Source organism: Mesorhizobium sp. f-mel, assembly GCF_053850215.1.
Window position 1 is genome coordinate 1 of record NZ_JBSPTO010000003.1, and the last position, 230,686, is coordinate 230,686.

Here is a 230,686-nt window from a genome sequence, read left to right on the forward strand (position 1 = left end):
GTAGTGACCAACACTACAGAATCACCAATCAGATTCTGTGCAAAGGCCTCCTTGTGGGAGAAGGTGGATTGGCGCGTAGCGCCGAGCCGGATGAGGGGTGTTGGACGGAGTGCTGTCGGTGCCTAGCTGGAGCACCCCTCATCCGTCGCCTTTGGCGACACCTTCTCCCACAAGGGAAGACGGGGGAGCCAACCTGCCAACGCCTCAATCTGTCTATGATCTGTTGCTGTGAGTGCACGTGACCTCGCTTGGCGCGACCGTCACCCGCGAAGGCATTCGCTTTGCCGCATGGTCGTCTGCGGCCAGCCGGCTCTGGGTCTCGATCTTCGACGAGCAGGGGGAGAGGGAGATCGACCGGCTCGAACTCCAGCCGGAAGGCGAGGGCGTTCACGCGCTTTTCGTTGCCGGCCTCGCTGCCGGCACCCGATACGGGTTTCGCGCCGATGGCGACTATGCGCCCGAGAAAGGGCTCTGGTTCGATCCCGACAAGCTGCTGGTCGACCCATATGCCGTCGAGATCGACAGGCCTTATGTCTATGACATCAGGCTCGCCGCACGACGGGGCGAGGGCACCGATACTGCGCCGCTGCTGCCGAAAGCGATTGCCGCCACCCTGCCGCAACCGGTGCCTGCCTTGCCGCCGCTATTCCAGCCCGGTGGCCTGATCTACGAAGTGCCGGTGCGCGCCTTCACAATGCTGCATCCGGACATCCCGAAGCCCCAGCGCGGAACGATTGCAGCTCTTGCCCATCCGGCCATCGTCGAGCACCTGAAAAAACTCGGGGTCGGGGCGGTCGAACTGATGCCGGTGACGGCATCGATCGATGAGCGGCATCTGCCGCCGCTCGGGCTGCGTAATGCCTGGGGCTACAACCCCGTGACCTTCATGGCGCTCGATCCGCGCCTGGCGCCCGGCGGTCTCGCGGAATTGCGGCAGACCGTCGCCACGCTGCGTGAGGCGGGCATCGGCGTCATCCTCGACCTCGTCTTCAACCACACCGGCGAAAGCGACAGGCTTGGGCCGACGCTGTCGCTGCGCGGCCTCGACAGCCGCGCCTACTTCCGACATTGGCCGGACGGCAGCTTGGCTAACGACACCGGCACCGGCAACACGGTCGCCTGTGATCATCCGATCGTCCGGGAAATGATCCTCGACACGCTTCGTCACTTTGTCCGCCATGCTGGCGTCGACGGTTTTCGCTTCGATCTGGCGCCCATTTTGGGTCGGGTCGATGGCGTATTCGACGCGGCGGCACCGTTGCTTATGGGTATTCGGAACAACCCGGTCCTTAGTGACAGGGTGCTGATCGCCGAGCCTTGGGATATCGGCCCGGACGGCTATCAGCTTGGCAATTTTCCGCCGCCCTTCCTCGAATGGAACGACAAATATCGCGACGACATCCGCCGGTTCTGGCGCGGCGATAGCGGCATGGTCGGCGCGCTGGCGACCCGGCTTGCCGGCTCGTCCGACGTGTTTGCCAAGCCAGGCCACCAGACAAGCCGCAGCGTCAATTTCATCGCCGCGCATGACGGCATGACGCTGGCCGACATTGTTGCCTACGAGCACAAGCACAATGAGGCCAATGGCGAGCAAAATCGCGATGGCCACGACGACAACTTGTCTTGGAACAATGGCGCCGAGGGTGAGACCGGCGACCGGGGGATCGTTACGGCCCGTTTCGATGACCAGTGTGCGCTGCTCGCGACACTGTTTGCCTCGCGCGGCACGGTCATGCTGACCGCCGGCGACGAATTCGGCCGCACCCAGAAGGGCAACAACAATGCCTATGCGCAGGACAACGAGATCACCTGGCTCGACTGGACCCGGCGTAACCAGGCGTTGGAACAATGCGCCGTTTTGCTCGCCGCGATGCGTCGTTCCGTGCCGGCGCTTTCCGACACGCGCTTGCTGACCGGAGAGCCGCGGCCCGGGTCAGAAATACCGGACGTCGTCTGGCTGACTGAAACCGGCATGCCGCTCGATGAGGCAGGCTGGCACGATTTCGGGCGGTACCGCCTGATCATGATGCTCGGCGGCGATGATTGCCGCCTTGCCGTGGTCATCAATGGCGACCGCCGGGCGTGTATGTTCACGCTGCCGGAGCGCGACGGATTTCGCTGGGAGCCAGCCATCGAAATACCGGACGGCGCAGCCGGAATTTCACGGCCGGTGCCGGGGCGAACGGTGATTTTCATGATCGAACACAAAGCCGCGCAGGCTCAGATAAAGGAGAACGGCGGTGGCAAGTGACAACGCCGAGTGGTGGCGCGGCTGCGTCATCTACCAGATCTACCCGCGCTCCTTCCAGGACACGACAGGGGACGGCAGTGGCGATCTGCGCGGCATTGTCTCAAGGCTGGCTCATGTCGCATCGCTTGGCGTCGACGCCGTCTGGCTGTCGCCCTTCTTCAAGTCACCGATGGCTGATATGGGCTACGACGTATCCGACTATACAGCCGTCGACCCGATGTTCGGCATATCAGAGGATTTCGAGGCGGTGGTCGCCGAGGCGCACCGTCTCGGCCTGAAAGTCATTATCGACCAGGTCCTGTCGCATTCGTCCGACCGGCACGAATGGTTCGTCGAAAGCCGCGCGAGCCGCGATAACCCTAGGGCGGACTGGTATATCTGGGCCAATCCGAGGCCTGACGGCACCGCGCCCAATAACTGGCTGTCGGTCTTTGGCGGCCCCGCCTGGGAGTGGGACGCGACCCGCAGACAATACTACATGCATAATTTCCTCGCCTCCCAGCCGGACCTCAATTTCCACAATCCGGAGGTTCAGGACGCCTTGCTGGAAACGGTGCGGTTTTGGCTGGAGCGCGGCGTCCACGGCTTTCGGCTCGATACGGTCAACTACTATGTCCATGACCGCTGGCTGCGCAGCAACCCGCCCTTGGCGTCGAGCGTCGCCGGCACGAACACCGAAACCAATCCCTACCTCTATCAGGAGCATCTGTTTGACAAAACCCAGCCCGAAAACCTCGCTTTCCTCAAGCGTTTTCGGGCGCTGCTCGACGAATATGAGGGCCGCGCCGCTGTCGGTGAGGTCGGCGACGAAACCCGTTCGTTGCAGACGCTCGCCGCCTACACCGGCGGCGGCGACAAGCTCGACATGTGCTACACGTTCGACCTGCTCGGTCCGCAATTCTCGGCAACACATGTACGCGGATGTGTCGAGGCTTTCGAGAGTACGGTCTTGGACGGTTGGGTCTGCTGGGCATTTTCCAACCACGATGTCGTTCGCCATGTGACACGCTGGACGAGGCCCGGCGGCGATCTGGAAAGGACGGCGAAGTTCTCGATCGCGCTGCTGTCATGCCTGCGTGGATCGATCTGCCTCTATCAGGGCGAGGAGCTCGGGCTGGAGGAGGCGGAATTGGCGTTCGAGGATCTGCGCGATCCTTACGGCATCCGCTTCTGGCCGGGATTCAAGGGCAGGGATGGATGCCGCACGCCGATGGTCTGGGAGAAAGGCGCCGACAATGCCGGGTTTTCAACAGGCGAGCCGTGGCTCCCGATCCCGGAAAGCCATTGCGCCCGCGCGGTCGATGTCCAGAACGCCGAGGAAAAGTCGGTTCTAGCCAGCTACCGGGCGATGCTGGCGTTGCGCAAGCAGCATGCCGCATTGGTACAGGGTTCGATCCGCTTTCTCGATGCCGAGGGCGATGTGCTTGCCTTCATTCGCGAAGGCGGCGGCGAGAAGCTGCTTTGCGTTTTCAATTTCGCCGAGGAGCCGGCCAGCTGGCCGTTGCCGCAGGATATCGATGTCGCAGAGACGATCGATCTTGGCGCTGGTGCCGCCTTGCAGGAAAAAACTCTGTCGCTGCCGCCGCTAGCCTGCTTCCTAGGACGAGCCGGCTGATCTCTCTATCGGCAGTTTATTGAACGAGCACGGAGCGCCCGCAAGTCGCGCCCATGACACGGACATCGGCCTCGCCAACACGCACGCCCAGTGCCGCAAGCACGTTGTAAACCAAGCTGTCGACAGGCGCCGTCACACCGTTCAGAAGCGCTTTTACTGCTGGCCTCACCGTGCCAAGCAGGGCGGTCACGTCCAGCCCGAGGCCCAGCGCGCCGACTGAGAGCGACAATTTGTTGACCAGTGACGTGGTGAGGGATTGCGTCGGGGTTTGCGTGTATGCGGTCTTTATCGTCTTGTTGGCGATCTCGGTGCTGTTGAAGGTCAATGTCGTCGGATCGTCGTTGGTGATCTCAGGCGCCGCGGAACCATTCACTGAGAGCAGTGGAATGAGCAGAAGCTTCACTGCCGCGATCTGCGCATCGTAGAACGATTGTGGATTGCTGAAATCGGCGAAGGCGGTGGGGTTGTTGTCTGTGTCGCTGGCGGCAAGGCGCAGCGAAGCTATCCCCGGACGTGCGGCAATGGAAACCTTCAAACTGTCGGGGCGCCCGGTCGGGCAGCTGATGTCAGTCAGCTTGGCTTCGGCGTAGGCTACTTCGACATGCAGCGGCAGTTTGACGGCCAGCAGGCTGATGCCGCCACCGAGATTGGGACTGCCGATGCCGACGGACGCCACCAGCTTGATCCGCGTCTGCGCCGTGCGCACGACGGCGCCTTTTTCGCCGATCGCCAGCCATGGCGAGAACTGTGCCGGTTCGCCGATGGCAACGGCAAGCGTGGTGGAGGTAAGCCCCGGAATGGTGGCTCCGAGATTGAGCTCGACCTGCTTGGAGCCGTTCGCCAGTGCGGCGGCGGTGGTCAGCATGCCCATGGCGCTTGCATCGACGGAAAAACCGGCCGGCTTTTGTCCGAGGCCCAACTGGCCAATTGATCCAAGGTCGACAAGATGATTGAGCGGGATTTTGACAGTGCTGGTGGTTCTGGACGCGATTGTCTGCAGAACGAGCTTGCTGCTGCTGCCAACCGTTGAAACGTTAGCCAGGGCCGTGGCTACCTGGCCCACGGTCGCTTTTGATGCCAGCACGTCTGAATAGCTGACGCCTGTCAGTTGCAACTGGACGGCAAGAGCGTCGACGAACGAAAGCACATTCACATCGGCCGAGATCAGGGCGTTATAGTCCATGACGCTGAGCGAGATGTTAGTGCCCAGGAGGCCGCTGAGAAGCGCGTTCAGGATGCCGCCATTGACGCTGAGAAGCCTGGACCCGACCGAGAACATCGCCTGCGGCGTGACGCTGGCAAGGGCTTCGGTGCCGATGACCGGCGTAGGAATAAGCGAACTCGCGAAATAGCGGGCAGGAATCTTTTTCAGCGCGACATGGACGGCATTGTACGGCGTCTTGCCGGCCTCGAAGCGCTTGTCGACGCCGAGCGACGACTCTGGTGAGTATCGGCCGGCGGTGACCGACACGACGGTTTTTCCGAGGGCGGGGGCGATCGTCTGTCCTGCCTTCTGAACCACGATACCCGGCATTCCGTTGTCGCCGAGCGTGGTCACCACCGCGGCCTCAATGTTCGTGATGTTGGAGGCGGCGGTGATTGCCGCCAGATCGGTCATTGCCTGGGCTTCCCGGCGCTCCACATAGATCGAGCCTTCGTCGATGGCGAAGGCGGCCAGCGCCAGCGCGAACGGTGCACACAGCGCCGTCATGACGGTGAAGTTCGCCTTCAGGTCGCCAAGCATTGAGCGGGCGACCCGGCCGATCCTCTCCAGCAAGGGTTCCGACATTCAGATGCCTCCAACCCGGATTGTCGACTGGCGTGAGATCGTGGTTCCAGGCATGGGCAGTGCCGGGAACAGGTTCCAGACCGGCAGGTTACGGGCATCATATTGGACGGACACGACGAACTGGTTTCCGTCGGCTGTGCTGTCCTTGGCCTGATAGGTCAGCTTGTCGGATTTGACGAAGGGATATCCGCCGGCATTGTTGTTGACGAAACTGGTCACCAGCGCCTGGCGCTCGCCTTCGTTTAGCCCGGCAATCGCCGTGCGGGCGGCGTCCGCCGCGATTTGCTGTACGGAGTTGCTTGCACCGAAATAGATACCATATGCAACCATTCCGAGCAAAAGGAAGATAAAAATCGGCGAAAGCAGCGCGAACTCAATGGCGGAAGTTCCGGACCGCTCTCTAAACTGGCGTAATTTGAGTCTTACACGGCGCGATTTATGACGCTCTATAGAGATTGTCTTACTTTCTTCGCGGTTCATGTCCTTCGCCCATCGAGACATACCGAAGCTCACGAAAAATATAACCCATCGTTGTTTAAAGACGCATTAAGACATTTCGGCAAAGTGGAATCGACGACAAGTTTCTGGCCGGAAACGAAGGCTTGAAATGGGAAACGAGGCAAGCCGCTGTTCTGCCGGTCGCGAAGTGGCCTGTCGCTGCGCCTTACTTAGGGTGACCTAACGAGTCTGTTGAAATAAAAAATCGCCACGTTACTGTTTGGCCACCAGCTGCCGGAAAGGGAACCGGCGGCGCGCTCAAAGGGGCCATCTAATCGGTTTCGGGGCGTCAACACTCAAGAGGCGCAGCTGAACGGCCGCCTCGACAGGGAGAACTCCATGCTGAAAAATATGCTGAAGGCGACGGTGTTCGCCACAACCATGGCCTTGGCCGCCGGCACGTTCTACACGCCGGCCTTCGCCGAGGTCGTCTATAACCGCGGCACCGCCGCCGAATCGGAGTCGCTCGACCCGCACAAGACCTCGACAATCTACGAAGCAAATATTTTGCGTGACCTGTTCCAGGGGCTGACCATGCAGGACGCAAAGGCGAACCTCATCCCGGGCGCCGCCGAAAGCTGGACAGTATCGGACGACGGCACCGTATACACCTTCAAGCTGCGCAAGGGCGCCGTCTGGTCGGATGGTGCTCCGGTCACGGCAGATGACTTCGTCTACGCTTTCCAACGGCTGGAAGACCCGGCCACCGGCGCCGAATACGCTTCGATGCTCTATCCCGTGAAGAATGCCGAGGAGGTGAACACCAAGAAGGCCAAGCCCGAGGAGATGGGCGTCAAGGCAATCGACGCAAATACACTGGAAGTGACGCTGAAGGCGCCCACGCCCTATTTCCTCGAAATGCTGACCCACCAGGCGGCCTATCCGGTCAACAAGGCCTCAATGGAAAAGCTCGGCGCCGATTGGATCAAGCCGGGCAATCTGGTCTCCAACGGCGCCTATACGCTGGCGGAGTGGGTTCCCAACGACCACATCAAACTGGTCAAGAATCCGAAATTCTGGGACGCTGCAACCGTCAAGCTCGACGTCGTCAACTACATCCCGACCGAAGATCGTTCGTCGGCGATGAAGCGCTTTGAGGCCGGCGAACTCGACAGCTACGACGACCTCCCGACCGAGCAGCTCGCCGACCTCAAGGCCAAGTTTGGCGATCAGATTCGCGTCGGGCCTTACCTCGGCACCTACTATTTTGCGATCAAGACCGACAAGGCCCCGTGGGACAACGTCGAACTGCGCAACGCCATCTCCATGGCAGTCGACCGCGATTTCCTTGCCGAAAAGGTCTGGCAGAACTCCATGCTGCCCGGCTATTCGATGGTGCCTCCAGGCATTGAGGGCTATACGCCGGCAATGGCCAAATACGCGGATATGTCGCAGATCGACCGCGAGGATGAGGCCAAGAAGGTACTCGAGAAGCTTGGCTATACCCCCGAGAAACCGCTGAAGATGGAAATCCGCTACAACACGTCGGAAAACCACAAGAACACTGCGGTCGCCATCCAGGAGCAGTTGAAGCCGCTCGGCGTCGAAGTCACGCTGCTCAACACCGACACCAAGACCCACTACTCCTTCCTTGAGCAGAAGGGCGACTACGACGTGGCGCGTGCTGGCTGGATTGCCGATTACAAGGATCCGGAAACCTTCCTCGGCATCTCCCGCAAGGCAAGCGGCAACAACTATTCGGGCTACAACAGCCCGGAATTCGAGAAGGCCATGGACGAGGCGGCTGCCGCTGGCGGCAAGCCCGAACAGCGCATGAAAGAACTCGCCGAGGCCGAGCGCATCCTTGTCGACGAGGTCGGCAACATCCCGCTTCTCTACTATAGCTACAAGGATATCGTTTCTCCGAAGCTTCATGGCTTCGAGGATAACGTTATGGACGTGCATCCGTCCCGCTTCATCTCCAAGGACTGATCTCCTTGGCCGGACTGCCGCTCCTTTACAGCGCCGCGCGTCCTTCGGGACGTGCAAAGGGCGCTGTAACGCCTTGATTTTGCGCGTGATCCTTTCCGAACCTTCGGTTCGGGTCATGCGTTTGGGGGCGGCAGCTCCGGTTTGCTAGCAAAGCGGGGAACCGATGCTACGATACGTATTCCGGCGGCTCCTGACCGCCATCCCGACGCTGTTCGTCATCGTGACCATGGCGTTCTTCCTGATACGTGTCGCGCCTGGCGGCCCGTTCAATCAGGAGCGGGGCCTCAGCCCCGAGATCAAGGCCAATCTTGAAGCGCAGTTCGGCCTCAACGACCCGCTCTGGCTGCAATATGTCCACTATCTCGGCAATCTGCTGCGCGGCAATTTCGGTCCGAGCTACAACATGCCGGATTTCACCGTCACCGAATTGTTTGCCAGGGGCCTGCCCGTTTCAATCCAGATCGGCGCCTCGGCCCTGATCCTGGCACTGCTGCTCGGCGGCCTCCTCGGCACTGTTGCCGCGCTCAACCAGAACAAGCTTGCCGACTACTCGGTGATCGCGCTGGCCGCCGCCGGCAGCACCATCCCGACCTTCGTCATCGCCCCGGTGATCCAGCTTGTGTTCGGCCTGACCTGGAAACTGCTGCCGATCGGCGGCTGGGGCGATGGCGCCTTGCTCAACAAGGTCGGGCCGGTGCTGACGCTCGCCCTGCCGCAGATCGCCATCGTCGCTCGCCTGATGCGCGGCTCGATGATCGAATCGTTGCGCTCTCACCACATCCGCACCGCACGCGCGCTCGGCCTGTCGGACTGGTCGGTCATCGTCAAGCATGCGCTGCGCGGCGCCATACTGCCGATTGTCTCCTTTACCGGCCCAGCGGCGGCGGCGCTCCTCACCGGTTCGATCATCGTCGAGACGATCTTTTCTATTCCCGGCATCGGCCGCTATTTCGTCGATGCCGCGCTCAACCGCGACTACACGCTGGTCATGGGCACCGTGGTGGTGATCGCGCTGTTCACCATCGTCTTCAACCTGATCGTCGACGTCATGTATGCCTTCGTCGACCCGAGGGTGCGCTATGACTGACATCGCAGCCACCGCTCCGGCCATCGTCGGCCGCTCCCTATGGGGCGATGCCTGGGCACGGCTCAAGGCCAATCGCGCCGCCATGTTCAGCCTGTATTATCTTGCCTTTATCGCCGTAATCAGCGTGTTCGGGCCGTCTTTGCTGCCGCATCGATACACCACCATCTACGCCGACCATGTGCGCACGCCGCCGAGCTTCTCGGCCTATCCGAAGGCCGACATGATAGAAACCGCGCTCAATGAGGCGATCAAGCGCATGCGTGTCGACATCAAGGAGTGGCGGCAGGAAGGCAACCGCATCTTCGTCACCGTCACATCGCCCAAGCCGATCGACGACCGCAATGTCCGCTACCTCGACCGTTCGGATGCCTTCGATGATACAAAGATCGAGGGTAAATCGCCTGACGGCCTCGAAGCGGTGATGAGCGCTTCGATCAGGCAGCAATATTTCCTGTTCGGCACGGACAATACCGGCCGCGATCTGCTGTCGCGAACGCTGATGGCGGGGCGCATCTCGCTGGCCATCGGCCTGCTCGCCGGGGTTGTCGCGGGCGTCATCGGCGTGCTCTACGGTGCTACGGCCGGCCTTGCCGGCGGCAAGGTCGACGAGGTGATGATGCGCATTGTCGATGTGCTTTACTCGCTGCCGTTCATCTTCTTCGTCATCATGCTGGTGGTGTTCTTCGGCCGGAACTTCGTGCTGATGTTCCTGGCGGTCGGCGCCGTGCTGTGGCTCGACATGGCGCGCATCGTGCGCGGCCAAGCGCTGTCGATCCGGCGGCAGGAATACGTCCAGGCGGCGGAGGCGATGGGCGTCGGGCAACGCGGCATCCTGATCCGCCACGTCATTCCCAACCTGCTTGGCCCGGTGGTCATCTACATGACGCTGCTGGTGCCGCATGTCATCATCCTGGAGAGTTTCCTGTCCTTCCTCGGGCTCGGCGTGCAGGAACCGATGACCAGTTGGGGCGTGCTGATTTCGACCGGCGCCAAGAACATCGGCACCGCCAATTGGCTGCTTTTGTTCCCCGCCTTCTTCCTCGTCTCGACGCTGTTCGCGCTGAATTTCGTCGGCGACGGCCTGCGCGATGCTCTCGACCCCAGGGATCGTTGAGATGGACACTTGCGAAACGATTCTCAGCGTCAAGGACCTTCGGGTCCGCTTTCGCACGCTCGATGGCGCGGTCGAAGCCGTCAAAGGCATCAACATCCATGTCAATGCAGGCGAAACCGTTGCCGTGGTCGGCGAATCCGGTTCCGGCAAGAGCCAGACGATGATGGCGGCGATGAGCCTGCTGGCCTCGAACGGCGAGGCGACAGGCGTCGTCGACTATCGCGGCCGCAACCTTTTGACCCTAAGCAAGTCCGAGCTCAATCAGATCCGCGGCCGCAAGATCAGCATGATCTTCCAGGAGCCGATGACCTCGCTCGATCCGCTCTATTCGATCGGCAATCAGTTGATCGAACCGATCCGCCGGCATCGCGGACTTGGCGCGGCGCAAGCACGCGAAGAGGCGCTCAAGCTCTTGCGGCTGGTTCATATTCCCGATCCCGAGCGGCGGATGAAATCCTATCCGCACGAATTGTCGGGTGGCCAGCGCCAGCGGGTCATGATCGCCATGGCGCTGGCCAACGATCCCGACATACTGATAGCAGACGAACCGACGACGGCGCTCGACGTGACGATCCAGGCGCAGATCCTCATGCTGCTCGCCGAACTGCAGCGCAAGCTCGGCATGGCGATCGTCTTCATCACCCACGACCTCGGTATTGTCCGGCGCTTTGCCGACCGCGTCTATGTCATGCGCTACGGCGAAGTCGTCGAGGAGGGCGAGGCGGAAGCGATCTTCGTCAATCCGCAGCATGCCTATACCAAGATGCTGCTGGCCGCCGAGCCGACCGGAACCAAGGCGCCGCCACCGCCAAATGCGCCGGTCCTGCTCGAAGGCAGGAATGTCGAAGTGACCTTCAAGATCGGCGGCGGGTTTCTTGCTGGAGAGCCGCTGATCCTGCGCGCAGTCGATCACATTTCGATCCGGCTGAAACGAAATCAGACCATCGGCATCGTCGGCGAATCCGGTTCGGGAAAATCGACGCTCGGCCGAGCCTTGCTGCGGCTCCTGCCAAGTGATGGCCTCATCCGCTTTGGCGATCGCGATATTTCCGCCGCCGACCGCCGGGCCATGCGGCCGCTGCGGCGTGAGTTGCAGCTGGTCTTCCAGGACCCGTTCGGTTCGTTGTCGCCGCGCATGACCGTTGGCCAAGTCGTCACCGAAGGACTTCTGGTGCATGAGCCGACCCTGTCGGGCAGGCAACGCGATCTGCGCGCAGTCGAGGCCTTGCGCGAGGTCGGGCTTGATCCGAATGCGCGCAATCGCTACCCGCACGAATTCTCCGGCGGCCAGCGCCAACGCATCGCCATCGCGCGGGCGATGATTCTCAAGCCCAAGGTGGTTGTCCTCGACGAGCCGACCTCGGCACTCGACCGCTCCGTCCAGAAGCAGATCGTCGAACTGCTGCGCGAGCTGCAGGCCGACCATGAACTGTCGTATCTGTTCATAAGCCACGACCTCGCTGTCGTGCGCGCCATGGCCGACTACATCATCGTCATGAAGCAGGGTAAGATCGTTGAGGAAGGGCCGACCGAGGCGATCTTCAGCAATCCGCAAGCTACCTACACGCAGACGTTGATGGCCGCGGCCATCGACGTCACGCGGTTTCGCTTGAGCGCGTAGCGCAGCCGCTGAGGGCCGCGGTGGTTGAAAGGCATGTCCCTCCTACGTCAAGAAACGCACGAGGCAGCGCTGAAGTGCGAGGTCGAAGCGGAAGCTCAGGCTATTCGCGTTAACGTTTAGGGCAATTCCAGGAAAAGTGTTAAACGGTTTCCCGTCCGGAATTGCGCAAAAACAAAGAGATAGAGCGGTTCGGCGTTTCCGTGAAACGATGAACCGCTCTAAGATGATAAGTTGGACCTTGAGGGCAAGGCGACGCTTGGCCCGAGTGTTACCGAGCCTGGACGCGGCGCAAGCGGTCGGCACAGGGGATGGCGGGCGAGGCATGTCAGCTGTTCAAGATGGCGAGGGCGACATGACCTCACATCAGGTCTTCAGCAACCCGGTCAAATTTCTTCAGGCCTATGCTTGGAGGCTTTCGCTTAAGAAGCCCCTGTTCAGTTGCGGCCGTCTGGAAGGCAGCGATCGCAGCGTGTTGGCTGCAGTGTCCGGCCAGGCATTCGTCAACCATTCGGATTGCTTCAAGTCGGGATGGCTTGCCCATGACTGGCCACGGTTGCTGAAGCGCTGTCTTAGCGTCGGCTATCGACGCGACCACCACCGGCTTGTGATTCAGGTAAATTGTAATCGGAATAAACGCCGTCATTTCTATCGCTCGCCAGGATTGAAGGTGGCTAAACGCGAAGGCATGGCGGTGGTTGCATGAACGCGCATCATCGTGCATTCAGATTGCCGCTGCCCGATGCCGTCGAGGCTGAACTGAGCATCTCCAACCGCAAAGTCCGTCTGCCGCGCCTGCTTCGCGAATGTGCGCTGTGCGCATAGACTGGCGCCATGGTTAGCGCAGCAGCGCCGGAAAACCGCTCACCCGGACCTGCAGACTAGACGGATGGCGAACGTCCTCGCCCGAGTGACGGCGGCCCTTCCGAGGCTAGTAGCCGCGGCCGGTACAACCCCGGCCGGTATATCATTGTTAAATGACGGCTACGGCGTAGGGTGCGATACAACGTAGTCAGCAGCCACCCCTGAGCTTCTGAATGAGGGCGTTGGCTCTCCGAGGAATACCGCATGCCTATGCGTCACCCAGCAGACATCGCCATTTACCCTAATGACCTCGAAATGCTGCAACGGGTATTTATCCGGCATTGCACAGCCAACCAGTGCAGCATGGCATCGACCATGGCCCATGGCGCAGCATCTGAGCTAATATCATTGTTCCAGGCCGGCATCGAGGACGAAGCCGAACTCGATCTCATCCTTTCTCGCCGCTCTCAGCCGTTTCGGAAGGCGGGCTAGGCTTATCGGCTTCGGTCGGCGAAGACGCCTTGGCCATGCCGCGGGTGAGATGCCGCCTAATCTGGTCAGCGGGAATGGAGAAGGTTGGAAGCCAGCTCCGTTCCCTCAGCCAGAATTTCACCATCGCAGTCTTGAATGCTGCGCATCCTGTCTCCACGCGGCAATCCCTCGTCCTGAGCCGATTCTATTCTGCAAGTTTCGCAGCACTGCGGGTGGCTATATCGCCTAATACAGCGTGAAGAAGCGCTCCAACTTCCTGTTTGGCCAGCCCCGGTGCAATTCCTGATTCGGACAGTTGAATGAGAATTGTCTTGGCGGTACTGCGCCAGAAGGCATTCGCGTCCTCCCCGTTCTTCGATTCCAGGACCCGGGCGATACCTTGAACCAATTTTCGCCGCCGATGCAGCGGAAACACGGTTATGTTTGAATCACACATGATCACCTCACCCTTCAGTCTCGCGAATAAGCATCGGCGGGTTAAAAAATTTGGTTAACAGGCTTTTTTGACAGTGGTCGGCAATGGAATAGGGCGTCCGCCAGGCTCTGCGGACGGTGCCGCGATCGCCCCACTGGACGCGGCGGCATGGGCGAGTGCGAGTTCCTGCCAAGAAACATTGATGATGATGAGCGACGGGGGATCGCGCCGGATAACGCCCAGAAGCTGCCCTTCGCTGCAGTCGGCTCGTGAGGTTTCCGCGCGCATTCCCTGCCGTTTTGCGGTAGGCTGAAGAACCTGGCGATCCGAAACGACGAAGCCGGGGGAGCCCATGGACATCAGCGCATGGCTGCGTGATCTCGGCCTGGGACAGTACGAACAAGCGTTCCGCGAGAACGACATCGATGCTGAGGTCGTCGCCGACCTCACAGCCGACGATCTGAGCGGGCTCGGCATCACCTCAATCGGTCACCGCCGTAAGCTGCTCGCCGCCATCGCGGCCCTGCGTGCTGGCTTAGTTCCGGCGCCCAGCCCTCCCGTGGCACCCACGGCCGACTCCGGGACCGCCCTGCCGTTTCTCGAGGCTGAGCGGCGGCAGCTCACTGTGATGTTCGTCGACCTCGTCGGCTCGACGGCGCTCGCCAGCCGCCTCGACCCAGAGGACATGCGTGAGGTCATCGGGAGCTACCACCGCTGCGTGGCGGAGGCTGTTGGCCGCCTGGGCGGCTTCGTCGCGAAGTACATGGGTGACGGGGTACTGGTCTATTTCGGCTGGCCACATGGTGACGAGACTGATGCCGAGCGTGCCGTGCGTGCCGCCTTGGCTGCGCTACAGGCGGTCGGCCAGGCCGCGCCAGCCGGTGAACGGTTGGCCGCGCGCATCGGCATAGCCACCGGCCTCGCCGTAGTGGGCGACTTGCTGGGCGCCGGCGCTGCACAAGAGCAGACGGTGATAGGTGAAACTCCAAACATCGCCGCGCGACTACAATCGCGCGCTACTCCCGGCTGTGCCGTGATTGACGCAGAAACACGGCGGCGCATCGGCGGATTGTTCGAGTGCCGCGAACTTGGCGCGCTCAATCTAAAGGGCCTGTCTGGCCGCGTGGGCGCCTGGCAAGTGCTGGGCGAGGCTGCGGTTCAGAGCCGCTTCGAGGCAATGCACACCGCCTCCCTCGCGCCGCTGGTCGGGCGCGATGACGAACTCGACCTGCTGCTGCGCCGCTGGCGGCACGCAAAGGACGGCGAAGGGCAGGTGGTGCTCATCTCCGGCGAGCCCGGCATCGGCAAGTCCCGCCTGATCGCTGCGCTTGAGGAGCGCGTGGCCGGGGAGGCGCATCTAAAACTTAAGTACTTCTGCTCGCCGCACCACCACGACAGCGCACTGCAGCCTATCATCGCACGGTGGAGGAATGAGGCAGGCTTTGTGCGCGGCGAGCCGGCGGACGTACGGCTCGACAAGCTGGAAGCCCTGCTACTCCCCCTCGGCGCCACCGCCGAAGAGCTGACGCTCATTGCCGAGATGCTCGGCGTGCCAGGTGGAGAGCGGTATCCACCACTAGCGCTCAGCCCGGAGCGCAAGAAGGAACAGACGTTCAGAGCCTTGCAGCAGATTCTCGACGAAAGGGCCCGCCGGTCCCCCCTGCTGATGCTGTTCGAGGACGCCGATTGGGCCGACCCAAGCTCGCTTGAGTTGTTTGACAGGTTGATCATGCGCTTAGCCTCGCTGCCGGCGCTGGTGGTAATCTCTTTCCGGCCAGAGTTTCAAGCGCCTTGGGTCGGCCAATCCGGCGTGATCTTGATTGCGCTGAGCCGTCTCAGCGATCGCCAGGCAGCGATGCTCGCAAGCCAGGTGGTTGTCGGCCAGACGCTGCCGATCGGGTTGCTGGAGCGCATTGTGGCGGAGACCGACGGTGTGCCTCTTTTCATCGAAGAATTGACCAAGGCCGTGCTCGAGGGGGCCAACCAGCCCGGTGTCCTTGACTCTGCGCTTCCAGTGCCCAGCACCTTACAGGGCTCCCTTATGGCGCGGCTGGATCGGCTGCCAGTCGCAAAACAGGTTGCGCAGACCGGTGCGGTAATCGGCCGAGAGTTCGGCCATGAGCTGCTGGCCGCGGTGGCGGGACTTCCCGACGTGGCATTGGCGCAAGGATTGGACGAACTCTTAAGTTGCGGTCTCGCGTTCCGCCGCGGCACGCCGCCCGAAGCCACTTACTCGTTCAAGCATGCGCTCGTTCAAGACGCCGCCTACGCGAGCCTCTTGCGTAGCACACAACGGAAGCTGCATGCCCGCATTGCTACAGTGCTGGAAGAGCGGTGGTCGGAGGCGGTCGAGACCCAACCCGAACTGCTCGCCCATCACTTCACCCAAGCGGGTTTGGCAGGGCGTGCCGCGGAATATTGGCAGCTGGCAGGCGAGCACGCGTTCCGGCGCTCGGCCGCTGCGGAGGCCATAGGCCATCTCACCAAGAGCATCGACCTCGTGCGAAGCTTGCCCGAAAGCGGCGCTCAAGCAGAGCGCGAGCTGCATCTCCGGACGATGCTCGGCCAGGCATGCATCGCCCGCTACGGCTACGCTGCGCCGGAGACCGCCGCGGCTTTCGCCCGTGCCCGGGACTTGGTTGAGGCCGTTGGCGACATCCAACAACAATTTCCCGTGCTGTATGGGTACTGGGCTGTCCAATACGTCCGGATGGCTTTACGCGAGCAAAACGCGCTGGCCGAACAGACTCTAGCATTAGCCGAGCAGCACCGCGATCCCGAGCGATTGTGCGTCGCGCACCGGGTTTGCGGTGCAACCAACGAGATGATGGGCGAATTGCTTGTCGCCCGCGAGCACCTCGAGCAAGCCGTTGAGCTTTACGATCGAGAGCGGCACGGCTCGACTGCTTTTACTTTCGGCCAGGATCTCGGAGTTGCAGCGCTATCGCACCTCAATTGGGTGCTATGGCTACTTGGCTATCCCGATCAGGCAGCTGGCCGGCAAGCCGACGCACTGAGCTTGGCGCACCGTGTTGGCCACAAGAACACGCTGGGATTTGCGCTGATGTACAGCGCGATGGCGAGTGCTTATGGCCGCACCGCGGGATCAGCCGCCGAACACTCGGAAGCATTACTGGAGTTGGCCCGGGAGCAGAAATTTGATCTGTGGACCGCAGGTGCGACGGTGGTCAAAGGCTGGGCCATTGCCCGCCAAGGCCAGGCAGCAGCCGGCGTTGCAGCGATCCAGAGTGGGCTCGCGCAGTGGACGAGCAGTGGCGCGGAGTGGATGCGCCCCTTCTTTCTAGGCCTGCTTGGCGAGGCTTGCGCACTCTCCGGGGACGTGCGACGGGGGCTCGGCGCATTGGACGAGGCTCTGGCGGCGGACGAACGGACGGGGCAGTGTTGGCCGGACGCTGAACTGCATCGATTGCGAGGCCAGCTTGTCGCAGTTCTTCCCGACGGCGGCAGGCCAGACGAGGCGATCGCAGCGTTCCAGCGCGCGATCCAAATCGCCCGGCGTCAATCCGCGAAGTCCTGGGAATTACGTGCTGCCACCGATCTTGCTCGCCTCTGGCGCCATCAGGGCAAGCACGCCGAGGCCAGCGATCTGCTCGCACCCGTGCATGCCTGGTTCACCGAGGGCTTTGAGACACCAGACGTCCAAGAGGCCAAGGCGCTTCTCGACGTCCTGAGGTGACTGGAGCCTCGGCTATTCTCAGCCGCGCCCGAACCTCAATGCGTTATCTTGACTCTTCTCTGCCCTGCCTTTGCAGCGGCAAGGCTCTGCCCAAAACGGTCGATCAAGTCTACTGATTTCTTACCCAACGCGCCCATTGGATGGATTACGGATTAGCCCGGAACACCGAGCTATGATCTTTCCACCCGGTGTGTAGGCACTCTCTGGGGCATGCGGCTGCGCGAGGTTTCCGCGCCATGCAGTTCAACTGCGTGGTCAGCACGAACGAACGCGCGGTCAAGCTTTGGCGGCTCTCACCGTGATTCATTGGCTTCGAAGGGTGCAGTGTGCTCACAACGGTCAAAAAGCCAAGTCCGCCAAGGAACAAAAAGAGATCAAAGGCATTTCCTCCTGCTACGATAGGAGATTGCCATGGAAGACCCGCGCGCCAAAACTGATGCCTCGGCCAATGTCGACAAAGATCCCGATGAATGGGTGAGCGGCGAGGATCCGATGACCCCGTCGCAAGCATCGTACCTGAAAACCCTATGTGAGCAGGCGGAGGATGAGGAAAGCTTTGAAGAGAACCTCAGCAAGGCAGAGGCTTCCAAGCGCATCGACGCATTAAGGGCAAAGCTGAAGCTCTAGCCCACCGGCACGAGCGCTTCGTCTATGCCTCACAAAACCCAGCGCAGATCTGGCGTCACGTACACTGGCTGCTTTCTCGGCTCCTCATAAGCCACGCAGATCAGGCCGAATGCGTCGGCGCCGTGGCTCGACTAGTCATGCTCCGGTCCGAGACCAATGTTGCGCGCCTCGTCGTACTTCTCGTTATACCATCCCAAGGCGTCCAAACCCGGCGAACACGTCGCTTCGTTGAACCACAAGGGCGGGAACAGCCGGCGGCCTGCCTCGACACGCTTCAGGGCCGGGCCTTTTGCCCTGGTTTGGCACCGTCGTGACGTCAAAGCCGGCGGAGCGGATGTGGTCCTCGAATCGGATCGCGGTGACGGCGTCTTCATGGGAAGCATCATGCGGCAGGAAACATTCGGCGCCGCCGTAAACCTTGGTGCGAAGCCACTCCAAATGCGCTGCCAGCGGCTGACGTACCGCCTCGTAATAGTCGAGCGCTTGGATCTCGCGACCGACATACTGGACGATCCAGATTGCCGTCGCGTCTCGCACTCCGATGTCCCAAAAAGCTTTGACCGAAAGCAGGGGATCGCGGGCAACCTTGCCGATCCGGTCTTCATGGCGAGCGGTCCCTGTGCAATGAGGCTTATGGAAAGGTCCTGGCCGACGCGCCTGCATCTCCGGTGTCCCGTCTCCCATTCAGCCACCGTCTTCAAGGAGGGTAGGGGCCTTTCGACCCTGAGTGATCGAACGACAGGAATGAGCCCAGAAGCGGGCGCGGCCACGCCGTCGTCACGACGCGAACGGGTGTGGCCCGAGGGCGCGCACGAGCAGTAACATTCAGCGCGCTGATGACGTCACAAGACGGACGGCAAGCTCAACGGCTTCAGCATCGGACAGGCCTTGTCCCTCGGCGAACGACAACCAGGTCGAGAACTCGAGGGTGTGTGCGAGCGTTGCGCTGAAGAATCGAAGCCGGGCTGGACTTACCTTCCAGCCCGCACGCAGTATCTCCGCTGCTCGCTGGAGCATCGTACGCCTCCGCTCCAGCGCAGCAGCCACCACTGGCATCTCGGCGTCGCGGTAAAGGTTGGCGAGGAGTTGACGCTTGCGGCGGTAGTAGCCGTAGAGCTGCTTGAGTGCAGTTCGATGACGCTCCTGCGGGTTCTCAATGCCGATCCATGTATCTGGCCTCGGCGGGGGGTCGAGCTCGAACGAATAGGCGGTGCAGGCGGTGAAGATCGCCTCCTCGTCGGGAAAGTGGCGATACACCGTGAGGCGCTGCACCCCGGCCTTTTCGGCTATCGCGCTGATCGTGGTTCGCGAAGGCCCCACGGTATGGTGCAACTCGGATGCCGCGCGCGCGAGTGCCCGATGCGTTTCAGCCTGTTTGTCGGCCCGGGCCTTGAGGTTGTAGCGCCGAGGTGGCACTTTCGGTGAACGCACGTGATTACCCATCTTGACGAGAGCCGAATCCGAGTTTATCGATGAGTGAACATAAACGTTCACCGATCATCAGCCAAGGAGGGAACCATGGCCGCCCCCATCACTATCCCGCATAGTGCCGGCGACTCCTTCGCAATTGGCGGTTTCGGAATCCAGTGGAAGATTGAGGGCGTAGCGAGCGACAAGCGCTTCTCAGTGGTTCACCACCCTCTTGCCCCTCATGCGCTGGCGGCGCCGCTTCATCGGCATCATCGGGAAGACGAGTATTCTTATGTTCTCACCGGCCGGCTCGGCGCTTTACTTGGCGATGATGTCGTCACCGCTGAACCAGGTACCTGGGTGATCAAGCCGCGCAACCAGTGGCACACCTTCTGGAACGCTGGTGACGAGCCGTGCGAGATCATCGAGCTGATCTCTCCTGCGGGATTCGAGAACTACTTCCGAGAGCTCGCGGCGCTGTGGCCCGATCAAGAAAAGATGCCCGGGCTGCTCCGGAAGTACGAGCTCGACATGGATCCCGGAAGTGTGGCCGAGCTCTGTGCCCGGTATGGGCTGGTTTCGGCCCGCCCTGAAGCTGCCACCTAACAATCTGTCACTGCTATGAGGCGTCGGTTCGTCCGAGATGCCGGCGATCCGCGAGGGCCGGGGACCCCGCAGAGCGGCTCGTGCAGGGCGTGCGGGACTTGAACAGCACGGCCAGGATCGCGTGACCATCAGCGTCGGGGCAATAACGGTGAACAACGAGAACGAGACTCCAGCGATTTTGTCAATGCCGCCGATCTGGCACTCTTCCGAGCTAAGTCGGAAGGACGCCGTGTGCCTCGTCTGGCCTGCCGCCGTCGGGAAGAACTGCGACAAGCTGGCCCCGAGCTATGATATCTTTCCACCCGGTGTCATTCGCATAAAGGACAGACGCTCCGCGGGTCCTCGCCATGCAACGCAAGCTTGCGCCCTATCCGTTCCGCTCAATGAGAATTCGTCGGCTTGATCCGTGCGCCTGTTGGTCTCGTGCATCCTCGGAGGCAGATGTTCACCAGGCAGATGCGCTGGCCGAGACAGCAGGTCCGCTCTAAGGAGCAGACGCTCCCGCCCTGCAACCCGTTGCCTGTCTCCCGCGACGACGGCCCAAGCGTCCTCGCTCCGGCTATGGTAGGTGATAACACGTCACCGCCGCGGCGTCCGATGCTGAGTGCGGTGTTGCGCCCGAGCCGATGCAGGCGCCAGTAACGAGGATGATCTTGGTCCGATAAGGGGTCGTAGAACGAACCCCAAGCGGCCAAATAGCAGATGCAATATTCGACCATGTGCGGGGGGCAGTGCTAAAAGATGACGAGCGGGTTTGTGGGCGACCTGTCGTCCTGTGTATTCGCCATGCCGCAATTGTAACGAAAAACTCCCAGCGCTGGCATTGCGCTTTATGGAAGACATATGCCTGCTGCTATCCGCCGGTTTTCTATGCTTGATGGGGTAGGAAAGCAAAATGAGCGATGTGGATGAACACCTCGATCTGACGGAGATCAACGCCGTCCGCAGCTTGTTGACGTCAAAGCCACGACCGGTAGGCTGGGACGAACGCCGGGCACGGCTCGATGAGGTTGGTTCGGTGTGGCCGATTGCGAACGACATCCTATGCGAGGATGTGGTTTTCGATGGCCTTGAGGGCGAGTGGTCCCTAGCGCCTGAGAGTGACAGGGATAAGGTTCTGCTCTTTTTCCACGGTGGTGGCTACTGCTCCGGCTCTCTCAAAAGTCATCGTCGAATGGTGACTGAGGCAGGTCGAGCAATGGGAATGCGCACCCTCGCGATCGACTATCGACGCGCGCCGGAACATCCTTTTCCTGCGCAACATGAAGACGCACTCACCGCATGGCGCTTTCTGAGCCGGCAAGGGATCGCGCCGGATCGCATCGTGGTTGGCGGAGACAGTGCGGGCGGCAACCTCACCCTGTGCTTGGTCAGTATATTATGCGCGGCAGGGGAGCGGTTGCCGCGATGTCTTTGGCTGGTTTCCCCCTGGACGGACCTTTCGATGTCCGGCGCGACACTATCAACTAAGGACGCGATCGACCCTATCATCCACCGGGCATATTTGGAGGAACTGGCGACCGCCTATGCCTCCCATGTCGTTGGCCGGCGCGATCCCCGGATCTCGCCGTTGTTTGCCGATCTGACCGGATTTCCCCCAATGCTGATACAAGTCGGTTCGGCCGAGACGCTGTTGTCGGACGCAACTCGGCTCGCGGCAGCCGCTGGCGCGGCTGACGTCAAGGTACGTCTCGAAATTTGGCCGCATATGATTCACGCCTGGCCGGTTTGGAATGCAGGATTGAGTGCCGGTTGGCGCGCTCTTCACAGCGCGGGCACGTTTGTCGGCGACTATTTATAGCTCTCGGGTGAGGCAGCTGCTGGCGCAATGTTCCCCGTTCAGGAACTGACGGCGTGATTGCTGGCGCAGGAAAACAAAGCCGGCGCCACCTTCGCGCTGGTTGGCGCGCTGTCTCTCATCATCGGTGCGTTCATCGCCAGAGCAGCGGCAGCGTTAGGCGGCAAGAAGCGCGACGACGAAAAAGACGCGCTCTATCTCACAGCTAGTCGAGGCTGAAGACGTCTACTCCCGGCCGGCTCAGAGGTCGGCAGGGCTCCATCTCCCCCAGCTCTCTTGTTATTGTGCGGTGCAGCAACGATATTTGCTGCATTGCGTTAATCAGATTGCCGTCCATTCCAGGCGTCAGAACAGGGACGGCTCCATTGCGGAAAATCTCCGATACCATTGCCCGCCTCGCCGCGCTGCGGGCGCGACATGCGAACCAATTGTCGGGAATATTCCAGCCACTCGAGGCATGAACAACCAGACCGCGCGCGCCCTGCGCTGCGGCGTAGACGCTCGGCTGGGGCACCGGCGACTAAGGATGCCCGATCTGAGATCACGCCGGCCTCTGCGTTGGTGCACCATTTCACCACTTCGTCCGCGGCGATTTGGTGGGCGTTAAGCGGCTTGCGGTGTCGTGATTCATCCACCTTTTGATTCTGGAGGAATGGACGATGATGGGATCGCAGATGGCACCGGCGCAGTTGTTCTACGATTTCTGTCTCGACGATAATGTTCCCAATGACCACCTCCTTCGAAGGATCGACCGGTTCTATCCGAGCGTCTAAAGGTCGCCATTTCCGTCCTGCGCGCGCAAGTTGCGACAGCATCGCAAACCGTTTTTCGCTGGGTTTGGAAGAAGGGATACTCCCGCGAACCAAATGGTCCCCTGTTGCAAAAGCGAGTAAGCGGAGAAAGAAGTATCCGCCTGAGACTGGAAGGAAAGCTGCTCCGGCGAGAGACATGGCTTGCGGTTGGCGTACGGGACGGCCGAGCGCACCAACATCAAGGTTTGGAGAAGGCCAACTGTCGGTCTAGCTTTGCAGACCGGGCCGGATGCTGTTTCCTCGAGGATTGCGATGATCGTTCATTTAGTAGACGGCACATACGAACTGTTTCGCCACTTCTATGGCCAACGCCGGTTCAACAACGGCCAAGACAAGCCGTTTGGCGCCGTTGTCGGCGTCCTGAACACAGTGTTGGAGATGATCGAGAATGGTGCCACACACATTGGGGTGGCTACCGATCATGTAGTCGAATCGTTCAGAAATCAGCTCTGGCCCGCCTACAAGACCGGGGATGGCATCGAGCCGACATTGTTCGCGCAGTTTCACCCCCTCGAGAGAGCCCTGGCGGCGATGGGAGTGGCGGTCTGGCCGATGATCGAGCTGGAAGCCGACGACGCGCTGGCATCCGCGGCACACAGCGCGGCTGCCGATGATCGCGTGCAGAAGGTGTGCATCTGGACGCCGGACAAGGATATCGCGCAGTGTGTGCGCGGTGACCATGTGGTCCAGGTAGACCGCAGGACTCAGAAAATTCGCGATGCCGCCGGCGTGCGCGAGAAGTTCGGAGTTGAACCGGCCCTGATTCCAGATTTCCTCGCGCTCGTGGGTGATGCCGCCGATGGCTATCCCGGTCTCGAAGGCATCGGCCTGGTGTCAGCCGCCCGGCTGCTTGGCCGATACGGCCCTCTTGAAAGCTTTCCGCCTGAAGCCCTCGGCAAGCGTAGAGAGCTCGCGCTTTTGTTCAAAAATCTGGCGACGCTGCGCACGGACGCTCAGCTGTTCGATAACGTCGAAGAGCTGCGCTGGCACGGCCCGACCAAAGAGTTCGAGACGTGCGTGATCCAGCTAAATGACACCCGGCTCCTCGCACGTGCGCTCAAGGCTCTCCGTAACTGACCTCGGAGGCGATGTCTGGAAGCGGCCTTTGGAAGGCCGAGCGCCGATTCCCCAATCGCACAGGCTGTGCAGGCCATGCGTCGTTGTGCGCTCAGAAACGGATCCTCGCGATCCAGAATCGGCCCGGGTTGACCGGCAACCGCGCCGAGCCGCAGACGCAAGCCAATTTTCCGGCTTCCGCGCTCCACGCTATTGCAAGACGTTCAAATTTGAGCTTCCGCATTCATGCTCTGTCGAGCGTATCTCTTAGAGTCGCTTAAACCTTATGCGCCGTAAGTTTTTGCCGTGCTGAAACGCCGTCAGCGACGATGACGACGAAATAGGAGAACGCAAATGCCTCGCAATCACGTTGAACGTCTTGAAGAGTTCAGGGAAATCCTGGTCGCGACTCGACGCGAAGGAGTCCGTAACGTGCACCACACTCGGGACGCTATGCGGGCAAGTGGCTTTCAGATCGGGGACAGCGACGGCTCCAGCTACGGAGCCGAGCTGAAGGTGCTCCAAGAAGAAATCGAGGCAGTCGATCGTGCCATCGAAGACGAGAAGCGGTTGGCCATGGCCCTCGAGAGAGCGGCTCAATCCCGCCGACCGATTAAGCCGAGGATCGTGAAGGGAACATAGTGTCAGATACGGCCGCCAGTCGCGTCGATTGCCTTCAACTTCCGGCGCAATGCGGTCGCACTACGCTGGATGAAAAGGACGGCTTTCTAGCCCAATCATCCCGAAAGCCGACGTTCCGCTTTCCGGCCCCGAAACGGTCATTCCGCATGCCAATTTGCGTGACGCGGTCCGCGTGGTGCAGGGTGGAGCAAGAAGGATGGTTCAGTCAAAGAAGCCCGCATCGTCTTCCCTGAGATACCTCCTGGCTGCTTCTGCGTCGATATCGAGGCCCAGCCCCGGCGCTTCCAGCAGGTCCACCATGCTGTCCTTCACGATCTGCGACGGCAGGCCGATCACAAGGTCCTCCCACCAGGGATCGGAGGCGCTCGGGTATTCGAAGGCGATGTAGTTGGCGGGTAAGGTGGCGCAGACATTGATCAACGCGCCGAGACCGAGCAGGCCGTTCGCCGTGCCGTGCGGCGCCATCAGGATCGAGTGCATATGGGCGTGCTCGGCTACCCATTTCAGCTCGGCGATGCCACCGATATCGGCCGGGTCCGGACCGATGATACGGACCGCCTGCGTTTCGATCAGCTCCTTGAAATTATGGCGCAGGTAGATCTGCTCGCCGGTATGGATTGGCGTCGAGGTGGAGGTGGTCAGCTCCCGATAGGCCTGCGGATTGACCCACGGCACATAGTCGCCAGTCAGCATATCCTCGAGCCACATCAAATTGTACTTCTCGACCGCGCGAGCAAACTTAATTGCATCGGGCAGCATCCAGCCGGGGCCGCAGTCGAGCGCCAGGCTAACCTTGTCGCCCAGCACTTCCTTCATCGCGATCACGCAGTCGAGCATGTGATTGAAACCGCGCTCGCTGATCACGCCTTGATCCATGGCACCGTGATAGCCGGCCTTCTTCTGCGTCACGCCGTAATGGAAGCCCTCAATGGTGTCCTTCATGTTTGAGTGGAACGAGATTCCTTGCTTGATCATGAAGAAGTTCTGCGGCTGCTCCATCATCCATTTGACGTCAGCGGCGTAATCCTCCGGCCGGTCGCCCGTGCGTTTCTGGCGGATCGAGCCGTTGTAGACGCGCACCTTGTCGCGCACCTTGCCGCCGAGCAGTTTGTAGGCCGGCACGCCTGCGGCCTTGCCGGCAATGTCCCACAGCGCATGCTCGATAGCGCTTACCGCCGCGCCATATGGCTTGAAAGAGCCGCGTTGGCGGATCTTCAGCATCACGCGCTCGACGTCGGTCGGGTCCTCGCCGATCAGCGCCTCGCGAAAATGCAGGACCCAGGGCTTGAGGTAGGGCTTGGTGTACTCGACCTCGCCCAGGCCATAGAGGCCCTCGTCGGTGACGACGCGAACGATGGGATGTTTACCGATGACGGCACAGCGGAGATCGGTGATCTTCATCTTCGGATTTTTTCGCCTCAGCTCCAGGTGCGATCCCAGGAATACTCGTCGTCCCAGGGATCCGTGGCCTGCCAGATGCCGCTGACACCCGGCTGCAGATGCTGCGAAATCACCTCGTCGACGACGTCGTCAATCCCCAGGCCCGGCTTGTCGGGAACAGTGATAAAGCCGTCTTTCACGAGCGGCTTGGCAATCCCGGTGACGATATCGTCCCACCAGTCGACATCGGCAGAGTGGTATTCGAGCGCCATGAAGTTTTCGGTCGCGGTCGCGACATGTGCCGCGGCCATTGCGGCGATTGGACTTTCTGCCATATGGATCGCCATAGCGACGCCGTGGTCCTGCGCCATGTCGCCGATCTTCTTGGTCTCGAGAATGCCCCCGCTGGTGAGCAGGTCTGGGTGGATAACGGATAGGCCGCCGCTCTTGAGCAAAGGTTCGAAGCCCTCCTTGAGGTAGATGTCCTCGCCGGTGCAGATCGGCACCGTGGTGGCGTCCTGCAGTTGTCGGTACTGCTCGGTGTACTGCCATGGGATCACATCCTCGAGCCAGGCTGGCACGTATTTTTCAATCCGCCTGGCGAGGCGAATACCGCTCTGCAGCGAGATGTGGCCGACGTGGTCGATGGCGAGCGGAATATCCATGCCGATAACGTCGCGAACCTCGGCAATGTACTGCTCAAGCAGGTCGAGGCCCTTGTCGGAAAAATGGAGGCCGGTAAACGGGTGGGGGACGTTGTGCAAATCGTAGGCAGCGTTGCGGGCGCGCCGCTCTTCAAGAGTCTTGACCGGGCCGCGGCCGGGCTGGACGCGGTACCCTTCAAGTGAGCCGGCAGGAGACACGACCGCACCGGGTACATCCGCGATCTGCATCAGGCCCAGATCCATCTTGAGGAACGTGAAGCCGAGCGCCATGCGCTGCTTGAGGCGCTTGCCGGTCTCGGTGCCGCTCGGCACGGTAGCGTCGGTATCGCAATAGAGGCGCACCTTGTCCCGAAACCTGCCGCCGAGCATCTGGTAGATGGGGACGCCATAGGCCTTGCCGGCGAGATCCCACAACGCGATTTCGATCGCCGAGACGCCGCCGCCTTGCCGGCCGTGTCCGCCGAACTGTTTGATCCGGCGGAACAGGCGGTCGATGTTGCAGGGGTTCTCGCCAAGCAGCCGGCTCTTCAGCATCAGCGCGTAGGTGGCGCTGGCGCCGTCGCGCACCTCGCCAAGTCCGACGATGCCCTGGTTGGTGTAAATCTTGAGCAGGGTTGAGGTGAACGGCGCGCCGATGATTTCGGCTACCCGCATGTCGGTGATGCGAAGCTGGGATGGCTTAGAGTTCGCGTTCACCCGATTGAGCGCCTCGTCGGCGCCACCCGTCTTTGCCATGACTTATCCTCGTTCTGGTGGATGGGGCTTGTCGCCCGCACGCCGGGCCGGCATAGGGCGTTGCTAGCCCAGCTCAATCTCGTGGGCCTGCAGGTAGTCACGGTCCATCTCAATACCGAGACCAGGCCTCGACGTCAGCTTGAGGCTGCCGTTCGAATTGTCGAGTGGTCTGTCGATGAGGTGATCGTATTTGCCCAGGTTCCACTCCGACGTTTCGAGCTTGTAGAAGTTAGGAACGGTCATCATCACCTGCGCTCCCGCAACCACGTTGATCGGTCCCGCGGCGTCATGTGGCGAGACCGGGACGTAGTAGGCTTCGCATAGGGCAGAAATCTTCTTGAGTTCGGTAATGCCGCCGGTCCAGGTGACGTCCGGCATGATGTAGTCAGCGAGCCTGTTCTCGAGTACCGGCACGAAATCCCACTTCGTGTGCCCGCGCTCGCCCCACGATATGGCGGCACTGACCTTCTCTCGCACCTGCTTGAGGGCGTTGAGGCTCTCGGGCGGGCAGGGCTCCTCAAACCAATCGATCTGGCCGGCTTCCTCGAGGCTCCGACAGAGGCGAATGGCGGTGGGAACGTCGAAGCGGCCATGCGCATCGATGAGAATGTCTACATCGGGCCCCGCCGTTTCGCGGATCAGAGCCGTGAGTTCGGCGGCTTCGCGCTCGTCCTTGCGAGTCATACTGCCATCGAGGTAGCCGTCCCGCTGTTCGCGGGGCAGGCCATCGGCGCTGCGGCCCTGGTGGGGGTACGGATCGAACTTGAGCGCGGTGTGTCCGGACTCGACGATGTCTAGAATTTCGCGGACGACAGCCTCCTTGCTGGTGAATTTGGCCTGGTTGGGATGGGTGTAGAGCGCGATTTCATCGCGTACTGGTCCGCCCAGCAGCTCGTAAATCGGCTTACCGAGGACTTTGCCCCGGATATCCCAGAGGGCTATATCGATGGCGCTCACGCATTCGACGGCGGCGCCGCGGCTGCCCATGTAGGTGAAGCTGCGAAAAATCTTGTGCCAGAGGTGCTCGATACGCGCTGGATCCTCGCCTGTCACGGCGACACCGATCTGCCGCAGGATCGTGCAGAGAGCGCGGTTGGCGAGCTTTGTAGTGGTGGTGATCTCTCCCCAGCCACTCACCCCCTCGTTGGTCGTCACTTCGACGAACAGGAACTCTCCCCAATAAGAAGCATCGGACTTGATCAGCCACGGCCGAATGCTCGTGATTTTCATCTCAATTCCTTTATCTGAAATAGCCAGGCTAACGATGTTCGAGACTGGACCTTCGTTCCTATCCGGCCCGAGCGGCGTTGCGCGCACGCATCTGTTCGAGAATATGCCGGCCGGAACCCTCGACATGGCGGGAAACGAGTTCGGCCGCCTTGTCGGCTTCTCCCGCTTTTACGTGCGCGATGAGTTCGCGGTGCTCGCGAATGATCGCGGCACGCCGCGCGAGCGTGAAATTGAAACGTCGGCTGACGGCTCGCAGCACTTCGCGATGCTTCCACCAAAGTTCGGCGGCATGGCGGTTATAGTGCCGCTGGTACATCACGGTGTGGAAAGCGGTATCAAGCTCACTGTGCCTGAAGGTGTCGGCGAAGTTGTTCTCTTCAATCAGGCCCTGGAGACGTTCGAGTTCGGCGATGTCCTCGCCGGTGGCCATATTCACAAACCATCGCGTCAGGGCCGGCTCAATCAAAACACCGATTTCATAGATATCCCGGACAAAATCCTGATCTATGGGTCGGACGCGCGCCCCGCGGTTGGGAAGAAAGATGACAAAACCCTCCCCGCGCAAGAGCTGCAGGGCCTCGCGCACGGGGTTGGTCGAGGTGCCGTGACGCCGGGCGAGATCGGTAACCACAAGCCGTTCATTGGCGGCGAGCCGTCCCTCAATGATGTCTTCCCTGATGAGTTCATAAAGCGAGGCGCCCTCGCTGGATGCCCCGATTGGATCAGTGCCCACAGGTGGTATCGCTTTGAAATCGCTCATTTCGGCCAAGGCCGGCTCCCTAATCAATACATACCCTGCCCGATATCACACACGGTTTCCGCAAACAATGTACGATTCAACGCGTTGACAGGCAATCCACGATCTGAAAACGTACAAAATGATCGAAGGGATACATAGAACAGAAAGGCGTCCCGCGGTCGAACGAGCTAGACCGCTTTGCCTCGGCGCAGGGCGGCATGCAGAACAGGGAGGATACCTATGACGAGGATTACGCTCGGCAGTGCGGTCCTGCGCGGCACTGTCGCCACTGCTTTGATGGCATCGCTGATGTCCACTTCGGCGCTGGGAGCGCCGCCGGTCGACCTCAGCAAGTGGTCGCCGGAATATGTACGCTCCATTGCGGGCACACAGGATTTTGACACGGCGGCCGATTGCGCCAAGGTCACCCCCCTCGACTACAAGGGGCGACTGACGTTCTGGTATCAGGGCGTGTTCGAGGGCGACCCCGACCTTTTGCGCCAGTACTATAAGGATTTCTTCGAGACCTTCCGCAAGACCTATCCGAACATCCAGCTCGAGGAACAGGCCCTCACCTATAACGACCTTCTTGACAAGTTCCGCACGGCGCTCCTGGGCAATGCCGCGCCGATGGCGGTCCGCCTGCAAATCCTGGGTGGTACCGAGTTCGCCTCAAAAGGCTATCTGGAGCCGCTCAAACCCGAGGATGTGGGGTATTCCACCGAGGACTTCTGGCCCGGCGCCATGAAGGCCGTGACCTGGGAAGGGGTGACCTACGGCATTCCAACCAACAACGAGACGATGGCGTTCATCTGGAACGCCGACATCTTCAAGCGTGCGGGCCTCGATCCGGACAAGGCTCCGGCAACCTGGGACGACGTCGTCAAGTATTCCAAGCAGATCCACGACAAGCTCGGCATTGCCGGTTACGGCCTCGTGGCTCGCAAGAATGCCGGCAATACGCCGTACCGCTTCATGCCGCAGCTGTGGGCCTATGGCGGCGGCGTCTTCGACGAAGCCACCGCGAACCCGACCTATGAGCAGGTCAAGCTCGATAGCCCGCAGAGCAAGGCCGCGCTGCAAGCCTCGTACGACATGTATGTTCGCGACAAGTCGGTTCCGGTTTCGGCACTCACCAACCAGCAGGCCGATAACCAGCCCCTGTTCCTCGCCGGCCAGCTCGGCATGATGATCTCGCATCCGTCCGACTACGACGTCATGCTCGACCTGCAGAAGAAGGCGACGGGCGCCGACAAGGATAAGGCGCAGACCGTCATCGACAACATGCGCTATGGCCTGATTCCCACTGGCCCCGACGGCAAGCGCGCAGTCGTGTTCGGCGGCTCGAACATTCACATTCTGAAGCCTGAATATGTCGAGGGCGGCAAGGTCGACGAGCCAGCTGCAAAGGCTATCATCTGCATGTGGACAAGCCCTGAATGGTCGCTGAAGATGGCCTACGCCGGCTCGAACCCGGGCAACCTTAACGGCTTCAAGACCAAATGGATGAAGGAACGCCTAGACAACATCAAGTTCCTCGATGTGACGACCTCGATGCTACCATATGGCATCCCGTTCCCAGCGCTGCCGCAGGCCCCCGAGATCATGAACATCATCGTCCCGGACATGCTGCAGAATGCCCTGACCGGTGCGATGACCGTCGACCAGGCAGCGGACGACGCGGCCAAGAAGGTAAGAGACCTGATGGGCGGACTCTAGTCCAAGCCTGACCGGCTGCACCGATAGTGCAGCCGGTTCGTTCAGAAGAAATAAGGGCGCGCCACAGTGACGATCGTGACCGGCAAGGCCGAGGCTCGCCGAAGATTGCAATCCGGTAGGTCCGGCGTGCTACGGAAAATATGGGATCATCGCGCTGACTACGCTTACGTGCTCCCTGCGATCGCCGTGATGCTCATCGTCATCGCCTATCCGATCTACTACACGATCGAGCTGTCGTTCTTTAAGACGCCGCCTGGCCTACAACTTCGCGACAAGACCTTCATAGGTTTCGACAACTACATGGCCATCCTCACCAGTGAGGTGTTTTGGAAAGTCACCTGGAACACTCTGATCTGGACACTGGGATCCACTTTGATCTCCTTTGTCCTGGGGTTTGCCACCGCGCTGGCACTCCACCGCGCCTTTATCGGCCGCGGTGTCCTGCGCGCAATCCTGATCATTCCCTGGGTCATCAGCGCGGTCGCCGCCTCCTATATTTGGAAGTGGATCTATCATTCGGACTTCGGGATCATCGGTGCGGTGCTGGTCGGCCTCGGATTGGCCGACCGACCGCCGAATTTTATCGACAGCGTCAGCACGGTGCTGCCTTCCCTGATCGTCGTCAATATCTGGCGCGAGTTTCCGTTTGCCATGATCATGATGATGGCCGGCCTGCAGACGGTGCCCGAGCAGTTGCTGCGCGCCGCGCAGGTCGATGGCGCCAGCGCCTGGCAGCGCTTCTGGCACGTCACCTTCCCGCACTTGCGCAACGTCTCGACGGTGACGATCCTGCTGCTCGCGGTGGCCAACTTCAACTCCTTCATCATCCCCTGGATCATGACCGGCGGCGGGCCCTCCAACGCATCGCATATCTGGATCACCCACATTTATGAGCTTGCCTTCGGACGACAGCGCTGGGGCGTGGCATCTGCCTATTCGGTGCTCCTGTTCCTCATCCTGATGACGCTCGGCTACTTCTACGTCCGTGCGCTAAGCGGCAACGAGCGGAAAGAGGGGAGCGCATGAGCACGACTGCCAAGACAGCCCCTCGAGGCCTGAGCCGTCGCCGCATGCGCGTCGACGGATGGCGGTGGGCCGGGCGCATCTTCCTAGTGTTCATGCTGCTTTACACCGCGGTGCCGATGATCTGGATGCTGATCACCTCGATCAAGTCCGGGTTCGCGGCGATGCAATTCCCGCCGCAATGGTGGCCGGACGAACCTACCCTCGCCAGCTACGAGAAGCTGCTCGATCCCCAGAACAGCGTCGGCCAGGACTTCCTCCGCTTCTTCTGGAACAGCCTTTTCGTGTCGACCGTCACGACAATCCTCTCGGTGATCGTCGCCGTCCCTGCGGCCTACGCGTTTTCGCGCTTCAGTTTCCCCGGCCGGAACTTCCTGTTCTTCGCCGTGCTGCTGCGCAACATGTTCCCGGCTGTGATCTTTCTCGTGCCGCTGTTCATCCTGATGCGCCTGCTCGGGTTGATGAACACGCATGGCTCGCTGATTCTCACCTATCTCACCTTCGGCCTGCCGCTGGCGATCTGGTTGCTCAAGGGCTTTTACGACAACATTCCGGTGCAGCTCGAGCAGGCGGCGCGCATCGATGGGGCAACGCGGTTCCAGGCCTTCATCTTGATTGTGATGCCGCTCTCGACGCCGGGGATCATCGCCACCGCGATCTATTCATTCATCGGCGCGTGGAACGAGTACATCTACGCCTACACCTTCCTCACCAAGAACGACCAGTTGACACTGCCGGTCGGCATCCAGCGCTTCTTCTCAGAGAATACGACGGACTTTCCGGGCCTGATGGCGGCCAGCTTTATGATGAGCGTGCCCGTCGTGGTGCTGTTCCTCGTCCTGCAACGATACTTCGTACGCGCCCTTACAGAAGGCGCGGTCAAGCACTAGGGAATTGCCGATGGCCCACGTGGTCCTCAAAGATCTCGTCAAGACCTATGGCAGCTTCAAAGCTGTCAACGACGTCTCGCTGACGGTCAATGACGGCGAGTTCGTTGCGCTCGTCGGCCCTTCAGGCTGCGGCAAGACAACCACGCTCAATCTCGTCGCGGGGCTGATCCCGATCACATCGGGCGACATCGTCATCGGGGACCGGGTGGTCAATGATCTCGACCCCAAGGACCGGGACATCGCAATGGTGTTCCAGAACTACGCGCTCTATCCGCAGAAATCGGTTTACAAGAACCTGGCGTTCCCGCTGCAGATGCGCAAACTGCCCAGGGACGAGATCGACAAGAAGGTCAAGGAAGCGGCGCGAGTGCTCGACATGACGCACCTGCTCGAGCGCAAGCCACGCGAACTTTCGGGCGGGCAGCAGCAGCGGGTGGCCCTGGGCCGTGCGCTTGTCCGCGACCCCGCCGTGTTCCTCATGGACGAGCCGCTCTCTAACCTCGACGCCAAACTGCGCGTGCAGATGCGGTCGGAGATCAAGCGCTTCCACCAAGACCTCAAGGCGACGATCATCTATGTGACGCACGACCAGCTCGAAGCCGTAACCATGGCCGACAAGATGGCGGTGATGAACGGCGGCTACCTGCAGCAATACGATTCACCGGCGCGGGTCTTTGCCCATCCCGTCAACATGTTCGTCGCCAGCTTCATCGGCAGCCCGGCGATGAGCCTTATTCCACTGGAGGCATCGACGGCAAACGGCAACTCTGTGTTGACCGGCGCGGAGGGCTGGAGCTTTGAGCTCTCGCCGCGCAACGCCCAGAAGGTCGCAAGGGCAACGACCAAGAAAGTCGTGCTCGGCGCGCGTCACTCGACGATCAAGCTGCGCAAGAGCGCGGTCCCCGGTGCGATTCCGGCCAAGGCCTACACGGTGGAGCCGACCGGAGACGTCACCTTCGTGCAGGCGTTCCTGTCCGGCGCCGTCGTCAACGTCAGCGTGCCGCCGAACATTGCCGTCGCGCCCGATGAACAGATCTGGCTCGAGTTCGACCAGGAGCGGATGCATCTGTTTGACGGCCAAACCGAAATGGCCCTCAAGGCCAACTGAGGCAGGGCGGATGCGTTTGGAACGTGGCGTGGATGACTACGAAGCTTAAGATCACCGCGATCAAGCCCTATCCAGTGTGGGTAGGAACGCGCAACCAGATGCTCGTCAAGGTCGAGACCGACCAAGGCATCTTCGGCTGGGGTGAGAGCGGCTTGAGTGGTCGCGAGAAAGCGGTGGCCGGCGCGGTCGAGCACTATCGCGAGTTTCTCATCGGCCGCGACCCGATGCAGATGGGCCGGATCTGGCAGGAGGTTTATCGCAGCCAGTACTTCGAAGGCGGACGAGTTCTGCAGGCGGCGATTTCCGCCATCGACATCGCCCTTCACGACATCAAGGGCAAGGCGCTGGGAGTGCCGGTCTACGAGCTGCTAGGCGGCAAGCAGCGCGACCGCATCCCCACCTTCGCCTCGACCGGAGACGAGGCCGAAGGCGACGTTGCCATCGAACGAGCCCGCGAGCTACGCGCCCAGGGCTGGCAGGCGATCCGCTTCTTCCCCGCCGGGCAAAACAGCAGGGAGATCTTCGAGCCGCGCGAGTCGATCGGCGCTACCTCGAGTATGCTTAACAAGGCGCGCGAGGCGCTGGGCGACGACGTCGTCCTCGGCATCGATTATCATCATCGGCTGTCGGTGGCCGAGGCGGCGAGCTTCTGCAACAAGCTCGGCCGCGGCGTGCTTGATTTCGTCGAAGAGCCGATACGAGACGAGGCACCGGAGGCCTATGAATCCCTGCGTACGATGACCGACATCCCCTTTGCCATCGGCGAGGAATTTGCCAGCAAGTGGCAGTTCCTGCCCTACATCGAGCGTGGCATCCACCAGTTCAACCGGCTCGATGTTTGCAATGTCGGCGGGCTTACCGAGGCGATGAAAGTCGCTGGCTGGAGCGAAGCGCACTATGTGGATCTGATGCCGCACAATCCCCTTGGTCCGGTGTGCACGGCCGCGACCGTGCATCTCGCCGCCGCGGTACCCAACTTCGCCTGGCTCGAGACCAGGGAACCCGAAACAAAGCTGGGCTTCGACAATTCCGACTTCTTCCCCGTGCAACCACGGCTCGACGGGACCAACTATCCGGTCGGCGATCTGCCGGGGCTCGGCGTCGAGGTCAACGAGGAGGCGATCCAGGCGGCGAGCTTTCGTTTTTGGGAAGCACCTCACCTTAAGCGCCGCGACGGTTCTGTTACGAACTGGTAGTTCTCTTTCAACCGGAGTCCACGATGACACATGCTCCCGACATCACGCGGCCGCCAAAACACCTGATCGACGCGCTAAGGGAGATCGGCGCCGCGACGGTTGCCGGCACGCTTGGCCACATGGGTTTTCGCAATCCGCACATGGTCGGACCGGTGGCGCAGAACCACGGGAAGTCGATCGTCGGGCCGGCGCTGACGCTGCAGTTCATGCCACAGCGGCCGGACCTATTCACCGAGGGAGAATACGCCGATCCAGAGACGCAGCTGCATCGGCACGTACTTTATCACGCGCAGGAGGGCGATGTAGTCGTGGTCGACGCGCGCGGCGACATGAGCTCGGGCGTCTTCGGCGATATGATGTCGACGTATTTCAAAGGCAGGGGCGGCGCGGGCATCGTCATCGATGGATGCATGCGCGACCGGCCCAATGTTGAAAAGCTCGATCTGCCCCTATGGCTGCGCGGCTGGACGCCAAATTATCATGTGCAGACCAGCATCTATCCCAATGCCGTCAACGTTCCGATTGCCTGCGGCGGTGTCACGGTGATCCCCGGCGACATCATCGTCGCCGACGACGACGGGGTGGTGGTGCTCCCTGTCGCAATGGCCCCGACGGTAATCGAAGAATCACAGAAGCATCACGATTGGGAGGAGTTCTCGCGAGTGAAGCTCTTGGAGGGCGGGCCGTTGCAACGCTACTATCCGCTGCATGACGACGCCCGTGGGGAGTACGAGGAGTGGCGCAAAACAAACCGCTTGGAGGACCCGAGTTAGCGCATGGATTACCCTGCGGCAGGCGGCAGACCTTCTGGCGGTAACGCCGGCGTCTACGCAAAAGGCTTCAACAAATGCCGCGAATATCTCTACAGGCTGCCCGTCAATCCGGAGCCCGGTCAGAAGCTTTCCCGGGCGCAGTATCTCGACTACGCGGAGCGCGTCGAGAAAAGCTCGGTCGTGAAGGTCAGCCGCGGACCATGGTGTCCATCGCTGCTTGAGGGCGGAGTCGATGCCCTCTTGGTGTGGCGCCGATCCGCACCGGTTCAATCGGGGGCCCAGAAACGGTTTTGAACAACCGGATACTGTTCGTGCAATTTCGCGCGGGCGCAGGGGTGCAGGTTGCCCCGCTGCTTCGGTGCAACCTAGGTTTTGTCCGCGCAGATGTCAGCTTGCCCGCTTTTCGTGGCTATATTCCAGAGCGCGGGCTGACTGCTTTCGGCCCGAGGCTGCCAGGCAGCAATGCGCCGATGTGTGCTGTTTGCGCTGATAGGGGTGGCGTACCATCGTGTGATGCCAAGCCGGTGTGTGAGCAGATGCGGGCATCACTAGCAAGTGGAACAATCCGACAGCCGGCGAGTTTCCAAGAGGAAGGGCGATCTGTTTCGGAGGAAGACTAGGATGAAACGCGTCCTTGCCCAAAACGCTGTACGGCTGATGCTGGGCGGCGTAACCGCCTGCCTGCTCACGGTCGTCGAGATTCCCAACCCGGTTGCGCCATTGTCGCTTGTGTCCGAGGCGAGGGCGGCCACCGACGTTTCCATTTCGATCAGCACATTCTACGATGACCTGTCTTCCCATGGTGATTGGGTTTCCTATCACGGAGCGACCGTTTTCGTCCCGGTCGATGTACCTGACGATTGGCGTCCGTATACCCTTGGACACTGGGTCTATACCGAGCAGTATGGCTGGCTCTGGGTGTCCGACGAGCCGTTCGGCTGGGCGACCTACCATTACGGCCGGTGGGGCTATGCCGACGACATCGGCTGGTACTGGGTTCCCGGCACTCGCTGGGCGCCAGCATGGGTGAGCTGGCGGCGTGACAGGGAGCACATGATCTGGGCTCCGCTGCCGCCGCGCCGCGATCCCGATTTGATTTCAATCGAGGTGACGTTCGACACCACGCCGGATTTTTACTGGGTCGTGGTCCCCACCCGCGAATTCCTTGCTGAGGACATTTCTGTCGTCGTTATCCGTGATGAGCCGGAGTTTGTGCGCATTGTAGAGGCGGCCGAGCCGGCCGGCGACGTGACGATCCAGAACAACGTGGTGATCAACAAAGTCATTGATGTTGATGTGATCGAGAAGGAGACGAACCAGCAGGTGACTGTCGTCGAGGTCAGCGAGACCGAGACGCCCGAGCAGGCCGGCAAATTGGAAAAGAATACGGTCACGGTCTTTGAAGGTGAAGTCAAGGCTGATCCCGACGCCAAACCAGCTGAGCTCAAAGACATCGAGGAGGTGAAGCAGGTTCAGGCTGGCCGGAAATCAAAGCCGACCGAAGGCGCAGCCACGACCGAACAGGCGCCAGCGACCGGCGAACAGGTTGAGCCGGAAGAGACCGCCAAGCCTGAGAAGCCGACGACCGAGGAGCAACCGGCCGCCGAGCAGCAGCAGGCTGAGCCGGAACAGGCGGCCAAGCCTGAGAAGCCGAAGGCCAAGGAGCAGCCCGCCGCCGAGCAGCAGCAGGCCGAGCCCGAGCAGGCGGCCAAACCTGAGAAGCCGAAGGCCAAGGAGCAGCCCGCCGCCGAGCAGCAGGCCGAGCCCGAGCAGGCGGCCAAACCTGAGAAGCCGAAGGCCAAGGAGCAGCCCGCCGCCGAGCAGCAGGCCGAGCCCGAGCAGGCGGCCAAGCCTGAGAAGCGGAAGGCCAAGGAGCAGCCCGCCGCCGAGCAGCAGCAGGCCGAACCGGAACAGGCGGCCAAGCCTGAGAAGCGGAAGGCCAAGGAGCAGCCCGCCGCCGAGCAGCAGGCCGAGCCCGAACAGGCGGCCAAGCCCAAGACACAGAAGCAAGAAAAGGCGTGCGATCCGCAGACAGGGGCGAACTGCTAGGTGTTGTGCGGGTACAGACTACGGCACCGCGATCGTTCCACCGCGGTGCCCGTTGAACGGCAACGCGCCAAAGCTGCGAGCCCTTGCCGACATCGACGATCGTTCGTCCCATCGTGCATAGCCATTTGCTGTGTTCGAAATCGGACAGGCAGAAGACGGCCCAAAATAGGAGTCCATTGCCTCGGCGCTGAGCGTCGGCAGTTCCGGACGTGCGTCGGTTTGTGCAAGCGCTAATTTGTACAGCAATGACGGAAATCCTGCACCTTGCAGCAACTCATAGAAACATTCGGCGTCTGTTTTGGAATCCTCTAATTCAGCGCCGCAGTTTCGAGGACCTGTGCCTTGCCTCGCTTGACAGAGGACTTGTCGCGACCGCAAGGTCTCATGATGCAGACGATTAGTTGGAATAGAATTGCGCGTGGTGCGGCCGTTGGAGCAATCGTGCTGATGACTGGCACAAATGTGCCTGTGTCGGCGCGTGCCGACGGCTCGCTCCTTCTTACAAGCCCGTCCCAGCCAGCCAATGTCGGCGACGCGATGCTGGCGGCCGCCAATTATCATGATTCCGGCGACTATGATCGCGACCTTGCCGCAGTGGCGAAGCAGGCAGGCGATTGGGTCGTCAAGCGCGCAACGGAGGTGCCTCGCCCCGCACTGGTGCTCGATATCGACGAGACGGCTTTGGCCAACTGGGAAGTGATCACACGTGATAATTTCGGCCGCCCGATCGGCGGCGCCTGCGACATCGCAATCGACGGTCCCTGTGGCTGGGCCGCCTGGGACCAGCTCGCGAAGGATCCGGCCATCGACCCTGTGCTGGAGGTCTTCCGGCAGGCGCGAACGGCGAAAGTCGCAGTATTCTTCATCACCGGACGTCCGGAGGACCAGCGTCGGGCGACCGAACAGAACCTGCAAGCGGCGGGCTATGCCGGCTATGAGCAACTTTACATGGTCCAGCCTGGAGCCAAATATGGTTCCGCCGCAGATTTCAAGGCACCCATAAGAGCCGAAATCGAAAAGGCCGGCTACACGATCATTGCCAATGTCGGTGACCAGCCATCGGACCTGTTCGGGGGGCATGCCGAGAAGCTGTTCCTGCTGCCGAATCCGTTCTACAGGGTTCGCTGACGGCGTGTACGGCGAAAACCCGAACGCTAGGGCCCTTGCCGCCCAACGGCAGGCCGTGACCCGTTGTTTAGCTTGAGCAGCAGCGAACGAACGACGGCTGTCGGGCGGGCAGACATGCCGATCATATTCATCTCCGGGTACGGCATCGTACCGATGTCAGCCCAGGCGATCGAAGATTTGACAGCCGCATATCGGCCCAAGAGGGCCCCCTCGTCGGGCCTGACCACAGACGATCGATTACGGCTAATGTCATGGCTACTCTAACATTAGGCGGCAGATAACTGGCGATTGGACCGGTGTCCCCGTGCTGCCATCTGACGCGAGAGCCAGCGTGGCTGATCGCGGACGCCGGTTTCACCAATCAGCCCCAGGAAAGAAGGCGGTTTCCCGCGACTCTGGCAGCTCGGAAATCGCACCGCGCGGGAAGCGCTGAAACAAACGAAACACTTCGCGTTCGGCGCGGAAAAACGCCTGAAACAGGGATGGTTTAAATGCAATGGCAACGCTGCATCCCGCGGCGCTAATCATGGAGTGTTGCAATGTCGATAATGCGAGCAGCTTACCGCTCTTTCCGGGACTACCGGGTTCACCGTATGGCGGAACGGACCCTTGCGGCAATGGACGATGCCTTCCTGAGGGACATCGGGATTAGCCGGTCAGAGATTGGTTTGGTGGTCCGCGGCTTGAAGCGCGGCCAAGAAGACAAGGCGGGCTGAAACCATGAAGCTTTCATTTAGGCTCCCGCTACTGGCCTGTGCGAGCCTGGCCGCCCTTCTGGCGCCGGCCGCCAATGCCCATGACTCGGGCCTTCCGCACCGCCAGGCCAAGGCGGCGGCGGTTGGAGAGGATTCGACAAGCGTCCCGCTGTTCGAAAACCTCGGCAGCCATTCCTACCCTGTCACCACCGCCAACCCGCTGGCGCAGGCCTATTTCGACCAGGGCCTGCGCTGGGCGTGGGCGTTCAACCACGCCGAGGCGCAGCGCGCTTTCAGGGCCGCCCAGAAGCTGGACCCGGCCTGCGCCATGTGTTTCTGGGGCGAGGCTTACGTGCTCGGCCCCAACATCAATGCCGGCATGGGCCGGGAGGCAGCCGCGAACGCCGCCGAAGCTGTCGCGCAGGCGCGCAAGGTAGCGCACCTTGCCACCAACCGGGAAAAGGACCTCATCGCCGCGCTCTCCAAGCGCTACAGCGCCGATACTTCGGCCGACCAGGGCGTCCTGAACCAGGCCTATGCCGCGGCGATGGCGGAACTGGCAGACCGCCATTCGCAGGACGACGAAATCGCCACGCTCTACGCTGACGCGCTTATGAACCTGATGCCCTGGGACTACTGGCTTGATGGCGGAGCAACGCCAAAGCCGGACACGGTCAAGCTTGTGGCCTCACTGGAGCGGGTGCTGGCGCGCAATCCGGACCACGCCGGCGCGATCCATCTCTATATCCATGCCGTCGAAGCGTCCACGACGCCGGAAAGGGCCGAAGCCCATGCCGACCGGCTTGCCGCCCTCATGCCCGGCGCCGGACACATCGTGCACATGCCAGCGCACATCTATCATCAGGTCGGCCGGTGGATCGACAGTCTGGAGATCAACCGCGAGGCAGTGGCAGCGGACGAGGCCTATTTCGAGCGCGTCGGCATAGCGCCGGAGAGCACGCCCGGCGTCTACACTGACGGCTATTATCCGCACAACCTGCATTTCCTGATGACCTCCGCACAGATGGCGGGCGACGTCGAGGCAATCGCCGAGGCGGCCAAAAAGCTCGAATCGCTGGTCTCCGACACCATGGCCAGAAAGGTGGCCGGGCTGCAGCCGATCAAGGCGGCTCCCTATTTCGCGCACGCCCAGTACAGCGATCCCGAGGCCATACTCGCGCTGCCGCTGCCGGCAAACGCCCTGCCTTATGTCGAGGCAACCTGGCGATATGCACGGGGCGTCGCCTTCGCTGCAAAGGGTGCGAGCGAGGCGGCGCGCGCCGAGACCGCCGCAATCCGCAAGCTCGCTGCCGAGGCCGACTTTTCCACGGAGACGGCGGGAGGACTTCCGGCGCCGAATTTGCTGGAATTGAGCGCGCTGATCGTGGGGGCCCGCATTGCCCAGCACCAAGGCAACCTGCGGGAAGCGCGCAATAAGCTTGAGGCGGCCGTCGCGATCGAGGACGGCCTTGCCTATATGGAACCGGCGTACTGGTATTATCCGGTCCGACAAACCCTCGGCGCGGTCTACATCGCCATGGGCGAGCACGAGGCGGCCGCGGCGGCCTTCGAGCACGTCCTGGAGCAGACGCCGAACAACGCCTGGGCGCTGTGGGGCCTGCGCGAGGTGTTCCGCAGGACCGGCAGGACAGCGGACGCCGACGCGATGGATGCGCACTTCAAGGACGCGTGGGTGGGAGCGCCGGACTTTCTCGGCATCGAACGGCTCTGACCCGCGCTCAGGTGCCGGCGTCGTGTCGGCACAGGAAACGTGTCGCAGCCTCGCAAACCGGCGGCTGCGGCACACAATCCAGGTGTCGAGAAGGCCGGCTTGGCCTGCACGCCTCTCAGCGCCCTCACGTGATAGTGGAAGCCCAGGGCAACGCAGCTGGTTTCCGGAAACTCAGTAGTTCGAGCGGGGCCCTCCGCCTGGGACCACAAAGTCGCAATACCTCAACCGCAAGGGATGAGGCGCTAGTCCAGCGTGCGGCGCGCTCAGGAGTAGAGGTAACCCATGCCGCGGATCGTCCTGATCACCTCCGGCTTGGAGGGATCGACCTCGATTTTCTTCCGCAGGCGCGAAACGCGAATGTCGATACTACGATCGAAGGGATCCCATCCGCGGTCATGGGCGAGTTCGAGCAGTTGATCGCGGTTGAGCACTCGTCCGCGATGTTCGCTGAATACTTTCAGAAGCCGGAATTCCATCGCGGTGATCGCTATTTCGACCCCCTCGGCGTTGTATAATTTGTGTTCGTCCGGGTCGAAGCGGCACTTGCCGAACTGGACCTGGTGAGAGACCGGAGTACTCGCTTTCTCCGCAGCTCGTTCGCTCGCCGACGTCCTGCGCAGCACGGCCTTCACCCGTGCCAGCAGCTCCCGCAGGTCCACGGGCTTCGCGACATAGTCGTCGGCGCCAATCTCCAATCCGACAACGCGGTCGACGATTTCCGCCGATCCGGTCAGCATGATAATGGCAACGCCTGAGTGCTCTCGTAGATATCGCGCCAGGGAGAGGCCGTCCTCGCCTGGCATTCGGATATCCAATATGACCACATCGACGTGCTGGCTATTAATAAGTTCGCGCAGGGCAGGCCCCGCGTTGGCCGTTGTCACGGCATAGCCATGATGCTCCAGATATTCCGCCACCGTGTCGCGGATATCCGGTTCGTCATCGCAGACCACTACGTGTGCGTGCGTCGTCAAAATCGACCACCGAGCAACTAGCCTATTGGATAAGCTGCCCCTGAAGTGACGTGCAAATCCACTGATCTGTCAAGTATTGTTGTTGACCAGATTCGAGACAAACGAACGGAGCTCGTTAGGTTTGATCGGTTTCTCAAGATAGGGCCGTTTCGCGGCGCGCAGGAACATCTGCGCGTCCGGGCTGATCGTGTCCCCCGTCAGGAAGGCTAACCTGTCGAGCTCGGCCGGATGAAGCTTGGCAATCTGGTTGAACAATCCCCGTCCATCCATGTTCGGCATTTTCAGATCGCTGAGGATCAGCGCGAAAGTGCGGTTCTGGAGGTGCAGCAGCGCTTCTTCGCCGGATCTGGCAATGGTGACCTTGAAACCATCTCGCCTGAGCACCTCAGCAACCAGCTCACCCACTTCCTCTTCGTCGTCCACCACCAGACAAGCAATACCAGTTGAATTCGGGAGCTCATCTTCGGCCGTTTCGGCTCGTTCCTCGATACGGTCCGAAGCAGGCAGCGAAAGTATGAAGGTCGAGCCACCCCCCTCTGAAGATTCGACCTCGATGGTTCCTCCATGGGATTGAACGATCCGATGACAGAAGGACAGCCCGATCCCAGTCCCTGCCCCAATCTCTTTGGTCGTGAAGAACGGCTCGAAAATGCGGGGAAGTATCTCTTTGGGAATTCCCGGACCCGTGTCGGCAACGCTGACGACTATGTTGCCGGTCTTGGAATGAAGCTGCGTTGAAACCGTGATTGTCCGTTGCCCTTCCCAGCCGTGCAGCGCCTGTTCTGCATTGACAAGCAAATTGATCAGCACCTGGCCAAGCTGATCGGGATCCGCCCAGATCGGGGGAAGACCAGGTTCAAGATGAACTGAAAGCCCGATGTCCGACGATCGAATCGAATAGCTCGCCACTTCCACCGCTTCGGAAATAATGTCATCGATCGCAACATTTGAGGTCCGCGTCGGCTGCTGTCTGGCCATAGCCAGGAAAGTCTTGACGATCCTGGCGCAACGTTCGGCTGCCTTACTCATCTTGTCGGCGCGTTCCACGACCTTGGCGTCGGTTGCGGTCTCCTTCAACAGCGATGACAGGCCAAGCACCACCGAGAGCGGATTATTGAGCTCATGCGCCACCCCCGCCAGCAATCCGCCGAGCGCCGACATTTTTTCGTTCTGGTGCAGCGTCTCGCGCTGGCGCTCCAATTCCTGCTGCATTTCGATACGGTCGGTGAGATCGTAGGCGTGGGAAACGATCACCTTCTCACCGTGATAATCGATCAGTCGAGACGAAATCGAGCACCAGCAGATCCTACCGTCCTTGCGTTTGAGCTGGGTTTCGAAATCGTCGACCAACCCCGTCGCGAGCAGCCGCTCAACGTATCGCACCCGCTCTGAAGGATCGACATAGTAGTCGATGGCGCTGGTCACATTGCCGAGCAGCTCAACGGTGGCGGGACTGCGGTAGAGCAGCTTCCCGTCATGCGCGCGGGTCATCTGGATGTTGACGGGGCAGGCTTCGAGGACTTTACGGACCATTTCATCCGCTTCCTTAGCGGCCTCCTCGGCCCGCTTGCGCTCTGTAATGTCGACACGGGTGACCACGAACCCGCCTTCGCGGGTTGGACAGTTCGAGACGAAAAACCAACCGCCGTCCGTATGACGGAATTCCTGTTGCCGGAACTCGCGGCGGTCCCTTGCCCTCTCGGCAAGCCAGTCGTCGATCTTGTCCCGTGGAACTGGAAACTGGTTGCGCTCTGCGGTCACGCGGAGGAACTCGAACCAGTTCACCCCGGGAACGAGCACATCGGCGCTTATCGCATGCATCTGGCGGTACCTGCTGTTGGCCAGCACCAGGCAATCGTTTTTGTCGTAGAGGGCAAACCCTTCGGCGAGAGATTCGATCGCGTCGATCAGCCGCTCGTTTGCCTTGCGCGTTTCTTGCTGGGCGGCGATCATGTCGGTGATATTCGTCGTGTTCGACACGATCACCTGCCTTCCCTGGAAATCGATCAGGCGAGCGGAAACGGAAGCCCAGAAGGGCTTGTTCTCCGTGTCGTACTGCTGGACCCGAAAATCATCGATCCTGCCCTTTTCGATCAGGGTGCGCTCCAACATTGCGCTATAGTCTGGATCGACATAGTGGTCGGTTATTCGAGGGCGATCGGCGTAGAGATCTCTGGTAGCAGGATTGCGGTAGAGCGTTTCTCCCTCGAACGTGGTCATGTGTATCGGCGAAGGGCAGGCATCGAGCACCTTTTGCAGCAGAGCCGTCGCGTCGCGCTCGGCAGCCTCGGCCTTTTTGCGCCCGCTGATGTCGGCGCGCGTTACGACGAAGCCGCCAAGATCGGTGGGATGTATCGAAACCGAGTGCCATTTGCCGTCGGAGAGGGGGACCTCGAAATGGGAGTGGAACTCGATCCGGGCTTGAATCCGCTCGTCGAGCCACTCGTCCTCGCGCCCAACCGCGTTGCGGTACACGCCGCGCTTGGCGGATTCGCGAAGGAGCTCGTTCCATTCCACGCCCGGTTCAACGAGATCCCGCACCGGGTGGTTCAGCTCGCGGTAAAGGCTGTTGCACATGACCAGGCGGTGATCTTCGTCGTACAGTGCGAATCCCTCGGAGAGTGATTCAACGGCGTCAGCGAGCATCTCCCGCGCCGCAGCGACTTCGCCATCACGCTTCTTCTGCTTGGTCACATCGGCGATGCCGGCGAGAACCACTCGCCGGCCTTGGAACTCGACGATCCTGAGATTGCCCGTGGCCCAGAACTCTTGGCCGTCGGGTCGTTTAAGAAGCACCTCGCAATTTTCGACGACGCCCTTTTGCATGAGCTCCCGATTGATTTCCCGGTGTTTCTCGGGGTCGACAAAGTAGTCGCCGAGCCGCACCGTCTCGCGTTGCGCCTTCTTGCTCCATCCAAGCAGCCGTTCGGCAGCATTGCTCTGGTAAATGAGTTCCCCCGAACTTGCGTCGGTCATCCACACCGGCAACGGATGATGTTTGATCAGGAAACCGAACAGATCCTCGCGCTGCTTACGTTCCGTGATGTCCAATACGCCGATGATGAGCGAGGGGCGCCCGTCATAAACGCCGCGACGGCAGTTGGTCGAGCACCAGACGGTCGATCCGCTTGTGTTTCTAAGCTGGATTTCGTGATCCCGCACGATCTCGCTGTTGCTGGCGAGAGAACTGATTTCATCGAATTCGCCAGTATTCACGAAATGATCCGTCAGGAATTGCGGCTCGTTCGGGGTCCATTTTCGGCCAAGCAGGTTCGACGCATCGAGGCTTTCGTAGACGATTTTCCCGCTTCCCGCGTCCACCACCCAAACGGGCAGCGGGTGACTGTCCGTGATGCAGCGGAATATCTCCGCGTTTTCCCGGTGCGCGATCTGCGCTCGCTTCATGTCGGTAATGTCGACGCTTACCAGGGCCATGCCACCATTCGGCCGAGGATGTGCGGTGAGCAACTTCCACCGGCCATCCAATGTCTCAGCTTCAACTGGAGGGTTGTCGATTTGCGTCCATCGCGCAGCGGCGCTTTCGGCGAACGCGTTGCCCGGCTCGATGGGGCGGCCGTCGAAACTCTTTAGATGTGAGAGGGCTTCGGCGACTGCGGCAATGGCATCCATCGGCTGCATCTCGCCGCGATCGAGCTGCTGGCTTCCAAATATCTGCGGATTGCTACCAACGAGGACATTGTTGGCGTCAAAAAGGGCATAGCCTGTGTGTGTGGATGGCGCCGGATTATCAGGCCGCATGATCGTTCCCTTTATTCGCGTGATCTCCGAGGCGGATACTAGACCCTCTTTGTTTCAGCACACATTCAGACGATGCGTGATTTGTATCAACTGTTTCGGCGCGTGGGAATCTTCGCCAGCGCTGACATGAAAACGAACCTCAATCCGTTGGTCCAGAAAAACGGCCGAAACACGAATGGCCTGGATTGCACGGCCGATACCACGGCTCGAGCTAACGACTCGGACCATAACCAGCCACAAAATGCCGCCTGTCATCCCCGTGGGCGCGCTGAAACAAAAGAAACACTCCAACCGCGCCACAGAAAAACGTCTGAAACGAAGGCGGTGTATGACAAGAAGAGCCGCAGAGCGGCAGATTCAACCGGCGAAGCGCAAATGTCCGGCGCCCAGGAGGAACAATCTAGTCTTGGCGAGTGTCGATGCGTCTTGCTCTGAAACCTGAGGGTTCAATATGGATAAGCCTGTTACTTCGTACGATTTCCCCGACCGGCTCCTCGCGAGCCTTATTGACCAAAACCATCCGGCCTATGAAGAGGCTCGCGGGCTCTACAACGCTATGATCGACAAGCGGCCGCGCTGGATCGTCCCCTGCGCCGAAGTCGCCGACGTCGTCGCGGCAGTCAATCATGCCCGAGAGAAGCATTTGGTTCTTGCCATTCGCGGCGGCGGCCACAACGGTCCAGGCTTCGGCAGTTGCGACGGCGGAATGGTCATCGACATGTCGCCGATGAAACGGGTCGATATCGATCCCAGGACTCGCACGGTCCGCGTCGAGGCCGGCTGCACCCAAGGCGATGTCGACCGCGCCACCCGCGCTCATGGGCTGGCGGTGCCGGCGGGCCTCGTCTCGACCACAGGCATTGCCGGACTGACGCTGGGCGGCGGCACCGGCCATCTAACGCGCAAACACGGCCTCACCATCGACAATCTGCTTGCGGCCGAGGTCGTGCTGGCCGACGGCAGCGTCGTGACGGCAAGTGAGGACGAACACCCGGAGCTGTTCTGGGCGCTGCGCGGCGGCGGCGGCAACTTCGGCGTCGTGACGCGCTTCACATTTCAGGCGCATCCGGCGAAGGATGTCTATGCCGGGCCGATCTTCTTCGACATCGCACATGCCGTAGAGATCATGCGTTGGTACCGGGACTTCCTGCCCGGAGCGCCACGAGAGCTCGGGATGTTCTTCGGCATCAAGACGGTGCCCTCCTGCGACCCTTTCCCGCGCGAGATCTGGGGAAGGCGCATCTGCGCGCTAATCAGTTGCTACAACGGCGCGGAGGAGGACGGCATCCGAGCGATGCAGCCCGTGCGCGACGCGCTTCCCAAGCCTCTAATGGACGGTATGATGCAGATGCCCTTCGTCGATCTGCAGGCGCTGTTTGATCCGCTGCTGCCGAAGGGCTTGCAGTGGTACTGGAAGGGCGATTATGTCGACGAGCTGTCCGATGCGGCCATCGCTGCCCATGCCGAGCACGGCTCCAAAACCCCGAGCGAGCTGTCGCTGATGCATCTCTACCCGATCGACGGAGCGGTCCAGGAAGTGGCTCCGGACGCCACCGCCTGGGGAGCGCGGCGAGCGCGTTGGTCCATGGTTATCGCCGGCATCGACCCCGACCCGACGAAGGCGCCGGAGCTGAGGCGCTGGGCAAGCGAGTATTGGGCCGCGGTGCACAAGCACAACCCGCATGGTGGCGCCTATATCAACTTCATGATGGATGATGAAGGCGAAGCGCGCGTACGCGCCGCCTACGGCGCCAACTATGAGCGGCTCGTCGCGGTCAAGCGCAAATACGATCCGGCGAACCTCTTCCGCGTCAACCACAACATCCGGCCGTAAGCCGAGGCTGAGCCTGTCCGTCCTTGGGTCGCGCCGAGGCGGACAGGCCTGTGGCATGCGGAAGCCGGTGTCGCGCCCATCGAGGAAGACTCTCGTCGAATCTCCGACGAGATCGATATGCGACGGCTGAAGGTCGGCTCCCGGAAAGCCGTTATTCAGCATGTGTTCTGGATAGCCGGGATATTGACCTACCCAGACCTTCCTTTTCCCAGGAGAAGGTCGTGAAAGGACGCAGGCAAGACCTACGCAGGCCGTGTTGGCCTCGCAGGAGCAGTTTTGGCGTTAGTAAAAAAATCACCGCCATCAGTGCTCGTCAGCTCGCGCTCGCCTCCAGCAGCCGGACGAGTTCGGCCTGCCTGCGCACGCCGGCCTTCTCGAAGACATCCCTTAGATGCGCTCTGACCGTGTGGCCGCGATGCCGAGCCGGGCAGCGGCGTCGCGCCCGTTGCCATTGAGATTTTCCAGGACGACGTCAGCCTCCGCCGGATTCAGTCTGAACCTACGATCCAGGTCCTGCCTTCGCTCGTGCTGTTCTCGATCAGGATTGGTGACCATATGGATCACCACTGGCCGCGCAGCGCCGAGCCAGGACGTGTCGATCGGACGGCGCGGAAAGGACACTCCGCGAGATTGCGGGCGGCATTCCATTCCTTCCGGGCCGCTCGGCTACGCGCTAGAGTGTTCGCAACCCTTGTCGACTTGATCCTTTCTGGATCCGGAGCAAACGACTCGGACCACAACCATCCACAAAATGCGGCCCGCCACGTCGCGCGCCCCTGAAACAAACGAAACACTCCTACCGCATTACAGAAAAACGCCTGAAACGAAAGCGATGTATGACAATAAGAACCGCAGATGCGGCAGATTCGACGGGCAAGACACAAATATCCAGCGCCCTGGACGAACATCTAGTCTTGTCGAGGTGTCGACGCGTCTTGCTCCGAAACCTGAGGTTCAAAATGCATAAGCCAGTTACTTCGTACGATTTCCCCGACCGGCTCCGCGCGAGCCTTATTGACCAAAACCATCCGGCCCATGAAGGGGCTCGCCGGCTCTTACAACGCCATGATCGACAAGAGGCAGGCGTCAACCCCACCACGCGACGGCTGATCGGGAACAGCCGCCATTCATACAGGCCGCGTTGACGCCGCCGAATGGTGATGATCTCGGCTGCTATCAAGCAGCCCTCCGAACAGCGCACGAACGTAACAAGACAAACCGTGCGCTGAACAACCTGCTGCCGCAAATCCAGAAGGATAGCGGTTGGTCGGTTTGCCCAAAGGGCATGAAAGACGGCTCATCGATGCGGTGCGGGGCACGGCGCGTTGAGGCCAAATGCTAACCCTCAAAGATGGAGAATTGAAATGCTTAAGATCGTTCTTGCCACTGCCACCTTCCTGATTGCCTCCGGCATGGCCTTTGCCGGCAGCGACCACTATGGCTCCGATTACAGCCACGGCTCCGGTTATCCGAACAGCGGTCACCATTCGATGGTGTCCGACAACGGCTACGCGGTCGACCTGAGCGGCACAGCGAGTGTCAACACGGCCGACAGTGCACCGACCTCGGGAGGAAATTCGATCTTCGATATTCCCGGGCCCGGTTATGGCCAGGGGATCTGGGGCCGCTGATACCAGCGTTCGGCCGGCACGGTCGAGATTAGACCTCCAAGCGGCGGGCGCGCCCGCCGCTTGGAAAGCGATGGCGGCGGCTTCGACCGGAGCACCCGATCGGGCATCAGCTGGTTGGCGTTGCGCAGCCGATCGGGTGCGTTTCAGTAGAACTCCCCTCGGCTTCAGCTTTGAGATCTGCGTCGTCAGTCCGGAGCCGCGCCCCAGTCCTGAGTAAGCACGCCAAGCTGTGCTGAGTTTCAAAGGTTTTGATGGCGCCGCGCGTGAAGGGCCAGCCTTGCTGCGGCCGCGGCTAAAACTAAACTACTGTCATGTTATCCTAGTCAGACGCGCGGATCAACTTCCGAAGGCGGTAATCTGGGCAATGCCACCGCGACTCATCTGGACAGTTCGATCTCGGCCGCGATTGCCCTTTCAGCCGAAACGATTAGCGCGGAAGGTTGCAAGCATGGGGTGCGGATTGCCGGAGGCGATTTCTTTGGCTAGCAATTCGCCGACGATCAGTCCAAGCGTGGCGCCGCTGTGGCTAAAGGCGACGTGAAGATCGGCGACGGTCTCGACGGAGCCAAGCACCGGCTCGCCATCGCCGGGGATAGGCTTCGGGCCAACGGCGTAGGTTGCGAGTTGGAGCCGCGGATTGCCGTCGAGCACGGCGGTAGCTTCGTCGAGCAGTCCTTTGACCGTCTTGCCGTGCACCGTGTAGGTGTCGTCCGAGTTGACCACGACTTCTTCCTCCGACCATGCCGAGTCCAAAACAAGCGCGCCATCCGGCGTCGGGCGCACCGCCACGCGCGGCGTGTTCAGCACGGCACGGAGGTCGGTCTTGATCGGCTTGGTCTTCAAGAGAAGTGAAATCGGCGTGGCGTCGGGGACATGGACTCCGATCTCCGCAAGCATGGAAGGCGTCGCTGACCCAACGGCAAGGACCACTGCATCCGCCTCGACCGCCGCACCGCCAGCAGTGACGACGCCACGTGCGCGACCACCTGTGGCAACTATCCGCACGCGTCCAGCGTCCTGAACAAGCTTGCCGCCGCGCGAGCGGAATTCATTGAGCAGCAGATCGATCAAAGAGGGCAGGTCAACCCATCCTTCGCCAGGATTGAAGATGGCGCCCTGCGGGGTGACTGCACTGGCATTGACCCCGGGCGTCACTGCGCCAACTTCGGCAGGGGCGAGCAGAAGCGCGTCATAACCAATATCCTGCTCCAGCTGCCAGATGGACGCGATCTGGTTCGCCCCATCATCCGAATCCCAGGTGAGGCCGCCGTCAAAGCGAAGCCAGGACGCGGTTTCCGGCCTGGTGGCGGCCAGGGTCCGATAACGGTCGACGCCTGCAAGCCTCAAGCGGTGATAGGCAGTGTCCGCGCGTCGCGCTGAGTTCAGCCAGGAAAGTGAACGGCCGGATGCACCGTTGGACGGCGCGCCGTCGTTGACGATGGTCACATCAAAGCCGAGGCGGGCGAGGTGCAGCGCAGTTGAGGTGCCAAAGATGCCTGCGCCGACAACGACGACATGGCGCGGCTTTCGGGATGCAGTCATAGAGAAGTCCTTCTACGCAGAAGATGGGCTGGGAGTGTGAGATCGCTACAAAGCGCGGCGGAACTAATAGTCCGACAGCTTCTTCATGTAGCGCCGGCCCTCGAGCATCGGCCGATCGCGCAGACCGGCCAGCTTGTAGGCAAAACGCCAGAGAGTGTCGAAGAAGACCAAAGGCACGAGATAGGGTTTGATGTGTTCGGACATACCGCTGAGGTCGAGTTCGGCTCCATCGAGCACCAGGATGTTTTCCCGGCTGCCGTACTTGAAAAGGAAATCGCGGGCGCGTTGGGAAAGGCTCCGCGTTTCGTCCAAACCCAGCAAGACAATGAAGCAAGCATCCCTATCCACCACTTCGAATGGGCCATGAAAGAACTCGTTCGCGTGTATTGCCTGCGAGTCGTACCACTGCATTTCCATGAGCACGCAGATGGCGTAGGAATAGGCCGCACCGTAGCTGGCACCGCTGGCCAGTGTGTAGATTGCCTCTCGATGTGCGAAGCGAGGGGCGAAGGTCTCGAACCGGTCAGCGTAGGTCCGGTGCGCGCGCTCGATGGCCGGTTGAAGATGGCTCAGGGAGATCAGCAGGTCGTCGGTTAGCCCGCCGTCCTCCCGAGCATCGATCAGACCGGCGAGCAACATGTAGAGCACGCCGTAATTGCTGTAGGCAGCATCGGTTGCCTTGCCCGTCGTGTACGAGGCCTGGTAGGCAATCGGGTGGTCAACCGCCCGCGCGAGGGGCGATGTATGGTCGAGCGTCATGCCGATTGTCGTTGCGCCTCGGTCTTTTGCGTGATTGGCCGCCCGCACGGTCTCCTTGGTGGTTCCTGTCTGCGAGCAAAGAACAACGAGCGTGTCAGGTCCCAACCGCTTCGGATCTCGGCAGACGAACTCATCCGCGTTGTAGATGTCGCAGGCGAATGTGCCATTGTGGCGGTCCAGGAAGTATTTGCCTGCCATCATGATCGAGAGCGAGCCGCCGCACGCCACGAGAAAGAGGTGTGAAAACTGCCTGCCCGCCGCAGCGTTCAGAGCGCGTTCTACGTCGGCGGGCAGGGCGGAAATCATGAGCTTCCTTGTGGTTGACAGAGCTTGGGCCGGCGCACAATTGACAGATAACCGCCATTATGTGAACGTTATCACATCCTTTTAAGCTGAAAGTCCTGTAATGGTCAAGATTGCCGCGATGGGCGATAACGTGGTCGATTGCTATCTTGCTCGCGGCGAGATGTATCCTGGCGGAAACTGCCTCAATGTCTCGGTCTATGTGAGCCGCTTCGGCGGGCAGTCGGCCTATGTGGGAGCGATCGGCAAAGACCGGGCCGGGGACTTGATCCACACAGCACTGGCGTCGGAGCGTGTAGACCTCACCCGATTGCGGCGCCTCGAAGGGTCGACCGCTTACTGCCTCATAGGTCACCGAAACGCCGATCGGATTTTCCTGGATTTCGATCTCGGCGTCTCAACGTTCACGCCGACGCAAGAAGATCTGGATTTTCTCTCAGGCTTTCAGGCCGTCCACATCGGCCAATCCAGCGGGTTAGACCCGTGGATTGCCGCAGTTTCGAGTAAGTCACTGTTGTCTTACGATTTTTCCACGCGGCGGGAGCCGGAACACCGGCGCGAGGTTGGACCCTATTGCTATCTGGCTTCCGTCTCAGCGGATGGTCTCGATGACAAGGAATTGGCCGTAATCGCATCCGAACTGCTTGCATGTGGTTCAAAGTGGGTTTTGGTGACTCGCGGTCGAGCCGGCGCGGTGCTTCACGCAGACTCAGTCTCCTACCACACCCCGGCGCGGCTGGTCGAACCCGTCGACACCCTGGGCGCGGGCGACACCTTCATCGCCAGAACGCTATTCGGCCTGCTTAACGAAGAGGCGCCTCAGGACATTCTCCGCCATGCCGCTGAGGCGGCGGCCGCTACCTGCCAGTACTACGGGGCGATCGGCCATGCGTTAGCAATAGATATAGGGAAGATGACGCCGGAGATCCTCCGCGGAGCGGGTCACGTTCAAGACGGGAAAACCGTCTAGCTGCGAAATTCTCCGGAACAATTGACGCGAGAAACGGACAATGCTAGATGAAGTGATAACGTTCTCATTCCTCTAACTGAACGCCACCAAAGAGCGTTTTGATGGATGAGACGTCGAGTGGGATCGCAAGGGCCGGGTTCGGCCAATCGTAAGAGGAGAAGACATGCAAACGAGTTCAAGCAGGCGCCAACTGGCGAAATGCGGTCTGGCGCTGACTATCGCGTTGGTGACAGGATTTAGCACATTGGCCTCGTCAACGCAGGCAAAAGCGGCCGACAACCCCTACAACCTCATCGACCCGACGGTGATCAGCGTCGGAACCATGGGCGATGCGAAACCCTACGTCTTCACCGACGCCAACGGTAACTTCACGGGCTTCGACGCTGAACTCTTCCGCGACGTGGCGGGCCGGCTCGGGTTCAAGGAGGAGCAGGTCGTCTTCACCGGCCAGGAATTCTCGGCGCTGCTGCCATCCGTTGCCAACGGCCGCTTCGACGTCGCTGTCGCCGCCATTGGCACGACCGCGGAGCGCAAAAAGACCGTGGATTTTGGCGACGGCTATCTCGCGGGCTACCTTTCGATCATTTCGGCTGATCCAGCTCTGACGAGCAATGAGAGCACCGCCGGAAAGCGCATCGGCGTGATCCAGGGAACGCTGCAGGAAATCTATGCCGAGAAGAATCTGAAGGGCGACATCGTCAAGTTCCCCGACAACAACACCGCGGTGGCGGCGCTGAACAACGGGACGATCGATGGCCATTTTACCGACTATGAGTCGGCCAAGCAGTATGTAGAACGCTATAAGAACCTGAAGATAACAATGAACGTGCCGTCCTTCGATGCGCCAGCCGGGTTCGTTGTCAAGAAAGGCAACGATGCCTTCCGCGAGGCACTGAACAAGGCACTGCGCGAGGCCATGGACGATGGCACTTGGAAACGGCTGCACGAAAAATGGTTCGCGGGCACCCCAATGCCAGATCAATATCTGCCCAAGAAGTGAATTCGAGCGACTTCGCTGTGTTTTCCGGCCGGGCCCGTGAGCAGCGGTGCCCGGCCGAGTTACAGATGGACTTGATATGAGCTGGTTCGATACCTTCGCCCGCAGCTTCCTTGATTTCCAGGCGATGGCAGAAGTTCTGCCAAACATGGTGATGGTCGGCCTCAAGAACACCCTCATCCTGGCCGTCGCCTCGACGTTTTTCGGGACGCTGATCGGTATCGTTCTCGCCGTGATGGGGATTTCCGAGAACCGGCCGCTGAAACTCCTCGCGCGGGTCTACACCGATATCTTCCGTGGGCTTCCCGCCATTGTCACTATTCTGATCATTGGCCAAGGCTTCGCGCGGTTGGGCCGGGACCTGTTCGGTCCATCGCCTTATCCGCTGGGCATTCTGGCACTCAGCCTTATTGCCGGCGCCTACATCGGAGAAATTTTCCGCGCCGGCATTCAGAGCGTCGAGCGTGGTCAGATCGACGCCACCCGCACTCTCGGAATGACGTATGGCCAGGGCATGCGCCTGGTGGTGATCCCGCAAGGCATCCGCCGCGTCCTGCCGGCACTGGTCAACCAGTTCATCGGCAACGTCAAGGACTCCAGCCTGGTCTATTTCCTTGGCCTGCTCGCCTCCGAACGCGAACTGTTCCGCGTCGGCCAAGATCAGGCCGTGCTGACCGGCAACCTGTCACCGCTCTTGCTGGCCGGCGTGTTCTACCTCGTGATCACGGTGCCGCTAACCCACCTCGTCAACTACATCGACGCGCGCATGCGCGTCGGCAAGCGTATCACCGGCGTGCAGAGCGGCCTCAAGGAAGTCGCCGAGCTTGCGGAAGCCGGCGTGCCAGGCGCAGGGAAGTCGCCCGCAGCCGCGCCCACACGCTTCAAGGGCGGCAGCATTGAGGTCAAGAATATCGACATGGCCTACGGTGCCGTCCAGGTGCTCCATGACGTCAGTCTGAAAGTGGAGCCCGGGACGGTCACCTGCCTGATCGGGCCATCCGGCTCGGGCAAGTCGACCTTGCTGCGTTGCCTCAACCGCCTCGTCGAGTGTCGAGCCGGAGACATCCTGCTCGATGGTGAAAGCATCTACAAGCAGACCCCTGACCAACTCCGGCGGCGTGTCGGCATGGTTTTCCAGCAATTCAACTTGTTCCCCGACCGCAGTGCGCTCGCCAACATCACCCTGGCGCTGCGCAAGGTAAAAGGCATGTCACGCCAGGATGCTGAGCGCGCGGCCTTAGCGAGGCTGCATGAAGTCGGGCTCCTGGAGCGCAAAGACCATCGGCCGGCAAATCTTTCGGGCGGCCAACAGCAGCGGGTGGCCATCGCGCGCGCCCTGGCCCTTGAACCCGAGATTATGCTGTTCGACGAAGTCACCAGTGCCCTCGATCCGGAATTGGTGAAGGGTGTCCTGAACTTGATGGCCGACCTCGGACGGGGCGGGATGACGATGGTGGTCGTTACGCACGAGATGAACTTCGCTCGCAAGGTTGCAAACCAGGTCGTATTCATGGACGAGGGGCGGATTGTCGAGGCAGGGCGACCAGAGGACCTTTTCGACAATCCACAAAGCCCACGTCTTCGGCGCTTTCTGTCTGAGGTGCTGTGATTGCAATGGTGTGTGCAACGGCGAGTGCTGCGGTGTTCGGGCTTGCGGGATGGGCCTAACTGCCACTAGCTCGTCTTTACGACGCACGAATGGGCGGCGGGGTTTGCTGAGTGATTCAAAGATCGTCGAAAAACGCAACCATCATAGAGGTCGCTCGCCGGGCCGGGGTCAGCTCCGCCACGGCGGGGCGTGTGCTTGGTGACTACGGCTACAGCAGCCCCGAGGTTCAGGAGAAGGTGCGCGCCGCCGCAGCTGCGCTGGGCTATCGCCCCAATCGCCTGGCAAAAGGTCTGATCACCGGAAAGACGCAGACTATCGGAGTTGTAGTCGGCGATATCGAAAGCCCATTCTACGCGAGCGTGCTGCGCGGTGTAGGGGATGTCGCGCGCCGTGGCGGCTTCGGGGTTATCGTTACGAATAGTGACGAAAATGCCGAACTCGAGCGAGAGGCGGTGCAACTGCTGCTGGAAAAGCAGGTCGACGGATTGATCGTCTCGTCGACCTTCGTGGATGAGCCGGATCATCTTCGTGAGGCAGTCGCGGCCCGCTGTCCCGTGGTGCAGTTCGACCGCGTCGTCGCGGGCCTGGAAACCGATTCTGTGGTGGTCGACAACGTGTCTGTGACGCGCAGCAGCATCGCTGCGATGATCGAGGCCGGACACAGCCGCATCGGCATACTGGCCGAACTAGGTCCGGGCCAGCGCGATGATGTCGGCTCGTTTGTGGCGAACGTTGATCTCTCCAGCGCCGACGTTCGCTACCACCATCCAAGCTGGCAACGGCTGTTGGGTTATCTGGAAGCTCATCGTGCCGCAGGTATCGAGCCGGATCTGCAATTGATCCGCCGCGTGGCGGTCTATTCTAGCGAAGCAGCCCGCAAGGAGGCGCTCGATCTGCTGACGATGCGCAATGCGCCGTCCGCTCTATTTACCGCCGACGGTGTGATGTCGACAGGCGTTCTGGAGGCGACTTCCGCACTGAAGCTTGCGATTCCAGGAGACGTTTCGCTGCTTTGCTTCGACGATCTCGACTGGATGCAGTTCGTGGCCCAAGGTATCACAGCCATCGCGCAGCCAGCGCATTTGATTGGAGCGGCGGCAGCGGAGCTTCTCTTGAAGAGGCTGGTGGAGGCCACCTTACCTTTCGACCACCGTGTCCTGGCGGCCCAGATCGTGGAGCGCAATTCCATTGCCGTGCATGTCTAACTGCGGGCTGGATGATCTGCGGTCTCTGAGGTGAAGCAGGTGCGTCCCTGATATTTTAGCCGTGGCTGCGTTGACCTAAAACGGTCGTACGTCATTCTGGAAAACATCGGCAGATCATTTTGAAGCCGCTGAACTGGAGCTTGCCCGGTTCGTTCGTTCACCAACACTGGCGGCCCCATCGGTGCTGGGTGTGAAATATATTTCTGTACGTGAATTTTATTGACAGGCGAGCCAACTCCTGCGAATGATCGACTGCTGGGCCTCGGGAGGAGGTTCGGTCTCATCAACCACAAGCGGCGGCACGTAGTGTCAGGCCGCCCAACTGACCAGGCTTCGGCCGAGGGAGGACTCTTGCGCAAATTTTTGAGCATGCTCGCCATTTCGGCAGCAGCCACCACAGTATTGGGGGCAGGCCACGCCGCGGCTCAGGCCGCTAACCCGTTCAAGTGCGATCCGGGTGAAAAATACGTCATGAACGTCATGGTTTCCGGCGTCGAATATTGGTTCCCGGTCTACGAGATGTTCAAGCAGGCTGGACAGCAGTTCGGTTGCGAGACCGAATACACCGGAACGCCCGAATACGATGTGAACAAGCAGATAGCGACATTCGACCAGGCGCTGGCTCAGAAGCCGGCTGGCATCCTGGTGCATCCGATGAACTCCGATCCGTTCATCGAGCCAATCAACCGGGCCATAGACCAAGGAACGGCAGTGGTCACATTCGCCGCAGATTCGCCCAACTCCAAACGAGTATCCTACATCACCTCCGACAACGTCGCCGAAGGCACTTATGCCGCCGATGCAGTCGCCAAGGCGATGGACGGCAAGGGCGAATACGCGGTCCTCGAAAACCCTGGACAGGACAATCACGACAAGCGCATCGCCGCCTTCATCGCCCGCATGGAAGCCAAATGGCCGGATATGAAGCTTGTCGGCCGCGCGGCGTCGAACCAGGATGCGACGAAGGCCTATCAGGCCGTGCTCAGCCTCGCGCAGGCGCATCCCGAACTGGGCGCGGTGTTCATGCCGGAAGCTAACTCGGCAATCGGCGCCGCTCAGGCCGCGAAGGAAGGCGGCGGCAAGATCCGAGTTATGCTGGCCGACGTCAACGCCAAGATCCTCGATATGATCAAGGCCGGCGAAATTTTTGGCTCAGTCAACCCGAACCAGGGCATGCAGGGCTATATGGGGTTCATGCTGCTGTGGCTGGCCAAGCATCCTGAGCTGATCGATCCGATGAACGACGCCCGGCGGTCGGGATTCAATGGCATGAGCGTGCCTTTCGTCGACAATGGCTTTTCCATCGTCACTGCGGAAAATGCCGACGATTTCTATTGGGGTGCCTACCTCAAGCGGCGCGGCACCAAGGGCATCGAGGAATAAGGGCTCACCGTTATCTCTTCGGGGCTCTTCGAAGATGCTCGATCCGGGACGGGGCGCGCTCGCGCCCCGTCGACCCAACCGTCAACTTCAACGCTGCAGGGGGACGGAGTGACTGCCGCCGCCATTCTTGAAATCCGCGACATATCGAAATCTTTCGGCGCCATCAAAGCGCTGACCGGGGTCGATTTCACGCTGCAGCGGGGCGAAATTCACGCGCTGTGCGGCGAGAATGGCGCGGGCAAGTCCACGCTGATGAATATCATCGCCGGCATTGTGCAACCCGACGAAGGCGCCATTCGTCTCGAAGGCAAGGACGTCACCATTGCATCACCATCCGCCGCGCAGCGGCTTGGCATAGGCCTCGTCCATCAGGAAATCGCGCTCTGCCAGGATGCTACGGTCGCCGAGAATATCCTCATGGCGGCCATCAACAATCGGCGCGCGCCGCTGATGAATTTTCGCCGGCTCTACATTGATGCGCAGAAGATAATGGACCTGCTGGCGCCGATCCCGGTCGAGACGCCGGTCGCCGACCTTTCGATTTCCAACCAGCAACTTGTAGAAATAGCCAAGGCGCTGACGCTCGAATGCCGGGTGCTGATGCTCGACGAGCCGACGGCCGCGCTGACCGAAATAGAAGCCCAGCGCCTTTTCGCCATCGTCCGCGATCTCAGGGCGCGCGGAATTTCAATTATCTACATCAGCCACCGCATGGCCGAGATCTTCAGCCTGTGCGACCGCGTCACGGTGTTTCGTGACGGCAGATATGTCGCGACCGATTCTATCGCTTCGGTCATTCCCAATGATGTCGTGCGCAAGATGGTCGGGCGCGAAATCACGCAGCTCTATCCGCAAAAGCTCTCGCCTGAACGGCGTACCGACCGCCCTGTGCTGTCGGTCGGGAATCTCTCCTATCGAGAGGGTTCCGAGGGCGTCAGCTTCACGCTTCGTGCAGGCGAAATTCTTGGCATCGGCGGGTTGATTGGCGCCGGCCGCAGCGAGATGGTCCAGACCGTTTGCGGCTTGCGCCCGAAGGTGTCGGGATCGGTCGAACTCAATGGCGAGCCGGTCAGCATCAGGACCTATAGCGATGCCGTGCGCGCAGGCCTGGTCTACCTCTCAGAGGACCGCAAGGCGTCGGGCCTGTTCCTGGACCTGTCGGTTGCATCTAATATCTCCGCACTGGACCTTCGGAAACTGACCACACTGCTTGGGCTGCTCGATCGCCGCGCCGAGGCAAAGCAAGCCACCGACCTGGTCGAACGCCACGGAGTGCGCATGGGCGGCATCGAGACACAGGTGTCGACGCTCAGCGGTGGCAATCAGCAGAAGGTCGCCATCGCCAGGCTTCTGTCGGTCGGCCCCAAAGTGGTCATTCTGGACGAGCCCACACGCGGGGTCGATGTCGGCGCCAAAGTTGAAATTCATCGCCTGCTTCGCGATCTCGCCGAGCGGGGCGTCGGCGTCATCGTGATTTCATCCGAGCTTCCGGAATTGATCGGGCTCAGCGACCGGGTGCTTGTCATACACGAAGGTGCCATCGCCGGCGAACTGGGGGCGGACGAATTGACCGAAGAGGCAATCATGCTGCTGGCTTCGGGTCTCCGGCAGCAACGATCAAATGCAAGGCAGGTTCAGAATGTCGCTTAGACAGACCGGAGGAACCCTCATGGACGCTGAACTCAAGGCGAGCGCCCCCGGGCTTGGCGGGCGCAACTGGCTGCGTCTTGGGTCAATGCGCGAGGCGGGGCTGATCGCAATCATGCTGGCGCTGTGCATCGCCATGACATTCGCTTCGCCGCATTTCCTGACTTGGGGAAATTTCCGCGCCATGCTGATGAGCTTCTCCATCGAAGGCATCGTCGTGGTCGGCATGACGATACTTCTCATTGTCGGCGGCATCGACCTGTCCGTCGGGTCGGTGGTCTGCTTCTCCATGGTCGTGTCAGGCGCTCTCTTCCTGATGGGTCTGGACCCGTGGGCCGCGAGCCTAATCGGGATAGGCGCCAGCGCGCTGATCGGCGCGGCGATGGGCTTCTTCGTGACCGTCATCGGACTCAATCACTTCATCACATCGCTGGCAGCGATGGTGATCGTGCGCGGTCTTTGCCTTGTCATCACCAAGGGAACCCCGCTGTCGCTGTTCACCCTGCCGCCGGGGTTCAAAGCGATCGGCCAGGGCAGCTTCGGCAATGTGCCTTATGTCATCGTCATCTTTGTTGTGGTCGTAGCCATCTTCGATTTCCTGCTTCGGCGTGCCACCGCCTTCCGCAAGGTCTTCTATACCGGCAGCAACGAGAAGGCGGCCCAATTTTCGGGCATCAAGACCAAGCAGGTTAAATTCTGGGTCACGGTTCTCTGCTCGACCCTGGCGGGCTTTGCCGGCGTCATCTACATGTCGCGCTTTGGCGCTGCGACCCCGACCTTCGGCGCTGGCATGGAGCTCAACATCATCGCCGCGGCGGTGATTGGCGGGGCATCGCTCAATGGCGGCTCGGGCACCATCTTCGGCGCCATACTGGGCATGGCGCTGCTCTCGGTCGTCACAAGTTCGCTGATCCTGCTCGACGTCTCCGTCTATTGGCAGGACATGATCAAGGGATGCATCCTGCTCGCGGCAGTATCGATCGACCACTTCCTGCATCGCAGGAAATCCTGAGCAGCAGCGCGAGAGTTGAGCATCCAATCATGTCACCAACCAATTCGCGGGACGACATCACGATCGTCCGTCAGATGTATCAGGCGCTTGTGCTTCATTACATGGAAGCCAAGACGCAAGCTGAAATCGCCAAGGAGCTCGGCATCTCGCATGCGACCGTCAACCGGCTGATCAAGCGCGGTCATCAACTCGGACTTGTGGAGATCAAGATCAAGTCGCCGGTCGAGCAACTGGTCGACATCGAGGCGCGACTGGTCGCGATAGGTGGACTCCAAAGGGCCGTCGTCGTCCCTTCCGTTTCGGACAATCCGCAGACTGCGCTCCAGCGCGTCGGCGAGGCCGCGGCCAGGCTGGTGCTCGAGACGATCAAGGACGGCGACACGATTTCCATTACCGGGGGCAAAGGGGTGAGTGCCGTCGTCGCCGGCCTCAAGCCGAGCCGCAGCTACGACGTCGAGGTTGTTCCCGCGACCGGCCTGGTCCAGGGCAAGCATTACACCGACGTCAATCATGTCGCGTCTCTGATGGCCGACAAACTCGGCGGCCGCGCTTATCAGATTCACGCGCCGCTGTTTGCCGACAGCCCGGCCCAACGTGACATGCTGATGGGCGTCCGGGCCGTTTCGGATGTCTTCAACAAGGCCCGCGAAGCAACGCTTGCGGTCGTCGGCATCGGCTCCATCCTGACCGACGATTCGAGCTACTACGATCTGCATCCGTCCTCAAGCGCCGACCGGCTGGCCATCGAGCGCTCGGGCGCGGCGGGCGAGCTGCTCGCCCATCTCATAGACGGCAGCGGCAAGCTCGCGGACTACCGCCTCAACCACTCACTCGTTTCGCTGACGCTCGAGGAATTCGCGACCATTCCGCAGTCGATCGGGGTCGCAAGCGGCGCAAGCAAGGTGGTCCCGATCCTCAGTGCCATGCGCGGCTCTCACCTCGATACCCTCGTCACCGACGAAACCACCGGCTTGAAGATCCTCGAGCTCGCCGAAGGAAATGCAGCATGAATTCTCGACAAATCACCCGTCGCGTCGGCAAGTCCGGCGTTGTCACGTCGGCAGTAGGGCTCGGAACCTGGGCTATCGGCGGCTGGATGTGGGGTGGCACGGATGAAGCTGAATCGATCGCTGCGATCCAGGCGTCCATCGATTCCGGCGTCTCGTTGATCGACACCGCGCCGGCTTACGGTCTCGGCCGCAGCGAGGAGATCGTCGGCAAGGCCATCAAGGGCCGGCGCGACCGCGCGGTCATCGCCACCAAATGTGGCCTGAACTGGCATTCGAAAAAGGGCAATCACTTCTTCGATCAGGACGGAAAGCCGGTGAATCGATATCTGGGCGCCGATGGCATCGCTCATGAAGTGGAGCAGAGCCTGAGGCGGCTCGGCACCGATTATATCGATCTCTACATCACCCATTGGCAGGACCCGACGACCCACATTGCCGAGACAATGGAAGCGCTCGAACGCCTCAAATCAGCTGGCAAGATCCGCGCCATCGGCGCAAGCAATCTCAACACCGCCGAGCTGCAGCAGTATGTAGGAGCTGGCCAGCTCGACGCGATCCAGGAAAGGTATTCGATGCTGGATCGCGAGATTGAGCAGACATTGCTGCCGATCGCGCGCCAGCATCAAGTTGCTGCGCTCAGTTACTCGTCGCTTGCGCTCGGCCTGCTTTCGGGCGCGATCGATCCGGCGCGTGAGTTCAGCGGCGACGACCAGCGCAAAAGCAATCCGCGCTTCTCTCAGGCCAACCGGCGCAAGGTAGCCGCTTTGAAACATGCCCTGGCCCCGGTCACGGAGGTCCACCAGGCAAGCATGGCGCAGATCGTGATCGCCTGGACGCTGGCGCAGCCCGGCATCACCTTCGCGTTGTGTGGAGCGCGAAGCGCGGCGCAGGCGCTCGACAACGCCAGGGCAGGGGAGATTTCGCTGAGCGCTGCGGAACTGGCGGCCGTCGATGCGGCGGTGGCCGTGCATCTCGTGGCGATAGATGCGTGATCGAAAGCGCATCTTGAGATGAATCGCATCCAGACGATCGCCGGCTTGCGCGAGAACCCCGATGTCGACGTGCTCGTCATAGGCGGCGGCATTAACGGCATCAGCGTATTTCGCGAACTCGCTTTGCAGGGCGTTGATGTGCTGCTCGCGGAAAAGGGCGATTATTGTTCCGGCGCCAGCGCGGCCCTCTCGCGCATGGTTCATGGCGGCTTGCGTTATCTTGAAAACGGCGAGTTCAAGCTGGTGCGCGAATCTCTGCTCGAACGCGATCGGCTGTTGAAGAACGCGCCGCACTACGTTGCGCCACTGCCAACCACGGTGCCGATCTTCGACCTGTTGTCAGGCATAGCAAATGGCGCATTTCGCTTCCTTGGGCTAAGCCGTCGTCCGGGCCGGCGCGGCGCATTGGTCATCAAGACCGGGCTGGCGATGTATGACTTCTTCACCGCCGCACGACGTATCGTCCCGGCGCATAAATTCAGGAGCCGAGCCGAAACACTCAAGGTCTGGCCTGCAATCAATCCTGCTATTCGCAATTCGGCGACATACTATGATGCCTGGGTCAGCCACCCCGAGCGGTTGGGGACCGAGATGCTGCGCGACACCATGAACCAAAAGCCGTCCGCTCGAGCGCTCAACTATGCACGCGTTTCGCTCGATGACGCGACCCTGGTGCTTAATGACCGACTTTCTGGCGAAACGGTACCCGTGAAGCCGCGGCTCGTCGTCAATGCCACAGGCGGCTGGATCGACCTGACCAATTCGGCGATCGGAGCCATTGCGCCGAAGCTTATGGGCGGCACCAAAGGTTCGCATCTGATCGTCGACAATCGCGAACTTCATGACGCGCTCGACGGTCACATGATCTATTACGAGAACGAGGACGGCCGGATCTGCATCCTGTTCCCCTATCTCGGCAACGTGCTGGTCGGCTCGACGGACATCCGTGTCGACGATCCCGACCAAGCGCGCTGCGTGGATGACGAGCGGCAATATATCCTGCAGTCCCTGTCATTCGTGTTTCCCGGGATCGAGATCACTGATGCCGACATCGTCTTTCAGTTCACCGGGGTGAGGCCGCTGCCGATAAGCCAAGACAGTTTTACCGGGCGCATTCCCCGCGATCATTTCTGCGAACTGGTCGAGGGCGCCGGTATACTGCCGCCGACGCTCTGCATGATCGGCGGGAAATGGACCACCTTCCGATCGTTCGGCGAACTGGCAGCAGATATCGTGCTCGAGCGATTGCGCCGACAGCGCGTCGTCGGCACCGAAAACATGCCAATCGGCGGCGGCCGGGATTTTCCCACTGCCCCTGCAAAATGGTGCGCAGAACGCGCGGCGACGCACGGCCTGTCGCTTGACCGCATGCGCAGCCTCTTCGAGCGCTACGGAACCGCGGCGGATGCCGTCGCCGCCTATATGGCAGCGGGACATGACGAGCTCTTGCCCGGCAGCGACTACTCGGCCCGGGAGATTCGATATCTCATCGCCAATGAATATGTCGAGCAGCTGGAGGACCTGCTGCTTCGCCGCACGACAATCGCCATCACCGGTGCTCTCTCGGCCGACCTTCTCGATGCCGTTCTCGATATTCTCGCTGTCAAAAAGAACTGGGACGCCGCGCGCAAGGCATTCGAGCGCACCGATTTCCTTGCCCTGTTGCAACACCGGCACGGCGTCGATCTCGACCAGCTATCCCAAAAAGACCAAGGAAGGAGCGCCGAATGCGCATCAACAAGAAAGTCCGCATGAACCGGTTGTTCGGGGGAGCGCGCTGTCTCGACGTCGCAATCGACCATGGCGTGTGCAACGAGCCGTCGTTTCTGGAAGGGCTCGAGGATATGGCCGGCGTCGTCGCCCAGCTGGTTGCCGCGGGACCGGACGCCATTCAGATGAATTATGGCCAGGCCGATCTGCTGCAGTCCTTGCCTGGCAAGGACAAGCCGGCATTGGTCATGCGCATAGACATGGGCAATCCATATAACAAAACCCGCCATCGCTCGATGTGGGCCATCCTGCAGAACGAAGCCGAGCCACTGATCGGCGCGCTGGAGATGGACGCGGCCTGCGTGGTCGTCAATCTATTCATGCTGCCCGATGAACCGGACCTGTTCCGGCAATGCGTCCACAACATTGCCCGCGTTCGCGCCGACTGCGAAAAATACGGCCTGCCGCTGATGATCGAGCCGCTGGCAATGCTGCCCAACTCGGAGCGCGGAGGCTACATGGTCGACGGCGACCCAGAAAAGATCGTCACCCTGACCCGGCTCGCAAGCGAGATGGGCGCCGACATCATCAAGGCGGACCCGACCACCGATCCGAACGACTTCCACCAGGTCGTGGCGGCGGCGCGCTGTCCTGTCCTGGTACGCGGTGGGGGCAGGGAGGATTTGCGCGCCGTCTTCGACAAGTCGGCGGCGCTGATGGCGCAGGGCGCGGCAGGCATGGTCTATGGCCGCAACATATACCAGCATTCCAACCCTCGTGCCGTCGTGAGAGGATTGATGGCGATCATCCATGAGAATGCGGACGGCGCTGCAGCTTGGGAGCTCTACCAACAAGAATAAACCTTGGTAGCTTGGGAGGCGCTTCAATGCAGCAATACATTCTGGGTCTTGATGCGGGCAACACCGTCATCAAGGCCATCATCTTCGACACGGCAGGTCGCGAACTCGCGCTTGCCGCTCGGGACGGCCACTCCTGCATGCCAAAGCCCGGCCATGTCGAGCGGGACCTCGGCGAATTGTGGCGCAACGCCGTCGAGGTCATCAGTCAGTGCCTCGATCAGTCGGGCATCGATCCCCGCGACATCGCGGTGATCGGCTGCGCCGGCCACGGCAACGGGCTCTACGCGCTGGACCGCGCCGGCGACCCGCTGCTCGGCATCCAGTCGCTCGACACCCGCGGCATCGGCATCGTGAGCGAATGGGCGGCCGCAGGCGTTGGCGACCAGACCTATGTCCACTGCCTGCAACGGCCCTGGGCGGCGCAGACGCCGACTCTGCTGGCGTGGCTCAGGCGCCATGATCCGGCGCTTTTTGCCCGAATAGGCACCGTCTTCCTGTGCAAGGATTTTGTCGTCAACCGCCTCACCGGAGCGCGCTCGACCGAGACCTCGGATATGTCGGGCTGCGGGCTTTTGCAGATGCCCGGCCGACGCTACGAGCGTGAGTTGCTGGCCGCCTACGGGCTCGACGATTGCATGGAACTGCTGCCGAACGTGCTGGAGGCCTCCGACATCGCCGGCCATATCACCCGCGATGTCGCCGCAGCCACCGGCCTTCGGGCGGGCACGCCTGTGGTGGCGGGTCTGTTCGACGTCGTCGCCAGCGCCATTGGTTCGGGCGTCACCAGCACCGGCGCCGCCTCCATCATTGCCGGCACCTGGAGCATCAACCAGGTTATCACCGAAGAGCCGATCCGCGATCCGTCGATCTTCATGCTGTCGACGTTCGATCCGGTGCGTTATCTCGCCATCGAATCGAGCGCCACTTCGGCCGCAAATCTCGAATGGATCGTCCGTGAGTTCTTCGAGCATGCGCCGCCGGCAGGCGCATCGCCATTCGAGATCTGCAGCGAGCTTGTTGCTTCCGTCGGTCCCGCGGGAGACATGCCGATCTACCACCCATTCCTTTACGGCTCGCAGCAGAATGGCAAGGCGCGTGCAGGTTTCTACGGCATCGCCGGCTGGCATACGCGGGCGCATATGCTGCGCGCACTGTTCGAGGGGGTCGTCTTCGAACACCGGCGCCATGTCGAGACGCTGCGCCGAGCGGGAGCGACCGTCAGCCAGGCGGTTCTTTCGGGCGGCGGCTCGCGCAGCGCCGTCTGGCCGCAGATATTCGCCGATGTGCTTGATGTGCCGGTGACCGTGGCGCGCAGCCGCGAGACAGGTGCGCTGGGGGCTGCCATTGCAGCCGGGACAGGCGTCGGCGTGTTTGCCGATTTTTCTGCGGGCGCCGCCGCGATGACCGCGCCCGACCGCTGCTACCAGCCCAATAGCGAGATCGCACCGGTCTATGAGCAGCGCTATCGCCTGTATGGCGAAATCAACCAGGCCATGGGTCCGCTATGGGACAGGATGGCAAGCGAACGGACGTCCAATTGACACAGACCGCTGCCGATTTTGGACAATACGACTTCATCATCGTTGGCGCAGGTTCAGCCGGCTGCGTGCTGGCCAACAGACTGTCGGCCAATCCAGCCATGCGCGTGCTGCTTCTGGAGGCCGGCGGCAGCGACCGCTATCACTGGGTCGACATTCCCATCGGCTATCTCTACTGCATGGGCAACCCGCGCACCGATTGGCTGATGAAGACCGAGCCGGAAGCCGGGCTGAACGGTCGTGCGCTCAACTATCCGCGCGGCAAGCTTCTGGGCGGCTGCTCGTCGATCAACGGCATGATCTACATGCGCGGCCAGGCGGCCGACTATGACGGCTGGCGGCAAGCCGGAAATCTTGGTTGGGGCTGGGATGACGTGCTTCCGTATTTCCGCAAGTCCGAGGACCATTTTGGTGGCGCCAACGACCTTCATGGCGCCGGTGGCGAATGGCGCGTCGAGCGCCAGCGCCTGTCCTGGCCAATCCTGGATGCCTTCCGCGATGCTGCCGAGGAACTCGGCATCCCCCGGACGGAGGATTTCAATGGCGGGACCAACGAGGGATCGGGGTACTTCGAGGTCAACCAGAGGAGGGGCGTGCGCTGGAATACTTCGAAAGCGTTCCTGCGCAGCGTGCTGCGGCGGCCGAATTTGCGCGTCGTGACCGGCGCCGAGACCGAGAAGCTAAATTTCGATGGAGCTTGCGTCACTGGTGTTATTTTCCGAATGGGCGGTCAACTGCATCGTGCGCGGGCAGGCGAGACGATACTTGCCGCTGGCGCGATCAATTCGCCGAAGCTGCTCGAGCTTTCCGGCGTCGGCCGACCTGCCGTGCTTGGCGCAGCAGGAATCCCGGTTCGCCACGCGCTGGAAGGCGTCGGCGAGAACCTGCAGGATCATCTGCAGATCCGCACAGTCTTCAAGATCGCCAATGCCTCGACGCTAAACCAGCGCTACCACAATCTGTTCAGCCGCGCGGCCATGGGCGTCGAATACGCTATTCGTCGCACCGGACCGCTGTCGATGGCGCCGAGCCAGCTTGGCATCTTCGCCAGAAGCCACCCACGCCTGGAAACGCCCGATCTCGAATACCATGTCCAGCCGTTGAGCACTGACCGGCTGGGCGAGCCGCTGCATCGCTTCCCCGCGGTCACGGTTTCGGTCTGCAACCTCAGACCGGAAAGCCGCGGCACCGTCCACATAGAGGCGCCCGATCCGCCGACTGCCCCGAAGATCCGGCCGAACTATTTGTCTACCGAGGGGGACAGGACCGTCGCCGTAGCCTCGCTTCGCCATGTCCGCCGCTTGATGAAGGCGCGCGCCGTTGCCCGTTTCGCGCCTGAGGAAATGCTGCCCGGTGCACAATATGAAAGCGACGAAGATCTCGTCCGCAAGGCCGGCGATATCGGCACTACGATTTTCCACCCGGTCGGCACCTGCAAGATGGGCACAGGCTCGATGGCGGTGGTCGACGGCCGGCTGCGGGTGCACGGCATTTCTGGCCTGCGCGTCGTCGACGCTTCGATTATGCCGACGATCGTTTCCGGCAACACCAACTCTCCAGTGGTGATGATCGCGGAGAAGGCATCGGAAATGATCTTGCAGGACGCCAGTCAGAAGAAATAATACTCGGTAGCGCATCTGAGCTGACCGCAGACCGGCAGCTATTCGCAGTCGTGCCGCCGCCCGGCAGCGCCGAGGAGTTTACTGCGGCTTTGTCGCGCAGATCGCGAAGCGATGTTGAGTGACGCGTTCGAGCGCCTTGGGCCAACTCATCTGTCGAGACTGAGCTCGATGGATCGCGCCCAGTTTCCAGTCGACGACAGGCTGCTCCAACCCGGCTTCGGCCAGCAAGCGCGCTATCTCTTCCGCCCGTGCGCCGCCCGAGAAATAGATACGAGCAAGAATGCTCTGATGGCGTCTGGCCATCGAGGCGCCGTCATTGTCCGAGACCCGGGACTTGCCGGCCGTGAGCTTCTCCCAAAGTTCCCGCAAACCCATCGCCCAGTTGCGGGTGACGAAATCGCCGTCGATGATCAGCAGCTTGCCGCCGGGCTTCAGCAGCGAGAACCATTCGGCAAAGGCCGTTTTCGGATCCACCAACGTCCAGACCAGGTGACGGGTGACGATGACATCGTAGCTCGCCCTGTCCTCGAGCGTCCGTTCAGCATCCCTCAGGATGAAGCGGATATCGGCGCCGCGTTTTTGTGCCTTGGCGCGCGCCTTGGCGAGCATGGCTTCCGACCAGTCGAGGCCTGTCACCACAAAGGCTAGATCGTGCATCAGATGCGAAATGACGCCTGTCCCACAGGCAAGATCCAGAGCCGCCCGCCCGGCGCCAGGCCCAAGGTGCCTGCTTATGAGCGCATGCCAGGCAGCGCGCTCGCGCTCGGAAAAAATCTCGTGGCCGACCTGCAGGTCGAACGTCTCGGCGCGATCGGACCAATAGTCCCGAATTTCGTCGCGCAGCGAATAGTTTGCGTGAGCCGTCATTGCCCGAAACGCTCTCCCCAAAAGCGGTACATTGGAATTGCTCTAAAAGATAATACTTGATTAGACAATTCACGTTTTCTAAGCGGGGTGGGCAAAACTGAATTGCGAGAGCACAATGATTTTGAAGTCGATATTTGCGGCCGCGGTCGCCCTCGCGGCCTTCGTGCCGCTTACCCTCGGCGCGCGCGCCGAGACCGTCACCGACATTAGTGGCCGTAAGGTCGAAGTGAAGACGCCGGTAGAGAAGGTCATCCTCGGCGAAGGCCGGCAAATCTACCTGATCGCCGCGCTCGATACCGACAACCCCTTCAAGCGAATCGTTGGCTGGCGCGAGGATTTCTCCCAGGCCGATCCCGACAATTACGCCGTCTATCTGGAAAAATTCCCCTCGATGGCCACGATCCCGACCTTCGGCGGTTTCAAGGACGGCACCTTCGACATCGAGCAGGCCATCGCGCTTCAGCCGGACGTGATGATCATGAACATCGAGTCCAAGCAGGCGACGGAGGACGCGCAATATATCGAAAAGCTCGCCGCCGTTGGCATTCCGGTGGTCTATGTCGATTTCCGCGAGCATCCCTTCACCAACACCGAGCCGAGCATGCGCCTCATCGGCAAGCTATTTGGCCAGGAAAAGCGGGCCGAGGAGTTCATCGCCTACCGCGCCGCGCAGATCGCGCGCGTCACCGAGGTGATCGCAGAGAAGGATCCAAAGCGCCCAACCGTCTTCGTCGAGCGCGCCGGGGGCTATTCCGATGACTGCTGCATGAGCTTCGGCAACGACAATTTCGGCAAGTTCGTCGATATGGCCGGCGGCCGGAATATCGCGGCGGATCTGATCCCGGGCACTTTTGGCGCGCTCAATCCCGAACAGATCATCGCGAGCGATCCCGACCAGGTGATTGTTACGGGCGGTAACTGGGAGGCCTATGTGCCGGGTGGCAAATGGGTCGGCGTCGGTCCCGGCGCGGACGAAGCGGCAGCACTGAAGAAACTCAAGGGCCTGACGGAGCGGCCCGCCCTCACCGGCATCAAGGCGGCGGAGAACGGGCGGATCCACGCTATCTGGCACCAGTTCTACAACAGCCCCTATCAGTTCGTCGCCATCCAGCAGATGGCCAAGTGGCTGCATCCCGACCTGTTCGGCGATCTGGATGCTGAGGCCACCTTCAAGGAGTTGCACGAGAAGTTCCTGCCGGTCGAATACAGGCCTGGCCATTGGGTCTCGCTCTCCGATGAGCAGTGAACCCGCTACACTATCGGCCAAGGAAGGGCGCGGCCTCTACCGCGCACTTGTTCTGCGCAAGCAGCTCATGCTCGCAGGGCTCGCCCTGGCGCTGCTCCTGAGCCTTTGCGTCGATCTTGCGCTCGGCCCTGCCAGGTACAGCCTCGACCAGGTGGTGCTCGCGCTCGTTTCTCCCGCCAGCGTGCCCCTTCAGGTGCGCGTCGTACTGTGGGAAATTCGGCTTCCCATCGCGCTGATGGCCGTGGTCGTTGGCGCAGCACTGTCGGTCGCCGGTGCACAGATGCAGACCATCCTCAATAATCCGCTCGCCAGCCCCTTCACGCTCGGCATTTCGGCGGCGGCCAGCTTCGGCGCCGCGCTCGCGCTCGCCTTCGGCGTCGCGCTCATCCCCGCCGCGATCGAATATGTCGTGCCGCTCAACGCCTTCGTAGTGGCGATGCTGACCGCGCTCGTCATCCACCTGCTGAGTCTCAAGCGCGGCGTGACGGTCGAAACCATCGTGCTTCTCGGCATCGCGCTCGTATTCACCTTTAATGCGCTACTGTCGCTCGTCGCGTATCTTTCCTCGGAGCAGGCGCTCGCCGCGGTCGTGTTCTGGACGATGGGAAGCCTCACCAAGGCCACCTGGCCCAAGCTCATCGTCACCAGCCTCATCCTTCTCGCAACGCTGCCGATATTCGCGCGCCGCGCCTGGGCGCTGACGGCGTTGCGGCTAGGCGAAGACAAGGCCGCGAGCTTTGGGGTCAAGGTCGCACGCCTGAGGCTCGAAACCATGATGATGGTGAGCCTGCTTGCTGCCATTCCCGTCGCCTTCGTCGGCACCATCGGCTTCATCGGGCTCGTCGGTCCGCACATCGCCCGCATGCTGATCGGGGAAGATCAACGCTTCTTCCTGCCTGCTTCAGCGCTTGCTGGCGCCCTCATCCTTTCGGCAAGTTCGGTTGCCAGCAAGTCGCTCATTCCAGGCACGATCTTCCCGATCGGCATCGTCACCTCGCTTATCGGCATTCCCTTCTTCATCTCGCTGATCCTCTCGAATGTGAGGCGCTCATGGTAACGATCAGGCTCGATGGTCTCGGAGCCTTCCACGGGACGCGGCTCGTCCTTTCGGACGTTTCAACTCCCATTTTCCGAGGTGGCGAGGTAGTCGCCGTTATCGGGCCCAACGCAGCGGGCAAGTCAACGCTGTTCAAGCGCATCGCAGGACTCTTGAAAGGCCCGGGGCGCGTCTGCCTCGAGGGAGCGGCGAAGGGACCGGACGGCATCTGCTACATGCCGCAGGATACGGCAGCCAACGCGGTGCTGACCGTCTATGAATCGATCCTGCTCGCCCGCAAGCAGGGCTCTGCCTGGTCGGTTAGCGATGGCGACCTCGCACTCATAGACGGCATCCTGGCCGCGCTCAGCATCTCGGATCTTGCCTTTCGCAATGTCGGAGAATTGAGCGGGGGGCAAAGGCAGGTGGTGAGCATCGCCCAGACCCTCGCCCGCGAACCTGAAATCCTGCTCATGGACGAGCCGACGTCCGCGCTTGACTTGCACCGGCAGGTCGAGGTGCTGAGCTTTATGCGCGGGCTTGCGCGCAAGCACGGGATTGCGGTGCTGATCGCAATTCACGACCTCAATCAGGCCCTGCGCTTCGCTGACAAATGCATCGTCATTGCAGACGGCCGGATGATCGCCTGCGGCACGCCGGAAGATGTTGTCACCCCGGCGCTTTTGCGTGACGTGTACCGCGTCGAGGCGCGGATCGAGCGCTGCTCGCGGGGCATCGGTCATGTGATGGTGGATGGCGTCGCGGACGAGACGGCAGCGGCTGCGTCGATAGCAGCTTAAGCATCTGTGGTCGAAAGCCAAAACCTAGAAGATAGATCGAAAATTCTGCGTAAATGTTTGAATTAAAAACATTTGCTATCGCCCTGGCGGCTACTTGGGCGACGAATGGAGGCGTTCACTCTCGACCGCCGCACGTCCTCGACGAGCCGCTGTTGTACGAGACACCTTGGGTAGACAGAGGTCGTGAAAACGCGCGATAAGGTTAGCCTGCGCTAGATCTAGAGATGGCCGGGGCACCAGAAGATGGCACGCCGAATGTGCAACGTAATGCTTGGCTTCGCGGCGCTTGCCATAACCGCGTGCCAATCGGCTCCTGAAGCGCCGCAGCCCACTCCCGAACCTGCATTAGAACTGGGTACCATTCCCGCCCAAACTGCCTCGGATCCTGCGGCTGTTCCCTCCGGCTCAGCAATTATGCATCAATCCGTGGCGGTCACTCCGCCTGACAAGGCCGTTCCGACAAAGTATGCTGTTTTTTCGGGTCTATGGGCCGGACGATTGGATGGGATGTATGACGCCATACTTGCTGTTCAGACGATTTCTTCCAATGGGAAGGTGACGGTTACCTATGCGTGGGGAACCCTGGGCGACAACCATCCGGGAGAGGCGGCCGGCGCTGGAAGAATTGTGGGGACTACGTTGAAGCTTGAGCGTCTACCGAATGGCGCAGACGTCAGTTTTGTCATGCGGCCCGACAGAACCCTGGCCGGAACCGTTAGGCTTGCCGGCCAGACCTACACGGGCGCGTTCCTCAAGCAATGATCAATGACGTGTCTGAATGCTATATAGGGCCAGGCGACTGTTCCATATTGCAGCCTATTGTCACCGGGGTTGGAGGCCTGCAGGCCGTGACCAGCGGCTACAATGGTTGCCGGGGCATCGGCTGCATGGGCGATGACCGGATACGGCTGTCGACAATACTCCCCAGTTCGACAAGGAGGGTGAACCCAACTTTGACGAGCACGGCAGCTACCAGGATTGTCATGGCGCCGGCTGCATCGTCGACGGCCCGGAGATGATGAACAATTTCTGATGGATCGTCTGCGTCAGACACTCTCGGACAAGTTTTAGTCGGTCGCGCTCATCCGCAGCGCCGAAAGGTGCGGCTGGCTTTTTGCGTCTGAAATAAAGGCTTGAGACGAAAATTAGCGGCTTTGCGGCGTGTTCTCGCTGACGACAAATCAGCCCGCGTCCTTGTTCCAGAGGCGCGGACTCCTGAGAGATGCCTGCAGGCGGTTGGGTTTATTCGACGCGGGCTTGATCGCCAGTCTACCCGCTATTTGCGCTGACCGCATCATCAAGCACCTTTGTGCGGGGCTGTATGCGCGCGCCAGCAGGCGCGAACACCGAAATCGCCTTCGGGTGGACCTTGAAATGCGCCGGGGTCGAGGTGACGATCTCCCCATCAGTGTTCACCGGCATCGGCCTTTTCGTCTCGATGTCAAACTCGACGCATCTCGCCGTGCGAACCTCGCTCCAGGCGCCATGCGTGCCTGAGCGGAACGAGCGCAGCATAAGCGCCATTTTCCAGAGGTTCGTCATTTCCAGGCTGTACAGGTCGAGATGACCGTCATCGATCTGCGCCGTCTCCTCGACGATGTTGCCGCCGCCATAGTGGCGGCCGTTGCCGACTGCAATCTGGTAGGTCTTGACTTCGGTCGCTACGCCCTTTTCGGTAATCCTTGCTTCGAAGAGGCGGGCCTTGGTCAACACTTTCATGGCCGCCAAGGCATAGCCAAACCTGCCGAAACGCTTCTTCAGCGCCGGATCGAGACCCTGCGCAAGGTCGGTGCTGAGGCCGATGCTCGCAACGTTGAAGAAAGCGTGACCATTGACGGTTCCGATGTCGATCAGACGTCGTCCGCCCTCTACGATCACGTCGGCCGCCTTCCCCAAATCCAACGGTATTTCGAGGGTGCGCGCCAGATCGTTCGCCGTCCCCATCGGAATGATACCCATCGGCAGCCGGCTTTCCATAACCGCGACCGCCGCCGAGGACACCGAGCCATCGCCACCGCACACGATCACAAGATCGGCCCTATGGCGAAGGCGTACGATATCGCGTGCAATCTCGGGCAGCGCCTCAAACGTCTCGACGCTGACGCGGAGCCCACCGGCCTCCAGCCGTTCGACGACCGGTGCAATAGATTCCTGCCCGCGTCGTGCCTTTGGATTAACGAGCAGGAGCGCGCGTCTGGTCGTGATGTCGTTCATGCGGCGTAGATAGGGTGCTTGCCTGCGGATTGCGACGTCAACAGGCACGCCTGGGAAGGCGCCAGAGTTGAATTTTCGTAACAGCCCGAATTGCTGGTTGTCACATCCGATGAGGAATCTGCACAGTTGGGGACGCTGTCGCCCGCTTCCGCTGCGGCTAACTTGGCCGAACTTGACGCTCAAACGTCTTTGTGAGTCGACTTCTCGATGTCGACTGTCGATGATCCGAAATTTCGGCCTCATGCTCGTTCAGAGCGGCTTCCGGATCCATTTTGCCAGGACGCCAACGATGCCCTCCCGGAACGACAGGACCGCGACAACGAAGATGATGCCCTGGCCGATGGTGACCCAGTCGCCGAATGTCGCGAGGTAGTTCTGCATCGTGACGATGACTGCCGCGCCGACGATCGGTCCGAACACCGTGCCCATGCCGCCCAAGAGCGTCATCAGCACGACCTCGCCGGACATGGTCCAGTAGACGTCGGTAAGCGACGCCAATTGGAACACGATTGCTTTGGTTGCACCGGCGACGCCGGCGAGCGTGGCCGACAGCACGAATACGGCAAGCTTGTAGCGGTTGACCCGATAGCCCAGCGAGATCGCGCGGGGCTCGTTCTCGCGGATCGCCTTCAACACCTGTCCAAACGGCGAATGGATAATCCGGTAGATCAGCAATATGCCGGCGAAGAAGACGGCGAGCACGAAGAAATAGAGGACTTCGCTCGAGCGCAGGTCGATCAGCCCGAACAGATGGCCGCGCGGCACGGCCTGGATGCCGTCCTCGCCGCCGGTAAACGCCGCCTGCAGCGAGAAGAAATAGATCATCTGCGCAAAAGCCAGTGTCACCATGGCGAAATAGATGCCGTGGCGGCGAATGGCGAGGGAACCGATGGCGAGACCGAGCACGGCTGCCACCAGCGTGCCCGCGATAATGGCAAGTTCAGGCGTCAGACCCCACACCTTTGCCGCATGGGCCGAGACATAGCTTGCCATGCCGAAATAGGCTGCGTGGCCGAAGGACAGGAGGCCACCAAAGCCGAGCAACAGGTTGAAGGCGCAGGCAAACAGCGCGAAGCACAGCACCTTCATGACAAAGATCGGATAGAGCAGAAATGGCGCGGCGATGAGGAAGGCGAAAAGCGCGGCGAAGATCGCAAGGTGGTGACGGGGCATGCCCGCGGCGCCAACGGACGTGATGGTCGCCATAGCGATCGGGTTGGTGTCGGTTGCCATCACACACTCCGCCCAAACAGACCGGCGGGTTTGACGAGCAGCACGAGCGCCATAATGACAAAGATCACCACGGCCGAGCCTTCCGGATAGAACACGCGGGTCAGGCCCTCGATCAACCCAAGCCCAAAGCCGGTGAGGATCGAGCCCAGGATTGAGCCCATGCCGCCGATGACGACGACGGCGAAGACGACAATGATCAGGTCTGCCCCCATGTTCGGATTGACTGCGTATATCGGCGCGGCGAGCACGCCGGCGAAACCCGCGAGTGCGACGCCGAAGCCATATGTGAGCGTGACCAGCAGCGGCACGTTGATGCCGAACGCGCCGACCATCGTCGGGTTCTCGGTCGCTGCCCTTAGATAGGCGCCAAGCCGGGTCTTTTCGATGATGAACCAGGTCGCGAGGCACACGATCAGGGAAGCCACAATCACCCAGGCGCGCGAATTGGGCAGGTACATGAAACCGAGATTATGCCCGCCGGTCAAAAGCGGCGGCGGCGGGTAAGGCAGGCCAGATACGCCGAAAAACTGGCGGAAGAAGCCGACGATTATCAGCGCCAGGCCGAAAGTGAGAAGCAGGCCGTAGAGATGGTCTAGGTGATAGAGCCGTCGGATCAGCACGCGCTCGAGCACGATCCCGGTGACGCCGACGATCGGCGGAACGATGTACACAGCCCACCAGTAACCGACGCCGAGATAGTTGAGCAGCATCCAAGCGCCGAAGGCGCCCAGCATGTATTGCGCGCCATGCGTGAAATTGATGATGTTCAAGAGACCGAAGATGACCGCCAGCCCGAGGCTCAGAACCGCGTAGAAGGACCCATTGATCAGCCCGAGCAGCAACTGGCCGAACAGGACCTGCGGCGGAATTCCAAGCAGTTCGAACATGGTCGCTCCAGCTGACTTGTCGACGAGACGACGCGCCGAGCGGTTCGGCGCGTCGTTGGCGAGGGCTCGCTTATTTAACGAGCGAACAGCCGCCTTCGGCGAGCGGGCGGAACGCCTTGTCGGCCGGAATGGTGGCCACCGTCTCGAAATAGTCCCATGGCCCCTTCGACTGGTCCGGCTTCTTGACGCGGAACAGATACATGTCGTGCAGCTTGCGCCCGTCGGCGCGGATCGTACCCTTGCCGAACAGCGGATCGTCGGTCGGCATTTCTTTCATCTTGGCCATCACCTTGGCCGCATCCTTGTCACCAACGGCCTCGACGGCTTTAAGGTAATGCAGGACCGAAGCGTAGACTCCCGCCTCGATCATCGAAGGCTTTTGTCCGGCATTCCGCTCCTGGAAGCGGGCAGAGAATGCCCGCGTTTGATCGTCCTTGTCCCAGTAGAACGCGCTGGTGAGCACGAGGCCTTGCGCCACGTCGAGGCCAAGCGCATGCACGTCATTGATGAACATCAGCAGGGCGGCGAGCGCCTGGCCACCCTGCGTGATGCCGAATTCCGACGCCTGCTTGACCGCGTTGATCGTGTCGCCGCCGGCATTTGCGAGGCCGACGACCTTGGCACCCGACCCTTGCGCCTGCAGCAGGAAGGACGAGAAGTCCTGGCCGGGGAAAGGATGACGGACAGCGCCGAGAACCTTGCCGCCCGATGCTTCGACGACCGCCGACGTATCGCGCTCGAGCGCGTGGCCGAAGGCGTAGTCTGCCGTGACGAAGAACCAGCTATCGCCGCCTTCTGCGACCATGGCCGAGCCCGTGCCGTTGGCAAGCGCCCAGGTGTCGTAGGTCCAGTGGACGGTGTTGGGCGAACATGCTTTGCCGGTGAGGTCGGACGAGGCCGGACCCGAGGCGAGGAAGATCTTGTTCTTCTCCTTGGTGATCTCGTTGACGGCGAGCGCCACCGACGAGGTTGGCACGTCGGCGATTACATCGACATTTTCAGTGTCGTACCACTGGCGGGCGATGTTCGAGCCGACGTCCGGCTTGTTCTGGTGGTCGGCGGAGACGATCGACACGTTGATGCCCTTGTCCGCCGCCTTGAAGTCTTCCGCCGCCATCTGGGCCGCGATGACCGAACCTTCACCGGCGATGTCTGCATAGATGCCGGAACGGTCATTCAGAACGCCGATCTTGACATCCGTGGCGTGGGCCGTGCCGGCCATCAGCAGGCTCGTCAGCGAAGCCAGAATAAACCCCATTTTTTTCATCGCTACTCTCCTCCGATTGCGGCGCAACGCGCCGTTGATGATTGCCTCAGACACCGAGATAGGCGTGCAGTTTGTCGATGTTGGCGTCGAGTTCGTCGTTGGGAATCGTGTCGATCACGCGCCCCTGTTCGACCACGTAGTGACGGTCCGCGACCGACGCGGCGAAATGAAAATTCTGTTCAACGAGCACGATCGTGAATCCCTCGTCCTTGAGCCGGGCAATGGTGCGGCCGATCTGCTGCACGATGACGGGCGCAAGCCCTTCGGTCGGCTCATCGAGCAGCAAAAGCTTCGCGCCCGTCCGCAAGATCCGGCCGATGGCGAGCATCTGCTGTTCGCCGCCCGAAAGCTTGGTGCCTTGGCTCGAAAGCCGCTCCTTCAGGTTCGGGAAAAGCTCGAAAATCTGCTCGACGCTGAGCCCACCGGGGCGCACCTGCGGCGGCAGCAACAAATTCTCCTCGACCGAAAGGCTGGAAAAGATCGCGCGTTCCTCTGGACAGTAGGCGATGCCCATCTGTGCGATCAACCGCGACGGCAGCTTGATCGTCTCGCGGCCATCATAGGTGACCGAGCCCGAGCGCCTGGAAAGGATGCCCATGACTGCCTTCAGCGTGGTCGTCTTGCCGGCGCCGTTGCGGCCGAGCAGCGTCACCACTTCGCCTTCGCCAATCTCGAAACTCACGCCGTGAAGCACATGGCTTTCGCCGTACCAGCCCTGCAGGCCATCGACGCGCAGCAGCGGTCTCGCCGAGGGGGCAGGAGCCGGCCTGTTCGTCAGTTCAACTTCAACCATGTCCGGCCCCGATATAGGCTTCGATAACGCGCGGATCTTTGGAAACCGCGGCATAGTCGCCTTCGGCGAGGACCTTGCCGCGCGCGAGCACGGTGATGCGGTTCGACAGCGAGGCTACGACCGAAAGATTATGCTCAACCATCAAAATGGTGCGGTTCTTGGAGATGCGCCGGATCAGCGCCGAGATGCGCTCGATGTCTTCTTGCGCCATGCCGGCCATAGGCTCGTCGAGGAGCAGCATTTCAGGGTTCAGCGCCAGCGTCGTCGCGATCTCAAGCGCGCGTTTGCGGCCGTAGGAGAGATCGCTGGCGCGGATATCTGAAAACTCGGTCAGGCCGACATCGGCGAGAAGAGCCGCACCTTCGCTATTGAGCTTGGAGAGCACTTTCTCGGAACGCCAGAAATCGAAACTGTCGCCGCGCCGGCGCTGCAGCGCGATGCGGACATTCTCGAGTGCCGTCATGTGCGGAAACACCGCCGATATCTGGAAGGAGCGCACAAGGCCCAGCCGCGCAATGTCGGCCGGCTGCATCCTGGTGATGTCGCGGCCTTGGTAACGGATCGCGCCGCGCGTCGGCTGGAGAAATTTGGTCAGCAAGTTGAAGAGGGTCGTCTTGCCTGCGCCGTTGGGCCCGATCAGCGCGTGGATCGATCCTCGCTCGACTGTCAGGTTGACATTGCTGACAGCGACGAAACCCCCAAATTCCTTAGTCAATCCCGCTGCTTCGAGGATCGCTCCGGAATTCATGCGCGGGAGCCTTCGCCGGACATTGGCGTGAAAACGTGGAACCGCGCTGCGAGGCTATCCGCCCCCAGGGTGACTTCCATGGTTTCCTCCCGTGGCACTCCCGCCCGCAACAAACGACCTAATGCACATCGCGTCAAGGCCGCAATTGCCGGCGCTGTGGCACGGGGCCTTCGACCATTTTCGAATTGCAACGTCGAAGGGGCAAACCACAGGCGAGATGGGCCTCTAATCCGAACCACCCCAATCCGAACCCTTCCCGTCCAAGCAGTTCGAAATCCGCGCCGACTGATTAGATGAATGCAAAGCTTAGCTGCGCTGGCTCGAGTTGGAGTTTTCCCGGTCTGCCCGGGTGATCTTGCCCTTCGACGCTTTCGATCCGCCGCCCCATTCCTGGGCGTTCCTGGCTTGGGCGCCGCCCTTGGCCGGTTCCTTGGCCTTGTCGCTGCCGCTTGCCCTCTTTCCCGATACAGGATGCTCGGCTTTCGTAGACGAGTTGGTCTTTGTCATGGTGTCACTCCTATCGATGGTCGGGGATCGCAGCCATTACTGTTCGCCTGCGGGGCAGGCATCGTTCAGTCCTCGCCGCGGTTTGGATCCTTGCCGGCAGCCTGGCTGCTCTTTTGCGGCTTATCCTTCTTCTCCTGATTGCCGCCGCGGTTGCCGCCATGCTCGTCGCTCGATCCCTTGACGGCTTTTGTGTCCTGAAGCTTCGTAACCATCCTGGTTCTCCTTTGGTCCATCTGCTTGAACTCCCCTGACTCGGGCGTTTGTTCCCGCCGGGAACATATCGGCGCTTCGAGAGTTGGCGAGGAGGACCGCACCGCAATGAACGCGAGGAAGGGGATTGCCGTCGGAGCTTTTTGAAGGGTGACCTTCACTTTCGAGAAGTGTTGCAGATGAAAATTGCCCAGATCGCCCCCCTTACCGAAGCCGTGCCGCCGCGGACCTATGGCGGGACCGAGCGAATAGTTTCATATCTGACAGAGGAGCTTGTTCGGCAGGGGCATGATGTGACCTTGTTCGCCAGCGGTGATTCACGCACCTCTGCCGAATTGGTACCGTGTTGCGATATTGCATTGCGCCTGAATCCCAGGGTCCGGCACGATATTCCCCAGCACGTGATGATGCTTGAACAGGTGCGCAGGCGGGCCGATGAATTCGACGTGCTGCATTTTCACATCGATATTCTCCACTTCCCCGTAGTCCGGGACTTTGCCGAGCGAACCGTTACGACACTTCATGGACGGCTCGACCTCCCGGATCTGGCGCAGCTTTATGCGATGTTTGATGACATTCCGCTGGTTTCGATTTCTTACGATCAACGCTGGCCCATGCCGCCTGTCCATTGGATCGGAACGGTGTATCACGGTCTGCCTCGCGATCTTCTCCCTTTTCGCCCGAAAGCTTCGGGCTATCTCGCCTTCCTCGGCCGCATCTCACCGGAAAAGGGGCCGGAAACAGCAATTGAAATCGCAGCGCGTACCGGAATGCCGCTGAAGATTGCCGCCAAGATCGACAAGGTAGACCAATCATATTGGAAAGAGAGGGTCGAACCCAAGGTGCTTCGAAATTCCAACGTGGAATTCATCGGCGAGATCGACGAACGGCAAAAAGCAGACTTTCTGGGCAATGCGGCAGCGCTTTTGTTCCCTATTGACTGGCCGGAACCCTTCGGACTCGTAACCATTGAGGCGATGGCCTGTGGCACGCCTGTGATAGCGTTTAGACGCGGCGCCGTTCCGGAGGTCATCGACGATGGTGTGTCCGGGTTGATCGTCGACACACCAGACGGAGCTGTGGACGCGGTACGGCGGATAAACGGCATCGATCGTGCGCAGGTGCGACGGACTTTTGAAGAGCGATTCACGGTTGAGCGCATGTGCCGCGACTACGTGGCGATCTATGGCTCGCTCTCGGACGACATAACGAAAGCACTTGGTTCTCAAAACAAGCGCGCTAAAAATGCCGCAATGATGACTATGTCTACCTGACCGAGCAAGGCGACGGCCCGGCTGCCCGGATCAGCGCCTGAGCCGCCTTGTTCGCTTCTGAACGGGAGGGGTTACCATGACCACTCAACTCGAAGACCGCAAGATTGATCCAGCCGTGGCGCTGCCGGCAATCGACGAAACGGCACCGCGCGAGCCGCATCGGCAATTTGCGCTGAAACACGAGGATTGCTTCGTCGTCGCAGACAGCTACGGCGACATACGCGGCACCGGCGACGGGCTTTTCCGCGACGACACGCGTGTATTATCGCGCTTCCGTCTGTTCATTGGCGGCCGGATGCCGTCGCTGCTCGGCGCCTCGCTGTCGCAGGACAACATCCTATTCACCGCCAATCTCACCAATCTAGCCACTATCGGGCCGAATGGCAGCGAAGCATTGCCGGGCGTCGTCCACGTCGATCGGACGCGGTTCATCTGGCAGGACCGCATGTTCGAACGCATCAAGTTCACCAACTACTCCGCGCGCGAGGTGGTTCTGCCGGTCCGGCTCGACTTCGACGCCGATTTCCGTGACATGTTTGAGGTGCGAGGCACTATGCGTAGCCGCCGCGGTCGCGCGCATGACGCACTGGTCGGCGAGGCGAGCGTAACGTTCCGATATGAAGGCCTCGACAATGTAGCTCGTCAATCGGCCATCGCATTCTCGATCAAGCCCGATCAGGTGCACCCCGATCACGCGGATTTCCTCATTGTCGTGGCAAAGCGTGACAGCAGAGCATTGTACCTGGAGGTCGGCCACAGCGAAGAAACCCCCTCCAGCGACCGCTTTCGCGCGGCCGCTGCGCGAGCTCGCTTCGCCATGCGCTCAAAGCGCCGGCAGGGCGCCACCGTCTTCAGCTCCGGGCGCGTGTTCAATGACTGGCTGACACGCACGCGCGCCGACATCGCGCTGCTGACGACCGATCTGGAGACCGGGCCATACCCGTATGCCGGCATCCCTTGGTTTTCGACGGCTTTCGGCCGCGACGGCGTCATTTCCGCCTTGCAGATGCTTTGGCTCAATCCGGACCTTGCTCGTGGGGTCCTGGCCTTCCTTGCCCACTATCAATCGACCGAGACCTCTGTATTCGACGATGCCGAGCCTGGCAAAATCATGCATGAAACCCGCAAGGGGGAAATGGCCGTGCTGCGCGAACTGCCGTTCGGCCGCTACTATGGCGGCGTCGACACCACGCCACTCTATGTCTACCTGGCTTCGTCCTACGCCGATCGCACCGGAGACGAGGCGTTCGTCGAGCGCATGTGGAACTCCCTGGGCGCTGCCACTGCGTGGATGGAAGAGGTCGGAGCCCGCAACGGGGATGGCTTTGTAACCTACAACAGGGCGGCCGACACGGGTCTGTTCAACCAAGGCTGGAAGGACAGTTCCGATGCCGTCTTCCATGCCGACGGCACGATCCCCAAAGGACCGATCGCATTGGTCGAGGTGCAAGGTTATGCCTTCGCCGCATATCAAGGGATGGCGGCGCTGGCCGCCAGGCGCGGCGACGACGCAAAGGCGGCGCACTGGAGCGCCCTGGCAGAGAGGATCCGTCAGGCAGTGGAGACGCATTTCTGGATGCCGGACCGCGATTTCTATGCTTTGGCAATCGACGGACAAGGCAAGCAATGCGCGGTTCGCACGTCCAATGCCGGTCACCTGCTTTATGTCGGGCTGCCGGCGGCGGAACGGGCTCAGTCAGTCGCCACCCAGCTGCTCTCTGGTCATCTCCATAGCGGTTGGGGCGTTCGCACACTGGCCGACGACGAGATCCCATTCAACCCTATGTCATATCATAATGGCTCGATCTGGCCGCACGACACCGCACTCTGCGCCTCCGGGCTCGCCCGCTATCACGAGCGCGACAGCGTCGTGAAGCTGATGAGCGGTATGTTCGAGGCGGCGGTCCGTTTCAACATGCGCCTGCCGGAGCTGTTTTGCGGCTTTACGCGCGCGGCGAGCGATTCACCGGTGGCCTACCCGGTCGCATGTCTGCCGCAGGCATGGTCGGCAGGCTCCGCGTTCATGATGCTGCAGGCCTGCCTGGGCATCCGGGTCGACGGCTGGAAACGCGAGATCACTGTGGAACGCCCGCGGCTGCCGATCGGTATCGATAACATTGTTATCCGCCATCTGGCCATCGGCGAGGCGAAAGTCGATCTCATCTTCGAGCGCATTGGCGACCGCGTTGTGTGCTATCTCGACCATCGCCATGAAGGGCTGGTGCCTCTGGTGGTGCGCTCTTAGCGCAGGCCGGCTAGCGGCCATTGGGGTTCGCCGCTGTCAGCTGATGGCTAGCAAGGGCGCGCGCGCCCAAGCTTGTCTTGAGCACCTCCAGGAACACAATGTCGCGGGAAACGTTGCAAAGACAAGTCATCGTCTTTGAGGAAGCCATGGCGATCCGTCGAAAAGCTGAGGAAGCTGGTATTTTTGATCCGTCCGAGTTGGCTCTGCTGGCTCGAGCGTTCGAACACCTAAAGCTTGAAGGTCAATCGACTGGTCAGCGTGAGGCGCTCGCGTCTCGCATTATTGCCAACTACATGGCCGGCGTGATCGACGAGGCAGAACTGATTTCCCTATCAAGGCAGCCGTTGGGCCGATGACGCTGCCCATCCGCTTGGCGGGCCGTTGCTGCTATGCGGCGGATGAGGGCGCGTAGCGGCTGCCAAGCGAATAGCGGCTGCCGACATAGGTGAGATTGTTGACGGTCGCGACCGCCGCGCCCGACCAGGTCCGCCGATGCAGGAGCAGGCAGGGGTCGCCGGGCCGAATCATCAGATGGCGGGCCGCCATCTCTTCTGCGGCGACGGCCGAGATCACGTGCTCCACTTCCGTCAGCGGCGTCGCCCGCTGCAGATAGTCGTAGGTGGTGGTCGCAACGAAATTTTGCCGATGGTAGTCCGGTGCGAGAGCCGGATTGACAAAGCGCTCCTCGAGCTGGACAGGCACCTCGTCTTCGAAATGCACGATGATCGAATGGGCGACCGGTCTGCGGCGCGTGAACTCGAAGGCGACAATGAGGTCCAGCGCGGGGTTGCGGATCTTCTCGAGGACGACGACCTCGGCCCTGTGGCGTGCGCCGCGCGCGGCGATCTCGCCGGCAATGTTCCTGATTTCGATGAGGGCCGATTGCGGTTTCGGCGGCGCCACGAAGGTGCCTACGCCCTGGATGCGCAGGAGGTGGCCTTCCGAGGTCAGTTCCCTCAGCGCCCGGTGCACAGTCATCCGCGAGACGCCAAGCGTGCTGACCAGTTCGTTTTCGGAAGGCAGCCTGCGGTCCTTCGGCCATTTGCCGCTGCCGATGTTGCCGAGCACGTAGTCCTTGACCTTTTCGTAGAGAGGCCCAGCGGTTTCGGGAAGCCTGATCATCATCCTCTCTCCATTCGGATGATGGTCTTCAACCCGCCGCTCGTGCCTGCGATCAGGCGCTGGTAGGCGGCGGGGATTTCGTCGATCGCGATCTGTTCGGACACGAAGCGCGACAGCGCGGAGGCGAGATCACCAAGCATCGCGACGGCCGGCGCAAGCTCGTCGGCGAAGGCGTGGGAACCGAGAAGCGCGATCTCGCGTTCGACCAGGAGGTTGGGGTCGAGGTCGAGGCGGCCATGCGAAATGCCGACCAGCGCCAGCGTCCCGTCGCCGGCCAAAAGATCGAGCAGCCGCGCCATCACCGCCACGCTTCCCGTCGCGTCGATGGCATGGCGCAGATTGGGATCACAGGGCAGGGCCTCCAGGTCGACGACGGTCGCGCCGCTCACCTCGGCCACAAGATCCGCACGCGCCGCATTGCGGTCGGCGACCAGGACCGGTCTCTCGCCGGGCCGCGACAGGAGCAGCGCAGCCAGCCCGCCGATCGGGCCGCAACCGGCGATAAGCACCGGCGCCCCGGCCGGCGCCGACAGCCGCCGCACTGCGTGCAGGGCGACCGCCAGCGGCTCCGCCATGGCGGCGATTGCGGGATCGAGCGCCGGGTCGTGACGCAGGAGCAGCCGCGCCGGCAGCGTCGTCTCTTCCGCGAAGCCGCCGTCGCAGACCTCGCCTACAAAGCCCAGTCTGGCACAGACATTATGCAGGCCGGCCCGGCAAGCAGGACATTCGCCGCACCAGAAACGCGAATCGGCGACGACCCGGTCTCCGCACGCCAACTGGGACACGCCGGCGCCCACGGCTGTCACCTCGCCGGCGAACTCATGCCCGGCGATGCTCGGCGCGCGGCTGATCCACTGACCGGTGCGGAAGTTATGGAGGTCCGAGCCGCAGATGCCGGCAGCCGCCACTTTGAGCCGCACCCAGCCAGGCGCGGGTTCGCCGGGAGACGGCACATCCTCAACCCGCAAATCGCCCGCCGCGTGGAGTCTGGCAGCCCTCATCGCTACCGCACCAGATATCGGTCGCGCACGTCGGAGACGGCGTGTTCATGCGAGGAGAAGCCTTCGTAGCGGGCAAGCGTGCGGGCATGGCGCGCGAATTCCGGATAGGCCGCCGCCGTCACGTAGCCGACGGAAGAACGCTTGACGAAATCCGTGACCGAGAGCGGGCCGCAGGTACGCGCCCAGCGGCTGGTCGGCAGGACGGCATTGGGGCCTAACCCGAAATTGCCGATCGAGACTGGCGTGTGCGGCCCCATCAGGATCTCGGCGGCTTCGGTGATGTGGCCAAGGTGTGCGAAGGGATCGTTGGAGAGTATCTCCAGATGCTCCGGTGCATAGTCGTTGATGAAGCGGTAGCTCTCCTCGATCGCCGCCGTCAGGACGATGCCGCCACAGGCGCCGGTCAGCACCGCGGTGGAAAACGCTACCCGCTGCTCGGTCATGCGCGCCCAGTGCTCGGGCAGGGCGGCCAACGCCTCCTCGGCCACGCGGCGGCTGTGTGTCACCAGGTAGGCCGATGAGTCCGGTCCGTGCTCTGCCTCGATGAGGAGGTCGAGCGCGGCTAGCCCGCCATGCACGCTGTCGTCGGCGAGGATGATCGCTTCGGACGGACCGGCGGGGAGGCCGGGATCGATCACCCCGGCAAGCAGCCGCTTGGCCGCAACGACCCAGGGGCTGCCTGGACCGACGATCTTGAGCGCCGGCCTGATCGTTTCCGTGCCGTAGGCGACCGCGGCGACCGCCTGCGCGCCACCGCATTTGTAGACCGTTGCGACGCCGGCGAGGCGCGCTGCAACCAGCGTCGCTGCGTCCGCCGAACCATCGGGCGCTGGCGGCGTGACGATAGCAAGCTCCGGGACGCCCGCCACCACTGCGGGCACCGCGGTCATCATTGTCACCGAAGGGAACGCCCCTTTGCCACGCGGGACATAGAGCGCCACCGAGCGGATCGGCGTGAAGCGGTCGCCGGCATAGGCGCCGGGCCGCATTTCCTTGAGCCACATCGCTTCCGGCCTCTGTTCTTCGTGGAAATGCCGGATGTTGTCGATGCCGAAGCGAATGGCGGCGACCACGTCCTCGTCCACCATGTCGAAGGCGGCGTCGAACTCGGCGGGGCTGACCTTCAACCGCGCGGCATCGAGATCTGCCTTGTCAAAGTCGCGGGCGAAGCGGACGAGCGCGGCGTCGCCTTCTGTTCGGACCGCCTCGATGATCGGTGCGGCCTTCTCCATAAAGCCAGAGAGATCGGTCTCTGAGCGCCGCATCAGTGCCGAACGACCCGCGGCGTCGATCTGGCTCAGGTCGTGGAACGATACGTTTGGCATAGGATTTCCCTTTGCGGCCGGCAGGCCGGCATTCCTCATTTCGATTTCAGGAAGATGTCGAGCCCGACCAGCCTGTCGAGCAGGAAGATGGCGACAGCCGAGCAGGCGATGAAGACCACGGAGATCGCGGCAAGATCCGGTGTGATGATCGAGCGGATGGAGTTGTAGATCAGCACCGGCAGCGTCACGATGCGCGCATCGACGAGCAGCAGGCTGACCAGGAACTCGTTGAGCGCAAGGATGAACATCAGCAGCGAGCCGGTGATCACCCCCGGCATTACCGCCGGCAGGGTGACGGAGAAGAACACCTGGAGCGGCGGTGCGCCGCAGTTGGCGGCGGCCAGTTCCAGGTCCGGGTCAAGCCCGGTGGCACTCGCCGTCACCGCCCAGATCATGAAGGGAAGGTTGATGACGCAGCAGGCGATGCCGACCGGCCAGAGCTGGCCGAGAATGCCGGCGTTGCCGAAAATCAGCATGAGGCCGATGCCCGATCCGATCAGCGGGATAGTAAAGGGCAGAAGCAGATAAATCTGGATCGTCTTCTCAAAACGCACCGCATATTTCGCCAGCGCGATGCCAGCCAGCGTGCCCACGGGAATGGCAACGATCGTACAAACCGTCGCGACATGGAGCGTACGCAGGAAAGCGTTGCGCAGGTCGGAGGCCTGTGAGATGCGCGCGTACCACCGCAGCGATAGCCCGTCCGGCGGAAACGTGATGATGTTGCCGCCGGTGAAGGAAGCGCCGAGCACGACGATCGTCGGCGCTGAAAGCGTCACCAGGGCGATCGTAACCAGGGTCCACAAGACAACGGATTTGCTGCGCGAGCCGTTCACGCCCGTGACCTCCCCATCGCAAGCGTTCCGGCTCCGAACAGCGCGAACACCAAGCCGACGAGGATTGACCCGAGCGCGACAAGCATAAGCGCCAGCGTCGCGCCGAGGCCCTGATCAGACGTTCGGAAGAACTGATCGTAGATGGCGTTGGCGATGAAGTCCTGCGAGCCGCCGCCAAGGATCGCGGGGACTGCGAAATCGGTGAGCGAAAGCGTCAGCACCACCACGCCGGCGCCGATGAAGCCTGGACGAGCGAGTGGCAACACGACATGGATGAACGTGCGAACCCAGTTCGCACCGAGCGATCCAGCGGCCGCCTCCAGCTCTTCGGGAATGGCGGTGAGTGCCGGCGCGAGCATCAGTACGGCGAAGGGCAGCATGTACTGGACGAGGCCGAACAGCACGGCGGGATAGTTGTAGATGAGCCGCATCGGTGCGACCCCGATAAGGCCGAGCGCCTCGTTCACCATGCCCTGATTGCCGAGGATGATCAGCCAGCCATATGCACGCACAACCTGGCCGATGAAGAAGGGCAGGAACAGCGCAATCAGCAGGAATTTGCGCAGTCTTGGCGAACGCGTGCGCACCATCAGATAGGCGTAGGGAAAGGCGAAGACGAGTGTCACCGCGGTGACGATCAGGGCGGCGATGAGGCTGCGCTGCGCGACAACGAGGAACAGCGGCTCTGTCAGCGCCCGCCGGAAATTGGCGATGGAATAGTCGTCCGAGAATTGGAAGGTGGTGGTGTCGAGCGTGCGCAGGCTTGCATCCGCGATCTGGATGAGACCGAGCACGAGCAGTCCGACCAGCAGCACTGCCGGAAGCAGCATCAGATAGGGCGTGGCGCGCCTGAATCGCGCTGGCCAGATGGCGGCGGCAATGCCTTCCAGCGCATCCATGATACGCCATTTCAAGGGATAGGCTGTCCTGGCTGCCCGCATGAGAAAATCCGTATCCGACCTCGTAAAGGAGCCGGTGCCGCCAGCGCAGCACCGGCCGACCCGGCGTCAGCCCTGCATGATCGCCTTGAACTTGGAAAACCACTCGCTCTCGTTCTCGACCTGGATCTTCGACGAGATGCGAATGAGGCGCTGGAAATCCGCTTCGGTGGTCGGATAGGACGGATCGCCCACCAGATCCTTCGGCGGTGTGAGGCCCGGCACCACGCCCGGCAAGCCGAGGCCGTCCAGCCAGACCTGCTGGGCTTCCTTGGTCAGCGCATGGTTGATGTACTGCTTGGCCCAGTAGAGTTCGTTTTCCGGCAGGCCCTTGGGGATCCACAAACCGTCCGTGTCGAATTTCGCACCCTCCTCCGGCACGACCCATTCGATTTTCACGCCGTTCTTGCGGGCCTCTCGGGCGTTGGTGGAGATGGTGCAGGCGGCATCGATTTCGCCGTTCTGGAACCAGGTGGTGAAGTCGGGATCTTCGCCGAGCAGCGGCTGCTGCGCCTTCATCTTGGTGATGAAATCCCAAGCCGGCTGCATGTTGCCGGGTATGTCCTCCAGCTTGCCGCCACCGGCGACCTGGGCTGGGAAGTGGAAGCCGATGCCGTCATTGTAGAAGGCAAGCCGGCCCTTGAACTTCGGGTCGAGCAGGTCTTTCCAGGACTTCGGCGGTCCGTCCGGGAACGCCGCAGGCCGATAGGCCAGCACATAGACATAGCCGTAGGTATTGACGATCGGGAAGCCTTCCAGGCCGGCCGGCTTGGCAAGGTCCGTCACATTGGCGAGGTTCGGCAGGTCGGAGAGGTCTTCCGTTACGCCGCGCAGTGCCGACTTCGTGGCATTGGTGGTGGTGTCCCAGTTGATGTGGATCGGCGGGACCCGGTTCTGCGCCACGGCCGCCCAGACTTTGGGCTGGATCTCGTTGTCTTCAGTCAGGTCGTGACGGACAGCGATCCCCGTCATTTTGGTGAAGCTGTCGGACACGCCGGCCTTCAGGCTATCCACCCAGCTGCCGCCCCAGGCGCGCACGATGATCTCCGCCGGCTTTTCCGGTTCCTGCGCATAAGAACTGCGCAGGCCGAGAGCTGAGGCGCCGCCGAGCGCAGCGGTGGCCTGAAGGAAGGTTCTGCGGGAAAGATGGGATAATGTCGGCTTGAAGCGCTTCATCTGCATTCTCCTCTGGGTTTGACCGGTTTCCGGTTCTATCGAAAAACAAGCATGTCCCTGGCATTCCACCCCAAGAACACGCTTTCGCCTATGTCGAACTGCGTGTGCGCGGCGGGATCATGGTCAAAAACGCGAATGACCTCGTCGCCAATCGCGGCGCAGGCTACCTCGTAGACCATGCGCTCGCCTTCGAAGATCGTATCGATGACAGTCCCGGCCAGCACGCAATCGAGCTTCGACAGCTGAGCAGCGTCGCCGGCGAGACGGATCTGCTCGGCGCGGATCGCTCCCGACGCCTTGCCGCCCTCCGCAGGTGGATTGACCGGATCGCCGATTTTTCCGGCAAGCGTCAGAGCACCGCGAAGGATGGAGACGTCGCCCCCTTCCGATACGGACCGTACCGTACCGGCAATGAAGTTGGTGACGCCGATGAAATTGGCGACGAAGGCGTTGCGGGGCTGGCGGTAGGTATGGATCGGCCGCGCCTTCTGCTGGATCTCGCCCTGATCCATGACCACAATGTCGTCGGAAACCACCAGCGCCTCGCGCTGGTCGTGGGTGACGTTGATCGTGGTGACGCCGAGCTCTCGCTGGATGCGGCGGAATTCGAGCTGCATTTCCTCGCGCAGCTTGCGGTCGAGCGCAGCCAGCGGCTCGTCGAGCAGCAGCAGGTCGGGCTCGAACACCAGCGCGCGTGCGATCGCGACGCGCTGCTGCTGCCCGCCGGAAAGTTCGTGAATGCGCCTGCCGCCATAGCCCCCGAGCCGGACCAGCGCGAGGTATCGCTCGACGCGTTCGGGAATGGTGCGTGCATCGCGCCGACGCATCTTCAGCGGGAAGGCGACATTCTCAGCCGCCGTCATATGTGGAAACAACGCAAGCCTCTGAAAGACCATGCCGATCGACCGCTTGTGCGGTGGCACCGCGCTCACTGCTTCTCCGTTGATGAAGATCTCGCCGCTGCTCGGGGTCTGGAATCCGGCGATCATGCGCAGGAGGGTCGTCTTGCCGGACCCCGAGGGCCCCAGAATGGTGAGGAACCGGCCCTTCGGCAGATCGAAGGACGCATTCTTGACGGCATGAATCCCATCGAAGTCCATCCCGACGTTGCGGACTGTGACTGCGATTTCCCTGCCGCCTTCCGCTTCCCGCGAAGCTCCGGCCCGGAAAGGCTCCTGCATTGTGGTTCCCCTTTTTGTCGCCGGCCGCATGCAAGGACGTCCAGCGTTGTGAGGTGGTATATACAACCATATACAACATGGGTCTACACGGTTCTTGTTGCACCCGCCCTCAGTCGCTCAGACGGATGCGAGATAGCCGCCGTCAACTGGGAGGCAATGCCCGGTGACATAGGCGGATGCCCCGCTCGCCAGGAATACAACGGCTCCGGCCAGATCCTCCATCGTGCCGAAACGCCGCTGCGGTATCTTGGCCAGCATTGCCGTCTGCCAGTCGGGATCCTGATAAAAAGCATCCGTCATCGCCGTATGGAAATACCCCGGAGCGATGGCATTGACGCGGATGCCGAGCGATGCCCATTCCGTGGCCAGCGCGCGCGTCATGCCCAGAAGCCCAGACTTCGAGGAGCCGTAAGGTGCCGCGGTCGGAATGCCGACATAGGAGGTCAGCGAGCAAAGATTGATGATCGCGCCACCGCTGCTGTCGGCAGCCATCCGCCGCGCCGCAGCCTGCGCGCAGAAGAAGGCGCCCTTCAGATTGGTCGATACGATGCAGTCCCACAGCGCTTCGTCCACGTCGAGCGACGGCTGGACTTGCTCATAGCCGGCGTTGTTGACCAGGATGTCGAGCCCGCCAAAGGCATCCGCCACCTCGTCGACCACCACGCGGATGCGATCGGTGTCGAGCACGTCGAGAGACCGGCAAAGCGATCTTCGCCCGTTAGCGCTAATTCGGTCCGCCGTCTCAAGAAGGGACGCTTCGTCGCGGGCGGTCACCGCGACGTCGGCACCTGCCGCGGAGAGCGCCTCAGCCATAGCCTGGCCGATGCCGCGGCTGGCGCCCGTCACCAGCGCCTTTTTTCCCGTCAGATCGAACAAGGAAGCGGCGTCCATAGTCACGATTCCTGCATTTTCCGAAATTGCATGCGATCGGATTGGAAACGAACACCAGTTGCGACCGGTTGTCTATACATCTTGCGATCTTCGCTGGCGGCGGATCACTGACCAGCGCCATTAGGGCGGATTGAGGTAGAGGTTTTCGCTGCCAGCCTTCATCCCTGTACCAATCCCTGCTCGGTCGGGGCCTTCAGATAAATCGGGGCCGCTTGGCGCTACCGGCCGACGATGACCTTGACCAGCTCACGTTTTCGGCAGGCCCGTCATAGAAGACCAGCAAACGATCAGTTGACGGTCAAGCCCGGATGGCAAGCCATCATCTGCCATCTTGCTAGCAATGCGAGGCAGGCTTAGCTACGGCAAAGGGAGTTCTATATGGCCGGACCTGCTTTCCGTGCGCATCGCCAAGGCGCGTGATCTTGCGCAGCGGCTTGCTCGACGCGAGAACCGCTCGATCGCCGACGTGGTTGAGCGCGCGCTGGAATCCTATGAGGTCCGGGAAGCAGGTCGTGAGCCGGCATCGACGTTCTACACTCGTATTGCTAGCGCTTATGGTACGAAATCGATCTTGAGGCAGTGATCCGGGGTAATCGGCAGGTTCATGCGGGCCCTGAGCTTTGATCTTCCTCGATACCAATGTCATTTCCGAGACGCTGAAAAGCTCGCCCGACCCTGCCGTGATTGCATGGTTGGTCCGCCATGACGCTGAACTTGCACTTCCGACCGTGCCCATCGCGGAGATCGCCTTCGGCATCCAGAAAATTCGACCACCCGATCAGCGTGCGGAGCGTCTGGAGCAGGGACTCTCGGATTGGCGTCGTCGGTTTGCGGATCGGATCTTCGGGCTGACCGAGGAAGCCGCGATGGCCTATATGGGGAAATCATGAGTACCGCCATGCGGCAGGGCCGGGGGATGTCGGCGCCCGACGGCATGATTGCTGCAATCTCAAGAGTGAATGGCGACCGGCTTGGCGACGCGGAACTTGGGCGACTTCGGCACGACCGGTCTCAACTTGTTCTCTCCGTGGGAGTTCTGACCTGGGATATGGGCTCATTCAGGACCGGAGCAGGGCAGGGGGAAGGACTTATCGCCTACAGTCTGGTCGCTTTGGTCAGGTTGACGCGGAACCGTTCGCGGCGGCGCTGGAAGGGATGGCAGCGGCCGACGTGACGGCCGATTGACAGCGGCGCAGATGCAGACGCGGCCCTCGAAGCCTCGCCACGATTTTTTCCTGAGTTCGCGACCTGACCCAATACTCTCGCCAGAGACGGTCAATTCATCCATGGCTGCAGGATTTTCTTGCGCCCTGTCCAACCACCCTTTGTTGCATGGGTGGTTGGACTTTTTGCATGGGAGGACAAGGTCAGTATATTAACGGCCCGCCCATGGTGCACGACCCCTGAGGACCTTGCCGGGCTTTGGTTGTTGTTCTTTCGGGGCTGCCACGGGTAGCGGCAAGGAAGCCGTATGATTGGTGTCTAAGGTCATTTCGCCGTTGTCGACATCAGGAGCAAATCCGCGGGTCGGATCGCGGTCCGGATTTTGAGCGGCAGCGAGAGAGACTCCCGTCGACAAGGCGAGGAGGGCGAAAGCCGTTGCAAGTTTGTTCATCGTATTTTCCTTTCTTAGAATGAGCAGACCTGCCAATCGGTCTCGCGCGGTGTTGACTCCTGCTTGCGAAATCGCTGTCGGCTTTCTGTCCCGTCACTATGACGAGACTTCCTGCTCACGATCGAAACTTACGCCACGCCTGTCGCAGAGATTTGCCCGAGTGCCATCGAAATGTCTCCGAATGTATGCGAATCTACGCGCGAGCCCCGTAGCTCTTGGACTTTTTTGCTTCGACAAATTTGGCTACAATTTTTTCTCGGCCGCCTGTCCGCGTTTGAGCCGTCGATGACCGAAGTGCGCCCGATGTGGCCATGCGACAACACGCGAAGGTCATGACCTTCCAGTGGTATGGAAGTTCTCCAGCATTGACCGCGGCGCCCAGCAGCAGGTCATTGATGATGGTACGCGACCGTAGCTTTAAATTGTGTGTCGGCTGCGTTGATGTCCCCATGAAAAGATGGTAACGCGATATTAAAGATTGTTTCGGGTCGTTACCTTGGGCGGGGCGAATGGGATTGGTGATACCGCGGGCATGGCTGTCTGCCGGCCTACTGATAGGCTTGATGATGTCCGCGACGCCGATGGAGAAAGCTTCGGCCGATGCGGTGCCTGGTGCCATGGCCACGGGGGAGCGGACCTCCATCCCAGTTGGCTACATGGAATTCTGCCGAAGGCAGGCGGCGGAATGCAGGATACGATCAGGCAAGATCGCGCCGGTTCTTATGACCAGTGGAATGGAAGATAAGCTCGCTTCCGTCACCAAACTCGTGAACAGATCGATCAAGCCCGTGAGCGATTTTGCCGTTCACGGCACGATGGAATTTTGGTCCTATCCTGTTAGCGCGATCGGCGACTGCGAGGACTACGTCCTGCTAAAGCGTCAGATGCTCAATTTGGAGGGCATATCGCTCTCAAACCTTCTGATCACTGTCGTCAGAAAAAAAGACGGCGAGGGGCACGCAGTGCTGACGGTCAGGACCGACAAAGGCGATTATGTGCTCGACAACCTCAACGACGATGTGAAGCTTTGGTCGGAAACTGGATATAGATTTCTAAAAAGGCAATCGTCCACACATACCGGACGCTGGGTCGCGATACTTGAACACCCCGATGTTCTGGTCGGGGCAGTCGACTGAACCTCTCGATTTGCGACTGAACAATACCTGGCGCACCTGCGCCATGCCCGAGAATGGCAGGAATGCGCCAGCCAGCCTTTCGATTCCCGCTTCATTGAGACCTGGGTCTTCCTCCGCGACGATCGATGTTGTGGGGCTGCCTGGCGCCGCCAAGCGCGATGCCTGAGCTTTTCGATGAGTATCTGCCGCAGGCGCCATCACTCGCGGCGCGCAGCGCAGGCCGGGCAGTGGGATAACTCCGACAGCCCGGGGGTTTGACTGTTTCCGGACCGGCCCAGGCACGTGACCCGTGATCTTGAGTCGCACTCCATGCGAGTTCCAATCTCGACGTTGCCTTATTACGGGCACTGGACAGTGCTTTCTTGCGCGCTCGATAAGCCCATGTCCTTCAGCTGGAACTCGACTCATTCCGCGTCTGATGCCGGCAGAGCGTCGATCCCGCCCGTTTATGAACAAATCGAATGCTGGTACAGATGAAATTAAGAGATGTGGCACTTGCTGTTGTTTCGAAAAAACGCAGAGGGGTGGCGTGGTATAAGATCTCTCAGAAGAAGGCCGACAAATACGGCTTCTACGTTTATTCCAGACATACGGTCTGGAGGCACCAGCCATTTTTCCGAAGGGCGCTGCAGCGGGTCAAAACCATCAGCGGGATTCCAGATCCCCGAGCTTTCGTCCTGCAAAGCTGCTTGCGCTCGATCGAGCGTATCGATGGCGATGTGGCCGAATGCGGCGTAAGGCAAGGCAGGTCGACGATATTCATGCTGATGAGCGATCTTCGGCCACGGCACTACCACCTTTTCGACTCATTCGCCGGCCTCTCGGAACCGACGGTAGAGGATCGCAAGCGAAACGGCCAAACGTCCTGGAAGTCCGGCGATCTCACCACTGACGAGAAGGTAGCCAGAGAGAATATTTCGGGCTTCGGCAACACCACTTTTCATGTTGGATGGATACCGGAAACTTTTTCCAGCGCAGCCGACCGACGTTTCGCCCTGGTCCACATTGACGTCGATCTATACGAGCCGACACGAGACGCGCTTGCCTTCTTCTACGATCGGGTGCGCGCGCATGGCATGATCATCTGTGATGACTACGGCTCCTCGCTCTGTCCTGGAGCCCGAAAGGCCTTTGACCAATTCTTCGAAAACCGCCCGGAAGGTATCATCGAACTTCCAACGGGGCAGGCTCTTGTCGTCAAGGCAAGCTAGCTGAATGGTTGCGGCTAGTCTCCATCGATATAAGACATAAAGAGAGGAGCTCACGGCGATTGTTGAGGGTACTTGTCGCGTCGCGGATCGCGTTTTATTGCAGACTCCGCTGCCGCCGAAGCCGTCATAGAGATCCTCGTCAAGGCACGGGGTCAATTCCCACGTGGTGACCCCGACGACGGAGCAAAGTACGCATTGAAAAACTGTTCAACGATCTCCTCGACGACCGATTTTTCTACGTGCCGTAAGTCCTCTCTATAGCTACGAGCAAGGCCTCCATAGGTGACAAGCTCGAATGAGGGAAGGTAATGGACATTGTCCCGTTCCCGGCAGACTTGACCGAGAACAGCCCGAAGAACGGACTTGCCTTCAGTGCTCGCAGTGACGACATCCATGTCTTGAAATGTCCGAGCCAATGCAACCGGTGAGACTGTGAGAATTATCGGTGCATCGGGTTTGTGTTGACGGACCATGTCCACGGTAGCCATCACGTTGGCGTAGTTTTCCTGAAAGCCGCTGACGTGAAGCGTCGTTTCCTGCATTCCGCCTCCGCCACGATAAAGCGGTTTCTGTGCTGCTACTTTGCCACTGGATTTGTTGATGAAGACCTCAGTCATTCCGAAGGTGAATATGAATGCCGTGGCCGCATCGAAGCCAACCCGCATCTCTCCGTTTATGCTCTCGATCACCTCTCTGAGAACTTGCGGAGATTTGGCGAAGATGCCGCGGCGGTACGGGTCCTGAAAGCAGATTGGGCCCCAAGGAGCACGTTTCTTGACCTGCCACCAGTCGTCATGGGCCTGATCCCACAACCCAAGCATTTGCTCGACCTGAAGGCGAACAGTGAAGGTGTTGTAGAAGTTCATATGCTCCTGCCGAGGCAGCTCATCTACAATGGCCTTTGTCGGGTCAAAGCTGATATTTCTGTAAGACGGAACGCATGCGATATGTCTGCTTGTCAATGCACGTCGAATTTCCTGCGCGAAGCAACTCCCCATCGTGAAGAATATATCACCAGAAGTGAATATTGAGGTTTTGCGTATTGTAATGGTGCCAGAACTGACAAACTCGTCATACTTCGTGTTTGATTTGTTCGATGCGATCAAACGAATAGGTTTCATGTATCCGAGTTGGTGGCGTAGCCGAAAATACTTTCGTCGAACTCGCTCTAGCAATGTCACAATGGCTCCATGATCTTCATAGCCGGCCGCCGACAGCAATGCCCGACACTTAGTCCGCTTCGCCGCTTAGCCGCAATCAGGAGGATTCAAGATTGACTATAACTTCGAACGAAGTCAGACGTCAGGTACCAGTTTGGCGCATGTGTGACGGCGCCGAGAAAATTTTCATGGATCGGCAGGAGCGAGGGTCGTCAGAGAACGATACATCGCATCGGGAAACGGAATGAGCGCAAAGAAACGAATTTCAGCGGCCCTGGCATACCCGCTGGTCAAGCGCCTGATCGTGGAGAACCTGCCGCCGCACATAAAGCTGTATCTCACCGGTTTGCTGTGCTCGATCGTCGCTGCGGCGGCGACCGGCGCAACGGCTTGGATCATGAGTGTCATGATCAATAGCATTTATGTAGAACGGAACGCTGCTGCCGCATGGGGTATTAGCGCCGTGATTGTCGGCATTTTCCTGGTCAAGGGGATCGCCGACTACTGCCAGACCATCACAACGGGGAAGGTTCGCCGGGCTATCGTTTCGGACCTTCAAAACCGCCAGTTTTCCCGAATGGTGCGTTTCGACATCAACCGCTTCGCTAACCAGCATCCGGCGAAATTCGTCTCCAAGATCATGTTCAACGCGCGCGCCGCGGCCGCCGTTATTCTCACCCTCACGAGCAGCACCGTCTCCGATGTGCTGAAGCTGATTGCCCTGGCAAGCGTCATGGTCAAGCAGGATCCAATGATGTCGCTGATATCGGTGGCGGTTCTACCACTGCTATTCCTATCGGTGGGCGCGATAACCAGGAAGCTCAAGGCGCTGGCAAGGGGCGAGACGGAATTGGCTGCACTGGTCCAGTCGATCGGCACGGAAGCCGTCGAAGGTATCCGCACCATCAAGTCCTTCCAACTCGAAGACAAGGCGGCCGCCAGCTTCGCGAAGGCCGTCCGGAAGATGGAAAGGCGCGGCATCCAGATCAACCGCACATCGGCGTTGATGAGTCCATTGATGGAGACAGGCGGCGGCTTCATCATTGGCCTTTTCATTATTTACGCCAGTTGGCAGACCCTCGGCAACGGCAAGACGCCGGGCGAATTTATGGCCTTCATAACCGCCTTTATGCTTGCCTATGAACCCGCCAAGCGGCTGGCCCGGGTCAATGTCGACATCCAGAAGCAAATGGTGGCCGTCGGGCAGATGTATGATTTGATCGACACGCCCGAACAGCGACAACTCGCAACCGCGGGCGAGCACCTCACCAATGTCGAGGGCGGCCTCCGTTTTGAAGATGTGGCCTTCTCCTATGAAGGGAATAGCCCCGCGCTGCACGGTGTTTCCTTCGAGGTCCGACCTCGTGAGAAGCTGGCGATCGTCGGCCGCTCCGGCGCCGGCAAAACGACCATCGTCAATCTGATCCTGCGCCTGATGGAGCCGGACAGGGGCAGGGTTCTCCTCGACGGAAAGGACATTTCGAAGATCAGCCTCTCCGACGTTCGCGACAATATCGCACTGGTGTCACAGGACGTCTTCCTGTTCGAAGGCTCGATCCGTGACAACATTCGTGACGGACGCCCGAACGCCACCGATCGGGAGATCGAGTCCGCGGCGGACCTCGCCCGGGTCACCAGCTTTGCCTCGAGCCTGGAAAACGGGCTCGACACGCTGGTGGGGCCGAGCGGTACCAATCTGTCGGGCGGGCAGAAACAACGCGTTGCCATCGCACGCGCCCTGCTCAAGAATGCTCCGGTGATTGTCTATGATGAAGCAACGTCCGCGCTCGACGGCGAGAACGAACGGGCGGTCATGGAGGCAGCCTTCGACAATGCATTTCAGCGCACTGTGATCTGCATCGCGCACAGGCTTTCAACCATCAAGGCGGCCGATCGTATTCTCGTGTTTGACGCTGGTATGCTTGCGGACTCCGGGACCCATGACGAACTCGCCTTGCGCAGCGAAATCTATCGCTCGATCTTCCATTTGGAAGCGTCCGCTCCAATCGTCCAAGGCGGCAAGAGGCTGCGGCAGAGCGTTTTGCGCTGAAGGCCGATGACCAGTTTTTACCACGGTTCCTACATCCGGTATGTGATAGGTGGATTGGGCCTGCAGTTGCGCCGATACACAAAGGCCGTGCGGGCGCTGTATACCGGCTCCAAGCCTCGTTCCGTTATTGAGCAGCAGGCCAAGGTCGACGCGCTGATCGCGCGCAGGGACTGGACAGGCCTTGAAGCAAGTACCAATCAAATGGCCATCATGGCCGAGCGTGTCCGCGACCCGGAGTTGATGCAGAAGGCAGGCCAGGCGTTCGAACGGCTGGGCAACTTCGCGCGGGCGGCCGAGCTTCGGCTTTCCGCTCGCCGGCAACGAAAAGGGGAAGGTGCCAATGAGTGGACCGGAGAAGACCTCGGTTCGGGAACACTGCTGATCGATCTTGTAGAGGATGATCCTCGCAGTCTTGGCCGGGTTATCCGCCATGCGCGACTGGCCGGCGCCGCCGCTGGATGTGCGCAAAGCGCGACAATTCGGGTCGAGCCGCGCCTCGTATCGCTTCTGCAGCGGACGTTCCCGAATGCGACCGTGGTTCCAGCGCAACAGAATGTCGTTGGTGACAAATTTGCGACCTTCGAAAATCTCGCCTGGGTTTTCGGCCGCGATGCCGAAAGACTTGCCGCCGATTTCGTGCCGCTGCGGGTAGATCCTGAACTCGTCCAGACATTCCACAAGCGCTATCGCTCGATGACGGATCTACCACTGGTGGGTCTGTCCTGGGGCAGCAAATCACACACCAAGGACGTCCCTGATTTCCCAGAATGGGCACGGTTCATCGCCCAGACACAAGCGACGTTCGTTTCTCTCCAGTACGGACAGATCAAGCCGGCGCTGCGGCGCCTGCGCAACGGCAATGATGCGCGGCTTATCTATGATGACAGTGTCGACCAGATGATTGATATGGACCGTTTCGCCGCCCAGGTCGCCGCACTCGATGCGGTCGTAACGATCAGTAATACGGCGGCCCATCTGTCCGGAGCACTCGGTGTTCCGACCATTTTCCTGATCGACGACAAGTTTCAGACAGCGTGGCCAGTGATTGGCGATCGAACGCCCTGGTATCCGAAGGGGCTCGTCATTCGCAAGGAAGGACGTCCGTGGCCGGTGGTGCTCGACGACGTCGGCCGGCGGCTCTCGTCAATCCTGACGGTGCGTTCGACGCCGTCTAGCGATAGTTGAGGTCGCTGTGCCGAGCAGACGATCCATCCTTGAAAAGGCAAAAGCCGCCGACCTGCGCCCGCAAGGTGTTGACGGCAAGCGGCTGCAGAAGGTTCTTGATCGAGCAAAGAAGTTTTTTAAGCGTCCCTCGCGCCACGCTGACGAAAGCGTCGAACGGCATGTGAGCCTGATGGCGCAGAGTGTCGAGCGGCGTGACTGGCAGGCGGCCCAGGATCATGCGCTGGCACTCGGCCTGCTCGGTGAGCAGCTTGGCGATCCCGGGCTTGTCAAAAAAGCCGGGCGTGGACTGAGACGTCTCGGCGGCGGGAATCGTGCTTGGCAGTTGATCGCGTCGAGCAAGCAAGTGCCCGGCCGGCCCGAATGGGATGGCAGTGATCTTGCGGGTCGCAGGCTTGCCGTCGAGCGGCGCGAAGGCGATCTTGCAATCTTCTTCCAGTTCGCGTCGCTGCTTGGGCCGGTGGTCGCAGCTGCCGGACGATGCACCGTTTTGGTCGAGCCGCGACTCGCGCCACTTTATCGCAGAACATATCCTGGGCTCGATGTCAGGCTAGAAGGAGAAGGGGAGGTGGCGGCGACGGACGCCGACGTCTTCGCCTGCTTCGAGACACTGGCGAAGCACTTCTGGCCGGATGAGCCGACAGCACGCGCGCCCTTCCTCCCATTGGAGCCGGACCGCCGACTGGTCGCCGAGCTACGCAGCACCTATCTCGCTCGCGGCCCGGGGCCTCTGATCGGCTTCGCCTGGGGAAGCCTGAACAAGAGCAAGGACCTGCCGGCTCTGGACGATTGGCGGGAGCTGCTCGGCAATCTGCCGGGACGTTTCATCAGTATGCAGTATGGCGATGTCGGGCCAGCGCTCGCCGAATTCGAACGCTGGGCGCCGGGACGCATCATCCATGACGCTTCCGTCGACCAGTTGTCGGATATGGACCGCTTTGCCGCGCAAATCGCGGCGTTCGATGCGGTGGTGACGATCAGCAACACCGGCGCCAATCTGGCGGGAGCGCTTGGCGTTCCGACTGTCGTCATGCTCGACGATGGGTTTCGGCTGTCGTGGCCTGCCTTCGGCGAGACCGTAGCCACATATCCAAGCGTTCGACTGGTTCGGAAGGGCGGTCAGGCATGGGCGTCCGCAATGCAGGAAGCAGGTGGACAGGTTATGCAAATCATCAGTGGAGTTGGTGATGGCCGGTAGCCAACTCCTTCGCCGGTTCCGCCGCGGTGTCGCGCTTGCAGGCTATAAGTACAAGGTCTGGTTTCGTCGCCATCGGCGGCAGCTTTTCCTTCGCTGGCGTGATGGCGACATTGCCGATCAGATGGCGGATTATCGGCGAAGCATCGAGGCGCGCGATTGGTCTGCCGCACTGCCGAAAGCCCTGGCCCTGGGGTCGATTGCGAAGTCGCGGGGCGAGGTTCGCCTGCTCGACGAGCTTAGCAAGGCGCTGATGCGTATGGGCGCCTACGGCCCGGCGGCCGAGCTCAAGATCGCCAGGCGCCACATCGTTGAGGGCCGCGTCAACGGCGAATGGCTCGGCCAGGACATCTCGGACCAGGTCCTGCTCGTCGATCTGATGGAGACCGAAAAGCAGGGTCTGGCCACCGCGATCCATCATGCGAGTTCCGTCGGCCGTGCGCTCGCCCGGGCCGCTCGTTTGATCGTCCTGGTCGAGCACCGGTTGGTTCCGCTCTTTCAGCGGACATTTCCCGCCGCCGATGTGCGAGCTGTCGGTCCAGAGAACAAGGCCGCCTATGGCGAGGCGCAGGCCTTTGCGGGCGTTCAGCATCTGACGGCCATGTTCGAGACAGATGAGACCACGATCCGGGAGCATTTCGTCCCCCTGAAGCCGGATCCGGCGCGGGTCGCTGAACTTCGCGCCCGCTATCGGAAGGATGGCCGGCCGCTGGTTGGCGTTGCATGGGGCAGCTCCAATCCTGGCAAGGACCTGCCGCCACTTACGGCATGGCGCGGGCTTATCAGCCGTCCGGACCTCCGGTTCGTTTCGCTGCAATATGGCCAGGTCGCGTCCGACCTGAAGATCCTGACCGATGGCGAGCTCGCGCGTATTCTCCATGATGGATCAATCGACCAACTTGTCGACATGGACCTTTTCGCGGCGCAGGTTGCCGCGATGGACGCCGTGGTAACCATCAGCAATACCGGGGCGCATCTGGCGGGCGCGCTCGGCATCCCGTCGGTCTTTATCCTTGGCGATGGGTTCAAACGTTCCTGGCCGGTCGAGGGCGATTGCACACCCTACTATCCTTCCGCCGTGCTGGTCTCGAAACGGGAAAGGCCTTGGGCCGCGGTGATGGAAGACGCACAAAACCACATGGGTTTACTCATCAGCACTGTTTGAATCCACCACGCAAGGCATCGCGAGTGTGCCAGGCAGGTCCAAACCGGCGACGTAGTCAAGCGCCTTTCTTGACGGCAAGAGCATTGTAAACTACCCGGCGGGGCGGCCGTTCTGCAATTTCACGGATAAGAGGCGATGCATATCTTTGGGTAGGTCGAGAACCAAGGCGGCTTCTCCTGTCAGCGAAGGCTTTGTGCAGCGGCTCCTCGCCGCGTACCGGCTTTTTCATCCAGGAAATCTGTTCAAGCGCGGGCGTATCTACGCCCGCGGCAGGGCAGCGACGAGGACTGTCTACTTCGTCCCACACAACCGCAACAATGTTCGGCTGCTGGCTGACGCGGCAGAGATTCTGGTTGACCGCGGCATCCGCTGCGTGTTCGCGCATCTCGATGGATTGAAACGCGGCGGCGTAGCGCGACCTGAACTCAACGCCCGGGGAATATCGCATATCGGCTTTGCCGAGCTCGAGCGGATGATCAGACCCGGCGACATGCTGGTGACTGGAAATGACTATGCGCCGCAATTCTTTAGGCGATTCATAGACTCCATCAACTTCGGCATGGTCCGTGTGGTCGGGCTGATCGGCGGTGCGCGACTGCTGCAGCCGCATCGATTTGTGAGAGCTGACTACATCCTGTCGATGGGACCAGCGGCGCTGCAGCAAAGACGCCAGCCGACATACGTTGTCGGCTCCCCGGTAATTGAGCGTGCCGTCGAAGGTGCTGGCGCCAGGCATGATGAAGGGCTTTTTGTGCTGGTGAACTTCAAGGGGGATATCGAAAAGCCCGCAGATCGCCAAGCGATTGAAGCCGTGGCAGGCGCATGTGCGAAACTCGGCCTTGCCTATGTCGTCAGCGTCCACCCCACGATGTTCGAAAAAGTCGATTTGCCGAACAAATCGACCCTGGATTTCGCACAGCTGCTCCCGGAGGCTCTGGCGCTCGTAACGCGCCCAAGCACCACTGTTTACGAAGCAATCGCCTGCGGCATTCCGGTGGTGCTGTTTCCGCTGGTTTCTCCCATGGTCGAGTTCGACAGCCCTATGGGCGCTTTCAAACCAACATTGTCGGAGCATGACCTCGTCGAGGATATCCGCGCTGCGGTCAGATCAAGGCCGACTTATTTTGAGCAAAGCCGGGACTTCCTCAATGCCAATCTGTCGATTGATCCAAAGGTGCCGGCTTCGCAACGGATCGCCAATGCCTTAATCGATATTTACAATCGCTGATCTGCTCGATCAAAATGCCCGCAATCGGAGTCCGCAAGTTGAGTTTGTTTTCCAACTTTTTTGCAAGAAAGCCGCCCCTCCTTGTCGTCTCGTTTCCCAAATCCGGGCGGACCTGGCTGCGCGTAATGCTTGACGATCTGGGCGTCGATGCGGCTTACACGCATGACGGTTCCGACCACAAGGATCTGCGTGACATCGCGCAGATAAGCCCCGACAAATCTCGCTACAAACGCCAACGGATTCTATTCCTGACGCGAGACCCCCGCGACACTGCGGTATCTGGATATTTTCAGGTCAACAAACGCCATGGGCTAGAAGCAGGTCCGATCGGCGATTGTATAAGAAGCCCCAAACACGGTGTCGAGAAGATTGCCCTTTTCAACCTGCAGTGGTTTGCAGCCGCAAGTCACATGCGAAAGATTGCGCTTCTGCGCTATGAAGATGTGCAGCGGGATACAAACGACGCATTGCGCAGCATCGGAAAATTCTTGGGAAAATCCTTTGAGGAGTCCCAGCTTGCCGATGTTGCCGTCAGCAGATCGTTCAAACGAATGCAGCAATCTGAAATCTCAGGAGAGCTGGGTGCGCGCTATGGCGGGAGATTGCAACCGCGCAATCCTGACGACCCGGAAAGCTTCAAGGTTCGAAAAGGTAAGGTCGGTGGTTATTTGGACTACCTCGGCGCGGATGATATTGCCTTTTGTGACAATGTGCTTGCGCGGCTTGATTACTGGAAGCGGCTCGATGAAGCCTTTCAGCGGCATGGCATATCTTATGCCGACGACAGGGCAGGTGTGAATTGATCCGATGCACCGGCTTTGTCTGCGGATGCGGACATAGCGGCACCACGCTGATAGCTACGATTCTTGCCTCGCATGCCGATGTCTTTTTGCCATTCGAGGAAACAAACGTGTTTTTCAAATGGGCTCCACTTGCGCTGTATCGCTACTCCAAGCTGAAACGGGCGGCCATTGGGGCGGGCAAGTCGGTGCTGCTTGAAAAGACACCGCGTCATATCAGACGTGTCGACCGGATACGACGCCTGGTGCCGGGCGCGAAGTTCGTGATGCCGGTACGCGATGGGCGCGATACCGTTGCTTCGCTGACAAGGCGGCTTGGCGATGCGACCGCGAGCCTGGATCGCTGGATTTCGGACAACACAATGGTCCTTGCCGAGCGCGGCAGCACGGACGTCTTGATTTACCGCTACGAAGATCTTGTCGATGACCCGGAAGCGACCGTCGAAAAGATCTGCACCTTCCTGGGATTGTCGTTCGATCAGAGTCTGCTCGACTATCATCGGAACCCGCAACGATGGTTCACACTTAATGCGCAACCCCAACATGCCGCATTGCGCAACCAGCAAGTGAACCAGCCAATTTATGATGGCCGCGGCCGCTGGAAAACCGAACTGGGTCAGCAGGAATTGATGGAGCTTACCGAGGGGCGTGGGAAGCCCCTGATGCAGGCGTTCGGATACCTTTGAAACCGCGCGACCGCTTTACTCTGGAAGCGCGCGCGGATAGCCAAACTGATCGAAGTCGCGCTCATACGCGCGATAGATGGTATCCGCCAGTTCTTGCGTGAAATAGTCGGCAAGCCTGCGGCGCGAGGAGGTGTGCAGAGGTGGCATCGCCGCGCGTCGCACCTCGTCGCTCGCACCGACATGATCGAGAACCCGTTCGAAATCCTGGGCGAAAGTCTCGGTCTTGCCGATGAGGTCGAACGCAACTCCTGGAAGGTCGACGATGTCGCTTTGCCTCTGCCAATGCTTGTCGATGCGCCATGTGGAAGTCGTGCAGGCAAAGGCGACGAAATCTGCAAAGGACAGGCTCTTGTCAGCACCAACAGGCAGCGCCGGATCAGCCCTTTCGCGGTGGGCTAGATAGACCTCCACCCTGCCATAACCAGGCACAAGGGGACGGTCGCGATATTGGTCGGCCCAGCACGACAACAACCGGGTATAGGGATTGCGAACGAAGGTAAATCGCAAGGCTTCGGGACTCGTGGCCATGCGATAGAACTGCAGGACGCCATGGCGAGGCGCCTGCAAGTTCGACGCCTTTCGGTTGTGCACCTTCCAGTTCTGGTCGCTGCGCCATCCCGACACGGTGTCGTTTCCGATCATGGCTGCAAGGTTGCTGCGAATGCGGCTGCTCGCCGCCTTTGGCGTGGCGAGGTACAGGATCTTGAGTTGCGGGACTACGTCGATCAGGTCGTCAGGCAGATATGCGGTTTCCATGGCTCTGCGGTAAAAAGCCAACGCCTCGGGATTGCGCCAGCTCAAAACCTGCTCGACAACCCGCCACCGAAGCGACCGCAGTTTCGGCCTTAACTGGCGTTCGATTTTCCTCAATCCACGAGTCTGCTTCGATTTCGGGACGGGAATCTCATACGACAGGTCGGGGGTGCTGGTGTTCATCCGCTCTTTCCTATTAATTTCTAAATGCCTCACCGCTGGGAAAACCGCAAGCAACAGTGGACAATCGACCCAAATCCGTTTTCGCCGCTCGCCAGCACCGACTTCCTGATCTACCGCAACAAGTGATTTACAGTTGACGCAACCCGCCGCCCCGATTGGGAAGCGTATGGACGAGGCGCGACAAAAGACGTGGTTGCTCATCGGCCAAGTTTGATCGACATGAGTCGTCATGTCATAAGGTCCGCAAGCCGGGTCCTTAGCAATCGGCAGCTGATAGGGATGTTTGCGAGGTGACCATGAAATTACTGCGGTGGCTCAAACCGAAGGCAGAAGAAAATTCCAGTAATTTAGGCCTTTGCATTTCCTACCCAAAATCGGGGCGGACATGGTTAAGAGTCATGCTTGATCAACTTGTCGTCGGCCTCCATTACACCCACGGCGGCAGCGCGTTCCACAGAAAAGATTTCCGCTCTGCCGATGCTTTTTTGGGAAAGCGGCCCCTGATTTTTTTGCATCGCAATCCGATCGACACAACAATTTCCGGATATTTTCATGTCACCAAACGCGAAGCATGGCGCGGCCTATTCCAAGGTGATTTGTCGAGCTTTGTACGAGACCCACAGTTTGGTATCGAGAGGACCCTCCGCTTCAATGCAATGTGGCTGGCGGCAATAAGCGAAAGAGACGATGTGTTGATCACACGATACGAAACGCTCCACAGCGATGCCCTCTCCGAACTTAGCCGAATCGCAAAATGGTTGAAGGTAGAACCAGACGAGGAGGAAATTACGAAAGCAATTGACGTCGGTCGATTTGAGTCCATGAGAAACAAGGAATCCTCTGGGCAAAGCGATGAGCGCTATGGTCACCGCTTAAGAACGGTAGACAGCACCGATTCCGATAGTTTTAAAGTTAGACGCGGCGTAGTTGGCGGGTATAAGGACTACCTTACCGAAAAAGAAATTTTATACTGCAAAAATATCATGGAAAATTATGGAATAACTGCCTAGCGATAACCACATCTTCACTCCAGCAGTGCAGGCGGATAGCCAAACTGGTCAAATCGCGCTCATCTGCGTGATTTATAAAATCCGCCGGTTCCGGAGTGCTCAACGGCGTAGCGAGATCGCATGGATTTGTCACAACATAATCAACGGGTTCAGGCGGAACCGAAGACGCCTATCCTGTTCGTACGCCAGCGCTATGCGCCATTTGGCGGAGGCGAGATCATGCTGGAAAACATCATGGCGGCGTTCGCCGCGCGTCAACGGCCGGTGGCCGTGCTGTCCGGCGACTGGCCGCGATACGAAGGCATAGAATTCATCCATTGTGCCGGCCGCCGGTTTCCCCGCTCCATGCGGGCGACGTCCTTTGCCCGAGCCGCATGCCGCAAGATCGCCGAAATGCCACCGGCGCTCGTGCAGAGCAACGATCGTCTTCCGTGCTGCGATGTCTTCCGGGCCGGGGAAGGCGTTCATGCCGCCTATCTTGCCGAGCGGCGGCGTTTCGAGACGCGGCTTGGCAGGGCAGCGACGGCGCTGAGTCCCTTTCATCGCCAGACGCTGCGTCTTGAACGCACAACCTATGCCAGCCCACGGCTTAAAGCTGTGATTGCCATTTCGAAAATGGTGGCTGAGGATATTATCCGTCACTACGACTATCCGGCGGAACGTGTGCACCATGTTCCCAACGGGGTCGACCTGGACCGCTTCAACCTGGAGCTGCGCCAACAGCATCGGGGCGCGGTTCGTGCGCAGCTCGATGTCGATGATAACAGGCCGGTCGTCCTGTTTGTCGGCTCGGGTTTCGCGCGAAAGGGACTTCTTCCATTGATGAAGGCTGTCGCCACGCTGGACGGTGAGCCGGAGGTGTGGGTCATTGGCCATGATTCGCGCGCCAATGCCTTCAAACAGGCCGGCGACAGACTTGGTCTTGGCGCAAGGCTCAGGATGTTGGGGCCGCAGAAAGATATGTTGCCATGGTACGGCGCGGCCGACATTGCCGTGCTGCCTTCCATTTATGACCCATTCGGCACAGTGGTGATCGAAGCCATGGCCAGCGGCTTGCCCGCCGTGGTAAGCACCGGGTGTGGCGCGCGCGAGCTGGTCGATCGGTTCGAGCCGACGCTTGTTTGCGACGCAGCCAGCGTAAACGACCTCGCCGCCGGACTTGCCCGTGCGTTGCAGCTGTCGTCACGGCCTGAGACTGCGGCAAAGGTCAGAGCGGCGGCCGAACATTACGATTTCAACGTCATGATCAGGAGAATGATAGCGCTCTACGAAAGTCTCGACCTGAGATAATTTTCGACATTTTTTTTGAATCCGTTAGTATCGCTCGGAGTGCTAACAGGCCGGGGGGACCAGTTTCTTTGAACAACTGTAGCAGTTTTGACGCCGGAACCGTCTGACAGTGCCGGCGCTCTCAGTCATCATAATCAGCCGCAATGAGGAAGCGTGCATTGCACGTTGCCTTCGCTCGGTACATTTTGCCGACGAAATCGTCGTCCTCGACAACAACAGCACCGATCAAACCAGGGACATCGCCAGTGGACTCGGGGCCAAGGTCCTGATTACCCTCGATTGGCCCGGTTTCGGCGCGCAAAAAAACCGTGCCCTGGCCGCGGCGACAGGGGATTGGGTCCTTTCGCTTGATGCCGACGAGTGGGTCGAGCCACCCCTCGCTGCAGAAATCAGAGCCGCTATCGCCAACCCAAAAGGCTATGATGGCTTCGAAATACCAAGAAGATCCCGCTTTTGTGGGCACATCGTCCGCCATGGCGGCTGGTCGCCCGACCTGGTGCTCCGGCTTTTCCGTCGACAGTCCGGGCGCTTCAGCAACGACACGGTGCACGAGAAAGTTGTGGTGAATGGGAAGGTTACGCGATTGTCCCATCCTATGGAGCATGACTCCATCGCCGACCTGGCAGACGCGCATGACAAGATCGGCCGATACGCAGAAGCGTCCGCGGCGCGGCTGCTTACCGAGGGCAAAAGAAGCTCGATAAGCAAGGCGGTTTTGCGCTCGGTCTGGGCCTATATGAACAGCTATGTTTTCAAGCTGGGATTTCTGGACGGTTCGACCGGCGCGATGGTTGCCGCTTATTCAGCCAGCTACACCTATCAGAAATGGGCGCTTGTCGCATTGGGCAGCGAGGCGAAATCCGCCGAAAAAAGCAGGACCGGCGTGAAAGGCAAATCCGTGCGATTCAGAAATCGTCCTGGCTAATTTCTGCACCATTGTTGCCGAGCTGTTGCCAGACAGTTAGTGTATGGCCGTTTTGAAATTGGAGCCAAGGTACTGAATATGACTGATGCGTTTAGGGTATTCGTTGGATGGGACAGCCGCGAGCCGATCGCCTACGACGTAGCACGGCACTCTTTGCTTAAAAACGCTTCGATGCCTGTCTCCGTCATTCCAATCAAACAGGACGAACTGCGTGCCCGTGGACTGTATTGGAGGGAAAAAGATCCACTCGCGTCAACAGAGTTCACCTATACGCGGTTTCTCACGCCTTTTCTCGCCGACTACACGGGTTGGGCTTTGTTCTGCGATTGCGACTTCCTGTGGCTCGGTGACGTCGCAGGTTTGCTGGAATACACGAAGTCGAACAAGGCCGTCTATTGCGTCCAGCATGATTATACGCCGAAGGCCACTACCAAGATGGACGGCGTGGTCCAGACATCCTACCCACGAAAAAACTGGTCCTCGCTGATGCTGTTCAACTGCGCGCACCCTTCGGTTAAATCGCTTACGCCAGAGGTCGTGAACCGCGAAAGTGGTGCCTACCTCCATCGAATGCAGTGGGTCGCCGATGAGGACCTGGGCTCGCTGCCAGTAGAGTGGAACTGGCTTGAAGGTTGGAACGAAAAGCCGACGCATGGCACACCTAAGGCGGTCCACTATACAAGCGGTGGTCCGTGGTTTGCCGAGTGGCAGAATGTCGACTATGCGGATCTGTGGATAGCCGAACGCGACGAATTCTTGAGTAATGCCGAACAAACGGAAGCTTCTCTTTCGCGCTCGGCGAGCCGGTAGCTAATCCAACCGATCGGCCCGACCATTTCGGACGTTTCGTCGATATCGCCGGCAGCGCGCGGTTCGTGCAGATCGGTGAACAGACTAGGCGTGCCTGGTCGAAATCGAACCGAGCGGGTTGTCGAACAGCCATTTTTGGCGACGTGCTTTCCAGCGCGCGGCGTTGGCACGGCGTCTGCTGCGCCAAGCCGGCAACTGCTTTGTCGTTGTTGCGGCATGCTGCATGGCAGAGGCTTGAGGCCATGGCGAAAAGAAGTGCGGGCATCCTGCCTTACCGCAGATCGAGCAACGAACTGCAGGTGTTGCTTGTTCATCCGGGCGGGCCGTTCTGGCAAAGCCGCGATCTTGGCGCATGGTCGATTGCAAAGGGCGAGTATGGTGATGACGAACAGCCGGAAGCTGCGGCACGTCGCGAATTCGTGGAGGAAACCGGCTGGGAGCTCGAGGGAGCACTGCTTGCGTTGGGGGAGCTGCGCCAGCGCGGCGGCAAGCTTATTACAGCCTTCGGCGTCGAATGCGATTTCGACGCCGGCACTTTGCGGAGCAACATGTTCGAGATGGAATGGCCACCGCGCAGCGGCCGCATACAATTCTTTCCGGAGATCGATCGCGCAGGGTGGTTCGGCCTCGATATGGCCCGGGAAAAGATGGTTATTGGCCAGCGGCCTTTTCTCGACCGGCTTGTGGGGTCCGTCTAAAGCCGACCCATTGGCCGACCGACATCATGAACTGGTCGTGCTGATCGCTGCGCCCCAGGAACCATGGGCTGAGGCGAAGACCATGTTGACCGCGCCATCGCGCCAGGATCAGAACACGAACTCGACAGACGTCAGCGGCCAGCAGCCGCGGGTCCATTCGATTGGTATGCCGTTGCGGTCCTCGTTGACGGCATTGATGCGGAATACTGGTGTTCCGGGTGTCAGCCGCAGGATTTCGGCTTCATCAGGGGACGCAAAGCCGCCACTGATGCGCGTCTCGGCCCGCCGGTAATTCTCGATATCATGCGCGCGGAAAACATCGGTCACCGACTGACGCACGTCGTACGTCTGCTCGAAATCAGGAAAGAGATGGGCTGGAAAGACCTTGGTATTGACGTAAACCGGCTGCTTATCGGACGTTCTGATCCGGCACAGCCGGATAATGGTGGCATCAGGTGCGAGACGCAACCGCTCCGCCACGGCCGGTCCTGCTGGTTCCCGGACGATCAGCAGCGTCTTGGTGCCGATTTCCTGGCCATGAGCTTCGAAATTATCGAGAAAGCGCTGTCCGTCGCGAACCGTGAATGTCGAGGGTAGGTTTCGCACGAAGATACCGACGCCCTTGCGAGCGGTGAGGTGGCCCTCATGCTGTAACTGCTGCAGCGCCCGGCGAAGTGTAATGCGGGTGACCGCGAGTTTCTGCGCCAGATGCGTTTCTCCGGGAAGTTGGCTGCCCGGCGGAAGACAGCCGCTCTCGATCAGATTGAAGATGTGATCGTAGATCTGCTGCCAGATCGGCGAATCGCTGCGTGGCCGAAAGACCAGCCCGTCAAAGGCCAGAAGACGATTGACGCTGCGCTCGTGTGGCGTTGGGATTTTCGTATTCTGGTTCATGAAGCCTTATTCACGGGCGATCGGTGTGCCGACCGTCGGTTTACGCGCGAGAGTCCAGAGGAATAGACAATTTGTCCGTGAACCATCGTGGCCACCACACGCGGATGTTCCGGATCGCCGGCATCGACGAGGATCAGATCCGCTCGGCGGCCGGCAACAAGCAATCCGCGATCGTCAAGGCCGGCTACCCGGGCCGGATTTGCCGAGACCAGATTCCAGATCATGGGGAAATCGCTGGCCCCCGGAGAAGACAGCCTGAAGGCCGCATGCAAAGGCGAGGGATAGTGGTAGTCACTGGTCAGCACCGTGCAGAGCCCGGCTCTGATGGCCTCGGTGGCATTCAGCGCTCCATTATGGCTGCCGCCGCGCACGACATTGGGCGCGCCGAGGATCACATCCTCGCCCATTTGCCGCGCGGCTTTCGCCGTTTCGAGCGTCAGTGGAAATTCCGAAGCCTTTGCACCGAGACCGCGGAAATGCATACGTTCTTCGGGAGACGCTTCGTCATGGGCAAGAAGCACATTGCCATTGGCCCGTGCAGTCGCGGCCAGCTTCCCGATCGCGATCGCTACGTCGGCCCGGCGGGACCAAATCTGATCGAGCAACGCCATATACTGCTCACGGCTCAAGCCAGACCGTTCCGCCATCTGGCCGATCTTGCGGGCGATCGTGCCGTTCAATACCGACCCGGTCGTATGGTCGTTGAGAGCAATGATCGGTCGCGGCCAAAGAGAGAGCCATTGTATGACCTGCGCCATCTGATCAAGCGCGAAGGTCTCCCAGCGCAGATGCACACGCGTATCGCAGCTAAGAGTATCGCGGAGATCGCAGAGCGCGCCGATCAGTTGCTTGGCGGCTTCGAGCGAGCGAAGTCCGGGCTCCCATGACACCGTGACGCCGTGAAAGGCTGTGGTCACTCCATTGGCGACAAGCTGGCGGTCCGTATCTTTCAACGCCAGCGCCGTGTCGAAGCGGACACCCGGCCGCGGCATGATTTGCCGCTCGAAGCCGTCGCCGTGAATATCGACGATCCCCGGAAGCACGAGCAGACCATCGGCATCGATTATGGACGCATGGGCCGCTTGGATCTCTGACAGTATCCCGCCGGCAATGCTCAGGTCCGCGGTTTCAAGTCCCCGGTCGGTAAGGATGCGACCACCCTGGATGTGCCAGTTCACTGTATCCCTCTAAAGCAAAGCCTGCCGGTGGCGCCGACGAATGTCACGAGCACGTCATCTGCTGCGTATACGGATTAGCGGGTAACAGTTTCCTGTCTATACAGCAAAGGAAAAATGATGATCCGCACCATCGCAACCGCACTCGCCCTGACGCTTGCCTCCGCTCTTCCAGCTTTTGCGGAGCCGGTGAAATTCGCGGTAACCGACATGGAGGGACTGGAGGCTCTTCAGCAGGAATTCGGCGCTTTCCAGACCGCTCTTGAAGAGGCGACCGGCCTGGATATCGAGCTGTTTCCGGTCAGCTCGCGGACCACCGCCGTCGAGGCCATGAATTCCGGGCAGGTCGATCTCGTCCTGACCGGTCCTGCTGAATACGTGGTCATGAAGGAATTAAGCCAGCCGAAGATTGTTGTTGCCTGGCAGCGCCCCGATTATTTCGCTCAGATCGCCGTCCTGGCGAATGGACCGATCCGCTCGATTGAAGACTTGAAGGGCAAGAAGATTGCATTCGGCTCGGTAGGCTCGACCTCCCAGCACCTCGGCCCCGCGCAGGCGCTGGCCGATTTCAACCTGAAATATGCCACCGATTACGAGCCAGTGATCATATCGCGCAATATCGCGGCTGAGGCTCTCATCCGCGGCGACATCGCCGCTATCGGCTTGAATTTCGGTTATCTGAACTCGGTCCGGGAAGCGTTCCCCGACATCGCCTTTTCGGTAATCGCACGGGGCCGCGATCTGCCGAACGACATTCTTGTCGCCCGTAAGGACATTTCAGACGACGTGTTCGTCAAGGTCCGCGATGCCTTTGCGAAGAATGGCAACGAGCTGATGAAAGCGATCCTGACAGGCGAGGACAACCAGAAATTCAAGGGCGGTTTCTTCCTGACTGATGTCAGGGACTCGGACTACGACTATGTCCGCTCGATGTACCGCACGATCGGAATCGAGACCCTCACCGACTTCGTAAACTGAGGCTTGCTCCTTTTCATCGCAAAGGCCGGCGGTTAACCGCCGGTCTATTTCGTAGTCCCGTCTGGGCCAAGAGGTCACTATGACAGCCATCATTCGCGCGCACGATCTTGCGAAGAGCTATGCGAACGGAAAGGTCGTTTTCTCCAGTATCGGCCTCAACATAGCATCGCGCGAACGGGTTGCCCTGATTGGCTCGAACGGTGCTGGAAAATCCACCCTGCTCAAATGCCTCATCGGTCTTTTACCGTCGAGCGGTGGCGAGGTCGTCACCCTCGGCGAGAGCTTCCGCTCGGCGCCGTCCGTCGCCCAGCTGCGGCGCATACGCAGGCAGATCGGATTTGTCTTCCAGCACCACGGACTGGTTAGCCGCCAATCCGTTCTTACAAACGTTTTGCAGGGCAAGCTCGGGCTGCCCGGCGGCTGGCGCGGCTGGCACCATTCCATCGCAAAGCAACACTGGCGCGAGGAAGCGATGCAGGCGCTCGCCGACGTGCGGCTTCTCGGCAAGGCAGGCGCCCGCACCGCCGCGCTTTCTGGAGGGCAGGCGCAGCGGGTGGCGATTGCCCGTGCGTTGATCCGGCGTCCGAAGCTTTTGATAGCAGACGAACCGGCGGCAAGTCTCGATCCGGCGGCCGGACATGATGTGATGCGAGTTTTCTCCGAGCTCACCCAGGAACAAGCGATCACCTTGGTCTACACCACGCACGACATGGAACATGCTCTCGACTACTCCGATCGCTTGATAGCGCTCAAGGCGGGCAAGGTCTTCTTCGACCGGCCGACGGCGCATGTGACCCGCGCTGATTTGAAAGACGTCTTCGATGCATGACCGCCTTTCGCCGAGCCGGATTCCATCGATCTCGCCCCTCACTTTCAGCTTTGCCGTCGCTTTGGCCGCTCTCGTGATCGTTTCCGCCGGGCAGGTCGCACATTCGCCGGAACAACTGGCAGGGGGAGTGCCCCGCATGGCCCATCTCGTCGGCCGCATGATACCCCCAAATGTCGAGCCAGGGTTCCTCCTGCGGGTTTTCTGGCGCATGATCGAAACGTTTCAGATAGCGCTCGTGGGGACAGCAATAGGTGTCGTCCTCAGCTTGCCATTTGCCTGGCTCTCGGCCATGGACATAACCCCGCTCGGACCGTTCCGGCATATCTCCAGGATTCTGGTCTCATTGTTTAGGACCGTTCCAGATTTGGTCTGGGCACTTCTTTTCGTGTCAGCCGTTGGTCTCGGGGCGGTTGCTGGAACCATGACCATCGTCGTCGATACGATCGGTTTTTGCGGGCGCTTCTTCGCCGAGGCGATGGAGGATGCCGACGAAAGACCTCAGGAAGCGCTGTTTGCAATCGGGGCCAGTCGGTTCTCTGTCCTCTGCGGGGCAGTTCTGCCCGACGCTTTGCCGTCCCTGATAAACACCACGCTCTTTGCGCTTGAAAAGGCAGTGCGCTCGTCTGTTGTTCTCGGCCTCGTTGGAGCCGGTGGCATCGGCCAGGAGCTGAAGGTCGCGTTCGATCTTTTCCAATACAAGAATGCCTCGACCATCATTCTCGTGATCTTCACCATCGTGGTGTTGATGCAGTTCGTGACGGATCGCTTGCGCTCTAAGATCCAGTAGCTGCAGGCTAGCCATGCGCCCAAATCGGCACGACACCGCCCCGTATCCTAGACAAGAGCTTCCCTTTGAACCGATCTCTATCCATGGGGCTGGGCAGCTACATCATAGGCGAACGAATCCTGTAAGCGGTAGATGATCGGAGGCGACCCGCGAAAGCGGCGTGTCATGGGCTTCGACGGTTGAGATCATTCCGTGTCGATTTGCCATGATCCGGTCGAGCGACAGCAGCGGCAGACTCGATGGAAAGGTGGGGACCGCCGGCGGCGCGGGACCGAAAGTCGTGTGCAGCGTATTCAGCGCGGAACGGTTTCCGAGTCGCCATTCGTTCAAATCGCCGAGCAGCAGTGTTGGTTTTTCGTCCGGTCTGTTCATGATTTCGAGCACGACACGGGCCTGTTCGGAGCGCGATCGGCGCAGCAAGCCGAGATGGGCTGCGATAATGCGCAGAGTTCGTTTCTCGTCCAGATCGATTTCGGCAACCAGTGCTCCGCGCGGCTCCAGCCCCGGGAGCTTTATCTGATGGACATTGCGAACGATGCCCCGTTTGAAAAGCAGAACGTTGCCGTGCCAGCCATGCCCTTTGCCGTTTCCGGACACCGGCACCGGCACCAGGCCTGTTTCCAATTCGAGACGCCGCAGATCCAGAAGGCCGGCACGATCTCCAAAGCGATTGTCCGCCTCCTGCAACGCAATGACATCCGGGCCGATTTCCCGGATGACGCGACCGATTCGTTCGGGATCGAACTTTCTGTCGACGCCCACGCATTTGTGAACGTTGTAAGATGCGACCAGAGTCCCCGCGGGGCGTGTCCCTTCTGACGGCGCAGCCTTCGTCTTGCGGTTTTTTCTGTCGCGAATGGATTTGAGCACACTTGCAGGAAAGCTATGTCCAGTTCTTTGCATGAGTCTGCTGCTCGTCCTCACTTCCTTCAAAACTTAGCTTTGTCTCACTCAAATAGGATCTGCAATCGCTGCTTCCCTGCCCTGACGAGATGCGGCGCTCAAAAGGAGCGATGGCTGCGTCACCCGAATTCCCCCCGACAAAACGAGAAAGCCTCTAAAGGTAGGGCGATCCCAGCCACAACACTCGGTCGAACAGGCGGACGATGAAGGGCCGGGCTCTCAAGGTTTCGATCGTTACAGACGCGGCGGAGGCGATTGCCGATCCGATCCGCGCTTCAATCTCCGCGGCAAAGCCTGCATCAAGAACCTCTACATCAATCTCAAAATTCAGCCGCAGGGACCGGGCATCAAGATTGGAGGATCCTATATAAGCCCAAACTCCATCGACCGACAGCAGCTTCGAATGATCGAACGAGCCCTCCGTGCGCCATACGCGGCAATAGTGCTTTAGGACCTGATCGAATTGCGCCGTCATCGCCCGGTCGACAAGGAAGAGATTGTTCACCGCCGGTACCACGATGTCGATCTCGACGCCTCGCCTGGCGGCGGTCGTCAGCGCGCTGATCAGTTCCCGATCCGGCAGGAAATAGGGCGACATGATGCGGATCGATTTGCGGGCGACGGAAAATGCCCCGATCAGCAAGTTGTGGTTCGTTTCGATACTGGCATCCGGCCCGGATGCAACCGCCCGCGCCAGCATCGGTTGACCGGGAGCCGCGGGAAGCGTGGCCACTTGCCAGGTGTCGCCTTCCAGGAGCTCGCCGCTCACGAAGCGCCAATCTTCGGCGGCAACCGAAAAAAGGTCGGCCACGACCGGCCCGGTGACCTGAAAATGCGTGTCCCTCGCGCTGGAGGAGCCGGCGAACTCGGCTGAGAATCCCTTTCGGATGTTCATCCCTCCGGTGAACGCAATCGTGCCATCGACGACCAGGATCTTCCGGTGCGTTCTGAGGTTGGCGTAGGGAAGACGCAGGCCCATGACAATGTTGCCGTTGAAGAGGTCTGCTGTGATTCCTGCCTCTCGCAGACGCCCAAGAATGCTGGGGACGGAGTAACGCGCCCCGACGGCATCGATCAGCACGCGAACGCTAACACCCCGCTGGACGGCTCCGGCGAGAGATTCCACGAAAATCCGCCCGACATCGTCATTGTCGAAGATGTAGGTCTCGAGAAGGATAGTGCGTTGAGCGCCATCAATCGCTCGGCACATTGCGGCATAGGCCTCTTCACCTGTCTCCAATATCGCAATCGCGTTTCCCGAGGTCAGGGCACGCCGGGCTACCCTGTCGCCCAATGTCTTCAGGCCGGTGAAGCGTTGGCCGTACCGCTCGGCAATCAATTCCTCGGCGGCAATGTTGCGCTCATGTTTTGCGGAAGCCGCCTCGCTGGAAAGGGGCCGCATGGCGCTGATCGTTGCACGACGGATGCGGTTTATGCCGGCAACGGCGTAGATGATCGCGCCAAGGAATGGCGACAGGAACATCACGCCGACCCAACCTGTGGCGGCGCGGACGTCTTCCTTCGTCATTATGGCGTGGACGATGCCGATGGCCGCCATCACCACCGGAATGATCGCGAGGATCTGGGGCCAATGAGTCATTAAGGTCTGCAACATCGCCAGGACTATCCAGCGAGCGGTTGCAGAACGCAATGCAGCTCATTCCCGGCGTTGATACTCAACAGACCCTAGGGCACGAAGATAAGGAACAGATAGGCGACAAACACGACGAGATGAACCAGCCCCGTCAGCATCGTTGTTCGGCCCGTCCCGAAGCTCACGATGCTGATGGCGAGCGCGAGGATGAGAAGCACGGTATCACCCGGGCCTAGACCAAGAGTCAGGCTTCGTCCGGTGAGTAGGCTCGCCGCACCGATTGCCGGGATTGTCAGGCCGATTGTGGCGCAGGCCGAGCCGAGGGCGACATTCAGCCCTCGCTGAAGTTCGTTATTGAGCGCTGCCCGAACCGCCGACACCGCCTCCGGCATAAGCACCAGCGCAGCGACGAAGAAGCCCACGATTGCGTCCGCCTGAGTAACTTGAAGAAACTCGAGCCCATTCTCGATGCTGCCGGCCACCTGCTCTGTCAGAAGAACGATCCCTGCCAGTCCAACAAATAAGAGGAGCACGTTTGTGGCCACGTTCCCACCCTCAGATACATGCGCCTCATGTTCCGCGCTGGACGTCAGATCCTCGATAAAATCACCCCGATGGCGCACCATCTGGGCAAAGACGAAGGCACCATAGAGGAGGATTGAAAGAACGCTCACGAAAGCGAGTTGCGATGCGGAGAACGTACCGGGGCTTGTTGCAAGCGTGTAGTTTGGAAGGATCAGCGTAAGAACCGTCAGCGCCATAATGACGGCAAGGGAAGCGTTGGTGCCCTGTCGTTTGATGTCCTGATATCGATGCTTCAGCCCACCCAGTGTGAGGCAGACCCCGACAACACCAGCGCACACGATCATGACCGTGGAAAACACGGACTCGCGTGCCAGCGTCGGGTTGTTCTCGCCATGGAGCATCATCGAAACGATGACCGATGCTTCGATGGCCGTGACCGAAAATGTCAAAAGCAGCGTGCCGTAAGGTTCACCGAGCCGCCGTGCGACGGCTTCGGCATGATGCAAAACCACAAACACGGTCGCGAAGATGAAGATAGCGACCACGATCACCGCCAGGATCTTGATCGAAAGCAGCGAATGCTCGATCGCCGCGGCGCCGAAATGAATCACTGCGGCCAGACCCAAGGAGCCGATTGGGAACAGATATTGGCCGATCGGTCGTCGATGAACAGCCAAGACGGATTTCCTTCATCGCCATCGACGGTCGCAGATCGAGTATTACAGAGACTGACCGAAGCCCACGGTCTCAGTGTACTTGCGGCTGCCGGCCCGTACAATGGCCGCGTGCCCGATCGACTTGGCGTACGAAACTTGCCGAGGGTCGATGCCACACATCCCGAATTGCAATTAAGCCTTGAGTTTTCGCGTTTCCGGCAATAGCTAGGTGCTACCAGGCCGGGCCCCTCTGGCAGTCCATCAGGACTGTGATGTCGGACTGGAATTCAATCCGGGTGGCCTGGCTTTGAGATTTCTTCAGCTGTAGCGGCATTTCTCTTGTCATACGCGGTGTCCGCGTTGCTCTACGGTTATGCTCGCAAGCCGCGTCACCCCTAGCTGAACGCAAGGGTGCCGTATGACAGAATTTTTTAGTCCTGAAGCAATGACCGCTCTGTTGCAGGTCATCATGATCGACCTGGTGCTGGCCGGTGACAACGCCATCGTTATCGGCCTTGCCGCGGCCGGACTACCCAAAGAGCAGCGCAGAAACGCAATCGTCGTTGGTATAATCGCAGCGGCCGTTCTGCGCATCGGCTTTGCGGCCGCGACAACTCAACTCCTGCAGATCGTCGGGTTGCTGTTGGCTGGCGGTATATTGCTGTTGTGGGTGTGCTGGAAGATGTGGCGCGAACTCCGGCAAAACCATGCGCAGGAAACACAGGCGATCGAAGCTCTTTCGGAAAGTGACGTCGACTACGACGGCATCATAGCTGGCAAAGCTCCACGCAAGACCCTGGCGCAGGCAACCTGGCAGATCATCATCGCCGACGTCTCGATGTCGCTCGACAATGTTCTGGCGGTAGCGGGAGCCGCGCGCGAACATCCGAACGTATTGATCTTCGGCCTTGTCCTCTCCGTCGCGCTGATGGGCATTGCTGCAAACCTCATCGCCAATCTGCTTCAGAAGCACCGTTGGATTGCCTATGTCGGCCTAGTGGTCATCCTCTACGTAGCTGGCGACATGATCTATCGCGGTGCGCTTGAACTTCTGCCTCACGTCGCGGGCGCTTGAGACACAGAAGATAGGCCGGCCGGAACGACGTCGTTCCGGCCGGTTCTGCTCCCAGGCAAGGCGAATGGCCCGTGTCGGCGCAATTATCCTGCCTCGGCTCGCTTCCTCACCATTTAGAGCGCACTCACTCTATCAGGCGGTAAAAAGAATATCCTCCTGCTCAGATCCGTGTGAGTCGCGGGTTGCCCCCACGCAAACGACCAAATCGGAAGGCATCTGAAACCGCCGAGCGGACCATAAGCATCTCGCCTATGGTTTCGTGTGTCATGAGCCCGACCAGCCGATCGGAACTGTCCACGACGGCGACAGCAGGCACATCTGCCTGCTGCATGAGCCGCAGGCTTTCCTCGAGACTTTTGCGGTAATGTATTTTCGGGATATCGCTCCGCATTGCGCTCGCGACCGGTTCAGCAGGCCCCTTTTCTTTCAATGTCCGGATCATGTCGTTGCGTGTCACCAATCCCTTAAGATGGCCGGCGGTGTCGGTGACAGGGAAGTCGTGCTGCGTGGTCGCGAGCAGCATCTCGATTGCCTCGTCGAGCGTCGCCGACCGTTCCAGCCGGGCGAACTCGGTAATCATCACGTCACCGACCAAGACGCTTGTGGCAACCTCGCGGATCTGTGCGTTCTGGGCTTCTGCTGCCGCGGCGAGATAGACGAAGATGCCGATGAAGATCAGCAGCGGGTTGTAGAACAGCCCAACGAAACCGAAGACGAAGGCCAATCCTTGCCCGATCGTGGCGGCGATCTGGGTCGCGCGCGACCAGGAAAGGCGGGCGGCGAGGGCTGCGCGCAGGATACGGCCGCCATCCATCGGGAAGGCCGGGATCATGTTGAAAAGGACCAAGAAGACATTGACCCCGGCAAGCCTGGCGAGAAAATTCATGCGCGGATCCTCGATCCCGGCCATCTGTTCGACACCCGCCGACCCACCTAGCAAGGCGAAGATCAGCGCGGCGATCGCGACATTGACCAGCGGCCCCGCGACCGCGATCACGAACTCCTGTCCCGGCTCTTCGGGCATGCGTTCCAGCCTGGCCACGCCGCCGATCGGCAAAAGTGTGATGTCCGGCGTGCCGATGCCGAAATACCGTGCGGCGGCGATATGGCCGAACTCATGCAGGACCACGCACGCAAAGACGGCAATGATGAAGGCAACGCCTTCCCAAGCCGCTGGCGTGCCGCCAATCCGATAGTGCGTCAGCCAAATCCAGACGAGCAGAAGCAGGAAGGTAAAGTGAACGCGCACGGTGGTGCCGGCGATCGTCCCGAGGTTCAGCGACCAACCCAAATCTGTCCACTCCGAGAGGCCCCACCTTCACCATGAGCTTTGGCAGGACGCTTGCAATGATCCGAGAACATCTGGCGCTCAAGCTCATCGTCTGCGACTAAGACCCACCGGGCCGCGAGATGCTCCGCCTTAGTGTCGCGGTCCCGTCGCAAGGAGAGTTTATCACGACACGACATCCCGGTGAACTTCTTGCGCCGTCATGGTTTGAACGCCGTCATGGTTTGAACTTCGACGTTTGAACTTCGACCTGCTAGGAAGCCCGCTTGCGGGCCCAACCGACTCCGCCGGCCATGCTGCCTTGGCGCAGCAGCCAAGGCCACACTAACATTCTCCCTGGACCACTCGGTGGGGGCTGGTCACTCCGCTCTGCGCGTCTCGGGGTGAGGCCCTTACCTCGAGTCAGTAACCCAGTTCGAGGTCGATCTTGTTGGACAGAGGCTCTCCTCTTGCGACTTGACCGCAGAGATCGGCGGCCTGGTCGATTCCAGAATCCACCCAGAAGCTCGCCACATGGGGTGTGATGGTCACCTTGGGATGATTCCACAGTGGCGATGAGGCCTCCAGCGGTTCACGCTGAAACACGTCAAGGCAAGCACCAGAAAGCTGATCTTCGTCGAGAGCGCGGATCAGGTCGGCTTCCTTGACATGCGCGCCCCTGGCGACATTCACGAGGTAGGCACCTTGCTTCATTTTTCCAAAGGCACTGGAGTTCAGTATCCCACGAGTGTCACCAGTCAGGGGAAGTGAACAGATAACGTAGTCCCGGAGTGTGAGTGCGTCCGCAAGCTGGGCACGGCCAAAGTAACTCTGTATGCCAGGAAGCGTCTTCTGGTGACGAGACCAGACAGCAGTGTCATAGCCCAGGTCCGCAAACAGCTTTGCGGCCCATCCACCGATCCGGCCCGCACCCAGCACAACAATTCTTGTCTCGGAGACCTTCCGCGGCGCGATCGGTTTCCAAATCTTGCGGGCTTGCTGACTCAGGTACTCCGCAACATGCCGTTGCTGGCAGAGAACGCGAAGGACGATGTACTGCACCACTTCCGAAGCCTGCTCACGCGTTGCGAGCCTAATGAGCGGAACACTCTTGGGAAAGCTTTGGAGATCAATACCGTCGACACCTGCCCCCAAATAGACGACCGCGCGCAGTCCTGTCATCGCGTCGAAAAAGCCAGGACTGGCGCCCTTGTCGATCAGCGCTATATCTATGTCACCTTTGTTCCCGACGTCTGGCCAAAGCCTGAACTCCAGCTGCGGCACACGCTTCTTCAGCTCAGCAGCCCACACTTCGGCGTCGATGTAGTCAGGATACTCATTGACCATCAGAACGGTAATGGGTTGGCCGGACACTTTGCACCTCCAAGATACAGGCAATGATCGGATGCATATTCCCGCCTATCCTAGCACACCGGCCGTGCTCAACGAATCGGCGAAATGCTGCTGGCCCGCCGGGCTGCGGTAGGGTGCAATGCGCCTCCAGGGTGCTGGGGAAGCCTTGCACCAGCCCGCTCGGCCCATTGTCGCGCCTCGTCAAGGCGACCGAGTTCCGCGAGCATCGCGGCTCCGTAGAAGGTCGAGTCAATGAAGTAGTCTGGCAACTTTCCTCGGAGCTCGAAAGCGTCCTCGTAACGCTCACGCTGCGCAGGACGCCGGACGCTTGCGGGTTTTCGGCGCTAAGGCCCGTTGCTTCGGAATCGGATCGTCATCCATGGATGTTCCTGGCCGAAGACCATATACCCGCCGGGCGGGGCGCCAGCGTTAGCCGACGCTCCGCGGAACAAGATATATGTCGACCTCGCGCTAAACGTGTCGCCGCGTCAGTCAGTGAGCAGTTTGCGAGTGCTCGCCGCCCGGCTTCGAGATGTCGCTTAAAGCATCTCCCGCTTCTGCCGCTTCGCCGTTCGTCGCAAGATCGCCAAGAGAGATGATCCCGACGAGCCTCTTTTCGCGGTTCAGAACCGGAAGCCGACGCACCTGCAGGTCGCCCATGTTCTCAAGCACATGCTCGACGTCTTCGTCATCGAAGCAGTATTTGACCTCCGGGGTCATGACATCACGCACCTTGGTGTCAGGTCCCATACCCAATGCTACGCCGCGGATCGCGATATCACGATCGGTGATCATCCCGACCAGCCGGTCGTGGTCGCCCACGGGCATCACTCCGGCGTCAAGCTTGCCCATGATCTGCGCTACTTCGCGAACGGACTGTTCGGGGTTCGCGACCTGGACATTCCTCGTCATGCAGTTGCCGACTTTCATGGCCATCTCCCTTCATTTGCGAAGCCCCGCCGCCGATACGGTATTGGTGACCGATGAACGAAGTTTCGGCGGTAGCGTTCCCTTGAAAGTGGATTGCCCGCACAGGGTTTCAGCTGGCAGGGCTGAGAAAGCCTGCGTTGCGGGAGGCTTGCGGTAGCGCTTTGACGCGAAGCCGCACCCATGTTCGCGCGCTCCAGTGCGCCTATTGCCGTACTGCAGCGATAGCAGCACGTTTTCCGTCGCGGCAAAGGCATCGAGGCGGCCATCGCTGCCCGAGCGACGGAACTCGGGATAGGCACCGATTGCATTTTGTTGAGGCGCCGATGCCTGGCCGACCTGGAACCCTGATGGGCGGTGCTACGTTTCAGTGAGACAGCGCAGCCAACGGAGAAGTCGAATGCAGCCCTCAGCCGCAAATTCCGCCCGCCACCCCGGCGCGCTTACAGTCACCCCTTTCAATGGAACCGTGACGGTCAGGTTCTCCGACGCGATCGTTGCCTCAACCGAGCGGGCAAAAGTGCTTCACGAAGAAGGACATGATCCCGTTTTCTATATCCCTTTCGAGGATATCTATTTCGAGCTTCTGGAGAAGACGAACACCACAACGCGCTCCCCGCTGAAGGGCACAGCAAGTTACTGGCGGGTTCACGCGGTCGGCGGAGCGGCTGACGACTTCATGTGGGCCTACGAGACGCCCGACACCCCGGCATTGGCCATCGCCCGCCATGGTGCCTTCGATTCCGACAAGGCGCGGATCGATGCCGATCCTGCCGAGGACAAGCGACATACGCCTCACATCCCCGAGTAGAAGCGCTTGAATTTCCACATCGGCGGTCACGTCAAAGGCGGCAATCTTTCCCTCATTGGGAGAATTTTTCGTCGAGGGCCCGCAGTCCGTCTTCGTACTTCGACGTCGGCGCGCCAATCTGCCGTGCCTGCCACAGATTGTCAGCGAGATCTGCGCGCTTGACCGGCAGCGCCAATGGGTTGGATGCTGCTCTGCGCACGAAAGTGAGGTCGTCCTCGTCCGGCCTGCGTGTCATGGCATCGACTGCCGATACGATGGATGTTCCAAAACCAGCCGCCTCGAGCCGATCGCGGTCCCAACCGTCGCTTTTCTCTAGAACGTCGTGAAGATAGGCAACGGCCTTCTGATCGAGCGTTTCGACGGCGTCAACGACCCGGCGGCAATGTTCGATATAGGGCCGTCCGGTCTTGTCCATCTGCCCGGCATGAGCTTGTTCGGCGATTTTTGCCGCGCGGTAGAGCACGCTCACTGCTTCGATCCTTGCTGGCCTGTGTATTGATGCAACCGGCCTTTGCTCCGGTACACAACTACACAACGTGCCTCAAGAAGGGTGTGGTACCGTAGCCCCGTGTCACCGAACGCGCGACGATTGCCTGAGGTTCCAGAGCGCGGGCAAGGCTCCGGCACGTCGAAAGGAAACACCGGTATAGGTTGCTAGCCTTGAGGGACAGTTCGAGATGGCTAGCCGCCGTCGGACGGTCCATCGACAATCCCGGAACTGGGCAGAATCCCAAAATCCTGTGACTTGGCACCTTGTGCTGCCGTCAAAAATCCGTCTGCATGGAGACCGCGCCGCAGCAACTCTCTCACCGCCGCCGACCGGCTTGGCATGCGCCTTTCGAAGCGCCAGTTTTCCAATGCAGCCAATTCGTCAGCAGTTAGCATGATCTGCAGTCGTTCGGGTCTTTCCAGGTCGGCCATTTTGCCTCCAGCCGCTCAAAGTTAGTAATTGTCTAAGAATTAGGAAGAGTCTCATCGCCCGTCAAGGCCGGTTCATACGCTGTCGGCGTGCAAGGCTGACAGTGACTGTGAGGCGTCGACTGCACAGTCCGTGCCATATGCTAACTTATTGATTTGACGATATAATTTTCTTGATCCCGTTGCCATTCGGATCGTTATGGCGCATGCTTACCAACGAGGGACAAACCGCTCCTGAAAGAGGGTTTTCCATGAGATACGGTTACTCGGCTCATTTGTGTCAAGACGTTAACCTGCAAGTCAGGGCAGCCGCCCGCTATAAGGGAATGGTCAATGTGACCGCGGTGGCCGAGGCCGTGCGGCTGCGAAACCTCGCAGAAAACGTCGCCCTTGAAGACATCGAATGCCTGGTACTGCAAGCGGCCCAGTTCTGCGGGGCGGCCATGGAATTCGACAGCCTCACAGTTCTTGAATCACATAACGTCCATCGGCACTCAGTGAATTGCGATGCTCTGCCTGGCAGCGGCGGCTTCGATGTTCTGGAGGACAGGACTGTTTCGCTCTATCATCGCCAGCCGGACCGAACGCAATAGGTCCGGCGTCAGCACAGTCGGTCGGAGGGGAAGGTTCAGCTTCACGGGCGCTTTCAAACGGCCGCGTTATCCGCAACAGACGTCTGGACGAAGGGTAGCGGCGCCTCGAGCGTCCAGGTGACGCCTTGCTCGTGGAATTCCAGCCGCCCGCTGCCGCTGAGTGCCTGCGGCGCCACCCGCTCGAGAACGACCACTCCGAAGCCGCGCCGCCTGACAGCGTCCAGGATCGGCCCGTCCAACTCATGCCAGACCAGTCGAAAAGTGTCGGCGCCGTCACCGGCAGGGATCACATTCCAATCGATTTCGACGCGTCCGCCGCTACAGGACAGCGCTCCATGTTTTGCCGAATTGGTGGCGAGTTCGTGGAAGGCGATACCGAGATACTGGACGGCGTTCGGCTGTAGTATCACCATTGGCCCGGCCATCGACACGCGGGACTGCGCTGCAAAAGCCTTGAGCTGTGCCTGGATGAGCTCCCCGACGGTCGCCCCGCGCCACTCGGCATTGACCAGGAGATCGTGGGATTCCGAAAGCGCCATGATGCGCTCCCGAACCTGCCCGAGGAAAGCCTCAGGTGTGCTCGTCAGCCTGCTGGTCTCGCGGATCATCGAGATGATGACCGAAAATTGATTCTTCACCCGATGATTGACCTCGCGCATGAGCAGACGGATGCGTCGCTCGTTCTCCTTGTGAGAACTGATGTCGCGCGCGATCTTGGAGGCGCCGACGACCCGCCCGATCCCGTCGCGGATCGGCGAGACGGTGAGCGAGACCGAAACGAGCGTGCCGTCCTTGCGCAGGCGCAACGTCTCATAGGAGGGGACGCGTTCGCCGGCGCGGATGCGGCTGATGATCGAGACTTCCTCGTCGAGACGGTCGGGCGGAATGAGCATCGTCACCGGCCGGCCGACCGCCTCGGCAGGCGTGTAGCCGAACAAGCGCTCTGCAGCATCGTTCCAACTGGTGATGATGCCATTCATGTCCTTCGACACGATGGCGTCCATCGACGACTCGACAATGGCGGCAAGACGCATGCGGGCTTCATCGCCCAGCGTCTGGGTGCGCAGGTCGAGCAGCGTGTTGATGGCTCCGACAACATGACCCGCTTCGTCGCGAAGCAGGCGTGGGTGAGCCCTGAACGGGACAAGTTCGCCATCCGGCCGCTCCGCAATCGCCTGATCCCATGAGACATCCCGTCCTTCGCGCAGCGCCACAGCCATCGGACACTCGCCATGCGCCATATTCCGTCCGTCGAGATGACGAAGCTTCCACGAACCGCACCATAGGTCCCGACCGATAACGGGACGATGGCCCCAGAGCTCAGCTGCGGCTTCGTTGAAGAAGGTGATGCGCCCGCGTTCGTCCACGGTGTACACGGCGACCGGCAGTGCCTGCATCAGATCGGCAGAGGGGATGCCCGGAACTCCGAGGCCGACATCGGCTTGTTCAACGAAGTTCACTTATGGCGCCATTCTCGTGGATTTCTGAGCGGCTATAATGCACTTGAGCGATTTCGGTTCCCCTTTGCGATTATCACGTCTCCCGTTTTGCCGCCAGCCACGCCGTTCCGGGGTAGTGGGTCAGTTTGCATTTCAAACTGACCCACTACCCGTTCCGGACTACCCGACACAGGATCACCCGGCCAAGTTGTCGGGACTGATCGTGCGGGCACTAAATGCGTCCGAGAAGGACCAGGATAATGACTATGAGCAGCACGAGACCAAGCCCGCCGCCACCATAATAGCCGGTGCCGTAGAACGGCCCGCCACCCAGACCGCTGAACCCGCCAAGCAAGACAAGGATCAAAATGATGATGAGTATGGTGCCGAGGGTCATGGTGGTTCTCCCATTCTTGCGCTGCCGCGCCATACAAGGGCACGTCCATGCGCCTGTTGATGACGGTATGAACTCCCAGAAGGGGCTTCCTGTTCCACCGGAAGTAGCATCGTGACGCTCGTCTAGCGGGAAAAAGCCGGTAGGCTGACGAGAAAGCCCGCCGGCCGGGAGCCAGCGGGCGACAGGCTTTTTCTGCCTCGGACCGCCTGGAGGGGGCAATAACAGCAAGGCTGCCTCACGCGGGCCTGCCGAGGCGGCGCTCACAGTCAGCCGGTTGATGATGTTTGGCACCTCGCCTTTTCAGTAGAAATGCGAGGTGCTAGGCCGCAGGGTTCGCCGGGACGTGAATAACCATTCACCTTGCTTGGTGTGCCGGTCGGGTGCCGCCGCCCTTCTTTTCCGAGTCATGAGTATGGTGGCTGTCGCGTTCGCCTCCACCGCCTGAGATCTTGCTGCGGCTGCGCTGATCGGAATCGGCTGGCGGCTTTTCTATCACCAGCGGCTTCTTGGCATTCTCGTGCGATGCGCCAGGACCGCCATGGCGGATGCTGGCGCGGGTCTTCTTCGACGTAGACATGAAATCACCTAACGGTCCTGCTGGTAGCCTTGATGGGTCGTATTGACCCTAGTGTTGCCCTGCTGGCCCTGTTTGTCGGGATCTGGGGCGGAATGGCCGCGCTGCGTTTGGTCGACGGGAATCGACTTCTTATCGCCCGGACCCTTAGGGCTCTTGTTCTCTGCCGGAACGGGTGGTGGTTTTGTGCTCATCACGCTCTCCTTTCACTAGCCAAAACAAGCAGGCCCCCGAGAAGGTTCCTGATAAGAACCCATGCGAGGGGCAAACTCCTAACATCGCCAATTCCGGCCTTGTCGGCGCGTCGCAGCGCAATAATCTTCTGTGAGGGCGTGGGCGCTTCGACCTATTGAAAGGAGCCGACCATGAAACACCAAACACTCGAGCAACTGCAGACAATTGCAACAGTTGAGCCCTCGGCGACATACCCGACCATGTCTCGGACGCAACGGATCGAGCGTTGGGCAAAGCTTCTCGAGCAAAATCCACGGCGTTGCCTCGGAGCGCTTTCAGGCACCGAATATCTTAGTCCTGAAGCCCGTGCCGTAGCGCGTGGCGCGGGGTCGCCGATCACCGTTGCCTATGAGGATCCGGTGCTGCGCGCCATGGGTCTGAAAGATGACACCTACGGTGAGGCAAAGCGCTTCTTCGAGCTGAGTGACTGGCAGTTGCACAACATCGTCTGTCACTGCCACGTCGGTGCTACGATGCAAGCGCGATGGGCTGCGGCCAGGGTTCGCCGGACAATTACCGGCAACAGACTTCTGGCTTGGCTGAGGGCAAGGTTTGTGCATTGAGGCCAGCGCAGAACGGTGACGACAAGTCTTCATCGTTCTCGTCCGCCAAATGCTGGTAGCGTCGCCGGCAACGCAGTGGATCGTGGAGCGAATGCCGTGCTTTCAGAGCGGCCGGGTGAAGATTTCATGCTCGCCCGGTCGGGCTCTTTGTCGGCGACCTTATAGAGAAGCAATTCGAGCGCCCTCTTAAGTGAACACAGCCCGCGCTTATACGATCCATGCCACCACATGTGCATCCTCGCGGGCGAAATCGAAATCCTCGGCAGCAACAGTCGTCACGACAAATGCGCCCGCAGCCTTGGCCGCCTGATGCCCGACATCGCCGGCGCCGCCATGGATGAGAACCCGCTGCCCTTGAGGGTCCACCATGGTCGAAAAGGCCCTGCCATGCTGTAATGCCGGCAAGCGGCACGGCGGCGGCTTCCACATGGCTTAGACGTTTCGGTTTTGCTGCCGCTTCCGTCGCCTTGACCACGACGTATTCGGCGTTACCGCCGCGGTCATTGCCAAGCATGGCAAACATCGGACCGCCTTCTTCAAAGTATGCGCCCGCGTGCCGCACGGCTCCACCATGCCCGATACATCGCGGCCGAGCGTAACGGCAGATCCCCGCCCGCCGGATTGCGAGCTGGAAGTTCCGATGAATTCCGGGGCCGGTCGTGGTTATTCCGTGGTTATTCAAAGACCGTTCTCTCGGGCTCTACGAGAGACCCTTGCGCAGAGATCATCTGTGAGATTCCCGCAATCTCGTCAGGGAACTTTTCTGGAGGGACATGGTTGGAATGTGCGGTCGGAAGAATCGGGCCTGTGCCAAGGAGGTTCGCCATGAAGCTTCGCGAGTTGATGGACCAAGTGAAGGATCTGCCGCCGGATACTTTGGTCTGTGCCGCCGAGATTGACGAGGCCTTTGCGGCCAACATTGCTGGCATAGAAACAGTAGAAAGTGCCCGGATCGAAAGCCGCAAGCCGGACGGCACCGAAGCTGTCGAACTCGCCAACGGGAGCGACAAGGTTGTCGTAATCCGCTGGTGAACCGCTGGCTCATGCTGGAGCCGTCGCATGCTTGGTCACTGAACGCTGGAGGAGTCGCAGACCATGTTTCCGGTTTTGAACAAAAGACTTTGCGCCTGCCTGATCGCCGGAATTCTGATGCTCTCGGCCGGCGGCTTTGCTCCGCTCGCAGCCCAGGAAATCCCGAACGACTTCACGGCAATCGTGCGCGAGAAAATTCCGGCCGTGGTCGCAATAACCACCCGACAGATTATCCAAGACCAGGCGACGTTGAACGACCTTCTTAGTCCTTTCTATGGCCGCGGCCTGGGAGGACCGGCTCAACCGCGGGTGCGAGAGGCACTTGGCTCCGGCTTTGTGATCAGCCCCGATGGGTACATCGTCACCAACAACCATGTCGTTGCCGATGCAGGCGAAATCCATGTCGTTTTCTCCGACAAGCAGACGCTGCCTGCGCGGCTCGTCGGCCGCGATGCGGCAACCGACCTCGCGGTGCTGAAGATCGACCCACGGCCCAACATGACAACGACAGCCTGGGGTGACTCAGATGCAGTACAACCCGGCGCATGGACGATCGCCATCGGCAGTCCGTTCGGGCTCGGTGGGACCGTCACCGTCGGCGTGCTTTCGGCCCGTTCGCGCGACATCAATGCCGGTCCATACGACGACTTTCTCCAGACCGACGCCTCAATCAATCGCGGCAATTCCGGCGGCCCGCTGTTCAATGCGCGCGGCGAAGTGATCGGGGTCAACACGGCCATCGTATCTCCCACAGGTGGCAGCATAGGGATTGGCTTTGCGGTACCATCCCGCACCGCCCGCAACATCGTCGACCAGTTGATCCGCACCGGCCGGATCGAGCGCGGTTTCATCGGAGTACGTCTCCAGGAGATCACGCCGTCGATTGCTGAGGCGCTTGGAATACCCGACAGCAAGGGAGCGCTGGTCGCTTCGGTCGAACCCGGCAGTCCGGCGGAGCAGGCAGGCATACAGGCAGGAGACGTGATTACACGCTTTAACGGCAAGGACATCCAGAACGTCCACGATTTGACGCTCGCGGCTGCGAGCCAAACGCCGGGAACAAAAACGACGCTGACAAGAAATCGTGGAGGCAGCCAACAGGAAATAGCTCTGACCATCGGACAGCGCAACGATGAGGAGCAACAGACCGGCGCCGTTCCAAAGTCGGAAACGGCCGACACACGTCTTGGTTTGTCGCTCAGCCCAATTCCGGATGAGGCGCGCCAGCAGCTCGGACTCCAGCCGGACATTACGGGCATATTCGTGCAAGAAGTGGCCCCCAACGGCCTCGCCGCCGAAAACGGCATTCAGCCTGGCGATGTGATCGTCTCGGCCAACAACCGGAATGTGACGCAGCCGTCAGACATCCAAGAGGAGTGGGCGAAATCGCGCCAACAGAACAGGCCCATATTGTTCCGCATCAACAGGCAAGGACAATCGCTTTTCGTTGCCGTCGCCATGGCCAAATCTTGACGGGGCAATCTTGGCGGAAACACATGTAGCGAAAGCTTGGCCGGATGGATCACACGCCTTCGCGAGAGACGGCCTTTAAGCTTGGGGGGACGGGAACAACAGCCGACCCACGGTCGTTTCGTCTGATGAGTCATTCAAACCGTTGAACAGGAGGCTTCGATGAGCCCCACCGGACTCGACGTATTCGACAAGACGCTGCAGACCACAAACATCTGGCTCGACGAGATCATGGCCGAGATGGGACCGGATCGGCAGATCGCATGGCATGTTCTTGGAGCGGTGCTGCACGCGCTGCGAGACCGCATGCAGCCGGATCTTGCAGCCCACCTCGGCTCGCAGCTGCCGATCCTGGTGCGCGGCGCCTATTACGACCAATATCAGCCTTCCAAGACGCCCGAGAAGTTGCGGTCGCTCGATGAGTTTCTCGCCAAAATCAAGGCGGAGCTGGAATTCATCCGGCCGGTCGATTCCAACGATGCATTCAGGGTCGTATCCAAAGTGCTCGCTCACCACGTGAAGAGGGGCAGATGACCAAGGTTTGGGAATCCTTGCCGGCAGAAATCAGGCGCGCCGCGGAAGCTCAGCAAGCGGCGTGAAATGGCGCCCAGACCTCGATGGTCTCGGCCGTAACGCTTCTTTGGGGAAATGGAAATGCCACTCACCCTTATCAGCCCTGCGTTTCCGGCGGGCGGGAAAATCCCTGAAAGGTATACCCGTGACGGCCAGAACGTCTCGCCGCCGCTGAAGTGGTCCGGGGTTCCGGATGGTGCGAAGAGCCTTGTTCTTGTCGTGCAGGATCCCGACGCGCCGAGCGGGACCTTCGGGCACTGGGCGGTGTTCAATATCCCGCCCGATGCCAGCGAGCTAGCCGAGGCGCAAGATGGCAAGCCAGGTCCGTCGGCACTTCGGCAAGGCACCAACGATTTCGGCAATGCCTATTACGACGGCCCACAGCCGCCGGTGGGACATGGCGTCCATCATTATCATTTCCGGCTGGCCGCGCTCGATGTGCCGAGCCTCAGTGTGCCGGGACAGGCGGGCGTGCAGTCTGTCTGGAAGGAAGCCCAGAAGCATGCGCTGGAGCAGACTGAGCTGGTCGGAACCTACGCTCGGTAACGTCGGCCGTGTCAGTCGCCGCCTTTTTTACAGCGCGGCCGGGGCAAGCGGTTTTCGAGCCGGGCCGTGGATGACCGTGCCGTCGGCGGCGAAAATCGAGCCATGACAAGGACAATCCCAGGTGTTGTCCGCGTTGTTCCAGGTCACGGTGCAGCCCTTGTGGGTGCAGGTCGCCGAAACGGGGTGGAGTACTCCTTCAGTGTCTCTCCACGCCGCGATCTTTTCGTCACCCCTGACGATCACACCGCCCATGCCGGGCGCTATGTCGTCGACGCTTGAGACAATCGATTGGCTGCGGCCATTCCTATGAAAGTCCTCGGGATAAGACCGCGCCGGATCATAGAGCTTTTGCCATGGGCTCGGCCGAGCGCAGATCAAATCCGCGATCATCGTGCCTGCGGCCGTTCCATTGGTGATGCCCCAGGCGTTGAATCCCGTGGCAATATGAAAACCGGAGGCATTGTCCGGATCGGGTTCGCCGGCATATGGAACTCTATCGGCCGTATCATAGTCCTCGTTACACCAGCGCCACGCAACGTCCCCAACTGGAAGGCTCATTCTTGCCCATTGTTCCAGCTCGACGAACCGTTTCGCCACGTCGCCGTCCTGGCCCGTGTCGAATTTGGGGCCGAGCGCGACCAAAAGCGGGCCTTCGGCATCGCGGCCGGTGCGGATGGAATGCGTTGGATCGTCGATGCCGATGAACATGCCGTCGACAGCAAGAGGGTCATCGATCCGGAACGCCATGGCAGTGTGGCAGCGCGGCTGGGTCCGGTTCGCCATACCGACGGGACTCTTCACCGTCATGTTGGTGGCGACGATCACATGCTCGGCGTGAACGGTGCCGCTGTCGGTGACGACGCGCCAGCGGCTTGCCTCGCCGATCGAGATCGCGCGGCTGTTTTCGAAAATCCGTCCGCCACGGGCCGTCACCGCTTGAGCCAGGCCAACCAGATACATCGCCGGATTGAACTGCGCCTGGTCTGAAAAACGCAGAGCGGCGGCCGTTTCGAAAGGGAGCGGCGCGCGCTCGAGACAATCGGCGTTCAGCCCAACTTGCCGCGCGGCCTCTGCCTCGGCCACGATCTCCGCGCGCCGGCTTGCATCGCAGGTGTAGGTATAGGCGTCTTTGGCCTCGAGATCGCAGGGAATGCCATAGTTGCGAACCCATTCCCGGATCTGGACAGCGCCGGCGGAATTCGCATCGGCATAGGCTCGCGCCAGGTCCCGGCCGAAGGTGTCGATGAGATGGTGGTAGATCAGCGCGTGCTGGGTCGTGATCTTGGCCGTCGAGCGGCCGGTCACCTGGCCGCCTGTCCGCAGGCCTTCGATGACGATCACCGACCGACCGGCCTCGCAAAGGCGAAGCGCCGTCGTGAGCCCGACAATCCCGGCGCCCACGACAACGGCCTCCGCATGGATCGAGCCCTCGAGCGGGGGATAATTCGTAGCGGGGGCTGCCGCCACCCAACAGCTTCCCGGCTTTCCTGAAAGAATGGCCATTTTACCGGCGTCCCATGCGTTCGAGGCATCTCCACAACCCGCGCCGACGCGAAAACGTTCCCGGATTTACGGCGCGCACCATCGGGTTACCTGAGGCAGGTGTCGCAAGCCGCTTGGCAGAGCCCAAAGAAGAGTTCGAGACATAGGATGATCCGCATCCAGTATTCTGGCGACAAGCCAATTCGTACCTTGTTTTCCCCTGTGCAATTGCGAACAATGGCATGGATTGATTCGGAGCTTGTCTATGCACGCACTGCAAGCGGCCCTGGCTGCGGTGATCTTGAGCACTTCAGTCAGTTCTGGACTCGCCGATGACAATTCTCCCTTTATTTATTTTGCGACCCAAGACCCTTTCACAGACGGTCTGCCGACCAAGAATGATGTTTATGTCTTTGGTGGCGTGTTTGCGAGCGGGGCCTTCGGGGGCACGATCAATGTTTTTGGTGCCGACTACACGGACAACTATATAATCGGAGCTGCATACGGTCGCGATCTCGTCGATATAGGCGCTGGTTTCGTTCTTGGTGGCGTCACCGGCGCGGCCATAAGATTTGGCCAGGACGACGATACGTCTGGCGAACTTTGGGCCGGAGCGCGACTTCGCCACCAGGGCCTTGTCATTGGTGATTTGGCGATTGCGCCTGCACTGACAGCTGGATTCAGTGCCGTTACAGGCCCTACCGAGATCGAGCGCAATCGCGAAATCCGCTACGATGGCGATGCATCATTCCTCGGCTTCGTTGGTGCGGAGCTTTCTTTCAGAGTCAGGCAAGCTCCCAATGTCGAACTCGTCTACCAACTCCACCATAGATCCGGCGCCGACGGCACAATTGGCGATATGAAAGAGGGTTCTAATGCGAACACTCTTGGAATCCGTTATCGCTTCTAAGCTCGGTGCTATAGACCTTTTTACAGGGGACTACGCGCCGCCCACCCTGTTGGCTCACGGTGAGGACGGCGACACTCTCGTGAGGTCGCACGATGGACCATAGAATCTCAAGGTGGGGGCGGGCTATAGCGCCGACTCACCCTCAGGCTATGTCCTTCAGAGTGTCCAGCGGCCCTTTCAGTGCAGACCTGGGCTGGATCAACTCTGGCGCAATCAGGAAGGTCTGCGGTGCCGTCGGCGGTTCATCCATCAGCTCGAATGCCTTCGTGATCATCGCCTCAACGTTCTGCCGCACCATGATTACGGGGAAGGGCAGGAAGGAGCCGAATGGGTCATAGTCGTAGCAACCGACGACGAGCTCGCTGAACATTTCTGCCGGCCGGCCCGCCATGAAACGCAGCAGACCTTCCATATTGATCGACGAATTGATGAACAGCGCGCGCGGCAGCTTACCATGGCGTTGGTAAAACGCCTCGAAGGCACGCAAAGTTATATCGGGCGAATACCCGGAGGACTTCACACCGTCGTCAGGGTCGGCGCCCAGCAGTGCTTTCTTGGTCGCATGGAAAGCGGCGATGCGTTCGCGGCTCGCATGGTCGTTGCGGCCGCCAAACAGAAACAGCTCGTCCGGCCGCAGAGGATCGTCGTTGCCGAAGCGGCGGATGATTGCCTCCGTCAGCATCCGCGCGCCCTCATAATTGTCGCTGATCACCGAGTGCGCCTTCGCTCCCGGCAGGTCGATGTTGATATGCCTCAGCCCCGCCGGTTCGCACACCTCGTGCACGCCGTCCGGATCGGTGGCGCCGACGATGAAGAGCTGGTCGATTGAATAGGAGATCAGCGTCTCCGCGGTCCGCCGTTCCTCTTCCGGGTCGCGGCTGGCGCTAACCACGACCGGGCATTGACCGCGGCTGCGCACATGCCCCTCAAACGTCTGTGCCATGGAGGAGAAGTAGCGGTTGTCGTGGACGGGCAGCATCAGGCCGACCAGGCCCGATCGCGAGCGTCGCAAACCCCGTGCCTGCAGATTGGTGGTGTACTGGTGGAGTTCGGCGAGGCCGAGAATTGTTTGCGCCGTAGTTTCCTTGATGCGGCGCTTGCGCCAAGTGCCGTTCAGCACGGCGCTCACGGTCGACGGCGAACTGCCCGATAGCACGGACAGGTCATAGATCGTCGCCTTTTTCTTGACCCGCTGATCCATCTGGCCCTCCCGCGCGTCTTTTTAGAGCAAATATCCCGCTTGACGAGAGCTTCTCGATGCATAATAGTTCCTGCACCATCGATTGTGCAAGCGGAAACCGGTGGATAATCGACGGGGAACTGCCCGTGTTTTTCGGGGAGGTTTCTAACGGCCGCCGTCATTCGACGGCTCGAGTGTGTTCCCACTAGGAACGTTATGGGAGGAGTACAGATGAAAAAGCTCATGATCGCGGCGCTTGCCGCGACCCTTTTGCTTGGCGGATCGTTGGCTGCGATGGCACAGCAGGCCGGCAAGGTCGGCGTCGTCGTAAAGATCGGCGGCATTCCGTGGTTCAACGCTATGGAGGCCGGTATCAAGGAGCGCGGCCAGAAGCTCGGCGTCGACGCGTTCATGGTTGGCCCAACCAGCGCCGATCCGGCACTGCAAGTTCGCGCCATCGAGGATCTGATCGCACAGGGGGTCAAGGTCATCGGTGTGGTGCCGAACGATGCCAAAGTGCTTGAACCAGTGCTGCAGAAGGCCAAGGACGCCGGCATCATCGTCATCACGCATGAATCGCCTGGCCAGAAGGGCGCCGATTGGGACTTCGAACTCGCATCCGCGACCGGTTTCGGCGAAGCTCACGCCAAGCTCCTGGCGGAGAAGATGGGCGGCAAGGGTGAGTATGCAGTGTTCGTCGGCTCGCTGACGGTGCCGCTGCACAATGCCTGGGCCGATGCGGCAATCGAGTATCTGAAGAAGAACTATCCCGACATGAAGCTTGTCGGCGAACGTTATGGTGTCGCCGAGGATGTGGACAAAAGCCGCAGCACTGCGCTTGACCTGATTTCCGCGAATCCCGGCTTAAAGGGCTTTCTGGCCTTCGGCAGCCAAGGCCCGATCGGCGCTGGCCGCGCAATCGAAGAGCGGCGGAAGGTGGGGGAAATATTCGTGCTCGGCCCATTCTCGCCAGGCCAGGGCCAGAAGCTCATCAAGAACGACGCGATCTCCGGCGGCTTCATGTGGAATCCGAAGCAGGCGGGCGAGGTCTTCGTCACGCTGGCCGACCATCTCATGAAGGGCAACGAGATCAAGGACGGCGATACGATCGAAGGGCTAGGGACAGTCAAGCCCGACTTTGAAAACCGTAACATCATCGTCGATCAGCTGGTCCCAATCAACAAGGATACTGTCGACGATCTCGCGGCGATGGGCCTGTAGAGCCTCCCAAGGCTACGGCAGCCGGGCTGGCCTCGAGCCGGCCCGGCTGTAGGATTGCAAACGGGATTGAATCCAGGGTTTCAACTCGATGGCTGATCAGGCACTCGATGGCGCCACATCACGGCCGTTGCTGTCGCTCCGCAACATCAACATGACGTTCGGCGGCGTGAAGGCGCTGAAGAATGTCAGCTTTGAGGTGCTGCCGGGCGAGGTGCATTGCCTCGCCGGCGAGAACGGCTCCGGCAAGAGCACGCTGATCAAGGTTATTACGGGCGTGTACAAGCCCGAGGCGGGCGCCGTGATCGACTATGATGGCCAGAGCTACTCACATATGTCGCCAGTTACGGCGCAGGCCGGCGGGATTCAGGTCATTTGGCAGGACCTCGCCCTGTTTCCCGAGATGACTGTCGCCGAGAACATCGCGTTCCAGACTGTCATCGGCCGCTGGCCGCGGCTGGTGAACTATGCCGAAATGCGCCGTGTCGCGACCAACGCCCTGCAACGTCTTGGTGTTACCCTCGATGTCGATTTAGCACTCCACCATTTTCCCATCGCACAGCGGCAGATCGTAGCAATCGCGCGCGCCCTCGTCGGCGAGGCGAAGCTCGTCTTCATGGACGAGCCGACGGCGTCGCTCACCCAATCCGAAACCGACTATCTGCTGGACATTGTGCGCAATCTGTCGGCGTCGGGCGTCGCCGTTGTGTTCGTCAGTCATCGGTTGGCGGAGGTTCTTGAAATCTCCAGCCGCGTCACCGTGCTGCGCGACGGCGCCCTGGTAGGCGTCTATCCAACCAAGGGCCTGACCCAATCGCGCATCACCGAGCTGATGACGGGCAAGACCTTCGACTATTCCGTCCTGCATCGGGATTTGAGCAAGAGCCCGGTCATGCTTGAGGTCGAGGGACTGTCGCGGCCCGGCGAATTCCAGGATGTGTCCTTGGCGGTCCGGCGCGGCGAGACGCTCGGCATCACCGGGTTGCTCGGGGCAGGGCGCACCGAGCTGGCGCTGACTTTGTTTGGCATGCGCAAGCCGAAATCGGGCTCTGTCGTCCTGGATGGCAAACCCGTTCGCTTCGGTTCCAACCGTGACGCGATCGCCGCCGGCGTCGCCTATCTTTCGGAAGACCGGCTGTCGCTCGGCCTCATTCAGCCCCAGGCAATCGCCGACAACATGGTCATCGCCTCGCTAGACAAGATCCTTTCGAGCGGTTTCATTTCGAGCGATCGCAAGCGATCTCTGGTCAATCGCTGGATAAGGGATCTGGGCGTCAGGATCGGAAAGCAGGACGACGCGATCTCGACCCTGTCAGGGGGAAATCAGCAACGTGTCGCAATTGCAAAATGGCTGGCGACCGATCCGAAGCTGCTTATCCTCGACGCACCGACAGTCGGCGTAGATGTCGGCGCGCGCGCCGGCATTTTCGACATCGTTTCCAAGCTGGCGGACAGCGGCCTGGCCATTATCCTGATCTCGGACGAGGTGCCTGAAGTCTATTTCAACGCGGACCGTGTGCTGCACATGGCTCAGGGGCGCATTGTCGGCGAATATGCACCGGGCGCTACCACCCTCCAGGCGATCGAGGAGGCGGTCTATGCGTAGGTTTGTCCGCTCCCACGCAACGGAACTGGCTTTGCTGGCCGTAATCGCAATCATCTGCGTCTTCCTTTCGTTCGCGACAGACCGGTTCTTCACCCTCGGCAACGCGTTTGACCTTCTGAACACCAGCTCGGTCAACATCATTTTCGCCGTCGGCCTGCTCGTCGTGCTGGTCGCCGGCGGCATTGACATTTCCTTCGCGGTTGCTGCCTCCGTTGTGCAATATCTGACGGCGACCGTCCTCGGCTGGGTCGGCGGCGGCAATTGGATTATCGGCGTCATCATCGCTGGCGCATTGGGCGTCGCGTTGGGCTGCATCAACGCCTTCCTGATCCACAGCTTCAGAATCATTTCGATCGTCGCCACGATTTCGACTTTCAACATTTTCTTCGGCTTGCTGATGTTCTTCACAGGCGGCGTGTCGATCTACAATCTTCCGGACTGGCTCACCAACCGTGTCGTGCTGTTCGAGCGAGAGATGGCTGACGGCAGCTGGGCGGAAATCACCCTACCTGTGCTCATTATGGCTATCTGCGTGTTCGCGACCTGGGCGTTGATCACGCGCACCACCACTGGGCGCCAGCTCTACGCATTTGGCGACAATCCGGAGGGGGCGCGCCGCTTCGGCATCAATATTGGTGCCATGCAGTTTATTGCATTCGGCTGGCTGGGCCTGATGGCGGGCATCGCCGGTCTCGTGCAAGCGCATTACGCGCAGGAAGTGGTGCCGAACGCCCTTTATGGTCGCGAACTCGACGTCCTGGCAGCCGTGGTCCTTGGCGGTGCGCGGCTCGGCGGCGGCAAAGGCAGCGTGCTCGGCTGCATTCTGGGCGTTCTGTTGGTCTCGATCACCCAAAACGGACTCAATTTGATGGGTGTATCGCCTTTCGCGTTCAAGATGATCGTCGGCGCCATTATTCTTGCCGCCATCACCCTGTCGAACACCAGCATCGAACGCCTGCTACCGTTCCTGAAAAGCCGGCGGGTGCCTTCATGACGCTTTTGATTGAACGCGCCCGCAACGCGCTCGGCCCCGAACTGGCAGGTCCGCTCGCCGCGTTCGTAGCGGTTATGGTCGTGTTCGGCTTTGCCGCGCCGAACTTCTTTTCCCGTGCCACCTTTGGATCGGTCGCCTTCCAGCTGCCGGAACTCGGCCTCCTGACGCTTGCCATGCTGCTGCCGATCCTGACCGGCGGCTTGAACCTGGCCATCACCTTCACGGCCAACATGGCCGGCCTGACGCTGGCTTGGGTACTGCAAAGCCAGGGAGGCGTCGAAGCAGGCATCGGCGCCTTTGTCCTTGGCTCGGTCCTTGCCATCGCGGTCGGAGCACTGAGTGGGCTGATCATGGGGCTCGTCATCGCCTACACCAAGGCTCACCCGATCCTGGTCTCGCTGTCGATGATGATCTTCCTGCGCGGTCTCGGCGAATTCCTGACGCGCGGCGGCGACGTGTCCGGCATTCCCGGCTTCTTCGCGGCGATCGGCTACGGTTCGATCTTTGGCATCCCCGTACCGTTGCTCATCTTCATCGCTTGCGTGCTGATCTGGCATGTCTTGCTGACGCGCATGAAGCTAGGCTTCAACACCTACATGATCGGCTCCAATATCGAGGCTACGCGCTATTCCGGTATCAATACGCGCAAGGTGCAGGTTCTCGTCTACACATTGTCCGGCGCGATGTGCGCGGTTGCCGGCATCATCATGCTGGCGCGCTTCAATTCGGTGCGTGTCGGCCACGGCGAGTCTTACCTGCTGATCACCGTGCTTGCCTGCTTTCTCGGCGGCGTCAATCCGTTCGGCGGCTTCGGTCGAGTGATCCCGGTCTTCGTTGCGCTGGTCGTGCTCCAGCTTCTGTCCTCGGGACTCAATCTGATGGGCGCAAACCAGCATCTTGCGACGGCGGTCTGGGGCATTTTGATGATCACGGTGATGATCCTGCGCTGGCTTGCCGGGCGCCTCAAATTCCTAAACACAAACAGAGGATGAGTTAGATGCATGGTTTTGGGGTCCACACCTCGATGTGGACGATGAACTGGGACCGGGCCGGCGCGGAGAAGGCGATCGCGGCTTCGGTCAAATACGGGATGGACTTTATCGAGATCGCGCTTCTGAACGCGCCGGCGGTCGATGCCGCGCATACACGCGCCTTGCTCGAAAAGCACAATCTTCCTGCCGTTTGCTCGCTCGGCCTGCCGGAGCGCGCCTGGGCCTCGGTGCGGCCGGATGCCGCCATCGAACATCTCGAAGAGGCCATCGACAAGACGGCGGAAATGGGCGCGCTGGCGCTTTCCGGCGTGATTTTCGGCGGTATCGGCGAACGCACCGGCGTGCCACCGACCGAAAAGGAATACGACAACATCGCGCATGTGCTGACCGTCGCCGCCAAGCACGCCAAGAAGCGCGGCATCGAACTCGGAATCGAGGCCGTGAACCGCTACGAGAACCATTTGATCAACACCGGCGCGCAGGCCGTCTGGATGGTCGAGAAAATCGGGGCCGACAACATCTTTGTTCATCTCGACACCTACCATATGAACATCGAGGAGAAGGGGGCAGCCAATGGCATTCTGGCCGCCCGCGATCACCTGAAGTACATCCACTTGTCCGAGAGCGATCGCGGCACACCAGGCACTGGCAACTGCCCCTGGGACGAGATTTACGCAACGCTGGCGGCGATCGGTTTCAAGGGCGGACTTGCCATGGAAAGCTTCATCAACATGCCGCCGGAAGTCTCCTACGGTCTCTCGGTCTGGCGCCCGGTCGCGAAGGATGAGGCCGAGGTGATGGGCAATGGCTTGCCGTTCCTGCGCAACAAGGCTCGCCAATACGGTTTGATCTGACACGATGGGTGAGGGGCAGAAGGCGGACGGCGCGAGGATCGCCGTCTTCGATGTCGGGAAGACCAATATTAAGCTCTCCGCGATGACGCTCGACGGCGTGCTCGTGGAGAGCCTCTCTGTCCACAACGAAGTGCGGCCCGGTCCACCTTGGCGGCAGCACGATCTCAAGGGCATTAGCGACTGGCTGTTCGGCTCGCTTGCCAGTTTGTGCCGTCATCATCCGCTGGAAAAGGTGGTCGGCACCGGACATGGCTCCGCGGGAGTTCTGGTGAACGCAGATCCCGACGAGACGTCCGCCCTGCCGATGATTGACTACGAGCAGGATCTGCCAACCGCAATTCGCGATGGCTACGCGCCGCTTTCGGGCGATTTCTTCGATCGCGGCAGCGCGATCATGCTAAAGGCCGCCCACCAGGCGCGCCAGCTGTACTGGATGCAGCAGGTTGATCCGGAGCGCGTCGCTCAGGCTCGCTGGTATCTGGGCTTGCCGCAATATTGGGCCTGGCGGCTGTCAGGCGTGCCATCGGCCGAAACGACGATCCTCTCGGCGCAATCGCATCTATGGAACAATGTGCGCAAGCAGTGGTCGCCCATTGTCGCGGGGCAGGGGTGGCAGCGCCTCATGCCACCATTCCATCCGGCCTGGGGGACGTTGGGGCCAATCCGGCACGATCTGGCGCGCCGGCACGGCATACCGGAAAAGCTGTCTGTCCTGACTGGCGGCCACGACAGCAGCCTGAACCTCTACCGCTACCAGGCGGCAGGCATGCGCGACGCCTGCGTGATCTCTACCGGAACCTGGATTGTCGGAATGTGCGCAGCGACACCTCTCGACCAACTCGATGAAAACCGCGGAATGGTGCTGAACAGCGACGTGACGGGAGGCCCGGTCGGCGGCGTTTTGACCATGGGCGGACGAGAGTTCAGTCATGTGGCAGGACAGGGGCAAGAAGAAACTGCGGCCGACGCTGCGCTGGTCAGCTTGTTGATTGAGCGCGGCACCTTCGCATTGCCGTCGTTCGGCGACGATGACGGCCTGTTTCCCGGCAGCGCTGGGCGCGGCCGGTTTGAAGGGCCGCCTGCAGAAACCCCTGCTGAGCGCAAGGCGCTCGCAGTGCTCTATGCCGCGCTGCTGACGACCGCATGTATCGATGCGCTGAACGAAGACGGGTTGGTTGCATTGGATGGCACCTTCCTGAGGGATCCGCTCTACGCCACGTTGGTTGCCGCGCTGCGGCCAAACGCCGAAACGGTCTACAACCTCGACTCCTATGGCACCGCTTCGGGTGCGGCGTTACTTGGCGAACATGAAACTCGTGACACGCCGGCTCCCATCGCACTCAGCCGGCCGACTGCCTTTGCCGGCGACCATAACGCGCTCGCAGCCTATGCACAGCGGTGGCGCGAACTGGCGAAGCGAAACGACTTGCAACAGGGCAAGACCAGCAAAAGGGACAATCGATGACCGATGACAGCGCTCTGCGCCGCGAGATGGTGGATGTTTGCCGCCGGATGAACTCCAGCGGTATCAACCAGGGCAATGCCGGCAACCTGTCGGTGCGCTGCAGCGACGGTTTCCTGATCACGCCCTCGTCGCTCCCCTACGACACGATGAGGCCCGAAGACATCGTCGAGATGGGCTTTGACGGCACCTATGTCGGCCGACGGCCCTCCTCGGAGTGGCGCTTCCACCGTGACATTTTGAGGGAGCGGCAGGAGATCAACGTCGTGCTGCATTGCCACTCGCTCTACGCCACGACGCTGGCCTGCCATCACAAGACGATCCCGAGCTTCCACTATATGACAGGAGTGGCTGGCGGTACGACGATCCGCTGCGCGGAATACGCAACCTTTGGCACGCAGGCCTTGTCCGACAATGCCTTGGTTGCACTCAAGGATCGCAACGCCTGCCTGCTTGGCCAGCACGGCCAAATCTCGCTTGGCAAGACCATGGAAGCGGCGTTGTGGCTGGCGAACGAGGTCGAAACCCTTTCGCGCATGTATGTCCAGGCGCTTACACTTGGTGAGCCGCCCGTCCTTTCCGACGAGGAGATGGCGCGGGTGATCGAGCAGATGAAGAAGATGAGCTATGGCCAAGCGCCGGATCCGGAGGGAACGAACGATTTGGCACGGCCGCGCGACGCTGCGGTCTAGCGCTGCTCCGGCAGATTTTGGTGGCGAGAGGTCTGTTTTTCCCGGTGGGCCGCAATAAGCTCGACAGTGGCAGGAGAAGACTAAGATGTCCCCCCACGTTGAATCAAATCGTTCAGCAAAAGCAGCAACGCGCCGGCAAAGACAGCCGCAGCCGCGTCGTCCAGCATGATGCCGAGTCCACCCCTTACCTTCTCATGCACGACGCCGATGGGCCAAGGCTTGACGACATCGAAAAACCGGAAGGCAAGGAAACCTGCTGCCCACCAGACCGGGTCGAGCGGCAGCATGGAAAGTGTTGCGGCGGTGCCGAAGGTCTCGTCAATGACGACGATCTGCGGATCCTCCGTCCCGGTATGGGAGACGACATGCGACGACGCCCATACTCCCACGGCGAATAAGGCCATATAGGCGAGCACGATCAGCCAAGGCGATGCAGGTATCAGGACCGCGGCAAGAGCCACTCCGACGCCCGCGCCGGCCGTGCCCGGCCATAACGGAGAGAATCCTGCGCCGGCAGAGGTCGCGAGCAGGTAAGCAAACTTAGGCAGAAATTTACGCATGGAGTTTCGGACGGCTTCCCCGTGAATTGTAAATAGGCATTATAGTCACATCTTTCGGGTTACTGCCGGTAGACTGAAGTCGATGTGCGGCGGCAGACACGACGGACATTGCAGAAATATCGGAACAACATCGGGCGGTTATCGCAGCGACCGGAGTTTTTGTGTTTCGCCGACAGCTTGACAGTTCTCTGGCTACCTTAATCCATTGGCCGCATTCGCCAAAGAAACGCTGCTGGTTGAGCTGGGCCTGATCCGGTCTCGGCCGCGCTGACCACCTCGGTCGGCGCCGACGGGCTGGAACGAACCCACAATTTGCCGGTTAAGCTTCGCGGAACGACATCATCAGAGGAGCCAAGTCATCATGATCGCCGGTCTCATGAAACGTCGTATCGACCCGCTATGGGAGCACGCCGCTTCTCCGCTGATCGGGATCGGCATGACCCCGAACCAGGTTACAGCCGGCGGTCTGGTGCTCGTCGCCCTGTCGTGCGCCGCCTATGTGTACCACCAGTCGAGCCTTGCCTTTGGCGTTTGCCTCGCGTTGGCCTTCACCTTCGACGCGCTGGACGGTGCGGTCGCCCGTCGGAGACATATGAGCACCAAGGCCGGTGGCTATTTCGACGCCATGGCCGACCGTTATCAGGAACTTGCCGTGTTTGCGGCAATAGGCTGGATCGCCGATCTGTGGGCGATCGCAATGATCGCATTCGCCGGCGGAATCCTCACCAGCTACGCCAAGGCGCGGACGGCGATCGAAATCCCCATAGAAAACCAGGCGTGGCCGGATTTCTTCGAACGGATGGAACGCCTGGTGTTCATTTGCGTGCTGTTAGTCGCCGATGGATTGGCGATCGCCATGGGCGCCGCTTCGCCTTGGATTCTCACGGGCGGGTTCGCGCTTTACGCACTGCTGGCAAACGCCACAGCTCTGCAACGGATCAATCGCGCATTTGCCATGCTCAAACGAGCGGACGCGAAGCAGCCGTGAGACAAAATCCCATACTGGTTTGGGCGGCGGAAACGCGAGGCGCTGTCGCGGGCACAGTCGGGTTAAAACAATCCTCCCGCGGCCTGCGTCATCTCTGGCCATAGCGAAGTTGCTGACCCTGTGGGCGAGATGTCCGCACCCTCATTAGACCGTTTCGAGCCGGCTGAACCGAACCGGGATGAGTTTGCGAGTCTTCAGTTGCCCTACCGAATCCTTGTCGATGACCGTCAGCAACTGCCCTTGTTCAGGGCCCACAGGCAGAACCAGGCGGCCCCCCGGCTTGAGCTGCTCAAGCAAAGCCGGCGGCGCCCGCCCAGCCGCGACGGTGACTAAGATCTTATCGAATGGGGCGTGCTCGGGCCAGCCGCGAGACCCGTCACCGACACGAATGCTGATATTGGATAGACCGAGGGCCTGCAGGAGAGTCTCGGCGTGGCTTGCGAATTCCTCGATGATTTCGACGCTCCAAACGTGCCCGGCGAGTTCCGCGAGGATTGCAGTTTGGTAGCCCAGGCCGGTGCCGATCTCGAGCACCGCCTCGTGCGGCTGGAGAGCAAGGAGGTCGGTCATGAGAGCGACGATGAACGGCTGCGAGACGGTTTTGTCGAAGCCGATCGGCAGTGGCATGTCCTGGTAGGCATAAGGCGCGACCGAGCTTGGTACGAAGAGATGGCGCGGCACCCGCTGCATCGCTGCCATCACCCGTTCATCGAGCGCCGCCTTGCCGAGTTCTTCGCTTGCAAGGTCGGTATGGATTGCAATCATCTCGACCATGTGTCTGCGTAGAACTGCGAGGTGTTCTTCATTCATTGGCTTCATGACGGTGGGGCTTTCCTCAACCAGCTTGCTGCCAGATAGGCTTATATCCTGTTCGTCACAGCAACGCCCGCCATCGTTTCCGGTTGCGGGTGCCCGCGGCGACCGGAGGAAATTTTGGCGTTGCGTTTTGGCATCGGCGGCGGCCCCGGAGATCCCGTGCCATGTCGCCATAACGGGTATGTCCTGGATCGCGGTGATCGAACAATGAACGGGTGCATTGCGTGCATGCGTGGGCAGCCGGCGATCTCGACCGGGGCGTTGTCGTTGTAGTAGTGGACGCCTGTTTCACCGAGCGAGGCTGCGACTGCTGCATGGCTTCGGGCAGCGGGAATGCCGCGACGGGCGGTTCGGGAGGTTTCCTCACTCACCTACACAATCGGAGTTCCTAAATATCCGGCTAAAGTCCGGAGGCCGCTACTTTATCGCTTCCAGGAGTGCTGAGTGGAACTCGCCGGGGGCCTCTGCCTTGCCGCTCGGCCGTCGTGGTTGAATCCTCCCATCAGCTAAAGTAGAGAAATCTGATGGAACTACCAGCCTGATGTGCCATTTTACCACGTCGTAAGAGAAGACGAAGGCAAATGAGCCAGCACAATGCCACTGTGATAGGCGTCGTGGTGCCCATGTTCAATGCCGAGAGAACCATTCTCCCGACGCTGACCAGCATCTGCCAGCAGAGCCACCAGGCGCTGGACATTATCGTAGTGGATGATGGGTCGACGGACCGGTCCGCGTCAATCGTGGCCGCCTATGCCGAGCAAGATCGGCGTATACGCCTTTTCAGGCAGCCGAACGCGGGTGTTGCGCACGCACGCAACAGCGGCGCCGCTGCCACCGATGCGGAGTTTCTAGCGTTCGTGGACGCGGATGATCTTTGGGCTCCATCCAAAATCGCACTGCAACTGCGCGTCCTGCAGGAAGGAGGCTCGTCAGCTGGCCTGGCATATTGCTGGTTTGCGGAGATCGACGAGGACGGTCGGATATTTTCATTCAAACAGCCCGACGCCGATGGTCGCGTGCTGCAACGCATGTGCAGAAACAACTTTGTCGGTAACGGAAGTTCGATGCTTGTACGTCGCTCCGCATTCGAGCGGGCGGGACAGTTTGATCCTTCCCTGAGGGCGAGGAACGCACAAGGCTGCGAAGATCTTCTATTGTGCCTCAGAATAGCGGAGAATTACGAGTTTCGTATCGTGCCCCAACATCTTGTGGGTTACCGGAGGACGATCGGCAACATGTCGAGCGATGTCATGCAGATGTTTCGTTCGTATGAAATTGTCCTAGCCGAGTTTCGCGAGAAATATCCGCAATTTGGGAGCGATCTCAACGCCCATCTGCTTGACACGATCAATGGGCTTGCCGTGAGAGCTTTGATTCAAGGGCGGCCTTCCGCAGCCTGGTACCTGTCGAAGAAGCTCTTTGTCCTGGAGCCGCGCACGGCCATTTCACGTCTGCCTCACACGATCGACGTCTGCTGCCGGGGGCTGGTTCCTCGCTGGATCAAGGTTCGAGTGAAACGGATGCGAAACGCCGAGTCTCGGCCTCTTTATGGAAAGATTTATCTGGAGAGGTGAGTGCGTCCCTGTTCGGGCGTACCGAGCCCAAGTTGTTGAAGCTAGATGCTTGATGCCAGGCTTTGGCGGCGCACGCGACAGTCACGTCAGTGCCCGGACCCTGAGCGGCCACCAGAACGATCTTGGCCCGGACCACTTTTCCATAGGACACGTGCAACTACGCGCCGCCTCTATACAATACTTAGTTGTTTAATTCGCGACCGCCGCTCCTGATGGGGCCTTCAGCGTAATTGTGATGGTGTCACCCGGAGCAAGCAGAGTATCTTCAGTCGCCTCGGTCGTCGCTGCTTGTCCGTCAGTGGAGCGGGTTACACCGATCGTAATTCGGTCCCCTTCGCCTACAAGGTCGCTGCGCATCTGCATCACGTAGGCGATTTGTTTGGTCAATGAATCCATCTCAGCGCGCATTTGCGTCATCGCCGCGCGTTCAGCCTGCAAGTCAGCCAACAGGTCAATTCGACCCTGGTCGATAAGCTTATCAAGACTGCGCTGCAAATCCCCTTGGTCGCGTTCGAGTCGAGCGATCTCAGCGTTGGTTTGCAACGCGCGGGTCGCTGACAAGAGCACTGCGCGTTGAGCATCGTTGACCCTCGTGATCTGGATCAGACCTTTTTCGAAGAGCTTCTTGAGGCGATCAAGTTCCGCTGCATCTGCGGCTGCGCCCGCTTGATCCGCCTTCTGCTGCTCCTTCAGGTAGCCCATTCGCTCCGCCGCCTTGGTTGTAGCCAACCTAATCGAAGCGCGCTCTTTCTCCTGATCCGCATAGACAGCTTCAAGATGCTTCCCCTCCTGCTGCAAAGCTTCGTCGCGACGAGGTTCGAGGCTCGGGTCACGTTCTGTGTCCGGAACCTCAATCGCTCTGGCGCCGCTCAGCTGCGCATCTATGCGAGCAGCCTTGATTTCGCTTTCCTGGTACTTGATGCGCAGAATGTGGAGGCGGCCGCCAAGGTCCGCTGCTGTCATTTCAGGGTTTTGAAGCTCACCGCGACCGAGCTGGTAGCCGCCGCCAGCCGCCACAGCCTGTCGGACAGTCATGCCTGGTCTGAAGGCCTGAGTCCCAGGAGAGGCAATGTCCCCGTCAATATAGACGGGTCTGTATTCCTCAATATCAACTACAATCTGATCCGGGTAAAACCCAGTCCAAGTCTCAGTGCCGTCGGCGGATCGTTGTGGAAGGGATTTTGGTTTTAAACCCTCAATTACCTCCTTGCGAACATCCTCTATTGTCTTCCCGAGAACGGTTAGGGGGCCCAGGACCGGCAACACGATTACACCGCTTTGGTCGATGACAGCTCGCTTTTGCATCTCGGGATAGCCTAAGACAGCGAAGCCGATCACGTCGCCAGTCTGCAGACGGTACTCGCCGGCATTGTACTCCTCCGCTAGGGCAAGGCCATTCGACGCATTCGCGTATGCGAAAAACAAAAACACACATGCGAGCGCAGCGCAGCTGCCTGCCCGCATCCAGCGCACCGATCTATTCAACATTCGCGATCACCCCGCAATGTTTAAGCATGACGTCGACGCAGACCTTTCTCACAACGCCATTCCTTTGAGGCGAATTTACGCTCTGAACAACGGCAACAAGGCAGACCGACAGGCATCTGTCGCGGGTGATCCGCGCGGTGTCGGCCGCGATACGATCACTTTTCCGTCATCGCCATTGACCGAGCTTCTTCTAGCTCTTTGGTCAGCGTTCCGACCGAGATAAACGCCATGTCGCGAGCCATCGCCTGGAGCTCTGCCACCTTGCGGACACCTTAGGGTCGGCCAGGAGGCGAGAGGCTTCGGACCAGATGGTTTCTGGCTTGGTGTTCTCCCTTACATCGAAGGCGCTCCGGTATGGTTTGCCCTGTTGCCGCACTCGACACAGGCCAGCGCGAACGCTTCCCGCTTTGCAGTTAATTCGCTCATGTGGGGAGATTTTTCTTTGTTATGATTGTCGTGCTGCTAATTGGGGACGCAGATGACAAAACCTAAATTTCATCCGCCGAGGCGAAGTTGCGCCATTTGCGCGACGTGATGAACAACCTATCCCGTATTCGCGGTCGGAGGTCGAGCGGATATCAGGCGGGCGGGTCATGCTAATGATAGTTTCGTGAAGACCCTAATGCTACTCTCCCTCGGAAGGGTGATTTAGGCAGAGCGCGGCCAACTTATTATCTTAATATCTTGCTTTGCACGTCATCTCCTTAGGAGGGCAACGTGACCGCGATTTGGTTTATGACGTCGGTATGCATAATGGCGATGATACGGCGTTCTATGTGAGCCAAGGCTATCGTGTGGTGGCGATTGAGGCAGACCCTGCGCAAGCGGAAGCACAGCGAAAACGTTTTGCTGCTGAGATCGAGAAGGGCCAAGTTCACGTCGTTGAGGCTGCGATTGGGCCAAGTCACGGACAATCCTCATTTTGGATCAGTAGCAATCCCGAGTTCAACTCGTTCGATAGGCAAAATGCGGAGATGTGCAACAACACTTCTCATGAGATCCAGGTCACTTGCCGACCGATGAACGACATCTTGGCCGAGTTTGGAACACCCTTTTACCTCAAGGTTGATATCGAGACTGCAGATCATTCCTGCTTGGAGGCACTTGACCCAAACGATCTCCCTCGATTCGTCTCGTTTGAGAAGAGCGTTTGGAGGATCTGTTCTTTATGCACAATCTCGGCTATTCGCGTTTCAAACTGATTGCGCAGGAGGATTTTCGGCAGCTAAGTTATAGCCCCGATCAGGCCAACAAATGGTCACGAAATCTAAGACCATTGCGAAGTCGTGTTCGACGTATGCTGGGTCGCTGTGCACCAGAGAATGTTGCAAAGAAACATTCTGCCTACGGCTCCTCGGGTCCATTCGGTGATGAGACTGATGGCCCGTGGCGGCAAATGAAGGAAGTTGCATTTACGTGGCTTGCCTTTGATCTTGGCCACACCGGTGATCCTGACCCTGTCTGGCATGACTGGTTTGATGTGCATTGCGCACGCTAACAAGGTATGGCCCCGGAGGGGAAAGCCATCCGTATGAAATAGCCCGAATGAACCGGACACGATCTCCATCTTGATAAGGGATAGGAGTAATGTCGTGTCTATGACTGGTAGCATTCCGAAGATTGAGATCCTGAACGGCCGCGAGCGACGGCGGCGGTGGTCGACGGCCGAGAAGCTGTGGATGGTCGAACGGGAGTTGGTCGCCTGGAAGCAAGCGTCCTGGCACAGGTTGGGCGTCTTTATTCGCACATGCTAATATATCGTCGCCCTGACCCGTTCCGATATGTTATGATGGTTAACGCGCTGAGGCCTGGATAGCCAAGGAGCGCGCCACGTCAGCGGCTGCGAGTGGGACGGCGATGTCCTTTTTGCTTTTTTTGCGAGGCCTTGTCATAGTACTGTTGGCATTCGCCATCAGTATATATTTGCTCACCGGCTCCCTCTGGGGCACGTTTGTCCAGACGTTAATTTGTGGGATCTTGATACAGATTGGGTACTTTGTTGCTGTCATGCTGCTAGTGTGGCGCTCGGTCTCCAAAGAATCGGTGACTCCGAAGTCACACATCGCGCGATGAGTCCGAAAGGGAGCAACTGCCGAGCCACTTAGTAAGTGAGGCGGGCCACGCTCTGCCTTTATAGGCTCTGGCTGCTAGAGCAGGACGATCAGCAAGATGACACCCCACACCACGAAACAAAATGTAACTGCAGCCTGTCTTATTCGGGCACCGGAGAGGCTTTCCGCGAGGCGCCAGATGCGCGCAGGACACTTGCGGTGATCGTTAGCGCGCGTCTGTGATCGACGAGCCATTCCCGTTTCCCGCAGGACAGGCTCAACCCGAGCCCGGAATCTCTTGCTCAGATGTTTTGCCATTTGGCAATACGACTCAATTTCTTCCTTCAATTGGAGCTTACGACATGCAGCGGAATTTCGGCAGTCGGATCATGGGCCGCGTGAGGTTTCGTTTATAGCATCGAGGCTAGGAGTTGCGCCTTGACGAAGAGCGGGCTGATGCCCGCCCCGAGCGGTGTGCCTGTGCTTCGCGGGCGTCGATACTGAATTTGCAGACATTTAGTCAGATAATGTGGTATGGTGTTTGTCGTTACCAATGCGCTGCCAGTCTCATCCCACGGGTTTGAAGGCTTATGCTCCGCGAAGTTGAAAAGCACCCGGATTCTGCCTTCACATTCGGCGATCCTCAGTGGGGCACGATTGATCTCGAAACCCTCGTGGCGGCAGCGCAACGGCAGTTGAGGTTCGTCCTTACATGCGCGCTCGCAGGACTTGTGCTGGGGCTGGCGTATCTTTGGGCCGAGGTGCCCTTGTACGAGTCGACCGCCAGAATCCTGATCGACAAGAACCAGCCTTCCGTCGTGACGAAGTTAACAGAGAGCGGAAGCTCCGCACCGCTTGACCCGATGATGCAGAGTCAGGTCGAATTGTTGCGTTCCGACCGCATCGGGCTAAAAGTCGTTGACAGCCTCGGTCTTGCTACCGATCGCTCTTTCTTGTCAGCGCCATATTCATTGCTCAACAGTCTCACAGGATCGGTCGCTCGGTTGGTTTGGCCATTCATCGGCAGTTCCGAAGCAAGCGGAGCGCCGGTGAAATCGAGTGCCGCGCGAGGATCCGATCCTCGATGGCAGGCACTTGGCATTCTGGCTGAGAATGTAACGGTAGCTCGCGTAGGAGATTCTTACATTCTGCAAGTCCAATTTCGGTCGCCTAGCGCCGAAATGGCGCAAAAAATAGCCAGTAAGTATGCAGAAATCTATATCTCTGACCAAGTCGGAGCCAAAGACGAGTCGATTATCCGAGCTCGCAGCGCACTGGCGGAAGAGCTCGAGACGGTGCGGAAGCGATCGGTCGATGCCGAGCTCGCAATCCACAGGTTCCGAACAGACAATACGCTGACCAAGGAAACGCTGGTTACCTTGCGCCAGCTCGAACTTGAGGCGTCCTCTCTGAAGTCGCAATATGAACAGGTCCTGCAGCAGTACCAAGCGAGCCTGCAGAACCTTTCGATGGCATTGACGGAGGCGCGGACTATCTCGGAGGCACCATACCCCAGCAGACCGAGTTCTCCGAACAGCAGTCTTACGTTGGCGTTCTGCGTCGTGCTCGCCGGCATGGTTGGCGCCGGTGTGGGCGGAATTCGGGAGTACCGGGAGCGCTTTTTCCGCACGACGGCTCAAGTGCGCGATGAGCTCGGACTTCAGACGCTCGGAATGATCCCTTTGCTGGACGGGAAGCCAATTCGCCGAAACAAGCACGATCGTGCGGCCGGAGAGCCGTCATTCATCGAGGTGGGGAACAGCGCTTTCAACTGGGTAGAGCAACATCCGCGCTCGGAATTCGCTGAAGCGATGCGAACCGTGAAAGTCGCTGTTGACGTCGAGTTCCCAAGGAAGAGCACCAAGGTGCTCGGCATCGTTTCTTGCCTCCCGGGAGAAGGGAAGTCTCTGGTCGCTGCTAATTTAGCGATGGTTCTTGCTATGCAGCGTTGTAAGACGTTGTTGATCGATGCCGATATCCACAATCCTGGATTGTCCCCTATGTTAGCCAACGGCTGGGAACGAGGCCTGGCCAACTTATTGGCTGGAGAATTCAATCCGAGAGACTTGCTGGCCCATCAGTCATTGCCATTGAGGTTCTTGCCCGGCGTGAACCAGAGCCAACATAAGCTCGCAAACACCGTGCAGCCTATCGAGAAAATGGGCGACTTTCTGCTCAAGGTGGGCCCTATGTTCAATTACGTTGTCGTTGATTTGCCCCCGTTGGCTCCAGTCGCGGACGTGAGGTCCTTTGTCCAGCACCTCGACGGCCTTGTTCTGGTTGTTGAATGGGGTGTGACCGCTCGTACATTCGTGCGCGAAATTCTCAACAACAACCCGATCCTGGCGGATAAATGCATCGGCGTTCTGCTCAACAAAGTCGATATCAAAAGAATCAGGCGGTACCAAAAGTTCGGCAGTGCCGAATTTTACAGTGAACGTTATAGTCAATATTACCAGGCCTAGTTGTGGAGCAGGCATTGTTTTGTCTTGAGCAGATAGCCCACGGAGGGGTTTGACGAAAAAATTCCGTCGGGCCTATCCGCGCGAGAGCGCAAGAGATGGTGTTCGTCGGCAAGGACCGGCAATGCGATACATCGTCGCTTCCTCCAGCCGGTGGGCTGCACGCTGGCATCGGACTGGGAGAAGGGCCAGGTTGAGAACCATGTCGGACAGGTGGGATGCCGAGATCGGCCCGGCTATCCTGGTCGCCAGCCCTTTGCCGGTCCTTACATCCCGCCACCCAACACCGCCGTAGCGCGGGCACGCAAAGCATCCTGCGAATAGGCCTGCAGCATATCCTGTCGCGCCTGCATTCCAATCCTCCTGCAGAGCGTTTCATCGCCCGCCAACACCAATGCTTGCGTCACCACCATCTCCGCTGAGGAAACAGTAAGCTTCAGCATATTCTCTCCATGCTTGCCGTAGTCCCGGATACCGCCGACGTCGGTCGCGATAATCGGAAGGCCGGCAAGCATCGCCTCGGCGACGACGATGCAGAACCCTTCCGTATCGGACAGGTTGATGAACACGTCACGATCACAGGCTAGCTCGGACCAGCGCGCGACATAGCCATGGAAATGCACGCGATCTCCAACGCCGAGCTCATCCGCCTTCCGTGAAAGCGCCTGCCGTTCCGGCCCATCGCCGTAAAGATCGAGGCTTGCAGAAACGCCGCGATCTTGGAGCATTCGGATGGCCTCGATCAGGCGGTCAAAGTTCTTTAGCGCGATAAGCCGTCCGGCAGCAGCAATGCGCAAGGGTGTGTGAAGCGCGTAATCGCGCTTGTGGCTGGAAGCCTCATCGGCGCAAAACAAAGGCACGATATGCGAGCGGCGCCTGCGCGGCAGGAAGTAGGCTTGCGTCTCTTGCAGCGTACTTTCGCAATCAGCCCAGATTTCGTCAACGCGCCAGGACAGGGCCTTGAGCACAGGGCCATAAATACCTGCGGCGCGCCGGGAGCGGTAGCGGGTAGTGTGTTCGAATGAAACGCAGTGCAGCCGAGGAGCAAACATCGCAACTAGCCGTCCCATGAGATTGGCCTGCTTGAGCGACAACGCAACCATATCCGGCCGCCACTCCCGGATGAGGCGCAACATTACAAAGAAGGTACCCACAAAGGTGCGCAAGGAAGGCTCTTCACTCTGCGACGTCAGGATAAGATTGTGCTCTCCGATCTTTGCGGCGATTTCATCGGCAAGAGCCCCGCGACCACGGCAAAAGGCGAGAATCTTCAGCTCGTGGCCGCTGAAAAATCCTGCTTGCAGCAAGGTGAGTAGCCCATGCTCGGCGCCACCGGGATCGAATCCGTTGATGAAGTAAAGAATTCGCATGTGATAGTGAAGCACTCCGATTCTCTTGCACCTTCGTATTTATTGTCGCAAGTAACTGCCCGATCTTGTGTGGAATTCTCCTGCGCTTGTGGTGAGGGCTCAGTGGTGGTGTCTGGAGACCTTTCAAGTCCTTACCCGCGTTAAGAGAGACTTGGCGACCGCGGAGAGCTCTGATTTCGCCTCCGTTATGGTCCTGTCGTCGCGGTACAGAATAGTCGCCTCGGAAAGATTCCAGGGCTGCCGCCTGAGTTGCTCGAACTCTCGCCATTCCGCCAGCATCTTTAAGAGCCGTCAGCAAAGTCTTTGCGCAAGGCGCGGTAGAACAATAGCTTGGCTGCACGGCGCACCTGCGGATCCATGCCCCTCGGCAGGGCGCAAAGAAAAAAGTAAACGTACACCCGCCATGACAATGGATCGTGCCACATCGCGCGAATGAGCAAGCGCGCTCCGCGTTTCTTTTCGCCTAGAGCCACGCAATCATTGCCCGCCTTTGCGTACAACCGCGCGTTGCGCCGACGCGCGAGGTGCGTAAGTTCCGGCCGTCGCATGGCCCATTCTCGCGTGAGGCGTTCGGCTATCGGCAGAAGCGCGTCGAGTCTTCGGGTTATGTTCGAGCCATGGCGCCGTTTATAGACGAGTGCTTCGGCCACATGTTGAAATGTCCAACGCTCGGCTGCGCGCATACAAAACTCTGTATCCTCTCCAGCCCCGAATGCCTCGTTGAATAACCCGATATCTTCGACCATCTCCCGCCGCATAACCATACTGGAAGGAACAATAGGCCCATCAAGCAGAAAATACGTCGGCAGCGTATCGCATTGGTCCGAGCGATAGCGGCGCACGGCGACGTGTAGAGCATCGGACAGATCCGGAGCGGAAAAATCGACAAAATCGCCATAGACAAGACCTGCCTTGCAGCCATTGCCAAAGACGGCTAATTGACGCTCAAGCTTGTCCTCGGCCCAGAAGTCATCGCCGTCGAGAATTGCAATAAGATCGCCAGCAGCATGTCTGATGGCAAGATTCCTCGCCGATGAAAGCCCGATACCCGCCGTCGTCAGGACATGTACGCGCGGCTCCCTGCGACCCAGCGATGCAATCACTTCCGATGAGCCGTCCTTCGAACCATCATTGACAATGATGATCTCTTTGATGTGGCTCGATGCGGTCTGATTAATCACGCTTTCTACTGCCTGCACGATGAAGCGTTCTTCATTGTGGCATGTCATGATAACCGAAACACTCATCTCGTGATTCCTGGCAAGGGGCTCCCGACAAATCGAGGATGTCTCACGCTCCTGGGGTGGCTCCTCCGCATCCTGTGCAATGATAGGCAAAGCCCGTGCCGCGTCAATTCAGGCAGGAGCGAGACAAGACTCAGCGTAACGAAAGCTCGTGTGCCGGAGGCTTCTGTTCCAACGTAAAGGGCGCAAGGAACAAGGAGCACGAGGGGCAGAAGCCGTACCTGGGCCGCTCCGATCAATCCGTGAGAAAGGGCCCAGCTTAGAGTACGGCTTAAGCGAAACCATGCAGCAATCCAGATGAGAACATAGAGGCTGAGCCCAATGATGCCGTTCTCGGTGAGGATACGTTGAAACTCGCCATGTATCCCAAGCCGCAACTCGTCAGGAAGTCCGCTGAAATCCGTATCGATAATATTCTTGAATTGGTTCGTACCCACGCCCATCAGTGGATGTTCGGAGATGAGTTGTCTGGACAGAGTGAAAGCAAACGCGCGCTGGACATTGCTCGGGGTGTCTCCAGGGGCATATTTCCCCGTCGCGGCCAGATATTCGTATTGCCCCATGCTCAGCGGATCGAGAATGGTCTGCATTTGCTTCTCGACATAAGCGTTATTCATCGTGGTCGACAGCACGAAAAGTGCCACGAAACCAGCGGCGATCGCCGGCACCATCGCCGCGAGCCGTCCGCGCATCAGAAGCGCGGCGGTCAGAAAGAGATAGATCAAAAGCGCCTTGCGTTCCCCAGATAGCACGAGCAGGGGAAGTATCCCCACCCATACAAACCAAAGGGTGCGCCGCTTGCCCCGGTTGACGAAGAGGAGGAGCCCTGCGAGCGCAATTGGAAGGAAGGTGAACGCGAGCCTCGGATCGAACAGATGCTTCCAACCGACCAAGTAGCCCTGGGCGACATGCCAGGTGATCGTATAGGCGAGGATCAGCACCATGCCGAAAAGCAAGATGTTGACGGCCTGGCGCGTGTCGACCCGGCTGGCCTCCTGTGCCAAGGCGAACGCAAAGGCGCCCACCGCGGACATCTGCAACAGCTCGCGCAGGCCATTCTCTGCGTCCACGCTGAAGGCCGAGACCATGTGCCAGCCCAAGAAGGGCAGGAGCAGTAGAAAACCGGCTGAAAAAGCCAACCTTCGCCAACGCCCCGTCGCCAGGCCAATCAAGAGCATCAGCAATGCGATCAGCTCGAACGGACGCAGCAATACAAGACCCGTCTCGAGCCTGATTGGCAGGAAGAGGCTCAGTACCGCGAATGTGAGAAGATAACACATCACAGCTCTTCCGCTGGGCGCGATCTTCTCTAGCATGTTCTCTTCCCCGGAAACAGAACTTATTGGATGTAACAATGCCAGCCCGCGGAGAAACACTTCACCCTGCTCCAGCCGACGACCTCATCGTTCCGCCCGCGGTGGCATCGCATATCAAAGAGGTTTCCGCCTGTTGGGTAAACTCACCCTCCTCGGCTGCGGGGAGGCTTACTGGTGGCAGAGCTCATCAGCAGTCCGACGAGAGTGATGACGCATCCTGGCGTCGCGCAGTCGATGCGTTCTAGCCGACGGTCTCGCTCTCCGGGGTCCAGGCTTCTGGCTGGTCGAGCACAGAGACCGCGCGAACATGGCAGCGAATCTTATGCCCGACATCCCGTGAGCTGAGCTCATAGCTTGTGGCGGTTTCGCCCACGATCGGAACGCCGTCACGATACCATAGACACTCTATTTGCGACGCAATAACGTTCGGTACGACGGTCAGCGCCTGGCCCGGTGAAGCCTGGCCAGAGAAGTCCGGCAATGCGCTGAAGCCCATCGGGACCCTAGCCAAATCCGTTTCCCTCTGCCGGACCCTTATATAGTCAATTACCATGTCATACGTCTGCGACGGGTTCGGTTGAGCGCGCCCCTTTTTTTCATCGTAGGCGAAATCCACAATGATGTATTTTTTTGCTGCGAGTTCCGGTGTCGTCGGAACGCGCGCCACTTCATAGCCGTCGATCACGAAATAAGTATAATCATCTTCGATCTGCGCATACCAAGTATGAAATTCGCCATCGTATACGTCGATCGTGGTGGGAAAACCACTTGATGGATCGACTTGATAGCCGGCGATTTTCCGGTGCACGCCACTTGGCGTGATATGTGGATCTGCATAGCCAAGTCTGGGTTTGTGCACGTGCTGGCTGATGTTGATATAGGCGCCATTGAGACCATCATATTCCCAAAAGTCCGTCTCAAGACGATTGCGCGTCCGCCAGAATAGATGCTCCTTCCCATACGCCCAGAAAGCAGGAAAAAATCCAGGGCGGGGCGCGAGTATCTTCGGCAGTCTGGCGCGGATCTCAAAAATCCCCTTTCCCCAACACCGCCCCTGGCCATTGTTGTTCACGGAAGAGAACGCACCTGTTCTCCAACGGCCCTTATGCAAGAGCCGGAGCGCCAGCGTGTGGCTGGTGGCGTCGTGCACATAGGAGGAGGGCGACGCCGAGATCGGCGGGGTAGCGGCGTCAACACCAACGGTCGTCAGATGGGTCGGCGCATACCAGATGCTGCTTTGCGCGCCTGTGAAATCATCGACAACCGAGTTGGATTCGAAGTCGTCAAAAAAAACCGTTGTGTAAGCGCGGATCGGGGGCGCCGCCTCACCACGATGAGCATATCGCTCATCGCCGATGGCTGCCCAGGACGACCACGAGGCTGAATCGAACGCATAACGTTCCGGTTTGTCGTTCGCATCCACAGCTGAAGGAGGGCTCTGGCGATAGGGATGATCGCCGGGCAGGGCGGATTGCCGGCCGACGCGCCACATGCCCCATCTCATTAGCCTGTCGATCTGGGAGTCATTTAGTTCGCTTTGTCCGATGATGACGCAGTCGATCGCGACATCTGCCCTCATCGGATTGTTCACATCGCCCATGAAGCTCTGCGATTTCATCCGATTGGGTGCCAATGCATAAATCGTCTGGCCGGCCGTCTTGATCCCATTCACCACAGCCTGCATCACGAATCCGCGGCGGTACCCGACCATGACATTCCAGTCGCCAAAATCCGTCGAGCATAGCCCTTCCTCGCTCTTGAGCTTGCCGTCATGGAGCCGCGAAACGAATGTGCCGGCCGAGGGCTTGAAACAGACCTGGGGCTGGCGATGCACCGGGCCACCCTTCGCGCCATTGACGCAAAGAACGGAAACGTTATTCGCGTCAGCGTTGACTGCCGAATTGCACCGGGCGATCACGAACCACCAGCGGTGAAGATACGGGGCATCGTTATCGGCGGGCCAAGTCAATGCCTGTTTCGTGCCCTTCTTGAAGAGAACGCCGCCGTTATTCGGAAGCTTTGTCGGGCGCAGGGAGGGCTCGGCTTGCATCGCAGCCACCGGCTTCACGCCGCCCGATTGCCACGAGGAGACTTCGCCTTCGGCCAGATCCTCCTGAAACCAGGATTTCACAATCATTTCCGGGAACAGACCAGGATGCCAGGAGTGAGCGTTCGGCTGCGAGCCTTGCGCCGGACCGGCGGCGCGAGCGTCCCGCCCCAAGCGACCGGATGCCGTCAGCACAAGGGCGGCGCATGCGGCCCGCGCCAGGTCCCGGCGAGAAAGTTGGTTGATCATTGTCGTGTGCCAATAATTGCTGGTTTCGGGATGTGACTTCTTAATATCGCGCTTCTCCTCACAAGCTCCGCAGCATATCATAGGTTTCGGTTTAGCCTTTCAACGACAGCCAGGGAAAGTGTGTCGCGCCTGATGCTATAACGGAGAAAGCAGATGCAGACCGCCGACAGGATCGATGCTTCGCCTCTCACTAGGCCGGGCAAGGCTCTTCCGCCCAATGCACTTCTATTGAATTGCTTTGGCCGAGGTGGGTCAAGCATTGTCTGGAATATCATCGGCAGTTCGCCGGATGTGTTGATGCCAAAGTACGAATGGCATGTGGGAGTGTTCGGACGTTTCCACAAGCTGCGCAAGGCTGCGTGCCATATTGGCGGGGCCGTCAACTGGGCATCTGTTCCCGTCTTTTGGCGGCATATGCGCGCAGCGACTGCCGAGACCGTCCTCCCTGGGGAGCGCAACGAAAAGGCCCAAGCACGCTACGTCGTTTTGAAGGTGATGGACTACTACATCGCATTCGACGACGTGATTGCGCGCGGCTTTATGGAAGCGCGGAACCTTGTGCTTACGCGGCATCCATTGCCGATGTGCGAAGGGCTGATACGCAGCGGTCTCAGCGAGGCGAGCGCGATCAAATGGTACAATGATGTGACTAGCCTGATGTTCAAAGCCTCGAGGAAGCGTGATGCGCTATCGCTTCGATTCGAGGATTTGATCCAATCACCGGATGCGTTTGTTAGAAGCCTTTACCACGCGCTCGGCATAGCGGCAGCGGAGGACGGAAAGATCAGGTTTAAGGTTAAATCATTTGGGACGGCGCGAAAGGCAAACGCAGACGCCGCAACTGGCGAAAAGCTGCGGATAAAATTGGACGAAGCATCCGATCACATCGCATCAGACGTCAACACCCGAGCGGTTGCCCGCCTCGATCGTTCAGCACGACAGCGGATTTGGGAAGGCACCCGCGCAACCGCGGAATTGTTCGATTATGGAGGTGATAATTTCTGACTTTGTGCGGTTAACGGCTTGGAGGAGCAGCCGTTCCGGTGAGAGAAAACGGCAATCGCCTCCTCGTCAAGGAGGCCAACCGTCTCAAGGCCGCCGACTGTGTCTCCAATCCCCGTACTTATATGATGTGATTGCGCATCCCAAATCGTCGGATGGGCAGTCGGAGAGGCGCCGAGTGTGCAGGGTATCGTTGGCTATGCAAATCTAATCCATTTCGTTTTCTTGGATGTTAGAGTCTGCAAGACTTCCGCACCATGTTTTCCGAAGAGTAGCGACGCTCTCAGATAGACAGTGACAACGGACAATGTACCTATAACGAGAAGTCCGGTCGCGAGCACAAGATAGTCGGGCGATCCGGCAAGCAGCATTTTGACCGCCGAGCCGGTGGCGTACACCACAGCGGCGAATGCGACAGGCGGCGCATGGACGAGCGCGAAATCCAGAGCTGATAATCCCGTCATCCGACAAGTCATCGCCGCATAGAGGAAGAAACTCGTCGCAATGGCGCCGGACACTGAAAAGGCCACTGCGTTCACGCCATAGGGCGCCGAGAAGAACGCGAATGAAGCGACAAGGGCCATGTAAATGATCTGCATGGAGGCCGTTCGGTAACTTTGGCCCGTCGCAAGCGTCACGGCTGCACACACTCTATAACCCACGCGGAAATAAATTGCTGCAGAGAATATGATAATGGGAGCGACGGCATCCGTCCATTTCTGGCCGAGGATTGTCAGAACAATCTCTTTTGCGAAACAACATAGAAATGCGCTAGTCGGTAGAGCAAGCGCCGCCGTCAAAGCATACCCCTTGAGCTGAGCGCTGCATAGCCTGGCCTTGTCGTGATGAACCTTCGACAGGAGCGGGAAAATCACGCTCTTGTTCAGATTGCCGAACAGACTTGCTGGCATAGCAATCAGATAATACGCTCGCGAGTAAATGCCCAGTTCTGCAGTGCCGATCAACCGCGCGACAATGACATTATCGATATATTTGGCGGTGACGGATGATATACCAGCCAGCGAATAGCCTAGGCTCTGTCTGCGGATATCTCGATAGGACTGCATGTCGAAACTGGGCCTCACGAGATAGTCCCTGGCGATGAAGAAATAGATGCTGGCTAGGATCAATGCCTCGGCCATATACGCGACCACCAAGGCCCAATAGCTGAGTCCAAAATAGGCGAGCGGAATGGCAAGCCCGACATGGGAAGCAATCCAAGCGACCAGACTCGCTGTGGAGGATATTCTGAATTTCAGGTGCCGCGACAAAATAGCCTCGGCTGTCAGATTGAACGCGTTCGCGACCATCATCACCGCAAGGAGGCGCGAAATGAGGACCAATTCCGGCACATGAAGGAAATCGGCAATCTGCGGTGCAAACACCCATTGAAGCAAGCCGAGAATGGCAGCGATTATCATGGACAAGAAAACTACGGTTCCGATATGGCGCTCGTCGACGTCCCGTCGCTGGACCAGGACTTGCGACATGCCGAGATTGGCAATGTTATTGCCGACGGCTGCGATGATTAGCGCAACGCCGGCAACGCCGTACTCCTGTGGGGAAAGCAGGCGCGCGAGAACGGCCGTGACCAGGACATTCAAAAAGGTTCGGGCCAGCAATGTGGCACCCGACCACGAGAGGCCGTTGGCTGCCCTTCGTGTCAGGTTTTTATATCCAGTTACCTCGTCCAAGTTGACCTGCTCCGGACTGTCCAATTGGACTGCCACGCTTCAGTGCATGCAAGCGTGCTGCAACCTCATGAGCTATTTTCTCGCCCAACGCCTCGCGGGGTGGATCCCTCAGGCGCTCACCGTTTTCTCCATCGCTTCATAACCTAAGTCATTATGGCAGCGGATACTGCCGTCCAGGGCACATTTTCCTGGCCACGAAGCTCAGCTTTTCGCGAAAGTCGACCGTCATGGCTAATTACTTGGCCTCTTTGCTGCGTTGTAGGCGATCAAGAATCTCGTTCAGCGCCGCTCTCCGGCATCAATAGTCGTCATTGCTTGGGCGGGCTTCGGGGTTGCTCCTTATTAACCTATCGCCTCACGACCTGGGTGGCAGTGTCCCAAAAGAGTGGCATACAACCTCATTTGCCGTGTTGCGACGCTTTCCATGCTGAATCGCGCAGTGACTGTTTGAACTGCGCGCCGCGCCATCTCATCGCGCTCGGCTTCCGATAGGCCGAGCGCGCGACGAAGGAGTCCGCAATACTCCACCTGCGAGCGAGCCAAGAAGCCGCTGCGCTCATGCTCCACAACGTCGGACGCACCGCTGACATCGGTGATGATAGGGACCACGCCGCAACTCATGGCCTCGAGCAGTGCGTTTGACATGCCTTCCGACGCCGAGGTGGAAAGATAGAAATCAGCCTCCCACAGAAAGGGAAACACATCTTCGACCGCCCCGGCGAATGTGACCTTGCCGGAAAGGCCCAACCGGGCCGCCTGTTCCTCGAGAGGGACGCGGCACTGGCCATCGCCCAGGATGGTGAGTTGCGCCTTTGCGTCGGCGGGAAGTGCCGCGAACGCATCGATCATGTGCTCGACACATTTTTCCGGATCGAGACGGCCAAGGCATATAAAGCGTCGGCTGCCATCGGCGCTCGGGTCGCGGTGCGGCTTGCGGGGCAGATCGATCCCATTCGGAACCCTATGAATGCGATCTGCGTCGATACCGTGTCTCTTCAGATCATTAGCGATTTGGCGGCTATTGGCCATGAAGGCCGTGACGTGACGTTTAATCAAGGCGGACGCCCAGCGACCGATGATCTTCTTTTCGCGCACAACGTCGAGATCGAAACACCGTCCGCCCCGGGCCAATTTTGCGAGAACCGGTTTGCGCAGGAGGGCTCCTGCCAATGCCGCCGGAACAGCGTGAAGTCGGGCATGGATGATATGTACGACATCGAATTCGTCGCGACGGCGCAGCATCCAGATCAAAACCTGGACACACCACGACAGGAACGACAGCATATGGCGCCCGCCCAAATACGGAGCCGCGCGCAAACGAAGGCGATGGATAGGGACCCCGTCGATGGCGGACCGTTTCGGGGTCGAGTGCGACAGTCTGGGTGCCAAAATGGTTGCGGAAACGCCGCTCTCAACCAGCGCCCGAGCAAATCGCCGCGCCTGTTGTTCGCCGCCGCCATATGACTCAGGAAAATAGGTTGGGAGCACGAGCAGAACACGTATGCTGGGAAGAGCTTCGGCTCGCGGGGTCTTCGTCGGATAAGCGGAGGCAACTTCTGCTTCAATCATATCAATCCGCCGGATAGCGTTCCTGGAGCCAAGGCGGCCACCAAGATTACAACCCCGTCCCATGTGTAAAAAGAAGATGCCTCTTTGGCATCTCACTGCCTTTCAGCGCATCGATCCCTTTGTCGTCCAGATCGACGCACTCCACCTCATCTCCGAAATCGGCAAAGTTTGCACCGCTAACCAATCCGGCAAGCTGCCCGATCACCGTCAAACCATAGGCTGCACCGTTCACCGCGGAAGCGCCACATTTCGGACAGGAGGTGTTGTTGACACTCCCTTGCTTGCCCGATGCTGGTCAAGAGCCTCCCGGTAAATGGCATCGGTCCGCTTGCCCACCAGCTTGACGTCCCAGTTCGAAAGATCCGTCGCCGCGGCGGCACCTTGGGCGAGGCAGGCCAGTCTTGCACGATCCTCCAGGAGGGCGGCAATGGCGTCGGCCATGGCTGCCAAATCATCCGGGGGTGTAATCACACCGTTGATACCAGGGCGGAGCACTTCGCGAAGACCTGGCAGATCGCAAGCGACGCAAGGCTTGCCACCGGCGAGATATTGCATGACCACGCGGGGCAATCCCTCCCGCATGGAACAGAGCAGGCAGAGATCCGCGAGCGCGATCAGCCGCTCGGGGTCGTCCCGATAACCGGTAAAGACCACTTGCCGCTCGAGCCCAAGCTGCTTGGCCCGCGATTCCACGGTCGAGCGAAGCGGCCCGTCGCCCGCGAGCACAAGCACCGCGTCGTGGAACCGGGCGGCGACTTTGTTGAAAGCGTCCAGAAATTCCGTGTGTCGCTTGCGTGGCTCGAAAGCCGCGATCATCAAGAGCACGGACGGGCGCGGCGCGTCCGGGGTCAAGCGCAACAAATTGCGCCAACCGTCGGGCGGACCGGCGTTGCGAAAACGATCGAGATCGAATCCGGATTGGACGACATAATGTCTGTCTGGATGTCCCACTCCTGCGCTCAAGCATAAGTCGCGGATGCCCTCGCTCACACTGATGAACGCGCTGGTGATCGGCGCTGCCAGCCTTTCCAAGGCGAGATAAGCAAACCGCTCGGCGACGCCGACATTGACAAAAGGCACGATATGCACGCCATGAACGATCGCTGGAACGCCCGCCGCCCATGCGGCGAGACGCCCGAGAATGCCTGCCTTGCTGGTATGCGTATGCACGATGTCGGCATTCAAGGCGCGGAATCTCCGGGTGAGCGCCAACAATGCCCTCAGGTCGGAGACAGGCGAAATGGAGCGAGTCAGGCCCGGGACGCCAATGAGTTCCACCCGCGGGTCCACTTTAGCTATGATTTCCGGCTGGACCGTCTCGCCATGCAGCAGGACAACATCATGCCCCCTTTGCGCGGCCCAATTGCAGGAATGGACAGTATTCTCATCAGCACCGCCATTGATGAGACGGGTGATGACATGAGCGATACGCAGTCGACGCGCCAACTCAATCTTGCCTTCCGCACCCTGTACTTTCATGTCGCCGCACCGATCGCGCTGAATTTATCCGTTGGGTGCGTTCCCACGCCCAGCCGCGCTTTTGGTCCATGTGTCCCGATATCGGCGCTACTGCATTGGAGTGACATGCCACGACCCGGTGGGTGCATGCCGTATGGAGATGAACCCCGAGTCCTAAGTGTGCCCTTCCTTCTTGGGCCAGCACTTGCAGTCCGTAAGGAGGGTTATTCCAACGGCTTCCAGTCGATCAAATCTAACTTGTTGGATTTAAACGTCTCAGAGAACTGCCGCTGTTACCCCGGGCACAGCGGAGTGATTTTTTGTGGTATACCTTGTACCAATACTTCTGCCCTATCGCGTGTGCGCGAAATTCGGATCGGAACCAGACTCGTTCAAAAAAGTAGTCGCTCCCCGTTCGCGCATAAGCCCGAGCGCCGAGCACTTCAGAGGAGCGCAGCATGACGCCGGTTCTCCGGGTCGGGATATTTGGCTTTTACAGCTATCAGAATCTCGGCGACAATGTCATGGCCTATCTTTTTTCGAAGTGTGTAAAAGATGATGGGCATGATCCAATAGTTTATGCGAAGCGGCGCTCCGACAAAATGGATTGGGGCTTTAAGATATGCTCTGATGTCAAAGAATTTGTCGAGTCAGTAGATGTAGTTATATTTGGAGGAGGCGGCTTACTTATACCGAGGCAGCAACCTTCCGAAGTTGTGCAGGATTTCAACGATGATCTTGGACTTATTCTAGAATACACTAAAGAAAAATCTATGAAGCTATTTGCATTTTCCATAGGAGGCGCAGGAAAAGACATCGATGAAATTGTACCCGTTGCACGCCAAGAACTTATAAGGCGCCTAAACTATGTAACACTGAGAAATCGCGAGGATCTAAAACTCCTTGCACAAGCGAACACCGAAGGCGAGTTCTTGGATGACGTCGTATGGACGACCTCCCGCAGAATTTCTGGAAGTAGGTATGACAAAGGGCGCTCGCGTCTACGTGTGGGGCTCAATATCTACCTTGGTTCGTCCCGTCGGTCTCGGTTGGCGAAACGCATACTGCAGATTGTAACACGAATTCGCAAAGATATTGATTTCATTTTCTATGAAATCAATCCAAAAAAAGATGGGCATTTCGGAGCATTTTGCGCCAACCTGACACAAGATAATTGCAGCAGCAAAATTTTAACTGACGTGGAAGATGCATGTGGCGAGGCGTCTTCGCTTGATCTGCTGATTACCACTCGACTGCACTTTGGCGTAATTGCAATGAGCTACGGCGTGCCATGTATTGCATATTCGGGAGCGGAGAAAACAAAACTCTTGTACAAGCGTATCAACCGATCCTCTTTTTTCTGGAGAATCGGGGATATTCACAAGCTGCTTTTTCTGTTTCTATTTCCAGGCGCCATACAAAAGATCGTACGCGACGGTAGCGAGATTATTAACCCCGTGATTGTAGAAAATGCGATGCAACACTACACACGACTGTCACGGTCGCTTGAAGGGGTACTCGGAGCTTCTTCCCGGTCGGTGCATCATCTGCAATAAGGCTCTTTGCCTCGATCGCATCGATCATGTTGCTCGGATCGAGGCGGCCAAGGCAGATAGAGCTGGGGCAGATCGATCCCATTCGGAATCGGCTTCCAATCTTAGAGACGGGGTCGCTGTTACCCCGGGCACAGCGGAGCGATTTATTTCTGATACGCTTATGTACTGGTACTTCTGCGTTTGCGCGGAACCGGACTCGTTGCGCGGCGAAGGTCCAACGGATCGCCAGTTTAAACGATCGTAGCGCTGTGACTACACGATCAGCTTTGGCGAGGAAGGACAAAAATGGACGTCATCTCATATCTTAGAGCAACCCAGGAGCGGACCCAATCGTGCGGTGAGGCGGCCATTGCAGCCCTGCAATTGGTTCGGCTGTACGACGCAGCGGCTGCGCGACCGAATGGCACATTTCTAGAACTTGGGACGGATCGGGGGCAGGCCACTAAAATGATTCTTGCTGCCTGCGAGAAGAACGGCGGGAACCTGGTCTCGGTCGATATCCGAGATTGCTCAAGTGCGGCAGTTAGCTGTCGCTGGACCTTTGTTCAGGCAGACTCCACAGATCGCAAGACCATCCTAAACAAAGCGCCCATTCTGCAGGATGGAATCGATTTAGTCTATGTCGATAGTCTGCACACGCCAGAACACGTGTTGAATGAAGTGTATACGTGGTTCAGCCTGGTTCGAAAAGGAGGCACAATCTGCTTCGATGACATTGATCCGAACCCGTATATGCGAGGGCGAAGGAAGGACAATCCCCAAATTGAGATTGCTAACCGAAGGATTTTTTATGTAGTTCAGAGCATTTTCTACGACAACTTAGACCAGCTTCAGATGACGGTAGACTTCGGTAGTACCGGCCTTGCGATACTAAGGAAAACATCTGAGATTGGATCGGAACTCAAGCCGTTCAACCATTTGCCTGCAGAACGCAATAGTACGTTTCTGGCGAAGCTCAGCGTGCGGTTTGGAGAAAGATACTACGCGCACAAAGGCGATGGATCGGACTTTTTGATAGCGTGAAGTGTACCCGGATGCCGTGAGGTATTTTGATCCTGAGCACTCCATTTCTCCTTGGCGTTCATGACGCAGCTCATCATTATTGTCGGTATACGAAGTATGGCCCGAAAATGGCTGCTTAACGATCGACGAATGTGCCGAGCTTGCTGGCTTTGGGAATGAGGTCATGATCGCGATACAGCTCGGAGCTTCCTGTCCAGAGGTCAAGCAGATCCAACAGAGCCCGCGCATGGGTGGCGGACGCCCCGCTGATGCCCCGACGGCTAAAAACGCGCGCGGCGTTCCTGTGGCGCTGTGAGCCTTTGGCTCAAAAGACAGACTAAAGACAGATTCCAGCGTTTCTCGGACAGGCGGTTCAAGATCGACAGGGCTCGCTTGGTCTCGATTGGCTCGCATCGGCGAAACGATGAAGAAAATTCCTGTGCGGATGCATCAGACTCGCATGCCCGTTCGCCAAAGGGAATCCATGCAACGATCCTCAAGGAAGAGAGGCTGGTTGCAGCGCGTTGACATGCCTTCCGACACCGGAGTCGAAAGATAAAACTAAGCCTCCAGCAGAAGGGAAAGACATCTTCGACCGCGCCGGCGAATGTGACCCTGCTGGAAAGGCCCAACCGGGCTGCCTGTTCCTCGAAAGTGGCGCGGCATTGGCATCGCCCAGGACGGTGAGTTGCGCCTTTGCCTCGGCGGGAAGTGCCGCGAACTCGGCGAAACGTGCTCGAGCGTTCCCGATTAAGATAGCCACGGCAGATAGGGCGTCGGCGGCCATCGGCGTTCGGCTCGCGGCGCGGCTTGTGGGCAGATCGACCCCATTCGGAATCGGCTTCCAATTTGGAAGCGGGTCGCTGTTACCCCGGGCACAGCGGAGCGATTTGTTTCTGATACACTTGGGTACTTCTGCGTTTGCGCGGAACCGGACTCGTTCAAAGAAGTCAAGGCAACGCTCCAAGGACCGGGCGCTTTGCCCGTCAGGGATGAGAGCCATGGGAGGGGGACCAGCAGCTTGCGGATCTTTCGCGTGCCCCAAAGCGACTTCCTGTCGATGTCCGCCGGCAGCTGATTGAGGCGCGCGACCGTGCATTCGATCAAGACATTGTCTCTTCCCTGGTCGGCGGATCCTACGGGGACCGAGTCGAGAAGCATCCTGGCTTGGTCCGCCATAGCCGGCGAGCTGGCCCTCTTCATCGCGCTGGTCTATCTCCTCAGGCTCGAGACTACTGCGCTAGTCCGCGTCCTGCTCGTTGCCCTCGCCGGCTGGTGCGTGCACTACTTCCTGCCGCAGCGTTACCGGCTGCCGTTTTTCGTGCTGCTCTCGTTCGCGGCTATCGCCGCAGTTTTCGCGAACGTGGGGCCCAATTGGCACCACTGGAGATTTGAGGGCCTCATCGATGCCGCCTGGATCGTCGCCATTGGGCTCGTACTGATCGGAATTGTCCACCTACCGATCGCTTTTGGATGGAGAGTGCTGGCGCTGGTTGGCGCCGGCTGCGGGCTCGCCGCCGCACGAATGGACTGGATTGCGATCCCCTGGACGCGCGCCGTCTGGCCCGTGCTCGCTTCAATGTTCATGTTCCGTCTCATTGTCTATGCGTACGAAATGCGGCGTGACCAGAGGATGGCGACGGTTTCGGAACGTCTCGCGTATTTTTTCATGTTGCCGAACGTGTGCTTCCCGCTCTTTCCGGTCGTAGATTTTAGAACTTTCCGTAGCAGCTACTACAATGCTGACCGGCATTATATTTATCAAACAGGTGTTCAGTGGATGTTTCGCGGCGCTATCCATTTAATATGCTACCGTATCGTGTACCAGCGGTTTGTGATCGATGCTGCGGACGTACACAATCAGATTGAGCTTTTGCAATTTGTCATATGGCCGTTTTTACTTTATCTGAAGGTTTCAGGTACTTTTCACATAATCACGGGGATTTTGCATTTATTTGGATTCAACCTTCCAGAAACCCACAATCTGTACTTTCTCTCCTCAAGTTTCACAGATTTCTGGCGTCGAATAAACATATACTGGAAGGATTTCATAATGAAAATTGTATACTACCCGTTGTATTTTCGTTTTCGACGCTGGGGAGAGAGCGTAGCGCTGGTCAGCGCGACCCTCCTCGCGTTCCTCGCGACTTGGCTGCTGCACAACTATCAGTGGTTCTGGTTACGTGGCACCTGGGTGTTCACCTGGAACGACTTCCTCTTCTGGATGATCCTGGCCGTGCTTGTGACGATCAACGCCCACTATGAAATGCGGCACGGTCGCACGCGGCGCCTGCGTGGCGGGGCACTAAGCTGGAACGGTGCGCTGCAAACTGCGAGCCGGACCATTGGGGTATTCGTCGTCATCTGCCTCCTTTGGTCGTTTTGGAGCGCGAGCTCGGTCCCGCAATGGTTGTCGGTCTTCGATACTGTGGGCGTGGAAGCCCCTGGCAAAATGACGCCCGCCCTCGTACTGGTCGCGGTGGCAGCTATCATTGGCATTCCTGCGCTTGCGCTCGCGCGCGGCGGCGCCGACCGCCAGTACAGTTTCCGACGGTCGGTTGCGTCGGTCGGTGTATGCGGGTTGATCGCGGTTTGTATCTCGCTCCCGGTGGTTCACGATCGCCTCGGGGAGACGGTCAGTACCGCAATGGCCGACATTAGAGCGCCGAATCTCAATAGCCGCGACAACGCGAACCTGGAGCGCGGCTACTACGAGAACCTCGTCAATGTCGGCGCATTTAACCCAGAACTCTGGATTGTCTATGGCCAACGACGACACGACGGTTGGGGCAATTTGGACAAGACGCCGCTGAGCGAGTTCACGGGTGCGCTTCCCACGACCTATCTGCGACCACTCTCCCAAGCAGACTTTAAGGGAACGCGGGTCCACATCAACCGCTGGGGCATGCGAGATCAGGACTACGAAAAGATTCCTGCTCCCGGCACCTCACGAATCGCAATGGTCGGCTCTTCGCATGTCTTCGGCGAGGGCGTCGCAGATGACGAGACTTTCGAGGGCCTGTTGGAGCGACGGCTGAATGCGCAGGCAGCCGACAGCGGGTATCGACACTACGAGGTGCTGAACTTTGCCGTTGGGGGTTATCTTCCTCTGGACATTCTGGCCATCATCGAGGATCGAGTGCTCGCATTCAAACCAAAGTACATCTTTTACTTCGAGCACAGCGCGCTTGTTCGACGAACGCTAAAGCGTCTCGGGAAAGCAATCCAGAATGGCTCCGCATTTCGCTACGACTTCGTGCGCGACATTGTACGCGAGAGCGGGATCGATCCCCGTGCCGACCTCGAGGTACTTCAAAGAAAGCTCACGCCCTACGGAGACAGAGTTCTGCGTGCGATCTATTCTCGAATCGTGGAAGCTGCGAAGCGAGAAGGGGTCGGGGTCTTTTGGATTTATCTACCCAGACCAGACGAGAGGACCAGTACCGAGCTGGAGAAGCGCCTCGCTGCCGAGGCTGGCTTTAACGTTCTCGATCTTTCCGGTGTGTATGACGGGTATGACTGGCGGACGCTTCTTGTAGCACCTTGGGACGATCACCCCAACGCCGCCGGCCATCGGCTCGTCGCCGACAAGCTTTACGAAGTGCTGCAGCAACACCAGGATTTGGTTCCCCTGAACCTTGCGGTTGCTCCACAAGAGGAGGAACAATGAACGCGATCCAGATCAGGACGATGGCCAAGGATTTCATATTGAAGGAATTTCTGCCCGGTGAAAGGCCAGAGAATCTGACGGATTCAACGGAGCTGATAACTGACGGCATTCTCGACTCGTTGGCGACGCTTAAGCTCGTTGCCTACCTGGAAAAATCCTGCGGTATCGAAATCGCCCCTGACGAACTCGTGCCGGAGAACCTGAACTCCATCACCCAAATTGCCAATTTCGTCCAGTCGAAGCAGGCGTCCACATAGAGCTCGCCATGACGGTCGCTGCCTTACACGAGTATCTGGAACAGAGCGCGAGGCGGTATCCCCAGAGGTGCGCCGCTGTCGAGGCGAGCTCTGGGCGGCAGATCACCTACGGCGAGCTCGACGCGCTGTCGGACCAAGTCCGCGACCATCTGCGTCGGATCGGCGTCCGGCCGGCGGACCGCGTCGGCATTTGCCTTCCAAAATCGATCGCCTCGCTCGCTGTTCTGTTCGGCATCTTGAAGGTGGGCGCGGCCTATGTGCCTGTCGACTCTCTGGCACCGCCTGCGCGTAACGCGTTCATATTTAACGACTGCGGCGTGCGCGCGATTTTCGTGGAGGCGTCCCGAGCCGAAACTTTGCGCTGTGAGTTGGCGCGCTTGGCTGCGGAACCTTGTCTCTTACCGCTCGACTGGTCCGACGGTCCCTCGCCGCTCGCGACGTACCTGGCTCGCGTAGAGGCCGACGGCTTGGCGGTGGAGGACGAATCGGCGCGGCCGGGGCCGGACAACCTCGCTTACGTGCTTTACACTTCGGGCTCGACCGGCCAGCCGAAGGGCGTGATGCTGACGCATCGTAATGGCTCGAGCTACGTGGACTGGTGTTCCGATATCCTTGCCCCTGACGAGAACGACCGCTTCTCCTCCCATGCGCCTTTCCACTTCGACCTGTCTATTCTCGACATCTTCGTACCGCTGAAGCACGGCGCGACCGTATTCCTCATCGGTGAGGAGCTCGGCAAGAATCCGACCCGGATGGCGTCGGTTATTGCCGAGCGGCGGTTGACTGTCTGGTATTCCACGCCCTCCGTACTCACGCTCCTGGTCGAGCACGGCAGCCTTGATGCTCGCGACGACCACGCTCTTCGGTTCATTCTATTTGCCGGCGAGGTTTTTCCGGTCAAGCATCTGCGCAGGCTAAAGGCTGTGGTCCCACGCGCACGCTACCTGAATCTCTATGGCCCAACCGAGACCAACGTCTGTACCTACTACGAAATCCCGCAGACGATCGCCGAAGACCGCTCGGCGCCGTTTCCGATCGGGCGCGCCTGCTCGCATGTTAAGGCACGCGTGATCGATGCGAATGGTCGCGACGTGCCGCGAGGCCAGGAAGGCGAGCTCGCAATCAGCGGTGCTCCCGTGATGCTGGGCTATTGGAACATGCCTGAGCGAACAAGCGCCGCTTTTCATGTCGATTCAAGCGGTCGCTGGTACCGTACCGGCGATGTAGTGATCGAAGGCGATGGCGGAGTCTACACCTTCCGCGGTCGACGCGACCGGATGGTGAAGAGACGGGGATATCGGATCGAACTCGGCGAGATCGAGACGGCGCTCTATCGCCATCCAGCGATCTCCGAGGTGGCGGCGATCGCTCGCTCGGAGGAGTCGGGCGTCTCCATTAAGGTGTTCTATGCCTCGCGCGACGGCCATGCGCTGTCGCTCATCGAGCTGAAGCGGTTCTGCGCCCACAACTTGCCGGCCTACATGGCCCCGGACTGGTTCTCGCATCAGCAGTTACTTCCCAAGACATCGACAGATAAAATCGACTACCAGCATCTGATGAGGATGGAGTAGTGGATTTCGCGCTGAACGAGGAGCAGCGTATCCTGCGTGGCCAGATCCTTCGCTTCGCGCAAGATAAGCTCAATAAAGATGTCAGGCAGCGCGACCGAGACCAAGTATTCCAGCGCGAGTTGTGGGGGGCTTGCGCGCAGATGGGCTTGACTGGCCTGCCAGTCCCCCAGGCCTACGGGGGACCCGGTCTCGATTCCCTGTCCACGGCCATTGCAATCGATGCGCTTGGCTACGGCTGCGAGGATTCCGGCTTGGTCTTCTCGATCTGCGCCCACCTTCTGGCCTGCGTGGTGCCGATTTGGAAGTTCGGCACTGAAGAGCAGAAGAATCGATATCTTCCGGGGCTCTGTGATGGCACTTTGATCGCAGCCAATGCGATGAGCGAACCGGAGTCGGGCTCCGATGCATTTGCGATGCAAACCCGGGCGGAGCCTCATGGCGACGGCTTTCTAATCAACGGCACGAAGACCTTCGTGAGCAACGGGCCGGTGGCAGATGTTGCCGTCGTCTTTGCTGTCACTGACCGCGCCAAGGGGTATTTCGGCGGCATCACGAGCTTCCTCGTGGACCGCGCGCTGCCCGGCTATCTGGTCGCGCAAAAGTTCGAAAAAATGGGACTGCGGACGTCTCCGATCGGGGAGCTTGTCTTCGAGGACGTATTTGTTTCGAAGAACGCTGTTCTCGGTGGAGTGGGCGGCGGCTCCAGGCTGTTCGCTCATAGCATGGACTGGGAGCGGGCGTGCCTATTCGCCAGTCATATAGGCACTATGGAGCGGCTTCTGGAAAAGGCAGTGGCCTATACGCGCACCCGACGTCAGTCCGGCCAGGCCATCTCCAAGCACCAGGCGGTCGCCCATAAGATTGCCGACATGAAGATGCAGGTGGAGGCGGCCCGACTGCTCGTCTACAAGGCGGCGTGGGGCCTTGAGCGCTCCCAGTCCGTATCCCTCGACGCCGCCGTTTCGAAGCTCTTTGTGAGCGAATCGCTAGTTCGCACCACGCTCGATGTCGTCCAGGTCTTCGGCGGCTATGGTTTCTTGAGCGAATTCGACGTCGAACGTGCCGTGCGTGATGCCATCGGCAGCAAACTCTATTCCGGAACTTCTGAGATACAGCGCAACATTATTGCTGGCTGGCTGGGGCTTTGATGACGGCTGTGGTCAGAACCTGTCCGTGAAGGGCGGCGTGTGCTGTCGCTGGGCCTGCCCTCAGTTCGCGAAAAAAGGCGGCGCTCGATTTTGGTGAGGCAACCGGAGAGTGGTACTATCGCAACCCATCGAGCCACCGGGCGGAGAGCGCTTTTGTCGTTCGACTTGGGTGCGTCTGCCCAGCCCGTGGTCTCCGAACTTGCGGCTCAGAGGCGAAGAACCAGACCAGCCGCGACGCGTGAAATATAGGCTTTGTGGATGCGGCTTCTCTATATACATTCTGCGCACGTCCCGGCGCCGGCCGCCAATGCGGTACAAGTCGCGAAAATGTGCCGTGCATTTCGGGTTGCCGGAGCGGAGATCGTACTAGCGCTTCCACGCGCCTCCATGAATGCACGGGATCATTATGAGAAGATCGCGCGCGAATACGGATTCGGTACCGAGTTCCCATTCCGCGTTCTCCCTGTACCCTTTTGGCCTGTGCCCGGCCGGGAGCTTTTTTTTGCTGTGTTGGCGCTTCTTGCTGCGGTCTGGCTGCGGCCGCATGTCGTCTTTACACGCTCGGCTACTGTAGCGCTTGTTTCTGCCGGACTTTTCGGGTTCACGACCGTTTTTGAGCTTCACGACCCGATTGGCAGTTTGAGCAGACGTCAGCGTCAGCGCCTTGCCAAACTAATAGGCCTAGAGACATTCCGTATGCTGGTCGTCACGTCGCAACGTCTGCGGGACGACAGCATCCGCCTCTTTCCTCAACATGCGGGAAAATTTCTGATCGCGCCCAATGGCGCGGATCCTGTTCCGCCGAATGTCGAGCCATGCAGCCTCAGCGGCACGTTCAAGGTTGGTTATGTCGGACATCTGTATAAGGGAAAAGGCATGGAGATAATAAGCGCTATTGCGCCTCGATGCGGCTGGGCGACATTTCACATCGTCGGGGGAACACCAGGCGATATAGAGTATTGGACATCGAAGCTGGCCAAATGCCCGAACACAGTGTTTCACAGCTACGTTCCTCACGCCGCGACATGTGCCTACTTGGCCGAAATGGACGTTGTACTCGCGCCCTATCTTAGAGATGTAGAGGGCCAGGGCGGCGGTCGAAATATCGCTGAGGGAATGTCGCCGCTCAAGCTCTTCGAATATATGGCGCATGGCAAACCCATAGTGTCCTCCGACCTGTCAGTTATACGAGAAGTTTTGAGGGATAGCGTCAACAGCATTCTGGTGTCGCCAGACAACCCGTCCGACTGGGTCAAAGCTCTTCAGCGCCTGCGCGCAAACAAGGCGCTTCGGGATCAGATTGGTCAGCAGGCGAAGGCAGACTTTCTGGCCAGGTACAGCCGCATCGCACGCGCAACCAACATTCTAGAGGAAATCAAGAGCCGGATGCCGTCGAGCGGAAGCTCGTAGGACTGCATAGCTTCTCTTGTTGAGGGCGGCTGCGCCGCCAGCAAGCCTGCTTTCCGTTCGCCGCAATGAGCCCGTGGTCCGTCCTGAACCGTTAAATGGCAAGATCCGACTGCCCCGGCTTTTTGCTGAGGTTCCGTCATGCGTTGCTCCGACCATCTCCCTGCGTCGCGTTGATTTTCGCATTGAGCTAAATTTAGCCTGCGAGATGCGCCACTTGTCCGCGAGTGAACCGGCGCGAACCCGATTGTGAGGCTCGATGTACTCGCTGGCGGCGGGATCGCCCGAAGCATCAGAATCAAAATCCGTTCAATCGGTCGGAGGATGGACTACTTATATCCATTTAGCTTCCTGAGAAGATGCTATATACATCAATAGACATTACGATCCGAAAAGATCAGTAGAGCAGTTTTCCAAATTATCTTAATGTCGAGAAGCATGCTCCAGGATTTTATATACCAGAGGTCGTGCTCAACGCGTTTTTCCATCCTCCAGAGTTCCTTCGTTTCCCCTCGAAAGCCATTGATCTGAGCCCAGCCTGTCAAACCGGGCTTTACATGATGACGATAAGCATAGCTCGCAATGGCCAAAGTATAAGTGTCGTCGTGAGCGACGGCGTGAGGCCGTGGCCCCACCAGGGACATCTCCCCCCGAAGCACGTTGAATAACTGCGGCAGCTCGTCGATGCTTGACCGGCGCAATATTCGGCCGAGTCGGGTAACCCGCGCATCATTACGCTGAGCCTGGCGAATTTGTGTACCGTTCTCCTGCACCGTCATCGATCGGAATTTGTAAATATTGAACGGCTTACCACCAAAACCTCGTCGCGTCTGCCGGAACAGCACAGGGCGACCGTTCTCAAGCGCTATGGCACATGCGACCAACGCCATCAACGGACATAGGAACAGCAGTAGCAGGGATGCAACAGCAATGTCGAACAACCGCTTGAGCAGGCGTTCGGCAGGCCTCAACGGGATACGCTGGACTTCGAAGGCTCGCTGCCAGCCGGTGTGCAGCGGGCTTCCAGCCAGAATTCTATCTATGTAGGCGTCGGCGAAAAGATAGATCGGCAGCGGGAGGCGGGACATTTCCTCCAGTATGCGGTCGATCAACTTCCGCTGGTCCCAAGAGCAAAAGAGATAAACTGCCCCATACGAGCCATTACGGAACGCAGCCTGTGCAGCTGCGACGGCGGCATGCACCGATCGTGCTGCGATCGTGCCATCATCGTTCTCGATGTTCGAAACACCACAAACCGCGATGCCCTGTTGCCCAAGCTTGTTGATTATCCCCTGTTCCTTTCCAGGAACGCCAGAGTAGAACAGATAAACTGTGCGCAACACGAGTTTCTCAGCCGCCAGAAGCCGTTTCAGCCCACGCGCTAGAACCGCGTGGCCAGGCAGCAGGGTTGGGAATCCGACCGCAAACGCCAGCGTCAAAGAGCCGCGCGAGAACGTCGACGTCGTCTTCGTGAGAAAGGCGAGCCAGAGAATTGAAAAGAAAACAAACAGCCAGCCGCTGATGAGTGTTTTGATCCTGCAGTGATCGTCCAGGATGCCACTAACCGTGTAGGCGCCCCTGGCGGTCATGAATGCGACCAGCAACAGACCGGCGGTAACACTTAGGCAGATCGAATCCCAGATATCTGGCGGCCTCACGCCGAAGGCCCTATGGTAGAGCTCAATTGACGCAAGAAGTATTGTCTGTCCAAGGAGGAAATCAGCAGTTGCGAGAAACACGCAAACTGCTCCCACAGGAAGCCGTAGCGGCTCTACCCTTCGATTCCAGAGCGCACGCGACGCCTCGGTTGGTGCATGCCGCATAGAGACGAACCCCCCCGAATCCTGTTGCATCCCTTCTCCTTCCTGGCTCATGGCACACGCCATCCCATAAGGAGGGGAGTTATCCCAACGGCTTCCAGTCGGTTAGATTTGATTTAAATGTCTCAGAGAAATGCCGCTGTTACCCCGGGCACAGACGAGTCGCTATTTTATCGTATCCTAATGTGTTAATATTTTCTACCTTAACGCGTCTGCGCGAGAACGGACCGGAAATCGGACTCGTTCAAAGAGGTGGTCAAGGCAACGCTTTAGGGGACCGGGGCGCTTACCCTATCAGGGAGAGAGAGCCATGGCAGAAAATGGCGCTGAGGTTCGGGTCAAACAGCTGAACAAAATACGCTTATTTCGGCAATTTGGGCAAGATACTCTTAGTGAGATGGCGAAAGCAGCCATCCTAAGGAGGGTTCCAAAGAATAAAGTTTTAACTCGCCTTGGGGACATACCGCGTTATATTTACTACGTAATTCACGGAAAAGTTCGTCTTAGTGTTCCCCTCTCAGACGGCCGAGAGTTCATCTTTTCCGATCTTGGTCCCGGTGACACTTTCGACTTGACTAGATTGTTCATCGCGCGACACAGTAACATGAACGCTGCGTCAGTCGTGGACAGCGACTTGCTCCAAATCGAAGCAGCTTTCATGGCTAGTGTCTTCGACAAGCACCCAGATCTCGCACTGAAGGTGATCCCGTACTTATGCCAAGCAACGCACGACGCGCAAGAGCGAGTGATCCACAGTGCGTCCAGTGCACTATCCATTCGATTGGCGAGCACGCTCTTGCGATTGACTGAGACCCCGCACAGCACGGCTACCGTGAATGGAGCTCTGAGCATCCACATTTCGCAGACCGACCTCGCGGCAATGATCCCGGCGTCTCGCGCGAAAGTGAATCGTTGCCTGAGAGAATGGGAACGGCGGTATCTGACCCAATACGACCACGGCTCGCTGACAATTCTCAATCGCACCGCATTAGAGTCTGTTGCTCTTGGCTACTCGCGTTTGACCGTTCAATGATGCCTTTCCTGTGTGCTCGGGCATCTCCACGCCATTCTCCGGGAAGTTAATGAACCGGAAGTGCTGCCGGTCGTGCTCGGATCGCTCGGTAAAGTCCTTACGTCGGCGTCGTCTCGCCGCACCGGACATGTGCGCCTTCGTAGGTAACGAGACACCGCTCACTGCCGTGCGACGGGCGGTTCGGGAGGTTCCTCACTCACCTACACAATCGGAGTTCCTAAATATCCAGCTAAAAGTCCGGAGGCCGCTACTTTATCGCTTCCTATCTGTGGTGAATGGCCAAGCTCTGGGAATTCTAAGAGCGTCGCGCTCGGAATGGCCGCGGCTGCGGCGCGTCCGAGTTTTGGATAGTTGCCGAGCGTCTTCGCGACCTCCGCGCTGGCGCGATTGCCGCCCGGGGCTGTACGGTCCTTGCCCCCGATGATCAGCGTTGTCGGCACGGAGACATTGCCAAACTCGTGGATCACAGGTTGGGTGAAGATCATGTCCGAGGTTTGAGCCTGGTTCCACGCTACCATCTTCTCATCACCATGTCGGTACAGAGATAACGATCAGTTGATCGTTGGGAGTCTTGATTGTGAGCCAATGGCACGCAGAGAGCACCGCCATTTTTGCTGTGCGCGATGCGACTTTGCTGTTGGGGAATCCGGGATTATTATCGGCCGCCCATGTATATCACGTCGGTGGAAAAATGGATTTGCAAGCCTTCAGAGATTCGATTGCGAAATCACAGCCGCCCGCTGGCTTGAACGCTGCCCTGCAAGCGCTGTGGTGGGATGCAAAGGGCGATTGGGATAAGGCGCACGAGCGCGCGCAGGTGCGCGACGATACGGCGGGTATGCGCGTGCATGCCTACCTCCATCGCAAGGAAGGCGATCAATCGAATGCGGAATATTGGTATCGTCGCTGCGACGCCGCGCCGTCGACCTTGACGCTTGATGAGGAATGGCAAGAGTTAGCGCGTGCACTTTTGGGGCATAGCTGACGCCTTCAGCACGCCAAGTCTGGTTCTGGGGGCCTTCACTCGAACGCAGCGATGACCTTTGATATAGTACCGCGGTCACGGTCGAACGGCCTGCTCCAGTCCGCCGCTCGCCGAAACAGGCGGGCGGCATCCCTCTGCCACAGTCGGACATCTTGCCCCTGGCGCTTGTCCAAGATCGCAACGGAAGTTCAATTTCATTCCCTGTGCAGCCCGTCATAATAGGGGCGGCGGCGGCAGTACCAGCATGTCTCGAGGAGGAGATGAAAATGCGGCTCACCAGGTGTTTCAATTTTGCGGGTAAGGTTTCATCGGCGCTTTCTCCCGCAGCAGGGAGGAAACGGCGTCTGCGTCAGACTATCCTGATATGTGCAGCTGTGGCGGCCGGCTCCGCGACCGGTGGTTTCGGGGCACAAGGCGCGGAAAAGGAAGCCTGGATCACCACTTGGGCTGCCACACCTGCTCCGCGCTGGTCGGATGATCTTCCTGCGCCTTTCGGAGTGCCGGAAGTGCTGGAGAATCAGACCGTCCGCCAAGTTGCCCGCATCAGCGTCGGCGGCAATACCGTCCGGGTCGTCCTATCGAATGCTTTCGGCGCTAAGCCACTGACCATCAGTGCCGGCAGCGTTGGAATAGCAGGCAAGGACGGCGACGTCGATCAGACGACCCTGAAGCCCCTGACCTGGGGAGGCAAGAGTTCTGTGGTCGTTCCGCCGGGAGCCCCGATCCTCAGCGACCCCGTCGCCCTCCCGGCAGAAGCGCTTTCCGAAATATCCGTCAGCATCTTCCTCCCGAAGAAGACGGCGCTGTCGTCGGTGCATTGGGATGGTGTGCAAACCGCCTACATCTCCGGCCCGGGAAATTTCACAAACGACGCGACGTTCAAGGCTGACAGCACACTCAAATCACGCCTTTTTCTGAGCGATATATGGGTTGACGCCGCGCCGGAATCCCAGGCGATCGTGTTTTTCGGGGATTCCATCACGGATGGGAATTGCTCGACCCCCGACGCCAACAATCGCTGGCCAGACCTTGTCGCCAAGCGATTGCAGGAGACCGCCCGCAAGGTCGCGGTGGTTAACGAAGCTTTTTCGGGCAATCGCGTGTTGACCGACGGTATGGGCGTCAATGCTCTGGCGCGTTTCGATTCTGATATCCTGAGCCATCCCAAAGTCTCGACCGTCGTCGTAATGATGGGCATCAACGATATCGGCTGGCCCGGCGAAAATGCAATCGCGCCGGACGACAAGGAACCTGCCGCCGAAGACATCATCACCGGATACAAACAGCTCATCGACCGCGCGCATGCCCATGGCATACGCATTGTAGGCGCGACGTTGACCCCTTTCGCCGACACCTTCAAAGGGCTTCCTACCGAGGGTTACTACACACCCGAGAAGGAAAAGATACGCGTCGCTGTGAACGAATGGATACGCGCCGGTGGTGGCTTCGATGGCGTAATCGATTTCGACAAGGTGATGGAAGACCCGGCCAAACCGGGATATCTGCGCGACGACTACGACTGCGGCGATAACCTTCATCCCAACGACGCGGGATACAAGGCGATGGCAGACGCGGTCGATCTCGACGTCCTATTGGGTTCAGCTAAATAGGTCGCTGCTGACCTTGCCGCGCTGCTCAGATATTGCGCGGCAAGGTCGGTTCGACCATGCCTCAAGTGAGCCCGAGCCGGACGAGATGGCGCACGACCGGTGAGAACATCTCCTGACCGATGTAAGCTCCGGTATTTGCATTTTCGAAGAGTGGGCTGGCGACGGCCGCATCCTCGACCACGGGAATACCTGCCTTGCGTGCTTGAGCCATCATCTCGTCGGCCGCTCGGCCCTGGCCCTTGCCGACGACCGTCGGCACCGGCGTTTCACCCTTGACGTAACGCAACGCCACTGCGCGGTCGCCAGACACGAAGACAATGACCGCGTTTTTTACGCCCAGCCTCGCAGGTTGCATCACGGCCTCACGCCGCTGTCGCTGCTGTTCATGCCGGATCAAGGGGTCTCCTTCGAGATCCTTGTGTTCGCGCTTGTATTCAGTTGTCGTCATGCGCATGTCGCGTAGGAACAGCCAGCGCTGAATAGGAACATCGATCACGCCGATGACGACAAAGGCCAGAGCGGCGGCTATTCCAAGTGATGTCAGCACCGCTTTGACAATTGGCTCTAGGCATGACGGAGCGCATCCCGGAGCATCGAAGAGCGGCTGCAGCCACGCGATCAAAAGGAATGTGAAGAGGCTGGCCAGCAACACCACCTTGGCCAGGCCTTTGGTGAACTCGATGACGTTGCGTAGCGACAGGATCTTCTGAAGGCCCTTCGCCGGGTTTATGTGATCGAATTGCGGCTTGAGCGGCTCAAACGAGAAGACCGGCCCGAACGTTCCCAGCATGCCGAAGGCCACCGCGAGAACGACAACGATTCCGACGAGTGGTAATGTGGCAAGCATCAGCAATGACAACGAATGGCGGATGGCCCGCAGGCTGACTTCCCCGAACGAATCGCCGGGGGCCGTCACGGTCTGCACGAGTTCCGAAAAGTGCTCGATGAGCATCGGCCAGGCAAAATAGACATAGCCAAGCGCTGCGAAAAGCGTGAAGCCGGAGACCAGGTCGCGGCTCTGCGAAACCTGGCCTTTCCGGCGGGCGTCACGAAGTTTCTTTTCGGACGCCGGTAGTGTTTTTTCCTCAGCTTCTTCGGCCATGTTGCAATCTTATCGCACTGTTGTTGTTCCAGTCGGCCAAGGCCGTGTGTAAGGTGCGGCGGGCTTGAATACGGAGAGGTGGATATGCGGCTGCATGTCGTGTTCTTGCCCGTCGTCGCCATGCTGGCGATGGCCGGTTGTCAGACGACCAAAACCGACGCCGAGCAGGCAAAGGCGCAAGGCCCGTCGTCGCAATCGGAGCGTCTGATCAAGCTTGCGGACGATATAGATGCGCAGGGAGATAGCGACACCGCAATCGCGCTCTACCAGCGCGCGGCAGCGATGCCGGACGCCAAGCCGAGCGCCTTCGTCAAGGCAGGCGAGGCCTATATGCGAGCGGGCTATCCCGCCGAGGCCGCCAGAGCCTATCAGGCCGCGCTCGCAAAAGCTCCCAATGACGGGGGGGCTATGCTCGGGCTTGGCTCGGCGATGATAGAATCGGGCGATATCGATGCCGGCATGCGCGCGCTCGCGCAGGCAGCGCCGCTGGTCAATACTAGCAGCGCCTACAATCGGTTGGGCGTGGCGCAGACATTCGCGGGTCAGACGGCGGAGGCGCAGACTACTTTTGCTCAGGCGTTGAAACTCGCGCCGGGGGATCTCGACGTCGAGAGCAACATGGCGCTGGCCGCAGCGCTCGAAGGCAATTCCACCACAGCACTCCCGCTGGTCCAGAAGATCTCCGCCGCCACCAATGCGCAGTTGCATCACAAGCGCAACGTCGTGGTGGTCTACGGACTTCTTGGCCAGGCCGATCAGGTCAAGGCCTCGCCGCCGATTGGCCTGGCGACCAAGGAGGTGGATACCTTGCTTGCTCGTGCCAGAACGATCCGGTCGAAGGGTAGCACACAGGCCAGGGCGAAAGCGCTTGGCTCTATCCTCGGCTAGCGCATAGGACCGGAAAGCGCGAAGCCGATTTGGGTCGAGTTCGACGGGCGAACAACCGGACAAAGTAGTGCTACGCGGGCAAGGCCGCATCGGTTCACTCGACCGGGAGCGTTGTTTGCGGCGTCAGCGGCCCGCTATTGGCTCCACCCATGGGAGCCTCTTCGCCATTGAGGTAGCGCCGGGCGGCATTTGCAGTCGGCGCGGCCGCCGCCGCCCCCATGCGCCGACCCTCGACGAGGTCACGCTGGCTTTCGGCCATGCGTTGAAGATTGTAGGCGTTGGCGCAGCCGGACGGCAGGTGCGAGCCGACGCCGCAGACGATCGTCAGATCGGTCGCAGCGGCAGAACGGTCGTCATCGGCCGGTTCGTTCAGACATGCATTGGGAGCAAGGACGGAACCGCCGACGCCCTTCTCGGAGCCGCCGGTGTCGGTCGAAACATAGCTGTAGCCGGGAGAATATTCCCGCGGCTGTTGCGGGCTGTTCACGCAGCCGGCCAGAAGCAGCACCGGAACAGAGCACAAAGCGATGCGAAATGTCATGTTCGGTTCCCCGCTACTTGATGATCAGGCCCATCGCCGCCGCGTCATTGGCGCGCTTCCGGCTGTGGCGTTTGGCTGCCGGACGATCGAGCGGCGTGGCAAGGCTGTCGCGCACCGGCTCGACCAGATAAGGCGTGATCAGGATCACCAGTTCCGTCTCTTCGCGCTGGAAACGCTGTGACTGAAAGAGCGGGCCAAGGACCGGCACATCACCGAGAACCGGAAACTTTTCCAGATTACGCGAGGTCCGCTGCTGGAAAAGACCGGCGATCGCAAAGGTCTGGCCGCTCGCCACTTCGACCGTGGTGTCGGCCCTGCGCACGACGAAACTCGGCATGGCGAAGCCATTGGCGCTTACTGAGCCTGCTTCCGACAAGGAACTGACTTCCGGCTGGACATGGAGCGCAATACGATTGCGGCCGATCAGCGTAGGGGTGAACCCGAGGGAAACGCCGAAGGGCTTGTATTGAACGGTAACGACGTCAGTTCCTTGCGGAATCGGAACCGGAATTTCGCCGCCGGCGAGAAAGCTTGCGGTCTGACCGGTCATCGCCGTCAGGTTCGGTTCGGCCAGTATCTTGACGATGCCGTTGCGTTGCAGCGCTTCGATGAGAATGTCGAAGTTGATGCCATGCGTCTGGTCCATGTTCAAACCGAAATTCCCGGTGCCGGAGGGCACACCATTGTCCTGGAACATGTTGAATTCGAAGCCGCCGCTCCTGTACCCGACAGACCAATCGACGCCGTACGACTGCAGCTCAGTGCGTGAGACTTCGGCGAAACGGACCCGGATGTTGACCTGCTGCGACCCCTGCACGGTCATGTCGTTCAGCGGCGGCTGATCCGGCGGCGAGAACGTGCGGGCGATGTTGTCGACATCCGTTGCCTCTTCGACGCCTCGTGCCTCGCCGGTCGCAACGATGCGGGTCCCGAAAATCGAGAGATTTGTCGCCGAGTTCGGCTGCATTGCGTGTTTCGCTTCGTTGGCAGGCGTGACATCGGGGGTGACGCGGAACTGGGCCGTTGCCTCGACCCGCTCATCGGCTGTGATTGCAATGAGGTTGGTCAGGCCGGGCTTCAGGCCGAAGACATAGACCATCCCCGGCGACACGACCTGAAGATCCGCGATCGTGGTGTCCGCGATCAGGACGGATTCGACGGGTTCATTGAACCGCAGCAGGCGTCCTTGCCCGACCGGCAGGTCGACCGTTGGCTTGCTCGGCAATGGCGATATGTTTTGTGCCATCGTGTCGGCAAGTGTGAACAACAACGCCAGCAAGACGCCAACCGTCGCGATAGCGAGCCAGCGCATAGCCGTCCGCCCGGCGAAAGTGGCGGATCGAACGCCTGCTGCGGTATCGTGGATTGTCATGCCGTTCCCCTCTTGAGCATGTAGAGTCCCCAACTGTCCCAATCCGCCCGGCTGGCGTCATGTGGCTGCCTCTTGTCCGGCTTTGGCCTCAGCCGCTGGCAGGGACTGAGAGACATTGCGTGCTATGCCCGAGCGGCCGGTTATCGTCGCCAGTGGCTGGACGTTGAATTCTTGTGCGAGTTCCTGAAATGACAGAACCGGAAGTTCGATGGCATTGTGCGTGAGCAGGCTTCGCATATGACGGCGTACATCCATCGCCGCGAGGACGACCGGTGAGACATCGGTGGCGTTCTGCGACAAGGCTCGTTCGACTTCGGCGATCAAAGCCTGTGCATCGTCATCCGAAAGGTTCAGGAACGTGCCGGTCGTTGTGCTTTGCACCGCGTTTCGCAGGATATCCTCGGCCGAGCGCTGCAGAACATAGGCTGCGATGATGTTGTTACGACCAGCGAAGCGGAAGCTGATCTGGCGTTTCAAGGACGTGCGGATATATTCCGTAAGCAGAACGACGTCCTGTTCGCGTTGTCCCCATTCGATCAGCGCTTCGAGGATCAGGCGCAGGTTGCTGATCGGCACGTTTTCGCCGACAAGTCGCCGAAGCACCTCCGCGATCTTCTGCAGCGGCACGATCTCCTGCGCCTGTCTGACCAGATCCGCATAATCCGGCTCCATGTCCGACAGGAGCCTGCGTGTCTCCTGAATACCGACGAAATGGCCGGCATAGAGCCGAAGTGCATTTCCGGTCCACTTTGCCGCTGTTTGCGCCGGTGTGGAGATGACAAAGCCGGCTTCCTTCAATGCCGAAATGTGGCGGTCATCGACCCACACGAATTTGCGCTGACCGGCAATCGGAGAACCTTTTTCGTAAGTCACATCGAGCAGATCGAGATTGATTGGGTCCGCTTCGACAAGAACACGGTCGGCGGGGACTTCGGTATCCAGGATGGGTGCGCCCTCCAGATCGACGCGCATGCTTCTCGCTGAAAGCTTCTCGTCGACCTGCAGGCCGATAGCCGGAACGTCGACACCGAGATCGCCGAAAAGCTCGCGGCGCACGCCATCAGCGAGCGTGGCGAATTCGGGTTCCGGGACCGACCGTCCGAGTTCGGTTCCGAAGCGTACGACGATACGGGATGAAGAAGGCAGTGTTCCGACGGGCGTTGATGAAAGCGACGCCGGTTTTCCCGGTTGTTCGGCCATGGCGATCTGGCCGATCTCTTTGATCTCGGATTCCCGGGCGGTGCGGCGATTGATTGCATAGGCGCCCGCGCCGAAGCAGGCGCCAAGGATCAGGAACACAATGGACGGAAAGCCCGGCACTACGGCAAGGCCGACCATGATCACTGCGGCGAGTGCGAGCGCACGGGAGTCCCGTAGTAGCTGGCTGGTTATTTGCCGGCCAAGGTCGCTCGTGCCGTCCGAGCTGCCGACGCGCGTCACCATCGTACCGGCGGCCACAGCGACCAGCAGTGCCGGTATCTGCGCGACCAGCCCGTCACCCACCGTGAGCAGTGAGTAGGTCACGGCGGCGTCCCCTAGCGACATATCGTGCTGCAGCGTTCCGATCGCGAAACCACCGATCAGGTTGACCAGAATGATAACAATGCCGGCGATGACGTCGCCTTTGACGAATTTCATGGCACCGTCCATCGCGCCGAACAGCTGGCTCTCACGCTCAAGCTGATGGCGCAGCCGGCGTGCCTCCGCCTGATCGATGTCTCCGTTGCGCAACTCCGCATCGATGCTCATCTGCTTGCCTGGCAGCGCATCGAGGGTAAAGCGCGCGGCAACCTCGGCAACGCGTTCCGCACCCCGCGCAACCACGATGAACTGCGCAACGGTTATGATCAGGAAGATGACGAGGCCCACCGCAATACTGCCGCCGACGACGAAAGTACCGAAGGCGGAAACGATCTCGCCTGCGTCGGCCTGAAGCAGGATCAGTCGCGTGGTCGTGATCGTGATCGCCAGCCGGAATAAGGTAGCGATGAGGATGACCGATGGCAGCGACGAGAACTGGAGCGGATGAGAAACGTAGAACGAAGCCAGCAGGATAAGCACGCTGACGGCGATATTGGCGGTGATGAGAATGTCGACGAGGAAGGTCGGCAATGGAATGAGCATCATCACCACCGCGACGAGCATCAGGACGGCAATGACCAGATCGCTGCGGCGTGACAGCTTGGCAAGGAAGTGCAGAAGCCGCTCCGACACCGTCATTCGGCGGCTCGATGCGATAGGAAGCTTCGCAAGGCATTGTGCGCCTCGGCCTTGCGGCCGGCCACAAGCAATGCGCGGCTCTTCAGCAACGCTAGCGTCGGGTGGTCCATTCCCTCCAACGTCTCCAGCCTGGCAATCGTGGCAAGCGCTTTGTCCGCTTCGCCATCGAGTATGAGCAGATGCGCCAATGTCCGCAGGACGCCGGCATTTCCCGGCGACAGCTGTGCAGCGATAAGCAGGTATGCCGCGCCCCGCTTTGCCTGCCCGTGACACCCGTAGAGATAGCCCAAGACATGCAGCAGATGCACTGTGTCACGCGGATCGGTCAGGTTTCGATTCCTTCCTGTATCCGGCCAAGCAGATCGCGATGACGCTCGATTTCATCCTCCATCAGCGTTCTGGCAAGTGTCTTGAGTTGCTCGCCACCCTCGAGGCCGGGAACCAGATGGGTTACCAAATGCCGGAGAATTGGTACTGAGCGACGCAGGATGGCTGGCTCGGGAATACCCGGCATCACGAAGTTGATGAGTGCCTCATCAAGCGATTCGCTATTCGTGCCTCGCGACGGCTGGAATTCCGCGTTTTGCGGCTTTTCCGTACCAGCGGCCGATGTCGTCCCCTGAGCACGGCTGGCGGCTTTGTCGACGCCGTTCATCCGCCGCCGGTTGATTGCCTGACCGCGCACACCCTCCGCCTGCCGCACTTCGCGGCCGGTATCGATCCTTGCCGTATCGAATCGCGGCCCTTCAAGCCGGCGGTTCACGGATATTTCAGCGCGACCGTGGCGCCGCCCTTGGTCAGGAGAAGTTCCGTCTCGCCAATTTGCTTGATGGTCCAGCCGTCATTCGTGAATGCACCTTCATGATAGCGTGCGCCGTCGGCGGCGATGACGTAGGGCCGCTCGCCATACCAGATCGCCTGCAGCCTCAGGCGCGGAGCCTGCTCGGCGTTGCCGATCATGACATTGGAAACGAGGGGAATGTGCGCGCCGAACGTCTGGTCGAACCAGGATTGCGTTTCGGTCCAGGCACCATCCTTGTCATTGGGGATCATACCCGAGACCACGAGCCGTCCAGGTGATCGCTGAACAGCCAAGGTGCTGATGCCAGATTGATCGAGGCGCAGCCTGAGTTGGCTTTCCGCTTCGGCAGCACTGGGTATTTGCGTTGAATCGTTCAGGACACTTTGCCCGGCCTCGCCAGCAAAGGCCACTCTGATCGGGTCAGGGTGTTGAGCGGATATCTTTTTGCCAATGTCGGGCTCGGCGAAAGAGAACCCATTCGCAGCGACGGAAACAGCGAACACGGCAAAGAGCACGCTGCCTGCAACCAGGAGGGGGTGATCAGAAACGGACCAGCGATTCGGCGGGCGTTCGGGGTTGACCAGCCGGATATGGGCATCGCCGATACTTATCGTGAGCGGCAGCTTGCAGCGGCTGCCCTGGCCTTCATGGATGATCTCGCCCGTGGCGAGTGTGACGTCGCCGCCGACGGCTTCGATTTCAATTTGGCTGCCCTTGCGCCGCAACCTTGCGTGGACCGGCGCGATGCCGGCATCCCTGAGGACAATGTCGGACTCCGTGCTGGAGCCAACAGTATACAGAGGCTCGAGCAGACTGAGTTGGGCGCCCGCGTGAAATCCGTGAGTTACGCTCAGCGCAATGGAACGTCCGGGTCTTGGGGCGTGGGTGATAATCGATCGGAGCCGGCGCCCGGGCTCCGCATCCCAATATTTGCCGATAGAATTAGCGGTCATGCCACTTCATCTCCCGCCGATGACAATTCAGACGCAGCCTGACAACGGCGTCGAAGCATTCTTGCCGTGCACGTGCGCCGCCGGTGCTTGCGGCGGCGCATGGGTTCGAGAATCCCCGCCTTAGGCCTTTTCAGCCGACTGGCCGAGCGTCCTAGCGGTGCTCATCAGCATGTCATGTTGGGATTTCGCGATCTCTTTTGTGATCTCGAGGCTAAACATGCGCTCCTGATGCTTGATCATCTTGTCCAGGTTCTGTTCCGGCGACCCGGCAGAGCCGGACGTAATGGGAGGGGTAGCAGCCATCATTGTCTCCTTGAGGGGCCGTTCAAGTTACAAACTCCGGAATCACGTCGAAGCGATCCGGCAGGTTGCAAAAGCAGCTTAAGGCAGGGCGATCGAAAATGAAAGTCCACTTGGAATATATGAACCACTTCAGTTCCAACTGTTGCATTGCCGCCATTCGGAGAGTAACCTGCCATCGGGGTGAATGGGGTATTTTAGAATGGAACAAGGTCCTTTGGCGGAGCTGTTGGTCGAACGCTTCGAGAATATGCCGCCGCAGTTGCGGGTCGCCGCGCGTTTCGTGCTGGATCATCCTAAGGACGTCGCACTGATGTCGATGCGCGAGCAGGCGCACCAGGCCGGCGTTTCGCACAGCACGATGATGCGGTTGGCGCGATGGCTTGGCCTTGAAGGCTACGAGGATATGCGCAGCCTTTATGCGCGCGCGCTGCGTGAGACAGGCGCCGGTGAGCCGGCGCGACAGGGTATAGGGCAGGACGGCGATCCGGGATATTCGATTGCGGGGGTCGTCGCCGACACGCTCGCGGCCCAGATTTCAAGTCTAGGTGAATACGGCAATGCCTCACAATTCGTTGCCGCTGCCGAGCTCCTTGCACAATCACGCAATCTGTTCGGTCTCGGCTCGCGCTCCGGTTATCCGGTCGCGAACCACTTCGTTCACATCATGTCGTTTCTGGCTGGCGGTGACCGCAAGGTGACGCTTGTCGGCGAGATGGGCGGACATGGTCTGGATGCCTTGCAGGGTGCGGGACGCGACGACGTCCTCCTTGCTGTGGGCATGGCGCCTTATGAACGCATGACGATCGAGGTGGCGCGCCAGTCGGCTCGGCAGGGTGTCGGCGTGGTGGCAATCACTGACAGCAGCGTGTCGCCGCTGGCGCGAATCGCGCGGGAAACAATCATCGTTACGTCAAATTCGCAGTCGTTCTTTCGCAGTATGGCGCCGGCGTTCGCCGCCGTCGAGATTCTGGCGGCACTGACGGCTGCGCAGTCTGAAGTCAATGCTGCGCAACGAGTAACCCAGTCGGAAGAGCATCTCGCTGCTTTCGGCATTTATTGGAAGCCGCCCCGGTAAGTGGCCGGGGCTTCGACTGTCGGACGCGGGGGCGTTGACGACAGGCAGATTGCCTGAACCACGACTGGACCGGCTCCGGAGGTTGTTTGATGATCCGCCCGATTACCACCCTCAAGCCCCCGCCGCCGCCCAGGGTCGATCCAAAGGCCAATGCTGAGCAGATTACGCGGCTGCAGGCCGAAGCCACGAAATTGCACAATGAAATCCGGCTCGCCAACAAGATGGGCGAGGCCGACGCGGCCGCGAACGCTCGCCAGCGGCTAACGCAGGTCAATGCGGAACTGACGACGGCACAGCCGACGCCCCCGGCGGCGCAGCCAGGACCGGAGCTGCCTGCCGCAGTCACCGCGGCAAACGGCAACGGCGGCACCACCGCCGCGCCTGCGCTCTTCACGACGCAAAATTTCGGCGGTACGCCAAACCTCCTACTGGCCAGTGGTGAGCCCGACGCCGGCGGTGTTTCACCGGAAGTCGCCACGGCGAACGACATTCTCAATGCGATCGAGGGCGGCAAAAGTATCGACAACATCGCCCACGAGCGGAACATATCTCCCGAGCAGGTGGTGGCGGCTCTGAATGTCGGCAAGATGACGGCGACAGCGACCGAACATGCCAACGGCGACACCCGTACGGTGATGATCAAATACGGCAGCGGCCGGACGATCACCGAAAACCAGGACTATCACCACGGCGGCTATTACACCGAAGTGACGGGTCCCAACGGACAGGTGACCTCCTCGCCGATCCGTGACGATCTCGGCCGCAAGGAAACCACCAGTGTCGACGCGGCGACAGGCGCGATCACGACCAAGTTCGTCGACGATCTCGGCGACGGCTCAGTCACCGAACGCACGACGAATCCCCAAACCCGCATAACCACAACCACCGAAACGAACGGTGACGGTGCCGTCACCGTCACCAAGAACCTGCCGAATGGGTCGACGGTGGAGACGGTGACGCCCGCTGGCGGCCCCGCATTGCCGGTGACCACGGTCACGGGTCCGGGCGGCGAGGAAACCATCCTGGCGCATTCGCAGGCAGCAGACGGCTCGGGCGCGCTGTCGATCCAGGAACAGCTTGCCGAAGGCAAGAGCATCGACGAGATCGCCGAGGAGCGCAATCTCACGCCGGAGCAGGTGGTCGCCGAGCTGAACGCCGCCGGCCTCGAGGTGACACAGGGCGGTGACGAAGGCGAGACGCTCCAGATCGTCGTCACGGATCCGGACACCGGCAAGACGGTCACCTACAACAACGACTACCAGCATGGTTCGCGCTCGGTGACCACCATCGAGGGAAATACCGAGACGACCGACATGGTCGACGGTAACGGCAAGACCACCCACATCGAGCGCAACACCGAGACCGGCGAGCAGACCACCACCATCGTTGACCCCAAGAACAACACCGAAACGACGATCGTCTTCGACAAGGACGGCCGACGCACCGAAACCATCGTCGAGACGCTGAACGACGGCGAGCCGATTGATTACGAGGTCCAACCCGGTGACAATCTGAGCGACATCGCCGAGGCGCATGGTGTGACGCTGGAGGATCTCGCCGAGAGCAATCCGGAACTGTTCACCTCTCCGCGCGATCCCGACCTTATTCATCCGGGAGAGACCGTGGTGATCGAGGGTGCCACCAGGACCACCGTCAATGTGACGTTTAACGGCTACATGCTGACCACGTCGCCAGACGGCAAGATAACGCTGACCAACGATACGACCGGCGCCGTTACGGATATCGCGGCCGGCACCGCACAACAGGCGCTGGCCGAGCTGCTGCTTTCCATCAATCCGAACAGCAGTGACCCGGAGCAGGCCAAGGAGGATCTGGTCGTCAAGACGACGCTGGACGGCATATTCGGCGGGGCGACGCCAGAGCTGACCACGGAGGCGCTTGAAAAGCAGCAGGCCGTGGTCGCTGCAATGGAATTATATGGTCCGGCACAAGACGCAACCGGCGCGACTCTCGACGGTGGTCCCACGTCGGTTGGTCCGTACGGGAACCCACCATCACCCACCGCTCCTTCAGGCGGAAAGTGGGTGCCGTTGCTGGTCGACGGGAGCTGGAAATGGTACGACCCGGAGGTGGCCAAGGCGATCGCAGCCGAGAATGTGGCGATTGCGAACTTCGGTGAGGCAGAAGCAAAGGCTGCGCAGAGCGCCGCACAGCTCGACGTCTATGCGCTGGACCCTGAATTCAAGAACGCCATGGAGGGTGCCGAGTCGACGCTCGACGAGGCGTTGGCGCCTTATGGACTGGATTGGAAGCCGCCCGAGCCGAAGGGCACGCTGGCAGATGCGCAAAACCGGTTGACCCTCGCCAACAACGCGCTTGAAAGCGCCAGCACTGCCCGGGCCGAATACGAGCAGGCGCAGCAGAGTCTTCTCGAAGCGATCGACAAACAGGCAGACCTGCCGACGCTCAGCGATCCTAACCAGACGGCTGTCAGCAGCCCGGGTGGTCCTAGTGCCAAGGAAAGCAACCAACAAGGAAAGGCCGCGCACGCGGAGGTCGCCGAGCTCTTTACAAACGTTTCGCTACACACCGCCAACGGCAACAAGGCCACGGTCGACCAAATGATCAGCTCGACCGAGCTGGAGCTGAAGCTTACCGATGCCAAGCCTGGAAGCCCCGAATACACGGCCATCGAAGAGCGGCTTGAAGGTCTGCAAACGCTCCAGGGGGCCGCGGCCAATCAGGTGACCCTGGCCGAGGCATATCAGGAGTACGGGGTTGCACAGGCAGAGGCGGCGGATCTTGCCGTAACCATGGAGCCTCTCAAGCAGCAACTGCTTGCGCAGGCGCAGGAAAGAAACCCGCACCATTTCGATTGGGAAGGGTATACCAATGGACGTGGTGAGTTTACCGGCAAGATAAAATCGCAGGACATAGTCGAGGAGAACGGTCAGCTCTATGTCGTTACCACCTATGAGAACGACACTTTCACCGACGAGAACGGTGATGACACCAATGTGCATAAATCTGCCCTGACATACGCTCTCGACGACGAGAATATCAGGGAAGACTTCCGCAACGATCCACTCAACAAGCAGTGGCAGGAGATGCTGGCGTCGACGCGAGAGACATCGTCGGCCACGGTGTGCACAGCCAACGGTACGGGATCGCAATCGGCGCTGGACGCGGCCAGGTCGAAGATTGTCGGCGTGCAGGTCGACCAGCTTGATGCCGGGCTGAGAGATGCGAAGACTGCGCTCGTCGAGGCAACGACGGCACGCGACCAGGCGATCATCGACTACGGGCCGGGAACCGTAGAGGCGCCTGCCGGCACGCTTCAGCCAGGCGAAACGGCGGTGAAAATCAAGGTGAACGGCCGCGATCTCTGGGTCGCGCCAGAGGTTGCCGTTGCATTCGACAAGGAAGGGCCGGGCGCGATCGGCGACAGCGGCAAGTGGGTCCAGATCGAGATGGACGGCAAGATGCTGTGGGTGCACCCCGAAGTCGCGGCCGCGGAAATCGATCGAGGCCAGGCGGAGACCGAAAAGAACCAATTGGAGGACTGGGAAGAAAACGTGCGGCCGGCGATGGTGGCGGGGCGTGACTGGTACGCTTTTTCCGCAAGCCACCCCAAGCTCCTCGAATACGGTTCCGCCGAGCATGAGGCGAAACTCAAGTACGAGTATTTTGAAGAACACAAGGACCAGGCGCTGGCCAGCTATCAGGTGCAGTTCGAGAACCTCTACGAGGCCGGTTTCACTGGCGAATACGAGACATATCCGCCGGCCGAACTCAGCACTGCCGTTGGTCAGACCCTCGGCCTCGACCCATCGAACGAAGATGTCGAGAAGGTCACCGAAGAAATCACCGACCGCGCCGGCGACAACGCCGAGGTCAAGATCGTGCCGATTTTCTCCCTCGACGGCGGGACGGAATCGTCGACGGCATTGTTCGCCATCAAGAGCGGCGGCGACGAAATCGGCTATGTCGACAGCTCGGGCAAATATTACAGCAGCTTTGACGAATTCCAGCACGAGAATCGCATCTTCGGCGAGAAGGGCAATCTGGTCATGGCCAAGGGCGGCGACATGTCGCTCGGCAAGGGAGGTTTTTCGCTCGACGAACTGGAAGTGGCCGACGCACGCAAGGTGGATTTCTGGGACAAGGCTACCGACATTGGCCTTGGCATCGTGGCGGGCGTCTCAACCATTGTCTCGTTCGTGCCGGGCGGCCAATGGGCCATTCCCATCGCGATCGGCTCCGGTTCACTCCTTGGCGGCAAGGCTCTGATCAGAGAGGGTGATCACCTCCTGCAGGGCGGCGACTTCGACAGCCAGTCGGCCTGGAATGTCGCGACCGGCGTAACCGCATTCCTGCCCGTAGGCGCGGGTGCCTTGCGCACGTTCGGCTTGGCAAAGACAAGCCTGTCCAGGTCCCAGGCTTTCGCGGGCGGCTTTGGGATGACCCGCATGAAGGATGCCAGCTGGGGCATCGGCAGATTCCAGGTGAACGTAAAGGAGGCCTCTTATGCTGGTAAGGTCTCGGAGTTTATGCAAAGCGGCAACAAGCTGACGAACGCTGCGTGGACCCTCGATGCCGGCGCCGTGGTTACCGGCCTTCCGTTGCTCGGCAAATCGGTGGAAGATCTGGCGGCGCATGGCGGTGAGATGTCCCTGCTCGAACTCGCGAACGCAGTCATGGGCATAGGCGTCGGCACTGTCGGCACGGGCTTGGGCGGCCGCTCGCTGTTGTCCAACATGCCTGGAGCGGGCGGCACTCGGAGCGGAACTCATACGTCGGCCAGTTTTCCTGGCGGACCGGATTCGGGGCCGCAACCGCGGGCCGTCTACGAGATGGGCCCTGACGGTGTCTACAGGCCCACCGGCGAACAGGTCGTGCCGGATCCAGATGAGATCATAATCGATGGCGACGTGGTCGGCGAAACGTCCGGCCAGCAGGGGCCTGGTTTCGGTGCCCCAGAAGGTTCGCGCAACGGGGCGGAGGCCGGAAATCCCGGTCAGCGCGCGCTGCCGGCCGGCGAGTCCGATGGTCCGAACCCGCCGCCACCCACGGGTGGCAAGGATGATCCATCAGGCGACGTCCAGCCGTCGCGGCCGATGGTCGTGCATGAGCAAGGCCCCGACGGCGTCTATCGCCCGACCGACAAACTGGTCTTCCACGATCCCAGCCACCCCGTCGTCGAGGGGACGGTTGTCAACGTCCACGATGGAGGGCCGAGCGCCCCGGGCGAGCGCGGCGATCCCGAGAATGCCAGCGACCGAGGCGCCCAGGGAGCGCGTGAGCAGAATGTGCGCGTCCCCGCCGACGGCGATCCGATCGTGGTTCCGCCGGTCCGCGGCGACGGAACGACGCGCCCGGCCGAGAGCGGCTTCCGGCTCGTCTGGGACCCGGCGACCAAGACGTTCACCGGCATGCCGAGGCCCAATCCCGCGGAATACGTCTACACCAGCGGCAAGGATCCGCAGCAGACGGGCTATCTCGACGGCGCACGCCCTTCCGACCCGGCCGTGCTGGCCACCCCGGACGAGCTCCTGCTCCAGTCCGAAACGGAAACACGCGGGGCGGAAGGCACCCGGCCGTTGATGCGCTACACTCTCGGCAACCGCCATACCGGCGAGATGCTCGTCGATTTCAACCTACCGGAAGCGCAAAGGGTTGTCGCCATACCCGAACCCAAGGCGATCACGGCCGCGCCGGAGCCGGTGCCGGCTCCTGTCGAGCTCGACCCTTCCTTGCCCGTGCTTTATCTCGGCGCCGACGGCCGCTGGACAGCCGATCCGAACGTCCGCACGCAGCCACCGGCCGTGACGGATACCGGGCACCCCAGCCCGGTTCGGCACGACGGCACGCCGGTCATCAACAATTTCTCATCAAACCCATACAGCTTCGGCCAGACGTTCAATGCCGTCAAAGCCGGCCTGCGGCGCATCGGCACGCGTTACCTGAATACCGAACCGCGTTATGACTATCCGAAGCTCGGCGAACTGGTCGACAGCATCTATCATCGGCCGGTTCCGCAGGACGGCGTCACCGCTGGACAGGATATCTATGTCGAGGCCAGCGGCGAATACCTACCGGCCAAGGTCATCGTGGCCGGCCCGCAGGCGAGCATGACCCGCGACATCGTCCTGCCGGGCGAGCATGCCACGGAGGCCGGCTACCTCAGTTCCGGCCCGACCGTCGAACGCGCCAAGCGCGGCTCGATAACCACGCCGAACGGCCAGCTCAGGGTCAACACCCCGGCACGGGAAGTCCATACGTTCGATCCTGCCGACAATCCGGAAGTCAGCCATCGCTCGGCGCTCGGCGAGACCCTGGCCGCGACCTTGCCGGCGCTTCCCGACGATACGGCGACGCCCGCGCCGACGTGGGCGCCTGAGCAGGTGGAACTCGTCGGCGACTACCTCCATTCCCTCGAACGTTCCAGCGATCCGGTCGTGCGCGATGCGGTGACCATGACCAGAGTGCAACTCGGGGGCAGGGGCTTGCCTCAGTCTGGCACGGAGATGACGCAGGCTCAGCATGATGCGCTTGTCGAAATGCTCAGCGCCGACCGGAACAGCCCGTTCACCGGCTCCAAGCCGGTCGGCCAGCTTTCGATGAACGGCTTGACGACCCTCCAGGTGTTCAGCGCTCAGGGCAAGCTGCCGCATCTCTCGCCGGGAGAAGTGATCGACCAACTCGGCCTGTCGACCGACGCCAGGCTGCCCCGCGGCGAGCAGTTCTTTACCGCCGGGGCGCTGCCAGGAGAAGCCGGCTGGACCGATGCCGGCCGTGGCATCGTCGGCGATTACCTCAAGGCTGCGTCAGGCTCCACCGATCCGAACCTTGCCGCCGCGGCAAATGCCGCCTCGCCGTTTTTCAAGGGGCGCGCCACGAAGCCCGGCAAGGCCGTGACCGCCGCGCAGCAGGATGCGCTCATGCAAGTCCTGGAGGCCGACAGTGGCAGCACGTGGGTCTACGGTCCGAAGCTTCAGCCGGAGTCTTCGTTCAAACCCGCCGGCAAGCTTTCGCCGGAAGGTCGCTACAATGCGAAGGTTCTGTCCGGCCACGACACCTGGACCCCGTATTTTTGGCGAGAGATGCGCGGTTACGCCGCCAACCAGCAGAAATCCGCGGACCCCGCGGTCCAGTCGCTCGCGCACGCCTTGGAGAACGCGCTGCCCGCAAGCAAGCCCAAGGTCGGAACCGAAATCAACAGCGAGGTGCCTGTCCTGCTGGAGCGGTTGCTGGACGCCGACAAGGCGAGTTCGTGGCGCGCCCCGACATTCTTCACAGATGCACAAGGGGTCTGGCGGTCCGACCGCGCGACCGTTTCCTGGTTCCTGCAGGAACACGAGGCCAATGTCTTGGGTGGGCCGATGCTGAACGACCAGGCCGCCCGCACAGTCGGCCTCGGCGGATCGATGCTCGGCATCAAGGTGCCGCTGCCGAGCCGGCAGGTCTATGGGGAACTCAGCCTGAAGAACAACGGCCCGGATGGCACGGGCTTTCTGCTCCCGGTCCATCCCAACGACGCGAAGGGCCAGAAACTTTTCGTCAATGGATACCGGCCGAATTTCGCTTATGACGAGGCTGCGGCTCCATCTGCCCGGTGGGTCGCATCGGCCCCGATGATGTCGAAGAACACGTTTCAGAAAGAAAACGCCGTTGGCGCTTCGATATCCTTCGCTGGCTTCTCCCTGGGTGGGGCCTACGTCAAACGCACGCTGCTCTATCTCGGTGGCGAAGGCGGCCGGCCGGGGTATACGCGTAGAGAATCTGGCCCGCTCAGCCAAAGGGCAGCCTCCTTTTGGGAAGAAGCTGCGAGAGGTGGTGCCAGCCACTATAGCTCCGAAGGCAAGGTGCCCGGTTTCGAGGATCGTGTCCTCTACCGGAACTACAACGTTATTCCGCCCTTCGGAGGCGGCAAGGAACCCTGGCGCGGTAGCCCTGCCTTCGAGGGCGTTCCGCGCGAGGTGGGCGCCGGGCCACTTAACCGCCTGGACCGCACGGACCACGGCGTCGGTTTGGCCGTAAACCTTGGGCAATGGCCGCTAACGACGGTAGAAGTCGGTTCGGTGAGGAAGGACCTGGTGCCGCATACCCGTACCGCCCGCGCACACCCCGGATCCTCCGAAGGCGCGCAAAAGGTTTTCTCCGCGCTGGAGACTTCGGATGGGCGACTGACGCCGGGCGTCCTGCAGCATCTCGCCGCTTATCTCGCCGAGGTTGCGGCATCGCCGCACGGCGATTTAAAGTTCGCTGGTCAGCGCGTGTTGGATGTATTCCCGGAATTGGGCGTGGCGCCATATCCGGACCAACTCGCCACCACCGGCGGACGGCCCGACGGGATGGGCAAGCCAGCGTGGAAAGCGTTGCGGCAACAGCTGGATCAGCAGGCCCGCAGCGAACTGACGCCCACGCAGGCCCATTACCTCAACCGGCTGCTCGAGCAGGATGTGCTGCACAATTCGCCGCCGGATGGCACCCCGCCGACGCTGGGCTCGGGGTCGCCGGAAGAAACGCTGCGGATCATGGACGAGAATGGCGAAACGGCCACCGTGAGGTACCTCGGGACACCGCCCAAGAGCGCCGAGAACGTCTATGTGCCACCGGCCGACGGGCCGAGGGCACGCGGCGACGAGCCCGAGTTGATGCACAAGTCGCATATTCTGTTCCGGGACCCTGAGACGGGAGAGCCATATGTCTTGCCCTGGATACGCGGTGCTTCCGACGACCACGTGCCTGGAAGCATCGGGCGTCCGGAAAGCGGCGGTCAGCCTGTTAACGCAGCCGAGGGAGTGGGCAACGCCGGGCGAGCGTCGCGCGGCAATGTCGGCCCTTATGTTTTCCGCGCCGATACACGCATGCCAACCGAGATCAGGGACGCGGGAGGCTTCTCGCCACCGCCCCCGACAGGAATCTGGGTAGACAATTCGCAAGGCATCACCCTGAGCAACTATGTGATGGGCAATACCCATGGCCGTTTCGTCGGCACGAGCCAGTCGATCTCGGGAGCCAAGGCTTTCGTTTCGGAAGAGTCACGAGCCGCGCGGCAGCAAGGTTATACCTATCTCTACACGCTCAATCCGAGCAGACCGCGCTTCCACGTCCCGACTGAGTTCGAGGCGATGGGCCGGCCCGTCAGCGACAGGATGGCCCGCGTCGACGAGGCCGCAATCGACGGTAGCATCCCATGGAACGAGGTCTATGGCTGGCGGATGATGGATCCGGACGGGAATTTCGTCGGTGAGTTCACGCACAATGAGGATGCCGTCGCGCCCGGCACATCGACACAACAACGCCGGCAGGTCATCTTGCGGCCGGCCGACGAGTTCTGGGATGTCAATACGCCAGCGCAGACCGAAGCGCCGCCGCCAGTTGCCGAGGTGGTCAGCCACGAAGCCCCAGCTGTGACTGGCGAGACGCCGCAGGCAGTGAATATTGCTGCCGAAACGCCGACGGCCGCCACATGGCCGCCTGCGCCTGACCGGGGCAGGGCGGTTTTTGACCCTGCCAGCGGAAGGATCATCAGCATTGAGCTTCCGGTGAACTCCGCTGCGGAACCGGGATATGCCGAACCCGTGCGGGCGCCGACCGGGCCGGAGGTCAGGGCACTTTCAGCCGATCAGATCTCCGAACTGACCGGCACGCAATTACACGCCATCAAGCCGGAGCACATCGCCAAGCTGGCGCCTGAGCAGGTTGCTGCACTGAGTCCCGAGCAGATCGGGCAGCTGATGTTCGATCAACTTGCGGCGCTTCGGCCGAAGCAGTTGCGGGCGCTGAGTGCCGAACAGCTCCAGGCGATCAGGCCAAGCAGATTGCAGGCCGTTGCTCCTGGCCGAATCACCGGCTTGCGGCCGGACCAGGTCGCCGCCTTCTCACCCGAGCAGCTCGCTGCCTTGGCCACTGAGCAAGTGCGCAAGCTAACGCCCGATCAGATCGCCAAGCTCACTGATGAGCAGCGCAATGCCCTCACCCCGGAACAGGTCGCCGCCATGAGACCTGCTCAATTCGGCCATCTCGATGCGACGCAGTTTGCCGCGTTGGATCCTGATCTCGTCGCAGCACGCGATCCCGTGACAACGGCAAAGCTGTCGCCGGACCACATCTCTGCGCTTACGCGGGAGCAGCTTGGCGCTCTGACCATTCATCAGATCGAGGCGCTGACGAAGCAACAAATAGCGGCGCTGACGCCGAAGCAGCTTGGCGAGATAAGCCCCGGCCAGTTGCGCAAGTTCACGCCCAAGCAGTTTGCCTGGATGTCGACGGAGCAAACGAACGCGCTTTCCGTGCTGCAGATGACGACCTATCGAGCAACCCACAAGAAAGCCATGACGCCGGATCAGGCCACGGCCGTTGATCAGGCACTGAGCCATGCCCGCTTCAAGGAGAACGTGCAATTGGTCGCGACCTTCGGTCCAATGGCCGGCTCTTCCTACACGGTATGGCAGATCTTGCCACCGCATTGGGCCGCGACAGCTGCGGGCGTTGCGTTCGGCGTGCGCGGCGTCGTCTTCAGCGCGCAATCGGTCTTTCCGAACGCCACGGCAAACCACAAGCCGCTGGGACGTGCCCTCAATGCGGCGAGCGGGGCGTCGTTTATATTCTCGTCTCCAGGCTCGGCGGCCGGGCTGCTGCGCGGCGAGAATGTCTGGGTGAACGGCACCTTCTCCCTGGGTAATGTGGTCTACGGCACGAAATCTGCGCTGCAGTCGATCGCCGGACGGCCAGTGTTCCGGAACGTAGCCGAGCATCTGGCCGGTCCGGGCTATGTGCTTGGTTCCCTGCTCTACACGGCACAGAACCTCCACTCGCCGCTGGCTGCGACGGCGGGCGCCTTGTTCACCGTCGGCAGCGCTGAGTTCTGGGTGTCGGCCATGCGCACGGACCGGCTGAATCGCCAGGCCGTTCCGAGGACGGACGAGCAGATCGACGCCCGCGCAAAGTCGGACGCGCGCTGGGCGAACGCCGATCGCATCGCGCTTGGAGTAACCTTCGGCGTCGGCATGCTGCTGTTTGCCTGGGATGCGCTGGACGACCAGCCATGGAACAACACCGGCACGACGCCGGCAACCGACCCGACTGCGCCGGGCAACGATCCTTCGGGCGTCGATGGTACGCCACCGGACGAAAAGACCGACAAGCCTGATCCCGGAACGCAAACCCCGCCGGAGGATTTCCCGCAACTTGTCGTGGTCGCCGATGACGGTCTGAACTTGCGGGGCCAGCCTGACGAGGATTCGACTGTAGTGACGGTTCTGCAACCCGGGACATTCGTCGAGCAGACCGCAAAGCCTTCGACCGATCAGTCAGGGGAGACCTGGATACCCGTCGAAGGTTTTGGGCCGGACGGCGACATCCATAGCGGCTGGGTTTCCGGCGATCATGTCGAGGCTCATCCCGACGGCAGCAGCAATCCTGAGGGCCGCACGAATCCAACGTTGGAGAAAGACGGCTACCAGTGGGTCGAAGTCCAGAATGGCGACAGCATTCGCCTGATCGCCAAGACCCATTCTGCGGATGTGGCGGAGACGGTGGTGCTCAATATGGATCATATCCTGAGCCCGGATGTGATCTTCTCAGGCGACCGTATCTACCTGCCGGCCACTTTCGTCGGCTGAGAAACCGCGGGCCTAAGCTTATCGGTTCTCGCAGCATATGCATGCGCAACACAGGCGGCCAGCTTTGCCGCCCGCTCCGCAATCGGATTGGATGGTTCGGAGGAGTAGGAGGCGGTAAACTGCAGGTCGGACGGGTGCCATTCGCATTCGACGACGCGCAGTTTACCGCTTGCGATATAGTCTTGGACGACTCCCTCAGGCAGCGAGGCTATTCCAATTCCGTTGAGCGTCATCTTGATGGAAGCGGCCAGCGAATTGGCCGGAAAGATGCGCGGCGTTTCTTCGAATTCGCCGGTGAGCTTGCGGTAAAGTTCGCTATAGGGTCGCGTGGTGCGCGCGTAGCTGATGATTGGAAACTGCATCAGGTCGTTGAGCGTCACCTTGCGTCGGTTGGGCAATTCCAATTGCGGCGAGCAGACCCAAACAAGAGGAAACGACGGCATATCGATATTCTCGATGCTGTACTCCAAGACAGGGCCCATCAGCACCGCAAGATCGAGCCGGTGTGACATGAGTTCGTTGCGAAGGGTCGTCGTTGCATCGACGACGATATCGGTCTCGACAAGCGGATAATTTGCTTTCAGCGCCTTGAGGAAATCCGGCAGCCAAGTGTGCACGATCGTTTCGGCAACCCCAAGCCTCAACACCCTCGTCGTCTCTGAAGTCTCTGAAAGAGAGCTGGCCATCAGTTGCAGCCGCTCTGCTACACGCAGAACTCGTTGGGCAGGTGGTAGCAGCCGTTGTCCCTCGGCGGTTAGCCTGACCGTGCTGCTCTGCCGCTCGAACAGCTTGGCACCAAGCGCTTCCTCCAAACCGGCAATTCGGGTGGACACCGCCGGCTGCGTGGTGTTCAGGCGTTCCGCCGCCTTTCGAAAGCTTCCAAAGGTGGCCACCAGGAGAAAGGTTTCGAGCTGCTTGATGTTGAAAGGTATCACGACGGCAGGTCACTCATTTGCGGGCTTTCGGGGCGGGTGCGACGAACCATCAATGCCGTACAATGATCTGGGCACCGATCTTCACGCGGTCATAAAGATCGATGACATCCTCGTTGGTCATGCGAATGCACCCGGAGGAGTTGGCCTGTCCGACGGTCCATGGCTGGTTGGTGCCGTGGACGCGATAAAGGGTGTTGCCGATATACAATGCGCGCGCGCCCAACGGATTGTTCGGTCCTCCCTCGACATGCGCGGGCAGGAAGCGGCCTTTTGATGCTTCTCTGGATCGCATTTCGGCCGGCGGCCGCCAATCTGGCCAGTTCTTTTTGCTCGAAATCGTGGCGCGGCCGGACCACTCCAATCCCTCTTTTCCAACGCCCACCGTGTATCGCAGTGCCCTGCCGTTCCCCAGGATGTAGTAAAGCCGCCGCTCCGTGGTGTTGATCACGATCGATCCCTTCGGTTGAGCCTCGCTGAAATGCACGATCTCCCTAGGGATTGCCGACCACTCGGGCCGGATTTCTCCATCCGAAGTCTGGTCGGGAGCGGCAGGGGAGACCAGCACATTTCTTGCCGGATCGTAAGTCCAGCTTCGTGGGTCATAACCGCTATTCGATTGGGCCTGGGCTGGCGCCATGGCGGCAATCGATGTGGCAGCTATCAGAACTGATGCGCACAATCTCCGGATAAAGCGCGGGCTGACCAGGACTTTGCGTCCCGCAACGCTGACGGGAACAGGCAAGTTCGCAAGCCGGATCATGATTGCCGCCACCAAGAACGATCCCTTCTGCCTCCAGGCGTTCAGCCGGCGATCACCTGATTCCAGCGCGCACCATATCGCTTTGCTGACGGTTCGCAACATTTGGCACCAAATGCTCGTGCGCAATCCAATTGGACTTCCAATTCTGCGATGCGCACGATAGAGTGAATCGGCGGATCAACCATGAAACAAGCGACGCGGGCCATCGCTCGTGCGTCCCTTTGCGATAGGACCGATTTTGACGGGACGCGATACCTGCCATGCGGATCGGTGCTCGGGAGCCAGGGCTGCTTTCTTTGCTTGCGGTCTTTCGACGATCCTGGCGTTCGGCCTTGCCTCGTCGCAGGCCAACGCCGCCGAACCGCGCTGGCCTGCCGGCCCGTACAGCTATATCACCGTCGATCAGTCGGTGGCCGACGCGCTGGTCGAGCTAGGCCGCAACATGCGGACGCCCATGCGTATCAGCAAACTCGTCAAGGGGCGTTTAAGCGCCGGCATGCCGGTTGGAACGGCCCGCGAGTTTCTGCAAGAGATCTGCAATCGATATGGGTTGGTCTGGCATTTCGACGGTATCGTCATGAACGTCGCGACCGAAGCTGAAGTCCGGACGGAAATGATCCCGCTTGATGCCAATATGGCTGCCAGTGCGGAAGATCGGCTTTCGCGGCTGGGGGTCATCGACCCGAAGTTTCCTATTAAGGTGTCCAAGCAAGACGATGTTGTCTCGGTATCGGGGCCGCCGTCCTACGTTGAACTTGTCAGGAAAACGCTGGGAGTTCCTGCGGCGCCGAGCACGAAGCAGGATGATGGCAAAGTTGTTCCGGTCCGCGTTTTCCGCGGAAGGCAGGCGGAGGCGCAGAATGTTCCCTCCGGCAAACCGAACTAAGGAAGCAGGAGGGCAGGTTCATGCAAATCGCGCCGATTGGAGCCCTGGAAGCTACACTGGCAAACTTGACCACCAGCATAGCTTCGCAGCAGCAGATCACCGCCGGCACGGCAGCGCAGCCGGGTAACCGAATGGTGGGTGCCAATCAGGAAAAGCACGATGCCGCAAAGGTTACGATGCCTGAACGCGGTGATGTCGCTACACGGGCAGGCCAGCAGGTGGCGCAGGCATCTTCAGGAGCCAGTCCTGCAATGGCCGGACAATCCTCCAAACTGGAAAGGACCGAACCGGTCGCCGAACACAAGCTGTTCGACTATCTGGCCGAGGTGGAAAAGGCAGGGGGCGGGGCGTTTGAGGATCCGTCGGCATTGTTCGGCTCTGCGGTTCAGTCGCTGGAAGGAACCATGCAGCAGGTCCAGAAGGCCCTTGGCCAGGCAAATGCCCCAGCGAATGCTGAAACGGCCGCCATGCAGGATGGCGCCGGCAAGACCGCCCCATCAGCCAAGGAAGGCGAAAACGCCACCGCAAAGAATGCCGAGCAACTCCTCGAACGATCCATTTCGGTGATGTGGGCAGCCGCCAATCTCGAGGTGGTCACGAGCAGCGTGACGGCCGTCACGTCGTCCACCAGCACGCTGATCAAGCAACAGTAAGCCTACGGAGTGTTCGTGCACACGCTATCCTTGCCGCGGCGGTCAACACTATTGAATCGATGCGGCGTCCGGTGCCGCGTCGCGCTCGTTGTGGTGGGCATGCTTGTGCTCCAGGCGTGCTCGGTTGAGCTGTATTCCAACCTCAACCAGCGGCAGGCCAACGAGATCGTGGCCACGCTGATGCGTCACGGGATTCCGGCCCAACGCGAGGCCGGCAAGGACGGCAAAATGACGGTTTCCGTACAGAAGGACCGTTTCGCCGAAGCCATGGCGATTCTCGACGAAAGCGGATTGCCCAAACAGGAATTCCAGACGCTCGGCGACGTGTTCAAGCGAGACGGGCTTGTATCCTCGCCGGTCGAAGAGCGGGCGACGATGATCTATGGCCTAAGCCAGGAACTGTCGCAGACGATTTCGGACATCGACGGCGTGCTTTCCGCACGCGTTCATCTCGTATTGCCCGAAAACGATCCGCTGAGACAGCGACTGGTGCCATCGTCCGCCTCCGTCTTCATCCGGCATCGCGCATCCGTTCCGATGAATGAGCTGATCCCGCAGGTCAAGATGCTGGTGGCCAAAGGCATCGCCGGGCTGACCTATGACAATGTATCCGTCACGCTCATTCCGGTGACCGCTGCAGTCCCCGAGCACGCAACCGGCGAGGCAGGTTTCACGACATTCCTCGGCCTCTGGCTGCATCCGGACAGCGTCGTCACCGCGATGTGGCTGTTTTACGGCATGACGGCGGCCATATTCGCCCTGGCTGCCCGGCTAGCTTACGTCCAGTGGTATCGACGGCCCGGTGTCTATGCGCTCGACGCTTCGGCAATGCCTGTGAAGAAGACATGATCCAGACTGGCTCGAAGCAAACTGCCAGCCCGGAATGGTGGACATTCATGTCCAATCCTGCAGGCTATGTGGATGCGGCCCGGCTGGCGCAGTGCTTTGACGGCATGATCGGCGAGGCTGCCTGCGAGCGTATGCTACAGTCGCAGCGCCTGCATGAGCGATTGTCGAAGCTTCTGCTCGACCATTATGGACTCACTCGCGCAGTTTCCGACGAGCCCGCCGACGAGGTGGACCGGGCGATCGCTTTGTCGACGGGTGTGGAGTTGGAGGAACTTGCGCTTCGCGCGGGCGCGATCTACTGGGCCGGCAGTCTGGCCGCCGTCATTGATGGACGCGAGGCGGCCGCGTTGCAGGCGGCACTCGGCGCGGATCTCTGCGCTATCGCCGTCGCCAACCGCGATCTGGCCGGTCCGGTGCAGCCGTTGGAGCCCCTGGAAGATATCCATCGTCGTGTCTATGCCGACGGCTTGAGTTGCCTTGGCGCCTGGTGTCAGGCGATGCCCGGCGATACGAGCAAGCGGGTCCGCCTCAAGCTGTTGCCGCATGAGCATATTGACAAGACCACTGCCAAACCATTTTCCGAAGCTGGCCCGGCGATCGTTCGACGGGCGATGAGTTAGACGAGATGGTCGAACCGGGCAAAGCGACCACTGGCGTGCCGAGGCGTCCTAACGGTCGCATCCTGCGCGCTGCTGAGGCACGCGCCTGGCAAGATGGGCACGCCTTTCTCGACGAAGCCAGGCGTGATGCGCAGCAGTTGCGTGACGCCGCTCGGCGAGCCTATGCGGCCGAATATGCGCAGGGCTACGAAGACGGCAAGGCGCAAGGCGACGCGGATGCCGCGCGTTTGGTGAGCGAGACCGCGGTCAAGGTAGATCGCTATCTTGGTGGGGTTGAAGCCGAAATCATCAATCTAGCCCTCGATGTCGTCACGCGAGTGCTGGGAGAATTCGACGTCAGCATGGTTGTCGCCAAGGCGGCCAGGCAGGCGGTCGCTGAAATTCGCCGCGCCAAATATCTGAAGGTCCGACTTCATCCCGCTTCCGTTAACAAAGTTCGCGACGAACTGAACGCGGTCCTGCGCGAGAGTGACTTGGGCATGACGGTCGAGATCGATGCGGATGATACGCTCGCCAGGGGCGCCTGCATCCTCTTGACCGATATTGCCGTCATTGACGCCAGCATCGACGCACAGCTCAGTGCCTTTGCCGCTGCGATTTCATCAAAGGCCGAGGCGCCGACATGACAAGTCCCGCCATCGAGATCGAGAGCCGCCTCGCATCGATCGTTCCGAACCTGCGTTCCGGTCTGCGTGACGATGCCAGCCGACCCAGGAAAGGGCGTGTACGGCGAGCGACCGGCACGGTCATTCATGCGACGGTGGAGGAGGTTCGGATCGGCGAGATATGCGAACTCCTCGATCCCAGGACCGGCACGGCGACCAAGGCGGAAGTCGTCGGGCTCATGGACGACATGGCAATCCTTGTTCCGCTTGGCGATCTCACCGGCCTTTCAAGCCTCACGGAGGTTATTGCGACCGGAAAGACCCAAACGGTTTCCGTCGGGCTCGGCCTGCTTGGTCGGGTGATCAACGCGTTCGGCGAGCCATTGGATGGCAAGCCGCTTTCGCCGGGTGGCATTACCGGCAGCTATCCGGTCAATGCCTATCCGCCATCTCCGCTGGAGCGCAGTTTGATTTCCGAGCCTATCCAGCTCGGGATCCGCGCCCTCGATGGGCTTCTCACCTGCGCGCGGGGGCAGCGCGTCGGCATCTTCGGCGAGCCTGGTGTCGGCAAGTCGATCCTGCTTTCGGATATCGTCAGCGGCACGGACGCAGATGTTTCCGTGGTTGCTCTTGTCGGCGAACGCGGACGTGAGGTGCGCGAATTCATCGAGCATCAGCTCGGGCCGGAAGGGCTGGCGCGGGCAATCATCGTCGTCGCGACGTCCGACCGGCCGGCGATCGAGCGCGTGAAGGCCGCCTATGTGGCAACCAGCATTGCCGAATATTTTCGCGACCAGGGCAAGCATGTGTTGCTGGCAATGGACAACATAACGCGGTTTGCCCGTGCGCAGCGCGAGATTGGCCTCGCTTCAGGCGAGCCACCGACGCGTCGCGGTTTTCCGTCTTCGCTTTTTGCAGTTCTGCCCCGATTACTCGAGCGCTCAGGGCCTGGCCGCGTCGGCTCCATTACAAGCCTCTACAGCGTTCTTCTGGAGGGCGATGGCACGCTGGATCCGGTTGCCGAAGAAATCCAGGCGCTTCTCGACGGTCACGTCTTTCTGTCCAACGAACTGGCGCAGCGCAATCATTTCCCGGCCATCGACGTGCTGCGCAGCCGCAGCCGCCTCATGGACACGGTGGTGCCGTCTGAGCACCGGTCGGATGCCGGCCGCTTGCGGGAGCTGCTCGCCCGCTACGCCGACGTCGAATTGCTGCTTCGCGTCGGTGAATACGAGAAGGGCAGTGATGCGGTGGCGGACGAGGCGGTGGCGAAGATCGACACCATCAACACCTTCCTGCGACAGCCGTCCGCTACACACGAGACCATCGAGAGGACACGCGAACGCATGCGGGGGATCGTCAATGAAAGATCGTGACATGATCGCACGATTGCACGACCTCAGGCGCCGCGGTGAAAGGCGCGCAAACGAAGCGGTCATAAGGAGATACGCCGCTGCGCAGCGGGCCGCCGGTGAGGTTCAGAAAGCGGCCGCCACGGTCAGCGAACACCTGCAGCGCACAGCCGACGCCGAGGATGCAGCGTTCGGTTCGCTTGTCGGACAACCGGTGAAGGCCACCAGCCTTTATAGGCTTCAGGGACAGTTCGAGATCGCCGCCAGGCAAACCGAGCAGCTCCGGGAAAACGAGAAGATGGCCGGCGTCACCGAGCAACGACGCAAAGCGGAGTTATCGGCAGCCCGCAATGATCATCGCGCAAGCATGAAGGCCGTGACGAAACTGGACGGGCTGCTGGAGCATCTGACCAAACGCACTGCGCGTCACCGCCTCGCACTTGCCGAGCTTTCCGAGGAAGACGAGGGCAGTTCGCTGCGCTTACCTACACAGCGATAGTCCAATCCGTGATCGTGAATATGGAAGTGTGATGCCCCAGGCCTTGGCGTCGGCAAAAAAGAAAGCGCGCGTAGAACCGGTGAGACGCACACGCTCGAGCGTTGGCGAGCCGCTGACTTTGGAATCTGTTGCGGCTGTGGAGGTTGAGGCATTGAACGCCTTCTACCGCCGCCGTGCTCCCGCACAGATTACGATCGCGGGGATAACCATGGCTATCGCGGCCGTCTGGCCGGCACCGAACCCTGGGGACCAGGCGCTGTGCACGATTGCGTTCACCGTCGCAGACACGGTGGGCAAATTGCGCCTGCCGCTTTCTGTTGTCGAACGCGGTCTTGCCAAGGCTGACGAGCTAGTCGACGTGAAACGACTGGCACCCGCTCACGCCGCACTGCTGCTGGAGTCCGTATTCGAAGAAGATCTCGAATGGATCGAGAGCAGGCTGGGCGAGAGGATCGCTATCACCTCGATCGAACCAAGAGACACCGTTTTGGATAAAAGCGCGTTCGCGTTCGTCCTGACCAGCAAGGACGAAACCATAGATTGCGTCTTGCACACCGATAGCGTCGGCCTGGCTGTGCGGGCCGGGGGCTTTCTCGACGAGATCGGGAAAGCGAGGCCCCCGGTTCCTGCCGAATTCCCGTTGCCGGTCTGCCTTTGGCGCAACGCGCTTACAATCAGCCTTGGCGAGCTTCAAAGTCTGCAGCCTGACGATGTGGTGCTTTTCGATGACGAAGAGGAAGAGGAAGAGGCGGCATTCGTCATTGCCGAGCGGCTTTATGCCCCGGCCATCCTGACTGCCGGTGGGCCGCAACTGCTTGCCGCCCCGACTGCAATCGCTGGATCGAAATGGGAATGGACCATGAATCAGAACACACCGCCGCACGCCGACCAGACATTGGAAGAGTCAACTCTGGACGAGTTGCCGGTTGCGCTTGCCTTCGAGCTCGGCCGCACGGCAATGCCTCTCGGCGAGGTAAGGCAGCTTGCGCCCGGCGCCATCGTTCCGCTCGCCAATGTGACGAAGGAGACGGTCGACATCATCGCCAACGGCAAACGCGTAGGCCGTGGCGAGATCGTGCGGATTGGGGAGAGCCTGGGCGTGCGGGTCGCCCGCATGTTCGACAATGCTTGACAATTCGCCCAACCTGCTTGGGATTCTGATTGCCGTCGGCTTCGTCGGTTTGCTGCCGCTGGCAGTCGTCACCATGACCGGATTCCTGAAAATCTCGGTCGTGCTGTTCCTCATCCGCAATGCGCTCGGCGTCCAGCAGATGCCGCCCAATTTGGTCCTCTACGGCATAGCGCTCGTGCTCACGGTCTATGTCACGACGCCATTGCTGAGCGAGATGACGGGCCGGCTTCAGGAAGGGCAGGTTCAGTTCCAGACTACAGACGACCTCGCCAGGGCGGCGCAACTGGTCAGGGAACCATTACAGCAGCACCTCATCAAATTCACGCAGCCGGAAGAGCGGCAGTTCTTTCTTGACGGAACGAACCGCCTGTGGCCGGAACAGGCACGTCAAAATCTGAAAGACGACGATCTTTCGATACTAGTCCCTGCCTTTGTCGCGTCCGAGCTTACGCGCGCGTTTGAAATCGGCTTTCTGCTTTATCTTCCCTTCCTTATCATCGACATCGTTGTTGCAAACATCCTGATGACGCTCGGCATGATCATGGTCTCGCCGGTCCTCATTTCGATCCCGCTGAAACTGTTCCTTTTCGTCGCCATAGATGGCTGGTCGCGGCTGATGCACGGCCTCATCCTGAGTTACGTCTGACGCCGCTAGGAGGTTTGCATGAGCAATGACTTCATCCTGGCGAAGGTCCAAAGCGCGCTTCTGACAGTGCTGTTCGCGTCGAGCCCGGCGATCATCGCGGCGATGGCCGTCGGCATCCTTGTCGGGCTTGCCCAGGCGCTGACGCAAATTCAGGACCAGTCCCTGCCGCAGACGATTAAGCTCGTCGTGATCCTGCTGGTCATCATCGTCTTCGGCCCGCTGCTTGGCCAGCAGATCGCGGAGCAGGCCTCAACGGCGCTGGACGAATTCCCCGTCGTCACGCGTTGAGGCACCCAGATGCCGGTCGAACCATTCTTCGCGTCGGTCAACGAGCTTCAGTTCTATCTTTTGGCCGGAGCTTTCGCGCTCGCACGCATGACCGGGTTCATGCTCCTGATGCCGCTCTTTTCTCGCGTGCCGCTTTCGGGCCTTTTGCGCAACGGCGTTGCTCTGGCGCTGGCGGTTCCGGTCTTTCCGATGATCGTGAACAAACTGACGAACACTGACATCGCGACGACGATGATCGTCGTGTACATGCTCAAGGAGGTCGTGGTCGGGGTAACGCTCGGGCTGGCGATGGGCATACCGTTCTGGGCGGCCGAGGCTGCCGGCGATGTCCTGGACCTACAGCGCGGCTCCACGATGGGGACGCTGATCGATCCGATGATGACCCATGAGACGAGCGCCACCGGCACCTTGCTCGCCGTTATCATGGTCACGATCTACCTGGCTGCCGGCGGCCTCGAACTTTCTTTGACCAGCCTCTACGACAGCTATGGCCTGTGGCCGATCGACCAGCTTCTGCCCGTGTTCAGCAAGGATGCAGCCGGAATCTTCCTCGATCTGCTGAACCGCATTCTGATGATGGCATTGACCCTCGTGTTCCCGCTCATCATCAGCATGCTCTTGTCCGACATTGTGCTGGCCTTCTTGGCGCGCGCCTCACCGCACCTCAATGTTTTTGCGCTTTCGCTGATCGTGAAGACGCTGGTGTTTAGCCTCGTCTTTGTACTCTATTCTGCTTTCCTGCTCTTCTACATGGACCGGGACCTTGGCTTCCTGCATGAGGCAGCCCGACAGATAGAAGCGATCGGCTGCCGCAGCTGTCAATGAGAACGGGAAGGTTTGCGCAAGCGTTGGTCGTAAGATGACGCAATCGTTGGCCGGCCAATAAATACAATTTATCGTTGAGGAAAGATTCTGACAATTTGACAAGCAGCCGAGCCGCCAACGATCTTACGCCCTCCCGACTTGTCTCTGAAACGCGCATACCCCCTCGGAAGCAATGGCTCGCCTGACCACTTCACCAATCTTCGAGGACCTGCGACTGGTCGATGCGGATAGGCTGCGCAGGCTTGTCAGAATGGGCGCCTATGAGGGGCATACAGGGGGGCTGGCGCGCGGCAAGCTCCAGGCCAATGTTGTGATTGTCCCCCGCAGCTTTGCCAGCGATTTCCACCAGTTTTGCATTCGCAACCCCAAATCCTGTCCATTGGTCGGCGTGAATCGCGCCGGCAGTCCATTGATCCCGGCGCTGGGCGACATTGACATCCGCACCGATGCCCCCCAGTACAACATCTATCACTTCGGGGAACTGACCCGTCAGAGAACGGACATCATCGACTTTTGGCGAGATGATTTTGCCGCTTTTGCGCTCGGCAGTTCGCTGACCGTCGAAGCCGCACTTGCCGAAAAGGGCGTGAAACTCCGCCGCATCGGCTGCGGCAAAGCCTCACCAAAGTTCCGAACCAGGATTAAGACTTGTCGCGTCGGACCGTTTGGTGGCGAAATGGTCGTCTCGATGCGTCCGATAAGCCATTGCGATGTCGACAGGGTTCGCGCCGTCACCGCACGCTTCCCGCATGCCCACGGCTCTCCCATCCATGTCGGAGAGCCCACGGTCATCGGAATAGCCGACTTGATGGCTCCAGACTGGGGCGAAGCGGTCAAAATCATGGACGGGGAGGTCCCTGTATTCTGGGCCAGCAGCATAACCGCACAAGTTGCACTTACTCGTGCCGAACTCGCGACCTCGATCACGGTATCGCCGGGGCACATGCTGATCACCGATGTGGATGCGCGAGCCGATGCGGGCGCTTTCAAGGTCTATTAGCAGTTCATCTGGGTTTCGGGCCGGCAAATAGTCCCACGACGTGTTAACCCTTTGGTAACTCTCCTGAGTCGAAAGTCAAAAAATACTGGCTCCTTTTGCCCTCGATAAATGTTAGGGCTGCCATCGAGGCGAGACAAAGGAGAAAAGACCGGGATGGCCACGGTACTGAACGCCAAGGGCGTTCCAATTCCCTACAGCGGATCCTCCGTAAAGTGGTATTCGGCGACGAATTCCGGCCCAACACTTTATGGCAGCACGTCCAACGACTCGATGTATGGGGACGGCAGCGTCACCGTCACAATGTATGGCGGCAAGGGCGATGACATCTATTATCTGTATGACTCTAAAAACAAAGCGGTCGAGCGGCCCGGCGAGGGTGTCGACACCATCTCGACCTGGATGAACTATAAGCTCCCAGCCAATTTCGAGAACCTGACGGTCACGGGCGACAAACGATATGCTTTCGGAAACGAGCTGAACAACATCATTACCGGCGGCTCCGGCCAACAGACGCTCGACGGCTTACGGGGCGATGACGTTTTGAAGGGCGGATCGGGGGCGGATATTTTCGTTGTAAACCCCGGCAACGGCAGTGATCTGATCCTGGACTTTGGTGCGACGGATACCGTTCGCGTCGGGAGCTACGGCTTCACCTCCTTCGAGGAGGTGCGCGCCAACATGGTGCAGTCGGGAGCGAACGTCCGACTCAATCTGTCCGACAGCGAGTTTCTCGTCTTCGCCAACAAGACCATCGGCGAGTTCACCGCAAGCCAGTTCAAGCTGGCCGTGGACAGGTCGGCTCTGGAACTCACCTTTTCGGACGAGTTCGACACGCTGGACCTGTGGAATGGTTCGAGCGGCACCTGGGACTCGAATTTCTGGTGGGGGGCCGCAAACGGCAGCTCGCTCACGAGCAACAAAGAGCTTCAATGGTATATCGATACCAACTACGCCCCGACAAGTTCCGTCAATCCGTTCAGCGTTGAGGACGGTGTTCTCACGATTACCGCCGCCCGGGCTCCTGAGGCGATCCGGCCCTACATAAACAATTACCAATACACGTCAGGTTTGCTGACGACCTACGAATCGTTCGCGCAGACCTACGGCTATTTCGAAATTCGGGCCGACATGCCCGAAAAACAAGGGGTATGGCCTGCCTTCTGGCTTCTCCCGGCGGACGGTTCCTGGCCGCCGGAACTGGACGTCGTCGAGATGGTCGGGCAGGATCCGAACAAGCTCATTTTGACAGGCCACTCGAACGCGACGGGGACTCATACAAAAGTGTCCTCTACCGCCTATGTCGCGGATACCGCAGGGTTCCACACATACGGGGTGCTGTGGACAGAAGACGAACTCGTCTGGTATTTCGACGACGTCGAAGTTGCCCGTGCCGCAACGCCTGCCGACATGCACGAGCCAATGTATATGCTGGTCGATCTGGCGGTTGGCGGCATGGCGGGAACGCCTGCCGACGGGCTTGCCACGCCTGCAGAAATGCAGATCGACTACATCCATGCCTATGCGTTGAACGATTGGGTTATCTAGGCGTAACACCTGACGGTGGGCTCGGCACGGACACGTTCGTCATCAGGCCTGATTTCGGGCGCGGTCATTGCCGCCTGAGACTGAACCGTGACTGATGTGAAGGCGATGTCGCATCCCCATCCATCCGAGCCGCGAACGACCCTCGCAGCGGTTCTGGCTTCCTTCCGGCGAGCCTTGGCCGGAATTGCGTTGATGAGCGGCGTCGTCAATGTTCTAGCGCTGACCGGCTCGTTCTTCATGCTGCAGGTCTATGATCGCGTCATACCTGGCCGCAGCGTGCCGACGCTCGTCGGGCTCGCCGTGTTTGCCGGCACGCTTTTTGTTTTTCAGGGCGCTCTTGAGCTCATCCGGTCGCGTTTGCTGGTGCGCATCGGGATGGCGTTGGACGCGCGCTTGAGCGGACAGGTCTATGCCGCCCTCATGCGTTTGCCGTTGCGCACCAAGCTCGCAGGCGACGGCCTTCAATCGTTGCGCGATCTTGATCAGGTGCGTTCGTTTATGTCGAGCGCCGGTCCGACCGCGCTTTTCGACCTGCCCTGGATGCCGCTTTACCTCGCAATCTGCTTCCTGTTCCATTTCTGGATCGGCATGACGGCGCTGGCCGGCGTGGTCATTCTCTTCAGCCTGACATTGCTCGCCGAAATTCGCACGAGAGAGCCCGCCAGAAAGGCAAACAGTCAAGCGGCGGCGCGCAATACACTTGCCGAAGCGACACGTCGCAATGTCGAGGTTCTGCAGGCCATGGGCTTTGGATCACGCATCGCCGAGCGCTGGTCAGGGATCAATGCTGACTATCTCGATACCAATGCAACAGCGAGCGACCTTGCTGGGACACTCGGAACGATCTCGAAGATCCTGCGCATGATGCTGCAATCGGGTATCCTGGCGATCGGCGCATATCTCGTCATCCATCAGCAAGCGACCGGCGGCATCATGATCGCCAGTTCGATCATGATGAGCCGGGCACTCGCACCAATCGAACTGGCTATCGCGCACTGGAGGGGTTTCGTGAGCGCCCGCCAGGCCTGGGCCCGCTTGACCCAGCTTTTGGTCCTGCTTCCCGAAACTGCGACAAGTGTCTCGCTGCCTGCGCCGAAATCTGCTCTGTCGGTCGAAAGTATCAGTGTCACGCCGCCGGGGGAGCGTCGTATGGTCGTGCAAGACGCCACTTTTGCATTGGAAAAGGGCGTCGGCCTCGGCATTGTCGGGCCGAGCGCTTCCGGCAAGTCATCGCTCGTGCGCGCGATTGCCGGCATATGGCTCCCAGTTCGCGGAACCGTCAGGCTGGATGGCGCAACGCTCGACCAGTGGTCGCCGGAAGAGCTGGGCAAGCATGTCGGCTATCTGCCGCAGGATGTGCAACTGTTCGATGGCACCATTGCCGAGAATATCTCACGCTTCGAACCGCAAGCGCCCTCGGACAAGATACTGGCGGCTGCGCGCGCGGCCGGCGTTCATGATCTCGTCATCCACCTGCCGGAAGGCTACGAGACGCGGATCGGCGAGGCCGGATCGGCGCTTTCGGCGGGCCAGAAACAGCGGGTTGCGCTTGCCCGGGCTCTCTACGGTGACCCGTTTCTTGTTATTCTCGACGAGCCTAACTCCAACCTCGATGCGGAAGGCGAGGCCGCGTTGACGGAAGCAATTCAAGGTGTTCGCGCGCGAGGCGGTATTGCCATCGTGGTCGCCCACCGGCCGAGCGCGCTGGCGAGCCTGGATCAGGTTCTTGTGATGGCGAACGGCCGTATCCAGGCCTTTGGCCCGAAGAATGAGATCTTGAACAAGATAACTCGCCCAGCAGGCGTTCCCTTAAAGGTCGTTTCCGGACTCGAAGAGACGGCATCCTGATGGCGCAACGCACGATATTCGCGGCGGATCGCACCATTCGACGCTATCTGCTTGGCGGTGTCGCAACCTGCATCCTGCTGGTTGGCGGGGCGGGGAGTTTGGCCGCCGTCACCGAGCTTTCCGGAGCCGTTATCGCTTCGGGAAAATTGGTCGTCGATTCCAGTGTCAAGAAGGTACAGCATCCAACCGGTGGCGTGGTCGGCCAAATCTTTGTTCGGGAAGGCGATGCCGTGCAATCGGGCAAGGTTTTGATCCGCCTGGATGAGACGATCACTCGGGCCAATCTGGCGATCGTCACGAAGAGCTTGGACGAATTCGAGGCGCGCCTGGCTCGCCTTGAGGTCGAGCGCGACGGCAAAGGAAGCATCATCTTTCCAGCTTCGCTTGTGTCACGGCAGGATGCCCCCGAAGTTGGTCGGGCGATGGCCGGCGAGCAGTCTCTGTTCGAATTTCGCCGACAGGCACGCGCCGGTCAGAAGGCTCAGTTGGAAGAGCGTATTGCGCAGCTTGCCGAAGAAGTTTCCGGCTTGACCGAGCAAAGAGATGCCAAGAGCCAGGAAATCAAGTTGATCGGGTTTGAGCTCGAAGGCATGCGCATACTTTGGCAACGCAAGCTGGTTTCAATCGATCGCATTACTGCGCTTGAACGCGATGCAGTGCGGCTTAAAGGTGAGCACGGGCAACTGACTGCATCGATTGCGCAGGCGAAGGGTCGTATCGCGGAAACCCGGTTGCAGATCATTCAGATCGACCAGGATTTGCGCAGCGAGGTGGCGAGCGAGCTGCGAGACGTCCAGGCAAAGATCTCTGAATTCGTCGAGCGCAAGGTTTCGGCCGAAGATCAGCTCAAGCGGATCGATATACGCAGTCCGCAGAACGGTGTCGTTCATCAGCTCGGCGTGCACACGGTCGGTGGCGTTATTTCTCCGGGAGAGCTCATCATGCTGATTGTCCCGGTGACAGACGACCTGACCGTGGAGGCGCGCGTAGCTCCGCAAGACATCGATCAATTGACGCCAGGGCAAAGCGCGACCCTGCGGCTGTCGGCATTCAATCAGCAAACAACGCCGGAGCTGAACGGTGCCGTCAGCAAGATTTCCGCCGACCTCAATGTCGATGAGAAAACAGGCGCCAGCTTTTATACGGTGCACGTAGTTTTGCCGCGCACAGAGCTTACCAGGCTCAAGGGCCTGACCTTGGCGCCTGGAATGCCTGTCGAAGTGTTCTTTTCGACCGGCAATCGCACCATGCTGTCTTATCTCGTGAAACCTCTAGCCGACCAAATCCAGCGAGCTTTCAGGGAGGAGTAGCTGCGTCTCTGGACGACCCCACGAGCTGAATTCCGGAACAAGGACGCGATTTTGCGGTTTCGCCTGAAATTGGAAGCGATCCCAGATGTCCGAGTTGACGAATGAAGAGATCGAGGGGCGGCTGACTGCCCAGCGAGAGACTCTGGCGCTGGTCGTCGCGCTGCTTGCCGGCCTCGACGCGCCTTCCGAGCGAATATGGGCCGAACTGGAGGCCCGTTTTCAATTCCAGAACAATCAGGAAGACCCCGGCGCTGTGCCAAGCCGTGCATTCGCCATTGAGAGCGCGATGATGCGGGAGTTCAAGCTGATCGCCGACGAAGCGCGAGCACGCAGGGCGGAATGGAACGCCGAATAGGGGTGGAACAATCCGTCTCTCCGGATCGATAGCAACAATTTTTCTGACCTGACGCGGAAACATTTCCGCCATGCCGGTGTTGACGCACTGAGTAGGCGCGAGGCGCAGTTCCTGTCAGTGAGGCGATCCTCCCTTTGGAGTGTGATGATGCCGGCAACCGACATGACGGAGGTCGAGGAGGTCAGGATCGAGCCCGACGGGCTCATAGGGCTGCTGGGCGTGCCGCACGCTGCGCAAGGCATCGTCATCTTCGCTCATGGCAGCGGAAGTGGACGGCTCAGTCCGCGCAACAACCACGTGGCCGCCGCACTTCGGCAGGCCGGACTGGCGACCCTTCTCGTCGACCTTTTGACGTCGATCGAGGAAGGCGACAGGCGAAACGTCTTCGACATTGACCTGCTCGCATCGCGACTCGCGCTGGCGACGCATTGGGCGGCTGCGGAAGCGCGGACAAGAAAGCTTGTTCCGCTCTATTTCGGAGCAAGCACTGGCGCGGCGGCCGCGCTGGTGGCCGCCTCACGCCCGGATGCAGGTATCGCGGCTATCGTCTCGCGCGGCGGCCGGCCCGATCTGGCGATGGACGCGCTGCCGGCGGTGCTTGCCCCAACACTGCTTCTGGTCGGCAGCCTGGACGGGCCGGTGATCGGGATGAACGAGCGTGCCCTTGCCGCGCTGCAAGGCGAGAAACAGCTGATCATTATCGACGGTGCCGGCCACCTCTTCGAGGAGCCGGGCGCGATGGACGATGTGGTCAGGCACGCCACGCGATGGTTCCTCGAGCATCTCGCGCCTCCGCAAAGGCCGAGGCAATGATCCTCGAAAACCAATCCAGCACCAAGGTGCTGAGCGAGCCGGGGGAGGCCAAAGCGCTTCGCGCCATCGGGCCTCTCTTCCAACGCGGTCGGGCCTGATCATGGCAAATCACGGTACGGCCCTTCCGACGGTTCTTATCACCGGCAGCAGCGGCTTCCTGGGGCAGGCGATCGCGCGAGGCTTGATCGACCGCTATCGCGTCATCGGCCTCGACGTCGCAAAACCCAAGCATGCCCCCGCCGGGATGGAGACGATCGAGATCGATCTCACCTCCGATGAGGGCGTGAATAGGGCTGTGGAGGCGGCACGGGTGCGCAGCGGCGGTCGCATCGCTTCGGTCGTCCATCTTGCCGCCTATTACGACACGACCGGCGAGGACAACCCGAAATATGACGCTGTCACCGTGCAGGGCACGCGCCGGCTCCTGAAGGCGCTGACGGCGGTCGAGACCGAGCAGTTCGTGTTCTCCAGCACGCTTCTCGTCCATGCCCCAAGCCCGGGGAAGGGCACGAAAATCAATGAGGACTCGCCGCTCGACCCGGCCTGGGCCTACCCAAAATCGAAAGCCGAAACCGAGGCGCTGATTTCGAGGCAGCGCCGCGAAATCAAGACGGTGATCCTGCGGCTCGCCGGCGTCTATGACGAAGACTGCCGGGCGGCCTTTATTGCCCAGCAGATCGCTCGCATCTTCGAGCGCTTGCCGACCGCCTATTTGTTCGCCGGCGATATCACCGCCGGTCAGCCCTATCTGCACAAGGACGATCTCGTCGATGCGGTGGTGCGTACCGTCGACCGGCGCGCCGAACTTCCGGCCGAGACCGTGCTTCTGATCGGCGAAGAAGACACACCGTCATACGAGGAGATGCAGAAGCGCATCGGCCGGCTCATTCATGGCGAGGACTGGCGCACCTTAGTGTTGCCGAAGCAGCTGACGAAGCTGGGCGCGTGGGTGCAGACGGAGGTACTCGATCAGGACACCGACATCAAACCGTGGATGATCGAGAATTCGGACGATCATTACGAGATCGACATCTCGCGAGCCAAAACTCTGCTGGGCTGGGCGCCTAGACACAGCCTGTTGGACACATTGCCGGAGATGATCCGCCGGCTGAACCAGGACCCCACAGACTGGTACGCGGCCAACAAACTTGATCCGCCCGTTGTCGCGGCTTCGGATCCTGAGATCGAGCAGGCCGAAAGGCGACTTAAGGGACCGCTCGAACGAAGCAAGGAAGACGTCGAAGCGGCGATAAAGCGGCATCGGTCGAGGACGCTCTGGGCGCCGATGACCAACGCTGCGCTCGGACTGTGGCTGGCCACATCGCCGATGACAGTTGGCCTGTTCGACCCCGTAGCAGCCGCACTACCCCCCGCTCTGGGGCACGCTATTGCGGAGCCACAATTCCGCAACGCCGGTCTCGGTGTCAGCGAGATCGTTTCCGGCCTGCTCGTGACGGTCTTTGCGTTGATGGGGATGTTCCGGCGCTGGCGCTCGGTGCAGTGGGTCGCGGCGTCGCTCGGTCTTTGGGTGATGCTTGCGCCGTTGCTGTTCTGGACGACCAGCGCCGCGGCCTATGCCATCGACACGCTCGTCGGCATGCTGATCGTCGCCTTTGCTGTAATGATCCCGCCGACCCCCGGCGTCAGCCGCCGTGCGCTGGCGGCCGACGACGACCGCCCGCTGGGCTGGACCTATTCGCCATCCACCTTCACGCAGCGGATCCCCATCGTGGCGCTGGCCTTTGTCGGCTTATTCGTTTCACGCTATCTCGCCGCCTACCAGATGGGCCACATAGATGGGCTGTGGGATCCTTTCTTCGGCCCCGGCGGCGCGCCGGTGCGCAACGGCAGCGAGGCGGTGGTGACGTCATGGGTCTCGAAGGGTTTTCCAATCGCCGATGCCGGGCTCGGCGCTTTTGCCTATAGCCTCGACATCCTCGCCGGCGCGATCGGCGATCGCCGGCGCTGGCGCACCATGCCGTGGATGGTGCTCCTCTTCGGTTTGCTGATCGTTCCGCTCGGCGTGGTCAGTGTGTCCTTTATTATCATCCAGCCACCGCTGATTGGCGCGCTGTGCACACTCTGCATCCTCCAGGCCGCCGTCACGGTGGTGCTGATCCCTTACTCGGTCGATGAGGTGCTGGCGACCATCCAATATCTCTGGGGCGCCACGAGGGCGGGCGAGCCGTTTTGGCGTACCTTCTGGATGGGCGGACCCGCGCTGTCGGAGAACCAGACACCTGACACCGACCTCGACCGTCCTGTGTCCGAGTCGCTGAAGGAATTCGTCACCGGCGGCGTTAATTTCCCATGGACGCTGGTAGCCAGCACGCTACTTGGCGCCTTGTTGATGACGACGCCATTGATCTTTGGCACGCAACCACCGCTCTACTTCAGCGATCACGTAGTCGGCTGTCTCATTGTCATGGTCGCAGTCACAGCCATGGCCGAAGTTGTCCGGCCGGTGCGCTTCTTCAATGTAGTGCTTGGTGCATGGATCGCGGTGTCACCCTTCGTGCTTTCCGGCGGTGGGACCACCGCGATCGTGGCGAACGTTGCGTTCGGTCTGGCGCTGATCGTGCTCAGCCTGCCGCGCGGCACGCGCAGCAACCAACATTATGGCGGTTGGGATCGGGCGATTGTCTGAGTAACTCATAGCGAGCGCGCGCGTGACGATCTGCAAGAGCAGGTCAAGGAAGAGATCGAGTTCCCTGAACGAGGCTCGGCCTGACCGGCCGGCTAGACTTGTTCGCCGAGCAGGATCCTCGCATCCTTGGCCGCGACGATGAACGCTTGGCGCGCGACCCTTGGCGGCTTTTCGCCGCGGATAACAGCAAGGCAGGCTTCGATTGCAGCGAGCCGCGTCTTGGACGCTGGCGTCGGCCAGTCCCTCAGCGGCACTTCAGCCGCGTCGGAGACAGACAAAACAACCCTGTCGCGATCGATCCGGCCGGGTTGAACGACTATCGGCTTTCTGAAACGTCTCGTACGCACGACACTCTCCAAAGCGAGGATATGCTAGCCGTGTCTATCGTTTTCGCCACCTCAAACTGGTGCGCGGCTCGAAACACGTGGTCAGCACCGACAGCGCTCACGAGATCCACAAGGATCAATCGCGACTCGATCCGCGAGTGGTCGACGCCGTGCGCGCCGGCAAGACAAGCCTGGAGCCCTGACAAACTTCCGCCAAGTTCGTTATTTCGCCTTTTGAATCGGTGACACCGTGTAGATCTGATCCAGTATCTTCACCGTCAGGGTATTCGCGGTTGCCTTGCCATCGGGCGACAGCGTCAGGTTTGTCCATATGATCAGCGTGACATCGTTGACCGGGTCATGGCCCATGAAGGAGTTGTAGCCGGGCATCTCGCCGCCATGGAAATAGACCTTGTTCGGCCCGAAGGTGATCGCGGAGATGCCGTATCCGTACTTCTGGCCTTCAGGCTTGCTTGGGTCCTCTGGCTCGGGACTGTCCAGCCACTGGCGCTGATAGTCGGCATTGAGAACCTTGCCGCCGACGAGCGCGCGCATCCAGGTCGCGAGGTCGTCCGCGGTCGAGACGACGCCGCCTGCGGCAAAATACGGCGAGGGGTTTTGCCACGTGTCATCGTTCGGCTTGAGCGTTCCTGCCTTGGCCGCCGCCTGGAGATCGTCCGGATAGGGCGCATCAACCAGAGCGTATGAGGTGCCGCCGTAGAGGTAGCCGTGCGCATAAGGCTCGGGGATGGCGTTCGACGTGCTCACCGGCAGCGCCGTATTCTTCATGCCGAGCGGTCCGAACAAGCGATCCTGGAAGATGCTGGCCAAAGGCTGCCCTTCGATCTTTTCGGCGACGAGGCCGAGCAAGTAATAGTTCGTATTGTTGTATTCGAATTGGGCGCCCGGTTCGAACTGTGTCGGCCGATCGAAGGCCAGGGCGAGTACCTCCTTCGTCGTCCACACCTTGTCCGGATCATGGTCAAGGCTTTGGGCAAGTTCCGGCGCGTTGGTGAAGTTATTGAGGCCACTCCGCATCTTGATGAGGTGGCGAATGGTGATCTTGTCACCGTTCGGGACGCCCGGAACGTATTTCGAGATCAGATCGTCGAAGCCCAGCTTCCCTTCCTGGACCAGTTGCACGATCACGGCGGCCGTCATCGTCTTGGTGTTCGATGCGGGCCGGAAATGGGTATCGGCGCGCGGCGGGTTCGTGACCCCTAGCTCGGTTGTTCCGTAGCCGAAGCCAAAATTGCCCTGCGGAGTCTGCAGAAGAACCATGGCGCCGGGCAGCAGGAGTTCCTTAGCCGCACCTTCCACCATTGCCTGAAGCGCGACCGGGTCGATCGGCTTGAGAGCCGGTGTAGACGCGCCCATGGCGCTGCCCGTTGCGCACACCGCAATAACCACGGCGCCCACTGTTCTCGCTATCATTGTCTCACTCACTGGCCAGGTGACGGGATGAACCCCTTCGGAAACCCTAGCCTCTGTCTGTGACCGGAAATAACAGCAACGGATCGATGTCGCCGATGACTGGCTCTTATGAGCTGAGATCGGCGAGGGGATGACGAACCGATTGCCGGCCGGCGTGGTTGCGTGTCAGTTGCCTCTGGACTGCTGATCATCTCGTAGCGAGACCCTATCCCATCGACGGCGAGATAGCCATGGCGAGGGGCGTTACTCGGCGCACTCGTCACCGACGTTTGGGCGGCGCCTCTCCGGAGTTTCTGCTTCTGGCGCGTTCCGGAGATGGCTCAGACCCGGCTTCCGGAGTTCAACCAAAGCGGACTCCCGTTAGCCTCAGCTCCCACGTGTCGATGAGCTCACGGCCTAGGTTCTTGCGATCTCAAGGTAAGGCCACGAAGGTCCTTGATGGAAGCCCCCGGCCTCTGCCAACACAAGCAGAGGTGGCCAGAGCGCGGTGGCGCACTATCTCATCGCGCTCGACAGGCTCGACGAATGTATGGCGAGGTTCGGACATTGTCCGCAAAGGCTGTGAACGACCATGATCTATTTCACGGCCGACACACATTTTAGCGATCCGCGCATTCTGCGCATCGATCGTCGCCCGTTCGGCTCGCTGGCAGAACACGATCGAGCGCTGATTTCGCTCTGGAACGAAACCGTCAGCCCGGACGACGAGATCTGGCATCTCGGCGATTTTGCGAGGGGATCGGCCGAATTCGTTTCATCGCTACTGTCTTCTCTTCATGGCCAGAAGCATTTGATTATCGGCAACAACGATGGCGCAGCGACCATCGGCGCCGCAGGTTGGGCCAGCACTCAACATTATAAGGAGCTGACGATAGACGGCCGGTTGCTGATCCTTTGCCACTATCCTTTTCGCACCTGGAATCAGATCGGCAAGAAATCGATCGATCTGCATGGCCATTCCCACGGCAAACTGAGCCCGGTTACACGCCAGTACGACGCGGGCGTTGACAGCTGGGATTTTCGCCCGGTCACCCTTTCCGCCATCCTTGCAAGCCGACGGCGGCGAACCGTCGGCCGGTATATTCAACGCAAGTGATCAAAACGCGGATCATACCGGCTGTTGCCTAATGGCTGGTATTCTTCGTCGCGGTTGGAAAGCGCTTACGGCGACTAGATTTGCCATGAACTCTGCACGCAGTTCATCCTCGCGCCCGAGATAACGGGGCGAAAAGTGCATCGGCACGGCATGTTCAACACCTGCAAGCCTGGCGACAGCGCCGGCTTCGGCTGCCGTGAGATGCCGCTTCGCTGCGGCCAGCTCGCGATCTTCCTGCAGGAAGCCCGCCTCGATAAACAACTGGTTCGCGCCGTGCGCAAGCGCAACGACACGCGCAAGATTTGCCTCATTGAAGGCGAGATCGGTCGCATAGACAATCCTCTGCCCGGGACCGGTTCTCAGGGCTCCGGCCCCGAGCAGTTCGCCGACCGAGATATGCCGATCCGCGGTTGGCGCCAGCGTCGTTTTCGGATCAGCCCCGCGCCGGACGGCACGCTTGGCTTCGCTCAACCAAGGTCCGACGCGCAAACCCAATGCTTCCAGTTGCGGTTTTTGCACATTGACCCGGATCTTTTCCTGAAACGCGAATGCAAGGCATGGAACGCCGTGGTCAAGCATTGCTGCTTCGACACGGAAATCGGGATCATCGAGCAGGACATTTCCTTCGGCTGAGGTCGAGGCAGTATCCTCTCGAGCGAAGCCCGATCGCGCCCGAAACAGGCGGCAATGATGAAATCCGCCCGGCGTCCAGTCGCGGGCCGCTATCATGAAATCGTGGGACTGTTCGTCGAGGAGATTCCACGTGTATGCGTTGAGCTTGGCTTGCACGGCCGCGGTCAACCCAGGCGGGCCGAAGAAATGCACTGTTCTATTCCTGTATAGAAATAACCGCAGGAGCCGATCGAAGCCGGCGAAATGGTCCATATGCATATGTGATACGAATACATGGCTGACGCGCAGGATTTCGCGCGGCGAAAGTGGCGACAGATCACCAATGTCGAAGAGCATCGCCCGGTTGCCGAATCGGAAATCCAGAAGGAGCCCCGCATCCGAGAAGGGGTCGTTGACCAGGCGCGGCTGAGCCAGCAACGTCACCGAATTCACCCGATACTGTTTTCGAATTTCGCCACCAGGCGCTCACCTTCAGACACGATCTGGACCTCACGTCTACCCCTCTAATCACGCGCTCCGGGTAGCGGTTCCCGACGTATATCGTCCGAAAGGACGCAGAAGGCGGCGAGCCGGCCAAACCAGGCTGAACGTTTCTGCCATCTTGCGCGTTCTCTAGGGTCGAAGCGAATCGCGGGCCGAAACATCGGCAATCCGCGGCCACAATGAGGTAGCACCGGAACGAACGAGATGACCGAGCACAGAGGCACTCAGCCGAGCGAGGCAAAAGGCACCGTGATCGCATTCTCCGCGCCGGGCTGCGAGCCCCTCTACGCTCACGAACGGGAAGCTATGGCTGCCGTTGCCCGCACGATTGCGAGTCTCAAGGGATTTGCCTTCCAGCAGGGTCTAGGCAACAGCGGCGGCAACGGCTTGTATTTCGTGCCGGACGACAGCTTGCTTGCTCCCGATGCGGCACGGTTAGGTATCAACGGGCCGCAGGATCTCTTCGGCGGCGTGGTGCCTTGGCGCTTCGCAATGACCAAGGCGATAACCCATGAACTGGTCGACGACTTGGCCAAGCGACCGAAAGAATGGTCGACCGGCTTCGGCAGAACTGTCAGCGCAGCAGTATTGCCTGGCTACACTGTGTTTTCGCGGCACGATGCGCTGCGAGCAGCGCAACGCCTGCTGAGGCTCGGGCTGGCCCGACTTAAGCCACCGCTTTCCTCGCGAGGCCAGGACCAGCACATTGTTCGCACGGTCGCCGACGTCGAGAGACTGCTCGAGCGATACCGCTCCCACGACTTGGACGAGTGCGGCCTGGTGCTCGAAGCGGACCTTCGTGAAATCGTCACGTTGAGTGTTGGTAGAACGGAGATCGATGAAATCATGGTCGCCTACTACGGCACTCAAAGGACGACGACCGATAATGCGGGACAATCCGTTTACGGCGGATCGGATCTCATTGTAGTGCGCGGCGGATGGGAAGCTCTCCAAGATCTTCAGCTTCCTCGCGCACTAGCTTTGGCCATTGTGCAGGCGAAGGCCTATGACGCGGCGATGGCGGAGTATCCTGGATTTTTCGCCTCGCGGCACAATTACGATATCGGCCAGGGAATCGACTCGTCGGGTACCTGGCGATCCGGCGTGCTCGAAGCCAGCTGGCGCATTGGCGGCAGCAGTACCGCCGAACTTGCGGCAATAAAAATTATGAAGCAGGACCCGGACATTCAACTTGTGCATGCGTCCGCAGTTAAGGAGTTCGGCAATACCAGCCGGCTACCGGTGGACGCGGACGTTCACTTTCAAGGGAAAGACCCCGATGAGGGTCCGATTACGCGCTATACCGTGGTCACCCATGCGACCCGGGAGCCGCCAAGAAAAGCGGCCGATTAGCATCGTAGACTTGCCCTGCGCCGTCGATGGTCGCTGCACAACTCTGTGCCATTTGCGCGGGCCAATGAGCGTCAAATTTAGGATCGCAAAACGCTTAAGGACCAGGGAACATCCGTGGGCGGCTTGAGTTGTTCGGCATAACCTGAAACCCAATTCGAAGGAGGAAAAGTGATCGAGGTTATTTCTGCTCCTGAGAACGTCGCCGATTTTCGCGTTGCCGGAACCCTGACCGCGGAGGACTGCGATAAAGTCATCCCGGTCATCGAAGAGAAACTGAGCGAACATCAAGAGATCGGCATCCTGGCCGACCTTACGGGTTTGGAGGACATGACGGGCGACGCCTTGCGCCGCGATCTGCAGTACGGTTTGAGCAAACTTAGCGAATTCCACCCCTTCCAGCGTGCCGCGGTGGTGTCCGAAAAACAGTGGATCGAGGCGGCTACGGAGATGACGGGCGCGCTTTTCACGCAGATCGAGGCGCGGGTGTTCCCGGCGGACGAAAAGTCCCAGGCGTTCGAGTGGGTAGCGGCGTCCAATAGCGGTATCTAAGGAGGCGGCCATGCCAACCATCTACAACAAACGACAGGATTTGGAGGGCTTGTGGGAAGTCTATGACGACGAGAGCGAGGAAGCCGTCGTAGTTGACGGTTTGCCGCTCTCCGGCCTGGATGAAATCGAAGCCGACGAAGCCATTAGGAAACTCAAGCGGGGCGAGGTGACCTCCGACAACATTCCGCCGACGGCTCAGTCTGGGTGGCCTCCGACCAAAGGCGGGATATGATGGTCAAACTGTCTTGACTCGAACCGAGAGCGGACTGTTTCAGAGTTTCAAGATCCAGACCCTGTAAGCCTGGTGTTCAGAACGCACTGGCAGCAGCGGTAACTATCTGCGCTAAACCCTGCTGTTCATCGGAGGACATTCGGCCCCAGCCAAGACGCGCTCGTATTCTTGGAGGATCGCGACAATCCGTGAGTCGCCGTACATTTCGGACCAAGCCCGTCGGATCAGCGCGAGCTAGGTTGCAGGGGCCACATTTCCGGTGCATTCTCGCTGTCGTCAATGACCGAACAGTATCTTAACCACCAGTTGGAGTGCCCTTATTGCCTGACAATAAGGCTGAGGATTCCGGCCGGCGCCGGTCCCGAGGACAGGATCGTTTGCGACGACTGTGGCGAATTCCTGGGTACATGGGATGATCTGCTTACCGATTTTGAGAAGCAGGGCGGACAGGATGGAGTGTTCCGTCTCGACAAGGGCCGTATCAGACGGATCGATTGAGCCGATTGCCCGGCGCGGGCCGATCGGGGGCGGGCCCGAAAGGCCGGCGCTGCGCCTGCGCTCGCCAGCGTAACCCTTTGCAGCACCTGCCAATGCGAACCCGGGGCATCGGAAAATTTCCAGCGGCTCGAATCATCAGGGAACTTGTGCCGGCCGGCGGGGTTATCGGACGCCTTCCTAGTTAGGGAGGCTAGCTCCAACCCCAGCGGGAGAAGACCATGCCAACTGCGAAGAAAGCCGCGAAAGCGACAACCAAGGGTCTTGAGGACCTGTTCCTCGACGGGCTCAAAGATCTTTACTACGCCGAAAAGAAAATCCTGAGGGCCCTGCCGAAAATGGCGAAAGGTGCGGAGTCGGAAAAGGTGACTGCTGCCTTCGAAAAGCATCGTATGGAAACGGAAGCTCACGTCGATCGCCTCGAGGAGGTGTTCGAGAAATTTGGCAAGGCAGCACGCGGCAAGACCTGTCCGGCGATCGACGGCATCATTGAAGAAGGCTCGGAAATCCTCGAAGAATATGAAGGTGCTCCTGCGCTCGATGCCGGACTGGTCGCAGCTGCGCAAGCCGTCGAGCATTACGAGATCGCCCGTTACGGTACTCTTATCGCCTGGGCAGAACAGATGGGAAAGGCCGATGTCGTC

General features: G+C 60.0%; 201 protein-coding genes and 5 pseudogenes (1 of these 206 cut by a window edge). 128 read left to right on the plus strand and 78 right to left on the minus strand.

The window, feature by feature from the left end; all coding sequences use genetic code 11:
* Window positions 1-238 precede the first annotated feature (238 nt).
* Both glgX and bglA read left to right on the plus strand, forming a co-directional pair.
* The gene (gene glgX, locus ACWUKX_RS06215) at window positions 239-2,251 is read left to right on the plus strand and encodes a glycogen debranching protein GlgX (RefSeq protein WP_456004922.1); all 2,013 of its coding nucleotides are present in this window, start codon (window positions 239-241) and stop codon (window positions 2,249-2,251) included.
* The gene (bglA, locus tag ACWUKX_RS06220) at window positions 2,241-3,866 is read left to right on the plus strand and encodes a beta-galactosidase BglA (protein WP_456004925.1); all 1,626 of its coding nucleotides are present in this window, start codon (window positions 2,241-2,243) and stop codon (window positions 3,864-3,866) included. The genes glgX and bglA overlap by 11 nt, the downstream gene beginning before the upstream one ends.
* A gap of 16 nt (window positions 3,867-3,882) precedes the next feature.
* On the opposite strand, the gene ACWUKX_RS06225 is transcribed toward bglA, so the two are convergent.
* Together ACWUKX_RS06225 and ACWUKX_RS06230 are read right to left on the minus strand one after the other, a co-directional pair.
* Window positions 3,883-5,655, minus strand: coding sequence for a pilus assembly protein TadG-related protein (locus ACWUKX_RS06225; protein WP_456004928.1), 1,773 nt, complete (start codon window positions 5,653-5,655; stop codon window positions 3,883-3,885).
* A complete protein-coding gene (locus ACWUKX_RS06230) occupies window positions 5,656-6,135 on the minus strand; it encodes a TadE/TadG family type IV pilus assembly protein (RefSeq protein WP_456004930.1) in 480 nt (159 codons plus the stop codon). It abuts the gene before it with no gap.
* Between the two features lie 357 nt (window positions 6,136-6,492).
* Between ACWUKX_RS06230 and ACWUKX_RS06235 the strand changes: the two genes are divergently transcribed.
* From ACWUKX_RS06235 to ACWUKX_RS06250, 4 genes are all read left to right on the plus strand, one after another.
* Window positions 6,493-8,085, plus strand: a complete 1,593-nt coding sequence (locus ACWUKX_RS06235) for a peptide ABC transporter substrate-binding protein (RefSeq protein ID WP_095518371.1) — start codon at window positions 6,493-6,495, stop codon at window positions 8,083-8,085.
* A 163-nt stretch (window positions 8,086-8,248) separates the two neighbouring features.
* On the plus strand, window positions 8,249-9,172 hold the full coding sequence (locus tag ACWUKX_RS06240) for an ABC transporter permease subunit (RefSeq protein ID WP_135936065.1): 924 nt from the start codon (window positions 8,249-8,251) through the stop codon (window positions 9,170-9,172).
* A complete protein-coding gene (locus tag ACWUKX_RS06245) occupies window positions 9,165-10,286 on the plus strand; it encodes an ABC transporter permease (protein ID WP_456004934.1) in 1,122 nt (373 codons plus the stop codon). The genes ACWUKX_RS06240 and ACWUKX_RS06245 overlap by 8 nt, the downstream gene beginning before the upstream one ends.
* Before the next feature lies 1 nt (window position 10,287).
* Window positions 10,288-11,907 carry an ABC transporter ATP-binding protein gene (locus tag ACWUKX_RS06250; RefSeq protein WP_456004937.1) on the plus strand — a complete coding sequence of 540 codons (1,620 nt, stop codon included), beginning with the start codon at window positions 10,288-10,290 and terminating at the stop codon, window positions 11,905-11,907.
* Between the two features lie 358 nt (window positions 11,908-12,265).
* On the opposite strand, the gene ACWUKX_RS06255 is transcribed toward ACWUKX_RS06250, so the two are convergent.
* Complete coding sequence (locus tag ACWUKX_RS06255; RefSeq protein ID WP_084831523.1) at window positions 12,266-12,628, minus strand: DUF982 domain-containing protein; 363 nt, start codon at window positions 12,626-12,628, stop codon at window positions 12,266-12,268.
* On the opposite strand from ACWUKX_RS06255, the gene ACWUKX_RS06260 reads away from it, so the two are divergent.
* Window positions 12,607-12,729, plus strand: coding sequence for a hypothetical protein (locus ACWUKX_RS06260; RefSeq protein ID WP_277569108.1), 123 nt, complete (start codon window positions 12,607-12,609; stop codon window positions 12,727-12,729). The genes ACWUKX_RS06255 and ACWUKX_RS06260 overlap by 22 nt on opposite strands.
* Before the next feature lie 243 nt (window positions 12,730-12,972).
* Window positions 12,973-13,200: a hypothetical protein gene (locus ACWUKX_RS06265; protein ID WP_029355825.1), complete on the plus strand. Its 228-nt coding sequence runs from the start codon at window positions 12,973-12,975 to the stop codon at window positions 13,198-13,200.
* Between the two features lie 184 nt (window positions 13,201-13,384).
* Here ACWUKX_RS06265 and ACWUKX_RS06270 read toward each other — a convergent pair whose 3' ends face one another.
* Window positions 13,385-13,636, minus strand: coding sequence for a DUF6074 family protein (locus ACWUKX_RS06270; protein ID WP_456004940.1), 252 nt, complete (start codon window positions 13,634-13,636; stop codon window positions 13,385-13,387).
* A gap of 331 nt (window positions 13,637-13,967) precedes the next feature.
* Here ACWUKX_RS06270 and ACWUKX_RS06275 point away from each other — a divergent pair, with 331 nt between their 5' ends.
* The 3 genes and pseudogenes from ACWUKX_RS06275 to ACWUKX_RS06285 all read left to right on the plus strand — a co-directional run bounded on the left by ACWUKX_RS06275 (window position 13,968) and on the right by ACWUKX_RS06285 (window position 17,939).
* Window positions 13,968-17,312 (plus strand): AAA family ATPase, encoded by a 3,345-nt coding sequence (locus ACWUKX_RS06275; RefSeq protein WP_456004942.1) that lies wholly within the window; start codon window positions 13,968-13,970, stop codon window positions 17,310-17,312.
* Between the two features lie 197 nt (window positions 17,313-17,509).
* A pseudogene (locus ACWUKX_RS06280) lies at window positions 17,510-17,602 on the plus strand (GNAT family N-acetyltransferase); the annotation flags it as partial.
* A gap of 121 nt (window positions 17,603-17,723) precedes the next feature.
* The gene (locus ACWUKX_RS06285; RefSeq protein WP_095518382.1) at window positions 17,724-17,939 is read left to right on the plus strand and encodes a DUF3072 domain-containing protein; all 216 of its coding nucleotides are present in this window, start codon (window positions 17,724-17,726) and stop codon (window positions 17,937-17,939) included.
* 183 nt (window positions 17,940-18,122) lie between these two features.
* Here ACWUKX_RS06285 and ACWUKX_RS06290 read toward each other — a convergent pair whose 3' ends face one another.
* A complete protein-coding gene (locus ACWUKX_RS06290) occupies window positions 18,123-18,602 on the minus strand; it encodes a hypothetical protein (RefSeq protein WP_456004945.1) in 480 nt (159 codons plus the stop codon).
* 162 nt (window positions 18,603-18,764) lie between these two features.
* Complete coding sequence (locus ACWUKX_RS06295) at window positions 18,765-19,433, minus strand: TetR/AcrR family transcriptional regulator (protein ID WP_456004947.1); 669 nt, start codon at window positions 19,431-19,433, stop codon at window positions 18,765-18,767.
* 24 nt (window positions 19,434-19,457) lie between these two features.
* Here ACWUKX_RS06295 and ACWUKX_RS06300 point away from each other — a divergent pair, with 24 nt between their 5' ends.
* The 5 genes from ACWUKX_RS06300 to ACWUKX_RS06320 all read left to right on the plus strand — a co-directional run bounded on the left by ACWUKX_RS06300 (window position 19,458) and on the right by ACWUKX_RS06320 (window position 24,263).
* Window positions 19,458-19,955, plus strand: a complete 498-nt coding sequence (locus ACWUKX_RS06300) for a cupin domain-containing protein (RefSeq protein WP_456004950.1) — start codon at window positions 19,458-19,460, stop codon at window positions 19,953-19,955.
* Window positions 19,956-20,850: 895 nt separating this feature from the next.
* Window positions 20,851-21,756 (plus strand): alpha/beta hydrolase, encoded by a 906-nt coding sequence (locus ACWUKX_RS06305; RefSeq protein WP_456004953.1) that lies wholly within the window; start codon window positions 20,851-20,853, stop codon window positions 21,754-21,756.
* A 57-nt stretch (window positions 21,757-21,813) separates the two neighbouring features.
* Complete coding sequence (locus tag ACWUKX_RS06310) at window positions 21,814-21,972, plus strand: hypothetical protein (protein ID WP_456004955.1); 159 nt, start codon at window positions 21,814-21,816, stop codon at window positions 21,970-21,972.
* Between the two features lie 845 nt (window positions 21,973-22,817).
* A complete protein-coding gene (locus ACWUKX_RS06315) occupies window positions 22,818-23,642 on the plus strand; it encodes a 5'-3' exonuclease (protein WP_456004957.1) in 825 nt (274 codons plus the stop codon).
* Between the two features lie 333 nt (window positions 23,643-23,975).
* A complete protein-coding gene (locus tag ACWUKX_RS06320) occupies window positions 23,976-24,263 on the plus strand; it encodes a hypothetical protein (protein WP_456004959.1) in 288 nt (95 codons plus the stop codon).
* Window positions 24,264-24,464: 201 nt separating this feature from the next.
* On the opposite strand, the gene ACWUKX_RS06325 is transcribed toward ACWUKX_RS06320, so the two are convergent.
* From ACWUKX_RS06325 to ACWUKX_RS06340, 4 genes are all read right to left on the minus strand, one after another.
* Window positions 24,465-25,664, minus strand: coding sequence for a mandelate racemase/muconate lactonizing enzyme family protein (locus ACWUKX_RS06325; RefSeq protein WP_456004961.1), 1,200 nt, complete (start codon window positions 25,662-25,664; stop codon window positions 24,465-24,467).
* A gap of 17 nt (window positions 25,665-25,681) precedes the next feature.
* The gene (locus ACWUKX_RS06330) at window positions 25,682-27,043 is read right to left on the minus strand and encodes a mandelate racemase/muconate lactonizing enzyme family protein (RefSeq protein ID WP_456004964.1); all 1,362 of its coding nucleotides are present in this window, start codon (window positions 27,041-27,043) and stop codon (window positions 25,682-25,684) included.
* A 63-nt stretch (window positions 27,044-27,106) separates the two neighbouring features.
* The gene (locus ACWUKX_RS06335; protein ID WP_456004966.1) at window positions 27,107-28,273 is read right to left on the minus strand and encodes a mandelate racemase/muconate lactonizing enzyme family protein; all 1,167 of its coding nucleotides are present in this window, start codon (window positions 28,271-28,273) and stop codon (window positions 27,107-27,109) included.
* Between the two features lie 58 nt (window positions 28,274-28,331).
* Window positions 28,332-29,042 carry a GntR family transcriptional regulator gene (locus ACWUKX_RS06340; protein ID WP_456004968.1) on the minus strand — a complete coding sequence of 237 codons (711 nt, stop codon included), beginning with the start codon at window positions 29,040-29,042 and terminating at the stop codon, window positions 28,332-28,334.
* Window positions 29,043-29,252: 210 nt separating this feature from the next.
* Between ACWUKX_RS06340 and ACWUKX_RS06345 the strand changes: the two genes are divergently transcribed.
* The 9 genes from ACWUKX_RS06345 (at window position 29,253) to ACWUKX_RS06385 (ending at window position 38,898) form a co-directional block, all read left to right on the plus strand.
* The gene (locus ACWUKX_RS06345) at window positions 29,253-30,731 is read left to right on the plus strand and encodes an ABC transporter substrate-binding protein (RefSeq protein ID WP_456004971.1); all 1,479 of its coding nucleotides are present in this window, start codon (window positions 29,253-29,255) and stop codon (window positions 30,729-30,731) included.
* A 66-nt stretch (window positions 30,732-30,797) separates the two neighbouring features.
* Entirely contained in the window at window positions 30,798-31,757 is a 960-nt protein-coding gene (locus ACWUKX_RS06350; RefSeq protein WP_456004973.1) for a carbohydrate ABC transporter permease, read from the plus strand.
* A complete protein-coding gene (locus ACWUKX_RS06355) occupies window positions 31,754-32,644 on the plus strand; it encodes a carbohydrate ABC transporter permease (protein WP_127208931.1) in 891 nt (296 codons plus the stop codon). The genes ACWUKX_RS06350 and ACWUKX_RS06355 overlap by 4 nt, the downstream gene beginning before the upstream one ends.
* 10 nt (window positions 32,645-32,654) lie before the next feature.
* Window positions 32,655-33,752, plus strand: coding sequence for an ABC transporter ATP-binding protein (locus ACWUKX_RS06360; protein ID WP_456004976.1), 1,098 nt, complete (start codon window positions 32,655-32,657; stop codon window positions 33,750-33,752).
* 32 nt (window positions 33,753-33,784) lie between these two features.
* Complete coding sequence (locus tag ACWUKX_RS06365) at window positions 33,785-34,948, plus strand: mandelate racemase/muconate lactonizing enzyme family protein (protein ID WP_456004979.1); 1,164 nt, start codon at window positions 33,785-33,787, stop codon at window positions 34,946-34,948.
* A gap of 23 nt (window positions 34,949-34,971) precedes the next feature.
* Window positions 34,972-35,721 carry a ribonuclease activity regulator RraA gene (locus ACWUKX_RS06370; RefSeq protein ID WP_456004981.1) on the plus strand — a complete coding sequence of 250 codons (750 nt, stop codon included), beginning with the start codon at window positions 34,972-34,974 and terminating at the stop codon, window positions 35,719-35,721.
* Window positions 35,722-35,724: 3 nt separating this feature from the next.
* Window positions 35,725-36,015 carry a hypothetical protein gene (locus tag ACWUKX_RS06375; RefSeq protein ID WP_456004983.1) on the plus strand — a complete coding sequence of 97 codons (291 nt, stop codon included), beginning with the start codon at window positions 35,725-35,727 and terminating at the stop codon, window positions 36,013-36,015.
* A 363-nt stretch (window positions 36,016-36,378) separates the two neighbouring features.
* Window positions 36,379-37,770 carry a DUF6600 domain-containing protein gene (locus ACWUKX_RS06380; protein WP_456005405.1) on the plus strand — a complete coding sequence of 464 codons (1,392 nt, stop codon included), beginning with the start codon at window positions 36,379-36,381 and terminating at the stop codon, window positions 37,768-37,770.
* Between the two features lie 447 nt (window positions 37,771-38,217).
* Window positions 38,218-38,898 (plus strand): HAD family acid phosphatase, encoded by a 681-nt coding sequence (locus tag ACWUKX_RS06385; protein WP_456004986.1) that lies wholly within the window; start codon window positions 38,218-38,220, stop codon window positions 38,896-38,898.
* Between the two features lie 354 nt (window positions 38,899-39,252).
* Here the strand turns inward: ACWUKX_RS06385 and ACWUKX_RS06390 are convergent, their stop codons facing one another.
* Window positions 39,253-39,426, minus strand: coding sequence for a hypothetical protein (locus tag ACWUKX_RS06390; protein ID WP_456004988.1), 174 nt, complete (start codon window positions 39,424-39,426; stop codon window positions 39,253-39,255).
* A gap of 20 nt (window positions 39,427-39,446) precedes the next feature.
* Here ACWUKX_RS06390 and ACWUKX_RS06395 point away from each other — a divergent pair, with 20 nt between their 5' ends.
* Both ACWUKX_RS06395 and ACWUKX_RS06400 read left to right on the plus strand, forming a co-directional pair.
* Window positions 39,447-39,614, plus strand: a complete 168-nt coding sequence (locus ACWUKX_RS06395) for a DUF1127 domain-containing protein (protein WP_280951078.1) — start codon at window positions 39,447-39,449, stop codon at window positions 39,612-39,614.
* Window positions 39,615-39,618: 4 nt separating this feature from the next.
* Window positions 39,619-41,325, plus strand: coding sequence for a tetratricopeptide repeat protein (locus ACWUKX_RS06400; RefSeq protein ID WP_456004990.1), 1,707 nt, complete (start codon window positions 39,619-39,621; stop codon window positions 41,323-41,325).
* A gap of 263 nt (window positions 41,326-41,588) precedes the next feature.
* Here the strand turns inward: ACWUKX_RS06400 and ACWUKX_RS06405 are convergent, their stop codons facing one another.
* Together ACWUKX_RS06405 and ACWUKX_RS06410 are read right to left on the minus strand one after the other, a co-directional pair.
* Window positions 41,589-42,299 (minus strand): response regulator, encoded by a 711-nt coding sequence (locus tag ACWUKX_RS06405; protein ID WP_456004993.1) that lies wholly within the window; start codon window positions 42,297-42,299, stop codon window positions 41,589-41,591.
* A 69-nt stretch (window positions 42,300-42,368) separates the two neighbouring features.
* Window positions 42,369-46,058, minus strand: a complete 3,690-nt coding sequence (locus ACWUKX_RS06410) for a PAS-domain containing protein (protein ID WP_456004995.1) — start codon at window positions 46,056-46,058, stop codon at window positions 42,369-42,371.
* Between the two features lie 556 nt (window positions 46,059-46,614).
* Here ACWUKX_RS06410 and ACWUKX_RS06415 point away from each other — a divergent pair.
* The 3 genes and pseudogenes from ACWUKX_RS06415 to ACWUKX_RS06425 all read left to right on the plus strand — a co-directional run.
* Window positions 46,615-47,022: pseudogene (locus ACWUKX_RS06415) on the plus strand (FAD-binding oxidoreductase); the annotation flags it as partial.
* Between the two features lie 621 nt (window positions 47,023-47,643).
* Window positions 47,644-47,892 carry a BBE domain-containing protein gene (locus tag ACWUKX_RS06420; protein WP_432612796.1) on the plus strand — a complete coding sequence of 83 codons (249 nt, stop codon included), beginning with the start codon at window positions 47,644-47,646 and terminating at the stop codon, window positions 47,890-47,892.
* Window positions 47,893-49,256: 1,364 nt separating this feature from the next.
* Window positions 49,257-49,523: a hypothetical protein gene (locus ACWUKX_RS06425; RefSeq protein ID WP_456004998.1), complete on the plus strand. Its 267-nt coding sequence runs from the start codon at window positions 49,257-49,259 to the stop codon at window positions 49,521-49,523.
* 414 nt (window positions 49,524-49,937) lie between these two features.
* On the opposite strand, the gene ACWUKX_RS06430 is transcribed toward ACWUKX_RS06425, so the two are convergent.
* Both ACWUKX_RS06430 and ACWUKX_RS06435 read right to left on the minus strand, forming a co-directional pair.
* Window positions 49,938-51,065, minus strand: a complete 1,128-nt coding sequence (locus ACWUKX_RS06430) for an NAD(P)/FAD-dependent oxidoreductase (protein WP_456005000.1) — start codon at window positions 51,063-51,065, stop codon at window positions 49,938-49,940.
* Window positions 51,066-51,128: 63 nt separating this feature from the next.
* On the minus strand, window positions 51,129-52,130 hold the full coding sequence (locus ACWUKX_RS06435) for an SIS domain-containing protein (RefSeq protein WP_456005003.1): 1,002 nt from the start codon (window positions 52,128-52,130) through the stop codon (window positions 51,129-51,131).
* A 100-nt stretch (window positions 52,131-52,230) separates the two neighbouring features.
* On the opposite strand from ACWUKX_RS06435, the gene ACWUKX_RS06440 reads away from it, so the two are divergent.
* The 13 genes from ACWUKX_RS06440 (at window position 52,231) to ACWUKX_RS06500 (ending at window position 68,682) form a co-directional block, all read left to right on the plus strand.
* On the plus strand, window positions 52,231-53,097 hold the full coding sequence (locus ACWUKX_RS06440; protein WP_456005005.1) for a PfkB family carbohydrate kinase: 867 nt from the start codon (window positions 52,231-52,233) through the stop codon (window positions 53,095-53,097).
* Between the two features lie 163 nt (window positions 53,098-53,260).
* Complete coding sequence (locus ACWUKX_RS06445; RefSeq protein WP_456005007.1) at window positions 53,261-54,097, plus strand: ABC transporter substrate-binding protein; 837 nt, start codon at window positions 53,261-53,263, stop codon at window positions 54,095-54,097.
* A 76-nt stretch (window positions 54,098-54,173) separates the two neighbouring features.
* Complete coding sequence (locus tag ACWUKX_RS06450; RefSeq protein ID WP_456005009.1) at window positions 54,174-55,703, plus strand: amino acid ABC transporter permease/ATP-binding protein; 1,530 nt, start codon at window positions 54,174-54,176, stop codon at window positions 55,701-55,703.
* 110 nt (window positions 55,704-55,813) lie between these two features.
* Window positions 55,814-56,908: a LacI family DNA-binding transcriptional regulator gene (locus tag ACWUKX_RS06455; RefSeq protein ID WP_456005011.1), complete on the plus strand. Its 1,095-nt coding sequence runs from the start codon at window positions 55,814-55,816 to the stop codon at window positions 56,906-56,908.
* A 351-nt stretch (window positions 56,909-57,259) separates the two neighbouring features.
* Window positions 57,260-58,291 (plus strand): substrate-binding domain-containing protein, encoded by a 1,032-nt coding sequence (locus ACWUKX_RS06460; RefSeq protein WP_456005013.1) that lies wholly within the window; start codon window positions 57,260-57,262, stop codon window positions 58,289-58,291.
* A gap of 108 nt (window positions 58,292-58,399) precedes the next feature.
* Window positions 58,400-59,941 (plus strand): sugar ABC transporter ATP-binding protein, encoded by a 1,542-nt coding sequence (locus tag ACWUKX_RS06465; protein WP_456005015.1) that lies wholly within the window; start codon window positions 58,400-58,402, stop codon window positions 59,939-59,941.
* Between the two features lie 19 nt (window positions 59,942-59,960).
* Window positions 59,961-60,950 carry an ABC transporter permease gene (locus tag ACWUKX_RS06470; protein WP_456005017.1) on the plus strand — a complete coding sequence of 330 codons (990 nt, stop codon included), beginning with the start codon at window positions 59,961-59,963 and terminating at the stop codon, window positions 60,948-60,950.
* A 29-nt stretch (window positions 60,951-60,979) separates the two neighbouring features.
* Window positions 60,980-61,960, plus strand: a complete 981-nt coding sequence (locus ACWUKX_RS06475) for a sugar-binding transcriptional regulator (protein ID WP_456005019.1) — start codon at window positions 60,980-60,982, stop codon at window positions 61,958-61,960.
* On the plus strand, window positions 61,957-62,952 hold the full coding sequence (locus ACWUKX_RS06480) for an aldo/keto reductase (protein ID WP_456005022.1): 996 nt from the start codon (window positions 61,957-61,959) through the stop codon (window positions 62,950-62,952). Before ACWUKX_RS06475 ends, ACWUKX_RS06480 begins: the two co-directional genes overlap by 4 nt.
* A gap of 18 nt (window positions 62,953-62,970) precedes the next feature.
* Window positions 62,971-64,707, plus strand: a complete 1,737-nt coding sequence (locus ACWUKX_RS06485) for an FAD-dependent oxidoreductase (RefSeq protein WP_456005024.1) — start codon at window positions 62,971-62,973, stop codon at window positions 64,705-64,707.
* The gene (locus ACWUKX_RS06490) at window positions 64,680-65,522 is read left to right on the plus strand and encodes a class I fructose-bisphosphate aldolase (RefSeq protein ID WP_456005026.1); all 843 of its coding nucleotides are present in this window, start codon (window positions 64,680-64,682) and stop codon (window positions 65,520-65,522) included. Before ACWUKX_RS06485 ends, ACWUKX_RS06490 begins: the two co-directional genes overlap by 28 nt.
* 26 nt (window positions 65,523-65,548) lie before the next feature.
* A complete protein-coding gene (locus ACWUKX_RS06495) occupies window positions 65,549-67,063 on the plus strand; it encodes an FGGY-family carbohydrate kinase (RefSeq protein ID WP_456005028.1) in 1,515 nt (504 codons plus the stop codon).
* The gene (locus ACWUKX_RS06500; RefSeq protein ID WP_456005031.1) at window positions 67,027-68,682 is read left to right on the plus strand and encodes a GMC family oxidoreductase; all 1,656 of its coding nucleotides are present in this window, start codon (window positions 67,027-67,029) and stop codon (window positions 68,680-68,682) included. Before ACWUKX_RS06495 ends, ACWUKX_RS06500 begins: the two co-directional genes overlap by 37 nt.
* A gap of 78 nt (window positions 68,683-68,760) precedes the next feature.
* Here the strand turns inward: ACWUKX_RS06500 and ACWUKX_RS06505 are convergent, their stop codons facing one another.
* A complete protein-coding gene (locus ACWUKX_RS06505) occupies window positions 68,761-69,549 on the minus strand; it encodes a class I SAM-dependent methyltransferase (RefSeq protein WP_456005033.1) in 789 nt (262 codons plus the stop codon).
* A gap of 115 nt (window positions 69,550-69,664) precedes the next feature.
* Between ACWUKX_RS06505 and ACWUKX_RS06510 the strand changes: the two genes are divergently transcribed.
* The 4 genes from ACWUKX_RS06510 to ACWUKX_RS06525 all read left to right on the plus strand — a co-directional run bounded on the left by ACWUKX_RS06510 (window position 69,665) and on the right by ACWUKX_RS06525 (window position 73,393).
* Window positions 69,665-70,795, plus strand: a complete 1,131-nt coding sequence (locus ACWUKX_RS06510) for an ABC transporter substrate-binding protein (protein WP_456005035.1) — start codon at window positions 69,665-69,667, stop codon at window positions 70,793-70,795.
* The gene (locus ACWUKX_RS06515) at window positions 70,785-71,852 is read left to right on the plus strand and encodes a FecCD family ABC transporter permease (protein ID WP_456005037.1); all 1,068 of its coding nucleotides are present in this window, start codon (window positions 70,785-70,787) and stop codon (window positions 71,850-71,852) included. The genes ACWUKX_RS06510 and ACWUKX_RS06515 overlap by 11 nt, the downstream gene beginning before the upstream one ends.
* Window positions 71,846-72,631, plus strand: coding sequence for an ABC transporter ATP-binding protein (locus ACWUKX_RS06520; RefSeq protein WP_065007900.1), 786 nt, complete (start codon window positions 71,846-71,848; stop codon window positions 72,629-72,631). Before ACWUKX_RS06515 ends, ACWUKX_RS06520 begins: the two co-directional genes overlap by 7 nt.
* 255 nt (window positions 72,632-72,886) lie before the next feature.
* A complete protein-coding gene (locus ACWUKX_RS06525) occupies window positions 72,887-73,393 on the plus strand; it encodes a hypothetical protein (protein ID WP_456005039.1) in 507 nt (168 codons plus the stop codon).
* 507 nt (window positions 73,394-73,900) lie between these two features.
* On the opposite strand, the gene ACWUKX_RS06530 is transcribed toward ACWUKX_RS06525, so the two are convergent.
* From ACWUKX_RS06530 to ACWUKX_RS06565, 8 genes are all read right to left on the minus strand, one after another.
* Window positions 73,901-74,845: a lipid kinase gene (locus ACWUKX_RS06530; protein WP_456005408.1), complete on the minus strand. Its 945-nt coding sequence runs from the start codon at window positions 74,843-74,845 to the stop codon at window positions 73,901-73,903.
* 249 nt (window positions 74,846-75,094) lie between these two features.
* Window positions 75,095-76,018, minus strand: a complete 924-nt coding sequence (locus ACWUKX_RS06535; RefSeq protein WP_456005410.1) for a branched-chain amino acid ABC transporter permease — start codon at window positions 76,016-76,018, stop codon at window positions 75,095-75,097.
* Window positions 76,019-76,077: 59 nt separating this feature from the next.
* Entirely contained in the window at window positions 76,078-76,965 is an 888-nt protein-coding gene (locus ACWUKX_RS06540; RefSeq protein WP_456005042.1) for a branched-chain amino acid ABC transporter permease, read from the minus strand.
* Between the two features lie 70 nt (window positions 76,966-77,035).
* Entirely contained in the window at window positions 77,036-78,223 is a 1,188-nt protein-coding gene (locus ACWUKX_RS06545) for an ABC transporter substrate-binding protein (RefSeq protein ID WP_240992870.1), read from the minus strand.
* A gap of 55 nt (window positions 78,224-78,278) precedes the next feature.
* On the minus strand, window positions 78,279-79,025 hold the full coding sequence (locus tag ACWUKX_RS06550; protein ID WP_456005045.1) for an ABC transporter ATP-binding protein: 747 nt from the start codon (window positions 79,023-79,025) through the stop codon (window positions 78,279-78,281).
* Window positions 79,018-79,773: an ABC transporter ATP-binding protein gene (locus ACWUKX_RS06555; protein ID WP_095519873.1), complete on the minus strand. Its 756-nt coding sequence runs from the start codon at window positions 79,771-79,773 to the stop codon at window positions 79,018-79,020. The genes ACWUKX_RS06550 and ACWUKX_RS06555 overlap by 8 nt, the downstream gene beginning before the upstream one ends.
* Before the next feature lie 306 nt (window positions 79,774-80,079).
* Complete coding sequence (locus ACWUKX_RS06560) at window positions 80,080-80,280, minus strand: hypothetical protein (protein WP_095519872.1); 201 nt, start codon at window positions 80,278-80,280, stop codon at window positions 80,080-80,082.
* Window positions 80,281-80,345: 65 nt separating this feature from the next.
* Entirely contained in the window at window positions 80,346-80,492 is a 147-nt protein-coding gene (locus tag ACWUKX_RS06565) for a hypothetical protein (protein ID WP_164759765.1), read from the minus strand.
* 177 nt (window positions 80,493-80,669) lie between these two features.
* On the opposite strand from ACWUKX_RS06565, the gene ACWUKX_RS06570 reads away from it, so the two are divergent.
* The 3 genes from ACWUKX_RS06570 to ACWUKX_RS06580 all read left to right on the plus strand — a co-directional run bounded on the left by ACWUKX_RS06570 (window position 80,670) and on the right by ACWUKX_RS06580 (window position 84,365).
* Complete coding sequence (locus ACWUKX_RS06570; protein ID WP_456005047.1) at window positions 80,670-81,764, plus strand: glycosyltransferase family 4 protein; 1,095 nt, start codon at window positions 80,670-80,672, stop codon at window positions 81,762-81,764.
* A 76-nt stretch (window positions 81,765-81,840) separates the two neighbouring features.
* The gene (locus tag ACWUKX_RS06575; protein ID WP_456005049.1) at window positions 81,841-84,009 is read left to right on the plus strand and encodes an amylo-alpha-1,6-glucosidase; all 2,169 of its coding nucleotides are present in this window, start codon (window positions 81,841-81,843) and stop codon (window positions 84,007-84,009) included.
* Window positions 84,010-84,155: 146 nt separating this feature from the next.
* Entirely contained in the window at window positions 84,156-84,365 is a 210-nt protein-coding gene (locus tag ACWUKX_RS06580) for a hypothetical protein (RefSeq protein WP_029355921.1), read from the plus strand.
* A 31-nt stretch (window positions 84,366-84,396) separates the two neighbouring features.
* Here the strand turns inward: ACWUKX_RS06580 and hutC are convergent, their stop codons facing one another.
* The 8 genes from hutC to ACWUKX_RS06620 all read right to left on the minus strand — a co-directional run bounded on the left by hutC (window position 84,397) and on the right by ACWUKX_RS06620 (window position 92,479).
* Window positions 84,397-85,131: a histidine utilization repressor gene (gene hutC, locus ACWUKX_RS06585; protein WP_456005413.1), complete on the minus strand. Its 735-nt coding sequence runs from the start codon at window positions 85,129-85,131 to the stop codon at window positions 84,397-84,399.
* The gene (locus ACWUKX_RS06590; protein ID WP_456005051.1) at window positions 85,131-86,132 is read right to left on the minus strand and encodes a zinc-dependent alcohol dehydrogenase; all 1,002 of its coding nucleotides are present in this window, start codon (window positions 86,130-86,132) and stop codon (window positions 85,131-85,133) included. Before ACWUKX_RS06590 ends, hutC begins: the two co-directional genes overlap by 1 nt.
* 2 nt (window positions 86,133-86,134) lie before the next feature.
* The gene (gene hisD / locus ACWUKX_RS06595; protein WP_456005053.1) at window positions 86,135-87,457 is read right to left on the minus strand and encodes a histidinol dehydrogenase; all 1,323 of its coding nucleotides are present in this window, start codon (window positions 87,455-87,457) and stop codon (window positions 86,135-86,137) included.
* 35 nt (window positions 87,458-87,492) lie between these two features.
* A complete protein-coding gene (locus ACWUKX_RS06600) occupies window positions 87,493-88,293 on the minus strand; it encodes an ABC transporter permease (RefSeq protein ID WP_029355930.1) in 801 nt (266 codons plus the stop codon).
* Complete coding sequence (locus ACWUKX_RS06605; RefSeq protein WP_456005055.1) at window positions 88,290-89,234, minus strand: ABC transporter permease; 945 nt, start codon at window positions 89,232-89,234, stop codon at window positions 88,290-88,292. Before ACWUKX_RS06605 ends, ACWUKX_RS06600 begins: the two co-directional genes overlap by 4 nt.
* 66 nt (window positions 89,235-89,300) lie before the next feature.
* Complete coding sequence (locus ACWUKX_RS06610) at window positions 89,301-90,407, minus strand: ABC transporter substrate-binding protein (protein ID WP_287095461.1); 1,107 nt, start codon at window positions 90,405-90,407, stop codon at window positions 89,301-89,303.
* A gap of 35 nt (window positions 90,408-90,442) precedes the next feature.
* Window positions 90,443-91,588 carry an ABC transporter ATP-binding protein gene (locus ACWUKX_RS06615; protein ID WP_456005057.1) on the minus strand — a complete coding sequence of 382 codons (1,146 nt, stop codon included), beginning with the start codon at window positions 91,586-91,588 and terminating at the stop codon, window positions 90,443-90,445.
* A gap of 117 nt (window positions 91,589-91,705) precedes the next feature.
* Complete coding sequence (locus ACWUKX_RS06620) at window positions 91,706-92,479, minus strand: SDR family NAD(P)-dependent oxidoreductase (protein WP_456005060.1); 774 nt, start codon at window positions 92,477-92,479, stop codon at window positions 91,706-91,708.
* A 340-nt stretch (window positions 92,480-92,819) separates the two neighbouring features.
* Between ACWUKX_RS06620 and ACWUKX_RS06625 the strand changes: the two are divergent.
* A pseudogene (locus ACWUKX_RS06625) lies at window positions 92,820-93,103 on the plus strand (plasmid stabilization protein).
* Window positions 93,100-93,519 (plus strand): annotated as a pseudogene (locus ACWUKX_RS06630) (PIN domain-containing protein). Before ACWUKX_RS06625 ends, ACWUKX_RS06630 begins: the two co-directional pseudogenes overlap by 4 nt.
* Window positions 93,520-93,854: 335 nt before the next feature.
* On the opposite strand, the gene ACWUKX_RS06635 reads toward ACWUKX_RS06630, so the two are convergent.
* Complete coding sequence (locus tag ACWUKX_RS06635; RefSeq protein ID WP_456005062.1) at window positions 93,855-94,094, minus strand: hypothetical protein; 240 nt, start codon at window positions 94,092-94,094, stop codon at window positions 93,855-93,857.
* A gap of 509 nt (window positions 94,095-94,603) precedes the next feature.
* On the opposite strand from ACWUKX_RS06635, the gene ACWUKX_RS06640 reads away from it, so the two are divergent.
* Window positions 94,604-95,230, plus strand: coding sequence for a transglutaminase-like cysteine peptidase (locus ACWUKX_RS06640; RefSeq protein ID WP_456005065.1), 627 nt, complete (start codon window positions 94,604-94,606; stop codon window positions 95,228-95,230).
* A 461-nt stretch (window positions 95,231-95,691) separates the two neighbouring features.
* Complete coding sequence (locus tag ACWUKX_RS06645) at window positions 95,692-96,441, plus strand: TylF/MycF/NovP-related O-methyltransferase (RefSeq protein ID WP_456005067.1); 750 nt, start codon at window positions 95,692-95,694, stop codon at window positions 96,439-96,441.
* 152 nt (window positions 96,442-96,593) lie between these two features.
* Here the strand turns inward: ACWUKX_RS06645 and ACWUKX_RS06650 are convergent, their stop codons facing one another.
* A complete protein-coding gene (locus ACWUKX_RS06650; protein ID WP_456005070.1) occupies window positions 96,594-97,562 on the minus strand; it encodes a GSCFA domain-containing protein in 969 nt (322 codons plus the stop codon).
* 343 nt (window positions 97,563-97,905) lie between these two features.
* On the opposite strand from ACWUKX_RS06650, the gene ACWUKX_RS06655 reads away from it, so the two are divergent.
* The 7 genes from ACWUKX_RS06655 (at window position 97,906) to ACWUKX_RS06685 (ending at window position 105,907) form a co-directional block, all read left to right on the plus strand.
* Window positions 97,906-99,651 carry an ABC transporter ATP-binding protein gene (locus tag ACWUKX_RS06655; protein ID WP_456005073.1) on the plus strand — a complete coding sequence of 582 codons (1,746 nt, stop codon included), beginning with the start codon at window positions 97,906-97,908 and terminating at the stop codon, window positions 99,649-99,651.
* 6 nt (window positions 99,652-99,657) lie between these two features.
* The gene (locus ACWUKX_RS06660) at window positions 99,658-100,836 is read left to right on the plus strand and encodes a hypothetical protein (RefSeq protein WP_456005075.1); all 1,179 of its coding nucleotides are present in this window, start codon (window positions 99,658-99,660) and stop codon (window positions 100,834-100,836) included.
* Window positions 100,837-100,843: 7 nt separating this feature from the next.
* Window positions 100,844-102,031: a hypothetical protein gene (locus tag ACWUKX_RS06665; RefSeq protein WP_456005078.1), complete on the plus strand. Its 1,188-nt coding sequence runs from the start codon at window positions 100,844-100,846 to the stop codon at window positions 102,029-102,031.
* A complete protein-coding gene (locus tag ACWUKX_RS06670) occupies window positions 102,021-103,193 on the plus strand; it encodes a glycosyltransferase family 9 protein (RefSeq protein ID WP_456005081.1) in 1,173 nt (390 codons plus the stop codon). The genes ACWUKX_RS06665 and ACWUKX_RS06670 overlap by 11 nt, the downstream gene beginning before the upstream one ends.
* Window positions 103,194-103,386: 193 nt before the next feature.
* Window positions 103,387-104,421 (plus strand): hypothetical protein, encoded by a 1,035-nt coding sequence (locus ACWUKX_RS06675; protein WP_456005084.1) that lies wholly within the window; start codon window positions 103,387-103,389, stop codon window positions 104,419-104,421.
* A gap of 38 nt (window positions 104,422-104,459) precedes the next feature.
* Entirely contained in the window at window positions 104,460-105,224 is a 765-nt protein-coding gene (locus ACWUKX_RS06680; RefSeq protein WP_456005086.1) for a sulfotransferase domain-containing protein, read from the plus strand.
* Window positions 105,221-105,907, plus strand: a complete 687-nt coding sequence (locus tag ACWUKX_RS06685; RefSeq protein WP_029355976.1) for a sulfotransferase family protein — start codon at window positions 105,221-105,223, stop codon at window positions 105,905-105,907. Before ACWUKX_RS06680 ends, ACWUKX_RS06685 begins: the two co-directional genes overlap by 4 nt.
* Window positions 105,908-105,922: 15 nt before the next feature.
* On the opposite strand, the gene ACWUKX_RS06690 is transcribed toward ACWUKX_RS06685, so the two are convergent.
* Window positions 105,923-107,074: a sulfotransferase family protein gene (locus tag ACWUKX_RS06690; RefSeq protein WP_456005088.1), complete on the minus strand. Its 1,152-nt coding sequence runs from the start codon at window positions 107,072-107,074 to the stop codon at window positions 105,923-105,925.
* Window positions 107,075-107,139: 65 nt separating this feature from the next.
* Between ACWUKX_RS06690 and ACWUKX_RS06695 the strand changes: the two genes are divergently transcribed.
* The 5 genes from ACWUKX_RS06695 (at window position 107,140) to ACWUKX_RS06715 (ending at window position 111,576) form a co-directional block, all read left to right on the plus strand.
* The gene (locus ACWUKX_RS06695; protein ID WP_456005090.1) at window positions 107,140-107,853 is read left to right on the plus strand and encodes a sulfotransferase domain-containing protein; all 714 of its coding nucleotides are present in this window, start codon (window positions 107,140-107,142) and stop codon (window positions 107,851-107,853) included.
* 120 nt (window positions 107,854-107,973) lie between these two features.
* Window positions 107,974-109,143: a glycosyltransferase family 4 protein gene (locus ACWUKX_RS06700; protein ID WP_456005093.1), complete on the plus strand. Its 1,170-nt coding sequence runs from the start codon at window positions 107,974-107,976 to the stop codon at window positions 109,141-109,143.
* A 109-nt stretch (window positions 109,144-109,252) separates the two neighbouring features.
* Window positions 109,253-110,068 (plus strand): glycosyltransferase family 2 protein, encoded by an 816-nt coding sequence (locus ACWUKX_RS06705; protein WP_455837562.1) that lies wholly within the window; start codon window positions 109,253-109,255, stop codon window positions 110,066-110,068.
* A 78-nt stretch (window positions 110,069-110,146) separates the two neighbouring features.
* A complete protein-coding gene (locus tag ACWUKX_RS06710) occupies window positions 110,147-110,878 on the plus strand; it encodes a glycosyltransferase (RefSeq protein ID WP_456005095.1) in 732 nt (243 codons plus the stop codon).
* Between the two features lie 242 nt (window positions 110,879-111,120).
* Window positions 111,121-111,576 (plus strand): NUDIX domain-containing protein, encoded by a 456-nt coding sequence (locus ACWUKX_RS06715; protein WP_456005098.1) that lies wholly within the window; start codon window positions 111,121-111,123, stop codon window positions 111,574-111,576.
* 108 nt (window positions 111,577-111,684) lie between these two features.
* Here the strand turns inward: ACWUKX_RS06715 and phnF are convergent, their stop codons facing one another.
* Both phnF and ACWUKX_RS06725 read right to left on the minus strand, forming a co-directional pair.
* Entirely contained in the window at window positions 111,685-112,470 is a 786-nt protein-coding gene (phnF, locus tag ACWUKX_RS06720; RefSeq protein ID WP_456005101.1) for a phosphonate metabolism transcriptional regulator PhnF, read from the minus strand.
* Window positions 112,467-113,648, minus strand: coding sequence for an alpha-D-ribose 1-methylphosphonate 5-triphosphate diphosphatase (locus tag ACWUKX_RS06725; RefSeq protein ID WP_456005103.1), 1,182 nt, complete (start codon window positions 113,646-113,648; stop codon window positions 112,467-112,469). The genes phnF and ACWUKX_RS06725 overlap by 4 nt, the downstream gene beginning before the upstream one ends.
* Before the next feature lie 117 nt (window positions 113,649-113,765).
* Between ACWUKX_RS06725 and ACWUKX_RS06730 the strand changes: the two genes are divergently transcribed.
* The 3 genes from ACWUKX_RS06730 to phnE all read left to right on the plus strand — a co-directional run bounded on the left by ACWUKX_RS06730 (window position 113,766) and on the right by phnE (window position 116,239).
* Window positions 113,766-114,623 carry a PhnD/SsuA/transferrin family substrate-binding protein gene (locus tag ACWUKX_RS06730; protein WP_456005105.1) on the plus strand — a complete coding sequence of 286 codons (858 nt, stop codon included), beginning with the start codon at window positions 113,766-113,768 and terminating at the stop codon, window positions 114,621-114,623.
* A 79-nt stretch (window positions 114,624-114,702) separates the two neighbouring features.
* Window positions 114,703-115,452, plus strand: a complete 750-nt coding sequence (locus ACWUKX_RS06735) for a phosphonate ABC transporter ATP-binding protein (RefSeq protein WP_456005108.1) — start codon at window positions 114,703-114,705, stop codon at window positions 115,450-115,452.
* Entirely contained in the window at window positions 115,445-116,239 is a 795-nt protein-coding gene (gene phnE, locus ACWUKX_RS06740) for a phosphonate ABC transporter, permease protein PhnE (RefSeq protein WP_456005111.1), read from the plus strand. Before ACWUKX_RS06735 ends, phnE begins: the two co-directional genes overlap by 8 nt.
* A 102-nt stretch (window positions 116,240-116,341) precedes the next feature.
* Here the strand turns inward: phnE and ACWUKX_RS06745 are convergent, their stop codons facing one another.
* The 3 genes from ACWUKX_RS06745 to ACWUKX_RS06755 form a co-directional block, all read right to left on the minus strand.
* Entirely contained in the window at window positions 116,342-117,142 is an 801-nt protein-coding gene (locus tag ACWUKX_RS06745; protein ID WP_456005113.1) for an endonuclease/exonuclease/phosphatase family protein, read from the minus strand.
* A gap of 154 nt (window positions 117,143-117,296) precedes the next feature.
* The gene (locus ACWUKX_RS06750; protein WP_456005115.1) at window positions 117,297-118,757 is read right to left on the minus strand and encodes a phospholipase D-like domain-containing protein; all 1,461 of its coding nucleotides are present in this window, start codon (window positions 118,755-118,757) and stop codon (window positions 117,297-117,299) included.
* Window positions 118,758-118,828: 71 nt separating this feature from the next.
* Window positions 118,829-119,938 carry a calcium:proton antiporter gene (locus ACWUKX_RS06755; RefSeq protein ID WP_456005118.1) on the minus strand — a complete coding sequence of 370 codons (1,110 nt, stop codon included), beginning with the start codon at window positions 119,936-119,938 and terminating at the stop codon, window positions 118,829-118,831.
* Window positions 119,939-120,335: 397 nt separating this feature from the next.
* On the opposite strand from ACWUKX_RS06755, the gene ACWUKX_RS06760 reads away from it, so the two are divergent.
* Entirely contained in the window at window positions 120,336-120,992 is a 657-nt protein-coding gene (locus ACWUKX_RS06760) for a TerC family protein (protein WP_029355996.1), read from the plus strand.
* 160 nt (window positions 120,993-121,152) lie between these two features.
* Here ACWUKX_RS06760 and ACWUKX_RS06765 read toward each other — a convergent pair whose 3' ends face one another.
* From ACWUKX_RS06765 to ACWUKX_RS06775, 3 genes are all read right to left on the minus strand, one after another.
* Window positions 121,153-122,283, minus strand: a complete 1,131-nt coding sequence (locus ACWUKX_RS06765) for a site-2 protease family protein (protein WP_456005120.1) — start codon at window positions 122,281-122,283, stop codon at window positions 121,153-121,155.
* 399 nt (window positions 122,284-122,682) lie between these two features.
* On the minus strand, window positions 122,683-123,633 hold the full coding sequence (locus tag ACWUKX_RS06770; protein ID WP_456005123.1) for a 2-hydroxyacid dehydrogenase: 951 nt from the start codon (window positions 123,631-123,633) through the stop codon (window positions 122,683-122,685).
* A 471-nt stretch (window positions 123,634-124,104) separates the two neighbouring features.
* Window positions 124,105-124,542 (minus strand): CBS domain-containing protein, encoded by a 438-nt coding sequence (locus ACWUKX_RS06775; RefSeq protein ID WP_456005125.1) that lies wholly within the window; start codon window positions 124,540-124,542, stop codon window positions 124,105-124,107.
* Between the two features lie 397 nt (window positions 124,543-124,939).
* Between ACWUKX_RS06775 and ACWUKX_RS06780 the strand changes: the two genes are divergently transcribed.
* Window positions 124,940-125,350 carry a DUF427 domain-containing protein gene (locus tag ACWUKX_RS06780; protein ID WP_287335322.1) on the plus strand — a complete coding sequence of 137 codons (411 nt, stop codon included), beginning with the start codon at window positions 124,940-124,942 and terminating at the stop codon, window positions 125,348-125,350.
* 52 nt (window positions 125,351-125,402) lie between these two features.
* On the opposite strand, the gene ACWUKX_RS06785 is transcribed toward ACWUKX_RS06780, so the two are convergent.
* Window positions 125,403-125,819: an HD domain-containing protein gene (locus ACWUKX_RS06785; RefSeq protein ID WP_456005128.1), complete on the minus strand. Its 417-nt coding sequence runs from the start codon at window positions 125,817-125,819 to the stop codon at window positions 125,403-125,405.
* Between the two features lie 212 nt (window positions 125,820-126,031).
* Window positions 126,032-126,271 carry a hypothetical protein gene (locus ACWUKX_RS06790; protein ID WP_029356005.1) on the minus strand — a complete coding sequence of 80 codons (240 nt, stop codon included), beginning with the start codon at window positions 126,269-126,271 and terminating at the stop codon, window positions 126,032-126,034.
* A gap of 203 nt (window positions 126,272-126,474) precedes the next feature.
* Between ACWUKX_RS06790 and ACWUKX_RS06795 the strand changes: the two genes are divergently transcribed.
* Window positions 126,475-126,861: a hypothetical protein gene (locus tag ACWUKX_RS06795; protein ID WP_456005130.1), complete on the plus strand. Its 387-nt coding sequence runs from the start codon at window positions 126,475-126,477 to the stop codon at window positions 126,859-126,861.
* A 53-nt stretch (window positions 126,862-126,914) separates the two neighbouring features.
* On the opposite strand, the gene ACWUKX_RS06800 is transcribed toward ACWUKX_RS06795, so the two are convergent.
* The 4 genes from ACWUKX_RS06800 to ACWUKX_RS06815 all read right to left on the minus strand — a co-directional run bounded on the left by ACWUKX_RS06800 (window position 126,915) and on the right by ACWUKX_RS06815 (window position 129,465).
* Window positions 126,915-128,321: a PAS domain S-box protein gene (locus ACWUKX_RS06800; RefSeq protein WP_456005132.1), complete on the minus strand. Its 1,407-nt coding sequence runs from the start codon at window positions 128,319-128,321 to the stop codon at window positions 126,915-126,917.
* Between the two features lie 211 nt (window positions 128,322-128,532).
* Window positions 128,533-128,697, minus strand: a complete 165-nt coding sequence (locus ACWUKX_RS06805) for a DUF3309 family protein (protein WP_065007862.1) — start codon at window positions 128,695-128,697, stop codon at window positions 128,533-128,535.
* A gap of 355 nt (window positions 128,698-129,052) precedes the next feature.
* On the minus strand, window positions 129,053-129,274 hold the full coding sequence (locus ACWUKX_RS06810; RefSeq protein WP_029356010.1) for a hypothetical protein: 222 nt from the start codon (window positions 129,272-129,274) through the stop codon (window positions 129,053-129,055).
* A gap of 8 nt (window positions 129,275-129,282) precedes the next feature.
* Window positions 129,283-129,465, minus strand: coding sequence for a hypothetical protein (locus ACWUKX_RS06815; RefSeq protein ID WP_456005134.1), 183 nt, complete (start codon window positions 129,463-129,465; stop codon window positions 129,283-129,285).
* A 171-nt stretch (window positions 129,466-129,636) separates the two neighbouring features.
* On the opposite strand from ACWUKX_RS06815, the gene ACWUKX_RS06820 reads away from it, so the two are divergent.
* Window positions 129,637-130,068 carry a hypothetical protein gene (locus ACWUKX_RS06820; RefSeq protein ID WP_095519845.1) on the plus strand — a complete coding sequence of 144 codons (432 nt, stop codon included), beginning with the start codon at window positions 129,637-129,639 and terminating at the stop codon, window positions 130,066-130,068.
* 207 nt (window positions 130,069-130,275) lie between these two features.
* On the opposite strand, the gene ACWUKX_RS06825 is transcribed toward ACWUKX_RS06820, so the two are convergent.
* Complete coding sequence (locus ACWUKX_RS06825) at window positions 130,276-130,437, minus strand: hypothetical protein (protein WP_456005137.1); 162 nt, start codon at window positions 130,435-130,437, stop codon at window positions 130,276-130,278.
* Window positions 130,438-130,893: 456 nt separating this feature from the next.
* Here ACWUKX_RS06825 and ACWUKX_RS06830 point away from each other — a divergent pair, with 456 nt between their 5' ends.
* The 4 genes and pseudogenes from ACWUKX_RS06830 to ACWUKX_RS06845 all read left to right on the plus strand — a co-directional run bounded on the left by ACWUKX_RS06830 (window position 130,894) and on the right by ACWUKX_RS06845 (window position 133,689).
* A complete protein-coding gene (locus ACWUKX_RS06830) occupies window positions 130,894-131,100 on the plus strand; it encodes a sugar phosphorylase (RefSeq protein WP_287098310.1) in 207 nt (68 codons plus the stop codon).
* Window positions 131,101-131,163: 63 nt separating this feature from the next.
* Complete coding sequence (locus ACWUKX_RS06835; protein WP_456005140.1) at window positions 131,164-132,573, plus strand: Do family serine endopeptidase; 1,410 nt, start codon at window positions 131,164-131,166, stop codon at window positions 132,571-132,573.
* 159 nt (window positions 132,574-132,732) lie between these two features.
* Window positions 132,733-133,169 (plus strand): annotated as a pseudogene (locus ACWUKX_RS06840) (DUF2267 domain-containing protein).
* 55 nt (window positions 133,170-133,224) lie between these two features.
* A complete protein-coding gene (locus tag ACWUKX_RS06845; RefSeq protein WP_095519842.1) occupies window positions 133,225-133,689 on the plus strand; it encodes a YbhB/YbcL family Raf kinase inhibitor-like protein in 465 nt (154 codons plus the stop codon).
* A 27-nt stretch (window positions 133,690-133,716) separates the two neighbouring features.
* Here the strand turns inward: ACWUKX_RS06845 and ACWUKX_RS06850 are convergent, their stop codons facing one another.
* Window positions 133,717-135,192 (minus strand): FAD-dependent oxidoreductase, encoded by a 1,476-nt coding sequence (locus tag ACWUKX_RS06850; RefSeq protein ID WP_456005142.1) that lies wholly within the window; start codon window positions 135,190-135,192, stop codon window positions 133,717-133,719.
* Between the two features lie 244 nt (window positions 135,193-135,436).
* On the opposite strand from ACWUKX_RS06850, the gene ACWUKX_RS06855 reads away from it, so the two are divergent.
* Window positions 135,437-136,081 (plus strand): hypothetical protein, encoded by a 645-nt coding sequence (locus ACWUKX_RS06855; RefSeq protein ID WP_456005145.1) that lies wholly within the window; start codon window positions 135,437-135,439, stop codon window positions 136,079-136,081.
* A 142-nt stretch (window positions 136,082-136,223) separates the two neighbouring features.
* Here the strand turns inward: ACWUKX_RS06855 and ACWUKX_RS06860 are convergent, their stop codons facing one another.
* Complete coding sequence (locus ACWUKX_RS06860) at window positions 136,224-137,282, minus strand: LacI family DNA-binding transcriptional regulator (protein WP_287335315.1); 1,059 nt, start codon at window positions 137,280-137,282, stop codon at window positions 136,224-136,226.
* Between the two features lie 210 nt (window positions 137,283-137,492).
* On the opposite strand from ACWUKX_RS06860, the gene ACWUKX_RS06865 reads away from it, so the two are divergent.
* From ACWUKX_RS06865 to ACWUKX_RS06895, 7 genes are all read left to right on the plus strand, one after another.
* Entirely contained in the window at window positions 137,493-138,482 is a 990-nt protein-coding gene (locus tag ACWUKX_RS06865) for a substrate-binding domain-containing protein (protein ID WP_456005147.1), read from the plus strand.
* A gap of 88 nt (window positions 138,483-138,570) precedes the next feature.
* Window positions 138,571-140,085 (plus strand): sugar ABC transporter ATP-binding protein, encoded by a 1,515-nt coding sequence (locus ACWUKX_RS06870; protein WP_456005149.1) that lies wholly within the window; start codon window positions 138,571-138,573, stop codon window positions 140,083-140,085.
* Entirely contained in the window at window positions 140,078-141,079 is a 1,002-nt protein-coding gene (locus ACWUKX_RS06875; protein ID WP_456005151.1) for an ABC transporter permease, read from the plus strand. The genes ACWUKX_RS06870 and ACWUKX_RS06875 overlap by 8 nt, the downstream gene beginning before the upstream one ends.
* Entirely contained in the window at window positions 141,076-142,071 is a 996-nt protein-coding gene (locus tag ACWUKX_RS06880; RefSeq protein ID WP_456005153.1) for an ABC transporter permease, read from the plus strand. Before ACWUKX_RS06875 ends, ACWUKX_RS06880 begins: the two co-directional genes overlap by 4 nt.
* Before the next feature lie 5 nt (window positions 142,072-142,076).
* On the plus strand, window positions 142,077-142,925 hold the full coding sequence (locus ACWUKX_RS06885; RefSeq protein ID WP_127209069.1) for a sugar phosphate isomerase/epimerase family protein: 849 nt from the start codon (window positions 142,077-142,079) through the stop codon (window positions 142,923-142,925).
* 4 nt (window positions 142,926-142,929) lie between these two features.
* Window positions 142,930-144,390 (plus strand): FGGY family carbohydrate kinase, encoded by a 1,461-nt coding sequence (locus ACWUKX_RS06890; protein WP_456005155.1) that lies wholly within the window; start codon window positions 142,930-142,932, stop codon window positions 144,388-144,390.
* Window positions 144,387-145,079, plus strand: coding sequence for a class II aldolase/adducin family protein (locus ACWUKX_RS06895; protein ID WP_456005158.1), 693 nt, complete (start codon window positions 144,387-144,389; stop codon window positions 145,077-145,079). The genes ACWUKX_RS06890 and ACWUKX_RS06895 overlap by 4 nt, the downstream gene beginning before the upstream one ends.
* 80 nt (window positions 145,080-145,159) lie before the next feature.
* Here the strand turns inward: ACWUKX_RS06895 and ACWUKX_RS06900 are convergent, their stop codons facing one another.
* Window positions 145,160-145,639, minus strand: a complete 480-nt coding sequence (locus ACWUKX_RS06900) for a phosphatidylglycerophosphatase A family protein (protein WP_456005161.1) — start codon at window positions 145,637-145,639, stop codon at window positions 145,160-145,162.
* Window positions 145,640-146,000: 361 nt separating this feature from the next.
* On the opposite strand from ACWUKX_RS06900, the gene ACWUKX_RS06905 reads away from it, so the two are divergent.
* Window positions 146,001-146,627 carry a CDP-alcohol phosphatidyltransferase family protein gene (locus tag ACWUKX_RS06905; RefSeq protein ID WP_456005164.1) on the plus strand — a complete coding sequence of 209 codons (627 nt, stop codon included), beginning with the start codon at window positions 146,001-146,003 and terminating at the stop codon, window positions 146,625-146,627.
* 144 nt (window positions 146,628-146,771) lie between these two features.
* Here ACWUKX_RS06905 and ACWUKX_RS06910 read toward each other — a convergent pair whose 3' ends face one another.
* Entirely contained in the window at window positions 146,772-147,446 is a 675-nt protein-coding gene (locus ACWUKX_RS06910) for a protein-L-isoaspartate(D-aspartate) O-methyltransferase (protein WP_456005415.1), read from the minus strand.
* A gap of 578 nt (window positions 147,447-148,024) precedes the next feature.
* Here ACWUKX_RS06910 and ACWUKX_RS06915 point away from each other — a divergent pair.
* Entirely contained in the window at window positions 148,025-149,017 is a 993-nt protein-coding gene (locus ACWUKX_RS06915) for a glycosyltransferase family 2 protein (RefSeq protein WP_456005166.1), read from the plus strand.
* Between the two features lie 189 nt (window positions 149,018-149,206).
* Here the strand turns inward: ACWUKX_RS06915 and ACWUKX_RS06920 are convergent, their stop codons facing one another.
* The gene (locus tag ACWUKX_RS06920; RefSeq protein ID WP_456005168.1) at window positions 149,207-150,505 is read right to left on the minus strand and encodes a polysaccharide biosynthesis/export family protein; all 1,299 of its coding nucleotides are present in this window, start codon (window positions 150,503-150,505) and stop codon (window positions 149,207-149,209) included.
* Window positions 150,506-151,233: 728 nt separating this feature from the next.
* Between ACWUKX_RS06920 and ACWUKX_RS06925 the strand changes: the two genes are divergently transcribed.
* From ACWUKX_RS06925 to ACWUKX_RS06935, 3 genes are all read left to right on the plus strand, one after another.
* On the plus strand, window positions 151,234-151,707 hold the full coding sequence (locus tag ACWUKX_RS06925) for an FkbM family methyltransferase (protein WP_456005170.1): 474 nt from the start codon (window positions 151,234-151,236) through the stop codon (window positions 151,705-151,707).
* A 655-nt stretch (window positions 151,708-152,362) separates the two neighbouring features.
* On the plus strand, window positions 152,363-152,578 hold the full coding sequence (locus ACWUKX_RS06930) for an exopolysaccharide production repressor protein (protein ID WP_127313762.1): 216 nt from the start codon (window positions 152,363-152,365) through the stop codon (window positions 152,576-152,578).
* 568 nt (window positions 152,579-153,146) lie between these two features.
* Window positions 153,147-155,021, plus strand: a complete 1,875-nt coding sequence (locus ACWUKX_RS06935) for a Wzz/FepE/Etk N-terminal domain-containing protein (protein ID WP_456005173.1) — start codon at window positions 153,147-153,149, stop codon at window positions 155,019-155,021.
* A gap of 263 nt (window positions 155,022-155,284) precedes the next feature.
* On the opposite strand, the gene ACWUKX_RS06940 is transcribed toward ACWUKX_RS06935, so the two are convergent.
* The 4 genes from ACWUKX_RS06940 to ACWUKX_RS06955 all read right to left on the minus strand — a co-directional run bounded on the left by ACWUKX_RS06940 (window position 155,285) and on the right by ACWUKX_RS06955 (window position 161,244).
* Complete coding sequence (locus ACWUKX_RS06940) at window positions 155,285-156,388, minus strand: glycosyltransferase (protein WP_456005175.1); 1,104 nt, start codon at window positions 156,386-156,388, stop codon at window positions 155,285-155,287.
* A gap of 281 nt (window positions 156,389-156,669) precedes the next feature.
* Window positions 156,670-157,635 (minus strand): glycosyltransferase family 2 protein, encoded by a 966-nt coding sequence (locus ACWUKX_RS06945; protein WP_456005177.1) that lies wholly within the window; start codon window positions 157,633-157,635, stop codon window positions 156,670-156,672.
* Window positions 157,632-158,948, minus strand: coding sequence for an O-antigen ligase family protein (locus ACWUKX_RS06950; RefSeq protein ID WP_456005180.1), 1,317 nt, complete (start codon window positions 158,946-158,948; stop codon window positions 157,632-157,634). Before ACWUKX_RS06950 ends, ACWUKX_RS06945 begins: the two co-directional genes overlap by 4 nt.
* A 241-nt stretch (window positions 158,949-159,189) precedes the next feature.
* Window positions 159,190-161,244, minus strand: coding sequence for a hypothetical protein (locus ACWUKX_RS06955; protein WP_456005182.1), 2,055 nt, complete (start codon window positions 161,242-161,244; stop codon window positions 159,190-159,192).
* A gap of 153 nt (window positions 161,245-161,397) precedes the next feature.
* On the opposite strand from ACWUKX_RS06955, the gene ACWUKX_RS06960 reads away from it, so the two are divergent.
* The gene (locus ACWUKX_RS06960) at window positions 161,398-162,249 is read left to right on the plus strand and encodes a sulfotransferase (protein WP_456005184.1); all 852 of its coding nucleotides are present in this window, start codon (window positions 161,398-161,400) and stop codon (window positions 162,247-162,249) included.
* 194 nt (window positions 162,250-162,443) lie between these two features.
* Here ACWUKX_RS06960 and ACWUKX_RS06965 read toward each other — a convergent pair whose 3' ends face one another.
* The 4 genes from ACWUKX_RS06965 to ACWUKX_RS06980 all read right to left on the minus strand — a co-directional run bounded on the left by ACWUKX_RS06965 (window position 162,444) and on the right by ACWUKX_RS06980 (window position 166,988).
* On the minus strand, window positions 162,444-163,940 hold the full coding sequence (locus ACWUKX_RS06965) for a lipopolysaccharide biosynthesis protein (RefSeq protein WP_456005186.1): 1,497 nt from the start codon (window positions 163,938-163,940) through the stop codon (window positions 162,444-162,446).
* Window positions 163,941-164,282: 342 nt separating this feature from the next.
* On the minus strand, window positions 164,283-165,509 hold the full coding sequence (locus ACWUKX_RS06970; protein WP_456005188.1) for a glycosyltransferase: 1,227 nt from the start codon (window positions 165,507-165,509) through the stop codon (window positions 164,283-164,285).
* 46 nt (window positions 165,510-165,555) lie between these two features.
* Window positions 165,556-165,741, minus strand: a complete 186-nt coding sequence (locus ACWUKX_RS06975; protein ID WP_456005190.1) for a hypothetical protein — start codon at window positions 165,739-165,741, stop codon at window positions 165,556-165,558.
* A complete protein-coding gene (locus ACWUKX_RS06980; protein ID WP_456005193.1) occupies window positions 165,738-166,988 on the minus strand; it encodes a glycosyltransferase in 1,251 nt (416 codons plus the stop codon). Before ACWUKX_RS06980 ends, ACWUKX_RS06975 begins: the two co-directional genes overlap by 4 nt.
* A 437-nt stretch (window positions 166,989-167,425) precedes the next feature.
* On the opposite strand from ACWUKX_RS06980, the gene ACWUKX_RS06985 reads away from it, so the two are divergent.
* The 7 genes from ACWUKX_RS06985 (at window position 167,426) to ACWUKX_RS07015 (ending at window position 177,581) form a co-directional block, all read left to right on the plus strand.
* A complete protein-coding gene (locus ACWUKX_RS06985) occupies window positions 167,426-168,523 on the plus strand; it encodes a polysaccharide pyruvyl transferase family protein (protein ID WP_456005196.1) in 1,098 nt (365 codons plus the stop codon).
* 285 nt (window positions 168,524-168,808) lie between these two features.
* The gene (locus tag ACWUKX_RS06990; protein ID WP_456005198.1) at window positions 168,809-169,546 is read left to right on the plus strand and encodes a class I SAM-dependent methyltransferase; all 738 of its coding nucleotides are present in this window, start codon (window positions 168,809-168,811) and stop codon (window positions 169,544-169,546) included.
* 1,072 nt (window positions 169,547-170,618) lie between these two features.
* On the plus strand, window positions 170,619-173,195 hold the full coding sequence (locus tag ACWUKX_RS06995) for a hypothetical protein (protein ID WP_456005201.1): 2,577 nt from the start codon (window positions 170,619-170,621) through the stop codon (window positions 173,193-173,195).
* Window positions 173,192-173,452: an acyl carrier protein gene (locus tag ACWUKX_RS07000; RefSeq protein ID WP_206523335.1), complete on the plus strand. Its 261-nt coding sequence runs from the start codon at window positions 173,192-173,194 to the stop codon at window positions 173,450-173,452. Before ACWUKX_RS06995 ends, ACWUKX_RS07000 begins: the two co-directional genes overlap by 4 nt.
* 8 nt (window positions 173,453-173,460) lie before the next feature.
* On the plus strand, window positions 173,461-175,023 hold the full coding sequence (locus tag ACWUKX_RS07005; protein WP_456005204.1) for an amino acid adenylation domain-containing protein: 1,563 nt from the start codon (window positions 173,461-173,463) through the stop codon (window positions 175,021-175,023).
* Window positions 175,023-176,171: an acyl-CoA dehydrogenase family protein gene (locus tag ACWUKX_RS07010; RefSeq protein ID WP_065006928.1), complete on the plus strand. Its 1,149-nt coding sequence runs from the start codon at window positions 175,023-175,025 to the stop codon at window positions 176,169-176,171. The genes ACWUKX_RS07005 and ACWUKX_RS07010 overlap by 1 nt, the downstream gene beginning before the upstream one ends.
* Window positions 176,172-176,429: 258 nt before the next feature.
* Window positions 176,430-177,581 (plus strand): glycosyltransferase, encoded by a 1,152-nt coding sequence (locus ACWUKX_RS07015; protein WP_456005207.1) that lies wholly within the window; start codon window positions 176,430-176,432, stop codon window positions 177,579-177,581.
* 368 nt (window positions 177,582-177,949) lie between these two features.
* Here the strand turns inward: ACWUKX_RS07015 and ACWUKX_RS07020 are convergent, their stop codons facing one another.
* Window positions 177,950-179,317: an exopolysaccharide biosynthesis polyprenyl glycosylphosphotransferase gene (locus tag ACWUKX_RS07020; RefSeq protein ID WP_456005209.1), complete on the minus strand. Its 1,368-nt coding sequence runs from the start codon at window positions 179,315-179,317 to the stop codon at window positions 177,950-177,952.
* A 391-nt stretch (window positions 179,318-179,708) separates the two neighbouring features.
* Between ACWUKX_RS07020 and ACWUKX_RS07025 the strand changes: the two genes are divergently transcribed.
* A complete protein-coding gene (locus ACWUKX_RS07025; protein WP_127313672.1) occupies window positions 179,709-180,431 on the plus strand; it encodes a Crp/Fnr family transcriptional regulator in 723 nt (240 codons plus the stop codon).
* A gap of 200 nt (window positions 180,432-180,631) precedes the next feature.
* Here the strand turns inward: ACWUKX_RS07025 and ACWUKX_RS07030 are convergent, their stop codons facing one another.
* On the minus strand, window positions 180,632-180,949 hold the full coding sequence (locus tag ACWUKX_RS07030; RefSeq protein ID WP_456005212.1) for a hypothetical protein: 318 nt from the start codon (window positions 180,947-180,949) through the stop codon (window positions 180,632-180,634).
* Between the two features lie 173 nt (window positions 180,950-181,122).
* On the opposite strand from ACWUKX_RS07030, the gene ACWUKX_RS07035 reads away from it, so the two are divergent.
* Window positions 181,123-181,416 carry a hypothetical protein gene (locus tag ACWUKX_RS07035; RefSeq protein ID WP_287381042.1) on the plus strand — a complete coding sequence of 98 codons (294 nt, stop codon included), beginning with the start codon at window positions 181,123-181,125 and terminating at the stop codon, window positions 181,414-181,416.
* Window positions 181,417-181,682: 266 nt separating this feature from the next.
* A complete protein-coding gene (locus ACWUKX_RS07040; RefSeq protein WP_456005215.1) occupies window positions 181,683-183,026 on the plus strand; it encodes an SGNH/GDSL hydrolase family protein in 1,344 nt (447 codons plus the stop codon).
* A gap of 61 nt (window positions 183,027-183,087) precedes the next feature.
* On the opposite strand, the gene ACWUKX_RS07045 is transcribed toward ACWUKX_RS07040, so the two are convergent.
* Window positions 183,088-184,128 carry an EscU/YscU/HrcU family type III secretion system export apparatus switch protein gene (locus ACWUKX_RS07045; protein WP_456005217.1) on the minus strand — a complete coding sequence of 347 codons (1,041 nt, stop codon included), beginning with the start codon at window positions 184,126-184,128 and terminating at the stop codon, window positions 183,088-183,090.
* Between the two features lie 84 nt (window positions 184,129-184,212).
* Here ACWUKX_RS07045 and ACWUKX_RS07050 point away from each other — a divergent pair, with 84 nt between their 5' ends.
* Window positions 184,213-185,016, plus strand: a complete 804-nt coding sequence (locus tag ACWUKX_RS07050) for a tetratricopeptide repeat protein (protein WP_456005220.1) — start codon at window positions 184,213-184,215, stop codon at window positions 185,014-185,016.
* Window positions 185,017-185,110: 94 nt separating this feature from the next.
* Here the strand turns inward: ACWUKX_RS07050 and ACWUKX_RS07055 are convergent, their stop codons facing one another.
* The 7 genes from ACWUKX_RS07055 to ACWUKX_RS07085 all read right to left on the minus strand — a co-directional run bounded on the left by ACWUKX_RS07055 (window position 185,111) and on the right by ACWUKX_RS07085 (window position 191,207).
* Window positions 185,111-185,557 carry a hypothetical protein gene (locus tag ACWUKX_RS07055; protein ID WP_456005222.1) on the minus strand — a complete coding sequence of 149 codons (447 nt, stop codon included), beginning with the start codon at window positions 185,555-185,557 and terminating at the stop codon, window positions 185,111-185,113.
* A gap of 13 nt (window positions 185,558-185,570) precedes the next feature.
* The gene (locus ACWUKX_RS07060) at window positions 185,571-186,929 is read right to left on the minus strand and encodes a type II and III secretion system protein family protein (RefSeq protein ID WP_456005225.1); all 1,359 of its coding nucleotides are present in this window, start codon (window positions 186,927-186,929) and stop codon (window positions 185,571-185,573) included.
* 57 nt (window positions 186,930-186,986) lie between these two features.
* Window positions 186,987-189,149, minus strand: coding sequence for a type III secretion system export apparatus subunit SctV (sctV, locus tag ACWUKX_RS07065; RefSeq protein ID WP_456005227.1), 2,163 nt, complete (start codon window positions 189,147-189,149; stop codon window positions 186,987-186,989).
* Window positions 189,146-189,457, minus strand: coding sequence for a tetratricopeptide repeat protein (locus ACWUKX_RS07070; protein WP_023799520.1), 312 nt, complete (start codon window positions 189,455-189,457; stop codon window positions 189,146-189,148). The genes sctV and ACWUKX_RS07070 overlap by 4 nt, the downstream gene beginning before the upstream one ends.
* A 17-nt stretch (window positions 189,458-189,474) precedes the next feature.
* A complete protein-coding gene (locus tag ACWUKX_RS07075; protein WP_245485660.1) occupies window positions 189,475-189,912 on the minus strand; it encodes a hypothetical protein in 438 nt (145 codons plus the stop codon).
* Window positions 189,909-190,904, minus strand: a complete 996-nt coding sequence (locus ACWUKX_RS07080; protein WP_456005230.1) for a SctD/MshK family protein — start codon at window positions 190,902-190,904, stop codon at window positions 189,909-189,911. Before ACWUKX_RS07080 ends, ACWUKX_RS07075 begins: the two co-directional genes overlap by 4 nt.
* 120 nt (window positions 190,905-191,024) lie before the next feature.
* Window positions 191,025-191,207 (minus strand): hypothetical protein, encoded by a 183-nt coding sequence (locus tag ACWUKX_RS07085; protein WP_128238954.1) that lies wholly within the window; start codon window positions 191,205-191,207, stop codon window positions 191,025-191,027.
* A gap of 247 nt (window positions 191,208-191,454) precedes the next feature.
* Between ACWUKX_RS07085 and ACWUKX_RS07090 the strand changes: the two genes are divergently transcribed.
* Window positions 191,455-192,282 (plus strand): MurR/RpiR family transcriptional regulator, encoded by an 828-nt coding sequence (locus ACWUKX_RS07090; protein WP_456005417.1) that lies wholly within the window; start codon window positions 191,455-191,457, stop codon window positions 192,280-192,282.
* An 89-nt stretch (window positions 192,283-192,371) separates the two neighbouring features.
* On the plus strand, window positions 192,372-203,873 hold the full coding sequence (locus ACWUKX_RS07095; protein WP_456005232.1) for a LysM peptidoglycan-binding domain-containing protein: 11,502 nt from the start codon (window positions 192,372-192,374) through the stop codon (window positions 203,871-203,873).
* Here ACWUKX_RS07095 and ACWUKX_RS07100 read toward each other — a convergent pair.
* Both ACWUKX_RS07100 and ACWUKX_RS07105 read right to left on the minus strand, forming a co-directional pair.
* Window positions 203,846-204,808 (minus strand): LysR family transcriptional regulator, encoded by a 963-nt coding sequence (locus ACWUKX_RS07100; protein ID WP_456005235.1) that lies wholly within the window; start codon window positions 204,806-204,808, stop codon window positions 203,846-203,848. The two genes, ACWUKX_RS07095 and ACWUKX_RS07100, sit on opposite strands and share 28 nt — an antisense overlap.
* 49 nt (window positions 204,809-204,857) lie before the next feature.
* The gene (locus ACWUKX_RS07105) at window positions 204,858-205,568 is read right to left on the minus strand and encodes a L,D-transpeptidase (protein ID WP_456005238.1); all 711 of its coding nucleotides are present in this window, start codon (window positions 205,566-205,568) and stop codon (window positions 204,858-204,860) included.
* Between the two features lie 238 nt (window positions 205,569-205,806).
* Here ACWUKX_RS07105 and ACWUKX_RS07110 point away from each other — a divergent pair, with 238 nt between their 5' ends.
* The 18 genes from ACWUKX_RS07110 to ACWUKX_RS07195 all read left to right on the plus strand — a co-directional run bounded on the left by ACWUKX_RS07110 (window position 205,807) and on the right by ACWUKX_RS07195 (window position 223,441).
* Window positions 205,807-206,454, plus strand: coding sequence for a type III secretion protein (locus ACWUKX_RS07110; RefSeq protein ID WP_245485966.1), 648 nt, complete (start codon window positions 205,807-205,809; stop codon window positions 206,452-206,454).
* Window positions 206,455-206,474: 20 nt separating this feature from the next.
* Window positions 206,475-207,107 carry a hypothetical protein gene (locus ACWUKX_RS07115; protein ID WP_127313661.1) on the plus strand — a complete coding sequence of 211 codons (633 nt, stop codon included), beginning with the start codon at window positions 206,475-206,477 and terminating at the stop codon, window positions 207,105-207,107.
* 15 nt (window positions 207,108-207,122) lie between these two features.
* Entirely contained in the window at window positions 207,123-207,956 is an 834-nt protein-coding gene (gene sctJ, locus ACWUKX_RS07120; RefSeq protein WP_287098275.1) for a type III secretion system inner membrane ring lipoprotein SctJ, read from the plus strand.
* Window positions 207,953-208,576: a SctK family type III secretion system sorting platform protein gene (locus ACWUKX_RS07125; RefSeq protein WP_287098274.1), complete on the plus strand. Its 624-nt coding sequence runs from the start codon at window positions 207,953-207,955 to the stop codon at window positions 208,574-208,576. The genes sctJ and ACWUKX_RS07125 overlap by 4 nt, the downstream gene beginning before the upstream one ends.
* Before the next feature lie 5 nt (window positions 208,577-208,581).
* Window positions 208,582-209,202 carry a type III secretion system stator protein SctL gene (gene sctL / locus ACWUKX_RS07130; RefSeq protein ID WP_292311627.1) on the plus strand — a complete coding sequence of 207 codons (621 nt, stop codon included), beginning with the start codon at window positions 208,582-208,584 and terminating at the stop codon, window positions 209,200-209,202.
* Window positions 209,199-210,557 carry a FliI/YscN family ATPase gene (locus tag ACWUKX_RS07135; RefSeq protein WP_456005241.1) on the plus strand — a complete coding sequence of 453 codons (1,359 nt, stop codon included), beginning with the start codon at window positions 209,199-209,201 and terminating at the stop codon, window positions 210,555-210,557. Before sctL ends, ACWUKX_RS07135 begins: the two co-directional genes overlap by 4 nt.
* A gap of 1 nt (window position 210,558) precedes the next feature.
* Complete coding sequence (locus ACWUKX_RS07140; protein ID WP_456005243.1) at window positions 210,559-211,032, plus strand: hypothetical protein; 474 nt, start codon at window positions 210,559-210,561, stop codon at window positions 211,030-211,032.
* Window positions 210,974-212,164 carry a type III secretion system cytoplasmic ring protein SctQ gene (gene sctQ, locus ACWUKX_RS07145; RefSeq protein ID WP_456005246.1) on the plus strand — a complete coding sequence of 397 codons (1,191 nt, stop codon included), beginning with the start codon at window positions 210,974-210,976 and terminating at the stop codon, window positions 212,162-212,164. The genes ACWUKX_RS07140 and sctQ overlap by 59 nt, the downstream gene beginning before the upstream one ends.
* Window positions 212,157-212,810: a type III secretion system export apparatus subunit SctR gene (sctR, locus tag ACWUKX_RS07150; protein WP_065006906.1), complete on the plus strand. Its 654-nt coding sequence runs from the start codon at window positions 212,157-212,159 to the stop codon at window positions 212,808-212,810. Before sctQ ends, sctR begins: the two co-directional genes overlap by 8 nt.
* An 18-nt stretch (window positions 212,811-212,828) precedes the next feature.
* The gene (locus ACWUKX_RS07155) at window positions 212,829-213,098 is read left to right on the plus strand and encodes an EscS/YscS/HrcS family type III secretion system export apparatus protein (RefSeq protein WP_065006905.1); all 270 of its coding nucleotides are present in this window, start codon (window positions 212,829-212,831) and stop codon (window positions 213,096-213,098) included.
* A 9-nt stretch (window positions 213,099-213,107) separates the two neighbouring features.
* Complete coding sequence (gene sctT / locus ACWUKX_RS07160) at window positions 213,108-213,923, plus strand: type III secretion system export apparatus subunit SctT (RefSeq protein ID WP_456005248.1); 816 nt, start codon at window positions 213,108-213,110, stop codon at window positions 213,921-213,923.
* A 172-nt stretch (window positions 213,924-214,095) separates the two neighbouring features.
* Window positions 214,096-214,923 (plus strand): D-glutamate cyclase family protein, encoded by an 828-nt coding sequence (locus ACWUKX_RS07165; protein WP_456005251.1) that lies wholly within the window; start codon window positions 214,096-214,098, stop codon window positions 214,921-214,923.
* Window positions 214,924-215,076: 153 nt separating this feature from the next.
* Window positions 215,077-216,468 (plus strand): endo-1,3-1,4-beta-glycanase EglC, encoded by a 1,392-nt coding sequence (gene eglC, locus ACWUKX_RS07170; protein ID WP_287339990.1) that lies wholly within the window; start codon window positions 215,077-215,079, stop codon window positions 216,466-216,468.
* Between the two features lie 105 nt (window positions 216,469-216,573).
* Window positions 216,574-218,316 carry a type I secretion system permease/ATPase gene (locus ACWUKX_RS07175; RefSeq protein ID WP_456005419.1) on the plus strand — a complete coding sequence of 581 codons (1,743 nt, stop codon included), beginning with the start codon at window positions 216,574-216,576 and terminating at the stop codon, window positions 218,314-218,316.
* A complete protein-coding gene (locus ACWUKX_RS07180) occupies window positions 218,316-219,626 on the plus strand; it encodes an HlyD family type I secretion periplasmic adaptor subunit (RefSeq protein ID WP_456005253.1) in 1,311 nt (436 codons plus the stop codon). The genes ACWUKX_RS07175 and ACWUKX_RS07180 overlap by 1 nt, the downstream gene beginning before the upstream one ends.
* An 85-nt stretch (window positions 219,627-219,711) precedes the next feature.
* Window positions 219,712-219,981, plus strand: coding sequence for a hypothetical protein (locus ACWUKX_RS07185; protein ID WP_456005255.1), 270 nt, complete (start codon window positions 219,712-219,714; stop codon window positions 219,979-219,981).
* A 147-nt stretch (window positions 219,982-220,128) separates the two neighbouring features.
* Window positions 220,129-220,794, plus strand: a complete 666-nt coding sequence (locus ACWUKX_RS07190; RefSeq protein ID WP_292311639.1) for a dienelactone hydrolase family protein — start codon at window positions 220,129-220,131, stop codon at window positions 220,792-220,794.
* Between the two features lie 100 nt (window positions 220,795-220,894).
* Window positions 220,895-223,441, plus strand: a complete 2,547-nt coding sequence (locus tag ACWUKX_RS07195; protein ID WP_456005257.1) for an NAD-dependent epimerase/dehydratase family protein — start codon at window positions 220,895-220,897, stop codon at window positions 223,439-223,441.
* Between the two features lie 92 nt (window positions 223,442-223,533).
* Here the strand turns inward: ACWUKX_RS07195 and ACWUKX_RS07200 are convergent, their stop codons facing one another.
* Entirely contained in the window at window positions 223,534-223,788 is a 255-nt protein-coding gene (locus ACWUKX_RS07200; protein ID WP_456005260.1) for a DUF982 domain-containing protein, read from the minus strand.
* A 201-nt stretch (window positions 223,789-223,989) separates the two neighbouring features.
* Window positions 223,990-225,201: a serine hydrolase domain-containing protein gene (locus ACWUKX_RS07205; RefSeq protein ID WP_456005263.1), complete on the minus strand. Its 1,212-nt coding sequence runs from the start codon at window positions 225,199-225,201 to the stop codon at window positions 223,990-223,992.
* A gap of 571 nt (window positions 225,202-225,772) precedes the next feature.
* On the opposite strand from ACWUKX_RS07205, the gene ACWUKX_RS07210 reads away from it, so the two are divergent.
* The gene (locus ACWUKX_RS07210; protein ID WP_456005266.1) at window positions 225,773-226,297 is read left to right on the plus strand and encodes a metallophosphoesterase family protein; all 525 of its coding nucleotides are present in this window, start codon (window positions 225,773-225,775) and stop codon (window positions 226,295-226,297) included.
* A gap of 12 nt (window positions 226,298-226,309) precedes the next feature.
* Here ACWUKX_RS07210 and ACWUKX_RS07215 read toward each other — a convergent pair whose 3' ends face one another.
* Window positions 226,310-227,353: a ribonuclease Z gene (locus ACWUKX_RS07215; RefSeq protein ID WP_456005269.1), complete on the minus strand. Its 1,044-nt coding sequence runs from the start codon at window positions 227,351-227,353 to the stop codon at window positions 226,310-226,312.
* A 264-nt stretch (window positions 227,354-227,617) separates the two neighbouring features.
* Between ACWUKX_RS07215 and ACWUKX_RS07220 the strand changes: the two genes are divergently transcribed.
* The 5 genes from ACWUKX_RS07220 to ACWUKX_RS07240 form a co-directional block, all read left to right on the plus strand.
* Complete coding sequence (locus tag ACWUKX_RS07220) at window positions 227,618-228,766, plus strand: DUF3182 family protein (RefSeq protein WP_456005272.1); 1,149 nt, start codon at window positions 227,618-227,620, stop codon at window positions 228,764-228,766.
* A 168-nt stretch (window positions 228,767-228,934) separates the two neighbouring features.
* On the plus strand, window positions 228,935-229,315 hold the full coding sequence (locus tag ACWUKX_RS07225) for an STAS/SEC14 domain-containing protein (protein ID WP_456005275.1): 381 nt from the start codon (window positions 228,935-228,937) through the stop codon (window positions 229,313-229,315).
* 10 nt (window positions 229,316-229,325) lie between these two features.
* Window positions 229,326-229,547, plus strand: a complete 222-nt coding sequence (locus tag ACWUKX_RS07230; protein WP_456005277.1) for a hypothetical protein — start codon at window positions 229,326-229,328, stop codon at window positions 229,545-229,547.
* Between the two features lie 279 nt (window positions 229,548-229,826).
* Window positions 229,827-230,045 carry a hypothetical protein gene (locus tag ACWUKX_RS07235; protein ID WP_456005280.1) on the plus strand — a complete coding sequence of 73 codons (219 nt, stop codon included), beginning with the start codon at window positions 229,827-229,829 and terminating at the stop codon, window positions 230,043-230,045.
* A gap of 218 nt (window positions 230,046-230,263) precedes the next feature.
* Window positions 230,264-230,686, plus strand: partial view of a YciE/YciF ferroxidase family protein gene (locus ACWUKX_RS07240; protein WP_456005282.1) — the 5' portion only. Its footprint extends 105 nt past the window's final position; the window shows 423 of its 528 coding nt (coding positions 1-423); the start codon lies at window positions 230,264-230,266; the stop codon falls past the right edge of the window.

Bases quoted from the DNA above. Each gene is read 5' to 3' on its own strand.
- ACWUKX_RS06225 (WP_456004928.1), bottom strand. From the start codon at position 5,655: ATGTCGGAACCCTTGCTGGAGAGGATCGGCCGGGTCGCCCGCTCAATG.
- ACWUKX_RS06230 (WP_456004930.1), bottom strand. From the start codon at position 6,135: ATGAACCGCGAAGAAAGTAAGACAATCTCTATAGAGCGTCATAAATCG.
- ACWUKX_RS06235 (WP_095518371.1), top strand. From the start codon at position 6,493: ATGCTGAAAAATATGCTGAAGGCGACGGTGTTCGCCACAACCATGGCC.
- ACWUKX_RS06240 (WP_135936065.1), top strand. From the start codon at position 8,249: ATGCTACGATACGTATTCCGGCGGCTCCTGACCGCCATCCCGACGCTG.
- ACWUKX_RS06245 (WP_456004934.1), top strand. From the start codon at position 9,165: ATGACTGACATCGCAGCCACCGCTCCGGCCATCGTCGGCCGCTCCCTA.
- ACWUKX_RS06250 (WP_456004937.1), top strand. From the start codon at position 10,288: ATGGACACTTGCGAAACGATTCTCAGCGTCAAGGACCTTCGGGTCCGC.
- ACWUKX_RS06260 (WP_277569108.1), top strand. From the start codon at position 12,607: ATGAACGCGCATCATCGTGCATTCAGATTGCCGCTGCCCGATGCCGTC.
- ACWUKX_RS06255 (WP_084831523.1), bottom strand. From the start codon at position 12,628: ATGCACGATGATGCGCGTTCATGCAACCACCGCCATGCCTTCGCGTTT.
- ACWUKX_RS06265 (WP_029355825.1), top strand. From the start codon at position 12,973: ATGCCTATGCGTCACCCAGCAGACATCGCCATTTACCCTAATGACCTC.
- ACWUKX_RS06270 (WP_456004940.1), bottom strand. From the start codon at position 13,636: ATGTGTGATTCAAACATAACCGTGTTTCCGCTGCATCGGCGGCGAAAA.
- ACWUKX_RS06275 (WP_456004942.1), top strand. From the start codon at position 13,968: ATGGACATCAGCGCATGGCTGCGTGATCTCGGCCTGGGACAGTACGAA.
- ACWUKX_RS06285 (WP_095518382.1), top strand. From the start codon at position 17,724: ATGGAAGACCCGCGCGCCAAAACTGATGCCTCGGCCAATGTCGACAAA.
- ACWUKX_RS06290 (WP_456004945.1), bottom strand. From the start codon at position 18,602: ATGCAGGCGCGTCGGCCAGGACCTTTCCATAAGCCTCATTGCACAGGG.
- ACWUKX_RS06300 (WP_456004950.1), top strand. From the start codon at position 19,458: ATGGCCGCCCCCATCACTATCCCGCATAGTGCCGGCGACTCCTTCGCA.
- ACWUKX_RS06305 (WP_456004953.1), top strand. From the start codon at position 20,851: ATGAGCGATGTGGATGAACACCTCGATCTGACGGAGATCAACGCCGTC.
- ACWUKX_RS06315 (WP_456004957.1), top strand. From the start codon at position 22,818: ATGATCGTTCATTTAGTAGACGGCACATACGAACTGTTTCGCCACTTC.
- ACWUKX_RS06320 (WP_456004959.1), top strand. From the start codon at position 23,976: ATGCCTCGCAATCACGTTGAACGTCTTGAAGAGTTCAGGGAAATCCTG.
- ACWUKX_RS06325 (WP_456004961.1), bottom strand. From the start codon at position 25,664: ATGAAGATCACCGATCTCCGCTGTGCCGTCATCGGTAAACATCCCATC.
- ACWUKX_RS06330 (WP_456004964.1), bottom strand. From the start codon at position 27,043: ATGGCAAAGACGGGTGGCGCCGACGAGGCGCTCAATCGGGTGAACGCG.
- ACWUKX_RS06335 (WP_456004966.1), bottom strand. From the start codon at position 28,273: ATGAAAATCACGAGCATTCGGCCGTGGCTGATCAAGTCCGATGCTTCT.
- ACWUKX_RS06345 (WP_456004971.1), top strand. From the start codon at position 29,253: ATGACGAGGATTACGCTCGGCAGTGCGGTCCTGCGCGGCACTGTCGCC.
- ACWUKX_RS06355 (WP_127208931.1), top strand. From the start codon at position 31,754: ATGAGCACGACTGCCAAGACAGCCCCTCGAGGCCTGAGCCGTCGCCGC.
- ACWUKX_RS06360 (WP_456004976.1), top strand. From the start codon at position 32,655: ATGGCCCACGTGGTCCTCAAAGATCTCGTCAAGACCTATGGCAGCTTC.
- ACWUKX_RS06365 (WP_456004979.1), top strand. From the start codon at position 33,785: ATGACTACGAAGCTTAAGATCACCGCGATCAAGCCCTATCCAGTGTGG.
- ACWUKX_RS06370 (WP_456004981.1), top strand. From the start codon at position 34,972: ATGACACATGCTCCCGACATCACGCGGCCGCCAAAACACCTGATCGAC.
- ACWUKX_RS06375 (WP_456004983.1), top strand. From the start codon at position 35,725: ATGGATTACCCTGCGGCAGGCGGCAGACCTTCTGGCGGTAACGCCGGC.
- ACWUKX_RS06380 (WP_456005405.1), top strand. From the start codon at position 36,379: ATGCTGGGCGGCGTAACCGCCTGCCTGCTCACGGTCGTCGAGATTCCC.
- ACWUKX_RS06385 (WP_456004986.1), top strand. From the start codon at position 38,218: ATGACTGGCACAAATGTGCCTGTGTCGGCGCGTGCCGACGGCTCGCTC.
- ACWUKX_RS06390 (WP_456004988.1), bottom strand. From the start codon at position 39,426: ATGATTAGCGCCGCGGGATGCAGCGTTGCCATTGCATTTAAACCATCC.
- ACWUKX_RS06395 (WP_280951078.1), top strand. From the start codon at position 39,447: ATGCGAGCAGCTTACCGCTCTTTCCGGGACTACCGGGTTCACCGTATG.
- ACWUKX_RS06400 (WP_456004990.1), top strand. From the start codon at position 39,619: ATGAAGCTTTCATTTAGGCTCCCGCTACTGGCCTGTGCGAGCCTGGCC.
- ACWUKX_RS06410 (WP_456004995.1), bottom strand. From the start codon at position 46,058: ATGCGGCCTGATAATCCGGCGCCATCCACACACACAGGCTATGCCCTT.
- ACWUKX_RS06420 (WP_432612796.1), top strand. From the start codon at position 47,644: ATGGTTATCGCCGGCATCGACCCCGACCCGACGAAGGCGCCGGAGCTG.
- ACWUKX_RS06425 (WP_456004998.1), top strand. From the start codon at position 49,257: ATGCTTAAGATCGTTCTTGCCACTGCCACCTTCCTGATTGCCTCCGGC.
- ACWUKX_RS06430 (WP_456005000.1), bottom strand. From the start codon at position 51,065: ATGACTGCATCCCGAAAGCCGCGCCATGTCGTCGTTGTCGGCGCAGGC.
- ACWUKX_RS06435 (WP_456005003.1), bottom strand. From the start codon at position 52,130: ATGATTTCCGCCCTGCCCGCCGACGTAGAACGCGCTCTGAACGCTGCG.
- ACWUKX_RS06440 (WP_456005005.1), top strand. From the start codon at position 52,231: ATGGTCAAGATTGCCGCGATGGGCGATAACGTGGTCGATTGCTATCTT.
- ACWUKX_RS06445 (WP_456005007.1), top strand. From the start codon at position 53,261: ATGCAAACGAGTTCAAGCAGGCGCCAACTGGCGAAATGCGGTCTGGCG.
- ACWUKX_RS06450 (WP_456005009.1), top strand. From the start codon at position 54,174: ATGAGCTGGTTCGATACCTTCGCCCGCAGCTTCCTTGATTTCCAGGCG.
- ACWUKX_RS06470 (WP_456005017.1), top strand. From the start codon at position 59,961: ATGGACGCTGAACTCAAGGCGAGCGCCCCCGGGCTTGGCGGGCGCAAC.
- ACWUKX_RS06475 (WP_456005019.1), top strand. From the start codon at position 60,980: ATGTCACCAACCAATTCGCGGGACGACATCACGATCGTCCGTCAGATG.
- ACWUKX_RS06480 (WP_456005022.1), top strand. From the start codon at position 61,957: ATGAATTCTCGACAAATCACCCGTCGCGTCGGCAAGTCCGGCGTTGTC.
- ACWUKX_RS06485 (WP_456005024.1), top strand. From the start codon at position 62,971: ATGAATCGCATCCAGACGATCGCCGGCTTGCGCGAGAACCCCGATGTC.
- ACWUKX_RS06490 (WP_456005026.1), top strand. From the start codon at position 64,680: ATGCGCATCAACAAGAAAGTCCGCATGAACCGGTTGTTCGGGGGAGCG.
- ACWUKX_RS06495 (WP_456005028.1), top strand. From the start codon at position 65,549: ATGCAGCAATACATTCTGGGTCTTGATGCGGGCAACACCGTCATCAAG.
- ACWUKX_RS06500 (WP_456005031.1), top strand. From the start codon at position 67,027: ATGGGACAGGATGGCAAGCGAACGGACGTCCAATTGACACAGACCGCT.
- ACWUKX_RS06505 (WP_456005033.1), bottom strand. From the start codon at position 69,549: ATGACGGCTCACGCAAACTATTCGCTGCGCGACGAAATTCGGGACTAT.
- ACWUKX_RS06510 (WP_456005035.1), top strand. From the start codon at position 69,665: ATGATTTTGAAGTCGATATTTGCGGCCGCGGTCGCCCTCGCGGCCTTC.
- ACWUKX_RS06515 (WP_456005037.1), top strand. From the start codon at position 70,785: ATGAGCAGTGAACCCGCTACACTATCGGCCAAGGAAGGGCGCGGCCTC.
- ACWUKX_RS06520 (WP_065007900.1), top strand. From the start codon at position 71,846: ATGGTAACGATCAGGCTCGATGGTCTCGGAGCCTTCCACGGGACGCGG.
- ACWUKX_RS06525 (WP_456005039.1), top strand. From the start codon at position 72,887: ATGTGCAACGTAATGCTTGGCTTCGCGGCGCTTGCCATAACCGCGTGC.
- ACWUKX_RS06530 (WP_456005408.1), bottom strand. From the start codon at position 74,845: ATGAACGACATCACGACCAGACGCGCGCTCCTGCTCGTTAATCCAAAG.
- ACWUKX_RS06535 (WP_456005410.1), bottom strand. From the start codon at position 76,018: ATGCCCCGTCACCACCTTGCGATCTTCGCCGCGCTTTTCGCCTTCCTC.
- ACWUKX_RS06540 (WP_456005042.1), bottom strand. From the start codon at position 76,965: ATGTTCGAACTGCTTGGAATTCCGCCGCAGGTCCTGTTCGGCCAGTTG.
- ACWUKX_RS06545 (WP_240992870.1), bottom strand. From the start codon at position 78,223: ATGGGGTTTATTCTGGCTTCGCTGACGAGCCTGCTGATGGCCGGCACG.
- ACWUKX_RS06550 (WP_456005045.1), bottom strand. From the start codon at position 79,025: ATGGTTGAAGTTGAACTGACGAACAGGCCGGCTCCTGCCCCCTCGGCG.
- ACWUKX_RS06555 (WP_095519873.1), bottom strand. From the start codon at position 79,773: ATGAATTCCGGAGCGATCCTCGAAGCAGCGGGATTGACTAAGGAATTT.
- ACWUKX_RS06560 (WP_095519872.1), bottom strand. From the start codon at position 80,280: ATGACAAAGACCAACTCGTCTACGAAAGCCGAGCATCCTGTATCGGGA.
- ACWUKX_RS06565 (WP_164759765.1), bottom strand. From the start codon at position 80,492: ATGGTTACGAAGCTTCAGGACACAAAAGCCGTCAAGGGATCGAGCGAC.
- ACWUKX_RS06570 (WP_456005047.1), top strand. From the start codon at position 80,670: ATGAAAATTGCCCAGATCGCCCCCCTTACCGAAGCCGTGCCGCCGCGG.
- ACWUKX_RS06575 (WP_456005049.1), top strand. From the start codon at position 81,841: ATGACCACTCAACTCGAAGACCGCAAGATTGATCCAGCCGTGGCGCTG.
- ACWUKX_RS06580 (WP_029355921.1), top strand. From the start codon at position 84,156: ATGGCGATCCGTCGAAAAGCTGAGGAAGCTGGTATTTTTGATCCGTCC.
- hutC (WP_456005413.1), bottom strand. From the start codon at position 85,131: ATGATCAGGCTTCCCGAAACCGCTGGGCCTCTCTACGAAAAGGTCAAG.
- ACWUKX_RS06590 (WP_456005051.1), bottom strand. From the start codon at position 86,132: ATGAGGGCTGCCAGACTCCACGCGGCGGGCGATTTGCGGGTTGAGGAT.
- hisD (WP_456005053.1), bottom strand. From the start codon at position 87,457: ATGCCAAACGTATCGTTCCACGACCTGAGCCAGATCGACGCCGCGGGT.
- ACWUKX_RS06605 (WP_456005055.1), bottom strand. From the start codon at position 89,234: ATGCGGGCAGCCAGGACAGCCTATCCCTTGAAATGGCGTATCATGGAT.
- ACWUKX_RS06610 (WP_287095461.1), bottom strand. From the start codon at position 90,407: ATGAAGCGCTTCAAGCCGACATTATCCCATCTTTCCCGCAGAACCTTC.
- ACWUKX_RS06615 (WP_456005057.1), bottom strand. From the start codon at position 91,588: ATGCAGGAGCCTTTCCGGGCCGGAGCTTCGCGGGAAGCGGAAGGCGGC.
- ACWUKX_RS06620 (WP_456005060.1), bottom strand. From the start codon at position 92,479: ATGGACGCCGCTTCCTTGTTCGATCTGACGGGAAAAAAGGCGCTGGTG.
- ACWUKX_RS06635 (WP_456005062.1), bottom strand. From the start codon at position 94,094: ATGAACAAACTTGCAACGGCTTTCGCCCTCCTCGCCTTGTCGACGGGA.
- ACWUKX_RS06640 (WP_456005065.1), top strand. From the start codon at position 94,604: ATGGGATTGGTGATACCGCGGGCATGGCTGTCTGCCGGCCTACTGATA.
- ACWUKX_RS06645 (WP_456005067.1), top strand. From the start codon at position 95,692: ATGCTGGTACAGATGAAATTAAGAGATGTGGCACTTGCTGTTGTTTCG.
- ACWUKX_RS06650 (WP_456005070.1), bottom strand. From the start codon at position 97,562: ATGAAACCTATTCGTTTGATCGCATCGAACAAATCAAACACGAAGTAT.
- ACWUKX_RS06660 (WP_456005075.1), top strand. From the start codon at position 99,658: ATGACCAGTTTTTACCACGGTTCCTACATCCGGTATGTGATAGGTGGA.
- ACWUKX_RS06670 (WP_456005081.1), top strand. From the start codon at position 102,021: ATGGCCGGTAGCCAACTCCTTCGCCGGTTCCGCCGCGGTGTCGCGCTT.
- ACWUKX_RS06690 (WP_456005088.1), bottom strand. From the start codon at position 107,074: ATGACGACTCATGTCGATCAAACTTGGCCGATGAGCAACCACGTCTTT.
- ACWUKX_RS06695 (WP_456005090.1), top strand. From the start codon at position 107,140: ATGAAATTACTGCGGTGGCTCAAACCGAAGGCAGAAGAAAATTCCAGT.
- ACWUKX_RS06700 (WP_456005093.1), top strand. From the start codon at position 107,974: ATGGATTTGTCACAACATAATCAACGGGTTCAGGCGGAACCGAAGACG.
- ACWUKX_RS06710 (WP_456005095.1), top strand. From the start codon at position 110,147: ATGACTGATGCGTTTAGGGTATTCGTTGGATGGGACAGCCGCGAGCCG.
- ACWUKX_RS06715 (WP_456005098.1), top strand. From the start codon at position 111,121: ATGGCGAAAAGAAGTGCGGGCATCCTGCCTTACCGCAGATCGAGCAAC.
- phnF (WP_456005101.1), bottom strand. From the start codon at position 112,470: ATGAACCAGAATACGAAAATCCCAACGCCACACGAGCGCAGCGTCAAT.
- ACWUKX_RS06730 (WP_456005105.1), top strand. From the start codon at position 113,766: ATGATCCGCACCATCGCAACCGCACTCGCCCTGACGCTTGCCTCCGCT.
- ACWUKX_RS06735 (WP_456005108.1), top strand. From the start codon at position 114,703: ATGACAGCCATCATTCGCGCGCACGATCTTGCGAAGAGCTATGCGAAC.
- phnE (WP_456005111.1), top strand. From the start codon at position 115,445: ATGCATGACCGCCTTTCGCCGAGCCGGATTCCATCGATCTCGCCCCTC.
- ACWUKX_RS06745 (WP_456005113.1), bottom strand. From the start codon at position 117,142: ATGCAAAGAACTGGACATAGCTTTCCTGCAAGTGTGCTCAAATCCATT.
- ACWUKX_RS06750 (WP_456005115.1), bottom strand. From the start codon at position 118,757: ATGTTGCAGACCTTAATGACTCATTGGCCCCAGATCCTCGCGATCATT.
- ACWUKX_RS06760 (WP_029355996.1), top strand. From the start codon at position 120,336: ATGACAGAATTTTTTAGTCCTGAAGCAATGACCGCTCTGTTGCAGGTC.
- ACWUKX_RS06775 (WP_456005125.1), bottom strand. From the start codon at position 124,542: ATGAAAGTCGGCAACTGCATGACGAGGAATGTCCAGGTCGCGAACCCC.
- ACWUKX_RS06780 (WP_287335322.1), top strand. From the start codon at position 124,940: ATGCAGCCCTCAGCCGCAAATTCCGCCCGCCACCCCGGCGCGCTTACA.
- ACWUKX_RS06790 (WP_029356005.1), bottom strand. From the start codon at position 126,271: ATGGCCGACCTGGAAAGACCCGAACGACTGCAGATCATGCTAACTGCT.
- ACWUKX_RS06795 (WP_456005130.1), top strand. From the start codon at position 126,475: ATGCTTACCAACGAGGGACAAACCGCTCCTGAAAGAGGGTTTTCCATG.
- ACWUKX_RS06805 (WP_065007862.1), bottom strand. From the start codon at position 128,697: ATGACCCTCGGCACCATACTCATCATCATTTTGATCCTTGTCTTGCTT.
- ACWUKX_RS06810 (WP_029356010.1), bottom strand. From the start codon at position 129,274: ATGTCTACGTCGAAGAAGACCCGCGCCAGCATCCGCCATGGCGGTCCT.
- ACWUKX_RS06815 (WP_456005134.1), bottom strand. From the start codon at position 129,465: ATGAGCACAAAACCACCACCCGTTCCGGCAGAGAACAAGAGCCCTAAG.
- ACWUKX_RS06820 (WP_095519845.1), top strand. From the start codon at position 129,637: ATGAAACACCAAACACTCGAGCAACTGCAGACAATTGCAACAGTTGAG.
- ACWUKX_RS06825 (WP_456005137.1), bottom strand. From the start codon at position 130,437: ATGGTGGACCCTCAAGGGCAGCGGGTTCTCATCCATGGCGGCGCCGGC.
- ACWUKX_RS06830 (WP_287098310.1), top strand. From the start codon at position 130,894: ATGAAGCTTCGCGAGTTGATGGACCAAGTGAAGGATCTGCCGCCGGAT.
- ACWUKX_RS06835 (WP_456005140.1), top strand. From the start codon at position 131,164: ATGTTTCCGGTTTTGAACAAAAGACTTTGCGCCTGCCTGATCGCCGGA.
- ACWUKX_RS06845 (WP_095519842.1), top strand. From the start codon at position 133,225: ATGCCACTCACCCTTATCAGCCCTGCGTTTCCGGCGGGCGGGAAAATC.
- ACWUKX_RS06850 (WP_456005142.1), bottom strand. From the start codon at position 135,192: ATGGCCATTCTTTCAGGAAAGCCGGGAAGCTGTTGGGTGGCGGCAGCC.
- ACWUKX_RS06855 (WP_456005145.1), top strand. From the start codon at position 135,437: ATGCACGCACTGCAAGCGGCCCTGGCTGCGGTGATCTTGAGCACTTCA.
- ACWUKX_RS06860 (WP_287335315.1), bottom strand. From the start codon at position 137,282: ATGGATCAGCGGGTCAAGAAAAAGGCGACGATCTATGACCTGTCCGTG.
- ACWUKX_RS06865 (WP_456005147.1), top strand. From the start codon at position 137,493: ATGAAAAAGCTCATGATCGCGGCGCTTGCCGCGACCCTTTTGCTTGGC.
- ACWUKX_RS06870 (WP_456005149.1), top strand. From the start codon at position 138,571: ATGGCTGATCAGGCACTCGATGGCGCCACATCACGGCCGTTGCTGTCG.
- ACWUKX_RS06875 (WP_456005151.1), top strand. From the start codon at position 140,078: ATGCGTAGGTTTGTCCGCTCCCACGCAACGGAACTGGCTTTGCTGGCC.
- ACWUKX_RS06880 (WP_456005153.1), top strand. From the start codon at position 141,076: ATGACGCTTTTGATTGAACGCGCCCGCAACGCGCTCGGCCCCGAACTG.
- ACWUKX_RS06885 (WP_127209069.1), top strand. From the start codon at position 142,077: ATGCATGGTTTTGGGGTCCACACCTCGATGTGGACGATGAACTGGGAC.
- ACWUKX_RS06890 (WP_456005155.1), top strand. From the start codon at position 142,930: ATGGGTGAGGGGCAGAAGGCGGACGGCGCGAGGATCGCCGTCTTCGAT.
- ACWUKX_RS06895 (WP_456005158.1), top strand. From the start codon at position 144,387: ATGACCGATGACAGCGCTCTGCGCCGCGAGATGGTGGATGTTTGCCGC.
- ACWUKX_RS06900 (WP_456005161.1), bottom strand. From the start codon at position 145,639: ATGCGTAAATTTCTGCCTAAGTTTGCTTACCTGCTCGCGACCTCTGCC.
- ACWUKX_RS06905 (WP_456005164.1), top strand. From the start codon at position 146,001: ATGATCGCCGGTCTCATGAAACGTCGTATCGACCCGCTATGGGAGCAC.
- ACWUKX_RS06910 (WP_456005415.1), bottom strand. From the start codon at position 147,446: ATGAAGCCAATGAATGAAGAACACCTCGCAGTTCTACGCAGACACATG.
- ACWUKX_RS06915 (WP_456005166.1), top strand. From the start codon at position 148,025: ATGAGCCAGCACAATGCCACTGTGATAGGCGTCGTGGTGCCCATGTTC.
- ACWUKX_RS06920 (WP_456005168.1), bottom strand. From the start codon at position 150,505: ATGTTGAATAGATCGGTGCGCTGGATGCGGGCAGGCAGCTGCGCTGCG.
- ACWUKX_RS06930 (WP_127313762.1), top strand. From the start codon at position 152,363: ATGTCCTTTTTGCTTTTTTTGCGAGGCCTTGTCATAGTACTGTTGGCA.
- ACWUKX_RS06935 (WP_456005173.1), top strand. From the start codon at position 153,147: ATGCTCCGCGAAGTTGAAAAGCACCCGGATTCTGCCTTCACATTCGGC.
- ACWUKX_RS06940 (WP_456005175.1), bottom strand. From the start codon at position 156,388: ATGCGAATTCTTTACTTCATCAACGGATTCGATCCCGGTGGCGCCGAG.
- ACWUKX_RS06945 (WP_456005177.1), bottom strand. From the start codon at position 157,635: ATGAGTGTTTCGGTTATCATGACATGCCACAATGAAGAACGCTTCATC.
- ACWUKX_RS06950 (WP_456005180.1), bottom strand. From the start codon at position 158,948: ATGCTAGAGAAGATCGCGCCCAGCGGAAGAGCTGTGATGTGTTATCTT.
- ACWUKX_RS06955 (WP_456005182.1), bottom strand. From the start codon at position 161,244: ATGATCAACCAACTTTCTCGCCGGGACCTGGCGCGGGCCGCATGCGCC.
- ACWUKX_RS06960 (WP_456005184.1), top strand. From the start codon at position 161,398: ATGCAGACCGCCGACAGGATCGATGCTTCGCCTCTCACTAGGCCGGGC.
- ACWUKX_RS06970 (WP_456005188.1), bottom strand. From the start codon at position 165,509: ATGATTGAAGCAGAAGTTGCCTCCGCTTATCCGACGAAGACCCCGCGA.
- ACWUKX_RS06980 (WP_456005193.1), bottom strand. From the start codon at position 166,988: ATGAAAGTACAGGGTGCGGAAGGCAAGATTGAGTTGGCGCGTCGACTG.
- ACWUKX_RS06985 (WP_456005196.1), top strand. From the start codon at position 167,426: ATGACGCCGGTTCTCCGGGTCGGGATATTTGGCTTTTACAGCTATCAG.
- ACWUKX_RS06990 (WP_456005198.1), top strand. From the start codon at position 168,809: ATGGACGTCATCTCATATCTTAGAGCAACCCAGGAGCGGACCCAATCG.
- ACWUKX_RS07000 (WP_206523335.1), top strand. From the start codon at position 173,192: ATGAACGCGATCCAGATCAGGACGATGGCCAAGGATTTCATATTGAAG.
- ACWUKX_RS07005 (WP_456005204.1), top strand. From the start codon at position 173,461: ATGACGGTCGCTGCCTTACACGAGTATCTGGAACAGAGCGCGAGGCGG.
- ACWUKX_RS07015 (WP_456005207.1), top strand. From the start codon at position 176,430: ATGCGGCTTCTCTATATACATTCTGCGCACGTCCCGGCGCCGGCCGCC.
- ACWUKX_RS07025 (WP_127313672.1), top strand. From the start codon at position 179,709: ATGGCAGAAAATGGCGCTGAGGTTCGGGTCAAACAGCTGAACAAAATA.
- ACWUKX_RS07030 (WP_456005212.1), bottom strand. From the start codon at position 180,949: ATGGTAGCGTGGAACCAGGCTCAAACCTCGGACATGATCTTCACCCAA.
- ACWUKX_RS07035 (WP_287381042.1), top strand. From the start codon at position 181,123: ATGGATTTGCAAGCCTTCAGAGATTCGATTGCGAAATCACAGCCGCCC.
- ACWUKX_RS07040 (WP_456005215.1), top strand. From the start codon at position 181,683: ATGCGGCTCACCAGGTGTTTCAATTTTGCGGGTAAGGTTTCATCGGCG.
- ACWUKX_RS07045 (WP_456005217.1), bottom strand. From the start codon at position 184,128: ATGGCCGAAGAAGCTGAGGAAAAAACACTACCGGCGTCCGAAAAGAAA.
- ACWUKX_RS07050 (WP_456005220.1), top strand. From the start codon at position 184,213: ATGCGGCTGCATGTCGTGTTCTTGCCCGTCGTCGCCATGCTGGCGATG.
- ACWUKX_RS07055 (WP_456005222.1), bottom strand. From the start codon at position 185,557: ATGACATTTCGCATCGCTTTGTGCTCTGTTCCGGTGCTGCTTCTGGCC.
- ACWUKX_RS07060 (WP_456005225.1), bottom strand. From the start codon at position 186,929: ATGACAATCCACGATACCGCAGCAGGCGTTCGATCCGCCACTTTCGCC.
- sctV (WP_456005227.1), bottom strand. From the start codon at position 189,149: ATGACGGTGTCGGAGCGGCTTCTGCACTTCCTTGCCAAGCTGTCACGC.
- ACWUKX_RS07080 (WP_456005230.1), bottom strand. From the start codon at position 190,904: ATGACCGCTAATTCTATCGGCAAATATTGGGATGCGGAGCCCGGGCGC.
- ACWUKX_RS07085 (WP_128238954.1), bottom strand. From the start codon at position 191,207: ATGGCTGCTACCCCTCCCATTACGTCCGGCTCTGCCGGGTCGCCGGAA.
- ACWUKX_RS07090 (WP_456005417.1), top strand. From the start codon at position 191,455: ATGCCGCCGCAGTTGCGGGTCGCCGCGCGTTTCGTGCTGGATCATCCT.
- ACWUKX_RS07095 (WP_456005232.1), top strand. From the start codon at position 192,372: ATGATCCGCCCGATTACCACCCTCAAGCCCCCGCCGCCGCCCAGGGTC.
- ACWUKX_RS07105 (WP_456005238.1), bottom strand. From the start codon at position 205,568: ATGATCCGGCTTGCGAACTTGCCTGTTCCCGTCAGCGTTGCGGGACGC.
- ACWUKX_RS07115 (WP_127313661.1), top strand. From the start codon at position 206,475: ATGCAAATCGCGCCGATTGGAGCCCTGGAAGCTACACTGGCAAACTTG.
- ACWUKX_RS07125 (WP_287098274.1), top strand. From the start codon at position 207,953: ATGATCCAGACTGGCTCGAAGCAAACTGCCAGCCCGGAATGGTGGACA.
- sctL (WP_292311627.1), top strand. From the start codon at position 208,582: ATGGTCGAACCGGGCAAAGCGACCACTGGCGTGCCGAGGCGTCCTAAC.
- ACWUKX_RS07135 (WP_456005241.1), top strand. From the start codon at position 209,199: ATGACAAGTCCCGCCATCGAGATCGAGAGCCGCCTCGCATCGATCGTT.
- ACWUKX_RS07140 (WP_456005243.1), top strand. From the start codon at position 210,559: ATGATCGCACGATTGCACGACCTCAGGCGCCGCGGTGAAAGGCGCGCA.
- sctR (WP_065006906.1), top strand. From the start codon at position 212,157: ATGCTTGACAATTCGCCCAACCTGCTTGGGATTCTGATTGCCGTCGGC.
- ACWUKX_RS07155 (WP_065006905.1), top strand. From the start codon at position 212,829: ATGAGCAATGACTTCATCCTGGCGAAGGTCCAAAGCGCGCTTCTGACA.
- sctT (WP_456005248.1), top strand. From the start codon at position 213,108: ATGCCGGTCGAACCATTCTTCGCGTCGGTCAACGAGCTTCAGTTCTAT.
- ACWUKX_RS07165 (WP_456005251.1), top strand. From the start codon at position 214,096: ATGGCTCGCCTGACCACTTCACCAATCTTCGAGGACCTGCGACTGGTC.
- eglC (WP_287339990.1), top strand. From the start codon at position 215,077: ATGGCCACGGTACTGAACGCCAAGGGCGTTCCAATTCCCTACAGCGGA.
- ACWUKX_RS07175 (WP_456005419.1), top strand. From the start codon at position 216,574: ATGTCGCATCCCCATCCATCCGAGCCGCGAACGACCCTCGCAGCGGTT.
- ACWUKX_RS07180 (WP_456005253.1), top strand. From the start codon at position 218,316: ATGGCGCAACGCACGATATTCGCGGCGGATCGCACCATTCGACGCTAT.
- ACWUKX_RS07185 (WP_456005255.1), top strand. From the start codon at position 219,712: ATGTCCGAGTTGACGAATGAAGAGATCGAGGGGCGGCTGACTGCCCAG.
- ACWUKX_RS07190 (WP_292311639.1), top strand. From the start codon at position 220,129: ATGCCGGCAACCGACATGACGGAGGTCGAGGAGGTCAGGATCGAGCCC.
- ACWUKX_RS07195 (WP_456005257.1), top strand. From the start codon at position 220,895: ATGGCAAATCACGGTACGGCCCTTCCGACGGTTCTTATCACCGGCAGC.
- ACWUKX_RS07205 (WP_456005263.1), bottom strand. From the start codon at position 225,201: ATGATAGCGAGAACAGTGGGCGCCGTGGTTATTGCGGTGTGCGCAACG.
- ACWUKX_RS07210 (WP_456005266.1), top strand. From the start codon at position 225,773: ATGATCTATTTCACGGCCGACACACATTTTAGCGATCCGCGCATTCTG.
- ACWUKX_RS07220 (WP_456005272.1), top strand. From the start codon at position 227,618: ATGACCGAGCACAGAGGCACTCAGCCGAGCGAGGCAAAAGGCACCGTG.
- ACWUKX_RS07230 (WP_456005277.1), top strand. From the start codon at position 229,326: ATGCCAACCATCTACAACAAACGACAGGATTTGGAGGGCTTGTGGGAA.
- ACWUKX_RS07235 (WP_456005280.1), top strand. From the start codon at position 229,827: ATGACCGAACAGTATCTTAACCACCAGTTGGAGTGCCCTTATTGCCTG.